We start from the raw sequence: 225,921 nt of genomic DNA on the forward strand, positions 1-225,921 counted from the left end.
AAATAGCGGCGGTTCAGCACCCCGGTCAGGTAGTCGGTGTGCAGCATCTCCACCATCACCCGGTGCATGCGGCTGATGCGCTCGCCGGCCCGCACGCGGGCGCGCAGCATCGACAGGTCGATGGGCTTGGCCAGGAACTCGTCCGCCCCCGAATCGAAGGCCTCGATCCGCCGGGCGGTCTCGGTGTCGCCGGTCATCAGGATGGTGAAGGTGCGGTGCTGGTCGTCCTCCGCCCGGACATGCCAGCACAGTTCCAGCCCGGTCATCACCGGCATTTCCAGATCGGTGATGAGGAGGTGGATGTCGTGGCTGCGGTAGATCGACAGCGCCTGCGCCCCGTCCGCGGCGAGCAGCACGGTGTAGCCGTTGCTTTCCAGGTCGGCCCGGATCAGGTCGCGGAAGAATTCGGAATCGTCGGCGACAAGGATATTCGTTTCCACCGCAACACCACGCCGTCCGCAAAGAGTCCGTGCGCCGGAACCTTAGCAAACTTCACAGTGCGATGGCATAGCGGCGTGGCGACACGTCGCGGTTGATTGGGCCATTGATTGATTAGCCGAACGATCCTCAGCTTTCGAGCATGCGGCGCAGCAGCTCGACATCTTCGGCGAAGGACGGATCGGTGGCGCGCAGCTCGTCCACCTTCTTGACCGCATGCATGACCGTGGTGTGGTCGCGGCCGCCGAACTTGCGGCCGATCTCCGGCAGGGAGCGGGCGGTCAGCTGCTTGGCCAGATACATGGCGATCTGGCGCGGGCGGGCCACCGCGCGGGCGCGGCGGGCGGAATGCATGTCGGCGACGCGGATGTTGTAATGCTCCGCCACCCGCTTCTGGATCTCGTCGATGGTGACGCGGCGGTCGTTGGCGCGCAGCAGGTCGTGCAGCACCTCCTGCGTCGTCTCCAGCGAGATGGAGCGGCCGACCAGCTCGGCATGGGCGACGATGCGGTTCAGCGCCCCTTCCAGCTCGCGCACGTTGGACGTGATCTTGTGGGCGAGGAACTCCAGCACCTTCATCGGGATGCTGGCCTGGAGCGCGTCGGCCTTGGCCTGGAGGATGCCGAGGCGCAGCTCGTAGGTGGTCGGGTGGATGTCGGCGACCAGCCCCCAGCCGAGGCGGGAGCGCAGACGCTCCTCCATGCCTTCCAGGTCGGACGGGCTCTTGTCGGCGGAGATGATGACCTGGCGGTTCTGGTCGACCAGCGCGTTGAAGGTGTGGAAGAACTCCTCCTGCGTGCTGTCCTTGCCACTGATGAACTGCACGTCGTCGATCATCAGCACATCGACCGAGCGGAACTGCTGCTTGAAGGCCATCGTGTCCTTGAAGCGCAGCGCCCGGATGAACTGGTACATGAACTTCTCGGCCGACAGGTAGAGCACCTTGCGGTTCGGGTCGTTCTTGCGGATCTGCCAGGCCAGCGCGTGCATCAGGTGGGTCTTGCCCAGCCCCACCCCGCCATAGAGGAACAGCGGGTTGAAGGTCACGGTGGTGGCGTCGGCGACGCGGCGCGCGGCGGCATGGGCCAGCTCGTTCGGCTTGCCGACGACGAAATTCTCGAAGGTGAATCGCGGGTCGAGTGCGGCCGACAGGTCGGAGCGGTCCTCCAGAATCGCAGGCACCCCGGTCGGCGATTCGTCCGACGCCCCGCCATAGGAGGCCGAGGTGTAGACGGTGGACGGGGCCTGATCGCCGGAGAATCCGGATTCGGACGGGCGCATCGACGACCACGACTGCGCCCCCGGCGGCGGGGCCGGGCGGGGAGCGGGACGGGAATCGGCAGCGCGCGAATCGAAACCGCGCGAATCGAAACCACGGGGCGGAGCGGGGCGGTCGTCGTCGATGTCGTCATTGTCGGCGACGAGCGCCGCCGGCGGGCTGGTGGAGGCGACGATGACGTCGATCGACTGCACCTCCGGATTCTCGCCGGACCAGAGGGCGCGGATGCGGTCGGCATAGTGGGTCAGCACCCAGTCGCGCATGAATCGCGTGGGCACGACGATGCACACCTCGCCGCCGATCAGGCTGGCGACGGACAGCGGCTGAAGCCAGCTCCGGTAGGCGATCTCGCCCACCTCTTCCTTCAGGCGTCCGCGAATGCGCGCCCACTGCTGATCCAACGACACGCCGACCGACATGCTCCCTTACCCCCGCTCCTTCCGCCGGCCGGCCAAAACCGGATGGCCGCCGTCTGGTCCAGCCCGAAAGACTCCGGGCAAGGAAAAACCGAACGGAACACTATAACCGAAAAGCACACGCCGGAGTCGACGGGATTGAAAATCCCGCCCCAGGCGCGACAGCTTGTAAGTAAAAGAAGATCGTGCGAACGACCGGGACTCAACAAGCCCTGATCCGGCGTAAGACCTTCAGTATTTCACTGCTGTGTTCAGGCGGACACAGAGTGTTTCATCACCCTATTTCGCCCGACCGAATGGACCAAAAGTCTAACCATGCTGCGGAAATCTGGCAATGGGACAGATGGCGAACGGGCCAAAAAGATAAAAACGTTCGCATTGACCGCATGACCGATCCCGAATCTCATACACGGCCCTCAGAACAATCTAAGACAATTGTCGAGCATCGACAGATTTACTTTAAACGCAAAAAGCCGCGCCCCGAGTCACGGGCGCGGCTTTTTGAAAGCAGCGTATGAAAGCTCTATCAGAGAGCCTTGATCGCAGCCGACAGACGCGACAGCTTGCGCGACACAGTGTTCTTGTGCAGCACGCCCTTCGACACGCCGCGCATCAGCTCCGGCTGAGCGGACTTGAACGCCTCGGCGGCGGCGGACTTGTCGCCGCTCTCGATCGCGCCCTCGACCTTCTTCACGAAGGAACGGATGCGGCTGACGCGGGCACGGTTGACTTCCGTGCGACGCTCGGTCTGACGAATGCGCTTTTCAGCGGACTTATGATTGGCCATGGAAACCCTACTCCGAACGACACGGCTGTCGTGATGCGAGCGCGCCTTATACGCGGCAGCGCACCGCGAGTCAAGGCGTGGACGCCCGATGATTTTGACTAATCGTACTTGAACGACATCTTGATGGGATCTGGACCGCCCCCCGCAAGATGCAGGGGACGGCTCCAGCGGCAGAGTCGAAGCTGGCGCGACGACTCAGCGATTCTTCCAGGCGGCCTGGCGCTTCTCGGCGAATGCCGCCATGCCTTCCTTCTGGTCTTCGGTGGCGAAGGTCGAATGGAACAGGCGGCGTTCGAAGCGGACGCCCTCGGCCAGCGTCGTCTCGTAGGCGGCGTTGACCGCCTCCTTCGCCATGGCGATGACCGGCTGCGACAGCGAGGCGATCTTGGTGGCGACCTTCACCGCCTCCTCGACCAGCTCGGCGGCCGGGACGATGCGGGAGACGAGGCCGCAGCGCTCGGCCTCGGCGGCATCGATCATGCGGCCGGTCAGGACCATCTCCATCGCCTTGGACTTGCCGACGAAGCGGGTCAGGCGCTGGGTGCCGCCGGCGCCGGGGATGGTGCCGATGGTGACCTCGGGCTGGCCGAACTTGGCGGTGTCGGCGGCCAGGATGAAGTCGGCCATCATCGCCAGCTCGCAGCCGCCGCCGAGCGCGAAGCCGGCGACCGCGGCGATGGTCGGCTTGCGGCACTTGGCCAGCCGCTCCCACTTCGCGGTGATGAAGTTGGAATTGTAGACATCCATATAGGAGAAGCCGGCCATCTCCTTGATGTCGGCGCCGGCGGCGAACGCCCGCTCCGACCCGGTGACGACGATGGCGCCGATGGCGCTGTCGGCCTCGAAGGCGTCCAGCGCCTGGCCCAGCTCGGTCACCAGCTGGTCGCACAGCGCGTTCAGCGCCTTCGGACGGTTCAGCGTGATCAGGCCGACCGGGCCGCGCGTCTCGACGAGGATGGTTTCATAGGACATGGCTGCAGCACTCTCCCGATGGGGCGAGCCCGGTTGCTTCCGGGACTCGTGGTTGTTGAGGGTCGTTCGATGGCGACAAATGGCGACGGCGCGCGAGTATGGCGGGTGTTCCCGCGATCAGCGCGGCGTCAAAGTGAAGCGGACGGCAGTCCCGGTGGCGGGCCTTGCCTTTTGGACGGCCTGTTGGGCGGCCTGCGGGAACTCCAGCCGCAGTTCCTCGCCGTCGCGGACGAAGACGCGGTCGGCGGTCCGGCGCCAGCCCAGCTGCGGCAGGGTCTGGTCGTAGAAGGCCAGCACCGCCTGTCGCGGCACGTCGCCCGACAGCACGGCCTGGACGATCCGCCCGCCCGGCTTGTCGAAGACCAGCGGCTCCGATTCGGCGGACGCCAGCCCCGGCATCACCGGAACGTCGGTGGTGCCGGGGACGAAAGGCCCGGACTCGGCTGCGGCAAGCTGGGCTGCCAGTACCGAAGGAATGGGAATGAGGAAGCTCCCCAGGCCCGCAACTGCGGGGCCGGCAAGGAGGAAAGCGGCGGACGCCGCCCGGAGCATGGCCGGTAGAGCCGTCATGCTCCCAGCTATATCACCGTTGGCGCGCCGCACAAAAGAAAGTCGAGCGGCCCGACTGTACAATCCGCTGAACGCCCCCCGTCCGGGCGCGGTCGCAGTCGCAATCGGGGCAGCCCTCCCCCTCCCGGTCGTAGACGGCGAACTGGTGCTGGAAATAGCCCAGCTCCCCCGACGCCTGCCGGTAGTCGCGCAGCGAGGAGCCGCCGGCGGCGATGGCGCGCTCCAGCACCTCGCGCACCGCGCCGGCAAGGCGGTCGACCTCCCCGGCGGTCAGGCTGGCTGCAGTCCGGGTCGGCAGGATGCCGGATCGGTAGAGTGCCTCCGACACATAGATGTTGCCGAGACCTGCGACGATGCTCTGGTCGAGCAGGGCCGCCTTGATCGGGGTGATCTTGCCGGCCAGCCGGCGGGCGAGGTCGGGGCCGGAGAATTCGTTGCCCAGCGGCTCCGGCCCCAGATTGCGCAGCATCGGGTGGTCGCCCAGCGCGTCGGCCACCGTCAGGTCCATCAGCCCGAAACGGCGGGCGTCGTTGAAGGTGACGATGGTGCCGGCATCGGTCTCGAACACCACATGATCGTGCTTGTCGAAGGCGTCGGGCCGTTCCGGCGCGATGATCATGCGGCCGGACATGCCGAGATGGGCGATCAGCACGCCGCCGTCGTCCAGATGCATCAGGATGTATTTGGCGCGCCGCCGCAGCGACGTGACCACGCGCCCGGTCAGCCTTTCGCAGAAGCGCGGCGGAAAGGGGGTGCGCAGGTTCGGCCGCCGCTGTTCCACACGGACCAGCCGCCGGCCTTCGAGATGCGGGGCGAGGCCCCGGCACACCGTCTCGACTTCGGGAAGTTCAGGCATCGGCAGAGTGTGGGGTGGGAGGGGGATTGGCGCAAGGGCGGTTGCTTGGAGAGTGCGGGAGCGGCGGGCAAGATCTCCACGGATTTCACGGATTTAGACACGGATTTCACGGATGTGGCGCCCCGAGGCCGCTGCCTCCGGGAAATTTGCGGGCGCCGCCAAGCTCAAGAAAAATCCGTGAAATCCGTGTCTAAATCCGTGACATCCGTGTCAATCCTGTCCCCGCCTCAGCGGCTCCCCGCAGCGCCCGTCACCGATATTCCTTGAACCGCTCCGTCGCCTGGATCAGCGCGGCGCGGATGCCGGGCTCCATGGCGGAATGGCCGGCATCGGGAACGATGCGGTAGTCGGCCTCCGGCCAGGCGCGGTGCAGCGCGTCGGCGGAGATCACCGGGCAGACGATGTCGTAGCGGCCCTGCACGATCACCGCCGGCAGATGGCGGATGCGGTCGACGTCGCGCAGGAGCTTGTCCTCCGGCGTGAAGCGGTTGGAGCGGAAGTAATGCGCCTCGATCCGCGCCAGCCCCAGGGCGTGGCGGTCCTCGCCGCTGGCCGCGATCAGGTCGGGCGACGGCAGCAGTGAGGAACAGCTTCCCTCATAGATGCTCCACACCCGTGCGGCGGCCATGCGCACCGTCGGGTCGGACGAATCGAGCCGCTTCCAGAAGGCCTCCAGCAGGTCGCCGCGCTCGTTTTCCGGGATGTGGCCGGCGAAGGCGGCCCAGGCCTCGGGGAAGAGGATGCGCATGGAATAGAGGAACCAGTCGATCTCGCTCTTCCGCATCAGGAAGATGCCGCGCAGGATCAGGCCCAAGCAGCGGTCCGGATGGGTCTGGGCATAGGAGAGCGCCAGCGTCGAGCCCCAGGAGCCGCCGAACAGGTGCCAGCGCTCGATGCCGAGATGGCGGCGCAGGGTCTCGATGTCCTCGACCAGCCGTTCGGTGGTGTTCTCGCGCGTTTCGCCGAGCGGCGTGGAGCGGCCGGCACCGCGCTGATCCATCACGACGATGCGGTAATGGGCGGGATCGAAGAAGCGGCGGTGGGTGGGCGAGGCGCCGGCCCCCGGACCGCCATGCAGGAACATCACCGGCACGCCGCGCGGGTTGCCCGCCTGCTCCCAATAGACCGTGTGGAGCCCGTCGACGGCAATCGTGCCGGTCTGGAACGGGTCGATGGGCGGATAGAAGTCGCTGCGGGGCATGGCCATGCATCCAGTGGTGCGGGCCCCGAGTGTAGAGGAGCCACCGGGGCTTGCGCCAGCGCGACGAGGCTCATCAGCGGAACCCCAAACGACAAAGGCCACCCGGAGGCGGCCTTGCATGTCGATCGCTGTGCTTTTGAAGAATGGCGCGCCCGAAGAGATTCGAACTCCTGACCCTCAGATTCGTAGTCTGATGCTCTATCCAGCTGAGCTACGGGCGCGCTGTGTATCCTTCGATCCCGGCGTCGGCGGCAGGCCGTCGGCGTCGAGGCGCGCAACATACTCAGAAGCCCCCGGACCCGCAAGCGCTTTTTTATCGAAAAATCGCACCCCGCCCCGCCGCCGGTCCGTTCACGATTTCCCACTCCCCGCGCTGCTGTATCTGCACCGACAATTTGCGGATCCATACAATGGAAGCGGTATTTCGTGTGACATATCGTCGCAATATTAAGGTTTCATAAGAGGTTTCCCTGAGTATGATGCGGCCTGGATAAACGTAGACTTCTGAATTTTCGCCAAAAAGCCGAAAGGCCTCTCCGTTGAACAGGAAAACAATGAACAGCAAGCATGCTGTTCATTGGAATGAATGTTCCGGCTTGAAGAAGAACGGTCACGTTGTCGGGAGCGGGACGCACACCAGCGACGAAGCGGTATCTCAGCCAATACGGATGAAGTGTGACGTGCCCATGATTCAGCTTCGAAAGACTTCGCTCAGAGCGGTTCTCAGCGTGGTGATCGGCAGCATCGGACTGCTCGCGGTGTTCACGAGCGTCTCGGACCTCGTCGATACGGCGCGCAACGCCCGCGATGCCGGCCGCGTCGCCACGCTCGCCGCGACCAGCCGGCAGCTTTACGAGGCCCTGCGCTCGGTGCGGCTGGAGCGCGCCACGACGCTGGTCCCGCTGCGGGCGGACGCGGTGGCCGACGATGCCACGGTGAAAGCGGTGGCCGAGCTGCGCGGGAAGGCCGAGGCCGCCTTCGCCCCCGGCATGGCGGCGCTCGACCGGCTCGACCCTGCCGGTTTCGGCAAATACGCGATGGCGATCCGGTCGAGCCACGACGCCCTGAACCAGCTGCGCGGGCAGGTGGACACAGCACTGCGCACGCCGAAGGCAACGCGCGACCGCACCGTCGCCGACTCCTGGCCGAAGCTCACCGACGCCTATCTGGCCGCGGTGCAGACGGCGACCGACGCCGTCGATGCCGGCATCGCCCTGGTCGATCCGACCACCGACCAGCTTCTGGCCCTGAAACGCGCCGCCTGGGTCGTCCGGCTGCGCACCTCCACCGAAATCCTGTCGGCCAGCACCGCCATCGGCGAGGGCCGGCCCTGGACCCAGGCGGAAATCCTGACGGCGGCGGAGGAACGCGGCCGGATCGACACCGCCTGGCGGATCATCGCCGATGCGGCGAAGCGTCCCGACACGCCCACGCGCATCGTCGAGGCGGTCGAGGCCGCCCAGAGCAAATTCTTCGAGACCGGCGGCGCCCGGCGCAGGATCGTGCTCGACGCCCTGTCCACCGGCGGCAAGCCGGACATCACCGCCGATGCCTGGGTGAAGCGCGAGGCCGCCGATCAGGCGCCGCTCAACGCGCTGGTCAACGCCACGCTTGAGGAGATGGTGGCCCATGCCGACTGGAAGGCGGGCCAGGCCGAGCGCGAACTGTTCATCCAGTCCGCCATACTGGCCCTGGCCATCGGGCTGTCGGCCGCCGGTCTGCTGCTGGTGTGGCGCCGCGTGACCCGGCCGATCCACATCCTGACCGTGGCCATCGACCGGCTGGCCCAGCGCGATTACGAGGTCGAGCTGCCGAACGACGGGCGCGGCGACGAGATCGGCCGGATGCAGCAGGCGCTGCTGGTGCTGCGCGACAACGGGCGCCAGCATGCCGGCATGGTCGAGGCGCAGGTCGCCGCCCAGGCGGCGGCGGCAGCGCGCACCACGGCGGTCGACCGGCTGTGCGGCGATTTCAGCGGCCGGGTCGGCACCAGCCTGCGGTCGGTCGAGAGCGCCGCAGCCCACCTGATGGGGACCTCGGCAGCGGTGACGCGGATCTCGGAACAGTCGGCCGGCGACAGCGGCGCCGTCGCCACCGCCGCCCACGAGGCCTCGGCCGGCGTCGAGACCGTGGCCGCCGCGGCGCAGGAGCTGTCGGCCTCCATCGGCGAGATCAGCCGGCGCATGGCGGAATCCGCCACCATCTCGCAGGACGCCATCGAGCGGACGGAGCGGACCGACAGGATCATCGTCGAGCTGGCCGCCGCCAGCGAGGCCATCGGCGCCATCGTCACCCTGATCGGCGACATCGCCGGCCAGACCAACCTGCTGGCGCTGAACGCCACCATCGAGGCGGCCCGTGCGGGGGAGGCCGGCAAGGGCTTCGCCGTCGTCGCCAGCGAGGTCAAGGGTCTCGCCACCCAGACGGGGCGCGCCACCCAGGACATCACCGACCGGATCGCCCGCATCCAGGCCATGACCCAGGACGCCGTCGAGGGCGTGCGGTCGGTGTCGACGGTGATCCGGCAGATGAACGGCGTCACCACCGGCATCGTCGCCGCGGTGGAGGAGCAGGGGGCGGCGACCAACGAGATCGCCCGCAACGTGCAGGAGGTGTCGACCGCCGCCGGCCGCATCTCCGCCAGCATCTCCGACCTTGCCCGGACGGTGGAGCAGTCGCGCACCGTCGCCGCCGACGTGCTGGAAGCGGCGGAGCTGATGAACCGGCAGGCGGAAGCATTGAAGGACGATGTCGGCGGCTTCCTGACGGAAATCCGGCGGGCATAGCGGCGGACGTCTCCGGTCGAGGACTGGGCGGGGCCGGTGGTCCCGCCCGTTTCCGCCGGGCCGCGCGACATGCGAAGATTTGGCAGGCGGGACGACCTGACCGGAAAAGTCCTGTCCAAGGCCTGGGCCTGAAAACACGAAAGGCGGCCAGAGGCCGCCCAGTCGTCAGTATCGGATTTAGGAAAGATGGCGCGCCCGAAGAGATTCGAACTCCTGACCCTCAGATTCGTAGTCTGATGCTCTATCCAGCTGAGCTACGGGCGCGCTGTGTATCTTTCGATCCCGGCGTCGGCGGCAGGCCGTCGGCGTCGAGGCGCGCAACATACTCAGAAGCCTCCCGACCCGCAAGCGCTTTTTTCAAGAATTTTCGATGGCGCAGAGGAAGCCGGCGGGTGGCTGGGAAAGCCGCGCGTCCGAAGGACAAGATGAACACGGATGTCACGGATTTCGGCACGGATTACACGGATTTTTCCGAGCTTGCCGGCGCTCCGGCTCTTCCCGACGAAAGCCGCTTCGGAACGCCGCATCCGTGAAATCCGTGCTGTGATCCGTGAAATCCGTGTTCATCTTGCCCACCGCTGCCGGACCGTCCCGGCAGCGAGAGACCCGCCAGTCGGACGCTCGATTAAGAATCGGCCGCAATTGCCGGGCGGCGGCGGCTGGGTTATACAGTCCACTTGCTGTTTTTGGAGAGTCAGTACCGTGGCCGAAGCCCCCTTCAACAAGCATTTCCCGGTGTCCTGGGAAGAGCTCCACCGCAATGCCAAGGCGCTGGCCTGGCGCCTGATCGACCGCGGCCCGTGGAAGGGCATCATCGCGATCACGCGCGGCGGCATGGTTCCCGCGGCGATCATCGCGCGCGAGCTTGAGATCCGCATGATCGACACCGTCTGCGTCTCCAGCTACGACCATCAGCAGCAGCGCAACGCGACGATCCTGAAGGGCGTCGAAGGCGCCAATGCCGGCGACGGCGAGGGCTGGCTGATCATCGACGACCTGGTGGACACCGGCAAGACGGCGGAGATCGTGCGCAAGATGCTGCCGAAAGCGCATTTCGCCACCGTCTACGCCAAGCCGGCCGGCCGGCCGCTGGTCGACACCTTCATCACCGAAGTCAGCCAGGACACCTGGATCCACTTCCCCTGGGACATCGAACTGCAATTCTCGCAGCCGATCGCCAAGCAGCGGAACGGCTGACCGGCGCCCGCCCGGCCCTGAACCTGGGCGCGTCCTTCCCGCCCGGCCCCATCCGGCCGGGCGGGAAGGGCGCGCCGGGTTCATTACATAAAAATTTACAGTTTGCGTCCTAAATGACGCGCGGCGGAGCGCCTGCGCCCGCCGACGCCTTCAACATCGCGTGGCGGCCCGCGCATGAGCGACGAATTGACCGGCGACCTGCGCCCGGATGAGCTGCATCAGGAAGAGCTGCGCCGGAAGATCGACGCCCTGGTGACGCGGCTGCCGGCCAGCCTCGTCTACAGCCTGCTGAGCGAGATCGAAGGCATGGACAGCGAGCCGACCGACCGGGTCCAGCTCGTCCGCCAATATGTCATCGAGTATCTGAACCGCCAGCGCACCAACCGCGCCCGCCGCCTGTTCACCAACCTGTTCGAAGCCTTCCTGATCGACGACGACGTGCTGTACCATTCCGGCGTCTCGATCCCCGGCATGCTGCAACGGGTCGATGTCGGCGCCCTGTGGGAGGCGCTGAGCCGCGACGCCTTCCCCCTGCTGGCGGTCGAGGCGCAGGAAACGCTGGACGAGATGGCGCGCGGCGACGTGATCGACCGCATCCTGCGCTCCCCCGTCGCCATGGTGATGAAGGAGCGGATGCGCGTCGCGTCGGTGAAGCATCTCGACGCCGTGCTGGCGAACAAGAAGGCGACGGACGAGCTGCTGGCCGGCATGTCGCGCAACCGGCCGCGCCGCACCCGCCTGATGTCGGGCTTCCTGGAAAAGACGCCGCACATCGACCTCGCCACGCTGCGGCTGATGCATCTGGTCCTGACAGGAGCCGAGGGGCCGGTGAAGCCGGTCGCCGACCGGCTGGAGGATTTCCCCGCCAGTTGCAGTGGCGAGATGGAGGCGAACCGGCTGGCCGACCTGCTGCTGGACGCCACCGAATCGCTGCGCGACCGCTGCGGCGACGATCTGGCGGCCATGCTGCCGCTGTCGGTGCTGTCGGTGAAGCGCAACTATCCGGTGGCGGCGCTCTATATCCGGCAGAGCGGCGTCGATCCCGGCCGCGGCGACGCCATGACCGCGGCACTGACCGGCCATTTCATCGGCGTCACCCGCGCGCTGACCGCGGCGCTGAGCGTCATCCTGAAGCTGAACGAGCGGGTCCCCGGCTCCGCCATCCGGCCCAGCGCCAAGGAGAAGGCGCGGCTGGAGGCGCTGGTGCAGCGGCTGGACCAACTGGTCCACGCGGCGACCTCGGCCGGGCTGATGGAGGACCGGCGCAGCGAGCCGGCCTTCCGCAACGCCTGGACCCAGGCGGCGAAGATCATCGGCAGCCGCGTCGCCGCGGTGGCGATGGAACGCTCCGCCCAGGCCGCCGCCGCCCGTCGCCAGCCGGTGATCGACCATGCCGACATCGTCTGGCTCGACCGGCTGCTGTGGCGCTGGCAGGCGATGTCGCGCGACTTCGGTTTCGAGACCTACGATCTGGTGAAGTGGCGCGAAACCCTGCTGGAGGAGCTGCGCGCCAACGTTGAGAAGGCGATGAAGTTCGAGGAGAGCGATCCGCTCGACGAGCGGATGGAGCATCTCCTGCGCATCAACGCCATCGCCGGCGTGTTCGGCCAGCGGGTCAGCGCCTGGATTCCCACCTTCAGCCACAACATGACCCGCCTGCTGTCGCACCGCCTGGAACGCGGCGGCGAGCTTGGCGACGACGAACAGGCGATCATCGACGACCTCGTCGCCACGGCGCGCACCGAGGTGGGCAAGTCGCGCTATTGGAAGAGCAACGAGCTGATGGACCTGATCGAACTGTCGGAGCGGACACGGCAGGCGGGGTGAAGGGTCACGTCACCCCCGCTCACATCACGCCGGACGACCGGTGCCGCGGGTCGAGCCAGTCGCGCAAGCCGTCGCCCAGCATCGTCAGCCCCATGACGCTGAGCGCAATCGCCACACCCGGAAAGACCGCCTGCAACGGGGCGGTGAACAGGTAGGTCTGGGCGTCGCCCAGCATCTTGCCCCAGCTGGGGCTGGGCGGCTGGATGCCGAGGCCGAGATAGCTCAGCGCCGCCTCGTTGACGATGGCGACGGCGAACAGGATCGTGGCCTGGACCACGACGATGCCGGCGATGTTGGGCAGCACATGCACCAGCGTCACCGACAGCGGCCCCCGCCCCAGCGCCAGCGCCGCCCCGACGAAGGGCCGCCGCCACACCGCCAGCGCGGCGCCGCGGGTGACGCGGGCCAGCACCGCGGCGTTGAACAGGGCCAGCGCCACGACGACGTTGATCGCCCCGGCGCCCAGGGCGGCGGTCAGCAGGATCGCCGTCAGCACGGCGGGAAAGGCGAAGACCAGATCGCCCAGCCGCGCCACCGCCTCGTCCCCCCAGCGCCCGAGCGCAGCGGCCAGCAGCCCCAGCGGCACGCCGCCCAGCAGCCCCAGCCCGACCGCCGCCGCACCGACGGCCAGCGAGTTGCGGGCGCCGACCATGATCATCGACAGCACGTCGCGCCCGAAATGGTCGGTGCCGAGCCAATGGGCGGCGGTGGGCGGCTTCAGCCGGGCGATCACCCGCACCTGCTCCGCCGGGTAGGGCGTCCACAGCAGCGACAGAAGCGCCATGGCGACCAGCAGCAGGGTCAGCCCGGCGCCGAGATGGAGGGAGAGCGGAAGGCGGCGCTTCACGACGCTCCCCCGTTCCCTGAGGCCGGGGGCCGCGGATCGGCCAGCGCGCAGGCGATGTCGACCAGGGCGTTGACCAGCACGACGAACAGCGCCAGCAGCACGACCACCCCCTGCACCACGATCAGGTCGCGCTGGCCGATGGCCTGATAGAGCAGCCGGCCGAGCCCCGGCAGGGTGAAGACATTCTCCACCACCACAGCACCCGCCACCAGAAAGGAAATCTGCAGCCCCAGCACCGTCGCCACCGGGATCAGGGCGTTGGGCAGGGCATGGCGCAGCAGCACGGCCATGCGGCCCACCCCCTTGGCGCGGGCGGTGCGGATATGGTCCTCGCCCAGCGTGTCGAGCACGGCGGTGCGGGTGACGCGGGCGAGGATGGCGGCCTCCGGAATCGCCAGCGCCAGCGCCGGCAGCAGCAGCGCCTGCAACGCCGGGCCGATGCCGGCGCTCCAGCCGGGAAAGCCGCCGGCCGGGAACCAGTGCAGGGTCAGCGAGAACAGCAGGATCAGCAGGATGGCGATCCAGAAGCTGGGCATCGACACGCCGAGCTGCGCGAAGCCCAGCACCGCCCAGTCGCTCCCCCTGCCCCGCCGCGCCGCCGCCAGCAGCCCGAGCGGCAGGGCCAGCACTGTGCTGAGGACGAGCGACAGCAGGGACAGCGGCAGGGTCACCGCCAGCCGCTCCGCCACCAGATCGGCCACCGGGCGGGCATAGGTCAGGCTGACGCCGAGATCGCCGCGCGCCAGCCCGCCGGCCCAATGCAGGTAGCGGGTAAGGATGGGCCGGTCGAGCCCCATCTGGCTGCGCAGCGCGGCCAGCGTGTCGGGCTGGGCATCGATGCCCAGCATCAGCAGCGCCGGGTCGCCGGGAACCAGTTGCAGCACCGTGAAGACCACGATGCTGGCCAGCCAGACGGTGACGATCAGGCTGACCAGCCGTCGCAGCAGGAACGCAAGCACGCGGGGGCTATCCTTACTTGGCCAACTCGATTTGCCTCGCCGTCACTTCCAGGAAACGCCGGTGACGTCGTTGGCCTGCACCGGGCGGTTCACCCACATGCCGGTCAGCCCGGCCTTCTGCACCGTCACCGACGGCAGCATGAACAGGAAGCCGTTGACCGCATCCTCCGCCAGGACCTTCTGCTCCTCGCCGTAGAGGGCGTTGCGCTTGGCCGGGTCCTGGGTGCGGTTCAGCTCCTCGTTCAGGGCGTTGAAGCGCTCGCTCCTGTAATTGAAGTAGTAGTCGGGCCGGGCGTAGATGTCGATGTCCAGCGGCTCGGTGTGGGCGATCATGGTCAGGTCGTAATCCTTGCCCTTGAACGTCTTTTCCAGCCAGGCCGCCCACTCCACCGGCTCGATCTTCGCCCGGATGCCGACCTCGGCCAGCATGGCGGCGACCAGCTCGCCGCCGCGGCGCGCGTAGGGCGGCGGCGGCAGGCGCAGCGTGGTGTCGAAGCCGTTCGGATAGCCCGCTTCGGCCAGCAGCGCCTTCGCCCTGGCCGGGTCGTAGGGGTACATCCCGGTCAGGTCGACATAACCCTCGCGGTGCGGCGGGAAATGGCTGCCGATGGCGACGCCGTTGCCGTAGAGCACGCCCTCGATCAGCGTCTGGCGGTCGATGGCGTGGGCCATGGCGCGGCGGACGCGGACATCGTCGAAGGGCTTGCGGGCATTGTTGGTCGACAGCAGCGTCTCGCCCTCCGTCGAGCCGACCATGACCGTGAAGGCCGGATCGTTGCGGAATTCCGGCAGAGCCTCGTAGGTGCTGAACAGGGTGAAGGCGTCGATGTCGCCGGCCTTCAGCGCCGCCACCTGGGCGGCCGGGTCGCTGATGAAGCGGAAGGTGACGCGGTCGATCTTCGGCTTCGCCCCGTCATAGTCGGGGTTGCGCACCAGCACGACGCGGTCGCCGGCGACCCAGCGGTCGAACTTGAAGGGGCCGGTGCCGACCGGCTTCTGCTTGTTGGTCGCCGCCGATTCCGGGGCGACGATGGCGGCGTCGCCGCTCGCCATGTGGAACAGGAACAGCCCGTCGGGGCGCGACAGGGTGACGACCGCCGTCTGCGGGTCCGGCGTCTCCACCTTGGCGATGGGGGCGAAATAGGCCTTCTGCGCGTTCACCGACTCGGCGGCGCGGGCGCGGTCGAGCGTGAACTTCACGTCGGCGGAATCGGCGGTGGTGCCGTCGTGGAACTTGGCGTTGGGGCGCAGGGCGAAGCGGTAGGTCAGCCCGTCGTCCGACACGCTCCAGCGCTCCGCCAGCCCCGGCACCAGCTTGCCGTCGGCATCCACGCGCAGCAGCGGTTCGAACAGGTTGGCGTAGGTGACTTCCTTGATCGCCCCGGCGGCACCGGCGGTCGGGTCCAGATGCGGCGGCTCCAGCGCCATGCCGACGACGAGGTCGGTGCGCGGCTGGGCCAGCGCCGCCTGCGATGCGGCGGCCAGCGCCAGCACGGCGAAAGCGGCAAGGGTGAAGCGCTGCTTGGCGGTCGTCATGGTTGGCAAACTCCCCCGTCTCGTCGTTACCGACGTTGTCTTTGCCGCGATGATGCGGTGCGGCGAGGGAGAGCGCAAGGGAAGCCGCCAGCCGTTTTCATTGTCCCATCAGCCATTGTCCCGTCCGCTACTCCACCCACCAGCTTTCCAGCATCGGGCCATAGAGCGGGGTGACGGCGGGACGGTGCAGGGTCGCCCAGCGGGCGATGCGGTCGACCGGGCTGTGATAGAGCGGGACCATGTAATGCCCCCGCAGCAGAACCCGGTCGAGCGCCCGCACCCGGCCGACCAGGGCGTCGCGCGTGGTGGCGGCGGCGATGGAGCGGGCCAGCGCATCGACCACCGGATCGCGGATGCCGGCAAGGTTGCGGCTACCCTCCTGCCCGGCCGCATCGGATCCGTAATAATAGAGCTGCTCGTTGCCCGGCGACAGGCTGGACGCCCACCAGCGCATGGTCATGTCGAAGTCGAAACGCTCCAGACGGGCCTGGAACTGGGCACTGTCCACCGTGCGGACGCGGGCCGCGATCCCCAGCGGCTCCAGCGAGCGGGCGAACTCCAGCGCCACCCGCTCCTCCGACGGATCGGACAGCAGGATTTCGAAAGCGAAACGGTTTCCGGCATCGTCGGTCAGCCGGCCGTCGCGCACCCGCCAGCCGGCCTGCTCCAGCAGCCGCAGCGCCTCGCGCCGGTTGGCGCGCAGGCCGGCCGGCCCGTTGCCACTACCATTGCCGGCTTCCGGCAGGGTGAAGGGTTTGGTGAAAAGGTCGGGCGGCAGCCGGTCGCGGAAGGGCGCCAGCGCCTGCAACTCCTCGCCCTGCGGCAGGCCCTGGGCGGCCAGCTCGGAGTTGGGATAATAGCTGGCGGTGCGGGTCAGCAGGCCGTGGAACAGGCTGCGGCCGATCCAGTCGAAATCCGGCGCCATCCCCAACGCCCGGCGGACCCGGACATCGGCGAACAGGGGGCGGCGGGTGTTGAAGATCAGGCCGCGGGCCGGTTCGGGGCGGTGGTTGGGCAGTTCCTCCCGGACGATGCGGCCGTCACGCAAGGCGGGACCGTCGTAGCCGGTGGCCCATTTGGCCGGATCGCTTTCGTAACGAACGTCTCCCTGCCCCGCCTTGAAGGCCTCCAGCGCCACCGAATCGTCGCGGTAATAATCGAACTCCAGCCGGTCGGCATTGAACTGCCCGACACGGACCGGCCGGTCGCGGCCCCAATAGTCGCGCACCCGCTCATAGACGATGCGGCGGCCGGGATCGACCGAGGCGACGCGGTAGGGGCCGCTGCCCAGGATCGGCTCCAAGGTCGTCCGGCTGAAATCGCGGGTCGACCAGAAGGCCTTGGAATGGATCGGCATCAACCCCATCAGCAGCGGCATCTCGCGGTCGATGCTGCCGTCCGGATTGGCGGCGAAGGCGAAGCGGACGGTCTGCGGGTCGGGCGCCTCGGCCGCCGTGACCTTGGCGTAGAACAGGCGGCGGTTGGGGGTGCCGTCCCGCCGCTGCGCCTCCAGCGAGAACAGCACGTCGGCGGCGGTCAGCGGCGTGCCGTCCTGCCAGCGCGCCTTCGGGTCGATGTGGAAGGTGACGGCGGAGCGGTCGTCCGCCACCTCGACCCGGTCGGCCAGCAGCCCGTAGAGCGAGAAGGGCTCGTCCCACGAGCGCGTCAGCAGCGTTTCGAAGACGTAGCCCATGCCCAGCGCCGGCACGCCCTTGACGATGTGCGGGTGCAGGCTGTCGAAGCTGCCGGTCACAGCCTGCCGGATGGTCCCGCCCTTGGGCGCCGCCGGGTTGACATAGGGGAGGGCGGTGAAGTCCGCCGGCAAGGCCAGATCGCCATGCATGGCGATGCCGTGATGCGGCGGCTCCGCCAGACCCGGATGGGGCGCCAGCAGGGCCAGAAGGGTGAAAAGAAGGAGGATCGGACGGGGCATGACCGGCAGGGTTGCCGCTTTGCCGCACCTGCGCAAGAGCCCGCGCAAGTTCCTTGGACTCAGGGTGCGTTCCGCCTAAACTCCCGCCCCGCGTGGCGCCGGACCGGGCATCGGCGCCAAAACAAGAACGTGCCCTGAATACGCCAGTCGAAGGAACGCGATACATGGATCTGAGCAAGCTCGCCGCGGGCAAGAATGTGCCCTGGGACGTGAACGTCGTCATCGAGATTCCGATCGGCGGCCAGCCGGTGAAGTACGAGGTCGACAAGGACTCGGGCGCCGTGTTCGTCGACCGCTTCCTGCACACCGCGATGTTCTATCCCTGCAACTACGGCTTCATCCCGCACACCCTGTCGGGTGACGGCGACCCGGTGGACGTCTGCGTCGTCGGCCAGCACGGCGTCGTCCCGGGCGCGGTCCTGCGCTCGCGCCCCATCGGCGTCCTGTACATGGAGGATGAGGCCGGCGAGGACGAGAAACTGCTGGCCGTTCCGGTCGACAAGCTGCACCCGTTCTACACCGACGTGAAGAACTACACCGACCTGCCGGCCATCGTGACCGAGCAGATCGCCCACTTCTTCGAGCACTACAAGGATCTCGAAAAGAACAAGTGGGTGAAGGTCCGCGGCTGGGGCAACGCCGAAGAGGCCGCCAAGAAGATCGAGGAAGGCCTCGCCCGCGCCCTGGAAGCCAACAAGGGCAATCCGGGCCCGGTGGTCTGAGGGTTGGTTGTTTGAACCTTGCGGCTTCAGCCTTGATGGCTTGAGATCGCAAGGTCGGGTATGTGTCTCCCCGCCTCCGGCATGTCCGCCGGCTGAGCGGGGAGATGCCCCAGCCCTTCAAGGGTCCGGCGTACCGCAAGCTCCAGCGGCGTGTGCGGTTCCTCGCCCAGGAAAGCCAGTAGGCGGCGGTTGTCCAGCCGCACCGGGCGTTGCCAGAGATAGCGCATCTCGCCGAGTTCGCGGAACAGCGGCACCGCCACACCGGCCAGCCGCAGCAGCCACCAGGGCATCCGCCGCACCGGCAGGCCGGGCTTGCCGAGGGCTTGCGCGATGGCCGCGACCATCCGGCTTCCATCGGCATCCCAATGGCCGTCCATATGGAACATCGCGTCGTCGCCCAGTTCCACCTCGCGGTCGAGCAGGCGCATCGCCGTTTCCGCCACGTCGGGCAGGAAGGCCCATTGATGGCCGATCCCCGGCCGGCCCGGCTGGTTGATGCGGGTCGGCGGCTTGCCGGGCGTCAGCAGCCCCTGGCTGAACCAGCTGTTGGCGGCCTTGGGTCCGAAGAAGTCGCCGCAGCGTAGGATCAACAGCCGCGCACCCTGTCCCACTGCAAGATGAAGACGGCGCTCCATCTCCACCCGGATGGCTCCCTTGCGGGTCAGCGGGGTCTGCGCCGCGGTTTCCGGGATCAGCGGGAAGACGTCGGGGCCGTAATTGTAGACGGTGCCGGGCAGCAGGATGCGGGCGCGGTTGGCACAGGCCGCGGCGATGCTGTTGTCGACCATGGGTAGAACCAACCGGTCCCAATCCTTGTAGCCGGGCGGGTTCACCGCATGGACGATCAGCGCCGCCCCCTCGGCCGCCGCCGCCACGTCGGCGGCGTTCATCGCGTCGCCGACCACCCACTCGATGCCGTCCGGCTTCGGCTGCGACTGGAGTTGTTCAGCCGGTTTGCGGCGCAACCCGCGCACCCTCCAGCCGCGCGCCGCCAGCGCCCGTGCCAGTTCGCCGCCGATCCCGCCGGTCGCCCCCAGAACCAGAGCGGTCCTGCCCGCCCCGGTCGCCTGCATGCCGGTCATCTGTCCTGCCATCGCAGCCTCCATCGCCTTTCGCTTGGTGATGGGGACAGGATGGTCCCGACGGATGGCTAAACGGAATTGTCGAACTGCGGCTAACCGCTATACTGAAATCGATGAGCCAGCCGCCGCCCAGTTGGGACCTTTACCGCAGTTTCCTGGCCGTGATCCGCGAGGGGTCTCTGTCGGCGGCGGCGCGTGCCCTGGGGTTGACACAACCGACGCTGGCCCGCCATGTCGCGGCGCTGGAGGAGGCGATCGGCGGCTCGCTGTTCGTGCGCTCGCCGCGCGGACTGGACCCCACCGACGCGGCGCTGGCGCTGAAACCGCAGGCGGAGGCGCTGGACGCGGCGGCGGCCAGCCTGTGGCGCACGGCGTCAGGCTATGGGGCGTCGGGCTATGGAACGGCGGGTGGCGGGGCGGAGGTGCGCGGCACGGTGCGGGTCACCGCCAGCGAGGTGGTGGGCGCCCGCATCCTGCCGGCGATCCTGGCGGACTTGCGCCAACGCCATCCAGCATTGGAGATCGAACTGGTGCTGTCGAACGCCGTCGACGATCTGCTGCAACGCGATGCCGACGTCGCGGTGCGGATGGTGGAGCCCGACCAGCAGGCGTTGCTGGTCAGGCGGATCGGCGTCGTCGCACTCGGCATGCACGCCCGTCGCGACTATCTCGACCGCCACGGCACTCCGCAGTGCCTGGAGGATCTCGGCCATCACAGCCTGATCGGCTTCGACCGCGAAACGCCGGACATCCGCGCCATGATGCGGCGGGCGCCGGGCCTCGCCCTGCCCCGCTTCGCCCTGCGGTCCGACAGCCATCTGGCCCAGCTGTCAGCCATCGAGGCCGGGTTCGGCATCGGCATCTGCCAGGTCCCGCTGGCGCGGCGGACTCCCGATCTGGTCAGGCTGCTGGCCGACGCCTTCGACATGCCGATGGGCATGTGGGTCGCCATGCACGAGGATCTGCGCTCCACCCCCCGCTGCCGCGCCGTCTTCGACGGGCTGGCGGCGGGGCTGAAGGATCATGTGTCGACGGACCATGCCGGGTAGCGTCAACCGCTCCAGCCCATCCGGCGTTCGACGCCGTCAGCGGCCTCCTTCAGGATTTCGGCACTGCGGCGGAGCGCCGTCTCCTCCTCCGCCGACAGGTTGGGCAGGATGGTGTCCACCACGCCGCCGGCGCCGATGACGCGCGGCAGCGACAGCACCACCTGCGGCACGCCGCAGACGTCGTCGGTCAGCATGGCGCAGGTCGCCACCATCCGTTCGTCGGCGCCGATGGCCGAGACCAGCCGGGCCAGCCCGCCGCCGATGCCGAAGGCGGTGTGGCCCTTGCCGTTGATGATGCGGTAGGCGGCGCGGCGCACGCCCTCGTCGATGGCGGCGCGGTCGTCCGCCGTCAGGCTGCGGCGGAGCTGGGCGGCCGCCTGCTCGACGGACAAGCCGGCGACGGTGGCGCTCGACCACAGCAGAACCTCCGAATCGCCATGCTCGCCCACCACATGGGCGTGGACGGAGCGCGGCGTCACCGCCAGCTGTTCGGCCAGCAGGGCGCGGAATCGCGCGGTGTCCAGCACGGTGCCGGAGCCGATGACCCGGTTGCGCGGCAGCCCGCTGATCCGCGTGGCGATCTGCGTCATCACGTCGACCGGGTTGCTGGCGACCAGCAGCACGGCGTCGGGTGCCGCCTTCAGCACCTCCGGAATGATGGCGCCGAACACCTTGGCGTTGCGCTCCAGCAGGTCCAGCCGGGTTTCGCCCGGCTTCTGGGCGACGCCGGCCGACAGCACGACCACCCCCGCCCCCTCCAGCGCGGCGTAGGAGCCGGCGCGGACGGTGACGGCATGGGTGAAGGGCACGGCATGGGCGATGTCCTGGGCCTGGGCCTGGGCCAGCGCCTCGTTCATGTCGACCAGCACGACCTCGCTCGCCGCGCCGGTGGTCACCATGGCGAAGGCGGCGGTGCTGCCGACGAACCCCGCCCCGACGATTCCGACCTTCATGAACAGGCTCCCTTGCACAAGTTGGCGTACGGACGATCACAGCTTGCGGGCGGTCGGCCTCCCGCCGCAAGGCGCAACACGACAACTCCCCCTTGTTTTCAATCCTTTCCCGTTTTCCCCCGCCCTGGTTTTCCATAGGCGCGACGAAACGCCCCCTTGCCCAATGGTCATACCAACCCGTAATGTTGCGTCGCAGCAAATGGTGGGGATGAAAGTCCGGGCCGGCGCTGTTCGTCATCAAAACCGTCGGCATCCCGTGGCAGACTGGGGGCCGGCGCCATATTCCTGCACCGGATCCGGTCATGACCGTTCGCAACCTCGACAAGCTGTTCAAGCCCGCCTCCATCGCCCTGATCGGCGCCAGCCGCAAACCCGGCACGGTGGGGGCGGTGGTGGCCCGCAACCTGTTCCAGGCCGGCTTCGACGGGCCGGTGATGCCGGTCAACCCGACCGAGCGCGCGGTGGAAGGGGTGCTGACCTACAAGACGGTGGACAGCCTGCCGATCACGCCGGACCTGGGCGTCATCTGCACCGCCCCGGACACGGTGGCGGCGACCATCGACGCGCTGGGCAAGCGCGGGACCAAGGCCGCCATCGTCATGACCAAGGGCATGTCGGCCGACCAGACCCAGGCGATGCTGGACACCGCCAAGCCCTATCTGATGCGGGTGCTGGGGCCGAACAGCCTGGGCGCCATGGTGCCCAGCCGCGGCATGAACGCCAGCTTCGCGCCGGTGGCGCCGCGCAAGGGCGACGTGGCGCTGGTGGCGCAAAGCTCGATGGTGCTGACCTCGGTCGCCGACTGGGCGACCTCCCGCGGGATCGGCTTCTCGCATCTGGTGTCGCTGGGCGACCGCGGCGACGTCGATTTCGGCGACCTGCTGGACTATCTGGCCTCCGACGTCACCGTGCGCGCCATCCTGCTCTATATCGAGAGCATCACCCAGGCCCGCAAATTCATGTCGGCCGCCCGCTCCGCCTCGCGCCAGAAGCCGGTGATCGTCATCAAGGCCGGCCGGTCGGACGAGGCGCAGGAGGCCGCGGCCAGCCACACAGGCGCCCTGGCGGTGTCGGACGCCGTCTATGACGCGGTGTTCCGCCGGGCCGGCGTGCTGCGGGTGAACGATCTGGCCGAGCTGTTCGACGCCGCCGGCACGCTGGGCACCGGGGTGCCGATCACCGGCGACCGGCTGGCGATCCTGACCAACGGCGGCGGCATGGGGGTGATGGCCACCGACAAGCTGATCCAGGCCGGCGGCCGGCTCGCCGCCATGGCGCCCGAGACGCAGGAGGCGCTGGCCAAGGCGCTGGGTCCGCAGCCGGGTGGGGGGCAGCCGGGCGGCACCCCCTTCCGCAACCCGCTGCGCATCGGCGCCGACGCCACGCCCAAGCGCTATGCCGAGGCCCTGAACGCGCTGATGCAGGACACCGGCAACGACGCCGTGCTGGTCCTGCACTGCCCGTCCGCCCTGACCGACAGCGAGGCCATCGCCCAGGCGGTGGCGGAGACGGTGCAGGCCAACAAGGCGCGCCGCCACCCGGTGCTGACCAGCTGGATCGGCGACCAGTCGGCGGTGGAGGCGCGCAAACTGTTCGCCGACGGGCGCATCCCGACCTACAGCGGCCCGTCCGACGCGGTGCGCGCCTTCATGCATCTGGTGCGCTACCGCCGCAGCCAGCAGCTTCTGATGGAGACCCCGCCGTCGGTGGCCGAGGATTTCCAGCCCGACGAGATCACCGTGAAGAAGGTGATCTCCCGCGCCATGGCCGAGAAGCGCGAGTGGCTGAGCGAGTATGAGGCCAAGCGCGTGCTGGCCGCCTACGGCATCCCGGTGGTCGACACCCGCGTCGCCCAGACGCCGGAGGAGGCCGCCGCCGCCGCCCGCGTCATCGGCGGGCCGATCGCGCTGAAGATCCTGTCGCACGACATCACCCACAAGTCCGACGTCGGCGGCGTCGCTCTCGGCCTGACCAGCCCGGAGGACGTGAAGGCGGAGGCCGAGGCGATGCTGGCCCGTGTCGCCGAACTGGCACCGGAGGCGAAGATCGAAGGCTTCACCGTGCAGGAGATGGCCGTCCGCCCCGATGCCTACGAGCTGATCGTCGGCATGACCGAGAACGAGATGTTCGGCCCGGTCCTGCTGTTCGGCGAGGGCGGCATCGGCGTCGAGGTGGTGGAGGATTATGCGCTGGCCCTGCCGCCGCTGAACATGAAGCTGGCGGCCGAACAGATGAGCCGCACCCGCATCCACCGCCAGCTCCAGGGCTACCGCTCGCGCGCGGCGGTCGATCTCGACGCGGTGGCGCTGACGCTGAACAAGGTCAGCCAGCTGGTCGTCGATTTCCCCGAGATCGCCGAGATGGACATCAACCCGCTGCTGGCCGACGCAGAGGGCGTGACGGCGCTGGACGCCCGCATCAAGGTCGGCGTGCCGGCCCTGGCCGGGGCGGCAAGGCTGGCGATCCGCCCCTATCCGAAGTCGCTGGAAGACCGCATCACCATCAAGGACGGCCGCCAGTTCTTCGTCCGCCCGATCCTGCCGGAGGACGAGCCGCTGGTGCACCATCTGGTGGAGAACCAGACGGCGGAAGATTTGCGCCTGCGCTTCTTCGCCCCGCTGAAGCGGCTGTCGCACCAGGCGGCGGCACGGCTGACCCAGATCGACTATGACCGCGAGATGGGGCTGATCGCCGTCGGTCCCGACCCGCAGACCGGCGACACCATCATGTACGGTGTGGTGCGCATCACCGCCGACCCCGACAACCGCCGCGCCGAATATGCGGTGATGGTGCGGTCCGACATGAAGGGCCAGGGTCTGGGCTATATCATGATGAACAAGATCCTCGATTACGCCCGCTCGCGCGGCATCAAGGAGGTCTATGGCGAGGTTCTGCGCGAGAACACCAACATGCTGAACATGTGCCGCGCGCTGGGTTTCGTCCGCAAGGAGAACCTGGACGAGCCCGGCGTGGTGGAGGTCCGCATCGAACTGGGCGGCGGGCTGGCGGCGTAAGAGTTTCTATACCGGCGGTTGACTACAGGCACGGATGGGGCAATATCAGGCTTGGCGGGCAGGGGGATTCCGCCCCCCTGCCCGCCAGCCCGATGCTAGCTGAAGAGATCAAGCAAGCGCTTGACGATCTCCAACGCCAGGATCAGGAGTTGGAGGATTTCCTTCATCCTCTGTTCTCCTTGTGCGCAGCGGGGATGGCGGCCCGTCCGCCATCCCGTCCGCGCCGCCACTGTGGCGCACGCATAGGTATTGCGGAAGCGCTATCACTCGCAAAATCAGGAATTCCAGGGATTGCGGCTCGCTGTCGCAGTCTTCGCCGTCATGCCGGCCCCAGCACCACCTTCACGTCGGCGGGCGGGCCGAAGAAGGGGGCCGAGGTGATCAGCAGGCGGCAGCCGGCCGCTGCATAGGCGGCGGCGTTCACCTCGGTCACGCCGCCGGCCGGGGCCACCACCGGCGGCGGCGTCAGGTGCCTTGTCGCCTCGATCACCGCGCGGGCGGCGGCGGGCGGCAGCTTTTCCAGCTGGATCACGTCGGCACCGGCCTCTGCGAAGGCCAAGGCCTCCTCCATCGACCCGACCTCCACCACGATCTTCTTTTCCGGAGCCTTGCGGCGCAGCGCCTCGATCCAGGCCTCCGGAGGAGAGTCGCTCAGGAAGGCGCGGTGTTCGGGGAAGACCAGCAGCGTTTCCGACAGGCCCAGCCGGTGCATCACCGCCCCGCCCGCCTGCACCGCCTTGACGCTGAGATCCTTGGCACCGGGGAAATTCTTACGGGTGCAGGCGACGGTCACGCCGGGGGCGGCCTCGACGATGCGGCGGGCGCGGGTGGCGATGCCGGAGGCGTATTCGACCAGGGTCTGCGCCACCTTCCAGGCATGGTGCAGCGCCCCGGCCGGGCCGGCCGCCTCAAGGAAGAGCGTTGCGGCCTCGACGGCGGTGCCGCTGGGCTCGACGCGCAGGACCCGGCCGCCGGCCCTCTCCACCAGACGGGCCGCCTCCTCCGTCCCGGCCAGCACCATGGCGCCGCGGGCGGCGAAGCTCATGCGGGCCGGACGGGCGGCGATGCCGAGCGAGCCGGTGGTCAGGTCGCCGTAGGGAACATCCTGCGCCAGAAGCGCATCGAGGGCGGCGTCGGGCAGGATGGTCGTCATCGGCGGGATTTCCCTGTTGTAAGGTGGGTTTACAGCCAGCCGCGCCGGCGGAAATACCAGAGCGGGACCACCGCCGACAGCACCATCAGCAGGATGGCCATGGGGTAGCCGAACTCCCAGTCGAGTTCCGGCATGTGCTTGAAGTTCATGCCATAGGCGGACGCGATCAGCGTCGGCGGCATCAGCGCCACCGAGACGACCGAGAAGATCTTGATGATGGCGTTCTGTTCGATGTTGATCAGGCCCAGCGTGGCGTCGAGCAGGAAGTTCGCCTCGTGCGCCAGGAAGCCGGCATGTTCGGTCAGGGACCGCAAGTCGCGCGTCATCGTCTTCAGCGCGGTCTTCTGGTCCTTGTTCAGCCGCCCGCCGCTGACCGAGGTCATGAACACCACCAGCCGGTCGAGGCCGGCCAGACTGTCGCGCACCTTGTGGGTCAGGTCGCCGGCCCGGCCGATGCCGCGCAGCACGTCCTGCAGCTCGTCCGGCTTCTTGGCCGCCTTGCCGAAACCACCGCCGTCCAGCGAATCGTCGAAGACGCGGGCCGACAGCTCGTCGATACGGCCTCCGACCAGCTCCAGCACGTCGGCGACCCGGTCGATCACCGCGTCCAGCAGGCCGAACAGCGCGCTCTCCCCGGTCGACAGCAGTTCCGGCTGGCGGACGCAGCGGGCGGCGAAGGTGATGACCGGCAGCGGTTCGGTATAGCGCAGCGTGATCAGGTGGCGCGGGGTCAGCACGAAGGTCAGCTCGCCCTGCTCCGGATGGGGCGAGGTGGCGCGCGAGATGATGGGAGAGGTCATGTAGATCCCTTCCCCCTCGACATAGAGCTGGCTGGAGGCCTCGATCTCCTTCATCTCCTCGCGCGTCGGCAGGTCGCAGCCGGTCAGCGCGCCGACATGGGCGCGCTCCGCTTCGGTCGGACGCAGAAGGTCGATCCAGACGGCACCGCCCGGCAAAGGCTCGCCGAGGTCCAGCGGCTGGCGCACCACCCGCCCGTCTTCGGCACGGGCATGGACGGTGATCAAAGGGCAGCCTCTTCCGGCACCGGCGCACCGGCGGCGCGGCAGGCGGCGGCCAGCGTGTTCAGCATCAGGCAGGCGATGGTCATCGGGCCGACGCCGCCGGGGACCGGCGTGATGGCGCCGGCGACCTTGACCGCCTCGTCGAAGGCGACGTCGCCGACCAGACGGGTCTTGCCCGGCTCCGCCGCGGCGACACGGTTGATGCCGACATCGATCACGGTGGCGCCCGGCTTGATCCAGTCGCCGCGCACCATCTCCGGCCGGCCGACCGCCGCCACCAGGATGTCGGCGCGGCGGCATTCGCCGGCCAGATCGGCCGTGCGGGAATGGGCCAGCGTCACCGTGCAGTCGGCCTGGAGCAGCAACTGCGCCATCGGCTTGCCGACGATGTTGGAGCGGCCGAGCACCAGCGCCCGCTTGCCCTTCAGGTCGCGGCCCAGCGTGTCGCGGATCAGCAGCAGGCTGCCCAGCGGCGTGCAGGGCACGATGGCGCCCGGCTGGCCGGTGGCGAGCAGGCCGGCATTGACGACGTGGAAGCCGTCGGCGTCCTTTTCCGGGACGATGCGGGCCAGCACCTTCTGGGTGTCGATGTGCCGGGGCAGCGGCAGCTGGACCAGGATGCCATGCACGGCCGGGTCGGCGTTCAGGCGGTCGATCAGCGCCAGCAGGTCGGCTTCGGCCATGTCGGCCGGCTCGTGATGGTCGAAGCTGTTCATGCCGAGCTCGACCAGCGCCCGCTCCTTGGAGCGGACATAGACCTGGCTGGCCGCATCCTCGCCCACCAGCACGACGGCCAGACCGGGAGTGACGCCGTGGCTGGCCTTCAACGCCGCCACGCCATTCGCCACCCGCGCACGCAGGCCGGCCGCAAAGGCCTTGCCGTCGATGATCTTCGCGTCCGCCATGCTACTCTCCACCCTCGCTGCCCACATCGTCGATCAGGGGCGACAGCCGTGCCAGCAATGCCGCCGGGTCGCCCGCCACATGCAAAATCTTGTTCCGGTCGGTGGCGCCGGCCACCACGGTCAGGCTGGTCTTGGGCAGTTTCCATGCCTTCGACAACAGTTTTATGACGGCCTCGTTCGCCTTGCCGTTTTCCGGCACCGCCGTGACCGCCAGCTTCAGCACCCGTTTCCCCTCCCCCTTCGCATCGACCGTATCGGCCGTGCCGGTCACCGCGTTGCGCGACGCCTTGGGCGTCACCCGCAGCGTCACCCGCAGCCCGTCGGCCACCGCCTCGAAGGGGGAGGAGGACGCCATGGTCAGAAGCGCGGCCAGTATTGGGCCATCAGGTTCTGGATGAAGGAGATCGCCAGCAGCACGACGATGGGCGACAGGTCCAGCCCGCCCAGGTTGGGCAGGACGCGGCGGATCGGGCGCAGCACCGGCTCGGTGATGCGGTAAAGGAAATCGCCGATCAGGTAGACCGCGCGGTTGCGCGTGTTCACGATGTTGAACGCCACCAGCCAGCTGAGGATCGCCGACAGGATCAGGACCCAGAAGAACAGGTCGAGGATGGTGTTGATGAGCAAATACAGCGCGATCATGCCGGGCCAGCTCCAGGGCGGTTTTGCGACGGCCGCGCGCAGAGGGTTGCGCAGCGGGCGCCAGCCTTTTCCGGGCACCCTAAGCATAAGCGGCGAGACCTGTCCAGTACGGCGGCCCGCCGATCGGCCGGGCGGCCTGCGGCGGATCGGCCGTCCTATGCCCCGCCCGGCGCCCCCTCCCACGTCATCGCATGCACACGTCATTTTTTCTGAATCAAGCGCTTGACAGCACCCCCCGCGATGGACAATATCCGCGCCACGCCGGGGCGACGAAGACGCAACGGTGTGAGTGTGGGGCCGTAGCTCAGCTGGGAGAGCGACGCGTTCGCAATGCGTAGGTCGGGAGTTCGATCCTCCTCGGCTCCACCATTTTCCCCTTCCCTGGAAGGGTGAAACAAGTCGATGGAAGGTCAGCGGGCGTTGCCGGGAACGGCATCTGGCCCGCTTTTTCGTTTTGGGCCTCGCGCAGCCGGCAGACATTGCCGGCGGACGCGATGGCCCGCCGGCAATATCGCTTACCTGCCGGACAGGAAGGTGATGCCCGGCTTTGTCAGTTCCTCGGTTGCCTGTAAAATCCAAATTGAAGGCAACCGGGCTGGATAGGCATGTGCAGGCCCCTGTGCGTCTCCGGCGGTTCCGCCCCATCGCTACTCGAAAAAATCCTCATCCACCCTCTTGATATGCATGGTCTCCTCGATCCGGCAGCCGACCTCGTGGCGAATCATCAGCTTGGCCAGTTGGATGCCATCGATCAGCACGATTCGGGTTCCGAGCCGGTCGGCGGTCTCCCGAGCCGACGTGGTGAAGGCGGAGGTGGTGACGAACAGTCCCTTGGTTGCCTTGAACAGGTTCAGGCTGCCGAAGAAGTCGCGAATCGCCCCGGCTCCGACCGTGTTGCCGTCAGCGTACCTCTTGGCTTGGACATAGACCCGATCCAATCCAAGAGGATCCTGGTCGATAACGCCATCCACGCCGTCATCACCCGACTTACCGACCAAAGCCTTGTCGAGTTCCGTCACCGACCCACCATAGCCCATGGTGATCAGCAGGTGGACCACAGTCTTCTCAAAGAAGGCTGGCGTGCCGGATCGCACCCGCTGGAGGATCTCCTCCGCCAGCGACGCCTCGATCCGCAGATGGGCCTGCCGCATCATCTCATCGGGAGTCAGCGGACTCTCGGTGACCGGCAGCACGGCCTCGGCAACGCCCACAGCCTCGGCCATCTCGGCCTCACCATCGCGGAAGCCTTTGAAGCTCGGAAATTGTTCAAGAAAACGAATGGTGATCCGATCCGGCGGCGCATTCAACACATCCCGCCCCGCCGGTGTAATGCGGAAATGAGCCCGTCGCGTCAACTCCACGAGCCCGGCCTTGCTGAGATAGCTCTTCGCCCAATGGACCCGGTTGGCGAAGGTCGTTTGCCGTCCGGAAGGCAGAAGATGTGCCCGCTCCTCCTCCGTCAGCGTGAATGTGTCCGCAAGCCGGTCCACCACATCGCCGATGCGGATCTCGCCGCCGTCGGCAGCGGTCTTCAACACAGGCAGCATCAGGGTTTGAAAATCGGGAATAGCCATCACAATTCCGGAACCGCTTCAAAATTGCATAACGATCAGGTCAAATTACCAGATCGTGTGCGCTCTGTCCGAAGCAATCCCTGATGTAGGCGTAGTCACCCGTTCTCCGCCAGCACCGTCCCGGCAAGGTAGAGCGAGCCGCAGATCAGCACGCGCGCCGGGCTTTGCCGGTTGGCCACCAGATCGGCCAGGGCGGCGTCCACCCCGTCGGCGGCGGCGTGGTCGCGGATGCCGCAGAGATTGGCGGTCTCGCAGGATTCCTCGGCGGTGAAGCTGGCTTCCTCGCCGGGGATCGCCACCGCGCGCAGGGAATGGGTGAAGGGGGCAAGCGGCCCCAGGAACTCGAACGGATCCTTGCTGGACAGCATGCCGTAGATCAGCAGAAGCGGCAGAGAAGAGCCGCCATCCGATCCCTCATCCGGTTGCCCGCGCGACCAGTCGACCGCCTGCCGGGCCAGGACCTCGCCCGCCGAATCGTTGTGGCCGCCGTCCAGCCACAGCTCCCACCCCGCGGGCAGGCTCTCGGCCAGCGGGCCGCGGGTCAGCCGTTGCAGGCGGGCCGGCCATTCGACGGTGGCGAGGCCGCGGCGCACCGCCTCGTCGTCCACCGCCAGCGGCAGATGGTCGAGGCAGGCGATGGCGACGCCGGCATTGGTGATCTGGTGGGCGCCGGCCAGTCCGGGCATCGGCAGGTCGAGCCGCCGCTTGGCGCTCTCGAAACGGAAGCCGTCCGGACGCTCTTCCACCGACCAGTTCTGGATCGGCGCGGCGATGGCGTTGGCGCGCAGGTTCAGTGCCTTCAGCGCGTCGGCCTCCGGCTGCGGCGCCAGGACCACCGGGATGCCGGGCTTGAAGATGCCGGCCTTCTCGCTGGCGATCTCCAGCAGCGAGTCGCCCAGGAACTGGCGGTGGTCGTAGGAGATGCGGGTGATCGCCGTCACCGCCGGCCTGTCCACCACATTGGTGGCGTCCAGCCGGCCGCCCAGGCCGGTTTCCAGCAGAACCACGTCGGCCGGCACGCGGGAGAAGGCGAGGAAGGCGGCGACCGTCGTCACCTCGAAGAAGGTGATCGGGTTGCCGGCATTGGCGACCTCGCATTCCTCCAGCAGGGCGGCCAGATGATCGTCGTCGATCAGGCGCCCCCCCTGAGGCCCGCCCAGGCGGATGCGCTCGTGGAAACGGACCAGATGCGGCGAGGTGTAGACATGGACGCGATGGCCCGCCGACTCCAACATCGCGCGCAGGAAGGCGACCGTCGATCCCTTGCCGTTGGTGCCGGCGACATGGACCACCGGCGGCAGCTTCCGCTCCGGATGGTCCAGCGCCGCCAGCAGACGGTGCACCCGGTCCAGCGACAGGTCGATGACCTTGGGGTGAAGCCCCTTCAACCGATCCAGCACCGGGTCGGAACGGGTCGCCGACAGCCTTGTGGGCGGGTTGGCCAGCGGGGTCGGGGCGTCGCTCATGATCGTCTCTGGTCGGGTGTCGCGGGGGTGCTGCCGCTGGGGTGTGGCCGGTCAGTCGCCGGCCTGGACCGGCTCCGCCGTGGAGGCCGGCTGGGCAGCGGTCGCCTGGGTGGCAGGCGGCAGGCCCGGCAGCGCCGTGCCCGGCTGGGGCACCGCCCCCTGGGGCAGCTGGGCCGGCTCGCCGTCAACGCCTTGGGCGGCGCCCTGGGCGGCGGTCAGGTCGAGATCCTCAACGACCGCGTCGATGCGCGGGGTCATCAGCAGGCCGATGGTGCGGACCAGCGTCGGGCGCAGGTCGCGGCGGTGGACGACCATGTCGACCATGCCGTGCTCCAGCAGGTATTCGGAACGCTGGAAGCCTTCCGGCAGGGTCTCGCGGATCGTGCTCTCGATCACGCGGGCGCCGGCGAAGCCGATCTGCGCGCCCTTCTCGGCGATGTGGATGTCGCCCAGCATGGCGAAGCTGGCGGTGACGCCGCCGGTGGTCGGGTCGGTCAGCACCACGATGTAGGGCAGGCCGGCTTCCTTGACCATCTCCACCGCGATGGTGGTGCGCGGCATCTGCATCAGCGACAGGATGCCTTCCTGCATGCGGGCGCCGCCCGATGCCGGAACGACGATCAGCGGGGCGTTCTTCGCCACCGCCAGACGGGCGGCGGTCAGCAGCCCTTCGCCGACGGCGATGCCCATCGACCCGCCCATGAAGCCGAAGTCGAAGGCGGCGACCACGGCGGCATGGCCGCCGATGCGGCCCTCGCCGACGACGATGGCGTCGGTGCGGCCCGTCTTGGTCTGGGCTTCCTTCAGGCGGTCGGTGTAGCGCTTCTGATCGCGGAATTTCAGCGGGTCGGCGACCGACTTCGGCAGCTCGACACCCTCATAGGCGCCGTCGTCGAACATCGTCTCCAGCCGCTTGACCGGGCCGAGCCGCATGTGGAAGCCGCAATGCTGGCAGACGTGCAGGTTCTCTTCCAGCTCGCGGTGGAACAGCATCGACTCGCAGCTCGGGCATTTGTGCCAGAGGTTGTCGGGCACTTCCTTGCGGGCATAGAGCGCGCGGATCTTGGGACGGACGTAGTTGGTAAGCCAGTTCATGGAACGCCTTTCAACGACATGGCGGTACGCCGAAGCCCGGCGGCGGCCGGACATCGGGTCCGTGCCGCACCGGGCTCTTCAGCCGGTCGTCGCCATGAGCGATCGTGTTGCAGGTGTCGTAAAGCGGTTTGCCGTCGTTGTAAACCGTCCGTCCCTCAGCCCCGCGCCGCGCGCACGCCCTTGGCCAGTTCGCCGACGAAGCCCAGAACGTCCTCGACCGTGCCCGGCCTGACGGCGCCGGACGCGTCGAGCCCGTCGGCCAGACGGGTGACGATGGCGGAGCCGACCACGGCGGCGTCGGCGACGCGGGCGACCTCGGCGGCCTGGTCCGGCGTCTTGATGCCGAAGCCGACGGCGACCGGCAGGTCGGTGTGGCGCTTCAGCCGGGCGACCGCCGCGTCGATGGCGGTGTTGGACGCGCTGGCGGTGCCGGTGATGCCGGCGATCGACACGTAATAGACGAAGCCCGAGGTGTTGCGCATCACGGCGGGCATGCGCGCCTCGTCGGTGGTCGGCGTCGTCAGGCGGACGAAGCTGACGCCGGCCTTCACCGCCGGCAGGCACAGCTCCTCGTCCTCTTCCGGCGGCAGGTCGACGACGATCAGGCCATCGACCCCGGCCTCGCGCGCGGCGGCCAGGAAGGGCTCCACCCCATAGGCCTCGATCGGGTTGAAATAGCCCATCAGGATGATCGGGGTGTCGGCATCCAGCTTGCGGAAGCCGCGCACCATCTCCAGCGTCCTGCGCACCGTCATCCCGGCCTTCAACGCGCGCAGCGAGGAGGCCTGGATCGCCGGGCCGTCGGCCATCGGGTCGGTGAAGGGCATGCCCAGCTCGATCAGGTCGGCACCGGCGGCCGGCAGGCCGTTCAGCACCGCCTGCGACACGGCGGGATCGGGATCGCCGGCGGTGATGAAGGTGACCAGACCGGCACGGCCTTCCGCCTTCAGCGCGGCAAAACGGCGGGCGATGCGGCCATCGGCCAAAATGTCGGCGCTCACAGTTCCACTCCCAGATGCTTGGCGACGGAGAAGATGTCCTTGTCGCCGCGGCCCGACAGGCACAGCACCATCAGGTGGTCCTTGGGCAGTTTCGGTGCGCGCTTGATCACCTCGGCCAGGCCGTGGGCGGATTCCAGCGCCGGGATGATGCCCTCGGTGCGGGCGCAGAGCTGGAAGGCGTCCAGCGCCTCCTGGTCGGTGGCATAGGCGTATTCGACGCGGCCCACATCATGCAGCCAGCTGTGCTCCGGCCCGATGCCGGGATAGTCGAGGCCGGCGGAGATCGAGTGGCCTTCGAGGATCTGGCCGTCCTCGTCCTGCAGCAGGTAGGTGCGGTTGCCGTGCAGCACGCCGGGACGCCCGCCGTTGATCGAGGCGGCATGGTCGAGCGGCCCCTTCTCGATGCCGCGGCCGGCGGCCTCGACACCGATCATCTGGACCGAGGGATCGTCGAGGAAGGGATGGAACAGGCCGATGGCGTTCGACCCGCCGCCGACGCAGGCGACCAGGCTGTCGGGCAGCCGGCCTTCCTGCTCCTGCATCTGGGTGCGCACCTCGTCGCCGATCACCGACTGGAAATCGCGGACCATGGCGGGATAGGGATGCGGGCCGGCGGCGGTGCCGATGATGTAGAAGGTGTCGGAGACGTTGGTGACCCAGTCGCGCAGCGCCTCGTTCATCGCGTCCTTCAGCGTGCCGCTGCCCGACGTCACCGGGCGGACCTCGGCGCCGAGCAGCTTCATGCGGAAGACGTTGGGCTGCTGGCGGGCGATGTCGGTCTCGCCCATGTAGATGACGCAGGGCATGTCGTAGAGCGCGCAGACCGTCGCGGTCGCCACGCCATGCTGGCCGGCCCCCGTCTCGGCGATGATGCGGGTCTTGCCCATGCGGCGGGCCAGCAGGATCTGGCCGATGCAGTTGTTGATCTTGTGCGCGCCGGTGTGGTTCAGCTCCTCGCGCTTGAAGTAGATCTTGGCGCCGCCCAGCCGCTCGGTCAGGCGTTCCGCGTAATAGAGCGGGTTGGGCCGGCCGACATACTGCTTCAGCTGCTGGCGCATCTCCCCTTCGAAGGCGGGATCGGCGCGCGCCTCGCGATAGGCCTTCTCGACCTCCAGGACCAGGGGCATCAGCGTCTCGGCGACGAAGCGGCCGCCAAAGATTCCGAAATGCCCGCGCTCGTCGGGACCGGAGCGGTAGGTGTTCAGTTTGGTCATCGTCTGCGGCACTGCCTGAAGTCGAAGGGAAGCTGTTTGTCAGGTGGGCGGCATCGGGTCCGGACACCGGCCAAGCGCGACACCATACCGGCGGGACGCGCCGATTTGAAGCGCCGGACGGCGGGACTCCGTGAATACCACCCGTCCGCATACATGGAGCGGGGCTTTGCAGCGGCAAGGCCGCGCCCTATACACTGGCACCTTCTTCATTGCGGAGCATGCGTGCGATGACTGAGCGGACGCCGCCGTCGCTTCTCCCCACGGACGGTCAGCCGGCGCCATGCCGGATTCTGGTGGTGGAGGACAGTCCGCTGAACCAGATGCTGGTCACCGCCATCCTGGCGCAGGCCGGGCACCGCGCCGACACCGCCGGCAACGGGCTGGAGGCGGTGATGGCGGCGCAGGCCGGCGGCTACGACCTGATCCTGATGGACCTGTCGATGCCGGAGATGGACGGGCTGACCGCCACCCGCCTGCTGCGCGATCTGCCGGGGCCGGCCGGCCGGGTGCCGGTGGTGGCCATGACCGCCGACACCGACGAGGCCGACCGCGTCCGCTGCCAGCACGCCGGCATGAACGACCATGTCGCCAAGCCGGTCGACCGGGCACAGCTGCTGGAGACGGTGGAGAAATGGCTGCGGGCCTCGGAATGGCGGGCCTCGGCGTCGCCGGACATGTCGTCCGGCTTCGGCATCTGCGCGTCGGCCGCGCCGGCAGCGGCGGGGGAGGTGCTGGACCGCGAGGTGCTGGCCCAGCTGGCGCAGGATCTGGATGCGGAGTTGCTGACCGACGTGCTGCGGCAGTTCGTGGAGGAGACCCGCGAACGGGTGGCGCGCATCGCCGGGGAGACCGACCGCACCGTCCTGACGCGCGAGGCGCACACGCTGAAAAGCACCGCCGGAACCTTCGGCGCCAGCATCCTGTGCAGCGCCGCCCGCGCGCTGGAGATGGCGTGCCGGGCATCCCCGGCGGAGCGGGAAGGAGCCGGAAAAGCGGATGGGGCCGGGCCGGCGGACGGGTCGGCGGACACGGTGGAAAGGCTGCGCGGCGAGATTCCCCGGCTGGCCGGGGATGCCATCGCGGCCTACCGCGCCGCCGGGTATCCGGTCTGACTGTATCCGGTCCGACTTTAGCGCGGGCCCGTCACTCGACGACGCTGATGTTCACGGCGGAGTCCTTGCCGTTGTCGCCGCGGGCGACCTCGAACTGGACACGCTGGCCCTCCGACAGGGCATGCAGGCCGGAGCGCTGAACCGCGGTGATGTGCACGAACACGTCCTTCGAACCGGCCTCCGGCGCGATGAAGCCGTAACCCTTGCTGGTGTTGAACCATTTTACGGTACCGTTGGTCATGGGCCTCCCCCTTGGTCACTGCGAGACAAGTCTTTGGCAAAACGGCTGGGTCCAAGATCGCCGGCATCGGCCGCGCCGTGAGGCCTGCCGGGCAAGCGGAACCAAGACATTGTGCGGGGAGGCTAGCCGCATGCTGTGGTTGCGGGCAATTCCATCTCACGGCATAGGACTAACGACGGCCAAGTCCGGAGTGGAATTACGACCAAGGCGACGGAGCTTTGTCGAAGGGTATTAGCCCGTTTCTTGGCGGATTCCGGGCGTGAGGCGGATTTTCTTGCCGAAATAAAGGGTTAGATCGAAGCAGGTCTGACGCGTCGATCCGGTCGCCGGACGTGGCTACAGCTTCCCCTCGGCCTGCCAGGCCAGACGCTTGCGGTAGATCGTGGAGGCGCTGATCTGCAACAGGGCGGCGGCGCGCGGAATGTTGCCGTCACAGGCCGCGATGGCGTCCTCGATGGCATCCTTCTCGACCTCCCACAGCGGCTTGATGGCGTCGGGGGAGAGCGGGACATGGGGCCGCGGGCCGGCGCCGGCACCGGTGGGCGCGGCGGCGGCCAGGATTTGCAACGGCTGCGGCGTGCCGAGAGGCGACGGCAGCATCTCGGGCGTCACGGTGTCGCCGTCATGCAGGACCGCGACGATGCGCACGACATTCTGCAATTGGCGGACGTTGCCCGGCCAGTGGTAGTGGCGCAGCGCATGTTCGGTCTGGGGCGAGAAGCGGGTGAAGCCCTTCTTCTCCTCCTTGGCGAACTCGGCCAGATAGTGGCGGGCGATCTCCAGCACGTCGTCCTCGCGCTCGCGCAGCGGCGGCAGATGGATGGGGATGACGTGCAGGCGGTAATAGAGATCCTCGCGGAACCGCCCCTCCTCCACCTCGCGCAGGGGATCGCGGTTGGTGGCGCAGACGATGCGCAGGTCGACCTTCTCCAGCTTCGACCCGCCGACGGGGGTGAAGGTGCCGGTCTGGATGAAGCGCAGCAGCTTGGTCTGGAGGTCGGGCGCCAGCTCGCAGATCTCGTCCAGGAACAGGGTGCCGCCGTCGGCGCGCCCCGCCGCACCCTCGCGGTCGGACACCGCCCCGGTGAAGCTGCCCTTCACATGGCCGAAGATCTCGCTTTCCATGAGATCCTTCGGGATGGCGCCGCAGTTGATGGCGATGAAGGGCTTCGAGGCCCGTTGGCTCTGGCGGTGGATCGCCTCGGCGCAGACCTCCTTGCCGGTGCCGGACTCGCCGGTGATGAAGACGGTGGCGCGCGAGGAGGCGGCGCTGTCGACGATGCGGTAGACCGCCTGCATCGCCAGCGACGAGCCGATGAAGCCGTGGTAGCGGGCGCGGTTCAGATCCTTCTCGAAGGTGTCGACCAGCTGGGCCAGCCGCAGCCGCTCCATCGCGTTGCGGACCGTCACCACCAGCCGGTCGGCGGAGAAGGGCTTCACCAGGAAATCGTAGGCGCCGTAGCGCATCGCCTCCACCGCCGCCTTCACCGAGCCGTGGGCGGTGATGACGATGACGGCGCAGGGCAGCGCCTGGGCGTCGATGCGTTTCAGCACCTCCATCCCGTTCATGTCCGGCAGCTGCAGATCCAGCAGAACCACCATCGGCGCGCCGTCGTTCAGCTGCGCCAGCGCGTCGGCCCCGGTTTCCACCGAGATGACGGCGTGGGATTCCTTTTTCAGGTATTCCGCGTAGACACGGGCCAGCGAGGGCGTGTCTTCGATCAGCAGGACGGGGATGGAACCTGGCGGCATGCTGTGTGCGACACGCGAAGGTAGGGACGGGACAGCTCCTATTGTCTAACAGATAATTCTGAAAATCCCACCCCCACGCGCATGGGTGCGGCCACGAACGGATCGAAATCTCCGCCGGACCGAATCTGTCGCGGCCCGGCCGCTTGCCGGGGGCGGCGCGATGAACTATCAGCAGCGGTCATGAGGCGTCGGGACGACAGCGTCTGAAAGAGGGGGGTTCGCATGGCCGATCACGCCATTCTGGCCGGCAAGCGCGTTCTGCTGGTCATCGCCGGCGGCATCGCCGCCTATAAGAGCCTGGATCTGATCCGCCGCCTGCGCGAGCGCGGCGTGACGGTGCGGGCGGTGCTGACCGAGGCCGGCGCCCGCTTCGTCACCCCGTTGTCGGTACAGGCGCTGACCGAGGATACCGTCTACCGCGACCTGTGGTCGCTGACCGACGAATCGGAGATGGGCCACATCCGCCTGTCGCGCGAGGCCGACCTGCTGGTGGTGGCGCCGGCCACCGCCAACCTGCTGGCGCGGATGGCCGCCGGCATGGCCGACGATCTGGCCGCCACCGTGCTGCTCGCCACCGACAAGCCGGTGCTGGTCGCCCCCGCCATGAATGTGCGCATGTGGCAGCATGCCGCGACCCAGGCCAACATGGCGCTGCTGGAAAGCCGCGGCGTGCGGCGCATCGGCCCCAACGAGGGCGTGATGGCCTGCAACGAATTCGGTCCGGGCCGCATGGCCGAGCCGATGGAGATCGTCGACGCCATCGCCGGACTCTTCGCGCAGGACGCCCATCGGCCCCTGGCCGGACGCCGCGCCATCGTCACCAGCGGCCCGACCCACGAGCCGATCGACCCGGTGCGCTACATCGCCAACCGCTCGTCGGGCAGGCAGGGCCACGCCATCGCCGCGGCGCTGGCAACGCTGGGAGCCGAGGTGACGCTGGTCAGCGGCCCGACCCGCCTGCCCGACCCGGCCGGTTGCAGCGTCGTCCATATCGAGACGGCGCGCGAGATGCTGGCGGCCTGCGAGGCGGCCTTGCCGGCCGACATCGCCGTCTGCGCCGCCGCGGTGGCGGACTGGCGCGTCGACGGTGCCGGCGACCGCAAGCTGAAGAAGGACGCCGGCGGCCCGCCGGCCCTGGCGCTGACCGAGAACCCCGACATCCTCGCCACCCTGTCCCGCCCCGGCGACCGCCGCCCGGCCCTGGTCGTCGGCTTCGCGGCGGAGACCGGCGACGTGCTGGCCTATGCCACCGCCAAGCGCGCCCGCAAGGGCTGCGACTGGATCGTCGCCAACGACGTCTCCCCCGGCACCGGCACCTTCGGCGGTAGTGACAACACCGTCCACCTGATCCGCGCCGACGGGGTCGAGTCCTGGCCCACCATGGCCAAGGATGCCGTCGCCGCCCGGCTGGCCGAGGCGGTGGCGAAGCACTTCACCGGGACTTTGACGGCGAAGTAGCGTCTACCCGGCGCCCGTCCCGCCATCCGAACACGAGGAACCGTTCCATGTCTTCCCCCCTGTCGCCCACCGTCGCCTTCCTCCGCCTGCCCGGCAACGACGACCTGCCGCTGCCCGCTTACGCGACCGATGGCGCCGCCGGCTTCGACCTGCGCGCCGCGGTGCCGGCGGACGCCTCGGTCACGCTTGAACCCGGCAAGCGGGTGCTGGTGCCGGCCGGCTTCGCCGTCGGGCTGCCGGCGGGGTGGGAGATGCAGATCAGGCCGCGCTCCGGGCTGGCGGTGAAGAACGGCGTCACCGTGCTGAACACGCCGGGCACCGTCGATTGCGACTATCGCGGGCCGGTCGGCGTCTGCCTGATCAATCTGGGCGAGGAGTCCTTCACCATCGCCCGCGGCGACCGCATCGCCCAGGCGGTGATCGCCCGGGCGCCCCAGGCGGTGCTGGTCGAGGTCGCCTCGCTGGACGAGACCGCGCGCGGCGCCGGCGGCTTCGGGTCCACCGGCGTGGCCTGAACCGACTGGAAACACACCCCTGACTTCGCCCCACCCCTCCCCCGCTTTCTATGGCATGATCGCCAGGCCGATGGGGGTAGGTCGGCAGCGGGCGAGGGGGTGGGCATGCGGGGTCCCCGGCTGAACCTGGGGCGGAGCCTGAGGCTCAATCTGGGGCGGAGCGTGGCGTTCCGCATCCTGGCGGGGTTGACGGTCATCGGCGGGCTGGCCGCGGCGACCAGCGTCGTCGCCGTCTCGCTGTTCTCCCGCTTCCACCAGGGTTACGAACAGATCGCCACCGCCAAGGTGCCGGGGCTGGTCGCCGCCGCCCAGCTGGTGCAGCAGAGCGGCGCCGTCGCCGCCATCGCCCCCGCCCTGGTCGCCGCCCAGGACCAGACCGCGCGCGAGGCGGTGATGGCGCGGATGGGCGACCAGATCGTCCGGCTGGAACAGCTGATGGCCCGGCTGATCGCCCATGGCGGCGCCGTGCGCTTCTCCGATCAGGCCGGCAACAGCAGGGCCGGCAACAGCAGGGCCGAAAGCAGCCGTGCCGATCTGGGCGAGCTGGACCGCCGCAAGAACGAGCTGGTCGGCACGCTGCTGACCCTGAACGCCCAGGTCCGGCAGCAGCTGGCCCTGACCGCCGAGACCAGCGCCCGCGCCCAGGCGCTGGCCACCCTGACCGGCCGGCTGGGCGCCGCAGAGTCGCAGGAGGCCGAAGGCCCCTGGCAAATGGAGCTGCGCGCCGGTCTGCCCGACGCCGAGGCGGCGGAGCGCGGCCGTGCGGCGCTGGAGCGCTGGCGCCGCGAGCTGACCGGCGCGGCGACCACGCTGCTGGCGGCGCTGCGCGCCGACCGCGACGCCCAGCTCGACCGTCTCCAGGCCGACACCCGCACCGCGCTGGACAATGCCGCGGAGGCGCTGGCCCTGCTGCCGGCCGAACAGGCCGCCCGGCTGGAGCCGTTGCAGCGCGAGCTGGTGGAGCAGGCGTTCGGCCGCTCGCCCCTGTTCTCCCTGCGCGAGGCGGAGCTGTCGCTGCACCGGTCGATCAAGCGGTCGGCCGCGCGCAACCAGGCGGTCTCCGACCAGCTGGTCGGCATCGTGTCCGACTATTTCCTGGCGGTGGAGCAGGATGTCGCCCATCGGTCCGGCGAGTTCGAGCGGGTGATCCGCGACGGCGAGCGGGCGGTGATCGCCATGGCCGTGCTGTCGATCCTGGGTGCCGCCGCCATCTTCGCCTACATCCACCGCAATGTGGTGGCGCGGCTGCGCCGCCTGCGCAGCGCCATGCAGGCGGTGGAGACGGCCGGGCCGGCCGGAATGCCGGGTCTGGCACCGGGTCCGGCACCGGGCTCGATGCCCGATCCGCTGTCCCATCTGGACCTGCCCGCCTCCACCCCGTCCGGCAGCCGGGACGAGATCGGCGAGATGGCGCGGGCGCTGTCCTATTTCGTCACCACCATCCGCGCCCGGGAAAGCGCGCTGGCCGACGGCGAGCGCCGGCTGCGCACCATCCTGGAACAGAGCCCGGTCGGCGTCTCGATCGGCCGCGCCGACGGCACCGTCGCCTTCGCCAACGCCCGCGCCGCCGAACTGGCCGGCCGGCCGCTGGAGGATTTCGTCGGCAGCCGCCACGCGCTGGCCCTGCCCGGCGCCAGCATCAGCCGGGGCGGCACCGGCCAGGACTGGGAGGCGGAGAGCGGCGGCGTGCTGGTGCGCGATGCCGAGGTGGCGGTCGACCGCCCTGACGGCAGCCGGGTCTGGGCCCTGCAGACGCTCCAGCGCACCAGCTTCGAGGGCGAGCCGGCGGTGCTGGCCTGGAGCTACGACATCACCGCGCGCAAGCAGGCGGAGGAGGCGCTGCGCAGCGCCAAGGAGCAGGCGGAGATCGCCGCCCGGTCCAAGGCCGAATTCCTGGCGACGATGAGCCACGAGATCCGCACGCCGATGAACGGCGTCCTGGGCATGCTGGAGCTGATGGCCCTGACCCCGCTGGACGAGGAGCAGCGCACGCTGGTCTCGACCATGCGCGACAGCGGTGCGGCCTTGCTGCGGATCATCGACGACATCCTGGATTTGTCGAAGATCGAGGCGGGCAAGCTGGAGCTGGAGGAGCTGGAGCTGCGCCCGGCCGATCTGGTGGAGGGGGTGTCCGACCTGCTGGCGCCCCAGGCCCACCAGAAGGGGCTGGCGCTGATCTGCGCCATCGACCGGTCGGTGCCGGAGCGGCTGCGCGGCGATTCCGGCCGGCTGCGCCAGATCCTGTTCAACCTGACCGGCAACGCCATCAAGTTCACCGACCGCGGCCGGGTGGTGCTGCGCGTCGGCACCGTCACCGCCAACCCGGCCCGGCCGGACCATGTCCGCCTGCATGTGGCGGTGGAGGACACCGGGATCGGCATCGGGCCGGAGGGGCAGGCCCGGCTGTTCCAGCCCTTCAGCCAGGCCGACAGCTCCACCACCCGCCGGTTCGGCGGCACCGGGCTGGGGCTGGCGATCTGCACCCGGCTGATCGAGCGGATGGGCGGGCGGATCGGCGTCACTTCGGTGCCGGGCAGCGGATCCACCTTCTGGTTCACGGTGGAGCTGCCGCGTGCGCCGGACTCCCTGCCGGCGCCATCCTCCACACCGCTGGACGGCCTGACGGTCCTCGTCGCCGACGAGGACGAGGTGCAGCGCGCGGTGCTGGCCTGCTATCTGGAGCAGGGCGGGGCGACGGTGACGGTCTCCTCCTCGGTGGCCGACGCGGCATCGAAGCTGGGGCGGGGCGGCTTCGGGCTGCTGGTGACGACGACGGCGCTGGCCGGCCGGCTGGAGCCGCTGGCCGGCGCCTGCGCTCCGGGATTGCCGCGGCTCCTGCTGGGCGACGGACGGACAACGGGCAGTGGGGCGGCAGGCGGCGGGGCGGTCGCCTCTCCCCACACCGTTTCAGGATCGGCGGCCGGGCTGGTGCAGCCGGTCCACCGCGCCGCCCTGATCCGCGCCGCGGCCACGCTGACCGGCCGCACGGCGCCGGATGCCGCCGGCGCGGAGCCGGTCGGCCAGCCGCCGGCACGCAATGCCGTTTCCGGTGCCGCGGCGCCCGGACCGGCGGACCTGGCCCGCCACGGTCCCATCCTGGTGGCGGAGGACCATCCGACCAACCAGCAGGTCGTGCTGCGCCAGCTGCGCCGTCTGGGCTATGCCGCGGAGCTGGCGGCCGACGGCGAGCAGGCGCTGGCGGCCTGGCGCATCGGCCGGCACCGGCTGATCGTCACCGACTGCCATATGCCGGTGATGGACGGCTATGAGCTGGCCCGCCGCATCCGGGCGGAGGAACGGGACGGGCGGCGGCGCACCTCCATCGTCGCCATGACCGCCAATGCCCTGTCCGGCGAGATGGAGCGCTGTCTGGCCGCCGGGATGGACGACTACCTCGCCAAGCCGGTGACGCTCGCGCAGCTGTCCCAGGTGCTGGGCCGCTGGCTGGAGGCCCGCCCCCTGCCGGCGGAGGCGCCGGCGGAAACACCGGCGGACTCGCCTGCACCGGCTCCGGCCGCCGCGGAGGAGGCGCTTCCGGTTCTCGACCTCGACCATGTGCGCGAAACCTTCGGCTGCACGGCGGATAACGGCCTGGATGACGGCACGCTCGACATGATGGACTTCTTCATCGAGACGACGCGCCCGACGCTGGAGCGGGTGCGCCACGCGCTCGACGCCGGCGACCGCGAGGAGGCGCGGGCCGCCGCCCATTCGGCCGCCGGAGCGGCGCGGACCGCCGGGGCGAAGGCGCTGGCCGCCGCCTGCACGGCGCTCGAACGCGCCGTCGTCGAGGGGCGCGAAACCGACGCGGCCCGCCACGCCCAGGCGATGGCCGCGGCCTTTCCCGAGGTCGAAAAGGCGATTGGCGCCCTGCGCCACACGAAAGAGACGGTGCCCAGCCCGGAAGAGAGCATGGCGTGACCGGACGTGTCGGAGCGAAATCTACCTGGGCGGGAACGGCAATCCGAAAAGACGCAAGGTCGGCGGGTGTCGCTTGTCGGTGGGAAAGGGCTGAACTACTCTGCGCATCTTGACTCATTTTGACAGATTCAGCCGGGCAGTCACCAAGCGCCGGCAGTCCCGGGGGTGAAAAGCGTGGTCGGTCTCGCTGGCTTCTTTTGGAACAAGGAACCCCGGCGCCAAGCCGATCACGTCGCCACAGACCGTGACCGCTGGCGGGCGATGCTGGCCGCAGCCCCGCAGCCCTGGTGCGCCTGGACCGACCGGGGCGAATGCCTTCTGTCCGACGAGGCGGCGGCCCTGCTGGGCATTTCCGATTGCGCCCCGCACAACGCCGATACGCCCAACTCCAATACGCTGAGCGCCGATGTTCTGGCTGCCCTGAAGGCCCCCGACCTCGGCCCCGCCCTGGCCCGGCTGCGCCGCGACGGCGAGCCCTTCCGCTGCGAGGCGGCGGCCCCCGGCGGGCGGCGGCTGGTGCTGACCGGCCGGCGCGGACGGGCCGGCGACACCCACTGCGACGTGGTGTGGATCGAGGACGTGACCGTCGCCAGCGATGCCGCCAAGGATGCCACCCAGCGCCAGGAACAGGCGGCCGGGGCGGCGCGCTCCCGCCTTGCCGATTTGCAGGCGATGGCCGACGCGCTGCCGCTGCCGGTGTGGATGCGCGACCGCTCGCTGCGGCTGTCCTGGTGCAACCTCGCCTATGCCCGCGCCGTCGACAGCGATCCCGACACGGTGGTGGCGGAGGGGCGGGAACTGACCGCCACCGGCCGGGCGCTGGCCGAACGGGCGCGCAGCGGCGGCTTCGCCCAGTCGGACCGCGCGCCCGTCGTGATCGGCACCGAGCGCCGCCTGCTGGAGGTGACGGAAGCGCCGCTGCCGCTGACCGACGGCGGCGGCACGCTGGCGGTAGGCTACGCCCTCGACCTCACCCCGCTGGAGGAGCTGCGCGGCGAGCTGGACCGCCATCTGACCGCCCATGCCGAGGTGCTGGAACGGCTGGGCACCGCCATCGCCATCTTCGGCCCCGACACCCGGCTGACCTTCTTCAACCAGGCCTATGCCCGGCTGTGGGATCTGGACGAGGCGTGGCTGCGCGGCGAGCCGACCAACGCCGAGCTGCTGGAGGAGCTGCGCGCCCGCCGCCGCCTGCCGGAATATGCCGACTACCAGACCTTCAAGCGCGAGCGGCTGACCCGCTACACCCATCTGGTCGAGCCGGTGGAGGAGATGCTGCACCTGCCGGACGGCACCACGCTGCGCCATCTGGCCGCCCCGCATCCGCAGGGCGGGCTGATCACCATCCTGGAGGACGTGACCAACACGCTGGCGCTGGAATCCTCCTACAACACCCTGATGGCGGTGCAGCAGGAGACGCTGGACAATCTGGCGGAGGGCATCGCCGTGTTCGGCGGCGACGGCCGGCTGAAGCTGTCCAACCCGGCCTTCGCCCGCATCTGGGATCTGGAGGACCGCGACCTGCATGGCGAGCCGCACATCGCCGACGTCATCGAGCGCATGCGCCCGCTGCTGGAGATCGCGTCAGCGGACAGCGCTGCCGACAAGGTTGCCGACAGGCCGGGCGAAGCCGCCACCTGGGAGGCGGTGAAGGAGGAACTGATCGGCGCCACGCTGGAGCGCAGCGTCCGCTCCGGCCGGGTGGAGCGCAGCGACGGGTCGGTGGTGGAGTTCTCCACCCTGCCGCTGCCCGACGGGGCGGTGCTGAACAGCTATCTCGACGTCACCGACGGCGCCCGGCTGGAGACGGCGCTGCGCGCCTCCAACGCCGCGCTGGAGGCCGCCGACCAGCTGAAGAGCGAGTTCATCGCCAACGTTTCCCACCATCTGCGCACGCCGCTGAACGGCATCATCGGCTTCGCCGAGCTGATGGCGACCCAGCATTCCGGCACGCTGAGCGACCGGCAGATCGAGTATGTCCGCAATATCCTGGCCGCCGGCCAGCGCCTGCTGGAGCTGATCGACGACGTGGTCGACCTGACCAGCCTGGGCGCCGGCGTCACCACGCTGGAGCGCGGTGCCGTCAGCCTGCCCGACCTGCTGGAGTCGGTGGCCGGGCTGACCCGCGACTGGGCGCGGCGCGAGGGGCTGCGGCTGGAGGTGGTGGCACCGGATGCGCTGGGCGAGATGGAGGGCGACGGCAAGCGGCTGAAACAGGCGCTGTTCACGCTGGTGGTGGGCGCCATCCGCAACCCGCCGCCCGACCGCCGCATCCGCCTGGCCGGCGAGCGGCTGAACGGCAGCATAACCCTGTCGGTCAGCGGCGCCGCCCCGCCCGATGCCGACCCGCAGGGTGCCGCGGCACTCGGCGTTTCGCTGGCCCGCAACGTGGTGGAGCTGCATGGCGGCCGGCTGGAGCTGGACGAGACCGGCGGCGCCGGCTACCGCAGCGCCCATGTCCGCTGCATCATGCCGGTGCGGGCCCCGGCGAATGGAGTGAGGGCGGGGTGAAATATCTCCCTCTCCCGCCCCGGGAGAGGGAAGGGGCCCATGCGGAGCATGGGAAGGGTGAGGGGTTGGGCACGAAGCCAGAGCTTTGAGGCCATGCGCTTCGGGATTCTTGGATCACCCCTCACCCTCCCCGCCTTCGGCGGGTCCCCTCCCTCTCCCGGGACGGGAGAGGGCATTTTATCACGCCGCGCCCGGCACGCCCTTCGAGGTGGAATATTCGAAATGCAGCGCCTCGCCCGGATAGACCAGCGGGCGGATGGCGTGGGCGGCCTGGGCCGCTTCGGCGAAGCCGCAGAGGATCAGCTTCAGCTTGCCGGGGTAGGTCGCGATGTCGCCGATGGCGAAGACGCCCGGCACGTTGGTGCCGCAGCCCGGCTGGGCCACCGCGATGTGGCTGCGCTCCAGATCCAGCCCCCAGCCGGCGATGGGGCCGAGATTCATCGACAGGCCGAAGAAGGCCAGCAGGGCGTCGGCCGGCAGGGCCTTTTCCTCGCCGTCCAGCGTGGCGACGCGCACGGCGCTCAGCCGGCCGTCCGCGCCGTCCAGCCCGGACAGCTGATAGGGCACCACCATCTCGACCCGCCCCTCGCGCACCAGCGCTTCCATGCGGGCGACGCTTTCGGGAGCCGCACGGAACTTCGGACGGCGGTGGACGACATAGACGCGCTCCGCCACGTCGGCCAGCGAGATGGCCCAATCGACGGCGCTGTCGCCGCCGCCGGCGATCACCACCTTCTTGCCGGCGAAGTCCTGGCGGCGGCGCACCATGTAGAAGACCGACTTGCCTTCATAGGCCTCCAGCCCGTCGAGCGGCGGGCGGTTGGGGCCGAAGGCGCCGCTGCCGGCGGCGATGATGACCGCCTGGGTGTCGATCCTCGTGCCGATGCCGGTCTCCACCAGCCAGCGCCCGTTGTCCTGGCGGGTCAGCTTTTCCACCTGCTGGCCCAGGTGATAGGTGGGCGAGAAGGGGGCGGCCTGCTCCGCCAGCCGGTCGATCAGGTCGGCCGCCTCGATCGAGGGGTGGGCCGGGATGTCGTAGATCGGCTTTTCCGGGTAGAGCGCCGTGCACTGGCCGCCGACCATGTCCAGCGCGTCCACCACATGGCAGCGCATCTTCAGCATGCCGCATTCGAACACGGCGAACAGCCCGACGGGGCCGGCGCCGACGATGACGACATCGGTGGTGAGGACATCGTTGCTGGATGCGGTCTGCGACATGAAAGCCAATTCCTTGAGACGGGTGCCAGGGTGAGGATGGGAGAGGGAGGGCGCCCCCTTCCATTGTCCGCATTTGCCGGCCGGGTCAACCCCCGCCGAGGGAAAGGCGGTGCTGTGCCGCAAGAGGGGCCGGCCCGTGGTTTCGCCATGGGGGCTGGATGGCCTGCGGTTTTACAATTTTGCATAAATTCGCTTAAATTTGTCGATTGCGCACCGAAGGGTGCAAAGCCGACAGTGGAGAGGTGCGGCGGATGGCCGGGACAGTCAGCCCGGAGGCCGGCCCGCACGCCAGTCGGGTGGAGGCCCGGAATGAAGGAACTTCGCTGTCTGGTCTTCACCGACCAGGAGGTCGTGCGGGCCGTGCTGGATCGCCGGCGCCGGGTGAAGGACACGTTGCCGGTCGGCACCGTCTCCAAGGTGGCCTACCACCGTCCCGAAGGGTCGGAGCCGGATGGCATCGAAACCCGCCTGACCATCACCGACGACAACGGGGCCGTGACCGAGCTGGGGTTGCCCGAGACCGAGGTGACGGCGGCGCTGGTCGCCTACTGCATGGGCCGGCGCATCCCCCTGCCGGTGGCGTCCGACAAGATGCTGCATCTGATCAACGGCGCGCTGACGCTGATGATCACCATGAACTTCAACAAGGCGCCGCGGCTGGTGGTCACCGCCGGATCGGAAGGCGCCGGATCGGGGCCGGCACCGGGGTCGGACCGGCTGTCGCCCAAGCGGCGGATCGGCCGGTAACTCCTGTCCTTCTTTCCGGCTTGCGGGCGGGCGGCGGCTTCGCACAGTATCCGCGCCATGCCGGACACTCCCCTCCATACCGTCACTCTCCCCCTGCCCGACGAGGCCGCCACCGCGGCGCTGGGCCGCCGGCTCGGCGCCGTCCTGCGGCCGGGCGACCTCGTGGCCCTGCGCGGCGACCTCGGCGCCGGCAAGAGCGCGCTGTCGCGGGCCTTGATCCGCAGCGTCACCCATGAGGACGCCGAGGTGCCGTCCCCAACCTTCACCCTGGTGCAGACCTACGACACCGCCATCGGCCCGGTCTGGCATTTCGACCTCTACCGTTTGTCGGGACCGGACGAGGTGTATGAGCTGGGCTGGGACGATGCGCGGGCCGAGGCGGTGGCGCTGGTCGAATGGCCGGACCGGCTGGGTCCGCTGCTGCCGCCCGACCGGGTCGAGGTGACGATGCAGCATGACGGTCCCGACGCCCGCCGCGCCACGCTGACCGGCCATGGCGCGCTGGCGGCGCGGGTGGCCGCCGCCGACTGGACGCTGCCATGACGGATGTAACAGCGGCGCGGCAAGCCGGGATCGCCGCCTTCCTGGCCGCCAACGGCCTGTCCGATGCGGTGCGGCAGCCGCTGGCCGGCGATGCCTCCGCAAGGCGGTACGAGCGGCTGCGCAAGGCCGATGGCGGCACGCTGATCCTGGTCGACACGCCCGCCCCGGCCGAAGATCTGGTCCCCTTCATCGCCATCGGCGCCGAGCTGGCGGCCATCGGGCTGTCGGTTCCCGCCGTGCTGGCGGCGGATGTGGAGCGGGGATTGGCGATCCAGGATGATTTCGGAAGCGAAACATTCTCCCGCCTGCTGGCCGACGGTGCCGATCCGCAGCCGCTCTATGAAATGGCGACCGACGCGCTGATCGCGATCCACCGCGGCTGGCCGGAGGGGGCGGCGCAGCGCCTCGCCCTGCCGGTCTACGACCCGGATTTGTTCATCACCCAGACCCGGCTGTTCCTCGACGCCTATATGCCGGTGGTGCTGGGGCGCCCTTTGAGCGAAGAGAATCGTTCCGCTTTCGATACAGCCTGGCGGACGGTGCTGGAGCCGGTCTGCGCCGGAGCGCCGTCGCTTCTGCTGCGCGACTACCATGTCGACAACCTGATGCGGCTGGACCGGCCGGGGGCGAAGGCCGCCGGGCTGATCGACTTCCAGAGCGCCGGCTGGGGGCCGCGGGCCTACGACCTCGTCTCGCTGCTGGAGGATGCGCGGCGCGACGTGGCGCCCGCTCTGGCCGGGGCGATGGTCGACCGCTATCTCGCCGCCTTCCCCGACAGCGATGCCGCCGCCTTCCGCCGCGCCATGGCGGTGCTGGGGGCGGTCCGCCACACGCGGATCGTCGCCATCTTCGTCCGTCTGGCGCTGGGCCAGGGGCGGCGGTCCTATCTTGTCCATCTGCCGCGGGTCTGGCGTTTGCTGGAGGCCCAGTTGGCGAAGCCGGAACTGGCTCCGGTCGCCGGCTGGTTCGACCGCCATCTGCCGCCCGCCGCCCGCGCCGCCTTCGTCGTTCCGGAGACGATCTGAAATGACCGTGACCATTCCCGATACTGCGCCCCAAATGGCCATGGTGCTGGCCGCCGGCCAGGGCCTGCGCATGCGTCCGCTGACCAACCATATGCCGAAGCCGCTGATCCCGGTGCTGGGCAAGCCGATGCTGGACCATGCGCTCGACCGGCTGGCCGCGGCCGGCGTCGGCCGCGCAGTGGTCAACAGCCATTATCTCGGCGCGATGATCGGCGACCATCTGAAGGACCGGACCGCACCGGCCATCACCCTGTCGCCGGAGGACACGCTGCTGGAGACCGGCGGCGGGGTGAAGAAGGCCCTGCCCCATCTGGGATCCGCACCGGTCTATACGGTGAATGCCGACATCTTCTGGCTCGACGGGCCGGTGCCGGCCCTGCGCCGGCTGGCCGCGCACTGGAACCCGGCGGAGATGGATGCGCTGCTGCTGCTGATGGCGACGACCAAATCGGTCGGCTATGACGGGCTCGGCGACTATCACATGGACCCGCTGGGCGGCCTGACCCGCCGGGGCGAGCGCGAGCTGGCGCCCTTCGTCTATGCCGGGGTGCAGATCGTCAAGCCGGAGCTGTTCGCGGCGGACACGCCCGACGGCGCCTTTTCCACCAACCTGATCTGGGACCGCGCCCAGGCCGCGGGCCGGCTGTTCGGCCTTGCCCATGACGGGCTGTGGTTCCACATCGGCACGCCGGCCGGGCTGAAAGAGGCGGAGGATCTGCTGTCCATCGGCGGCACGCGGGCGGTGGCGCATTGAGAGCGGGCCTGCGCTATACTCGAGCCGCGCCAGACTCAATCGCAAGTAGCCCTTACCCGGAACCGATCGCAGGCTCATGACCCTCCCCAAAGTCTACAGCATCCCCGCGGGCGCGCCCTTCGTCGACATGCTGGCGGCGGGGATCATGGAGCGGGTCGGCGGCGACCCGATGGCCTTGGCCGGGGTCACCGTGCTGCTGCCGACCCGGCGCGCCTGCCGGGCGTTGCAGGCGGCCTTCCTGCGCCGCTCCGGCGGGCAGCCGACGCTGCTGCCGCGGATGGCGCCGCTGGGCGAACTCGATGCCGGCGACCTCAGCCTGACCGAGGAGGAACTGCCCGACGTCCCGCTCGACCTGCCGGAGGCGATCTCGCCCTTGAACCGGCAGATGACGCTGGCCCGGCTGATCCTGGGGGCCGAGGGTCTGTCGGCGACCACGGCGCAGGCGGTGCGGCTGGGGGCCGATCTCGGCCGGCTGATCGACGCGGTGTGGACCGAGCGCGCCGGCTTCGAGAAGCTGGAGTCGCTGGTGCCGGCGGATTATGCCGAGCATTGGCAGGTCACGCTGAAATTCCTGCGCATCATCACCGAGGTCTGGCCCGCCATCCTTGAGTCGACCGGCGAGACCGACCCGGCCAAGCGCCGCAACCTGGCGCTGGAGACGCAGGCGGCCCTGTGGCAGGCCGCCCCGCCGCCGGGCATGGTGATCGCCGCCGGCTCCACCGGCTCCATCGTCGCGACGACGGAACTGCTTGCGGTCATCGCCCGGCTGCCGCAGGGGGCGGTGGTGCTGCCCGGCCTCGACACCGGGGCCGACGACACGATCTGGGACGCCATCGCAGAGGATGAATCCCACCCGCAGCACGGGCTGTCGCAGCTGATCCGCCTGCTGGGGGTGGAGCGGCACGAGGTGCTGCCCTGGACCGATGCGCCGGAGCCGCTCGGTGCCCGCGCCCGCCTGATCGCCGAGGCGATGCGCCCGGCGGCGACCACCGAGGGCTGGCGCGAGCTGTCCGGGGTGGACGCCGCGGCGCTGGACGGGCTGACCCGCATCGACGCCGCCACCTCGGAGGAGGAGGCGCAGGTCATCGCGCTGCTGATGCGCCATGCGCTGGAAACCCCGACGAGGACCGCGGCGCTGATCACCCCCGACCGCAATCTGGGCCGCCGGGTCGCCATGGCGCTGGCGCGCTGGGGCATCCTGGTCAACGACTCCGGCGGCCAGCCGCTCGCCCACACCGCGGTCGGCACCTATCTGCGGCTGACGGCGGAACTGGCGGCGAGCCGCGTCCATCCGCTGGCCCTGCTGGCGCTCGCCAAGCACCCGATGGCGGCGGGCGGCCGCGACTCAGGCGATTTCCGCGCCGCCGCCCGCGCGCTGGAGCGCGTCGTGCTGCGCGGCCCCCGCCCGGCGGAGGGCTTCGACGGCGTGCTCGCCGCGCTGGAGCAGGCCGAGCGCTTCGACCATGAGGAGCAGCAGGAGTTCCTGCGCACATGGCTGGTCGACATCGGCCAGCGCGCCGCCCCCTTCCTCGAGGCGCTGGCCGGCGAGACGCCGCTGGCCGACCTCGTGCGCGCCCATGTCGCCTTCTGCGAATCGCTGGCCGCCGACGACGCGCTGACCGGGGCGGAGCGGCTGTGGCGCCAGGACGACGGCGAGGAGGCGGCGCGCTTCGTCCACGACCTGCTCGACGCCGCCGACGGCTTCCCGGCGATCCCGGCCAAGGATTACCCGGCCCTGCTCGATGCGCTGATGAGCGCGCGGGCGGTGCGTCCCCGCTATGGCCTGCACCCGCGCCTGTTCATCCTGGGTCCGATGGAGGCGCGCCTCCAGCATCTCGACCTGACCATCCTCGGCGGGCTGAACGAGGGAACCTGGCCGCCGGCCGCCTCCGCCGATCCGTGGATGTCGCGGCCGATGCGGCGCGATTTCGGCCTGCCCAGCCCGGAACGGCTGGTCGGCATGTCGGCGCACGACTTCGCCCACGCCTGCGGCGCGCCGGAGGTGGTGCTGACCCGCGCCGCCCGGGTGGAGGGAACGCCGACGGTGCCGTCGCGCTGGCTCCTGCGGCTGGAAACCGTGCTGAAGGCGCTGGATCTGGACGGCGCGATCGAGGATCGCGGGGCCTGCTGGCTCGGCTGGGCGCGCGGGCTGGACGAGCCCGACCGCGTGCAGCCGGTGGCGGCACCGGAGCCGCGCCCGCCGCTGGCCGCCCGGCCGCGCAAGCTGTCGGTGACGGAGATCGAGACCTGGATGCGCGATCCTTACGCCATCTATGCCCGCCACGCCCTGCGGCTGCGCGCGCTCGACCCCATCGCCGCCGATCCGGGGGCATCCGACCGCGGCCAGATCATCCACGACACGCTCGACGCCTTCGTCCGCGAGCATCCCGGACTGCTGCCGCATGACGCGCTCGACCGGCTGATCGCGCTGGGGCGTGAGCGCTTCGGCCCGCTGTTGCGCAGCCATCCCGACGTCTGGGCCTTCTGGTGGCCGCGCTTCGAGCGGGTGGCCGGCTGGTTCGTCGATCTGGAGCGCGAGCGCCGCCCCCGCATCCGTCCGCTGGCGACCGAGGTGCCGGGCCGGCTGGAGCTGTCCGGACCCGGCGGTCCCTTCGCCCTGACCGCCAAGGCCGACCGCATCGACCGCGGCCCCGACGGGCTGGTGATGATCGACTACAAGACCGGCACCCCGCCGAGCGCACGCGAGATCGAGCTTGGCTTCGCCCCGCAGCTGCCGCTGGAGGCCGCCATCGCCGCGGCCGGCGGGTTCAGCGGGGTGGACAAGGGCGAGGTGGCCGAGCTGACCTTCTGGCGCCTGTCCGGCGGCGATCCGGCCGGCGAGGAGAAACCGGTGAAGGGCGACCCCGCGGCGCTGGGCGAGGAGGCGCGGGCCGGCCTGGAGGCGCTGATCGCACAGTTCGACGATCCGGAGACGCCTTACCGGTCCCGTCCACGGCCGGCGATGGCGCCGCGCTACACCGACTACGCGCATTTGGCCCGCGTCCAGGAATGGTCGTCGGGCGGCGGGGAGGGCGAGTGATGCGGGGCGGAGTTGGCGTGAAAATGCCCTCTCCCGCCCCGGGAGAGGGAGGGGACCCGCGCCGCAGGCGTGGGGAGGGTGAGGGGTTGGCCAAGCATCCCGAACCGCATGGCTTCATGCCTCACCCCTCACCCTTCCCAAGCTTCGCTTGGGCCCCTTCCCTCTCCCGGGACGGGAGAGGGAACATATCGCCCCGGCACCGGAAGCATCGCCCATGACCATGACCGACCTGTCCCCCCGCACCCTGCCGCTCGATCCCAATGTGGCGCAGCGGCGGGCGTCCGATCCGACGGCGTCGGTGTGGGTCGGGGCCTCGGCCGGCTCGGGCAAGACCAAGGTGCTGACCGACCGGGTGCTGCGGCTGATGCTGTCGGGCACGCCGCCGGCGCGCATCCTCTGCCTGACCTTCACCAAGGCCGCCGCGGCGGAAATGGCGATCCGCATCAACCGGACGCTCGGCCTGTGGGCCACCCTGCCCGACGACGCGCTGGAGGACCGGCTGGCCGACCTCTGCGGCGAGCGGCCGTCGATGGAAGCGCGGCTGAACGCGCGCCGCCTGTTCGCCCAGGTGGTGGACTGCCCCGGCGGCATGAAGATCCAGACCATCCACGCCTTCTGCCAGTCGCTGCTGCGCCGCTTCCCGCTGGAAGCCGAGCTGGCGCCGCATTTCGACGTGATGGACGACCGCACCGCCGACGGGCTGCTGACCGAGGCGCGCGACGCCGTGCTGCATGCCGGCCGGACCGAGCCGGACAGCCCGCTCGGCCGCGCCATGGGCCGGCTGACCGGCGAGCTGAATGCCGAGGATTTCGCCGGGCTGCTGGCGGAGCTAGCCAGCCAGCGCGGGCAGGTGGAGAAGCTGTTCGAGCGCTTCCACGGGCTGGACGGGCTGATCGACGCCATCCACGACACCCTCAAGGTGCCGCCCGGCGTGACTGAGGAAACGATCCTCACCCATGCCTGCCACGACGACCAGTGCGAGCCGCCGGCCCTGCGCGAGGCCTGCCGGGCATTGTCGGGCGGCAGCGCCAGCGACCAGGAGCGCGGCATCGCCATCCAGCACTGGCTGGACGCCGCCGACCGCCGGGTCCGCGCCTTCGAGGCCTACAAGCGCCTGTTCCTGACCGCGGAAGGCAGCCCGCGCAAGACGCTGATGACCAAGAAGCCGGCCACCGCCTACCCGCAGGCGCTGCTCTCCCTGCAGAAGGAGGCGGAGCGGCTGGTGGAGATCTCCGAGCGGGTGAAGGCCGCCGGGGTCGCCGCCTCGACCACCGCCCTGCTGACGCTGGCTGAGGCGATGCTGGAAGCCTACCGCGAGCGCAAGGCGGCGCGCGCCCTCTTGGATTACGACGACCTGATCCTGGCGGCCAACCGGCTCTTGAGCGGCAAGGACGGCACGCCGCGGGTGCCCTGGGTGCTCTTCAAGCTGGACGGCGGCCTCGACCATATCCTGATCGACGAGGCGCAGGACACCAACCCCGACCAGTGGGCCATCGTCGCCTCGCTGGCCGGCGAGTTCTTCGTCGAGCTGGAGGCCGCCGCGCCCGACGGCAAGATCCGCACCGTCTTCGCGGTGGGCGACGAGAAGCAGTCGATCTTCAGCTTCCAGCGCGCCGATCCCGCCGAATTCGCCCGCATGCGCCGCCATTTCCAGGACAAGGCGGAATCGGCCGAGCGGCTGTGGGCGGGCGTCGACCTCGACATCTCCTTCCGCTCGACCTCGGCGGTGCTGGAGACGGTGGACGCCGTCTTCGCGCTCGACCATGCCCGCGACGGCGTGGCGTCGGACGCCAGCCCGACCATCCGCCACCGCGCCTTCCGCCGCGGGCAGGCCGGGCTGGTCGAGCTGTGGCCGCCGGTGAAGCCGGCCGAGGCGGTCGAGACCCCGGCCTGGGCGCCGCCGGTGGCGCGCGAGACCGCCGACTCGCCGTCGGCCCGCCTCGCCTCGGTCATCGCGGCGACGGTGCACCGCTGGATCGACGGCGGCGAGACGCTGGAGGCCAAGGGCCGGCCGGTGCGGCCCGGCGACGTGATGGTGCTGGTCCGCCGCCGCACCGCCTTCGTCACCGAACTGGTCCGCGCGCTGAAGGACCGCGGCGTGCCGGTGGCCGGCGTCGACCGCATGGTGCTGACCGAACAGCTCGCCGTCATGGATCTGGTGGCGCTGTCCGACTTCCTGCTGCTGCCGGACGACGACCTGACGCTCGCCACCGTACTGAAAGGCCCGCTGATCGGGCTGACCGAGGAGGAGCTGTTCCGCGTCGCCCATGGCCGGCGCGGCACGCTGTGGCGCTCGCTGGTGGCGCTGGCGGAGACGGAGCCCGCCTTCCGCCCGGCCCGGCGCTATCTGGGCGACCTGCTGGCGCGCACCGACTTCTCGGCCCCCTACGAGCTGTTCGCCGGACTGCTGAACCGGCCCTGCCCGGCCGACGGGCGGGCGGGGCGGCGCGCGATCCTGAAACGGCTCGGCCCCGACGCGCAGGATCCGCTGGAGGAGTTCCTGGCCGTCTGCCTCGCCTTCGAGAAGACCGAGCCGCCGTCCTTGCAGAATTTCCTCGCCTGGCTGGCGGCCAGCGACGCCGAGATCAAGCGCGAGCTGGAACAGGGCGGCGGCACCGTGCGGATCATGACCGTCCACGGCTCCAAGGGCTTGCAGGCACCGATCGTCTTCCTGCCCGACACGCTGGGCAGCCCGACCCAGAGCCCGCCGATCCTGTGGCCGGACGACGACTGCCCGGTGCCGCTGTTCGCCGCCCGCCGCAGCCAGGAGGACGGGCTGTGCGCCGAGGCGCGGGCGCGGGCCAACCGGCGGCGCGACCAGGAATACCGCCGGCTGCTCTATGTCGCACTGACGCGGGCGGAGGACCGGCTCTACATCTGCGGCCACCAGGGCAAGCGCGAGCCGTCCGACGATTGCTGGTACCGGCTGGTCGAGGAGGCGATGCGCGACAACGGCGTGCAGCATCCCTTCGACTTCACCGGCCTCTGCCCCGACGGCTGGGCGGGCGAGGGCTGGCGGCTGGTCGGTGCCCAGACCGCCGCGGTGCCGCGCCATGTCGAGACGGAGGAGAGCGCCGCCGCCGAGCCGCCGCCGCCCTGGATCGGCGAACCGCCGCCGGGCGAGCCGGAACCGTCACGGCCGCTGACCCCGTCGCGGCCGGACGGCGAGGAGCCGGCGGTGCGCTCGCCGCTCGGCAACGACGACGGCCAGCGCTTCCGCCGCGGCCTGCTGGTCCACCGGCTGTTGCAGACCCTGCCCAACCTGGCCGAGGCGGCGCGGGACGCCGCCTGCCGCCGCTTCCTCGCCCGCCCGGCGCACAAGCTGACGCCGGAGCAGCAGGACGCCATCGCGCGGGAGACGCTGGCGGTGCTGAGCCATGCGGAGTTCGCGCATCTGTTCGGCCCCGGCTCGCGGGCGGAGGTGCCGTTGATCGGCGTGGTGGCGCTCGGCGACGGCAGCCGGGCGCTGGCCGGCCGCATCGACCGGCTGGCGCTGACCGGGGATACGGTGTGGATCGTCGACTACAAGACCAACCGGCCGCCGCCGCGGGATCTGGAAGACGTTCCAATGGTTTACCGGCGCCAGATGGCGGCCTACCGCGAGGCGTTGCGCGCGGTCTATCCGGGGCGGCGGGTGCGCTGCGTGCTGCTGTGGACCGACGGTCCCTACACCATGGAGCTGCCGCCCTCGGTGATGGACGCGGCGGCGGCAGGGCTAGGGCCCAGGGTGGGGTGAGGAGCGGCCGGCGGCTCACCCGAAAGATGGGGTGACTTGACCGGCCGGGCGCCTCCGCCCTACATTTTGCTCAATTCCACTGACGGGGCGATGGCCGCCGGCCTTTCACAACCGGTCCGCGGCGCTTCCGAATCCAGCACGAGGTCACATGAGCACCACCATCAAGGTTACCGACGACAGCTTCGAGCAGGACGTCCTGAAGGCCGACGGCCCGGTCCTGGTCGACTTCTGGGCGGAATGGTGCGGCCCCTGCAAGATGATCGCCCCGGCGCTCGACGAGCTGGCCGGCGAGTATGACGGCAAGGTCACCGTCGCCAAGCTGAACATCGACGAGAACCCCGACACCCCGACCAAGTACGGCGTGCGCGGCATCCCGACGCTGATGCTGTTCAAGGGCGGCAGCGTCGCCGCCACCAAGATCGGCGCCCTGCCCAAGGGTGCGCTGTTCCAGTGGGTCGACTCGGCGCTGTAAGCGTCCGTCCACAGCGGTCCAGACAGGAAAAAGCCCCGCCCGCGGTCACCGCGGCGGGGCTTTTTCTTTTGGAGGCCATGGGGGGAAGCCCCCCTCACTGCACCTTCTTTTCCTTCGCCTTATCCTTGCCGGCATCCCCCGCGACCTCCGCCGTGCGGGCGAGGTTGTCGGCGGCGGCGCGGCCCCAGTCGCTGTCGGGGGCGACGCGGCGGGCCAGCGACCAGTCGTCGCGCGCGGCCCCCAGATTGCCGCCCAGCGCCTTGACGTTGCCGCGCAGCAGGATCGCCTCCGGATCGCCGGGCTTCAGTTCCAGCGCGGAGTCGATGTCGGCCAGCGCCTGCCGGTAGTTGGACAGCGCCTTCTGCGCGCTCGCCCGGTAGAGGTAGGCGTCGGCCCGCTTCGGGTCGCGGGTCAGCGCCGCATCCAGATCGGCGACGGCATCCCAGAAGCGCTCGCCCTCCGCACGGGCGAAGGCGCGGTCGATCAGCAGATCGACGTCGCCCGGCGTCTTGTCGAGGGCGGCGCTGTAGAGCCTCTCCGCCCGCCCCTGGTCGCCGGCCCGCAGCCATGCCCAGCCGGCGCGGCCGAGCAGCGAGGCGGCGGCCCTGGGATCGTCCTTGCCCAGCGTCGGCACCAGCGCCTCCATCTGGGCTCCGGCCGCCTTGAAGTCGCCGGCATGGAACAGCGCCAGCGCCTCGCAGAGCTTCGCGGAGTCGCCGCCGCCCTGCTGCTGCCAGCGCCTGGCGTCGGCCAGGGCGCCGTCCGGGTTGGCCTCCGCCTTGGCGGCGCAGGCCTGTAGCTCGCGGTTGCGGTCGAGAGCGGAGGGCTGCCCGGAGGACGCGGCCAGTAGGGCGGCCGGCAAGAGTGCCGGAGCGGCGGCGAGAAGCCCAAGCGCGAGAGCGCCGGAAAGGTAAGGATTGCGTCGGGTCATGGTGCCTTTACACTCCGCCATCGCCGGGCGGGGCGCAAGTCCGCAGGCCCGCTCCCGGTGTTACACAGTTCGGTGCTACACAGTCCGCCGTCCCTCCGCCGCTCCAACCGGAACCGCCCGCGATGACCGATCCCCGCCTGTTCGTCTTCGGCCTCGGCTACAGCGCCCGCGTCTTCGCCGACCGGCTGCGCGCCGAGGGCTGGCGCATCGCCGCCACCTGCCGCAGCGAGGAGAAGAAGGCGGAGCTGGAGGCCCAGGGCATCGAGGCCTTCCTGTTCGAGCGCGGCCGGCCGCTGGCCGATGCGCAGGCGGCGCTGGCCGGCACCACCCATCTGCTGGTCAGCATCCCGCCGGACGGCAAGGGCGACCCGGTGCTCGGCCAGCATGCCCGCGATCTGGCCGACCTGCGCACGCTGGACTGGGCCGGCTATTTGTCCACCACCGGCGTCTATGGCGACACCGGCGGCGAGTGGGTCAGCGAGGCGTCCTGGCTGAAGCCGACCGGCGAACGCCAGAAGCGGCGGGTGGAGGCGGAGCGCGGTTGGCTGAACCTCTACCGGCAGTATGGCGTGCCGATGCATCTGTTCCGGCTGGCCGGAATCTACGGCCCCGGCCGCAGCGCCATCGATTCGGTGCGCGACGGCATCGCCAAGCGGGTCGACAAGCCGGGTCAGGTCTTCTGCCGCATCCATGTCGACGACATCGCCGGCACGCTGCGGGCGTCGATGGCGCGGCCAACGCTGGGCGCCATCTACAACGTCGCCGACGACCTGCCCAGCCCGTCGCACGAGGTGGTGGAGTATGCCTGCCGCCTGCTGGGGGTGGAGCCGCCGCCGCTGGTGCCGTTCGACCGGGCGGAGATGTCGCCGATGGCCGCCAGCTTCTACGCCGATTGCCGCCGGGTGAAGAACGACCGCATCAAGCGCCAGCTTGGCGTCGCCCTGTCCTATCCCGACTATCGCGCCGGGCTGGACGCCCAGTTGGCGGCTGGATTGTAGCCAGGAAGAGGGGCAAACAGTAAAGCTAAGGTTACAAAGCAATTCCCTGGCATATACCGGTAATCATAAGACTTTTCCGAAGACACGCGTGGAATTGGCAAAAGATATTTAATAATCTCGCGGGATCATAAGCGCCCAGGCGACGACCATCCCGCGAGGTGTTGTGCGCATGAACAGCACGCCGACGGCCACCCTCTCCATAGCCTCCGCGGCCTCTTCACCGGCGTCTTCGCCGGGTGGGGGTGGCACCGATGTCGCGGCCTTCCGCCGCCAGATGGACGAGGTCGTCGCCCGCATCCCGATGCACGCCATCCGGTCGGTGCTGGACGCGGTCGAAGGGACGCCCAGCCCGAACGGCGAGCGGGCGCGTCACCTGCGCGATGCGCTGGTCGACCATTTCAACCGCCTGCGGCCGATGAAGGCGCGCCGCCTGTTCACCAGCCTGTTCGAACCCTTCCTGGTCGACGACCCCGTGCTCTACCGCTCGGCCGAGTCGGTGCCGGCGCTGATCCAGCGGGTGGACATGGGCGGCATCTGGTCGGCGCTGACCCGCTATGGCTTTCCGGGGCTGGCGGCGGAGGTGCAGAGCCGGCTGGACGGCATGGCGCGCGAGGCGATGCTGGATGCCGTGCTGGCCAGCCCCGACGCGATGGCGATGCGCGAGCTGATGCGGAAAGAGGCGCTCGACTTCCTCTATGCCATGGCCGGCGACCGCAAGCTGACCGACCGTTTCCTGGCGCTGGCCAATGACGAGGCGCATCACGACGCGGCGCTCCGCACCCAGTATCTCGGCCGCAAGGCGCCGATCGACAGCGACCTGCTGGGCTTCGTCCGTGCACTGCTGGAGCACAACGCCGTGCTGGTGCCGCTGACCGAGCGCATGCGCCGCGACATCGACGAGATGCGGATGGGGGACAGGCAGGGCGCCGGCGATCCGCGGTCGACCACCCCATCGTCCGCCACCCCATCCTCGGCTGAGGTGGACTGCCAGTCGGCGCTGATGGTCGGCTTCGTCCGCCGGGTGCGCGATCTCGGCCTGCCCTTCCGCGACCAGTCGCAGCTGCTGGCCTGGTTCGCCCCGCTCTACGGGCTGAACGTCAAGCGGCGCTACGACGTGTTCCTGCGCCATGTGCGCGAGCATGTCGGCTCGGGCGGTCCGGCGGTGCGCGAGTCCCACCCGCTGCTGCGCGCCCTGCTCTGCCATTTCACCGCCGCCTGCACCACCATCCGCGAGGTGGTGGACGGCATGTTCGGCGACATGGACATCCAGGACGGAGGCGTGCTGTCCGCCCCCGCCCCGACCCGCGCCCTGCTGCACGAGGCGGTGGAGCGGTTCGACCGGGCGCTGACCGCGCTGTCCGGCACCGGCTTCCTCGCCAGCCGCTCGGCCGGCCCGGCCCTGCGGGCGGAGCTGGCGGCGGTCAGCCGCGAGCTGACCGGCACGGTGATGCCGGCGCTGGCCGCCCGGATGCAGGCGGCGATGAACGCCCGCCACGCCCCGGTGCCCGACCATGAGGACATCGTCTGGCTGCTGGAGCTGGTGTGGCGCTGGGGCCGCTATCTCGGCGCCGCCGGCTATGCCAACCCGGAACTGAAGTCGCTGCGCCTCTATGCGGTGGAGACCGGCCGCCTCGCCTTCCTCCAGGCGATGAAGGCCGAACCGCAGGAGAGGCCGGCCCACCGCATGGCCCACATGCTGCGCATCCGCCGGCTGATGGCGGCGATGGGCGAGACGGTGGATGGCTGGATCAGCCCGGTCAGCCAGGGCCTGCACCGGGTCGTCCACAGTTATCTGGAGGCGGACGGCGAGATCGCCGGGGACGAATGGGCGGTGATCGACGCCTTCATCGCCAGCGTGCGCAGCGAGCTGAGCCGGTCCCGCAACTGGCAGAGCGCCGATTTCGTCGACATCCTGCGCCTGCACGAGGCAAGACGGCGGGGGGAGGCGTGAATCCCCTTCGGCCAAAGGCCTTAGCCGCAACAAATTGGTTCGACCCACCCGTCGATGTGGTATGATGCGCGCCCGCTCGGGGCGGGACGGCCGGACAACGGCCCGCAACCCCGGTGGGTCCGCAAGAACAGTTCCCCTCCGGCCGAGACGACGCCAGCATGAACATCACCATCGAACGCGCCGCCCTTCTCCGTTCCCTGGGTCACGTGCAGAGTGTGGTCGAGCGGCGGAACACCATTCCGATCCTGTCCAACGTCCTGCTGCGCGCGGGCGACGGCGAACTGTCGCTGGCCGCCACCGACATGGATCTGGAGATCGTCGAGACGGTCCCGGCGACGGTCGGGCGCCCCGGCGGCACCACCGCCCCCGCCCACACCCTGTTCGACATCGTCCGCAAGCTGCCCGACGGCAGCCAGGTCGAGCTGGACATCGGCAGCGACGGCACCATCCTGACGCTGCGCGCCGGCCGGTCGCAGTTCAAGCTGTCCTGCCTGCCGGTGGAGGATTTCCCGCAGCTGTCGAGCGGCGAGCTGAAGCATAATTTCTCGGTCGCCGCCGCCGACCTGCGCGGGCTGATCGACCGCACCCGCTTCGCCATCTCCACCGAGGAGACGCGCTATTACCTGAACGGCATCTACCTGCACGCCGCCAAGAGCAAGATGGGCAGCCTGGAGACGCCGGTGCTGCGCGCCGTCGCCACCGACGGCCACCGGCTGGCGCGGGTCGAGATGCCGCTGCCGGACGGGGCCGAGGGCATCCCCGGCGTCATCATCCCGCGCAAGACCGTCACCGAGATCCGCAAGCTGGTCGACGAGGCCGCCGACCGCATCGAGCTGTCGATGTCCGACAACAAGATCCGCTTCGGCTTCGACAGCGTCGTCGTCACCTCCAAGCTGATCGACGGCACCTTCCCCGACTATGAGCGGGTGATCCCGGTCGGCAACGACAAGGTGATGGAGGTGGACGCCAAGCTGTTCGCCGCCGCCGTCGACCGCGTCGCCACCATCTCCACCGAGAAGAGCCGGGCGGTGAAGCTGTCGCTGGTCCGCGGCGCGCTCACCCTCTCCGCCACCAGCCCGGAATCGGGCAGTGCCACCGAGGAGCTGGAGGTCAGCTACGCCGAGTCCCCCCTGGAAATCGGCTTCAACTCTCGCTATCTGCTGGACATCACGCAGCAGATCGAGGGCGAGGGCGCCCAGTTCACGCTGGCCGACGCCGCGTCGCCGACTATCATCCGCGACGTCGCCGACTCGACCGCGCTCTACGTCCTGATGCCGATGCGCGTGTGATGGGGCTGCGGGGATCCTCCCCGCCCCAGGCGGAACGGACCAGTTGCAGCACACGGCAGTTTCGATGAGCGGCGGCACCCCGGTGTCCGCCGCACCCCCAGCTTTCGCTCCGGCCCTTGCGGTCAGGCGGATGACGCTGACGCGCTTCCGCGGCTACGACTCCGCGCGGCTGGAGCCCGACCGCCGGCCCGTCGCCCTGATCGGCCCGAACGGCGCCGGCAAGACCAACCTGCTGGAGGCCGTCAGCTTCCTCGCCCCCGGCCGCGGCATCCGCGGCGCCCGGCTGGCCGAGGTGGAGCGGCTGGGCTCGCCCCCCGGTGCCGGCTGGGCGGTGGCGGCGACGCTCGACACCCCGCTGGGTCCGGTGGAGATCGGCACCGGCCGCGAGCCCCATGACGGAAGCCGGCAAGGCGGGGCGCGCAGTTCGGAGCGCGACCGCCGGCTGGTCCGCATCGACGGCCACCCGGCCAAGGGCCAGACCGCACTCGCCGACCATGTCGCCATGGTCTGGCTGACCCCGCAGATGGACCGCCTGTTCCTCGAAGGGTCGAGCGGACGGCGTCGTTTCCTCGACCGGCTGGTCTTCGGCTTCGACCCTGCCCATGCCGGCCGGCTGTCGCGCTACGAGCATGCCTTGCGCGAACGCGCCCGGCTGCTGCGCGACGGCCGCTTCGACGAGGGCTGGCTCGGCGCGCTGGAAGACCAGATGGCGACCACCGGCATCGCCGTCGCCGCGGCACGGCGCGAGGTGGTGCAGCGGCTGCGCGCCGCCTGCGCCCGCTCGGTCGGTCCCTTCCCCGGCGCCGACCTCGCCGTCGCCGGCACGGTGGAGCGCTGGCTGGACGACGGTCCGGCACTGGCGGCGGAGGATGCGCTGCGCGAGTCTTTGCGCGCCGGACGCCGCGCCGATGCCGACGGCGGCGGCGCGTTGGTGGGACCGCACAAGAGCGACCTCGCCGTCCGCCATGCGCCCAAGGACATGCCGGCGGCGCTGTGCTCCACCGGCGAGCAGAAGGCGCTGCTGATCGCCATCGTGCTGGCCAACGCCCGGCTGCTGGCGGCCGAACGCGGCGCGGCGCCGATCCTTCTGCTGGACGAGGTCGCCGCCCATCTCGACCCCGAGCGGCGCGCCGCGCTGTTCGGCGAAATCCTGGCATTGGGCGCCCAGGCCTGGATGACGGGCACCGACGAGGGGGTTTTCGACCCGCTTGGGGACGACGCCCGCCGCTTCCACATCGAAGACGCGCACATCCGCCCCGGATAGGGGTGGAAATCCGGGAAAAATCCCGGAAAAAAAGCATGCCGACGCACGCTAAACCGCCGTACCCGCAACCGAATCTGTTATAGTCGACGCATGGCACAGGAAGCACTGAAGAACGACCTCCCGCAGTCGGAGCCCCAGCAGGCGGACTACGGGGCGGAGTCGATCACCGTTCTGCGCGGGCTCGATGCCGTGCGCAAACGCCCCGGCATGTACATCGGCGACACCGATGACGGCTCCGGCCTGCACCACATGGTGTACGAGGTGGTCGACAACGCCATCGACGAGGCGCTGGCCGGCTATTGCGACAAGGTCGAGGTCGTGCTGAACGCCGACGGATCGGTCACGGTGCGCGACAACGGCCGCGGCATCCCGACCGACATCCATTCGGAGGAAGGCGTCTCGGCGGCCGAGGTCGTGATGACCCAGCTCCATGCCGGCGGCAAGTTCAACCAGAACAGCTACAAGGTCTCCGGCGGCCTGCACGGCGTCGGCGTCTCGGTGGTGAACGCGCTGTCGGAAACGCTGGATCTGCGCATCTGGCGCGGCGGCCGGACCTGGACCATGCGCTTCCGCCACGGCAACGCCGAGGCGCCGCTGGCCGACGTCGGCGAGGCGCCGATGGTGCCGGAGAAGGGCAAGCCGCTGTCGGGCACCGAAGTCACCTTCATGCCCTCGACCGAGACCTTCACCAACATCGAGTTCGATTTCGCCACGCTGGAACACCGGCTGCGCGAGCTGGCCTTCCTCAACTCCGGCGTCCGCCTGCTGCTGACCGACGCGCGGGGCGTGGAGCCGAAGGTGCAGGACCTGCATTACGAAGGCGGCCTGGAAGCCTTCGTCAGCTGGCTCGACCGCTCCAAGACGGCGCTGCACAAGCCGGCGATCACGCTGAAGAGCGAGCGGCCGACCGAGCATGGCGGCGTGGTGACGGTTGAATGCGCGCTCCAGTGGAACGACAGCTACCACGAGACGACGCTCTGCTTCACCAACAACATCCCGCAGAAGGACGGCGGCACCCACCTCGCCGGCTTCCGCGCCGCGCTGACCCGCGCGATCAACAACTACGCGACCGAATCCGGCATCGCCAAGAAGGAGAAGGTCAGCCTGTCGGGCGACGACGCCCGTGAGGGGCTGACCTGCGTCCTGTCGGTGAAGGTGCCGGACCCGAAATTCTCCAGCCAGACCAAGGACAAGCTGGTCTCGTCGGAAGTCCGCCCCGTCGTCGAGGCGGTGGTGGGCGAGGCGCTGGCCCAGTATTTCGAGGAGCATCCGGCCGACGCCCGCCGCGTCATCCAGAAGGTGGTGGAAGCCGCCGCCGCCCGCGAGGCCGCCCGCAAGGCGCGCGACATCACGCGCAAGAGTTCGCTCAGCATGTCGTCGCTGCCGGGCAAGCTGGCCGACTGCCAGGAGCGCGACCCGGCACTGTCGGAACTCTTCATCGTCGAGGGCGATTCGGCCGGCGGTTCCGCCAAGCAGGGCCGCTCGCGCCAGTCCCAGGCCATCCTGCCCTTGCGCGGCAAGATCCTGAACGTGGAGCGGGCGCGGCTGGACAAGATGCTGGGTTCGGCGGAGATCGGCACGCTGATCGCGGCGCTGGGCACCGGCATCAGCGACGAGTTCAACGCCGACAAGGCGCGCTACCACAAGATCATCATCATGACCGACGCGGACGTGGACGGCAGCCACATCCGCACCCTGCTGCTGACTTTCTTCTTCCGGCAGATGCCCGACCTGATCGAGCGCGGCTATCTCTACATCGCCCAGCCGCCGCTCTACCGCATCAAGCGCGGCAACGCCAAGGAACGCTACCTGAAGGACGACCGGGCGCTCGAAGAGTATCTGGTCGAGGCGGCGCTGGGCGACCTGTCGGTCCGGCTGTCGGACGGCTCCCTGCTGATCGGCGAGCAGCTGGCCGCTCTGGTCGAGCAGGCCCGCACCGCGCGGCCGGCGATCGACACGCTGTCGCGCAAGGTCGGCAACGCCATGGTGGTGGAGCAGGCGTCGGTCGCCGGCACCCTGTCCGCCGCCCTGGCCGACGACAAGGCGGCGGCCGAGGCCGCGGCCAAGGCGGTGGCGGAGCGGATGAACGGGCTGGACGCCGACGGCGGCTGGCGCGGCGAGGCGTTGCCCCACGGCGGCTATGCGGTGATCCGCGCCCGGCGCGGCGTCACCCACCGCCACCTGTTCGACACCGACCTGCTGAAGAGCGGCGAGGCCCGTCGCCTGGACGCGCTGGCCGCCGACCTGAAGCGGGTGTTCGGCACCGCCGGCAAGGCCTTCGAGAAGCAGAAGGAAAGCCGTGCCCTGACCGGCCCGGTCGCCCTGTTCGACACGGTGATGGAGCTGGGCCGCCGCGGCGTCACCATCCAGCGCTACAAGGGCCTGGGCGAGATGAACCCGGACCAGCTGTGGGAAACCACGCTGGACCCGACCAAGCGCTCGCTGCTTCAGGTCCGCGTCAGCCACGTCGATCAGGCGGAGGAGGTCTTCTCCACCCTGATGGGCGACGTCGTCGAGCCGCGCCGCGAGTTCATCCAGGACAACGCCCTGAAGGTGTCGAACCTGGACGTGTGATCGGGGTGGCTGTGGTCGGTTAAGCAGACAGTGAAAAAGCGGAGCCTGTGCGGCTCCGCTTTTTTTACGTCCGGACGGACAGCATACCGTCGCTCTCCCCCGCGTCCTTACTGCTGCGCTTCGCGCGCCTTGCGGGCCATCTCGTTGAGCGTCGTCACCGCCTCGTCGAACCGGTGCTCCGCCTCGGCCTGGCGCTGGAAGGCGACGCGCTGCACCAGGATCTCGCGCGGGGTCGGCTGCTGCTGGAACAGCGCCATCACCTCGTCGATGAAGTCGGCCAGCGGCAGATAGCCCGGGCGGGTGGCCTGCCCGGGGGTGAGGTCGGTCTGGACCGCCGGCGGCACCAGCTCGATGACCTCGATCCTGCCCTTCAGCGCCTCGCGCAGGGCGACCGTGTAGAGGTGCATGGCCGCCTTGGTCGCCGAGTAGGTCGGGGCGGCAACCAGCGGCACGAAGGCCAGGCCGGAGGTGACGTTGACCAGGGCGGCATCGGGCTGGCGGCCCAGATGCTCGACCAGGGCGTCGGTCAGCCGGATGGGGCCGAGCAGGTTGGTGGCGACGGTCGCCTCCGCATCGGCAAGGTCGCGCTGCCGGTCCAGCGCCTCGAAACGCATGATCCCGGCATTGTTGATCAGCACGTTGAGAGCGGGATGCTCGGCCGTCAGCCGCCGGGCGAAATCGGCGATGCCCGCGGCGCTGTCGGCATCGAAGGTCATGGCGTGCATGTTCGGACGGCCGGAGATCGCCTGTTGCAGCACATCGTCCCGGCGGCCGGCGACGATCACTCTGTTGCCGAGATCATGAAAACGGTGGGCCAGAGCCTTGCCGATCCCCGAGCCGCCGCCCGTGATCAGGATGGTGTTTCCTTCGGTCTTCATGAGCGTGACTTTCGCTGTTGTCCGCCCGAAAGCTATCGCCCACACTCTCCAGACAAAAGTAGGCACCGGAAAGATTTATACGCACCGAAAGGAGAGCGTAGGATGCGCAAGGCTTTGCCCGACCCGCAGATCGAGGCGCGGCGCCGGCAGCCGCCCCCTGAGACGGTCGATCCGGCCATCGAGGCGCTGGTTCACGACATCATCGGCAAGGTGGCCGACAAATGGACCATGCTGATCCTCGAAGCGCTGCATGAGCATGGCACCTTGCGCTTCACCCAGCTCGGCAAGGCGGTGGGCCGGATCAGCCAGAAGATGCTGACCCAGACCGTGCGCCAGATGGAGAGGGATGGCCTCGTGCGGCGGACGGTGCACCCGGTCATCCCGCCGCATGTGGATTACACGCTGACGCCGCTCGGCGAGAGTTTGGGAGCGGCGTTCTGCGGCGTGTGGATCTGGGCGGAGACGCACCATGCCGAGATCGAGCGGGCGCGGGCCTCCTTCGCCGGGCGCGAGGCGGTCCCTCAGCTTTCGGAGAGCACCTGATTTTTCGATATCCGTCTGCGCCCCAGCATAGGCAATAGGACGGGAAGATGCTGGATTCATGAAATAATCCAGATGGAAATCCCGGTGCCGTCGATTGGGCAAATCTTCGGAAAACAAACTCTTTACAATACGCATTGTAAATCTTCGACCGGATTACCATTTGGAATATACCGAAGGCCACCCCAGGCTTGCTTGTTTTCCGCCCAGGATCTCTCGTCCGAGGCTCTTCCTGGCGTGACTCGATCCGGATGGCATGGCCATCGCCTCTGGCGATACCGACCATCGCCGGAGAACACCCACGGAGAACAGCCATGGATGCCAGGACAAGCCTTGCCATCTTCGTTCCGAACCGCCACGCCGGCTGGATAACCCGGACGAACGGGTTCGTCTCTCCGTCCTCGACATCCTGATCGGAGGACCGCCATGACATCCCTGTTGCACTCCATCGCCGGGCAATCGCCCCTTGGCGCCGACGTGCTGCGTGAACAGCTGCGCTGGACGGACGCCGAGCGCCGCTGGCATCCCGCGCCGCACGGCGCGCCGGCAAATCGGCTTCCCCACGACTTTCCGCCCCCCGGCAATGCCAGCCTGTTGCGGGGCGCCATGCTGACCCGTCTCACCATGGCCGGCACCGCCGCTGTCAGAGCGTGATCGGCTCGGGCCGACTGGCCCGAGGCATGACTCTCGCGCGAGAAATCCACAAACCGACCTCCATCCGATGCCCGACAAGCAGCCGATAGACGTCAAGGAGCAGTGACTCATGAGCCTCGCAGCCCATTACATCGTGTCGTGCCGAAAGGACGGTTGGTTCGTCGGACTGGAGGGAGAGCGCTACGGCCCCTTCCCCAACGGGAAGACCGGGGCGCTGATCGCTGCGGTACAGCACGCCAACCATGCCGGAAAGGACGGTCATGACGCCCGCGTGCTGCTCCGCGCGCCGGACGGCGGCGTCAGCACCGTCTGGGTCTTCGGCACCGACAGCTATCCGTCGCCCTGGGTGGAGGATTTGCACCGGATCGCGCAGCAACCCCGCCGCCAACGCGCCCGCGCTTCCGCCGTTCCCGACCTTGCCGCCGCCCCCGTCCCGCAGCCTTCCCTGGCACTGTGAACACCCCGGCGCCGGACACCGGGCGGGGTCCCCACCCCGGCCCGGCTCGACCGAAGGGACAGGCGTCGATTACGCGCCGACCTCGTCCGTCCAGACCCGGAACTCCGTCAGCGTGTTGGGGCCGAAGGTGTGGGTGAGCGGCACATCGGCCGCATCGCGCCCCTGCGCGATCAGGATGCGTCCGATCCGGGGGACGTTGTTGCGCGGATCGAAGACATGCCAGCGGCCGCCCAGATAGACCTCCATCCAGGCCGCAAAATCCATCGGCCCATAGGGCGGCGGCTGGCCGATGTCGCTGATGTAGCCGGTGCAGTAGCGCGCGGGAATGTTCATCGCCCGGCAGAAAGCGACGGCAAGGTGGGCGAAATCGCGGCAGACCCCGCGCTTTTCGGCATAGGTCTGGGCGGCGGTCCGCGTCGGGCGCGAATGCTCGTAGCCGAATGTCACGTGGTTGTGGACGAAGTCGCAGATCGCCTGAACCCGCGCCCAGCCCGGCGCGGTGCCGGAGAACAGCCGCCACGCCTCGTCGGAGAGGACGTCGGTCTCGCAATAGCGGCTTCCCAGCAGGAACAGCAGGGTGTCGGCCGGCAATTCGTCGACGCGGTGCTGGACGGCGCCGTAATCGACCGGGTCCTGCGCCCCGCTGTCGCGGATGACGCTGTCGGCGCTGATGGTCACGGCACCGGCGGGTGCCACCAGCCGGCTGCACCAGTTGCCGAAGCTGTCGCGATAGCCCTGGATCGGTGCCGGAACGCTGGTCACGATATGGTCTGGCCGCTCCAGGTCGCCGACGCGGGAGTAATGCACGTTCAGCATCACGATCATGGGGGTGGGGGCGGGAAAGCTGAAATTCAGCTGGTAGCCCAGGCGTATGCGCATGAATGCCCTCCGATGAAAAAGCGTGCTGGCGCTGGCGGTTACAGGTGTCGCCCCCGAGGCTGAAGAAGATCGAGGGAAAAGGATACATATTTTATGGTATCCGCCGGCCAGCTAGCCAGGAATGGCAAATAAAAAAGGGCGGAGCCACACCGGCTCCGCCCGTTCTTTTCGCGATCTGCCTGAAAAAAGAGCAAACTACCCGCACCGGCGGCCCTGCGCACCGCCGGCCGTTATCAGAAGATCACGCCGTGATCCTTGCCGAAGGTCTTCAGCTTGTCGCGCAGGCTGTGGTCGGCACCGGTGTAGAGCCCGCTCATGTACTGCCGCAGTGCGGCGACGTCGAGCGAGCGCAGCATGGTCTTCACCGGGCCGACCGACGGCGGCGACATCGACAGGGTGCGGAAGCCGACGCCGATCAGCGCCATGGCGTCCAGCGGCCGCCCCGCCATCTCGCCGCAGATGCTGAGCGACACCTTGTGCCGGCTGCATTCGTCGACCAGACGGCGCAGCACGCACAGCATCGACGGCGACAGCGGGTCGTAGCGGGTCGAGGTGCGCGGGTTGCCGCGGTCGGCGGCGAACAGATACTGGGTCAGGTCGTTGGAGCCGACCGACAGGAAGTCCAGCTTGGGCAGCAAGGCCGGGAGTTGCCACAACAGCGACGGCACCTCCAGCATCGTGCCGACGCGCAGGCTGCTGGGCGCCTCGATCCCCTGGGCGGCAAGGCGCTTCAGCTCCAGCTCCAGCAGGCGGCGGGCGCCGTCGAACTCGGCGACCTCGGCGATCATCGGGAACATCACCGACAAAGGCCGGCCGGCGGCGGCCAGCAGCAGGGCCCGCAGCTGCTGGCGCAGCAGCGACGGGTGGTCCAGCCCGATGCGCACGGCACGCCAGCCCAGCGCCGGGTTCTCCTCCTCGCTGCCGGTCATGTAGGGCAGCATCTTGTCGCCGCCGACATCCAGCGTGCGGAAGACGATCGGCTTGTGGCCGACCTCGTCCATGATGCGGGAATAGAGGGTCGTCTGCGCCGTCACGTCGGGATATGACGCCCGGACCATGAAGGGGATTTCGGTGCGGTAGAGCCCGACCCCCTCCGCCCCGCTGGCGGTCAGGTGCGGCAGGTCGATCAGCAGGCCGCAGTTCAGCTGGATGGAGATCGGCACGCCGTCGCGCGTCACCGAGGGCAGGTTGCGGATCTCCGCATACATCTGCTCCTTGCGGTGCTGCAATGCCACCGCCTCGCCGAAGGCCATCTGGATGTCTTCGGCCGGGCGGATGAAGACCGAGCCATGGTCGCCGTCGACGATCAGCTGGTCCAGCGGCTCGATCCGGTTCAGCGCGTCGGCCGCCTGCACCACCGGAATGTTGAGCGCGCGGGCGACGATGCAGACATGGCTGGCCGGCGACCCTTCCTCCAGCAGCAGGCCGCGCAGGCGGGTGCGGTCGTAATCCAGCAGCTCCGCCGGCCCCATCGAGCGGGCGACCAGGATCATGTCGTCCGGCAGGGTGGCGCCGTCGGTGGTCCCGGTCTTGCCGGCCAGATGTTGCAGCAACCTGTTGGTCAGATCCTCGAAATCCATCAACCGTTCCCGGATGTAGGGATCGGTCAGGTGGCTCATGCGGGCGCGGGTGTCGTTCTGGACCTGCTGCACCGCCGCTTCCGCCGTCAGGCCGACGCGGATCGCCTCGCGGATGCGCGACAGCCAGCCGCGGTCCTCGGCGAACATCCGGTAGGTCTCCAGGATGTCGCGCGGCTCGCTGAGCCCCGCCAGCGACGCCGCCTCCAGCAGGTCGTCGATGGCGCTGTGCATGGTCTGGAGCGCTGTGTTGAAGCGCTCCAGCTCGGCATCGGCATCCTCCGCCACCATCTGGCGGACGGTCAGCTGCGGCCGGTGGATGACGGCGAGGCCCATGGCCAGCCCGGCGCTCATCGCCGTTCCCGACAGGCGGGCCGGCGCCAGCACGGGATCGCCGGTGGTGGTGACCTCCACCGGGTTGACCAGCTCGCTCTGCGCCACCAGCTCGGCGACGACCATGGCGATGGTCTGGAGGGTCTCGACCTCCTCCTCGACATAGCGGCGGCGGTCCTTGTGCTGGATCACCAGCACGCCGCGCACCTTGCTGCCGCGCAGGATCGGCACGCCGGCCAGCGACTGGAACGGGTCCTCGCCGGTTTCCGGACGGTAGGCGAAGCTGGGGTGGGAGGGCGCGTTGTCCATCGCCACCGGGCGGGCGTGGCCGGCGATGTAGCCGACGATGCCCTCGCCGACGCGCAGGCGGGTGTTGTGGACGGCGGTCTTGTTCAGGCCTTCGGTGGAGAACAGCTCCAGCACCTCGCCGGCGCGCATGACGTAGCAGGAGCAGACGTCGGCCTTCATCTCGGCGGCGATCAGCGTGACGATCTTGTCCAGCCGATCCTGCCCCGATCCCGACCCGGCCATGATGTCGCGCAGCCGGGCAAGCAGCCGGCGCGACGAGGTGCCGTCGAAGCGGGGATGCACACCCCCGCCCATACCGCCGTCACCGGCTGCCGTGTCGAGGGTGTCGGTCATCGCTACAGCGCTCCCACCGTCGGCTCCGTCATCAGGCTTAACGATGCCTCATCCATCGCCCGCCGTGCCAGCGCCGATTCGGCCTGGGCGATCAATTCGGCCAGGATTTCGGCCACCGGCTGTTCGCGGGTGACCAGCCCGACGCTCTGCCCGGCCATCAGGGAGCCGCTTTCCACGTCGCCCTCGATCACCGCGCGGCGCAGCGCGCCGGCCCAGAAATGCTCGATCTCCAGCATGCCTTCGTCGCGGCTCATCGCGCCGGAATCGACCCTGGCGATGACGTCGCGCTGGAATTCCATGAAGCGCTTGGACGCCTCGTTCGCCAGCGCCCGCACCGGGATCACCGGGAAACGCGGGTCGATCTGCACCGACGGCTGGGCGTCGCGGGCCGACGCCCGGATGAAGGCCTGCTTGAAATTGGGATGGGCCACGCATTCGGTGGCGCAGACGAAGCGGGTGCCGACCTGTACGCCGGCGGCTCCCAGCTCCAGATAGGACAGGATCGTCTCGCCCCGGCCGATGCCGCCGGCGACGAAGACCGGCACATCGCGCAGGTCGGGCAGGATTTCCTGGGCCAGCACGGTGGTGGACACCGGGCCGATGTGGCCGCCGGCCTCGGTTCCCTCGATCACCAGCGCGTCGGCGCCCTGCTTCACCAGCCGCCGGCCGGCCCCCAGCGTGGGGGCGAAGGCCATCGCCCTGGCCCCGCCGTCCTTGATGCGGCGCAGGGTGGCGCCGGTCGGCAGGCCGCCGGCGACGACCACATGGCCGACCGTCTGCTCGCGGCAGACGTCGATCAGCTGGTCCAGCGCCGGGTGCATGTTGATCAGGTTGACGCCGAACGGCTTGGTCGTAAGCGCGCGGGTGCCGGCGATCTCCACCGCCAGCTGGTCCGGCGCCATCGAGCCGCAGGCCAGCACGCCGAAGCCGCCGGCGTTGGAGATGGCGGAGACCAGGTGCCGTTCCGACACCCAGCTCATCGCACCGCCCATCACGGCGGTGCGGGTGCCGAGAAAGTCCCGGCCCCGCTGCCAGAGCCGGTCGAGCCGGGCCGATGCTGCCGCCGCGTAAGATGTGGCGTCGGTCATGGCCGGCCCTCTCCTGATGTTCCCGTCCCCGGCACCCGGGTGCCGCCTGCGATCAGGCGGCGTCCAGGCCGTAGGCGGTGTGCAGGGCGCGCAGCGCCAGTTCCGCATACTCTTCGGCGATCAGGACCGAGATCTTGATCTCCGAGGTCGAGATGACCTGGATGTTGATGCCCTTGTCGGCCAGCGCCTTGAACATGCGCTGGGCGACGCCGGCATGGCTGCGCATGCCGACGCCGATGACCGACACCTTGACCACGTTGGCATCGGAAATGATGCGCTTGTAGTTCAGGGTGGACTGCGCATCCTCCAGCACCTTCACGGCGCGGGCGATGTCCGCCTTGCCGACGGTGAAGGTCATGTCGGTCGACTTGCCGTCTTCCGACACGTTCTGGACGATCATGTCGACGTTGACGGCGTTGTCGGTCAGCGGACCGAAGATGGCGGCGGCGACGCCCGGCTGGTCGGCGACGCCCACCAGGGTGATCTTCGCCTCGTCGCGGCTGTAGGCGATGCCGCTAACAACTTCCTTTTCCACGATCTCGTCCTCGTCAACAACCAGGGTTCCGGGAAGCGAACTGCCCGCAGCGGCTTCGAAGCTCGACAGCACCTGCACGCGCACGCGGTGGTTCATCGCCATCTCGACCGAGCGGGTCTGAAGCACCTTGGCCCCCTGCGAGGCCATCTCCAGCATTTCCTCGTAGGTGATCTTGTCGAGCTTGCGCGCCTTGGTGACGATGCGCGGGTCGGTGGTGTAGACACCGTCCACATCGGTGTAGATGTCGCAGCGGTCGGCCTTCACCGCCGCCGCCAGCGCCACCGCCGAGGTGTCCGAGCCGCCGCGGCCCAGCGTGGTGATGCGGCCATGCTCCGACACGCCCTGGAAGCCCGCGACCACGGCGACTTCGCCGGTCTGCAGGGACTTTTCCATCTCGGTGGTGTCGATGGAGACGATGCGCGCCTTGCCGTGCGTGTCGTCGGTGCGGATGGGAATCTGCCAGCCGGCCCAGGAGCGGGCGGGAATGCCGAGCGACTGCAGGGCGACGGCCAGGAGACCGGAGGTCACCTGCTCGCCGGACGCCACGACCGCGTCATATTCGCGGGCGTCGTGCAGCTTGTCGATTTCGTTGCAGTATTTGACGAGCTGGTTGGTCACGCCGGACATCGCCGACACGACGACGGCGACCTGATGCCCCGCCTTCACCTCTTGCTCGACCTTCCGGGCCACGTTCTTGATGCGGTCGATGTCGCCGACCGACGTGCCTCCGAACTTCAGGACGATCCGCGCCATACCTCACACCATGTCTGGCCGCCCGGTCATGCCGTCTGGATCTCGCCATCTGGGTCATGCGGGTCGGCTGTGCGCACCCCCGCTCCACCGTTGCCGGCGCGGGGCGGCGTATCCATACTCCGTCGCTGGAAGCGAGGCAAGTTGCCCGCACCCGTCCCGCCTCACAGTTTACGGATTTTCACCATGACCGCCTCATCCTCCGCCTTCCCGCACGCGTCCGCAACCGTCCCTGCCGGCGGAACCGTGGATCCGGAGGATGTCGCCCGCTTCTCCGCCATCGCCGCCGAATGGTGGGACCCGGCCGGAAAGTTCAAGCCGCTGCACCGGCTGAACCCGCTGCGCCTGACCTACATCCGCGATGCGGTGTGCAAGCGGCTGGGCCGCGACCCGCTGGCGCCGAACCCGCTGGCGGGCCTGCGCATCGTCGACATCGGCTGCGGTGGCGGCCTGCTGGCCGAACCGCTGGCGCGGATGGGCGCCACGGTGGTCGGGGTCGATGCGTCGGAGAAGAACGTACACACCGCCGCCACCCACGCCGCCGAGACCGGCACCAGCGTCGATTACCGCGCCACCACCGCCGAGGCCCTGGCCGCCAGCGGCGAGACGTTCGACGTGGTGCTGGCGATGGAGGTGATCGAGCATGTCGCCGACGTACCCCTGTTCGTGAAGTCGCTGTCCGACCTGCTGGCGCCGGGCGGCGCGCTGTTCCTGGCGACGCTGAACCGTACGCCGAAATCCTTCGCGCTCGCCATCGTCGGGGCGGAGTACATCCTGCGCTGGCTGCCGCGCGGCACCCACAACTGGCGCCAGTTCCTGCGCCCGTCCGAACTGAACGCCATCGTACGCCCGTACGGCCTGAGCGTACGCGACCTGACCGGCATCACGTACAACCCGCTGAGCGACGAGTTCCGGCTGAACGCGCGCGATCTGGACGTGAACTACATGGGCTGGGCCGAGCGGGGGTGAGGAGGGATCCGAAGTATCTCCCTCTCCCGCCCCGGGAGAGGGAAGGGGCCCGCCGCAAAGCGGTGGGAAGGGTGAGGGGTAGCGCAAGGAACCATGCGGTTCGGGACTCTTGCCTTGCCCCTCACCCTCCCCGCCTTCGGCGGGTCCCCTCCCTCTCCCGGGGCGGGAGAGGGCGATGATCGGCCATATGAGATTGCCCAGACGCCTTAATAGCGAACCTTGACCATCGCCACCCGTTCAGGTCATATTTTTCTTCAATCTCTACTCTTATCCGAGCATTTTGGTTCGGAAGACGCTCGTCTCCGGCACCTTTGCGAACGCTGAGGATTTCCGATGACGGGCACGTTGCGCTTTGCCTCCGGGGATGAGCTATGCAACTGGCTGAGGGACAAGCCTCGCCCGTGGGCACAGGCAATCACCAGCCGAGTAGCCCTGCGCGTTTTGCCGGCTATAAGTCAGATCATTGATGCAAAATATAACGGGAAAACAGCTCCAGAACGCCGGATAGTTGCTGTTGCGCGAGCAAATCTTGTGTCTGCCGTGGCGCTTGTTCAGCAAACCCATGAGACAATCGCCGCTGCCCACGACGCTGCAGACGACGCCGATGCCGCTGCCATAGGCCCATCTGCCCACGACGACGCCAATGCCTACGCCACCGCCTACTTTGCGGTCCACGCGGCCTACGCTGCCGCGTATGCCGCCGACGCCAGCTACGCCGCTGACATCGCCGATACCGCCGACATGGCCGCAGCCTCAGCCGCCAATGCAGCCGACGACACCAACAGTATTTGGCGTTCAGTATCTCATGATGCGGCTTGGCTGGAAGCGACCTACGACGCTCCCGTTCCGGAGCGTGGCGTTTTGTTGCTCCGGCAGCCGCTTTGGGAGGACGGTGTTCCGAAACCGCTTCGTGTCGCCTGGAGTCAGTTCGCCAACAGTTCCTTCGCCGTTGAGCATGGCTTTCAACCCTGGATCCAGTGGTATGAGGCGCTGACATCCCTGCATGACGGCTACCCGCCACGGCAAGAGTTCAGCGACGCCTTGGCTTTGCGCATCGCCATCCAGCCCGACGAATGGTGGAAGCGCCCAGCGAAAGAAGTTAATGCCGACATCGCCCAATGGCTGCGTGAGGAAACCGCGTCCGGCGACCGCTCCGACCCGCGGTACGACCTCGTCCAGGCCCTGAACGCCCTCCCCCCACAGCAACCCGCGCCCTATGCGTTCGACTGGCGCGACGGACGCATGGAGGTTCTTCCACCCGATGCCCTGCCCGAGGATGGCGGGATTGCCCAGGATTATCTCGACGAGACGCGCGAGAAGGCCGACGACCTGCTCGAAGCCCTGGCCCTCAGCAACACCGATCCCACCATCGCCCGCAAGGTCGGCAGGCTGCGGGAGGTTTTGACAGACCGCGCCGCCGATCTGCGACCGGCGCTGGTAGACTCACGCAGCATTTCCGTCGAACGCCTCGCCAAGGCGCTCGACAACCCGCAGGATGCGGCGGAAATTCCGACCCACGTCCTGGCCGATCTGGGCGGCCTTGCCGATACCGCGCGCCGCCTGTGCAACTGCCTGCCCGCCCTGTGGCGGCGCGACGCCGAGCGGTTGGCAAGCAGCCTGACACCGGACAGCGCATCTGCCCTGCTCCGTCACCTCGACGCGCTACGCGACAGGATCAAGGACACGGACATTATCGGGCCAGACGTGCAAGCGGCCTTCGACACCCTGTCCGAAGACAGTGCCGAACCGGATGACGACGATGTGCGGCGGCGGCGCATCGCGATGTTCGGCCTTACCGCACGCAACCTGCTGACCACGCTGCTACGCGCCAGCAAGGGGGCAGCGGACAAGCTGATTGACTATGCGCGGAATGCCCGCAAAGAGTTTTACCCGGAATTGGTCAAGCTGCCGGCGAAGCTGATAATCGATGCTGGTGTGAAGGCCGCAGCCCCATACCTGTTTGTTGCTCTTCTTGAAGTGGTCAGCGGCATCGCGACAGTCTTCCCGGAGATCGAAGGAGTCGTCCGAATACTCGAAGCCCTGAAAGCCGGAAAGGACACTCCCCCCACGCCGCCGCCAAGCACCGAACCGCCCGTCAGTCCTCGTACACCGCGTCCAACAGCAGAGAGAGGTCCAACGCGGCCAGCATGACCGCACCCTCGCGCACGACATCGACGGTCCAGCCGCTGCCGTTTCGGCCCGGCCCAGTGTACCAGCCCGCCGGCCCCATTAAAATCGGTGCATCCGCCGCCAAAGAAAAAGGGCCGCGCACAGACGTGCAGCGGCCCCTTAAACATGCTGTCTGACCCTCACTGGCGGCCCGTCAGTTGGACGGGCTCGGCTCGTGCTGGGTCAGGAGCGCGTACATCGCGTCGCCGGATTCGGCTCCGCGCAGCTTCTCGCACATGGACTGGTCCCGCAGAAGACGCGAGACGCGGGCAAGGGCCTTCAGATGATCGGCTCCCGCCTGTTCCGGGGCGAGAAGGAGGAAGATCAGGTCGACCGGCTGCTCATCGATCGCATCGAAATCGATGGGCCGCTCCACACGGGCGAAGACGCCATGGACGCGGTCCAGGCTGGACAGCTTGCCGTGCGGGATGGCGATGCCATGGCCCACGCCGGTCGTGCCCAGCCTTTCGCGCTCCAGAAGCACGTCGAAGATCGCCCGCTCGTGCTGACCGGTCAGCTCGGACGCTTTGCGCGCCATCTCCTGCAGGGCCTGCTTCTTGTTGCCGGCCTTCAGGTTCGGGAGGATGGCGTGCGGAGAAATGAGGTCGAGCATGACGCTTCTTGACCAGCGAGACGGGTCGGCGCCGTCAGGCGCCGGCCTTCTCCGCCGGGTCGACCCAGCCGATGTTCCCGTCGGCGCGGCGGTAGACCATGTTCAGGCGGCCATGCGCACCGTTGTGGAACATCAGCGCCGGAGCCTGCGCCAGCTCAAGGCGCATCACCGCCTCGCTGACCGACAGGGTGGCGATGCTCGTCTCCATCTCGGCGACGACCATCGGGTTCGCGGCGCCGTCGGCGGCAGCCTCGACCTCCTCGTGATGCTCCTCGGTCTCGGCTTCCAGCACCCGGTAGCTCGCCGGGAGGGCGGCGCCGTTCTCGGCCGCGTGGTGGTCGCGCAGCCGGCGCTTGTAGCGGCGCAGGCGCTTGGCCAGCTTCTCGCAGGCGATGTCGAAGGCCGGATAGGGTTCGGTGGCGTCGCCGGCGCTCTGCAGGACGATCCCGCGGCCCACATGGGCCTGGATGTCGGCCTTGTAGAGGTGCGCATCCTTGGTCAGGATCACGTTCGCCTCGATCGGCTTGTCGAAGTACTTGCCGACCACGGCGTTCAGGCTGTCGGCCACATGGGTGCGCAGAGCGTCACCCACATCGAGCTGCTTGCCTTTGACGGAGAGTTGCATGGTGGAACGTTTCCAATATTGGTCCGCTGGGGACGGTGTAGACACGACGTCCGAAGATGTCGGGCTCAAAAGATGCTGATCCGCCGCTTGCGGGCCGGGACGATAGGCAAGGGTCACCGGACTGTCAATCGAGCCCTCCCCCGCCCGAACCGCTTACATGCGTGACATCTTGGCACGGCGTCGCTGCACCGATGACGGTATTTTCATCGCTTCACGATACTTCGCGACCGTCCTTCGCGCAATGTCGATCCCTTCCGCACGGAGAATCTCCACCAGTTTGTCGTCGGACAGCACATCCTCCGGCTTCTCCGCATCGATCATGGTTTTGATGCGGTGCCGAACCGCTTCTGCGGAATGGGACGCCTGCCCATCCGCACCCTGGATTGCGGAAGTGAAGAAATATTTCAGCTCGAAGACGCCGCGCGGGGTCGCCATGAACTTGTTGGTGGTGACGCGGCTGACTGTGCTTTCATGCATGCCGATGGCCTCCGCGATGTCACGCAGGATCAGCGGTCGCAGGTGCGAGACGCCATGGATGAAGAACGCATCCTGCTGGCGGATGATCTCGCTCGCCACCTTCAAAATGGTGGTGGCGCGCTGGTGCAGCGACTTGACCAGCCAGTTGGCCGACTGGAACCGTTCGGAGATGTATTCCTTGTCGGCCTTGTTGCGGGCGCCGTCGGAGATGCGGGCGAAATAGCGGTGGTTGACCAGCACCCGCGGCAGCGTGTCCGGGTTCAGGTCGATCAGCCAGCCGCCGCCGGGATTGGCGCGCATCAGGATGTCGGGGGTGACCAGCTGGGCCGGGGTGTGGTCGAAGGCCAGCGCCGGCTTCGGGTTCAGCTTGCGGATGTCGACGACCATGTCGGCGACGTCCTCGGCATCGACGCCGCAGACCTTCATGATGGCCGGCAGGTTGCGCGCGGCCAGAAGCTCCAGATTGTCGAGCAGCGCCGCCATCGCCGGATCGAGCCGGTTCTTCTCGCGCAGCTGGATGGCGAGGCATTCCTTCAGCGACCGGGCGAAGATGCCGGGCGGGTCGAACCGCTGGCAGGCGGCCAGCACCCGCTCCACCCGGTCGGCGCCGCAGCCGAGCTGCTCGGCCATCGCCTGGGCGTCGAAGCCGATCAGCCAGCCGGCCTCGTCCAGCATGTCGATCAGGGCCAGCCCGATCAGCTGGTCGCCCAGGTCGGGCAGGTCGATCTTCAGCTGTTCGGTCAGGTGGTCGCGGAGGTTCTTCTCGCTGGTCAGCGTCGCTTCGAGGTTGCTGTCGTCATCCTCGAAACCGCTGCGGCCGCCGCGCTCGCCGTAGGAGCCGTAGACCTCGCTGCCGCCGTCCGAACCGTCGGAGAAGCGGTCGTCGCCATAGACATTCTCGAAATCGGTGTCGAGCGGCGATTCCGACGAGGACGTCATCGTGTCCGACGAGGTCATCTCCACCGTGTCGCGGGTGCGCCCGTCGCTCGGCGGCAGGGCCGGCCCGTCGTCGCGGCCGTTCAGCCCGTCGATGCTTAGGCCGTTGGCCTCCATGCCGCCGGGGCCGTCCAGCCCGCCCGGCACATCGCTGCCGTCCGCCGGTCCCACCGGATCGCTGCCGCCGTCGGCCGCTCCGCCGTCCCGCTCCAGCAGCGGGTTCTGCTCGATCTCGCGGTCGACGAAGTCCGACAGTTCGATGTTCGACAGCTGCAGCAGCTTGATGGCCTGCTGCAACTGCGGCGTCATCACCAGGGTCTGGGCTTGTCGAAGGTCGAGACGTTGAGCAAGCGCCATGGCTGTGGAACCGGAACCAGTGGAAACGGAGGGCTACAGACTGAAGCGGTCACCGAGATAGACCCGGCGAACCCCCTCGTGCGCCACGATCTCGTCGGGCCGTCCCTCCATTAGTACCACACCGTCGTGCAAAATGTATGCCCGATCGACGAGGTCCAATGTTTCACGCACATTGTGGTCGGTGATCAGCACGCCGATGCCGCGGTCGCGCAAGTGCCCGACCAGCTCGCGGATGTCGTTCACCGCGATGGGGTCGATGCCGGCCAGTGGCTCGTCCAGCAGGATGAAGTGCGGCTGTCCGGCCAGCGCGCGGGCGATCTCAACGCGCCGCCGCTCGCCGCCCGACAGCGCCAGGGCGGGGGAGCGGCGCAGGTGCGTGACCGAGAATTCGGCCAGCAGCTCGTCCAGCATCGCCTCGCGGGCGTCGCGGTCGCTCTCGACCACCTCCAGCACCGAGCGGATGTTGTTCTCCACCGTCATGCCGCGGAAGATCGAGGCCTCCTGCGGCAGATAGCCGATGCCGAGCCGGGCGCGGCGGTACATCGGCAGCGCGGTGATGTCCTGGCCGTCCAGCGTGATCGTGCCGGAGTCGGCGGCGATCAGCCCGGTGATCATGTAGAAGCAGGTGGTCTTGCCGGCGCCGTTGGGGCCGAGCAGCCCGACCGCCTCGCCGCGCTGGACGCTGATCGAGACGTCGCGCACCACCGGCCGCTTCTTGAACGACTTGCCGAGATGCTGGGCCACCAGCCCTTCGGTCGGGACGGATGCTGCGGCGATGCTGCCGGCGGGAGCGGCGCCGGGCCCGTTCGCGGTCAGCACGGTCACGGCTTCTTGCCCGCGGGCGCGCCGGGCCCGTTCTTCTCGCCGGGGATGAGCAGGCCGCTGACCCGGCCTCCGGCGTCGCGGCCGGCGATGACGCGGTTGATCTTGGTGTTCATGTTCATCTCGGCGGCTTCGCCGTTCAGCTGGTTGTCGCCGCGGGTGATCTTCACGTTGCCGATCAGCACCGCGACATTGTCGGCCACCGAATAGACCAGCTTGTCGGACAGCGCCACGTCGGTGGGCGTGGTGACGACGATGTTGCCGGAGCCGTCGATGCGCTCCATCTGGGTGGTGCCGTCCGGCATCTTCTTCAGCCGGCCGATCAGCACGTCGGCGCGCAGCCGGTCGTTGCCGCGCACCGCCACCGCGTCGCCGCGCGCCACGGTCAGGTCCTGAGTCTCGTAATATTCCAGGCTGTCGCGGGCGGTGACCACGTCCTTGGTGGTGATCAGCTTCAGATCCTTGCCGGTAACGACGGCGACCTGCTTGTCGACGTCATAGACGCCATGGTCGCCGAACACCTGCTGGTTCGGGCTGACGATGCGGACGTTGCCGTCGGCCACCAGCTGGAACACCTCGTTGCCCTTGCCGGGGGTCTCGCGGTAATAGGCGGTCAGCACGTCGGCGAAGACGGTCGAGTCGTTGCGCTTGGCCGACGCGTTGCCGCGCGCCACATAGGCGCGGACGTCCTGGTGCCATTCGATCGCCTGGTCGGCGTTGATCTCCACCGGCTGCTTGCCGCCCATGCCGGGCAGGCCCTGGGCGAAGGCCGGAGAAGCGAAAGCGAAAAACCCGCCGGCCAGGATGGCCGACAGGGTCAGGGCGATACGAAGTGTGGGGGGACGGACTGGCGACCGTTTGGACGTCACGGCTTCTTGCTCCCGGGGCGCTCGGCGGCCTGGACCTCGGCCTTCGACTGGTTGAGGAAGACGACATTCTTGCCGCGGTCCGTCATGCGGAAGCCGATGGCGTTGATCTCGCCCTGCGGACCCTGGCCGGTCACCGCCTTGTCGCCCCAGGCGTTGCCCTTGCGGATGTCGGCCTCGGCCTCGCTGGTGGTGAACTCGTTGCCGTCGTCGCGCAGCACATGGACGTTGCCGCGCATCAGCAGGATGCCGGTGTTCTGGTTGTACCAGCCCTTGTCGGACCGCATGGTCACCCAGGTGCCGGTGGTCTCCGTCATCTCCGCCTGCGGGTCGTCCAGCAGGACGATGTCGGGCTGGTCGGCCGACTTGTCGGCCTTGGCCGCGACCAGCGAGAAGGGCTGGTTGTGTTCGTCCAGGCTGAAATAGCGCGGCTTCAGCATCTCGCTCTGCCCGGCGTCGGCGCTGACGCGGGCGCTCTGCGGGCTGTTCAGCGACGGCCAGGCGGCCAGCAGGGCCACCATCGCCAGCGCCGCCGCCGGCAGCACGAACTTCATTGCGGAAACGAAACGGCTGTAGACCCGGCTGACCGGACGGGTATCGCGCCGCCGGTGCGCCCGCAGCGCCGCCGGCGGTTCTTCGGCGGCCGACAGGCGGCGGTCCGGCGCGCGAAGGCTCGGCGCGCCGGCGGACAGGCCGCCGATGGAGCCTTGTCCGCTGCTCGGGGTGGGGGCGGTGCGGCCGGCTGTCGTACGGTCGGGGCTGCGCAGGTCGTCCAGGCTCAAATTCTCGTCCCTCCGGCTCGGCGCTTCGCTTCCATCATGGACAGAACAATCGTCAGGCCGCACCGGCGCGCAGGACATCGTGGATGTGCACGATGCCGAGCGGCCGGTCGGCCTCGATCACGAACAGGGTGGTGATCTTCTTGTCGTTCATCTCGCGCAGCGCCTCGACGATCAACGCCTTGGGGCGGATGGTCTTGGGCCGCGGCGACATGATGCTGTCCGCGCGTTCCGCCAGAAGCTCCGGCGTCAGATGACGGCGCACGTCGCCGTCGGTGATGATCCCGACCAGCGCCCCGGCATCGTCGGTCACCCCGACGCAGCCCAGCCGCTTGGCCGTCATCTCGAAGATGACGTCGGACAGCGGCGAGTCAAGACGGCACAGGGGCAAATCCTCGCCCTTGTGCATGATGTCGGTGACCTTCAGCAATGCGCGGCCCAACTGGCCGCCGGGGTGGAACTCGCGGAAATCGGCGGCGGAGAAGCCGCGCCGTTCCAGCAGGGCCACCGCCAGCGCATCGCCCAGCGCCAGCATCATGGTGGTGGAGGTGGTGGGCGCCAGCCCCAGCGGGCAGGCTTCCGGCTCCGGCGGGATGACCAGCGCCACGTCGGACTGCTCGGCCAGCGCCGAGGCGGCCCGCCGCGTCATGCCGATCAGCGGAATGCCGAAGCGGCGGGTGTAGGCGATGATGTCGGCCAGCTCGTGCGTCTCGCCGGAATTGGACAGCGCCACCACCGCGTCGATCTTGGCGATCATGCCGAGGTCGCCGTGGCTCGCCTCGCCCGGATGGACGAAGAAGGCCGGCGTGCCGGTGGAGGCCATGGTGGCGGCGATCTTGCGGGCGACATGGCCCGACTTGCCCATGCCGGTGACGATCACGCGGCCTTCGATGCCCTGCAGGATGTCGAGCGCCCGCAGGAACTTGCCGTCGAGGCTGCCGGCCAGCGCCAGCAGCGCATCGGCCTCGGTCCGCAGGACGCGGGTGGCGCAGGCGAGATCGCGGTTCTCCACCGGGCTGGACCCGGCCAGAGTGGATCCGGTCGAGGCGGCACCGTCGGTCAGGCTGGACGTGATAACACTGGTCAAGGCTGTGATGCCTTCCATTCGCAAGGCCCGGCGATGGGCCGTTCACAAACACGGCGCCCGCCCGGATGTCTCCCGGCAGGCGCATCGAGCAGTATGCCCACCGGGGGACGCCCGGTCAAATCCACGCCCGACCCGAGGGCGGTTGGTCGCATCCGGCTCCCTCTCCCGGGACGGGAGAGGGCGATCATCCCGCCCTCAGTGCGCCAGAATGTCCGGGGTTTCCCAGCCGCCGAGGTCCAGTTCGCCGCGGGCGGGCAGGAAGTCGAAGCAGGCCTGGGCCAGATGGGTGCGGCCCTCGCGCGCCAGCATGACGTCCAGCTTCGCCTTCAGGTCGTGCAGGTGCAGCACGTCCGACGCGGCGTACTTCATCTGGTCGGTGGTCAGCTCGGGCGCGCCCCAGTCGGAGGACTGCTGCTGCTTGGAGATTTCCACGCCCAGCAGGTCCTTGCACAGGTCCTTCAGGCCATGACGGTCGGTGAAAGTGCGGACCAGCTTGGAGGCCACCTTGGTGCAGTAGACCGGCTGGCAGCCGACGCCCAGGTAAGCCTTCATCACCGCCACGTCGAAACGGGCGAAGTGGAACAGCTTGGTCACGGTGGGATCGGTCAGCAGGCGCTTCAGGTTCGGCGCCTCGTACTGGCCGGGGCGGAACTGCACCAGATGGATCGCACCGTCGCCGGCCGACAGCTGCACCAGGCAGAGGCGGTCGCGGTGGGGGTTCAGCCCCATGGTCTCGGTGTCGATGGCGACGCAGTTGTCGCGGGCGCCGGCGCCGAGGTCGAGGCCGTCGGGGAGGTCGCCGTCATGAAGGTCGATGGGCATGGTCGCGTCCCGGGGTGGTCAGGCCCCCGGCCATGGACCCTAGAAACGACGAACGCCGCTCTGCACGTCCTCCTTCTCAATCGAAGGAGCTGTGCATGCGGCGCAGCCGGGTAGAAAGAAATGGTGCCCAGGAGAAGACTCGAACTTCCACGACATTTCTGCCACAGGTACCTGAAACCTGCGCGTCTACCAATTCCGCCACCTGGGCTCGGTGCTCGGTGTGTGGGCGGTTGTTTAATGATCCTTCCGGGGGGCGTCAACAGCTTTTTCCCGGCCCTTCCATTTTTTTGCCGCATCGCGGGTTTTCGCTGTTGGGATCCCGGCCGCGACGATGCAGTCCCTAGATTGGGGGCGGTCCATTCGCTATAAGCAGGACCGCAGTTCCAGCAGTCCTCTATGGCGACACACAGTCGGACGACGCGCGGGGGCGCGCGCAAAAAGCGCGAAGACCCCGGTTTCGGCGCGCAACGACACGGGAGACGGTCGATGTCCTATCGCACTCAGGTTATCACGGTGTTCGGCGGTTCGGGCTTCATCGGCCGCCACCTGATCCGGCGCCTCGCCAAGTCGGGCGCCCTCATCCGCATCGCCACCCGCAATCCGGGCAAGGCCGGCTTCCTGAAGACGGCCGGCGCCGTCGGCCAGATCGTGCCGTTCGCCACCGACTGCGCCGACGACGTGTCGGTCGCCCGCGCCCTCCAGGGGGCGGATGTCGCCATCAACCTGCTGGGCGTGCTGTACGAGCGCGGGAGCCAGAGCTTCCAGGGCGTACATGTCGACGCCGCGTCGCGCATCGCCCGTCTGGCCGCCGCGGCGGGCGTCAACCGGCTGATCCAGATCTCCGCCATCGGCGCCGACGCCTCGTCGCCGTCGGTCTATGCCCGCTCAAAGGCGGCCGGCGAGCAGGCGGTGCTGTCCGCCTTCCCGGCGGCGACCATCCTGCGCCCCAGCATCGTCTTCGGGCCGGAAGACAATTTCTTCAACAAGTTCGCCGCGATGGCGCAGAAGGCCCCGGCCCTGCCGCTGATCGGCGGCGGCAAGACCCTGTTCCAGCCGGTCTATGTCGGCGACCTGGCCGACGCCGTGATCGCGGCGCTGGACAGCGATGCCAGCCGCGGCAAGACCTACGAGCTGGGCGGCCCGCGCATCTACACCTTCCGCGAACTGCTGGAGCTGACCCAGAAGACCATCCAGCGCCACCGTCCGCTGGTGACCATCCCCTGGAGCGCCGCCGAGTCGCTGGCCGGCATCCTGGAAAAAGTGCCGGTGCTGGCCCCGGCGCTGACCCGCGACCAGGTGGCCTTGCTGAAGCACGACAACGTCGTCTCGCCGGGCGCGCTGGGCTTCAAGGATCTGGGCATCGCCGAGCTGGCGGCCTGCGAGGTGATCGTGCCGACCTACCTGTCGCGCTTCATCGTCGGCGGCAAGTACAGCGGCCTGACCAACAACGCCCATTGAGGCAACGCCCACTGAGGCAACGCCCGCTGACGGGCGGCTCCGTTCCCAGTGCCTTCCGAAAGCCCCGGCCCCCGCGCCGGGGCTTTCGCGTTGAGGGGACCGGGGGACCGGGGGGACCGCCGCCGCGGGCATGGCACGCCTGCCCCAACGCCGCTTGAATTCCCCCGCCGCCGCCGTCATGTGGGCGGTTCACTTACGGCGGGAACGGCGATGACGGGAGCAGAGGATATCCGGGGCGTGTCGGGCCGGATGGCGGAACAGGCATCGGCCGCGCGCTGGGCGACCGTCGCCGCCTTCTTCCTGAACGGCACCGTCTTCGGCGTGTGGGCGACGCAGATCCCCCTGCTGAAGAACCGGCTGGACCTCAGCCCGGCGGTGCTGGGTGCCGCCCTGCTCTGCCTTGCCGTCGGCGCCCTGACGGCGATGATCGCCAGCGGGCCGCTGCTGGGCCGGCTGGGCAGCGCGCCGGTGACGCGGGTGACCGCCCTGCTGTTCGCCGGGCTGCTTCCCCTGCCCTCCCTGGTGCCGGACGTGGCGACGCTGTGCATCGTGCTGGCGCTGTTCGGCGCGTCGGGCGGCACCATGGACGTGGCGATGAACGCGCAGGGCGCGCTGGTCGAGCGGCGGATGGGCCGGCCGATCATGTCGTCGCTGCACGGGATGTGGAGTCTCGGCGGGCTGGCGGGCGCCGGTCTGGGCGGGCTGCTGCTGCCGCTGATGGCCCCGGCGGCGCAGGCCGCGCTGGTGTCGGCCGGGCTTCTGGTGCTGTTCCTGGCCTTGCAGGGGCGTTTCCTGCCCGACCGCAACGCCGGCGGCGGCGGGCTGGTTCTGCCCGACCGCAAGACCCTGCTGCTCGGCCTGCTCGCCGCCATGGCCTTCATGGGCGAGGGCGCCATCCTGGACTGGAGCGCCATCCATCTGCGCGACGATCTGGGCGCGCCGGCCTCCATCGCCGGCATGGGGTTCGGCGTGTTCTGCGCCGCCATGGCGGCCGGGCGGTTCAGCGGCGACCGGCTGCGCCACCGCTTCGGCGGGGCGACGCTGATGCGTGCCGGCGGGCTGCTGGCCACGGCCGGGCTGGGCTGCGTGCTGGCCGGGGGGATCGTCGCGGGGGGAGTGCCGGTGCTGGCGATGGTCGGCTTCGGGCTGACCGGGATCGGCCTGTCGAACATCGTCCCGGTGCTGTTCAGCACGGCGGGGTCGGTGGACAGCGGTCATCCCGACCATGCGGTCGCCGCGGTGTCCACCATGGGCTATGCCGGCGTGCTGGCCGGTCCGCCGCTGGTCGGCTTCATCGCCGAGGCGACCAGCCTCGCCACCGCCTTCGCGATGATCGCGCTGCTGGCGCTGGGCATGGCCGCCGCCGCGGCCCGTGCGGTGCCGCAACAACGGTAAGCCGCAAGATCCAAGAAAATCCTAAAAGTCAATCCTTTATTTGCCTATTTGACAGGCAGCCCTTGCTTTCATATCCTTCCCGACGCTCTCATATCTTTGAGAGAGCGATCCCTCTCCACAGAGGCCCTGGTCGGCGTCGAGCTTTGTTTTCCGATGACGCCAGCGCCTGTAAGGATTCGGCCGTGATTCGGAATAGGCAACAGCGCGACGACGCGGCCCTCTGCTTTCAGGAGGCCCCGGCAGAGCCCGACACCGGCAGCGGTCGGACCAGCGGCCGGGAAAGCTCCGGACCGGCCTCGCCTGCCCTGGCCCGCAGTCCGAAACCGCTGAAATCGCAGCCGCTGGTGCTGGGAAAGCGAATGTCCCGCACGGCGTCCGAACCCCCGCCCGGCTCCCTGCCAGGCCGTCGGCTGGCGACACGCGCCGAACTGTTCGATCCCAGCCGCGGCTATTTCGATTCGGCCGCCATCGTGGTTCAACCTCCGGAAACGCCGGAGCTTGCCGAAGCGCTCGACCATGCGTTGGCTACCTGGGGTGCAACATCCATTTGAATGCAGGGCTGAGTGCGCGAGCCGGTCCGGCGAGCCGTTCGCCCGGAATGCGCCAATTTGCCACTGCTTCTCTTTGCCGTTGCGGTCGGCCCTGTGTTAACGAACAGTTTTCAGGGATTCAGCGCGGCGGGGATCAATGATAAGGCCGGTTTTCGTCGATTTCGACTCCGTCGCCTTTCCGGCGCACGATGATGGGGCCGCGGCTTTGCACGCTGCCCTGCTTCGGGCCATACAGGCGCCCTACAGCCCCAATAGACGCGTGATGCTCCGCGGCGAGGAAATGCTGGTCGTGACCGCTGCTCATGGTCGTGCGCTCGGCACCATCGCCTACGTGCCAAAGACTCATTCGCCACCTCCCGGCACAATCTACATGTCGGGGAATGACGAGACCGACGACCCCTATATTGTGATCTCGGTCCATCACATGCTGGTCGCGGCCCGCTGATTTCGGGGGATCCGCCCGGATTTCCGTTCCCCGGCGGCCGATGCCTGCCGCCGGGGCCCAGTGCGGATCCGGGATGCAGGTCAGAGATACAGGAACGCCAGCATGCCGGTGCCGACGGCGATGCGGTACCAGCCGAACGGGGTGAAGCCGTAGCGGCCGACGAAATCGACCAGCGTCTTCACCACCAATGCTGCTGCGATGAAGGCGGTGACGAAGCCGACCAGGATCAGCAGGCCGCTGTCCAGGCTCATCACCGACCAGTTCTTGTAGAGGTCGTAGACGGTGGCGCCGGCCATGGTCGGCACCGCCAGGAAGAAGGAGAATTCGGCCGCCGCCTTGCGGTCGACGCCCATCAGCAGGGCGCCCAGGATGCTGGCGCCCGAGCGCGACACGCCCGGCACCAGGGCCAGGCACTGGCAGAAGCCGATCTTCAGCGCCAGCGGGGCGGAGAAGTTCTCGATTCGGTGATAGCGGGCGACCGGGATCAGCCGTTCCACCAGCAGGATGGCGATGCCGCCGACGATCAGCGCGATGCTGACCACGGTGGGGTTGAACAGCACCGACTTGATGATGCCGTGCAGGCCGGCGCCCAGCACCATCGCCGGCAGGAAGGCGATGACCACCGCCATCACGAAGCGCCGGGCGCCGGGATCGTCCTTCAGCCCTGTGGCGACATGCCACAGCCGCTGGAAATAGACCACGCAGATCGCCAGGATGGCACCGAGCTGGATCACCACTTCGAACACCTTGCCGGGCGGGCCCTCGAAGCCCAGCAGTTCGTCCAGCATGATCAGGTGGCCGGTGGAGGAGACGGGCAGGAACTCGGTCAGCCCCTCGATCAGCCCCAGGAGGGTGGCGTCCAGATATTGATCGATCATCATCGCGGCACGCAGCCTTCGGCACGGTGAATGTTGCAGCGCTTATAGCAGGCCGTGGCCAGGGTTGGCGATGGCGTGGGGTCGGTACCCCTATTCGGGCGATAGTCCTGAATTGGGACTAATTTTCTGTCGCGTTTTTGTGACACCCCACCGCCACACCCACGCATTACAGCCTTGCGGAAGAAAAGGTCAACAAACCGGACCTATCGGTGTTTTTGTGCTTTCGCGGGGTGGGCGCATGCGTTATATGACGAGCGTCCGCCACTTCGCGGACGTTCGATTTCAACCCATCCGGACGGTGTAGGCCACAGCCGCAGCCCCCGGTCAGGCCCAGCAAGGCGATGCCCCCGCGACAGCGGGCGGGGCCGCGAAGCAAGGAGCAGACGTCATGGCGAACCAGAAAATGTTGGGCTTCGTGCACACCGCGCAGAAGATGCCCGACAAGCGGTCTGCCGCCGACCGCCGCCAGGACTTCGCCGAGATCTACGCCCGCTTCAGCAACGAGCGCGCCGGCGAGCAGGCCAACCGCTGCTCGCAGTGCGGCGTTCCCTTCTGCCAGGTGCACTGCCCGGTCTCCAACAACATCCCGGACTGGCTGAAGCTGACCGCCGAGGGCCGTCTGGAAGAGGCCTACGAGGTCTCCCAGGCCACCAACAACTTCCCCGAAATCTGCGGCCGCATCTGCCCGCAGGACCGGCTGTGCGAGGGCAACTGCGTCATCGAGCAGTCGACCCACGGCGCCGTCACCATCGGCTCGGTCGAGAAGTACATCAACGACACCGCCTGGGAAAACGGCTGGGTCAAGCCGCGCACCCCCGTCCGCGAGCTGGGCCTGTCGGTCGGCGTGGTCGGCGCCGGCCCGGCCGGCCTCGCCGCCGCCGAGGAGCTGCGCGCCAAGGGCTACGAGGTCCATGTCTACGACCGCTACGACCGCATGGGCGGCCTGCTGGTCTACGGCATTCCCGGCTTCAAGCTGGAGAAGGACGTCGTCGCCCGCCGGGTCCAGCGCCTGGCCGATGCCGGCGTCATCTTCCATTCCAATTTCGAGGTCGGCCGCGACGCCTCGCTGGCCGAGCTGCGCGAGCGCCACGTCACCATCCTGATCGCCACCGGCGTCTACAAGGCCCGCGACATCGAGGCCCCCGGCTCGGGGCTGAAGAACATCGTCCCGGCGCTGGAATACCTGACCACCTCCAACAAGGTCGGGCTCGGCGACTCCATGGAGGCCTATGAGGACGGCTCGCTGAACGCCGCCGGCAAGAAGGTGGTGGTGCTCGGCGGCGGCGACACCGCGATGGACTGCGTGCGCACGGCGATCCGCCAGGGCGCCACCTCGGTCAAGTGCCTGTACCGCCGCGACCGCAAGAACATGCCGGGCTCGCAGCGCGAAGTGGCGCATGCCGAGGAGGAAGGCGTCGAGTTCGTCTGGCAGGCAGCACCCGAGGCCTTCACCGGCACCGATGTCGTCACCGGCGTGCGCGCCGTCCGCATCCATCTGGGCGTCGCCGACGCCACCGGCCGCCAGACCCCGCAGGTGATCGAGGGCTCCGACTTCACCGAGCCGGCCGACCTCGTCATCAAGGCGCTGGGCTTCGAGCCGGAGGATCTGCCGGGCATGTTCGGCTCGCCGGACCTGACCGTCACCCGCTGGGGCACGCTGCTGGTCGACCACCGCACCAAGATGACCAGCCTGGACGGCGTCTTCGCCGCCGGCGACATCGTCCGCGGCGCGTCCCTGGTGGTGTGGGCCATCCGCGACGGCCGCGACGCCGCCGACGCCATGCACGCCTACGCCCAGACCGTCGGCGCGCCCAAGCTGGCCGTCGCGGCCGAGTAAGCCGCTCCTTCCTTCCGCTATCAGAACACCGTCTACCCCAGGGGGCCTTCCCTTCGGCCCCCCAGGTCAACGTCCAGACTGTGAAAGGGTCGTTCCATGACCACCGAATTGAACCAGGGTGAGCAGTTCGTCGCCGATTTCCGCGCCAACGCCGCGGCGCTGACCACTGCCCACGCCTACAATCCGGCCGACGAGCACGACGCCTGCGGCGTCGGCTTCATCGCCGCGATCGACGGCAAGCCCCGCCGCTCGGTGGTCGAAAAAGGCATCGAAGCCCTGAAGGCGGTCTGGCACCGCGGTGCGGTGGACGCCGACGGCAAGACCGGCGACGGCGCCGGCATCCATGTCCAGGTGCCGCAGAAGTTCTTCAAGGACCACGTCAAGATCATCGGCCACCTGCCGCCGGAGAACAATCTGGCGGTCGGCCAGGTCTTCCTGCCGCGCATCAGCCTGGACGCCCAGGAAGCCTGCCGCTGCATCGTCGAGACCGAGATCCTGGCCTTCGGCTACTACATCTACGGTTGGCGCCAGGTGCCGATCAACGTCGACATCATCGGCGAGAAGGCCAACGCGACCCGGCCCGAGATCGAGCAGATCATCATCGGCAACGCCAAGGGCGTGTCGGACGAGCAGTTCGAACTCGACCTCTACATCATCCGCCGCCGGATCGAGAAGGCGGTGCATGGCGAGCAGATCAACGACTTCTACATCTGCTCGCTGTCGGCGCGCTCGATCATCTACAAGGGCATGTTCCTCGCCGAACAGCTGTCCACCTTCTATCCGGACCTGACCGACGAGCGCTTCGAGTCGTCCTTCGCCATCTACCACCAGCGCTATTCGACCAACACCTTCCCGACCTGGCCGCTGGCCCAGCCCTTCCGCATGCTCGCCCACAACGGCGAGATCAACACGCTGAAGGGCAACGTCAACTGGATGAAGGCGCACGAGACCCGGATGGAGCATCCGGTGTTCGGCGCCAACATGGGCGACCTGAAGCCGGTGATCGGCGTCGGCCTGTCGGACTCGGGCGCGCTCGACAGCGTGTTCGAGGTGATGGTCCGCGCCGGCCGCACGGCGCCGATGGTCAAGATGATGCTGGTGCCGCAGGCGCTGACCAGCTCGCAGACCACGCCGGACAACCACAAGGCGCTGATCGCCTACTGCAACTCCGTCATGGAGCCGTGGGACGGCCCGGCCGCGCTCGCCATGACCGACGGCCGCTGGGTCGTCGGCGGCATGGACCGCAACGGCCTGCGCCCGATGCGCTACACCATCACCACCGACGGCCTGATCATCGGCGGCTCCGAGACCGGCATGGTCAAGATCGAGGAGAACCAGGTGGTCGAGAAGGGCCGCCTCGGCCCGGGCGAGATGATCGCCGTCGATCTCCAGGCCGGCAAGCTGTTCAACGACCGTGAGCTGAAGGACCATCTGGCCAGCCAGAAGCCGTGGGGCCAGTGGGTCAAGAACACCACCCATCTGGACGAGCTGGTGAAGACCGCCGCGCTGAAGGGCGAGCCGTCGAACATGGAGAAGGAGGAGCTGCGCCGTCGCCAGATGGCCTTCGGCCTCGCCATGGAAGACATGGAGCTGATCCTCCACCCGATGGCGGAGGACGGCAAGGAGGCCATCGGCTCGATGGGCGACGACAGCCCCATCGCCGTGCTGTCCGACAAGTACCGCGGCCTGCACCACTTCTTCCGCCAGAACTTCTCCCAGGTCACCAATCCGCCCATCGACTCGCTTCGCGAGCGCCGGGTGATGAGCCTGAAGACGCGGCTGGGCAATCTCGGCAACATCCTGGACGAGGATGAGAGCCAGACCCGGTTGCTGCAACTCGACAGCCCGGTGCTGACCACCGCCGAATTCCACGCCATGCGGGACTATATGGCCGACACCGCGGCGGTGATCGACGCCACCTTCCCGGTGGATGGCGGCCCCGACGCGCTGCGCGACGCGCTGCGCCGCATCCGCCAGGAGGCGGAGGACGCCGTGCGCGGCGGCGCCAACCACGTCACCCTGACCGACGAGGCGATGGGCCCGGCCCGTGCCGCCATCCCGGCGATCCTGGCGACCGGTGCCGTCCACACCCACCTGATCCGCTCCAACCTGCGCACCTTCACCTCGCTGAACCTGCGCACGGCGGAATGCCTGGACACCCATTACTTCGCGGTGCTGATCGGCGTCGGCGCCACCACCGTCAACGCCTATCTGGCGCAGGAAGCGGTGGCCGAGCGCCAGCGCCGCGGCCTGCTCGGTTCGCTGTCGCTGGAAAAGGCGATGACGAACTACAAGAAGGCCATCGACGACGGCCTGCTGAAGATCATGTCCAAGATGGGCATCTCGGTCATCAGCAGCTACCGCGGCGGCGGCAACTTCGAGGCCATCGGCCTCAGCCGCGCCCTGGTCGCCGAGCATTTCCCGGCGATGGTCAGCCGCATCTCCGGCATCGGCCTCAACGGCATCCAGAAGAAGGTCCTGGAGCAGCATGCGCTGGCCTATGCCGGCGAGGCGCTGCCCCTGCCGGTCGGCGGCTTCTACCGCTTCCGCAAGTCGGGCGACCGCCATGGCTGGGAGGGTGGGATCATCCACACCCTGCAGCAGGCCGTCACCAACGACAGCTACACCACCTTCAAGAAATATTCCGAGCAGGTGAACAAGCGGCCGCCGATGCAGCTGCGCGACCTGCTGGAGTTCCGCACCACCAAGGCCGCCGTTCCGGTCGACGAGGTCGAGAGCATCACCTCGATCCGCAAGCGCTTCATCACGCCGGGCATGTCGATGGGTGCCTTGTCGCCCGAGGCGCACGGCACGCTGAACGTCGCGATGAACCGCATCGGCGCCAAGTCCGACTCGGGCGAGGGCGGCGAGGATCCGGCGCGCTTCCGTCCCGACAAGAACGGCGACAACTGGAACTCCGCCATCAAGCAGGTGGCGTCGGGCCGCTTCGGCGTCACCGCCGAGTACCTGAACCAGTGCCGCGAGCTGGAGATCAAGGTCGCCCAGGGCGCCAAGCCCGGCGAGGGCGGGCAGCTCCCCGGCTTCAAGGTGACGGAGATGATCGCGCGGCTGCGTCACTCGACGCCGGGCGTCATGCTGATCAGCCCGCCGCCGCACCACGACATCTACTCGATCGAGGATCTGGCGCAGCTCATCTATGACCTGAAGCAGATCAACCCGGACGCCAAGGTCACGGTGAAGCTGGTCAGCCGGTCGGGCATCGGCACCATCGCCGCCGGCGTGGCGAAGGCCAACGCCGACATCATCCTGATCTCCGGCAACTCCGGCGGCACCGGCGCGTCCCCGCAGACCTCGATCAAGTTCGCCGGCCTGCCCTGGGAGATGGGGCTGTCGGAGGTCCATCAGGTCCTGACGCTGAACAAGCTGCGCCACCGCGTGCGGCTGCGCACCGACGGCGGCCTGAAGACCGGCCGCGACATCGTCATCGCCGCCATGCTGGGCGCCGAGGAGTACGGCATCGGCACCGCCAGCCTGATCGCCATGGGCTGCATCATGGTCCGGCAGTGCCATTCCAACACCTGCCCGGTCGGCGTCTGCGTCCAGGACGAGAAGCTGCGCGAGAAGTTCGTCGGCTCGCCGGAGAAGGTCGTCAACCTCTTCACCTTCCTGGCCGAGGAGGTCCGCGAGATCCTGGCCAAGCTGGGCTTCCGTTCGCTGAGCGAGGTGATCGGCCGCACCGACCTGCTGCATCAGGTCAGCCGCGGCGGCGCCCACCTCGACGACCTCGACCTCAACCCGCTGCTGGCCCAGGTCGATCCCGGCGAGAACGCGCGCTACTGCACGCTCCAGGGCCGCAACGAGGTGCCGGACACGCTGGACGCCCGCATCGTCGCCGATGCCCGCCCGCTGTTCGAGGAGGGCGAGAAGATGCAGCTCGCCTACAACGCCCGCAACACGCAGCGCGCCATCGGCACGCGGCTGTCCTCGATGGTGACGCGGAAGTTCGGCATGTTCGGGCTCCAGCCCGGCCACATCACCGTCCGCCTGCGCGGCACCGCCGGCCAGTCGCTGGGCGCCTTCGCGGTCCAGGGCATCAAGCTGGAGGTGATGGGCGACGCCAACGACTATGTCGGCAAGGGCCTGTCGGGCGGCACCATCGTCGTCCGTCCCGCCACCAACAGCCCGCTGCTGTCGAACAAGAACACCATCATCGGCAACACGGTGCTGTACGGCGCCACCGCCGGCAAGCTGTTCGCCGCCGGCCAGGCCGGCGAGCGGTTCGCGGTGCGCAACTCCGGCGCCACCGTCGTGGTGGAGGGCTGCGGCTCCAACGGCTGCGAGTACATGACCGGCGGCACCGCGGTGATCCTGGGCAAGGTCGGCGACAATTTCGGCGCCGGCATGACCGGGGGCATGGCCTACATCTACGACCCGGAGGACTCGCTGCCGCTTTTCATCAACGAGGAGAGCGTCATCTTCCAGCGGATCGAGGTGCCCCATTACGAGGCCCAGCTCCGCGCCCTGATCGAGGAGCACGTCGCCGAGACGCAGAGCCGTTTCGCCGCCGAGATCCTCAACGACTGGCAGCGTGAACTCGGCCACTTCTGGCAGGTGGTCCCGAAGGAGATGCTGCACCGTCTGGCCGTGCCGGTGACCCTGCCGCGCGCCATCCCGGCGGAGTGATAATGCCCTCTCCCGCCCCGGGAGAGGAAGGGGACCCGCCAAAGGCGGGGAGGGTGAGGGGGTATCCGAACATGGATTATGATCCTTGGATTCCCCCTCACCCTTCCCATGCTCCGCATGGGCCCCTTCCCTCTCCCGGGACGGGAGAGGGAGTAAGGAGCGGCTATGAGAACGGCGCGCCATCCGGCAGGACGGCGCGCCGTTTTCCGTTTCAGCCGCCGGGTTTCAGCCGCCAGCGACGCTGTGGACGGCCTCCAGGATGACCGCGGCCACCGCGTCGGGCCGCGACAGCAGGGAGAGGTGGCTTGCCTGCAGCTCGGTGGTCCTGGCGCCCATGCGCCGGGCGAACTCCCGCTCCAGCTCGACGCTGACGACCCGGTCGTCGGCCGAGACGATGTACCAGTTGGGGCGGCTCTCCCAGGCGGCCTGGGTGACCTTGTCGCCGAAGGTGCTGCCGGGCAGCGGCGGTTGGAGCACCGCGAGCACGCGGGCTTCGGCTTCGGGAAGATCGGACGCGACATCCTCGATCCAGCCTTCGACGCTGAGCGTGAGATTGCCGGCGCCGTCGTCCCGAATCCTGCCCAGGCCCGGAGGCGGCGGATACGCCCCCACCAGCTCGCCGAGCGTCTCGCCGGCCTTGGGCGCGAAGGCCGCCACATAGACCAGCGCCTTGACCTTGGGATCGTTTCCGGCCTCGGTGATGACCGCCCCGCCCCAGCTGTGTCCCACCAGCACGACGGAGCCGTCGATGCCGGCCAGCGCCTGCCGGGTGGCCTTCACGTCGTCGGCCAGCGAACTCGTCGGGTTCTGCACCGCGACGACGGGAACATTCTTCTCAAGCAGGAGCGGGATGACCCGCTGCCAGCTTGAACCATCGGCCCAGGCGCCGTGAACGAGAACGACGGTGGGCATCGGGGTGGGCGGGTTGCTCATGCACAGGCTCCTTCGTGACGTCCATTCGTGAAGTCCATGCATCGGAGCTTAGGTGCGGTCTCCCCGGGCGTGCTTGCCGGATTCAGGCATTGCTGGTCGATTCTGCCGCAAAGCGTCCGGCGGTCCCACCCCCCCAGCGTCTTCTTACGGTTCGTTTTCTTACGGTTCGAGTTCCCACGGCTCATCCTTGGCCGCCGCGATCCACTCCTGCATCGCCGGCAAGTCCAGCACGGCGTCCATATAGGCGCGCGACACCGGCGACACCGCGACGCTATAGGTGTCCAGCCGCGTCACCACCGGGGCGAACATGGCGTCGGCGATGGTGAAGGCGCCGAACAGGAACGGCCCGCGCGCAGGCCTGCCGAAGTGGGTGCGGGCGTCGTCCCACAGCTCCTGGATCCGGGCGATGTCGGCGGCGGTCGCCTCGGTCTTGCCGCGGCCCATGCGGTTGCGCTTGAGGTCCATCGGCATGGTGCTGCGCAGCGAGGTGAAGCCGGAATGCATCTCCGCCGCCACCGAGCGCGCCACCGCCCGCGCCGCCCGGTCCGCCGGCCACAGCCCGGCCTCCGGCGCCAGTTCCGCCACATGCTCGCAGATCGCCAGCGAGTCCCAGACGGTCAGCCCGTCATGGATCAGGGCGGGCACGCGGCCCGACGGCGACCGTTCGGCGATGCGCGCGGCGGTGTCCGGCTGGCGCAGGGGGATGACGGTCTCGGCAAAGGCGATCCCGGCCTGCCTGAGGGCCAGCCACGGGCGCAGCGACCAGGACGAATAAGCCTTGTTCCCAATCACCAGGGTCAGGTCGGACATCGGGCTGCACCTTTCGCGTGGAAGAAATACGGTGGGGACAGTCAAAGCGACGGATTGCGCGTTGGCGCAACCGTCATCCCCTTCTTACGCCGGCACGAGGTCCTGGGGAACCCGTGACGCGTGCGCGACGCGGTTGCGGCCGTCGCGCTTGGCCTCGTAGAGCGCCATGTCCGCGGCATGGACGAGGTCCGGCCAAGTCTCCCCCGGCCGGGCGACCTGGGCGACGCCGATGCTGGCCGTCACCCCCAGCGCGCTTCCCTGGTGCTGGAACGGGATCGCCTGGATGGCCTCGCGGATCCGCTCGGCGACCGGCAGCGCGTCGGATGTCCGCAATTCCGGCAGGAACAGCAGGAACTCCTCCCCGCCCATCCGCGCCAGCACATCGTCGGGGCGCTTCAGGTTGCGCAGCGTCGCCGCCACGGCGACCAGCACGGTGTCGCCGGCGGCATGGCCGAACCTGTCGTTGATCCGCTTGAAATGGTCGAGGTCGATGCAGAAGACGGTGTCGCCGGGACGGAGGTGACCGGGCATCATCCGTTCCAGCCAGCGCCGGTTGCCGATGCCGGTCAGGCTGTCGAGTTCCGCCATCAGGCTCAGCTTGCGCTCCGCCCGGTCGGTAGCGACGCTGTAGATCAGGATCGAGACGGCGAAATTGCCAAGGATCTGGATGAAGAACTCCCAGGCCAGCCAGGACACGAAATCGGCGACGAAGAGAATGGCCGCGGCCCCCAGCAGGAACGACACCCCGCTGAGCGCCAGCACGGCCGCCAGCGGCCGGCAGGACGGCAACTGCTCGACCCGCCTGAGCCGCGTCACGATCCGCGCCGCCAGCAACAGGCAAAGCGCCGCATTCAGATGGAAAACGGCGGCGCGGAGCTGGTTGTCCAGGTGGAAGCCGGTCACCCAGGCGACGATCCAGACCGCAAGCGGATAGACCGCCAGCAGGTGCCACGCCCGCGGCAGGCGCCCGGACCGCAGGCGTTCGATCCCCAGCGCCAGCAGCCCATGCCCGACCACACCCAGCATCAGGCTGCCCAGGGTCCAGACCGGCTTCGGCAGCATGGCATGCTCGCCGAAGCCGGCCAGGACGCCGCCGAACCCCACCAGGGAAAATGCCGCCGCCAGCGTGCCGAACCCGGATGCGGGGACATCCCGCAACCGCGCGAACAGAAATACCGCCGCCCCCACCAGAAGTGACGACTGGTAGAGAAACAGCACGGTGGCGATGTCGAGCACAATCATAGACGGCAACGCCGGTTGATGATCACGGGTCCTTATACCGTGAACGTCGCTGTCGGTGAACCGGGTCGACGAACCGGACACCCAACACCCATGCAGATCGAAGGAAACACCCAGTCGAAAAGCGTTTCACTCCGTTCCACGCCACCCCTTTCCAGCCGGGGCCGGCCGCGCCATCCTTGGGGATGGGCATCCGCATCGGATGCGTGACGTGATCTCGTGAAAAGGATTCCCCGTCTTGCTCGCCACCCTGCTTGCCGTCGACGGTCCCGACACCGTCGCCCTCACCCCCGTGACCAAGGCCGGGCTCGCCGACTGGCTGGCGGCGCAATCGCCGGCCACGGCATCCTGGGTCAAGGCCGTGGGCTTCACCGGCGAGGCCGGATCGACCGTCTTCCTGCCGGGACCGGACGGCGCCGTCGCCCGCGTGCTGGCCGGCGTGTCGGCGGTCGACGATCTGTGGGCCTTCGCCGGCCTGCCCGCCTCGCTCCCCGCCGGCTCCTACCGGATCGACGCGGCGCTGGATGCGCGGGCGGCAACGCGGGCGGCGCTGGGCTGGGCGCTCGGCAGCTACCGCTTCACCCGTTACCGGAAGCCGCCCGAGAAGGGCTTCGCCACCCTGGTCTGGCCGGCGGAGGCCGACCGCGGCGAGGTGGAGCGAGCGGCAACCGCCACCTGGCTGGTGCGCGATCTGGTGAACACCCCGGCCTGCGACATGGGTCCTGCCGAGCTGGCCCAGGCGGCGCAGGATCTGGGGGCGGAGTTCGACGCGGCGGTGGAGGTCATCGTCGGGCAGGACCTGCTCGACCGCGACTATCCGGCGATCCATGCCGTCGGCCGCGCCAGCCCGCGGGCGCCGCGGCTGGTCGACCTGCGCTGGGGCAACCCGACCCATCCGAAGGTGACCATCGTCGGCAAGGGCGTCTGCTTCGACACCGGCGGGCTGGACCTGAAGCCGTCCTCGGCCATGCTGATCATGAAGAAGGACATGGGCGGTGCCGCGCATGCGCTGGCGCTCGGCCGGATGATCATGATGGCCGGGCTGCCGGTGCGGCTGCGCGTGCTGGTGCCGGCAGTGGAGAATGTCGTCTCCGGCGACAGCTTCAAGCCGCAGGACGTGCTGAGAACCCGCAAGGGCCTGACCATCGAGGTCGGCAACACCGACGCCGAGGGCCGCCTGATCCTGTGCGACGCGCTGGCCGAGGCGGATTCGGAGAAGCCGGAGCTGCTGATCGACTTCGCCACCCTGACCGGTGCGGCCCGCGTGGCGCTGGGCCCCGACCTGCCGGCGCTGATGTCCAACAACGACGCGCTGGCCACCGACCTGACCGAGGCCGGGACCGCGGAGGACGACCCGATGTGGCGGCTCCCGCTGTGGGCGCCCTACCGCAAGGGGCTGGACAGCAAGGTGGCCGACATCAACAACGTCACCACCAACGGCTTCGCCGGCGCCATCACCGCCGGGCTGTTCCTTCAGGAATTCGTGTCGAAGGAAACGCCCTGGGCGCATCTGGACACCTATGCCTGGAACGGCTCGGCCCGTCCCGGTCGTCCGGAGGGTGGCGAGGCGCTGGGCCTGCGCGCCGCCTATGCGGTGATCGCCAAGCGGTTCGGCTGACCATCCACGCCACACGGAGTGGACGCCGGGGGAAAGGGCGGGAGGCGGTTGGCGCCGTCCCCGCCCCTTCCCCCTCGGGGGAGGGAATGGGATCGCACCACAACGCAGGACGTGCCGGCGGACAGGACGACTGGGTGGCGGTGCGCCGCGATGCGGAGACCGGCATCGAGACCATCCGCGCCCATTTCCGCGGCCATGCCTATGACCTGCACGACCATGACGAGCTGCTGGTCGGCGTCACCGAGCAGGGGGTGCAGGCGTTCCGCTGCCGGCGGCGGCTGCACACCAGCGTTCCCGGCCGCGTCATCCTGATCGAACCCGGCGAGGCCCATGACGGCCACAGCCCGGGGGAGGATGGCTTCACCTACGCCATGCTCTACCTGCCGGTGCCGCTGCTGACCGCCCGCAGCGAGGCGCTGCGCAGCCTGATGCCGCGGGGAACCGGCCTGCCGCTGGGCTTCCGCGACACGCTGGCCGACGATCCCGGCCTTGCGGCGACGATCCGCTCCGCCTTCCTGGCCCTGCACCAGCGCGAAGGGCGGCTGGCCCGCGACCTGTCGCTGGACCGGCTGGCGGTGAGGCTGGCCGGCCATCTGGCACCACCGGAGGAGCGCCGGCCGCAGCAGCCCGACCGCGCCGCCGCCCTGGTGCGCGAGTTGCTGCATGCCCGGATGGCCGAGGATGTCGGGCTGGACGAGCTGTCCGCTGCGGCCGGAGTCGACCGGTTCCGGCTGAACCGCGCCTTCCGCGCCGCCTTCGGCCTGTCGCCGCACGCCTATCTGGTCCGGCTGCGCCTGCGCACCGCCCGGCGCCGGCTGGCCGAGGGCGAGGCGCCGGCCCTGGTCGCGGCCGAGGTCGGCTTCGCCGACCAGAGCCATCTCGGCCGCTGGTTCCGCCGCGCCTATGGCCTGACGCCGGCCGCCTACCGCAATCTGTGCACGAACGTTCCAGACTGAGGCGCCGCCGTCGGGCATCTGAAGGGGCAAAGGAGATGATTGTCATGCCCGCCAGCCCAATGCCCGATAGCACAATGCCCGATACCCCGATGCCCGAAACCACCCCCATGGACGCGCCCGTCCGCTTCGACACCAAGGTCGCGCTGGTCGTCCGCGCCGATCTGGCGGTCTGGCAGAAGCTGAACGTCGCCGCCTTCCTCGCCACCGGGATCGCCGCCGCGGCGCCGGACGCGCTGGGCGAGGCGTATGTCGACGGTGCCGGCCGCCGCTATGGCCGCATGCTGGGCCAGCCGATGCTGATCTTCACCGCCGACCGTGACCAACTGCGCGCCGTCCGCGATGCGGCGCTGGAGCGGGGGCTGACGCTGGTGCCCTATGTCGCCGCCATGTTCACCACCGGCCACGACGCCGCCAACCGCGCCGCCTTCCAGGCCGAGGACCCGGATACCCCCGATCTGGTCGGGCTGGCGTTGCGCGGGCCGAAGAAGGCGGTGGACAAGACGGTGAAGGGCCTCGCCCTGCATGGGTGAGGGGCACGGGGGAGAGCGGGCGGCTGAACGCACCGGGTAGCGTCAACCCACCCGTCACAGCTCCTGCGGAACCGTGATCGTCACGCTGGTGCCGGCGCCCGGCACGCTGTCGATGGCGAGCCGGCCGCCGAGCGGGCCGGTCACCGTGTTGAACACCACCGCCAGCCCCAGACCCTTGTGGCCGCGGTTGCGGGCGGTGGTGAAGAAGGCGTCGGTCAGGGTCGGCAGGTTGTTGGCCGGAATGCCGGCGCCGCGGTCGCGGACGATCAGGTTCCAGGCCGGGACCGCATCCAGCGTCGCCGGCTCCACCGCCACCTCGGCCTCGCCCGGACCGCCGCCATAGCCATGGGCGGCGGCGTTGGCGAACAGATGGTGCAGCACCCGCTCCAGATGCGGGGCATAGCCGATCCACGGGCAGGCGGCGCCGGGGACGATCCGGATGACCAGCGGCAGGTCGGGATGCTGGACCGCGAACAGGCTCGCCGCGTCCTCGGCCATGCGGCGCAGTTCCAGCGCCTCCAGCGGTTCGGCGGTCTGGCAGGCGGCGATGGCGGAAAAGGCCTCCACCAGCTCCACCGCGCGGGTGAGGTTGGCGTCGAGCAGGGCCGCCGGCTCCCGCAGCTCCTCGGTCGACAGCGGGCCGTTGCCGGGGCGGGCCAGATCCTGCAAATGGCTGGCCGCGGTGACGCAGACGCCGAGCGGCGTGTTCAGCTCATGCGCCAGCCCGGTCACCGCCTGGGTGATGGCGCGCTGGCGGGCCAGCGCCGATTCGGCGATGCGGGCGCGCCGCTCCAGATCCTCGCGCACCACCCGTTCCGACACCTCGCGGATCATGCGGCTGAGTTCGCGCAGCAGCTTCGCCAGCAGGTCGGGCGAGGGGGAGATCAGCGACAGGAACAGGTCGCGTTCCAGTTCGAACACCGTGACCGGCGTGGCGGCGATGACCGAGGCCGAGCGGGAGCCGCCGTCGATCAGCGCCATTTCGCCGAAACAGTCGCCGGCACGGCGGAACCCGACCTCCACCTGACCGCCGAAGGGATCGTCGCGCACCACGCGCACCGTGCCGTCCAGCAGGACGTAGAGCGAGCTGGCGCTGTCGCCCTCGCGCATCAGGACGGTGCCGGCCGCGGCGTCGAACACCCGCCCGCGCGAGGCCACGGCCGCGCGCTCCTCGGGCGAGAAGGCCTCGAACAGGACGATGCCGTCGAGGATTCCGCCGGGCGCGGTCGTGCCGGTGGTGGCGCTGGTCATGGTGACGGGATGCTCCGAATGGGCCTTGTCCCGACAGCATAGATCAAGCAGCCGGGAAACCGCGAGACGTTACCCGAGGCTTTCGCGAATCGGAAACCGGCTTTCGCGCTACAGGCGGTCCAGCAGGCCGCGCGACCCGGCCTCGCACAGGTCCAGCACCTGCTCGAACCCGTCGGGGCCGCCATAATAGGGATCGGGCACCTCCCGCCCCTCCCCCTCCTGTCCAATGGGGCCGGCCGCATCGTCCAGGAACAGGCGCAGCGCCGCGGTGGCGCCGGGCGGGGCGATGCGGCGCAGCTGGGCCAGATGGCCGTGGTCCATCGCCAGGATATGGTCGAAGCGGGTGAAGTCGGCCGCCGCCACCTTGCGGGCGCGCAAGCCCGACAGGTCGACGCCGCGGGCCAGCGCCGCGCGCACCGTGCGCGGATCGGGCGGCTCGCCGACGTGATAGCTGTGGGTGCCGGCGGAGTCGGCGCTCACCAGGGCGCCGAGCCCGGCGCGGTCGGCCAGATGGCGGAACACCCCCTCGGCGGTCGGCGAGCGGCAGATGTTGCCCGTGCAGACGAACAGGATCTTGACCACCTGCGGTATCCCCTATCTCTGTTTCTTGCGGCTTTACTTCCCTGCGTGACGGGCGTACGCCGCAGCAGTTTTCTACATGACCGGTTTCCGAACCGCTAAGGGGATCCCATGCCCGCTCCCGCCCTGACCAACCGCCTGCGACCGACCGACCGGATCGTCATCCTGACCGGGGCGGGGATTTCCAAGGAGTCGGGGCTGGACACCTTCCGTTGCGCCGGCGGCATCTGGAGCCAGGTCGATCTGGAGGATGTGGCGACGCCGGAGGGCTTCGCCCGCGACCCCGATCTGGTCCACCGCTTCTACAACGACCGCCGCCGCGGCCTCGCCGACCCGGCGGTGCAGCCCAACGCCGCGCACAGGGCGCTGGCGGAGTTGGAGCGGCGCTGGACGGGCAACGTCCTGCTGGTGACGCAGAACATCGACGATTTGCACGAGCGCGGCGGGTCTGTTGCGCCGCTGCACATGCATGGCGAGCTGCTGAAGGCGGTCTGCCTGCATTGCCGCACGGTGGTGGAGGTGCAGGGCGACCTGTCGGTGCACGACCATTGCCTGACCTGCGGGCGCAAGGGCGGCATGCGGCCCGACGTGGTGTGGTTCGGCGAGATGCCCTATCAGATGGAGCGCATCCAGCGGGCGCTGGAGGAATGCGACCTGTTCGTGTCGGTCGGCACCTCGGGCCATGTCTATCCTGCCGCCGGCTTCGTGGCGGAAGCGCGCTCGGCCGGCGCCTATACGGTCGAGCTGAACCTGGAACCGTCGGAGGGCGCGTCCTATTTCCACAGCTCGATCCACGGTCCGGCGACCCAGGTGGTGCCGGCCTTCGTCCAGGATTTGCTGACGCTTGTCTGATGAAACCGTTGAGGGCGGTTCGGATCTCGACCGCCTGTTCGCGAAGGCGCGCGCCTGCACGCTGTGTGCGGGGGTTCTGCCCCATGGCTGCCGCCCGGTGTTGCGCGGCAGCCCCACCGCCCGCCTGCTGATCGTCGGGCAGGCGCCCGGCGCGCGGGTGCATGCCAGCGGCATCCCCTGGGACGATGCCTCCGGCGACCGGCTGCGCAAGTGGCTGGCGATGGACCGCCCCGCCTTCTACGACGAATCCCGCATCGCCGTGGTGCCGATGGGGCTGTGCTATCCCGGCACCATGCCCAAGGGCGGCGATTACCCGCCGCGTCCGGAATGCGCGCCGCTGTGGCACCCGCCGCTGCTGGAATCGCTGTCGGGCGTCCGGCTGACCCTGCTGATCGGGCAGTATGCCCAGGCGCGCTACCTGGGCGAGCGGCGCAAGGCGACGATGACGGAAACGGTGGCGAACTGGCGGGAGTACGGCCCGGCCTTCCTGCCGCTGCCGCACCCGAGCTGGCGCAACACCGCCTGGCTGAACCGCAACCCGTGGTTCGAGGAGGATCTGGTGCCGGCCCTGCGCCGCCGGCTGGCCGACGCGCTGGGCGACTGAAGGCCCTGCCCTGCCCCTCCCCTCGCCTGCCTCCTACTCCATCGTCTCGATCCGCTCCATGTCATCGTCGGAGAAGCCGAAATGGTGGCCGATCTCGTGGATCAGGACATGGCGGACGATGGCCGGCAGCTCCTCCCCCGTCTCGCACCAGTAATCGAGGATCGGGCGGCGGTAGAGGAAGATCATGTCCGGCCCGCCGCGCAGGTCGGCGACGCTTTGCCGCGTCAGATCCACGCCCCGATAGAGGCCCAGCAGGTCGAATGGGCTTTCCAGCTCCATCTCCCGCTCGGTATCCTCATCGGGAAAATCCTCGACATGGATCACGAGGTTCCCGACCGGGGCGAGCAGCTCCGCCGGGATGGTGTCGAGCGCCTCTTCGGCCATGCGCTCCAGGTCTTCGACCGTGGGCGGAACCGTATGGGGACCTGAAGGTTTCCGTATCATGCCGCAGAAGGTAGCGAACCGCCGCCCGTTCGCCAAGAAGCTGCGGGCGGCAAAAGAGAGACTTAAGGAAAGGGAGGTCATCATGTCGGATCGTCTTGTCGGCGCGCATCGCCAGACGGCGCTGAAGGAACTGCACGGCTGGGCGGAGGTGCTGGAACGCGACGCCATCCGCAAGACCTACCATTTCGCCGATTTCCCCGCCGCCTGGGGATTCATGAACCAGGTCGCCCTGCTGGCCGAGAAGACCGGCCACCATCCCGAATGGTTCAACGACCTGGGCCGGGTCGAGGTGATCCTCTACACCCGCAAAAGCGACGCCGTGACCCAGGCCGACGTCGACTTCGCCCATCGCCTGGACCAGATGGCGCCCCTGCACGACCGCTGAGCGATTGCCAAGTGACCGCTAAGTGACCGCCGGGGCGGGACCCATCGCCCGCCCCCCGCGTTATTCCTGTTCCGCCGCCGACCGGACGGCGGGACAACACCGTGCAGTGCGGAGCCGCCGACCATGCCGAAACCCCTGACCCTGTCCATCCCCCATTCGCTCGGCCGGGCGGAGGCCAAGCGCCGGCTGGTCGACGGCATGGGCGAGGTGCGGGCGCGCCTGAGCGCCGTGTCGGCCAGCGTCGACGACAGCTGGACCGACGACCGCCTGAACTTCCACGTCGTGGCGCTGGCCCAGACCATCGCCGGCCACATCGACGTGCTGGACGACCGGGTCGAGATGGAGGTGCAGCTGCCCTGGGCGCTCGCCCTGCTGGCCGACAAGATCAAGAACAAGGTCTCGCGCCAGGGCACGCTGATGCTGGAGAAGAAGTAAGGATAGCGGGGGAGGTTGCGGGCTGCGTCAGCCGAAACCCGCCCCATCCTTACCTGCCCTACCCCTCCGACGCCTCCTCCACCTTGCGGCGCGCCAGCGGGTGGTGGTCGTGCATGACCCTCTTCAGCCGCTCCGTCACCACATGGGTGTAGATCTGCGTCGTCGCGATGTCGGCATGGCCCAGCATCTTCTGGACGGAGCGCAGGTCGGCGCCATGGTCGAGCAAATGGGTGGCGAAGGCGTGGCGCAGCACGTGGGGGCTGACCTTCTCCGGGTCGATGCCGGCGTCAATGGCCAGTTGCTTCAACAGCTGGGCGAAGCGCTGGCGCGTCAGGTGGCCCTCGGCGGAGATGCGGGACGGGAACAGGAAGGGGCTGTGCCCGGCCTCCCCCCCTGCACCGGCGCTTGGCGGGATGAAGTGGCCGCGGAACGGGATATAGCCGGCCAGCGCCGCCAGCGCCGGGTCGGACAGCGGCACCATCCGCTCCTTGCCGCCCTTGCCGCGCACCAGCAGGCCGCGGCCGTCGCGCATGATCGCGGTCATCGGCAGGCCGACCAGCTCCGACACGCGCAGGCCGGTGGCGTAGAGCACCTCCAGCAGGGCCACCAGCCGCAGCCCCTCCGGCCCGCCGCGCGCCTCGGCGGTGGACAGCATGGCGCCGACCTCCGCCTCCGTCAGGATCTTGGGCAGCGGCCGGCCCTGCTTGGGGCTGTCGAGCGGCGAGGCGGGATCGTCGGTGCGGCGGCCTTCCGACAGCAGGAAGCGGTAGAACTGCCGCATCGCCGACAGCCGCCGCGCCACGGTGCGGGGGGCGCCGTCCTTGCTCTGCACCGCCAGATAGGCCCGCAGATCCTCGGTGCCCGCCGCCTCCAGCGCCACGCTGCGCTGGGCCAGCCAGCGGCCGAGGTCGGCGAGGTCGCGCTCATAGGCCAGCCGCGTGTTCACCGCCGCCCCGCGCTCCGCCGTCAGCATGTCGAGGAAGGCGTCCAGATGCGGCGAGGCGGCGAGCGGGCGCGGCTTGCACGGCCGGCCGCGCCGCTTGGCGCCGGCTTTGGCGCCGGCTTTGGCGACGGTCTTTTTGCTGCCGGTCATGGTGTCGGCGTCATGGTGATGGCGGGCTCCACGGGGCGGAAGGTCATTCGGTTGTCGATGTGGCGGGGCCGGCGATGGCGGCCATCGCCTCGCGAACCAGCGCGCGGGCGTCCGGTTCCAGCCCGACCGCCTTCAGGTTGGCCGCCACGCGGGCGGTGACGACCGGCGGCAGGGTGGCCGGCCCGGCCTCCCCAAGCAGGATCAGGGCGACGGCCACCGTCTCGCCGATGCGTCCGCCGGCCGCGGCGTCGCCCAGCCGCTGCCACAAGGCGGGATCGACGCCGGCCTCGCTGCCGCTGGGCGGGCCGGCGCCGTCGGTGGCGGTCATCCAGGCCTCGTCCGGAATGGCGACTCCGGTGGCCTGGAGCAGCGCCAGCTGGCCGGCGACGCGGTTGCGGGCGGGGGTGTCGGCGCCGCGCAGCGCCTCGTCCAGCCAGGCGGTCAGCGCAGCCGGATCCCTGCTCTGCCCCGTCGCCACCGCCGCCAGCGGCCACAGCCAGGCGGTGTCGGCGCTGCGGCCGCTGCGCAGGGCCAGATCGTGCCAGCGCCGCGCCTGATCGAGGCGGCCTTGCGCGTAATAGAGCCGGGCCGCCGCCGGGGACAGCGCCGCGGCATCGCCGGTCGGCGACACGCCGTCGAGCAGCCCGGCGGCGGCACCGCCGACCGGCCCGGCGCGCAGGCGCGGATCGACCAGCTCCACCGCCAGCGCCGCCAGCGCGACGCGCCGACGCCCGTCCATCGCCGCCGCCATCGCCTGATGGACCAGCGCGCGGGTGCGGGCGCCGCGATCACGCCGGGCGATGTCGCGGACCCGCAGCAGCTCGTCCCCCACTGCCGGCACCTGGGCGTAGAGATCCTGCAGCTGGCGGGCATCGAGGAACAGGGCAGCCGCCGCCCGTTCGCCGGCGGCGGCGCGGGTGGTGGGATCGGTGGCGGGGTTGGTGGCGATGGCGGCCAGCGCCGGCAGGCTCTCCAGCGGCAGCCGGTCGGGCGGCACGCCGATCCGCGCGATGCGCATGGCGGCGAGCAGCAGAGCCAGCCCGTCCGCATCGGCTTGCAGCGACAGCGAGCGGGCCGGCGGCGGGGCGGCACCGGCCAGCGCCTCGGCAACCGGCAGGAAGGGGTCGGACCGGCGGCTGTCGCGCAAGACCGCCAGCGCCTCGTCCGTGCCGGCCCGGTCGCCGGCGCGGGCACGGCAGAACAGGCCCAGCTTGGCCCAATAGGCGGAGGCGAAGCTCTTGCCGCGGGCCAGCGCATGCGGGCAATCCAGCCCGCCGCGCACCAGCTCCGCGTCGGTCAGCGCCCTGGCCGCCGGCTCGTCCGCCGCCAGCGCCGCCGGCAGGCGCCCGGCCAGTTCGGCCGCCCCGGCGGGATCGCCGAGCCGCGCCAGCTTTTCGATGCGCAGGGCGCCGAGGCGGCGGGGCGGCGGCGCTTCCCCGGTCGCAACTGCCGGAGAGCCGGCGCTCAGCAGCAGACGGCGTTCCAGCGCCTTGACGGTGGGAGACGGGGTGTCGACCGGCAGGGCGGCGATCAGGAGAAGAAGCTCCGCCCGGCCGATGCCGCGCCAGGGGTCGCCGCCCAGCCCCTGCAAACCGTCGAAGAGGCCGGCACCGTCCGGGTCGGGCGCGCCCAGCGGCTCGCGCACGACCGGCGCCGGCCGCGCCACCACCGGCGAGACGGCGGGCGGCGGCGTGACCGCGGGCGGATAGGCCGGCACGACGACCGGAGCGGGGGCGGAAGGCCGGGGCCGGACGGGGGTTTCCACCGCGGCGTCGGGCGTCAGCCGGACCGGCGGGCCGAGGGCTTGGGCGGCGGCCTGGGCACCGGCTGCCATCGACCAGCCGGCCGCCAGCAGCCCGGCCAGAAGCGGAACGGTTGCCCGTCCGGCTCCCTGGGATCGGGCATGCTTCTGTAGGACGCCCGGCCGGACGTTTCCGGCCGATGGTCGGGGCTCAGCGCGGGAAGCGCTCATCCGGCAGAACCTTCTCCACCGTTTTCGACGGAGCCGGCAGGTCCCACGAGGCGAGGAACACCATGCCACCGGCGATCACCAGCAACAGCAGGACGAAGAGGATCGAGAGAAACCGGCTCATGGCACCAGGGACGTGTTGTGTCGGAAAACGGAGGATCGGAGCGGAGCTACCATGTCCTGCATCCGCAGGGCTTGGGACAAGCAAGGGCTTTTCTGCTAAAGCATCCGCGGCTCCGGCCGGCGGCCGAAGGACGGCGCAGTGTAGCCACAGGTTGGACCGCGGCGCAACCCGTCCACCGGGCCATTCGCCGGCTCCGCAGCAGGATGCGGGGCAGGGCAGGGCGGAACCGGAGCGCTTGTGCCGGCCAGCTTTCGGCGGGTATGAGTGTTGTCTGTTGCAGCGGTGTGACGGCCGGCGGAGACGCCGGCATGCTGGGGCCGGGAGTGCGGGTGGCGGATCGGATGGATGTGATGGGACTGCGCAAGGCGATGACGGCCCAGGGCCCGGGAGCAGGCCCGGGCCCGGCGGAGAATGCGGTGCCGCTGCTGCCGCGCACCGTGGTGCTGGTCGGGCTGATGGGGGCGGGCAAGAGCGCCATCGGGCGCCGGCTGGCCGCACGCCTGCACCTGCCCTTCCGCGACGCCGACACCGAGATCGAGGCGGCGGCCGGCTGCACCATCGCCGAAATCTTCGCCCGCGACGGCGAACCGGTCTTCCGCTCCGTCGAACGCCGCATCATCACCCGTCTGGTGAAGGACGAGCCGGTGCATATCCTGGCGACCGGCGGCGGCGCCTTCATGGATCCGGAAACCCGCGGCGCCATCCGCCAGCACGGCGTGTCGGTCTGGCTGCGTGCCGAACTGGACGTGCTGGTCGCCCGCACCGCCCGGCGCACCCACCGCCCCATCCTGAACCAGGGCGATCCGCGCACCATCCTGGGCCGGCTGATGGAACAGCGCTACCCCGTCTATGCCGAGGCCGACCTGACCGTGGTCAGCGACGAACGCCCGCCAGACGTGACGGTGGAGCTGGTGATCGACGCGCTGGAGGCGCATTTCGGCGTCCAGCTTCCCCACCGCCAGCCCCAGGGCCAAGCCCAAGGCCAGGGCAACGCCCAGCGCGGCGGCCGGCCCGGAAAGCCCGACACCCCAAAAACCGACGCCCCGAAAGCCGACGCCCCGAAAGCCGACGCGCCCTGATCCCCGTCTCCCGCCCCTTTCCCTGAACCACCAGCTTCGCGGACTGCCCCGATGACCTCCGTCAACGCCACCACCCCGGCCGCACTCGACACCGTCCGCCTGGAGCTGGGCGCCCGCAGCTACGACATCCTCGTCGGCGACGGGGTGCTGGCCGATGCCGGCGAGCGCATTGCCGCGATCACCCGCGGCCGGGCGCCCATCGTGGTGACCGACGCCAACGTCGCGCCTCTGCATCTGGACACGCTGAACGCCGCGATGCTGGCGGCGGGGATCGCGCCGCAGCCGGCCATCGTCCTGCCGGCCGGCGAGAAGACCAAGGACTTCGCCCATTTCCAGCAGCTGATGGACGACATCCTGGGCCGCGGCATCGAGCGGTCCACCGTCCTGCTGGCGCTGGGCGGCGGGGTGATCGGCGACATCACCGGCTTCGCCGCGGCGTCGGCGCTGCGCGGCATCGACTTCATCCAGGTGCCGACCACGCTGCTGTCCCAGGTCGACAGCTCGGTCGGCGGCAAGACCGGCATCAACAGCCGGCACGGCAAGAACCTGATCGGCGCCTTCCACCAGCCGCGCCTCGTCATCGCCGACACCGCCACGCTGGACACCCTGCCGCGGCGCGAGGTGCTGGCCGGCTATGCCGAGGTGGTGAAATACGGCCTGATCCGCCAGCCCGACTTCTTCGCCTGGCTGGAGCGGAACGGCCGGCGGGTGGTGGACGGCGACAGCGACGCCCGGCGCCATGCGGTGACCGTCAGCTGCCGCGCCAAGGCCGACATCGTCGGCGTCGACGAGCGCGAGAGCGGCGACCGCGCCCTGCTGAACCTGGGCCACACCTTCGGCCATGCGCTGGAGGCGGCGACCGGCTTCGGCCAGACCCTGCTGCATGGCGAAGGGGTGGCGATCGGCATGGTGCTGGCCTTCGACCTGTCGGTCCGGCTCGGGCTGTGCCCGGCCGACGACGCGCGGCGCGCCCGCGCCCATCTGGCCGATGTCGGCCTGCCGGTGCGCCCGGCCGACATCCCCGGCGTCGCCTGGGACGTCGACGGGCTGGTGCGGTCGATGGCGAAGGACAAGAAGGTGCAGGACGGCCGCATCACCTTCATCCTGGCCGACCGCATCGGCAACGCCTTCACCCGCCGCGACGTCGATGCCGCCGCCGTCCGCGCCGTGCTGGACGAGTCGGTCCGGCCCGCCTGATCCTCGCCCATCACGGATAGTCCGTCTTTCGCACAATAGCAGCGGCAGCGGTTGCCAGCCCATACTCCCTCCAAGACCGCGGCTATCCGGCCGCGGCAGCGATGGGGAGGATGGGTGATGAAAGCGATGCTTGGCATGACGGCGGCGGTCGGGTTGCTGCTGGCGGCGGCGCCGGCCATGGCGCTGGAGGTTCGCGAACAGGCGACGATCAAGGCGCCGGTCGAGCAGGTGTGGAAGCAGATCGCCCCCTTCTGCGCGATCAGCGACTGGCACCCCGCGGTGGAGGGCTGCACCCTGCGCAAGACCGGCGACCGCCAGGAACGCGACATCGCGCTGAAGGGAGGCGGAGCCATCCAGGAGCGGCTGACCGGCCTTTCCGCCGCCAAGCACCGGCTGCGCTATACCCTGCTGACCGGGCCGCTGCCGGTGAAGAACTACACCTCCACCATCCGGCTGAGCGCGGTGGACGCCCACACCACCCGCATCACCTGGTCCTCGCGCTTCCAGGCCAGCGGCGCCTCCGACGCGGACGCGCGGAAGGCCATTGCCGGCATCTACACAAGCGGCTTCGACGGGTTGCGCAAGCGGCTGGAGTCCGGCCAGTAACGGCACCGCCGCCGGCAGTGGTCCGGCGCATGCGGGAAATTCCAGACAATCAGTTCTATTGACGATCGGTCCATCAAGCTGACAGGATCGTGTATGCCGCGCTGCGAAATCGCGGTCGAGTGCATCGTTCGTCCACAAAACCTGCAATCACGAGGGAGATGGGACACATGCCGACACGCCGACTGATGCCCGACGTCATCAAGAACCAGGAGCTTTCCTGCCTGCCGCCGGGCGCCACCGTGCGCGATGCCGCCACGCTGATGGCGCAGAAGCGCATCGCCGCGGTGCTGGTCACCGACGGGAGGACGCTGAAGGGCATCGTCACCGAGCGCGACATGACCGCCCGCGTGGTCGCGGCCGGACTCGACCCCGACACCACCCTGCTGTCGTCGGTGATGACCGCCGATCCCGACACGCTGGAGCCCTCGGCGACCGCGCTGGAGGCACTCGACCTGATGGAGCGTCACCATTACCGCCACCTGCCCGTCGCGGTGGACGGCGAGGTCGTCGGCATGGTGTCGATCCGCGACCTGTTCGCCGTGGTGCGCACCCATCTGGAGGACGAGCTGCGCAGCCGCGAGGCCTACATGTTCGGCAGCGGCTATTCGGCCGAGGCCACGCTGGGCTGACGGCAAGCTTGACCCATAGGTAACGCTGCGTTGCGGTGGGGTCGGGTTGACCGGGCGCCCGGCCCCACCGATAGTCGAGGGTGAGCCATCCTCTTTGCTGAACTGGAAAGCCCGATGTCCGCGCCCTCGCTGTCCGCCCCCGCCGCGCGCGAGCCGATCCACACCCGTCGTGTCACCTGCCAGGGCTTTCGGCGCGCCGACGGGCTGTGGGACATCGAAGGCCACCTGACCGACGTCAAAAGCTATGGTTTCCATACGGAGGAGCGTGGACATCTGGAGCCGGGAACCCCGATCCACCAGATGTGGATGCGCCTGACCGTCGACGACAAGCTGACCGTCCAGGCGGTGGAGGCGGTGACCGAACACAGCCCCTACAAGGCCTGCGGCAGCATCACGCCGCAGTTCCAGCAACTGGTGGGCCTGCGCGTCGGACCGGGCTGGACCCGGGCGGTGAAGGACCGGCTGGGCGGAGCGAAGGGCTGCACCCATCTGGTCGAGTTGCTGGGTCCGCTGGCGACCACCGCCTTCCAGACCGTCTACCCGATCCTGGCCCGCGAGGCGGCGGACCGCGCGAAGGCGTCCGGCAAGCCGGCCCAGGACGACGGCAAGCGGCCGGTGCTGCTGAACATGTGCCATATCTTCGACAGCAACGGCGAAGTGGTGCGCAGGCATTGGCCAGCGCACTACACCGGCCATGATCACGACGGCCCTCGAAGCGAAGACCAAAACGAAGACGCCGCCCGGGAAGAGGCGGCGGAATAGGACAGCCTTCGCCCCGGACGCCGGGTGGTGCCGCTCAGGCGTCCAGACCAGGCTGGGCCGGACCTGCGGCCTGGGTCGGCCCGGGGGTCGGACCAGGCGTGGGGAAGCTGCCGCCCGCGGCGACCGCGGCCTTGACACCGTCCTCCTCGTCAGCCGTCGGCAGCTCGAACGGCGTGCCGACGAACGGGTCGCTGCCGCCATGGCCGGCACGCATATGACCGTCCTCGGTGCAGGCCCGCCGGTAATAGGACGCAATGAAGACGCGCACGGCCGACGTCAGGGTGACATCGGCGTCTTCCGGCCTGATGCCCTTGCGGCGCGCCTGTTCCTCGATCCGCTCCTTGATCTGGGTGCAGAGGCGGTTGACGGTCAGGCATTCCCGACGGCCGATCTCCTCCAGAGCATCCCACATCGACGGTTCCAGCCGCATGCTCGTGCGGTGCCCGCCGATCATGATGTTCTGGCTCCTCAGCGGTTCCACCCCCGCATGGGAAGTGATCACGCGCTTTTTCTTCGGCCCACGCTTCGCCATCCGCAGCCCCTTCCACGAAGCCGCCGGCGGACATGCGAAGTTTGTGTCCGCCACGGCGCGATAAATGGTTGCATATATCATACTTTACTAAACGCAGCGGGAAATGCAACCACGCTAGCGCCTCTCGTTCTTGCAAGTTTTCCTAAAATCGACTCTTGGTTGCATTCATATGTATGCTATTTGTGCCGCTCAACCGCTCGTTATTTGAAGCGCACGAACGATCGGTATGAACCTCCTGCGGACGGGAGGCTTGCGGGCTTTCCGGCCCCGTTCAGGCCCCGGCTTCACCGGGAGCGTGGGTGGTCAGCCCCAGCGCATGCACCCGCTCGCGCAGCTCGTCGGCCAGCAGCGCATAGACCATCCGCTGGCGCTCCACCCGCGACTTGCCGGCGAAGGCGGCGGAGACGACGGTGACGTGGAAGTGGGTTTCGCCGGCGGCGTCCGCCCCGGCATGGCCGGCATGGCGGGCGCTGTCGTCGACGACGTCGAGCCGGTCCGGCGCCAGTCCGGCGGTCAGCTTTTCGCGGATGCGGGTGGCGTATTCCATGGCGGATCCTGATGTCTCGTCGCTGGTCGGGAAGGGATGGGAGCGGCCGCGGCGGGATGTCGTGACCCGGCCGGCGCGCCAACGGTCAGGACACCGTGCGATCCCTGCCCTGTCAAGCATCTGTCAAGCCGGTGGCCCCGCGAATTGCGGATGACGGAAGCTCGATTCGGCGTGCTTGCCAGAGGCACCGGCTCTTCCCATACTTGGCCGATGACCAGGAACCGCGCCCGCTCCAGTTACGACAGCTACGCCGCCCCGCGTGCGGCCACCCGTGTGTGCGACCATCCCGATTGCGTTGCCGCCGGCGAATTCCGTGCGCCGAAAAGCCGCAGCAGCCTCAACGAGTACTGGTGGTTCTGCCTGGAGCATGTCCGGGAGTACAACCGGGCCTGGGACTATTACGCCGGCATGTCCACCGACCAGATCGAGGCGGAGGTGCGGCAGGACACGACCTGGCAGCGGCCGAGCTGGCCGCTCGGCAAATGGGCGACGCAGGAGCGCTTCATCCGCGACCGCGTGGTCAACGGCTTCAGTTTCGAATTCGGCCAGGATACCGGCAAGACGAAGAACGAGGAAAAGGCGCACCGGCGCCACCACGCCCGCACCGAAGAGGAAAAGGCGCTGGCGGTCCTTGAACTGACTCCGCCGGTGGACTTCGCACGGATCAAAGCACGCTATCGGGAGCTTGCGAAAAAGCATCATCCCGATGCCAACGGCGGCGACAAGGCTGCGGAAGAACGCCTGAAAGAAATCAATCAGGCCTACAATACGCTGAAAGCCTGTTATGCTGCCTGAACCCCCGTTGGCGGGCCGGGTCAATCCCGCGGCCGCTGGACAACCGACACTCGCTGGAACGTAAGAAACCACCCATGGCTTCCCAAGGAGCGACCCAGGCCAGCTCGGCCCTGTTCGACCACAAGCCCGACACGACGGTCTCGGTGCGTGAGGTCTTCGGCATCGACAGCGACATGCAGGTGCCGGCCTTCAGCCAGCGCTCGGAGCATGTGCCCGACCTCGACAGCGCCTACCGCTTCGACCGGGACACGACCCTGTCCATCCTCGCCGGCTTCGCCTACAACCGCCGCGTCATGGTCCAGGGCTATCACGGCACCGGCAAGTCGACCCATATCGAACAGGTCGCGGCCCGGCTGAACTGGCCCTGCATCCGCGTCAACCTGGACAGCCACATCAGCCGCATCGACCTGATGGGCAAGGACGCCATCGTGCTCCGCGACGGCGTGCAGGTCACCGAATACCGCGAGGGCATCCTGCCCTGGGCCTTGCAGCATGCCTGCGCCCTGGTGTTCGACGAATACGACGCCGGCCGCCCAGACGTGATGTTCGTGATCCAGCGCGTGCTGGAGGTGGAAGGCAAGCTGACGCTGCTCGACCAGAACCGCGTCATCCGCCCGCACCCGGCCTTCCGCCTGTTCGCCACCGCCAACACCGTCGGCCTCGGCGACACCACCGGCCTCTATCACGGCACCCAGCAGATCAACCAGGGCCAGATGGACCGCTGGAACATCGTGGCGACGCTGAACTACCTGCCGGTCGACGCCGAGGTGAAGATCGTCCAGGCCAAGGTCGCGTCCTATGACGACGCCCGCGGCCGTGACACGGTGGCCTCGATGGTGCGTCTGGCCGACCTGACCCGCGCCGGCTTCATCAACGGCGACATCTCCACCGTCATGAGCCCGCGCACGGTGATCACCTGGGCCGAGAACGCGAAGATCTTCAGCGACGTCGCCTTCGCCTTCCGCATCACCTTCCTGAACAAGTGCGACGAGGTGGAGCGGCCGACGGTGGCCGAATACTACCAGCGCTGCTTCGGCGTCGAGCTGCCGGAGACGGGGGTCCAGGCGAACCTCGTGTGATCTTGTGCGCTGCGCCCCGCTCTTCGGTGAAGTCGGGGCACGGCACACAAGGATTCACACGGATTTCACGGATTTAAACACGGATTTCACGGATGAAGGTGAGCCTGGGCGCCGATCTCGACCGCTTGACCGAGCGGGTCATCGGCGCCGCCTTTGCGGTTCATGCCGCATTGGGCCATGGGTTTGCCGAACAGGTCTATAAAAAGGCGCTGTTTCGTGAGTTATCCGACGCCGGATTGACGGTTGCCACGGAAGTGCCTTTCAAGGTGCTTTACAAAGGTGATCCCGTCGGCAGCTATTTTGCGGATCTCGTGGTCGAACAGCGGCTGATCGTGGAGTTGAAGGTTTGCGAGGCTTTGATCCAAGCCCACAGCCGCCAAGTCCTGAACTATCTGCGGGCAAGCGGATTGCAGGTTGGGCTTCTGTTCAACTTCGCCGGACCTAGCCTTACGGTCAAGCGAGTGCTGACGCATTAGAAAATCCGTGAAATCCGTGCCCAAATCCGTGAAATCCGTGTCAATCTTGCCCGCAGTTCTCCGACCTTGTCCGAAGCCGGTACCACAACCCGAAGACGCCCCGCGATGACCACCCAGAACGACACCCCCGTCGAAGCCTTCAAGCGGTCCACCACCGCCACGGTGCGCGCCATGTCCCGGCGGGCGGAGGTGCAGGTGGGCTTTTCGTCCGACCCGCCGGGGCTGTCGGGTCAGCGCGTGCGGGTGCCGCTGCCGGCGCGCGACCTGAACCCGGTCGAGGTCGCCAAGCTGCGCGGGGCGGCCGATGCCGTCGCGCTGCGGCTGCGCCATCACGACGCCACGGTGCATGCCCACCGCATGCCGCTGGGCGATGCCGCCCGCCAGGCCTATGACGCGATGGAGCAGGCGCGCTGCGAGGCGCTGGGCAGCCGCGACATGGCCGGCGTCGCCCACAATCTGGAAGCGGCGCTGGAGGATCGCTACACCCGCCAGGGCTTCGACCGCTTCGACGACCGCGGGCAGGTGCCCTTGTCGGAAGCGCTGCGGATGATGGCACGCGAGGCGATGACCGGTGCGCCGCCGCCGCCCGCCGCCGCCCACGCCGTCGACCTCTGGCGCCCCTGGATCGAGGAGCGGCTCGGCCGGGACATGAAGGGGCTGGCGAACTATGCCGGCGACCAGGAAGCCTACGCCAAGGCCGTCCGCCGCCTGCTGGCCGACCTCGACATGGAAGTCGGGCAGGAAGCCGACCAGGAGGAAGAGGAGGACCAGCAGACCCAGTCCTCCGAGGACGAGGAGTCGCCGCAGCACGGCCAGACCCGCGGCCAGGACGAGGACCAGTCCGACGCCGAATCGATGGCCTCGTCGGAGATGCAGGACTCGTCGGAAGCCGGCGAGAGCGCCGAGGAGGGCGCCGGCGAGGAAGGCGACATGGAGATGGGCGAGGGCGAGGGGGCGGAAGAGCCCGCCGGCCCCGGCCAGCCCTGGCGCAACGACGCCAACCGCCGCAACGAGCCCGATCCCAACGCCTACAAGGCCTTCACCACCCAGTATGACGAGGTGGTCGACGCCGCCGACCTCTGCGACCCGGCGGAACTGGAACGGCTGCGCCACCTGCTGGACCAGCAGCTGCAGAATCTGCAGGGCGTGATCTCCAAGCTGGCGAACCGGCTGCAACGCCGGCTGATGGCCAAGCAGCAGCGCTCCTGGAACTTCGATCTGGAGGAAGGCATCCTCGACGCCGCCCGGCTGGCCCGCGTCGTCGCCAACCCGGTCCTGCCGCTCTCCTTCAAGGCGGAGAAGGAGATGGATTTCCGCGACACCGTGGTGTCGCTGCTGATCGACAATTCCGGCTCGATGCGCGGCCGGCCGATCTCCATCGCCGCGATGAGCGCCGACATCCTCGCCCGCACGCTGGAGCGCTGCGCGGTGAAGGTGGAGGTGCTGGGCTTCACCACCCGCGCCTGGAAGGGCGGGCAGGCGCGCGAGGCCTGGGTCGCCGGCGGCAAGCCGCCGCATCCCGGCCGGCTGAACGACCTGCGCCACATCGTCTACAAGGCGGCCGACATGCCGTGGCGCCGCGCCCGCAAGAATCTGGGCCTGATGCTGCGCGAAGGCATCCTGAAGGAGAACATCGACGGCGAGGCGCTGCAATGGGCGCACAACCGGCTGCTCGGCCGGCCGGAACAGCGCCGCATCCTGATGGTGATCTCCGATGGCGCCCCGGTCGACGATTCGACCCTGTCGGTGAATGCCGGCAATTATCTGGAACGCCATCTGCGCCAGACCATCGAGCAGATCGAGACCCGCTCGCCCGTCGAACTGGTGGCGATCGGCATCGGCCACGACGTGACCCGCTATTACCGCCGCGCCGTGACCATCGTCGATGCGGAGCAGTTGGGCGGCACGATGATGAACAAGCTGGCCGAACTGTTCGACGAGGACGACCGCCGCGGCGGCCGTCGCGGCTGGCGCTGAGGTAAGGAAGCGGGCATGGGTGTTTCCAGCTTTGTCAGTGACTTAGCTGGAAATATCGGCCTGGATCAGGGTGTATCCTTACCTGGAAACCCCAAATACCCTCTCCCGTCCCGGGAGAGGGAGGGACCCGCCGAAGGCGGGAGGGCGAGGGGCAGGGCAAGACCCCCGAACCACATGGCTCCTTGGATCACCCCTCACCCTTCCCAAGCTCCGCTTGGGCCCCTTCCCTCTCCCGGGGCGGGAGAGGGAGTTGTATCGGCGCCGCTTTCTCCCCAGCTGGCGCCGCCGCCTTCGCCGCGTCCTTCTTCTCCTCCTCCAGCACCAGGCGCCAGAGTTCGGTCATGCCGGTCCGGCCGCGCAGCGAGCGGCCGCCCTGGCGGACCAGCGGGACGGCGTCCTTGCCCTTGGCGGCGGTGACGCCGCTGGTCAGGACGATCACCTCGGACTCGCCCTGGAGGGCGGCCGACAGCTCCTCGATCCGGGCGGCGACATTCACGGTGTCGCCGACGATGGTGTAGTTGATCCGGCTGTCGGAGCCGATGTTGCCGACCACCACCGGGCCGCTGTGCAGCCCGACGCGGACATGGATCGGCGCCCGGCCCTCGGTGAGGCGGCGGCGGTTGTCGGCGCGGATGGCGTGGTGGATCGCCAGCGCCGCGCGCAGCCCGCGGACGGCATGGTCCTCCTGCGCCTCGGGCGCGCCCCAGAAGGCCATCAGCGAATCGCCGATGAACTTGTCCACCGTGCCGCCCTCCGCCTCGATGCAGGCGGCGAGCAGGGTGAAATGCTCGTTCAGCAGGGCGGCGGTGTCGGCGGCGGCCATATGCTCGGCCATGCGGGAGAAGCCGCGGATGTCGGTGAACATCACCGTCACCTCGCGCTGCACCGAATCGAGCCCGCCCTCGGTCTCGCGCTGGCGCATCAGGCGCAGGACCAGCGCCTTCGGCACATAGGTCTCGAACCAGCGCAGGCCGGCGACCATGGCGTTGAAGGCGGTGGCGGCGCGCGCCATCTCGCGCAGGCGGGAGTCGGGCAGGTCGGAAATGGCGCGGAATTCGAAGGCGCGGACACGGTCGGCGGCCTCGGCCAGCCGCGCCACCTGCCGGCTGATCCGCCGCCCGACCAGCAGCGCCACCCCGACCGACACCAGCAGGATGGCGAGGCCGACGGCGCCGGTGATGTAGAGCCGGCGGACCTCGACATTCAGCTCGCCGTCGCGATAGCCGATGCCGATGATCCAGTCCTGCTGGCCGTACCCCGCCATCTTGCGGGTCAGGAACATGTAGTCGCTGCCCAGCACGCGCACGCCGCGCGCCTCCACCCGCTTCTTCAACGACTGGACGGGCACGCCGCTGGACCACAGCGCCGCCAGCGCCGGGTCGTCGACCTGATCGGTGCGCGGCAGCGGCGGACCGTCCAGCTTGCCGGAAAAGTCGAAGCTGCGGCCGACCAGCGCCGGGTGGGCCAGCACATGGCTCTGGTCGTACAGCACGAAGGCGTTCAGCCCCTGCTCCACATACAGCACCGACAGGAAGCGCGACAGGTCGCCCAGCGACACGCCGACCGCCACCTGCCCCAGATAGCGGCCGTCGCGCCGCACCGGCTGGTAGAGGGTGACGAAGCTGTTCTGCGCCTCCTTCAGCCAGCGCGGGTCGGCCCAGGTGGCGGCGCTGCGGTTGGGTCCGTCCAGGATTTCCGGCGGAATGTCGCTGTCGCCCTGCATGTCGAAGGGATCGGCGACCAGCCCGCCGTTCAGCCGGCCGACGCGGACGCCGGTCAGGTCCGGGCGGACGAAGGCGAGGCCGGTGACGTCCGGGGCGCCTGCCAGCGCGCCGCGCAGCGTGTCGATCATCGCCGTGTTGTCGCCGGCGCGCAGGTCGCCGCGCTCGATCAGTCCGGCGACGAAGCGCGCCATCTCGCGCGCGGGGTCGAGCTGGTGACGGACCCGCACCTCCACCCCGGCCAGCGCCAGGTCGGCCTTGTCGTTCAGCAGGGCGAAGGTGTTGGTGCTGGCGCTGACCAGACCCAGAACCAGGACGCTGGCGACCGCCGCCAGCATCAGCGAGCCGAACCCCGCCACCAGCACCGCGGCGATGGGCAGCCGCAGGCGCCGGCGCCCGGCGGGCTTCGGGCCGGCTTTTCCCGCAGCCTTCGCCGACGCCTTCGCCGCCGCCTTGCCAGCCGGCTTCACGGCCGTCGCCGGAAGGGGCGGAGCAATCTGGGGGCGCGCTGACGGGGTATCGGACATGCGCGGCAGCCTACCCGCCCATCCGGCCGGGGGCAACCCGCGGGGCTGTATCCTTACGCGGATTTCATGCGGTCATGCTCATGCTTGGGGTTGCCGCTACTCCCCGACAATCACCTTCACCTGCTGGCCGGGTTGCAGCGGCGTGCCGGGCGGGAGGTCGTTGATGATCCGGAACAACTCTTCGGCATAGGGTTCCTGCGGCATGCGGCGGACGAGGCCGGCAACGCTGTCGCCGGGCTGCACCGCCGTCACCTGCACCCGGCGCGGGCGGTAGCCGGCGGCCTCCTCCGCGGTCATGCGGTGGAAGCTGTTGGCCGCCGCCTGGAAATCGCTGTCGAAACGAGCCAGCGATCCGGCGGGCGCCAGGAAGGTGAAGCGGTACATCTTGCCGTCCGGCGCGCGGATCGCCACCAGACGGATGTCGGCGCTGGTGCCGTCGGTCTCGCCGCGCGTGGTGGCGGTCGCCGCCGCCATGCCGCCGATGGTGAGACGCTGGAGGTTCGACAGCGTCGCGTCCTTGCCCCACACGCCGGTCAGGAAGCCGGCCGGGTCTGACACGCCGGCCGCCGATCCGCCGTCGAAGGCCATGGCGGTACCGTTCGGTCCCTTGGCGACCACCTGATCGGCGCCGTTCAGCAGCGAGTAGCCCTGCGGCACGGTGAAGGCGATGCCAAGCTGCGGGTGGGCGAAGTTGCGGCCGCGGACATAGCCGTTCTCCGGGCTGTCGCCATAGATCATGCCATCGACCGCCACCAGGTAAGGATCGCGCGGACGAGCGCCGCCCGGCGGGATGGCGCGGGCAAGGTCGGCGGCGCGGCGGACGCGCTCCTCGGTCGCCGGATGGCTGGCGAGGAAGTCGAAGCCGTCGCCGCCCTTGTTGCCGGCGCGCAGGCCCTCATACTGGCTGTCGCGGCGCAGCGTCTCCAGAAAGGTCGCCATGGCGAAGGGGTCGTAACCGGTCCGCCGCAGCGTCTCGACGCCGAGCTGGTCGGCCTCCAGCTCCTGCTCGCGCGAATAGCTGGCGACGACGGCGGTGCCGCCCAGCCCGGCCAGCTGCGCCAGCGTGTCGTTGCCGAACACCAGCCCGACCCCGGCGGCGAGCAGCCCGGCGATGGTCTGCCGGGTCTGGCGCTGCGCCGAATGGTGGGCGGTGACATGGCCTATCTCGTGCGACAGCACGCCGGCCACCTCGGCCTCGTCCTTCGCCAGCGCCAGCAGGCCGCGGGTGACGTAGACATAGCCGCCGGGCAGGGCGAAGGCGTTGACCACGTCGCTGTCCAGCACGGTGAAGGTCCAGGGATCGCGCGCCAGCGCCGTGGTGGCGGCGAGCTTGCGGCCGAGCCGGTCGATGTAGCCCTGGAGCCGGGCATCCTTCACCGCCCCGCCGAACTGGGCCAGGATCTTCGGGTGTTCCTGCGCCCCCAGCGCCGCCTCGTCGCCGCCGGACAGCACAGTGTCGAGCAGCCCGGCGCGGGCCGGCGCGGGTACGGCCAGGGTGGGCGCGGCGGCTGCCAGCAGGAGGGCGGCCAGTGTGGCGCGGAGGGGCTTGCGGAAGGGGAGATCGGTCGGCATACCGGTCAGAACCCCGCCCGGCGGCGGATGTTCCGCAAGGACGGCCTTCCCGATGCGACGTGTCACGCTCCCGCTAGTGCGACTGCCGGTCTTGTTGCTGACCGGCCTGCTGCTGTGCGGCCTGTTGCCGGTCGCCGCTTCGGCGGACGGGCTGCGGGTCACCGCCGTGCTGGACGGCGACACGCTGGAGCTTGAGGACGGCCGCCGGGTCCGGCTGGCCGGGATCGACGCGGCCAAGCCGCCGCGCAACGCCGATCCCGCCGACGGGCGGGTCTGGCCGCTGGCGGAGGCGGCGACCGCGGCGCTGGCCGATCTGGCGCTCGGCCGCCGTGTCGTCCTGCACGGGCCGGCGCCGACCGACCGCCATGGCCGGCTGCTCGCCCATCTGGTGCGGGAGGACGGGCTGTGGCTGCAATCGGCGCTGCTGGTCCGCGGGCTGGCGCGGGTCCACACCCGGCCCGACGCCCGTGCCTATGCCGCGGAGCTGCTGGCCGGCGAGGAGACCGCGCGCAACGCCGGGCGCGGGCTGTGGCGCAGCCGGGTCTATGCGGTGCGCGAGGCCGCCGACCCGGAGGAGATTTTCCGCGACCGCGACAGCTTCCAGCTGGTGGAAGGGGTGGTGCTGGCGGTGTCCAAGAGCGGCGGCGAGGGCTGGCTGGATTTCGGCACCGACTGGCGCAGCGACGTCACCGTCCATATCGGCCGCGCCGCGATGCGCGAGGTCATCCGCGCCGGCATCGACCCGCTGTCCTACGAGGGCCGCCGGGTGCGCGTGCGGGGCTGGATCACGTTGCGCAATGGCCCCATGATCGAGATCACCCATCCCGAACAGATCGAGCGGCTGGAGCGGGAGCCGGCCTCCGCCGCCCTGCGGCGCTCCGGCGCCGATGACGAATCCTGGGATGACGACGAAGGGGAGGACGATCTGGAATGAGGAAGCCGTCGCTTGGGCCTGTGGCTGGACGCCTGCTTGCCGCCCTGTCTTTGCTGCTCGTTGCCCTGCCGCTGCATCCGGCACTGGCCGGCGGGCCGGCGCTGACCATCGCCACCGCCGGAACCGAGCGGGTGTTCGACCGCGACACCCTGCTGGCCCGGCCCGACACGGTGACCGTCGACATCCCGGCCGACATCTCCTATGGCCGGCCGATGAGTTACCGCGCCGTGCCGCTCGCCAGCCTGCTGGGCACTGCGGACTTCCCGCCCGGCACGGTGCTGGAGGGGGTGGCGTCGGACGGCTTCACCGCGCAGCTGCCGCCGGAGCTGTGCCTGCGCAGCGGTCCCGACGGCGCCGTCGCCTTCCTGGCGGTGGAGCCGGCCGACCGGCCCTGGCCCAACCTGCCGGGCAAGGAGGTCTCCGCCGGTCCCTTCTATCTGGTCTGGGTGCGGCCGGAGGCGTCGGGGGTGCGCAGCGAACAATGGCCCTATCAGCTGGCCCGCATCGTCGCCTCCGACGACCCGCTGCGCCGCTGGCCGCAGCTGGCGGTCGAGCAGGGGCTGCCCGCCGACTCGGCCATCCGTGCCGGACAGGCGGTGTTCATCACCCAGTGCATGGCCTGCCACACGCTGAACGGCGCCGGCAGCGCCACGATGGGGCCGGACCTGAACCGGCCGATGAACCCGACCGAATACCTCACGCCCGCCGGGCTGAAGACGCTGATCCGCGATCCCCGCTCGGTCCGGACATGGCCGGGCCAGCAGATGCCGGGCTTCGACCCGGCGATGCTGAGCGATGCCGATCTGGATCGGGTCGTCGCCTATCTCGGCCATATGGCGGGGCGGAAGGCGCCGTGAGAGGGGGGCTTTCCGCCCCCATCCCACCCGTCAGACCGTCACAGGGTCGCGTTGAAATCGTCCAGCAGCGTGGCGATGCGGCCGCTGTCGCTCTGGTCCATGATGACGCGGGCGCGGCGGCCCGCCTCCACCAGGTCGAGCGAGCGGATGCGCTTCTTCACCGCCGGCACCGCCAGCGGCGCCATCGACAGCTCGCGCACGCCCAGCCCCAGCAGCAACGCCGTGTAGCGCGGATCGCCGGCGATCTCGCCGCAGACCGACACCGGGATGCGGGCGCGCAGGGCGGCCTCCACCGTGAACTGGATCAGCCGCAGCACGGCCGGATGCAGCGGGTCGTAGAGGGTGGCGACCTGTTCGTCGGCGCGGTCGATGGCCAGCGTGTACTGGGTCAGGTCGTTGGTGCCGATGGAGAAGAAGTCGGCGGCATAGGCCAGCGCGTCGGCGGCCAGCGCCGCCCCCGGCACCTCCACCATCACGCCCACCGGCGGCAGCGGGTCGGCGATGGCGACGCCGCGGCGGCGCAGCCGGCGGGCGACCTGCCCCATCATCTCGCGCACCTTCTGCACCTCGGTGACCGAGGCGATCATCGGCAGCAGGATGCGCAGCGGACCGTGGACGCCGGCGCGCAGCATGGCGGCGAGCTGCGTCTCCAGCAGCTTCGGTTCGCGCAAGCCCAGCCGGATGGCGCGCAGCCCCAGCGCCGGGTTGGCCGGCTCGCCATAGCGCCCGGCCATCCAGCCGGCCAGCTTCTCGCCGCCCAGATCCATGGTGCGGGCGGTGACGGTGCGGCCGCCCATCCCCTCGATCATGGTGCGCAGCACGGCGTACTGCTCATCCTCGTCGGGCAGATGGTCGCGGTTCATGAACATGAACTCGGTCCGCAGCAGGCCGATGCCCTGGGCGCCATGTTCCAGCGCGTGGTCGAGATCGCGCGGCAGCTCCAGGTTCGCCATCAGCGTGATGGCGGTGCCGTCGCGGGTGACGGCGGGCAGCTTGCGCAGGCTTTTCAGCCCCTGGCGCTCGCGCTCGCGGGCGGCGCGGCGCTCGCTGTAATCGGCCAGCACGTCGGCCGGCGGGTCGATCAGCACGCGGCCCTGAAGCCCGTCGACGATCACCGTCACGCCGTTGCGCACGCCGGCCAGCAGGCCGGGCGCGCCCAGCACCGCCGGCAGGCCGAGCGAACGGGCGAGGATGGCGGTGTGCCCCTCCGCCCCGCCCAGCACGGTGGCGAAGCCGCCGACGACGCTGGGGTCGAGCAGGGCGGTGTCGGCGGGGGTCAGCTCCTCCGCCAGGATGATGCTGCCGGGGGGCAGGCTGCTGAAGGCCCGGTATTCCTGCTTCATCAGGTTGCGGGTCAGCCGCCGCCCGACCTCGCGGATGTCGTCGATGCGGGCGGCGAGATAGGCGTCGTCCATGCCGGCGAAGGTCGCGGCGATGGCGGCGATCTCCGCCTGGATGGCGGCCTCGGCGTTGATCCGGTCCTGCTTGATGCGATGCTCCACCCCGCGGGTCAGGCGCGAGTTGGTGACCATCGACAGGTGGGCGTCGAGCAGGAAGCCGATCTCCTCCGACGCCGAGTCGGGCAGGACGAGCGCCTTGCTCTTCAGCTTCTTGATCTGCCGGCGCGCCTTCGTCGCCGCCTCGTTGAAGCGGGCGACCTCCGCCTCGACCGCTGGCGGTTCGATGGCATATTCGGGGATGGCGACGGCGCCGCTTTCCACCACATGAGCCGGGCCGATGGCGATGCCGGGCGACACGCCCAGGCCGCGCAGGGCGCGCGCCGCCGCGCTGGCGGACGTGCTGGCCGAAGCGCTCACCGGCTCGGGCGACGGGGTGCCGCCGGAACCGCCGCGGTCGGGGCCGGACACCGGGCCGCCGGTCTGGCCGGCGGGGGGCAGGTCATTCTTCATCGAACTTGCGGTTGATCAGGTCCAGGAGGGCGTCCATCGCGGCATCGGCCTGGGCGCCGCTGGCGCGCAGCTCGACCGTGGTGCCGGGACCGGCGGCCAGCATCATCAGCCCCATGATCGACTCGCCGGACACCACGGACTCGCCGCGGCGCACCGAGATCTCGGCATCGAAGGTGGCGACCAGCTTGACGAACTTGGCCGAGGCGCGCGCGTGCAGGCCACGCTGGTTGGTGATGGTGGCGGTGCGGCGGATTTCGCCGTCGGCGGATGCCGTGTCGTCGGTGGGGCTCATCGCAGGCGGTCAGTCCGACAGGAGGGTGGAGGCGACGTTGATGTATTTCTGGCCGGCATCGCGGGCGGCGATCACCGATTTGTCCAGCGGCTCGGTCTTGCGCACGCTGGCGAGCTTGATCAGCATCGGCAGGTTGACGCCGGCGATCACCTCGACCTTCGCCTTGTCCATGATGGAGATGGCGAGGTTGGACGGCGTGCCGCCGAACATGTCGGTCAGCACCACGACGCCCGACCCGTCGTCGACCTCCGCCACCGAGTTCAGGATGTCCTGGCGGCGCTGTTCCATGTCGTCGTCCGGGCCGATGCACACGGCGCGCACCTGCTGCTGTTCGCCCACCACGTGGAACAGTGCGGCGATAAATTCCTCGGCCAGCCGCCCGTGGGTGACAAGAACCATACCGATCATGGGACATCCTTCAAGGTTGGGTCCTCCCCGGAGACCTGCGCGAGGGCCGCCGCCGCGGGGCGGCAGCGCTCATCGCATCTGGATCGTTGGTTGGACGCATGGTCGTCAAGGCGCAATTTGCATCATCCCTGATGGTTGGCCTGATGGTTGGCCTGATGGTTGGCCTGCTGGCTGCCGGCCTGCTGGTTGGAGGCGGGGCCGGCCCCGGCTGTCCGCAAGCCCAGCCGTTCCAGTTCGCGGTGGCTGAGATTGACCCGCAGCCCCTGGTCCTTCAGCCAGGCCGCCAGCCGTTCGGCGATGAAGACCGACCGGTGCTTGCCGCCGGTGCAGCCGATGGCGATGGTCAGGTAGCTCTTGCCTTCCTGGTTGTAGCGCGGCAGCAGCGGGCGAAGCAGCTCCGTCAGGTTGCCGAAGAAGGCGGGGAAATCGGGATCGCTCTCCACCCGCGCGGCGACGGCCGGGTTCAGGCCGGTCAGCGGCCGAAGCTCCGGGTCGTAATGCGGGTTGGTCAGGAACCGCACGTCGAAGACCAGATCGGCTTCGCGCGGCAGACCCTGGCGGAAGGAGAAGGAGGTCACGAACACCTGCAAGGCTGCCTGGGCGTCACGCCGGAAATGCCCGGACAGGATGCGCCGCAAATCGTGAATGGACAGTTGCGTCGTGTCGATGGTGACGTCGGCTTCCTCCTTCAGCGGGAACAGCAGGGCGCGTTCGCGCTGGATGCCGTCGGGCACCGTGCGGTCCTCCGCCAGCGGATGGCGGCGGCGCGTCTCGGTGAAGCGGCGTTGCAGCACCTCGTCGCCGCATTCGAGGAAGACCAGGCGCACGTCGAGATCGCCGTCGCGCCGCAGCTCCTCAAGCTCGTCGAGGAAGTTCTGCGCGGAAAAGTCGCGGGTGCGGCTGTCGATCACCAGGGCCAGCGGCCGGCGCTTCGGATCGGCCTGCCGGATCAGCGCCGGCACCAGCGACAGGCGCAGATTGTCCACCGCCTCGTAGCCCAGATCCTCCAGCGCCTTCAGCGCCACCGACATGCCGGCCCCCGACATGCCGGTGACCAGAACGATGCGCCCGCGGGCGGCAGGGGCGGCAGGGTCGGTCGGCACGTCGGACATCAGTGTGTCGGGAGGTTTCATGATAGGGCCGAAAGGCTGGCGGGCACCCGGTCCAGCCGTCCGCCGCGCAGGCTGGCGGCGGCAAGGCGGATCTTCGCGGGGGTGGAGGCATCGAAGGCGTGCAGGCCCAGGCGGGGCAGGGCGATGCCCAGCAGCGTGTCGGTCTCCGCCTCCGGCAGGCGGTCGACCGCGTCACGCTCCAGCAGGTCGACGACCAGACCGACCGGGGCCGGCCCGGCGGACGGAACGGGAAGAATGCCGACGCCCCGCACCTCCAGCAGCCCGGCCAGGGCGGGCGGGGGAGAGGCGGTCAGGCGGCCGGATTCGCAATGCAGCGCCACCCGGTCATCCGCGACCAGCAAGGCTCCGCCATCGATCAGTCGCAAGGCCAAATCCGATTTTCCCCGTCCGGACTCCCCACGCAGCAGCACGCCGATGCCGGAGAGCAAGACGCAGGTGCCGTGAATCGTCACCATAGTCTGGCGAAGGTGAGACGTGGCGCAGGTTCTGTCAATGGGAACGGAACGGTGTCCCGCAAGGTCAGGCGGGGAAACCTGTCCGGGATCCCCCATCCGCTTCCAACCGTTCTTTCGGTGCGGACGATGGCCGTTGCGAACGGTCGGGCGGAGAGCACCGGCGCGAATGGTGCCGCTGCTGGCCGGGGTGAGCGCGCCGTCAGGCGCCCGCAGCGCCGCGGGGCGTGCGGCGGATCGCCTCCAGCTCCTGGGCAAGGGCGTCGCGGCGGCGGATCATCTCGTCCAGATCCTCCAGCTCCGCCGCCTCCTGGCAGGCGTCGCGGAAGTCCTTCTCCCGCTTCAGCCGCACCAGCAGGACCTTGTAGTTGTCGGCGATGCTGGCGAGGTGGCGCTGCGCCCCCTGGAGGGCCTCGGCGAGCTGGGTCCGCTCCTGCGCGGATTGCCGCATCATCCTTGCCAGCTCCCCCTGCTGCCGGCCGGCATCCCGGATCAGGCGGGCCAGACGGTAGCGGCGCAGGTCGACGACGTCGCCCGGCACGGCACCGCCGGCGGAACTCGGGGCGGCGGAACCCGGGGCGGCGGAACGGCGGCCGGTCGGGGACAGCGTATGCACGGAGGAGGATTCGGGCGGAACGCACTCAGGCATGGCAACCCCACATCTTTGTCCCGGGGTATGGCCACCCTCCCGTTGCCGCATGTGCAGGCACATGCAACCGGACCGGCATGGTCCGACCGACCCGGCAGCCGACAAGCGAGAACGACCGGGATCATGATCGATGCTCGGACAGGGCTTGTCTAGCCGAGAGTGAGAAGGATGTATGAAATTCCGCAGAGTTTCTCACAGCAAAGGCAGAGTCACCACGAAGTCGGCGCCCTCGATGGTCCCGTCCGATACATGACGATTTTTCGCAAATACAGAACCATTGTGTGCACTGACTATCTGCTTGACAATTGATAAGCCGAGACCGGAGTGGGTCCCGAATTTCTCGCCCGCCGGACGTTCGGTGTAGAAGCGGTCGAAGATCGCCTCCTCCTTGCCGTCGGGGATGCCCGGCCCCTGGTCCGACACGACCACCTTGACGCTGCGGCCGCTGCGCCTTGCGGTCAGCCGCACCGTGCCGCCGGGCGGCGAGAAGGAGACGGCGTTGTCGATCAGGTTCTGGAACAGCTGGGTCAGGCGTCCTTCCAGCCCCGGCACCACCAGCCGCTCGCCGGCCGGCAGGTCGAGCACGACCCGCGGCGGCCGCGGCCGGATCCCACCGTCCTCGCCGTCCCCGGCCGCCACCCGCTCGTCCAGGGTTGCGGCAACCGTCTGGCGCAGTTCGGCCAGCATGGTCAGCAGCAGGCCGATGTCCACCGGCTCCGGCTCGGCCCGCGACAGTTCGGCATCCAGGCGGGAGGCGTTGGAGATGTCGCTGATCAGCCGGTCCAGCCGCTGCACGTCGTCGGCGATGATCGCCATCAGCCGGTCGCGGTGGCGCGGGTCTCTGACGCGCTCCGCCGTCTCCACGGCGCTGCGCAGCGAGGTCAGCGGATTCTTGATCTCGTGGGCGACGTCGGCGGCGAAGCGCTCGATGGCGTCCATTCGCGTCCACAGCGCGTCGGTCATCTCGCGCAGCACGCCGGACAGCTCGCCGATCTCGTCGCCGCGGCGGGTCAGGTCGGGGATTTCGGCATGCCGCCCGTGGCTGGTGCGCAGCCGGTCGGCGGCCTGGGCCAGCCGGCGGATCGGCCGGGCGATGGTCCCGGCCAGATAGAAGGAGAGGCCGATGGTCACCAGCAGCGCCACGCCGAACACCCGCAGGATGTCGAAGCGGACGGAGCGGATGGCGCGGTCGATCTCGCCGCCGCCGCGGGTCAGCAGCACCGCCCCCAGCACCTCGCGGTAGCGCTGGACCGGAACCGCCACCGTCAGCAGCAGTTCCGGATCGCCGCCGGCGCCGTCGACGCGCCAGACGGTGGCCGCCGCCTCGCCGACCAGCGCACGCTCCACGTCGGGGTTGGGCTGGCCCGGCTCCTCGCGGTAGACCGGCAGCCCTTCGCGGCTGGGAACCACGTCGATCAGCCGGGTGTAGAGGTCGTTGATCGCCCGGCTGACCGGATCGCCGGACGGCGGGGTCGGCAGCTCGCGGATTTCGATGCGGCCCTGCGATCCCACCAGCACCCGGCTGTCGGACAGCATGTGGCCGTCGATGTCGAAGAGGCGGGTGCGGGTCGAGGTCGCCTCCGCCAGCCGGCGGATCATCGGCCGCGCCAGTTCGGGCGCCAGTTCGAACCGCTCGCCGCTCTCGTCGCCGGTGGGGGAGGGGGCGGTCAGGATGCGGTTCACCGCCCCTTCGCCGAGCGCGGAGGCGAAGATGCGGGCCTCGGTCGCCAGCGCCTCGGTCTCCGCCTGGATCAGCCGGTCCTGGTAGCGCCCGAGATAGAGCAGCCCCGCCAGCAGCACCAGCAGCGCCAGCACGTTCACCGCGAGGATGCGCAGGGTCAGCGGCGAGACGCCGCCCAGCCTCCGCCGCCTGCCGCCGCCTGCGCCGCCCCTTGCCCCGCCCCCTGCTCCGCCGAGCGTGGACACCGCGTTATTCCTTGTACCGGTAGCCGACGCCATAGAGCGTTTCGATCTGGGAGAAGTCGGCGTCGATGGCCTTGAACTTCTTGCGCAGCCGCTTGATGTGGCTGTCGATGGTGCGGTCGTCGACATAGACATGCTCGCCATAGGCCGCGTCCATCAGCTGGTCGCGGTTCTTCACATGGCCAGGCCGCTGGGCCAGCGCGCGCACCAGCAGGAACTCGGTCACGGTCAGGTCGATCGGCTGGCCCTTCCAGTTGCAGGCATGGCGGGCGCCGTCCAGCAGCAGCGGGCCGCGGGTGATGATCTGGCCGGGATCGACCTCCGGGCTCTCGCCGCGCAGGGCCTCGCGCCGCAGCAGCGCCCGGATGCGCTCGATCAGCAGGCGCTGCGAGAAGGGCTTCTTGATGTAATCGTCGGCGCCCATGCGCAGGCCCATCAGCTCGTCCAGCTCGTCGTCCTTGCTGGTCAGGAAGATGACGGGCATCTGGCTGGTCTGGCGCAGGCGTTGCAGCAACTCCATGCCGTCCATGCGCGGCATCTTGATGTCGAGCACGGCGAGGTCGGGCGGGCGCTGGCTCAATCCGCGCAGCGCCTCGGCGCCGTCGGTGTAGGTGCGCACGTCGAAGCCCTCGGCCTCCAGGGCGATGGAGACCGAGGCCAGGATGTTGCGGTCGTCATCCACCAGGGCGACGGTGTGGGCCATGGTCGTAACTGATCCTATCGAAGCGGGGCAGGGCAGGGGCAGGCGGGAACGGATAGTGGGGAACGGACAGTCGGGAACAGGTTGGAGCGGTCGAACTGGCGGGACCCGGTAATGTTAGCGGAAACATCAGGCATAGGACGAGTGGTCATTCCAATACTTTATGCCAGAGTCCAGGTACCAGCGGCAGTTTTCTCTTTTCCCGCAGCATTTGTATGGGCCAATATGGCGGCAATGCGGCGCCGAACAACGGTGCCGCGCGGGAGAACGCGCTCGTTTTGGAATGAGTTTTTCGAACGCCCTTTCCGCGTCCTCTCCGGCCGGCGCCACTGCGGACGGCCAGGGGGGCGCGACGCCGCCGGGTCCCGACCGGAGCGGTGCGGCTCCGGCGACCATGGCTCCGGCCTTACGCGCCCGGCGCCTGATGCGCGCCTGCGACCGTGCCGCTCTGGCGACCGTGCAGCGGCCGACCGACGAGGGTGCCGGGGCGATGGCGGATGCCGCCGGCTGGCCCTACCCCTCGCTGGTGCTGGTGGCGTTCGACCATGACGGCAGCCCGCTGCTGCTGCTCTCCACCCTCGCCGACCACACGCGCAACCTGCTGGCCGACGGCCGGGTCGGGCTGCTGTTCGACGGCACCGCCGGGCTGGCGCAGCCGCTGACCGGCGCGCGCCTGTCGGTTCAGGGCCGGGCCGCGCGGTCGGACGATCCGGAGCACCGCGCGCGCTACCTGCGCCGCCATCCCGACGCTGCCCTCTATGCCGGTTTCGGCGACTTCGCGATCTACCGCGTGGCGGTGGAGCGCGCCCACCTGGTCGCCGGCTTCGGCCGCATCCACTGGCTGTCCGCCGCGGAGCTGGACCTTCCCGCTGCCGCCCCTGCATTGGCGGCGGGCGAGGCGGCGTTGCTCGACCGGCTGAACGGCGAGGGGTACGGCCCCCGGCTGGCGCCCGCCGCCGATGGTGAAAAGGACGGCTGGAGCTTGACCGGCATCGACCCGGAGGGATGCGACCTGCGACGCGGGGGGTACGTCGCCCGCGTCGATTTTGAGCAGAGAATCCATGACCCCGAATCGGCTAAACTGATGCTGGACACGCTGGTCCGGCCGCCGGACGGGTCGGGACAACCCGGAGGATCGACATCCGGGACAAGAACGGCTGGAACCCCACCGGACGGTGGCGGAGGCACCTGACAGCGGTGCCGCCGCACAAAAACAAGAAAAAGATCGAAAAGAACAAAAAGAACGGTCAGCGAAAAACGAAAACGAGAGAGACGAGAAGCCAACCGTCAGCCTGTCAACCGTTAGAATGAACGACCAGCCGAGAGGTCGCTTCGACACCACCGGGCGCCGCACCAAAAACAAAAACGCGGCGCGCGGGCACGCGCAACCAGGAGAACACTTCAGTGGACCATAACGGATCGACCCGTTTCCCGTCCGGGCCCTTGGCCCCCAGACCTGTCGCCTCAGGACCGCCTTTTGCACCGTATCGTCGCCGCACCCTGCCGGTGCAGCGCAACGCGGCGGGTTCGCAGCCCGGCCGCCCGTTCGGACCGGCACGCCGCTGATGCGGCGGATGCCATCCATCTGACACGACAACGGACGAAAGAACGGCCGGACCGGCCACGGGATCCCCGGACAGGGGCATGCCCGGCGCGGTGGTACCGGCCCAGCCTTCGAGAGGGACGATATGACTGGTAACACACGGACGCGGAACAAGAAGCTCCTGGCCTGGGTCGAGGAGATCGCCCTGAAATGCAAGCCGGAGCGCGTTCACTGGTGCGACGGTTCGCAGGAGGAATATGACCGTCTCTGCAACGAGATGGTCGAGGCCGGCACCTTCATCCGCCTGAACGAGGCCAAGCGGCAGAACTCCTTCCTCTGCCGCTCCGATCCGGGCGACGTCGCCCGTGTCGAGGACAGCACCTACATCTGCTCGAAAACGCGCGAGGAAGCCGGTCCGACCAACAACTGGATGGACCCGGCCGAGATGAAGGCCAAACTGGACGGCCTGTTCGAAGGCTGCATGCGCGGCCGCACCCTGTATGTGGTGCCGTTCAGCATGGGTCCGCTGGGCTCCGACATCGCGCACATCGGCGTGCAGATCTCCGACAGCCCCTATGTGGCGGTCAACATGCGCCTGATGACCCGCATGGGCCAGAAGGTGCTGGACATCCTCGGCGACGGCGATTTCGTCCCCTGCCTGCATTCCATCGGCGCCCCGCTGGAGCCCGGCCAGCCGGACGTGGCCTGGCCCTGCAACGCCGACAACAAGTACATCGTCCATTTCCCCGACGAGCACCGCATCGTCTCCTACGGCTCCGGCTACGGCGGCAACGCGCTGTTGGGCAAGAAGTGCTTCGCGCTGCGCATCGCCTCGGCGATGGGCCGCGAGCAGGGCTGGCTGGCCGAGCACATGCTGATCCTCGGCGTGGAAAGCCCGGCCGGCGAGAAGACCTATGTCGGCGCCGCCTTCCCGTCGGCCTGCGGCAAGACCAACTTCGCCATGCTTGTCCCGCCGAAGGAGTTCGAGGGCTGGAAGGTCCGCACCATCGGTGACGACATCGCCTGGATCAAGCCGCAGCCCGACGGCACGCTGCGCGCCATCAACCCGGAGGCCGGCTTCTTCGGCGTCGCCCCCGGCACCAGCGTGAAGTCGAACCCGAACGCGCTGAAGACGCTGGACCACAACGTCATCTTCACCAACGTCGCGCTGACCGACGACGGCGACGTGTGGTGGGAAGGCCTGACCGACGAGGCGCCGGCGCACCTGATCGACTGGCAGGGCAAGGACTGGACCCCGGGCTGCGGCCGGGTCGCCGCCCACCCGAACAGCCGCTTCACCGCCCCCGCCGCCCAGTGCCCGTCGATCGACCCGGCCTGGGAGGATCCGGCCGGCGTTCCGATCAGCGCCTTCATCTTCGGCGGCCGCCTGTCGAAGACCTTCCCGCTGGTGTTCGAGGCCTACAACTGGCGCGAAGGCGTCTATTGGGCGGCGACCATGGGGTCGGAGGCCACCGCCGCCGCCGTCGGCCAGGCCGCCATCCGCCGCGACCCGTTCGCCATGCTGCCCTTCTGCGGCTACAACATGGCCGACTACTGGAACCACTGGCTGTCGATGGAAGGCAAGGTCGAGAGCCTGCCGCGCATCTACCGCGTCAACTGGTTCCGCAAGGACGAGAACGGCAAGTTCGTCTGGCCGGGCTTCGGCGACAACATGCGCGTGCTGAAGTGGATCGTCGACCGCGTCCGCGGCCGCGCCACCGACGTGGCGGAATCGCCCTTCGGCTATTCCCCGCGCTACCAGGATCTGAACTGGTCCGGCCTGACCTTCCCGGCCGACAAGTTCGCCAAGATCATGGACATCGACCGCAAGGAGGCCGAGGCCGAGGCGAAGGACCAGGAGGAGCTGTTCAACCGCTTCGGCGACCGCCTGCCCGAGGAGATCGAGCAGCAGCGCGTCAACGTCCTGAAGCGGCTGGAGAACAGCCCGGACGTCTGGCGCATCGGCTGACCGTCCCGAACGGTTCGTAGGTAAGGATAGGGGCTGCCGCAAGGCGGCCCCTTTTCCGTTGGTGCTGGCCGTTCGGGGCGAAGATGAACCGGATTTCATCTGGAATTGCCCGATGGACAGCCAATGCGACGGGCATCGCCGGCCCTGTCCAGTCTTTGCAAGGCGACCGCTTCCTTACCCGCGGTCTTCGCCTTTCGGTGATTTAACCGGATTGTCAAAATAATCGGGCATAAAGTCGCCCGCGCCGGAGTGTGCATGCAGGGAGGGCGACATCATGGCCGATCATCAGTTTCCACCGGAGGACGGTGACGAGTCCGCGGAGCCGACCTCGCCGTCGACCGAACACGATGCCGCCGACCTGGAGGACAACGGCGGGACGCTGGCGTCCAAGCGGCAGCCCTGCGCCATCAGCGGCAAGCGCCGGCCGAAGCGCGACCTGATCGCGCTCGACGCGCTGCGCCCCAGCCTGGCCGACCGCATCCGCCACGACCACCCGCATCTGGAGCATGACGCGCAGATCAGCCGGCAGGAGCTGGCGCGCTACCGTTCGCTCTATGTCGCCGAGCTGCTGAAGGAGGAGCATGGCGAACTCAGCGAGCTGGACCGCGAGGTCGCCGAAAGCCTCGCCCGGCACGAGACGCTGGCCGAGAACCCGGATGAGGAATACGACGACCACCGCACGCTGGGCGAACGGCTGTCGGACGGCCTCGCCACCTTCGGCGGCAGCTGGGCCTTCCTGCTCTCCTTCGCCTTCTTCCTCGGCGTGTGGATGCTGATCAACATCGTCGAGGGCGATGCGCGCGCCTTCGATCCCTATCCCTTCATCCTGCTGAACCTGCTGCTGTCCTGTCTGGCCGCCATCCAGGCGCCGGTCATCATGATGAGCCAGAAGCGGCAGGAGGCGAAGGACCGGCTGCGCTCCGAAAACGACTATCGCGTCAACCTGAAGGCCGAGCTGGAAATCCGGCACCTGCACGAAAAGATGGATTATCTGATCCAGCGCCAGTGGCAGCGGCTGACCGAGATCCAGCAGCTGCAGCTGGAAATCATGCAGGAAAAGCGCCTGCGGCGATAAGCGTCCTCCGGCCGGAGGGGACGGGGCGTCAGCGCTTGCGCCGGCCGTCCAGCTCCAGCATGCCGCGCAGCGCGGCGATGGTCTTGCTGAGCGGCGTCGGCTCGCCGGCAGGCTTGCCGGACATGTCCTCTTCCGGTGGCGCCACATCCGGTGCCTGGACGCTGTGCGGACGGACGGCATCCGGCGCGGCCGGTCCGCTGCGGGCCTGGCGCGGCTTGCCGGCACGGGGCTTCGGCTGGGCCGGCGGAGGTGCCGGAGGAGATGCCAAGGGAGATGCTGGCGGGGAGGCCGGCGGGTCGGCGTTCACCTCGTCCTCGATCAACCCGCGCAGGGCCTTCATCGCCTCCTCGATCTCGCGCTCCTGGGCCGAGCGGCGCCCGGCGGGAGCCGCGTCGGGGTCCGGTGCGGCCGGCTCCGGCGCCGGGTCGGGATCGCCCCAGCCGGCCGGCAGCGACCAGCCATCGTCGTCGTCCCGCCCGGCCGGCGGCTCGTCCTCGTCCTCGCGGCGGACAGGCTTGTCCACCGGCTTCGCCGCGGATTTGTCGGCCGTCTGGCCAGCGCCGCGCGGCGTCCTGCGCGGCGGGGGCGGGGGCGGGGCGTCCTCCTCCTCCGTCCCGCTCGCCGCATCCTCGATCATCGACCGCAGGGCAGCCAGGGTGCGGTCGAAGCCTTCCTCATCCTCCGGCGGCGACGGGCGCAGGGCGCGGCGTTCGGCGCGGTGCTGGTCGAAGTCGAGCGGCTCGGCGGCCGGCGGCGCAGGTTTGACGGGACGGGAGGCTGTGGCGGGCTTTTCCGGGTCGCGGATGGCGAAGGACAGGATCTCCTCCTCCGACGGTTCCTCGCCCTCCGGCTCCCCGTCATCCGGCTCCCCGTCGTCGAACCCGTCCTCGCGGTCGTCGTCTCCCGCGTCCGCCGCCCAGGGGTCGGCATCGCTATCGGAATCCGCCCACTCGTCCTCGAAATCCCGGCGCACCAGAACCTTGTGCGAGAAGACCGGCGGTTCGTCGTCATCAGGACCGGAGGCGGGCCTTCCGCCGCTCAAATCGCCGCTGAATCTGTCGCCGCCGAAATCGTCGGCAGGCCGGCGCCCAGCGGGGTTCGCAGCACGGCCGGCGGGAGGCTGCGGCATGGCGCCGTCCCGCTCGTCTTCCTGATCCTCCCCCCGCTCGTCCCCCTGATCGTCATCGAACTCGTCATCCGATCCATAGGCCTGCGCCAGCAGCTGGCGCATCGCCATCAGCGTCTCGTCGTCGCCATCCTCATCGTCATCGTCCGGAATGCCCGCAGGCCCCGGTTCCGGCAACGCGTCGTTGGCCGGCAACCTTGGATCGCCCGCAGCCGCTTCCTCATCCGGATCGTCGTCCCACTCGTCGGGCGGCGCGCTGCGGCCAAGCCGGGCCGCCATGTCGGCGAGGGAAACCGGCTCCCACAACGGTTCGGCCTCGCCGTCTCCCGGCCCGTCGGCCACGAGGTCGGACAGCGGAAGCTCCGACAGCGGTTTGGCGCGGGTGGGGGCGGGGGGAGGCGGCGGGGCGGGCGGATCCCTGTCCATGGCCTTGTCCGGACCATCGTTTCCCCGCAGCGAGGCGAGCAGCCCGTTCAGCGCCGCCAGCGGCGCGTCGAAGGACGGTTCGTCATCGGTGGGGGCAGCGGTGGGGAGCGCCGGAACGGCCAGAATCGGCCGGCTTTCGATGTCACGGGAGTCGCAGCGCGAGCAGCGGTAATGCGGCGCAATCGACAGAACCGGGTAATTGGGGCCGAAGCGCCGCTCCAGCATGGCACGGGGCAGCACGCCGCCATGTCCGCAGGCGCGGCAGCGCAGTTGCACGTCGGCGTCGATGTCGCGGAGGAACAGCATACGGGCCATGCCGCGCAGTATAGCGGCGGCCCGGCAGCTTTCCCATTCGTTTCAATCCGCAATCCGCCGATGCGGACGGCTTGCCGCAGCGGCGGAGTTGGCAGACGGAAGCGGGGTGGACGGTGCCCGGGCGGCGGTCGCCCTGGCGGTGGCCTGGGCGGTGGCCGTGCCGGGCGCCGTCCACATAACGCTCAGACCGCGCGGGTGACGGTCAGTCCCTGTTCGGTCAGGCTTTCGAAGACGTCCTTGAACTTCCGCAGGTAACGGGTGCGGTAGGCGTCGAAATCGGCGGCAATGGCCGCCTCGGCATTCTGGGACTTCTCGAATTCGGACACGCGGTGGGCATTCTCGGCGCGATACAGGGCGAAAGCGCCCATCGTCACCAGATCGTTGCCGACCAGAGCCGCGTTCTTCGGTTTGTCGCTGTTCATCAATCCATGTCCAGGTGGAGTGGACATCCGGCCACCGGAGCCGGATGATCGGCAATGGCTGCGGCACAACCCTGCGGCCGTACCGGTTCGTTGCAGCCATTGGAAAAAGCCTACGCCCGCTTTTCCACACCCGCAATGCTGCGACGCACCATCAAGCCACCACCCCACGCAGGGCCGCCATGCGGTCACGGTCGACACGGATGCGGTCGAGATGCTGGGCGATCACCGCGGTGATCGGCAGCGGAAGCTCCTTCGCCATCGCCTCGTCATAGCGGCGCAGGCATTCGCTTTCGCCGCGCTCGACCTCGGTGATGATGGCGGCGCGGTCATGGCCGAGCACGGTGGATTTGAGTTCCAGGAAGAAGCGGTGGGCGCCGCCGAACATGGTGCCGCCCATGTCCGGCGCCCCGCCCTGTTCGGCGACCAGCCGCTGAATCTCGCGCACGATGGCGCCGCGCTGGGCGGCAAGATCGTTGAACAGGGCCTTCAGATCCTCGTCCTCGGCGGATTCGGCAGCCTGCCGGTAGCCTTCGTGGCTGTCCTCGACGATGCGGATCAGCTCATTCAGCGTGTCGACGATCTCGTCCTTTTCCATGACGGCAAGCCCTCCCATGCGTCCCCTACGCTGCCACAACCAATGCGCAGGGCCGAATGTTCCCACCAGCCACCGGGAGCACTCCGGGAGAGACTGGGCGGGAGAGACTGGGCGGGAGAGACTGGGCGGGAAGACGGACAGGAACGCCTTATGCCGCCACCTGGTCGGAGGCGATGCGTGCGGGGAGCGGACGGCCGCGGAAGATTCCCGCCCGCCACAGGCCGATGCAATGACCGGAGAGGCCCATCGCGTCCGACACCAGCCCGAAGACCGACCCGGCCAGCAGATTGTGTCCCGACCCGACCAGGGTCGCCAGGATGAAGAACAGACGCATCCGCCCGACCTCGCTCTGCCAGCGGCCGAGCGTGGCCAGCAGGAAGCCGGTGGCCGACAGCGCCGACATCGGCCCCTGCCAGCTCAGCGCCGCCACCGCCAGGGCCGCCGGAACGGTCAGCCCATAGAGAAGGCCGAGCGCCCGACCGGGGTGCCGGCGCACGCGCACCGCCATCTGGATCAACCCCAGCCCGCACATCAGCATGCCGGTCTGGGCGCCCAGCAACAGGAAATGAAGCAGGAAGAGGGAGGAGGCGGTCGCCTGCGTCAAAAGGATCGCCCGCCGGCCGCCGAGCAGCGTCGACAGGGTGGCCGCCGACAGGCCGGCAATGCCGGTTGCCGCAACCGGCGACAGCGCGACGGACTGAGAGGTCAGGGTCGGAAGATAATCCAGCAGAAATGCCGTCATGGAACGCCTTCGCACGAAGAACATGCCGCAGTGCAGCGAAGGCGGCGGACGCTAGTCCCCGTTGGTTAAGCAGATATGAACATCGATGTGACCGGAAACAGACCAAAAGACGATTGGCTGGCAACCACCGAAAGTTGGGAGGCGCAATCATGTGTCTCCCGTCATCAGAGCCGGTGATTATTGTGTGTCCTCTGCCACCCTGCCCTGTGACTGAAATGGTTTTGAAAGATTGGACAGGCGGGAACCCGGCGATTTCGGGTTGGATCCTGTCCATCCTTGTCGTTGGCAAAGTGGGTCGGGGACGGCATTCTCGCCCCGTCACGGCGGCATCGTTATCGACGGCCTCGTTTTCGGAGGATTCGTTGCCGCGGGTCGCCGGAGCGGGATCGGGGGATCATCCGCACACAGTCATTTGCACACAGTCATTCGCACATAGGGCAAACGCAGTTTGGGCGAACCGGGGGAAACCATGGCGCTGTATGGACGGCATCCCGCCTCATTGGGCTGGGAACCGAAGCCGAAGTCGACCAAGACCGGTGCATCGCGCGCGCATGCTGGCCGTGCCGGCCGCAACGGGCCGCTGTGTTGTTCCTGTGGCCGGCCGATCCGTGCCGGCGACCCCCATTGGGCCGGGCATGGCGACCAGAGCCCCTGGCATTATGCCTGTGCCGAGCGCGCCGGCCTCACATGGTCATGGGCGGGCCGTCCGGCCGAACCGCCGCTTCCGGCCGCTGAACTGGACTGACGGCACCAGTGGCCAGCCCCGCCTGTGCCTCTTCCCGCCCGCGCCGGTAGGCGTCGCGTTCGGCCTCGACGATGGTGTCGGCCAGACGCCGTTCGAACTCGCGCTCCACCAGGGCCGAGAACAGGTCGATGCGGAAGCGCGCCTGCAGCGAGCGGCTCAGCCTGCGGGCTCTTTCGATCGGCGGCATCGGCGGTTCCCCTCTCTCTGCTGAACGGCAGCGCCCAGCTTCGGAGATCGGGGCTCTTCGAGCAATTGCGCCATCGGCGAACCGCCCACGCAAAAGAGAGCGCCCATCCGCACCCATCGGTGCGAACCGCCCGTCTTTGAAATTTCAAATTTTCGGGAAGAAGCGGCCCAAGGCCGGATGCCATGCAGCCGGCATGGCGTTTGGAGCGGGTGAAGGGAATCGAACCCTCGTCGTAAGCTTGGGAAGCTTCTGCTCTACCATTGAGCTACACCCGCGCGCCCGCTGTTTATAGGCGAGTGCCGCATCGGATACAAGAGCGGAATCAAGCACTCGCGGCGGTGGGAGCAGGGGCCGGAGACGTGGCCTCCTGGGCCGGGGCGGGGACGGACGGACGGCCGGAAATGGCACGGGCGACGCCGTCGGAAATCACCCGATGGCAATGCTCGGCCAGCGCCTTGCGGCTGCTGAAGCCGTCGATGGTCACCGGCGGATGGAACTCCACCTCCACCGTCATGCCGCCCAGGCGGAAGGCCTGCCACAGGTGCGGCGCCAGATCCATGTCGCCGTACCAGGCATAGAAGGGGCGGAAGGCGAAGCCCATCGGGATGCCGTCCAGGCGGGTGGCGGCGATGCTGACCGGCTGCACCGTCAGCGGACGGCCGTCGATGCGGCGGGCGGCGACGGCGAACAGGGCGGTCTTGAAGGGCAGGGTGCGGTTGCCGTCGCTGGAGGTGCCCTCCGGGAACAGGATCAGGCTGTCGCCGGCATCCAGACGGCTGCCGATGTCGTCACGCTGCTTGTCGACCGAGGCGCGGGCCTTGCGTTCCACGAACACCGTGCGCTGAAGCCGGGCCAGCAGGCCGAAGAAGGGCCAGGATCCGACCTCCGACTTGGCAACGAAGGAACCCGGGATCCGCGACCCCAGCACAATGATGTCCAGGTAGGAGGAATGGTTGGACACGAACAGCACCGGCCCGTCGGCCTGCTGGCCGCGCACCACCACATCCAGCCCGATCAGCCGGGCACAGGCGCCGTGATAGAAGGCGGGCAGGGTGCGGCACAGACGCCAGTTCCGCGCCACCGCCAGGGCCTGCAGCGGGATCAGCAGCAGAGTCCACAGCAGATACAGCGTCAGGCGCAGGGCGCCGCGGCCGGAAGACCCCAGGGCGCGCGCAGTGCGGTTCATTGGGGGCCTCAGCCGGCTTGGCTGTCGCGGCTGCGACGCTCGTAATGCTTGGCATACTTGTCGGTGATCAGATCGCTCTTCACCACGATGCAGACGTCGGTGGTGTTGAACTGATGGTCGATCACGGCACCGTCGCCGATGAAGCCGCCCAGCCGCAGATAGCCCTTGATCAGCGGCGGCAGGATGTTCAGCGCCCGCCGAGGATCGATCTGGTCCTTGGGCATGCGGTCCAGCGACACGAAGCGTTCCGGCAAGGCCGTCGCCCGCAGCTCCGGCGGGGCCAGATGATGATGGTAGAGGTAGGACAGCGGCTCCGCCATCGCATCCGGATCGGTGCCGGGCAGGCTGGCGCAGCCGAACATCAGGGCGATGTCGTGCTGGAACACATAGGCGGCGATGCCCTGCCACAGCAGCTGCATGCTGCCGCGCGACCGATAGCCGGCATCGACACAGGAGCGCCCCAGCTCCAGCACCTCGCCGGGATAGCTGGCGAGGCGGCCGATGTCGTATTCGTCGCTGGAATAGAAACGGCCGACCTTCTCGGCGGCGGGGCGGCGGATCAGACGGTAGGTTCCGACCACCATGTCGGGGCCGTTGCCGCGGGCATGGTCGATGACCAGCAGATGGTCGGCCACACCGTCGTAATCGTCGAAATCACGGGACCGGGCCCGCATCGCCGGAGAGGGAACCGCCGCCATCTCCTCATAGAAGACGCGGTAGCGCAGCGCCTGCGCCCAATCGATCTCTTCCGCCGAGCGGGCCAGCCGCACCTCCAGGGTGCCCAGGCGGATGCCGTCCGTCAGCTTCTCGCCACCGACACCGGGGTCGGGTGCGGACGCCTCGCGCCGCTCCGGGCTAGTCCGGGTCATGCCCGGCTGGTCCAAGCTTGCATCAGCCATGTCGAGGGTCCGCTGCGATGATGGTTCGGGACTATGCGCTGCGCCTCCCTGCCTGCCACCGCCGGGCCACGGCGGCCGGGCCGCAGCGGCTGGGTCGGGACGACAGAGTCGCACGCACCACAAGGCATAACACGATCCGCCGGTTGCCGGTCAACCGACATCGTAGCCGACAGCGCGGCACGCGGTCAGCCGACACCCTGGCCCGGCACCCTTGACCGGCAGCGGATCGGCCTGCATGAATTTCGCAGTTTATGAAGTCTGGAGCGCCGGATCTGTGCGGCGGCGGCGATGCCCTGCCGGACGGGCCACCCGCAGTGAAGGCGGGATGGTCGGGCGCGGGAAGGAAGGGAAGGGGGCGGAAAGGGCGGCGGCACCAGCACGGCACCGGTCCGCCCTGCGGGACCCCCAATCCCCTCAGGCGCCGCGGCGGGCGCGGGTACCGAGACCGATCTGCTTGGCCAGCGAGCTGCGCTGGCGGGCGTAGTTCGGCGCGACCATCGGGTAGTCGGCCGGCAGGCCCCAGCGGTCACGGTATTCTTCTGGGGTCATATTGTACGCCGTCTTGAGATGGCGCTTCAGCATCTTCAGCTTCTTGCCGTCTTCCAGGCACACAATATAGTCCGGCGTGACCGACTTCTTGATCGGCACGGCGGGCTGCGGACGCTCTTCCGCCACCACCGGTTCAGTGCCGACATTGGCCAGCGACTTGTAGACCTGTTCGATCAGAGTCGGAAGATCGGTCAGTGCGACTGTATTGTTGGAGACATGCGCCGCCACGATCTCCGTGGTCAGAGACAACAGCGCGTTGGAAGGGGACCCGTTGCTCATGTAAGCTTGCTCCGCGGCATTCGTACCTCACCATATAAAGAGGTTTCCTGCATCGTGCAATATCCATCCTTTGGAACAAAGAGGAATCGGTGACCGAAAAAATCTCCACAGACTTGTTTCTCGACATCACCTCGCAGGTTTGTCCGTTAACCTTCGTCAAGACCAAGTTGATGGTGGAGCGGATGGACGCGGGGCAGACCCTCGAAGTCCGGCTGAATGCCGGCGAACCCTTGGAAAACGTTCCACGATCCTTGATCGAGTTGGGTCACAGCATTCTGTCTGTCCACCCCGAACGAATGGATGAGCCGGACGGGGTCCATCGCCTGATCGTGCAGAAAAATTAACCCCTATGCCCCGTCAAGATTGCGGCGCAGGACAAGTGCCGCGACCCGTCCATCCGGTCGTTTGTAGTATCCAGGGCGGCGTCCGACCGAAAAAAAGCCGCTGGCCTTGTATAGACTCGAAGCTGCCGGGTTATCCTCGGCGACTTCAAGAAACAATGCAGTCGCACCCAGGTCCTGCGATCCGCCGACCGCAGCCTCCACCAGCAGGCGGCCGATGCCGGTGCGGCGGGCCTGCGGCAGCACGCCGATGGCGAGGATCTCCGCATCCTCCGCCGCGACCCGGGCCATCACGAAACCGAGCGGCCGGTCCCGGTCATCGAGGGCGATGGCGGCGAAGCCGGCCGGCGGGACGATCAGGGTGGCGACCGACGCCTCGTCCCAGGGATCGTCCGGGAAGCAGGCCTGCTGCAGGGCCGCCACCACACCGGCCTCCAGCAGGCCGGCAGGGTGGAGGCGGACGGCGGCGACGGTCATGCCGCGGCTCCGCCCGGTACGGCTTCGCTCCCTGGCCTGGCTGCCGCGGTCTTCGGCCCCCCCGTTTTCGGCCCCCCCGCCTTCGGCAGGGTGACGTCGGGCGGACGGAGATAGAAGGGTTCGGCGGGCAGGCCGGTGGGGCGGACGGCCCCGAGCGCCGCCACCACGGCGGCATCCGGCAGCCCGTCGCCGGACGCCAGCGCCAGATCGGCACGCCCGGCCAGCAGCGGCGCCACCGCCGCCGCCGCGTCGCCGGCCAGCAGCAGCGGCCCGGACGGGTAGAGCCCGTCGAGCCAGCCGGGGATCGCCGCCGGATCGGGCATCGCCGGATCGCCGACTGGGGCCGGCGCCGCGTCGTACAGTTGAAGGAAGGGTTCCGCCCGCCGGCTGTCGACGGCAACCAGCAGGAACCGGCCGGCACGCTCGGCGGCCGGCACGCCGTGGGCGATGGCGTCGAAGCTGGTGATGCCGATCACCGGCAGATCCTGGGCGACGGCGATGCCGCGCGCGGCGGCCAGCGCGATGCGCAGCCCGGTGAAGGCGCCCGGCCCGACGGTGACGGCGATGCGGTCGAGCCCGGCGAAACCGGCGCCGGCCTCGGCCAGCACCTCCTGCGCCAGCGGCACCAGCACTTCGGCCTGCCCGCGCGCCATCGGCGGGCTGCGCCGGACGGTCACGCGCGCGCCGCTATCCTGACCGGCCGTTCCATTCCACAAGGCCGCCGAACAGCCGGACGTGGCCGTATCCAGACCCAGAACCTTCATCACCCCACCTTCCTTGCCGCCGCGACCCGCGGACGGCCCGTTCATAATACGCAAGCCCAGCCGCCACGGATTTCCATCCCGCCCGGCATTCCCGCCAAAACGGCATTCCCCCGAAACGGACCCCGCCCGCATGGGAATGGCAGACCCGCGACCATGGCAGACGGCGCCGCGGCCATGCTACAGGACGATCGTCTTCCCCATACGCCGACGGTTGCCCTGTTCATGCTGACCGAGATCACGCCTCCGGCCTTCGACATCGACCTGGAGCTTCTCTACGCCACCGCCGACAACCTGTCGGGCATGCCGATCTACCGCTCGGCGGTGTGCATGCTGCACCCCGACGCGGCCCGCCGGCTCGCCGACGCCATCCGGCTGGCCCGCGGCATCGGCTGCCGGCTGCGGGTCTACGATGCCTTCCGCCCGGCGGAGGCGCAATGGAGGCTTTGGCATGCCTTCCCCGACCCCACCTATATCGCCGACCCGCGGCTGGGGTCCAACCACACCCGCGGCGTGGCGATCGACCTGACGCTGGTGGATGCCGCCGGCGCGCCTCTGGACATGGGCACCGGGTTCGATGCGATGACCGAGCGGTCGCACCATGGCCGCAGCGACCTGACCGCCGAACAGCAGCGCAACCGCGCCCTGCTGCTGGGCGTGATGGTGGGGGCGGGCTGGGAGCATTACCCCTCGGAATGGTGGCACTACCAGCTGCCGGATGCCGAACGCTACCCTCTGCTGACCGACGCCGCGGCGGGCGGCCGGCTGATGTAGGAACAGGGGCCGCCGGTATCGGCCCGAACCATCCCCCGAACTCAACTGCCCAGGCTCGTTTGCCCAGCCTCGTTTGCCCAAGCTCATTTCCACGTGTGCTGCGCCGCAGGCGTTCCATTGTTGCACGCGCGCACCGCATCTCTGCTCTCCGCAGGAAAGCGGCGGACAGCGCTTGTTCGCAGGACGGGGACTGTGGCACATCATTTGCGTTGGGGCGGAGGTCGCCCCAATCAGCCTTTTCCGCAAGGGCGCCATGCCGTTCCGTCGTGCCGTCTCGGTAGTCGCCGCCGCCGCGCTGTCCATCTGGACCGCGTTCGTGCCGGTGTCCCGGCCCGCCGCCGCCGAAGCCGCCTCTCCGCAGGGCGCCAGCGCGGTGGTGTTCGCCTATGACCGCTTCGGCGAGGACCAGAACCCGTCGATCAGCATCCGCATCGACCAGTTCGAAGCCCATCTGGACGAGCTGACCGACGGCGATTACACCGTCCTGCCCCTGCCGAAGATCCTGGACGCCCTGCGCACCGGCAAACCCTTGCCCGACCGCACCGTGGCGATCACCATCGACGAGGCCAGCCGCTCCGCCTTCACCGAGGCGTGGCCGCGGCTGAAGGCGGCCAATCTGCCCTTCACCCTGTTCGTCGCCACCGACGCGGTGGACCGCGGCTCCCCCGCCCACATGACCTGGGGCGAAATCCGCCAGCTGGCGGCGGCCGGCGTCACCATCGGGGCGCTCGGCACCTCCACCCAGTCGATGCTGGCGCGCAGCCCGGACCAGCTGGCCGCCGACCTGCGCCGGATGTCCGACCGCTTCCAGGCGGAGCTGGGGCGGCGCCCGGCGGTCCTGGCCTATCCGCAGGGCGAATATTCGCTGGCGGTGCGGCAGATGGTGATCGACCAGGGCTTCACCGCCGCCTTCGGCCAGCAGTCCGGGGTTCTGCATCCGCAGGCCGATCCCTGGAGCCTGCCGCGCTTCGTCATGAACGAGACCTACGGCAGCGCCGACCGGTTCGAGCTGGCGGCCAACGCGCTGCCGCTGCCGGTGTCGGACCTGACGCCCGACGACCCGCTGGTCGCCGTCAACCCGCCGCCGCTGGGCTTCACCATCGCCGACGGGGTGGGCGACAGCTCCAAGCTGGCCTGCTTCGCCACCGGCCAGGGCCGCACCGCGCTGGAACGCATCGCCGAGGACCGGGTGGAGGTCCGCATCCGCGATCCCTTCCCGCCGGGCCGTGCCCGCGTCAACTGCACGCTGCCGGCCGCCGACGGCCGCTGGCGCTGGCTGGGCGTGCAGTTCCTGATCCCGGAATAACCGGCCGCACCCACAGTTTCCAGGGCCGATTCCGGGGCATTTCCGACCGCATCGATCTGGCATTGGCTGCCGGTTCCGCCGCGCCTATGGTGCCCCTCCCGGCGTGCCGTCGCGAGGCGCGCCGCGGTTTCCAGAAATGGGCGATTTTCGGGAGCGGGCCATGGCCGACGACACCTATTCACCAAGCGGGCCAGGGGGCAGACAGGGGAGCGGGCAAGACAGCGCCCACGGCTCCGACATCGGCTGGGCCGACACGGTGCGGTTCCGGCTGCCGGCCGGCTGGGCCGTCGATGTGGAGGAGCATGAAGGGCAGCCGGTGGGCACCTTCCGGCCGCCGCCGCCGGCCGCGGGCGTTCTGCGGCTGGTGACCGACCGGGTGGCGCCGCGCCCGGACTCCGGCGGCACCGCCGCAACCTTGCAGGAGATGGCTCTGCGCTTTGTCCGGCCGCAGGACCAGCGGGCGGGGGACCGGACCGTGGACAGCCGGGCCGACGGCGCCGTGATCGCCCAGGCGATGATGCGGACGGAAGAGGACGGCCGGGCGGAGACGCATTATCTGTGGCTGGTCGGTGCGGAGCGCGCCGATGCGGCAGGACCGGTCGCCGCGGTCGCCATGTTCAGCTTCGCGCTGCCCGACCTGATGGATGGCGACGAATCCTGCGCCGAGATGCTGGGCCGGATCGACGACGCCATCCGCAATGCGGAGATTTTGTGAGGCGGCAGGTTTTGTGAGGCGGAAAGGCATCCGCCTCTTCGGGACAGGGTTACTGCAACACGGTCTGCGGCGACACGGTCACGGGCGAGCGCCGGTCAGCAGTGGCCGGCGCCGGTGGCCATCAGCGCCTTCATGCGCAGCGCATGCGGGTCGTGGGCGACGGCGGCCTCTTCGGCCGCAAGGGCGGCGAGGCTGAGGAAGCGCACCAGATCGTCCAGATCGCATCGCGTGGCGTCGCTCATCAGGCTGTCGAGGCAGGACTTGATGGCCAGGGCCACGTCGCGTCGTTCGTCCATCATCGCGCTTCCCTTTCACACCTGTGTGACCAGCATCGCAATTGAACCGCGCGGTTCGGCGGCGGCAGCGGCAGCATTGCCGGCCCCTTCCCTTGCGGTCATTCCCAATGGACAAACGAGATAGCATATTCCCTTTAGGTTTTCACTATTAGATTCTCCAAAACTTGAATAATCATAGCAACTGCGAATTGATTGCACAGAGCTTTGCACGCGGTTGCTTGTTAATGAAAGGTTAACTTCCTTGACTAGTTCATGAGCTAAGCATTTATCTCTTGTAACACCTGTGACGATTTGAATCATTGCGCTTGAATATCGGGATACTCGTCCTTGCGTACTTGAATACGTAGGTATTCTATTGCCAGGAGCAACAGGACGGCGGCGGTGTGGCAAAGGGTGTCGGGGGAGCGTTTTTTCCCCGCTTTTGCAGGCCGAAAGGCGCGCCACCCTGTTGCAGCCCGAAACGGCTCCGCCTATATCTCCGCCAGCACGGGCCGGACCCGGGGGCATCGCTTTCATGTGTCGCCCCCGGACACCAGGACCCCAAGCGCTCCACCGACGTTTCACCGACCCTATGGGGATCGCGGCGGTGCCGGACCAGACGGGCCGCCACGCATCTGCCGAACGAAAGAGGCTGAACATGAGCAAAGTGATTGGTATCGACCTCGGCACCACGAACTCGTGCGTCGCCGTGATGGAAGGCGGCAGCGCCAAGGTGATCGAGAACGCCGAGGGCGCGCGGACGACGCCGTCCATGGTCGCCTTCAGCCAGGGCGGCGAGCGGCTGATCGGCCAGCCCGCCAAGCGCCAGGCGGTCACCAATCCGGAAAACACCCTCTTCGCCATCAAGCGTCTGATCGGCCGCCGCTTCGACGATCCGCTGACGAAGAAGGACCAGGGCCTGGTTCCCTACCGCATCATCTCCGGCGACAACGGCGACGCCTGGGTCGAGGCGCACTCCAAGAAGTACAGCCCCAGCCAGATCAGCGCCTTCATCCTCACCAAGATGAAGGAGACCGCCGAGAACTATCTGGGCGAGAAGGTCACGCAGGCGGTCATCACCGTCCCGGCCTACTTCAACGACAGCCAGCGCCAGGCCACCAAGGACGCCGGCAAGATCGCCGGGCTGGAAGTCCTGCGCATCATCAACGAGCCGACGGCCGCGGCACTGGCCTACGGCATGGAGAAGAAGGGGTCCGGCACCGTCGCGGTCTATGACCTGGGCGGCGGCACCTTCGACATCTCCGTGCTGGAGATCGGCGACGGCGTCTTCGAGGTGAAGTCGACCAACGGCGACACCTTCCTGGGCGGCGAGGACTTCGACAGCCGGATCATCGAGTATCTCGCGGACGAGTTCGCCAAGGAGCAGGGCATCGACCTGCGCAAGGACAAGCTCGCGCTCCAGCGCCTCAAGGAGGCCGCGGAAAAGGCGAAGATCGAGCTGTCGTCCACCACGCAGACCGAAGTCAACCTGCCCTTCATCACCGCCGACCAGACCGGTCCGAAGCACCTCAACATCAAGCTGACCCGCGCCAAGCTGGAAGCCCTGGTGGACGAGCTGGTGCAGCGCACGATCGAGCCCTGCAAGGCGGCCCTGAAGGACGCCGGCCTGAAGGCCAGCGAGATCGACGAGGTGATCCTGGTCGGCGGCATGACCCGCATGCCCAAGGTCATCGACGCGGTGAAGCAGTTCTTCGGCCGTGAACCGCACCGCGGCGTCAACCCGGACGAGGTGGTCGCCATCGGCGCCGCCATCCAGGGCGGCGTGCTGAAGGGCGAGGTCAAGGACGTCCTGCTGCTCGACGTCACCCCGCTGTCGCTGGGCATCGAGACGCTGGGCGGCGTCTTCACCCGCCTGATCGACCGCAACACCACGGTGCCGACGAAGAAGAGCCAGACCTTCTCGACCGCCGAGGACAACCAGAACGCCGTCACCATCCGCGTCTTCCAGGGCGAGCGCGAGATGGCGGCCGACAACAAGATGCTGGGCCAGTTCGATCTGGTCGGCATCCCGCCGGCCCCGCGCGGCGTGCCGCAGGTCGAGGTGACCTTCGACATCGACGCCAACGGCATCGTCAGCGTCACGGCGAAGGACAAGGCGACCGGCAAGGAGCAGCAGATCCGCATCCAGGCCTCGGGCGGCCTGTCGGACGCCGACATCCAGAAGATGGTGAAGGACGCCGAGGCCCACTCGGCCGACGACAAGAAGCGCCGCGAGCTGGTCGACGCCCGCAACCATGCCGACGCCCTGATCCACACCACCGAGCGGACCATCAAGGAGAACGGCGACAAGATCCCGGCCTCCGACAAGACCGCCGCGGAGGCTGCCGTCGCCGAACTGAAGTCGGTGCTGGACAGCGAGGATCTGGAAGGCATCAAGGCGAAGACCGAGGCCCTGGCCCAGGTTTCGATGAAGCTGGGCGAGGCGATGTACAAGGCCGGCCAGGGCGAGGCCCCGGCTGCGGGCGGCGAGGCGCCGGGCGCCCAGCCGAACGAGCCGGGCGTCGTCGACGCCGACTTCGAAGAGGTCCAGGACGACAAGAAGAAGTCGGCCTGATCTTAAGGCCAGCTTCTTTTTGATACGGACCTGACGCGAGCATCGATGGCCCGCCGCCTTTCCCCGGCGGCGGGCCTTCGGTATGCTGGGGTCAGGCTCCGACGCGACGCGGACAGTTTGGACCAGAACGACTCAAAGGCGGTCGGCCCCCATGGCGAAACAGGATTATTACGAGCTGCTCGGTGTGGCGAAGAGCGCCAGCGCGGATGAGCTGAAAAAGGCTTATCGCAAGATGGCGATGCAGTACCACCCGGACCGCAACCAGGGTGACAAGGACGCCGAGCAGAAGTTCAAGGAAATCAGCGAGGCGTATGACGTCCTGAAGGACGATCAGAAGCGCGCGGCCTACGACCGGTTCGGCCACGCCGCCTTCGAGAATGGCCGTGGTCCGGGTCCCGGTGCGGGCGCCGGCGGCTTCAACTTCGACTTCGGCGGCGGCGGCGGCTTCGCCGACATCTTCGACGAGATGTTCGGCGAGTTCATGGGCGGGCGCCGCGGCGGCGGCGGCACGTCCGGCCGCGGCCAGGACCTGCGCTACAATCTGGAGATCGGGCTGGAGGACGCCTTCAAGGGCACCCAGACCACCATCCGCGTGCCCACCACCGTGCAGTGCGACGGCTGCAACGGGTCGGGCGCCGCGGCGGGAACCCAGCCGATCACCTGTCCGACCTGCCAGGGCCACGGCAAGGTGCGGGCGCAGCAGGGCTTCTTCACCATCGAGCGGACCTGCCCCGGCTGCCACGGCGCCGGCAAGGTCATCAAGGACGCCTGCAAGACCTGCGGCGGCTCCGGCCGGCTGCGCAAGGAGAAAACCCTTCAGGTCAACATCCCCGCCGGCGTCGAGGACGGCACCCGCATCCGTCTGGCCGGCGAGGGCGAGGCGGGTCTGCGCGGCGCACCGGCCGGCGACCTCTACATCTTCCTGGCGCTGGCGCCGCACCCGATCTTCCAGCGCGACGGCGCCAACATCCACTGCCGGGTGCCAATCCCGATGACCACGGCGGCGCTCGGCGGGGCGGTGGAGGTGCCGACCATCGACGGCAGCCGCACCAAGGTGACGGTGCCGCCGGGCACCCAGTCGGGCCACCAGTTCCGCATCAAGGGCAAGGGCATGTCGGTGCTGCGCAGCGCCCAGCGCGGCGACATGTACATCCAGGCGGTGGTGGAAACCCCGGTGAACCTGACCAAGCGCCAGCAGGAACTGCTGCGCGAGTTCGAAGGTGCCGCCAAGGAAGGGTCGAACCCGCAGTCGGAGGGCTTCTTCGCCAAGGTGAAGGAGCTTTGGGAAGACCTGAAGGACTGATCCCGGCCATCGCCGTGGACAAATCGGACCTGTCTGGACGGGCGGCGCGTCGGTGATGCGCCGCCCGTTACTTTTTGTCGCATGCTGGGATCTTTGTATATTTTCCACGGCTGCCGAGCGGTTTTTGCGCGAAAGCCGTTGAAGGGGCGGTCATGCACGTGTAATCACCCAGCATGGCTAATCCATTGGCGACACGTCCGGCCGGTGCCGGGGGCAGGCTGCCGTATGCGGGTTGAGAGGCTTCTCGCCGCGCTGGTCGACGCCTTCGTCCGCAGCGACGAACTGCCCGATCTGATCCTGCCGGCGGGCCACTCGCCGATCCTGCAACGCCGCCGCGCCGCGATGATCCAGTCGCGCGTCCGCATGGTGGCACTGATCTTCGGCATCCTGACGCCGCTGTGGATCGCCATCGACGTCACCGTCTTCGAATGGTCGCTGGCGATCTGGCTGATCCTGCTGCGCCTGACCGCCAGCGCCGCCTTCCTGGCGCTCGCCTTCGACCGCCGGTCCTGCGAGGACATGAGATGCGCCTGGTGGCGGCTGGCGGCGCTGCTGGCGATCCCGACCGTCTTCTTCGCCGTCTCCCACCCGCTGCTCTACAATCAGGGGGTCGATGACCTGCGCATCGCCGTCAGCGCCGGCTACGGCTATCTGCCCTTCGTGATGGTGGCGGGGCTCAGCGTCTTTCCGCTGACCGCGCTGGAAGGGGCGCTGTTCGCGGCACCGATGCTGGGCGCCCATCTGGCCGCCGGCTTCTACGGCTCGCTGGTGATGCCGTTCCCCTCATACATCAGCGCACTGTGGCTCTTGGCGCTGATCGCGGTGGTGGCGACGCTGGCGGCGATCAGCCAGCTGCATTTCATGATCGCGCTGCTGGAGCAGGCGGCGCACGACGCGCTGACCGGCGCCTTCTCCCGCCGGATCGGGGAGGAGTTGCTGAAACTCCAGGTCGCCCATGCCGAGCGGGCGACGCAGCCGCTGACGGCGATCTTCGTCGATCTGGACGACTTCAAGGCGGTCAACGACCGCTATGGCCATGAGGAGGGCGACCGCGTCCTGCGCCATGCCGCCAACACCATCCGCAGCCTGCTGCGCCAGTCCGACGCCCTGATCCGCTGGGGCGGCGAGGAGTTCCTGGTCGTCATGCCCGACACCCCGGTGGACGGCGCGATGATCGCGGTGGAGCGCATGCGCCGCGCCGGCTTCGGCAAGCGGCCGGACGGCAGTTTGCAGACCGCCAGCATCGGCGTCGCCGAACAGACGGCCGACCGTCCCGCCGATTGGGAAGCGCTGGTGGAGCTGGCGGATCAGCGCATGTACCGCGCCAAGCAGGACGGCAAGGACCGGGTGGTCGTCAGCGGCACCGGCGTGAAGCCGGACGCCGATCCCTGGGACAGCATCACCGCCTGAACGCGGTCAGCCGCCCACAGCGCCGTCCAGCGGATAGTCCCGCAACGCTTCATAGACGGCGCCGCCGTTGCCGAGATGGCTGCGGTAGAGGGTCAGGCGGTCGACCGGCATCGGGCCGGCGCGGAACAGGCCGCGGTCGGACAGGAAGCGGCCGATGCGGTCGGCCGGCGCATCCTTCAGCCGGGCCAGCGTGATGTGGGGGGAGAATTTCCGCTCCTCCGCCGGCAGGCCGCAGCGAACGATGGCGGACTCGACCTTGGCCTGGAGATGGGCCAGCGCCTCGTTGCGCTCCACCCCGGCCCACAGCACCCGCGCCTTGCGGCCGGAGCCGAACACGCCGACCCCGTCGAAGGTGAGCGCGAAGGCCGGCGCCCGCAGCTCCGCCAGGGCGGCGTCGATGTCCATCGCCTGATCCTCCGGCACCTCGCCGATGAAGCGCAGGGTCAGGTGCATGGTGTCAGGCTCGGTCCAGCGCGCGCCGGGCACCCCGCCGCCCAGCCCGGCCAGCCGCCGGCGAACCTCCTCCGTCAGGTCGAGCGCGACGAACAGGCGGAGCATGGGGCACCTCCAGACTTACAGGGCCGGTTGCTGCAACGGGCCCGCCCCGCTGGGGGAAAGGGGGCGGGCTGTAAGACAGCTTACGGGCACGGATCCGGCATGCGGTTGTGCACGGCGTCGATCTCCGCCATCACCTCGGGCGACAGGGTCAGGCCGATGGAGTCGATGTTGGAGATCAGCGTCTCCATTGTCGTCGCCCCGATCAGCGAGGAGGTGACGAAGGGCTGCTGCAGCGTGAAGGCGATGGCCATCTGGTTGGGCGCCAGCCCATGGCGGCGGGCGATGTCCAGATAGGCCTCCGTCCCCGCGTCGGCATTGACCGTGTTGTAGCGCGACGGCCGGTGGTCGAGCGAACGGCGGCTGCCCGGCGGAATGGCGCCGTTCAGGTACTTGCCGGTCAGCGTGCCGGCGGCGAGCGGCGAGTAGGCCAGCAGCCCGACATCCTCGCGCAGAGCCACCTCCGACAAGCCGTTCTCGAAGGTCCGGTTCAGCAGGTTGTAGGCGTTCTGGATCGATGCGACGCGCGGCAGCCCAGCCACCTCGGCAGCGCGCAGGTAGCGCATGACGCCCCACGGGCTTTCGTTCGACAGGCCGACATGGCGGATCTTGCCGGCCTGCACCAGTTCGGCCAGCGCCGCCAGCGTCTCCTCGATCGGAACGGCGTCCTGCTCGGGCTTGTGCTTGTAGGTGCGGACGCCGAAGCGGTTGGTGACGCGGTCGGGCCAATGGATCTGGTAGAGGTCGATATAGTCGGTCTTCAGCCGCGACAGGCTGGCCTCCACCGCCGCGAAGAGGTTGGCGCGGTCGAGCCGCGACTTGCCCTCGCGTATCCAGCCGAAGCCGCCGGCCGGCAGGCCGATGATCTTGCTGGCGAGGATCACCCGGTCACGCTTGCCGCGCGACTGGAACCAGCTGCCGATCACCTCCTCGGTTTTGCCATAGGTGTCGGCGGTCGGCGGGATGGCGTACATCTCCGCCGTGTCCCAGAAGTTGATGCCGCGGTCGAGCGCCGCGTCCATCTGGGCATGGCCTTCCGCCTCGGTGTTCTGACGGCCCCAGGTCATGGTGCCCAGGCCGATGGCGCTGACCGACAGGCCGGTGCGGCCAAGCGGACGATACTGCATCCGGAACGTTCCTTATTCGAAATGATCTTTACAGAAACAGCGTCAGCACGCCGGTGTAGCCATAGAGCCGGTTGTGCGACACCTCGCCGGAGGCGAAGAAGCCGGTCAGCGGGATGTCGCCGAAGACCTCGCGGATCATCGACAGCTCGGCATTGGCGGCACCGAACAGGCTGGGGCCGCGGGCGATGCAGCTGACATACACCGCCCCCTTCGGCGTCGCCTTCACCCGTTTCTTGAGGCTGTCCAGCATCCGCCGCATGTCGGCGGCGGCGGTTTCCGCATCGCGGCGGGTGAACATCACCGTCTGGCCGGTGGTGACCCGTTCGGCGATGGAGAGCCAGCCGGCGCGCGGGTCGATGGCGATCAGGTCGCGCACCAGATAATCCTGGGTGTCGGAGCCGGCGATGGGCAGCCCGGCGCAGATCAGCCCGGCCACCTGCCGCAGGTCGGCGGCAAGCTCCGGCCCGATGTCCTCCTTGAACACGTCGAGCGCCGGGCGGCCGTCGATCTCCAGGATCACGTTGTCGTCGCTGGCGGTGACGGTGCGCGTCGGTCCGATCGGGCGGCAGCCCTGGGTCAGCGCGGTGGCGACCGGCAGCTGCGGCGCGAACAGCATGCCCGACACGCCGCCCTCGGTGACCGGGTCGGCATCCTCGGCCCCGGCGGCGATCTGCGGGAACTCCCCGCGCGAGGCGGTCAGGCCGCCGACCAGGAAGACGCCGGCCTCCTCCGACAAACGGGCGACCAGCCCGGCCATGTCGGCATGGTGCGGATCGACATGGACCAGCGCCAGCGCCGCGCCATGCTTGTCCAGCCAGCCGCCGGCACTGCCGCGCAGCGGCTCCAGCCCGTCGGTCAGGGTGGGGAACAGGCGGAAGCTGTCCTCCGGCAGGCGGGCGGCCATGATCGCCAGCCCCGGCTCGTCGAACAGGGCGGCGCCGTTCGCCATCACGCCGATGCCGGCGGTGCCGACCCAATGGCGGATGCCGGTGACGCCGCGCAGCAGGGTGACGATGCTGGTGGCATGCTCCGCCAGCCCGTCGGTCAGATAGAGGAAACCGAGGTTGCAGCCGGCGACCGGCCCCAGCCGGTCGAGGCAGGCCTTGACCGTCGGTCCCCATTCCGCCCCGGCGGCGCAGGCGGCGGTAAAGCGGGTGTCGCTGTCCAGGGGCACGGTCACGGGGGTTACGGTCATGGCGGGTCAGCCTCCGGTCTTTTCTGTAGTCTTCTGGATTTGCGGCAGGCTGTCGAGCAGGGCGGTGACAGAGGGCAGGATGCGCTCGACGATCACCGCCACGCCCTGGGCGTTGGGGTGCAGCCCGTCCGGCTGGATCAGCGCCTGCTGCAACGCCACCCCGTCGAGGAAGAAGGGATAGAGCGGCACATCGTAGGTCTTGGCGAGATCCGGGTAGATGGCGTTGAAGCTGTCGGTGTAGGGCTTGCCCAGGCTTGGCGAGGCGAACATGCCGGCCAGCAGGGTCGGCACCTTGCGCTCCTTCAGCGTCTTCAGGATGGCGTCGAGGTTGGCCCTGGCCTGACCGGGGTCGAGCCCGCGCAGCATGTCGTTGGCGCCCAGCTCGACGATGGCGGCGTCCGGCTTGTCGGCCAGCGCCCAGTCCAGCCGCGCCCGCCCGCCGGCGGTGGTGTCGCCCGACACGCCGGCATTGACGACGGTGACGCTGTAGCCTTTCGCCGCCAGCGCCTTTTCCAGCTGGCGGGTGAAGCCCTGCGGTTCCGGCAACCCATAGCCGGCGGTCAGGCTGTCGCCCAGCGCCAGCAGCTTCACCGGCTGCGCGGCAACCGCGCGGGTCGGAACGGTCATCGATGCCCCTGCGGCGAAAAGAAAGGCGAGCGCCACGCCAAGGGCGCCCGTGTTGAAAGCCCGGCGGGTCGTGCCATATGGCGATGGTCCATTCCGCTTGTGCGAGTGTCGCATGTCCAAGGCTCAGTCCCCTGCAACGTCGTCAAATTCCATCGCCCGCTCTTCAAACGAAATCATCGTTGAACTCGACGACGTCCACCTGAAATTGGACAGCGGCGCCGGACCCGTCAACATCCTGCGCGGCGTGAATCTTCAGGTGTCGGCCGGCGAGCGGGTCGGCGTCGTCGGCCCCAGCGGCTCCGGCAAGTCGACCATGATGATGGTGATGGCCGGGCTGGAGCGCCCCAGCGGCGGCCTCATCCGCGTCGCCGGCCAGGATCTGGGGAAGCTGGACGAGGACGGTCTGGCGCGCTTCCGCCGCCAGCATGTAGGCATCGTCTTCCAGGCTTTCCATCTGGTGCCGACAATGACAGCGCTGGAGAATGTCGCCATCCCGCTGGAATTTGCCGGGGTCGCCGACGCCTTCGACCGCGCCCGCGTCGGGCTGGAGCAGGTGGGGCTGGGCCACCGCATCCACCATTATCCCGGCCAGCTGTCGGGCGGCGAGCAGCAGCGCACGGCGCTCGCCCGCGCCTTCGTCACCGAGCCGTCGCTTCTGCTGGCCGACGAGCCGACCGGCAACCTCGACATCGACACCGGCGCCACCATCGTCAAGCTGCTGTTCGATCTGGCCGAGCGGCGCGGCACGACGCTGGTGCTGATCACCCACGACCAGAGCCTCGCCGCGCGCTGCGACCGCACGGTGCGTCTGGCCGACGGGCGGATCGCCGACGACGGGCAGGCGGCCCGGCGCGCGAAACTGCAGGCGGCGGGGGAGTGAGGGGGATGGCTGGACTGATGCGGACCGTTTCTCCCTCTCCCCCCCGGGGAGAGGGTCGGGGTGAGGGGGACGCACGGCGTGGCGTTGCTCGGCGTGCAACGCCCTCGTCACTGAAACAATCCTCGCCACGCATCCCCCTCACCCTAACCCTCTCCACGGGGGGGAGAGGGGACAGGCGCGGGTGCGAGCGGAGGGCGACGCAATGATCAACCTCAGCCTCGCGCTCCGGCTTGCCCGGCGGGAGCTGCGCACCGGCCTGAAAGGGTTCTGGGTCTTCCTCGCCTGCCTCGCCCTTGGCGTCGCCGCCATCGCCGCGGTGCAGTCGGTGTCGAGCGGGCTGCTCGACGGGCTGGCGAGCGACGGGCGCTCGATCCTCGGCGGCGACGTCGCGTTGCGGCAACTCTACAATCCGCCGGCCGACGAGCAGATGGCGGCGCTGAAGGCCGGTGGCCGGGTGTCGACCTCCGCCGAGATGCGGGCGATGGCCCGCGCGGATGACGACGTCCGCTCCTCGCTGGTCGAGCTGAAGGCGGTCGACAATGTCTATCCGCTCTACGGCGCGGTGACGCTGGAAGGCGGCGGCGACCTGCGCGACGCGCTGGCGCAGAAGGACGGCCGCTGGGGTGCCGTGGTCGAGGCCAGTCTGGTTGACCGGCTGGGCATCAAGCCCGGCGACACCATCCATGTCGGCGAAGGCGCCTATCGCGTCGCCGCCGTGCTGGACCGCGAGCCGGACCGCGCCTCATCCAACGCCTTCTCGCTCGGGCCGCGCCTGCTGGTGGCGCTGCCGTCGCTGGCGAACACCGGGTTGCTGCAACCCGGCAGCCTCACCTGGTGGAGCACCAAGGTGGCGCTGCCGCCGGACACCGATCTCAAGGCCTGGCAGGAGGGCTTGCGCGCCCGCTTCCCCGATGCGCCCTGGCGGATGCGCGACTACACCAACGCCTCGCCGCAGATCGAGCGCTTCATCGACCGCATGACGCTGTTCCTGACGCTGGTCGGGCTGACCGCGCTGCTGGTCGGTGGCGTCGGGGTCGGCAACGCGGTGCGCAGCCATCTCGATTCGCGTGCCCGCACCATCGCCATGATGAAGTGCATCGGCGCGCCCGGCGCCCTGGTCTTCCAGCTCTATCTGGCGCAGATCCTGGCGCTGGCCCTGCTGGGCATCGTCATCGGGCTGGCGCTGGGTGCGGTGGCGCCGCTGGCGCTGGGCCGGCTGCTCGACGGCGTGCTGCCGGTGTCGGCCCATATCGGCGTCTATCCCGGCGCCCTGGCGCTCGCCGCCCTCTATGGCGTGCTGACGGCGCTGACCTTCTCGCTGTGGCCGCTCGGCCGGGCGCGCGAGGTGCCGGCGGGCGCCCTGTTCCGCGACGTGATCGCCCCGGCCGGCGGCCGGCCGCGCACGCCCTACACGGTTGCGATGATCGTGTCGGCCCTGGCGCTCGCCGGGCTGGCGGTGCTGACCGCCCACAACAAGATCTTCGCCCTGTGGTTCGTCGGCGGCTCCATCGCCACCTTCCTCGCCTTCCGCGCCGCCGCCGCCCTGGTCACCTGGGGCGCGGCGCGGGTGGGGCGCGTCAGGCGTCCGGGCCTGCGTCTGGCGCTCGCCAACCTGCACCGGCCGGGCAACCCGACGGCGGCGGTGGTGCTGTCGCTGGGTCTCGGCCTGACGGTGCTGGTCGCCATCGCGCTGATCCAGGGCAACTTCTCCCGCCGGGTGTCGGAGACGATCCCGCAGGACGCCCCCGCCTTCTTCTTCGTCGACATCCAGCGCGACCAGTTCGATCCCTTGCGCGAGCTCGTCACCGCCGTCCCCGGCGCCAGCGCCTTCGAGGCGGTGCCGAGCCTGCGCGGCCGGATCGAGCGGGTGAACGGCGAGGACGCCGAAAAGGCGCTGGTCAACCCGGAACAGGCCTGGATCCTGGCCGGCGACCGCGGCATCACCTATTCGGCGACGCTGCCGAAACACTCAACCGTCACCGCCGGCAGCTGGTGGCCGACCGACTATGCCGGGCCGCCGCTGATCTCGATCCATCAGAGCGTCGCCGAGGCCTTCGGCATCGGTCCCGGCGCCACCATGACCGTCAACATCCTGGGCCGCAGCTTCGAGGCCAAGGTCGCCAACGTGCGGTCGGCCGATTTCAGCAGCATGGCGATCAACTTCACCATGGTCTTCGCCCCCGGCACGCTGGAGGGGGCGCCGCAGACCTGGGTCGCCACCGTCCGCGCCACGCCCGATGCCGAAACCCAGGTGCAGCGCGCCGTCCTGCAACGCTTCCCCAACATCACCATGGTGCGGGTGAAGGACGCGCTCGACACGGTGGCGGAGATGCTGGGCCATATCGGCACCGCGGTGCGCATCGTCGCCGGCATCACGCTGGCCGCCGGCACGCTAGTGCTGGCCGGTGCGGTCGCCGCCGGCCACCGCCGCCGGGTCTACGACGCGGTGGTGCTGAAGGTTCTGGGGGCCACCCGCGGCGACGTGCTGCGCGCCTTCCTGCTGGAATACGGGCTGCTGGGACTGCTGACCGCGGTCATCGCCGGCATCATCGGCACGCTGACCGCGTGGGCGGTGCTGAAGTTCCTGATGCATTGGGAATGGAGCTTCCTGCCGTCGGCGGTCATCACCACCGCTTTGCTGAGCACGGCGATCACGCTGGCTTTCGGGTTCTATGGTACTTGGCGGGCTCTGGGCCAGCCTTCGGCGCCATTGCTTCGGAACGAGTGACTCCCGTATGATGAACCCGCAGGAAAAACGAATCGTGAAAGCTTTTTCATCTGGAAAAAGCGCCGTCGATTCCTATTGAACCGCATGGCGGACTCGCCAATATGTCCTGCGACGGGATCACCCAATTCCACCGAGGAAACCAAACCATGGCAGACCCGACCTATAACCGCTTCGCGACCGCAGGCCGCGCGACAGATCGGGGATACTTCGACGAAGGCCTGCGTCAGCACATGCTGCGCGTGTACAACTACATGGGTGCCGGCCTGATCCTGACGGGTCTGGTCGCCGCACTCGTGTCGTCCAGCCCGGCCATGATGGCCACCATCTTCGGCACCCCGCTGAAGTGGGTGGTGATGCTGGCCCCGCTCGCCTTCGTCATGGTGCTGTCCTTCGGCATTCAGCGCCTGTCCTTCGCATCGGCACAGATGATCTTCTGGGCCTACTGCGGTGCGATGGGCCTGTCGATGTCGGCCATCTTCCTGGTCTTCACCGGGGCGTCGATCGCGCTGACCTTCTTCGTCACCGCCGCGACCTTCCTGGCGATGAGCCTCTACGGCTACACCACGAAGGCCGACCTGTCGAAGATGGGCTCGTTCCTGATGATGGGCGTCATCGGCCTGGTGATCGCCGGCCTGGCGAACATCTTCTTCCAGTCGCCGGCCCTGCACTTCGCGATCTCCGCCATCGGCGTGCTGATCTTCACCGGCCTGACCGCCTATGACACCCAGTCGATCAAGGAAAGCTACGCCGAGGGCTACGATCACGAGAGCACCGGCAAGCTGGCCCTGATGGGCGCCCTGACGCTGTACCTGGACTTCATCAACCTGTTCCAGTTCCTGCTGCAGTTCCTGGGCCAGCGCAACAACGACTGATCCCGAGACGCCTGATCGGACAAGCATCGGATCAAGCAGCCGCCGCCCGGAAGCACCCGCTTCCGGGCGGTTTTCTTTTGGGCCGGCTCAGGGCTCCACGGTCACCGTGTCGCCGACCTTGAGACCCAGCACACGGTCGGCCCGCCCGCGGTTGACGGCGATCTCCGCCAGCCCGTTGGAGTTTTCGTACCACAGCGGCTGCCCCGGCCCGACGGCACCGAAGGTGCGGGCGCGGGCGATGCGGGTTCCGCCTGCGGTCAGTATCGCATCGGCGGGCAGGGCGGAGGCCCGCAGGCCGGTCATGGCGTTGCCGTAGACATCGACATAGACGATGCGCGGCAGCTCGTCCGGCCAGTCCGGGCGGTCGATGGCGGCGGGATCGAGCGGGCTGCGTGCGACGGACCTGCCGGTCGCGAGACTGGCGGCGACGGGGGCGAACAGGTCGCGGCCGTGGAAGCTGGCGGACAGCCGGTCCGGAATCCAGTCGATTGTCCAGGCGTTTAGCGACGTTGCGCGGCGGGCGAGCAGGGCGAACAGGCCATTGTCCGGTCCGACGAACCAGCGCCCGTCGGCCTCCACCATCACCGGCCGCCGGTCGGTGCCGACACCGGGATCGACGACAGAGAGAAAGACGCTGCCGGCCGGGAAGGCCGGGGCGTAGGCCGCCAGCAGATAGGCGGAAAGCTGCGGGTCGAAGGCGGGGGCGTCGGCGAACAGGTCGATGGCCGGCACGCCGGGCGCCTGTTGCGCCAACACCGCCTTCATCTGGCCGGTGTAGGGGCCGGAAAGCCCGAAATCGGTGAAGAGCAGGATCATGAGGGCACGGGGGGCATGGGTGGCAGTCTCACCAGTGCTGCGGTGGTTCTGCCCCCATCCTACCCCGCACTCACATCGACTTGGTATCCAGCGCGTAGCCGGCCGACCGCACGGTGCGGATCAGGTCCAGCTCGTCCTCTTCGTTCATCGCCTTGCGCAGGCGGCGGATGTGTACGTCGACCGTACGCGGCTCGACGTACACGTCATGGCCCCACACCAGATCGAGCAGCTGTTCGCGCGAGAAGACACGGCCGGCATGCTGCATGAAATGGCGCAGCAGGCGGAATTCGGTCGGGCCGAGATGTACGTCCCGGCCGTTGCGGCGGACACGGTGGGCGGCCAGATCCATCGTCACGTCGGCGAAGGTCAGCACCTCGTCGGTCATGCCGGGAGAGGCGCGGCGCAGCACGGCGCGCATGCGGGCGACCAGCTCGGTCGGGGAGAAGGGCTTGGTGATGTAGTCGTCGGCGCCGGAATTCAGGCCGCGCACCCGGTCGCCTTCCTCGCCGCGGGCGGTCAGCATGATGATCGGGATGTCTCGGGTTTTGGCGTTGCGGCGCAGCTGGCGGCAGACCTCCAGCCCGCTCATCAGCGGCAGCATCCAGTCCAGCAGGACGATGTGCGGCGTCTGCTCGCCGGCGGCCAGCAGGGCCTCCTCGCCGTCGCTGGCGGTGGCGACGCGGAAGCCTTCCTTTTCCAGGTTGTACTTCAGCAGCGTCAGGATGTCGGCCTCGTCCTCGACGATCAGGACGAGCGGCTTCAGGGCCGCGTTCATGGTGGCTCCGTTCACAGCGCGCGTCTCGACGTTAACCGGCATGGCACAGCCTTTTCAACAAAGGAGGGAAGAGGGGCGGGCATCGGGCACACAGGGCAGGGCTCAGCCATAGCGGCCGGTGATGTAGCCCTGGGTGCGCTCGTCACGCGGGTTGGTGAAGATTTCCTCGGTGTCGTCGCACTCCACCATTTCGCCCAGATGGAAGAAGGCGGTGCGCTGCGACACGCGGGCGGCCTGCTGCATGTTGTGGGTGACGATGACGATGGTGTAGTTGGCCCGCAGCTCGTCGATCAGCTCCTCGATGTGGGCGGTCGCGATGGGGTCGAGCGCCGAGCAGGGCTCGTCCATCAGGATCACCTCGGGGCTGACGGCGATGGCGCGGGCGATGCACAGCCGCTGCTGCTGGCCGCCGGACAGGCCGGTGCCGGGTTCGCGCAGCCGGTCCTTCACCTCCGCCCACAGCCCGGCGCGCTTCAGCGAGGTCTGCACCACCTCGTCCAGCTCGTCCCGGCCGGAGGCCAGGCCATGGATGCGCGGGCCGTAGGCGACGTTGTCGTAGATCGACTTCGGAAAGGGGTTCGGCTTCTGGAACACCATGCCGACGCGGGCGCGCAGCTGCACCGCATCGACCGCCTTGCCGTAAACGTCCTCGCCGTCGAGCGCGATCTGCCCTTCGACCCGGCAGCCCTCGACGGTGTCGTTCATCCGGTTCAGGCAGCGCAGGAAGGTCGACTTGCCGCAGCCGGACGGGCCGATCAGCGCCAGCACCCGGTTTTCCCGGATGTCGAGGTCGATGCCCTTCAACGCCTGCTTGGCCCCGTAGAACACCTTCACCCCGCGGGCGGTCATCTTGTTGGGCAATGCTGCACCCGCGCGTTGACCGGCACGCTCGTCGGCGCGGGGCCGCAGCTTCAGCGGGTTCTGAATGCTGCCTGGAATGCTCATGGCGCTCACCACCGTCTCTCGAAAATCTTGCGCAGGATCACGGCCGCGCCGTTCAGCAGGATCAGGACGCCGAGCAGGATCAGGATCGCCGCCGAGGTGCGCTCGGTGAAGGCCCGCTCCGGACTGTCGGCCCACATGTAGATCTGCACCGGCAGCACCGTGGCGCTGTCGGTCAGCCCGTGCGGAATGTCGACGATGAAGGCGACCATGCCGATCATCAGCAGCGGCGCCGTCTCGCCCAGCGCGCGGGCCATGCCGATGATGGTGCCGGTCAGGATGCCGGGCATCGCCAGCGGCAGCACATGGTGCAGCACCGTCTGCAGGGGCGAGGCGCCGATACCCAGCGCCGCCTGACGGATCGACGGCGGCACCGCCTTCAGCGCGACGCGGGACGCGATGATGATGACCGGCAGCGTCATCAGCGCCATCACCAGCCCGCCGACCAGCGGGGCCGAGCGCGGCATGCCGAAGAATCCCAGGAACACGGCGAGGCCGAGCAGGCCGAAGATGATCGACGGCACCGCGGCGAGGTTGTTGATGTTCACCTCGATCAGGTCGGTCCAGCGGTTTCTGGCTGCGAACTCCTCCAGATAGACCGCGGCGGCGATGCCGGTCGGCACCGACAGCGCCATGGTCACCAGCAGGGTCAGCAGCGAGCCGGCGATGGCGCCGCCGATGCCGGCCTGTTCCGGCTCCCGGCTGTCGCCGGCGGTGAACAGGGTGGTGTTGAAGCCCTGCGCCAGCGCACCCGACGCCAGCAGCGCGTCGGCGGCGGCGACCCTGGCGTCGCTGATCCCGCGCTCGCTCTCCGGCAGGTCGCGGCGGTAGGCGCCCTTCACCAGCTGGTCGATCTGGTCGTCGGCGCGGACCCAGATTGTCTGCGTCGTGCCGGCCAGCGCCGGGTTCTTCGCCACCATCGCCTCCAGCTCGTAGGGCGCGCCCGACGACAGCAGGTCGTTCAGCACGCGGCGGCCGGCGCGGTCGGTGACCTGGGGGAACTGGGCGTAGAGCGCCCGGCGCAGCGGGGCGGTGTAGTTGCGGTCGGCGACCTCCGCCGGGTCGAGCGTCACCTCCAGCCGGATGCGCGCTTCCCAAAAGGCACTGGCGCCCTTGGCGACGATGGAGCCCAGCAGCAGCACCAGCATCAGCGCCGCCAGCGCCACCGCCGCGGCGCCGGCCAGCCGGAAGCGGCGCTCCGCGGCATGGCGGGCGCGCAGGCGGCGGGCGAAGGCCTCGCCGCGCAGGCGCGACTTCGGCGCGGTGGAGGGGCCAGAGGAGGAAGCATGGGAGGGCGTCACGGCCGCCGCGTCCCGCTCGACGAGGTCAGTCATATTTTTCCCGATAGGTCCGGACCACCCGCAGGGCGACCATGTTGAGGCAGAGCGTGACGAGGAACAGCACGAGGCCGAGGCCGAAGGCCGACAGCGTCTTCGGGCTGTCGAACTCCTGGTCGCCGACCAGCAGCGTGGCGATCTGGGTGGTGACGGTGGTGACCGCCTGCAACGGGTTGGCGGTCATGTTGGCGGTCAGGCCCGACGCCATGGTGACGATCATCGTCTCGCCGATGGCGCGGCTGACCGCCAGCATCACCGCGGCGACGATGCCGGGCAGGGCGGCGGGCAGCACGACCTGTTTGATGGTCTCCGACTTGGTGGCGCCGAGGCCGTAGGAGCCGTCGCGCAAGCTCTGCGGCACCGCGTTGATGACGTCGTCCGACAGCGAGCTGACGAAGGGGATGATCATCACCCCCATGACGATGCCGGCGGCGAGCGCCGATTCCGAACTGACGTCCAGCCCCAGCGCCTCGCCGACCGAGCGCACGAAGGGCGCCATCGTCAGTGCTGCGAAGAAGCCGTAGACCACGGTCGGGATGCCGGCCAGGATTTCCAAAGCCGGCTTCAGCCAGGTGCGCACGCCGCGACCGGCATATTCCGACATGTAGATCGCCGCCATCAGCCCGACCGGCACCGCCACCAGCATGGCGATCACCGTGATCAGCAGCGTGCCGGCGAACAGCGGGATGGCGCCGAAGGAGCCGCTGGAGCCGACCTGATCGGCCCGCATCGCCATCTGCGGGCTCCAATGGGTGCCGAACAGGAAGTCGAGCGGCGAGACGACGCTGAAGAAGCGCAGCGCTTCGAACAGCAGCGACAGCACGATGCCGACCGTGGTCAGGATGGCGACCAGCGAGCAGACGACCAGCGCCACCCGCACCACCCGCTCCACTGCCGGGCGGGCGCGCAGGTCCGGTCCGATGCGGTGACGGCCCCAGGCGAGCCCGGCAATGGCGAGGCTGGCACCGACGGCCAGCAGGCTCCAGCCGGCGAGGTCGCGGAAGCCAGCGTAGCGGCGCGCCGCCTCGACCACCAGCGGATCGGCCTCGCGCCCGGTCGAGATGCCGTGGGCGAGGTTGAGGATGTCGGCCTTCAGCAGGGCGACCGACTGGCCGTCGCCGGTGGTCAGCCGGTCCGGCAGGGCCGACAGCACCAGCTGGATGGCGAGCCAGCCTTCCGACGCCGTCCAGGCGACGAACAGCAGCAGCGCGGGCAGCCCGGCCCACAGCGCGACATAGACGCCGTGGTAGGAGGGGACCGAATGCAGCTCCGCCACCCGCCCGCCGACGGACGCCGCCGCCCGCGACCGGCCGATCATGAAGCCGATCACGGTGAGCAGGGCCAGGATCAGGGCGAGGAGGGTCAGCTGCATGCGGGCGACTCAGGCGAAGACAGGGGCAGGAAGAGGAGTTGGTCAGAACTGCAACGGCGTCAGGTTGACCGCCTCGACGCGGGCGGCGTCGCGCAGCGGCTTCGGCTCCGGGATCAGGCCCTTGTCGACCAGATAGCCGTCGTCGCCCATCGCCCGTTCGGAGGTGTATTCGCCGATGAACTCGCGGATGCCCGGGATGACGCCGGCATGGGCGTTCTTGACGTAGATGTAAAGCGGGCGGGCCAGCTCGTACTTGCCGGCGGCCACCGTCTCCGCCGTCAGACCCACCCCGTCCATCTTCGCGGATTGCAGCGTGTCGCGGTTCTGGTCGAGGTAGCTGTAGCCGAAGACGCCGAAGGCGCTGGGGTTGGCGAGCAGCTTCTGGACGATCAGATTGTCGTTCTCGCCGGCCTCGACATAGGCGCCATCCTCGCGGATCGTCATGCAGGCGCGCTCGCGCGCCTTTTCGTCGGGGACGGCCTTGGCGACCTCGGCCAGCTTTTTGCAGCCTTCCAGCATCGCCAGCTCGTTGAAGGTGTCGCGCGTCCCGGAGGTGGGCGGCGGGCCCAGCACCTCGATGGCCGCCTTGGGCAGCGACGGGTCGATATCGGACCACAGCTTGTAAGGATTGGCGACCAGGGCGCCGTTGACCGGCACCTCCTTCGCCAGCGCCTTCCACAGCACGACGGTGGACAGCGACACCGGCGCCGCCTTCCGGGAGGAGGCCAGCGCGATGCCGTCATAGCCGATCTTCAGCTCGGTCATCGTGGTGACGCCGTTGCCGGCGCACTGGTCGATTTCCGACTTCTTGATCCGGCGCGAGGCGTTGGCGATGTCGGGATGGGCCGGGCCGACGCCGGCGCAGAACAGCTTCAACCCGCCGCCGGTGCCGGTCGATTCGACCACCGGGGTCTTGAACTTGCCGGTCTTGCCGAAGGCCTCCGCCACCGCGGTGGTGAAGGGGAAGACGGTGGAGGAGCCGACCGCGCGGATCTGGTCGCGCGACTGCGCCCAGACCGGGGCGGCAAGGCCCAGGGCCAGGGCCAGGCCCAGGGCGGTCGCGGCGACAACATGGGTCCGGGTGGTCACGGGTGCCCCTCCTTGAGGAAACGGAGACTGGTCCAGCGGAATGGCGCGGACCATAGACCCGGAGGGCGACCGATTGATTACGTTTTTATGACGCTTTCATGACAGCGTCACAGAGCACCCAAACCCTCTCACATCCGGCCCAATCCCCTCTCCCCCCCGGGGAGAGGGTGAGGGGGAAGCGTGGCGGCCCTTCCACGAAAATCCTGATGCGTCTCCCCCTCACCCCGGCCCTCTCCCCTGGGGGGAGAGGGGGAAATCGCTTCTCCCACCGCGGGCAGATAAACCGTGAAGGCGCTGCCCACTCCGACCTCGCTTTCGATGGTCAGCCGGCCGCGGTGGCGGTTCAGGATGTGCTTGACGATGGCCAGCCCCAGCCCGGTGCCGCCCATGGCGCGGGAGCGCGCGGCATCGACGCGGTAGAAGCGCTCGGTCAGGCGGGGCAGGTGCGTGCGGGCGATGCCGTCGCCGCGGTCGCGCACCGACACCGACACCATGGCGGTGCCGCCGCGCCCGGCCCGCTTGTCCTTCGCCACGCCGCCCGGCGCCGGCAGGCCGGTGAAGCCCACCGCGGCGCCGTCGGCCAGCGCCACGCTGACGGTCACGTCGGTGTCCTCGCGCGTGTACTTGATCGCGTTGCTGACGAGGTTCTGGAAGACCTGTGTCAGCTGGTCCTCGTCGCCGACGACCGGCGGCAAATCCTCCGGCGCCTCCATGCGCAGGCGGATGCGGCGCTCCGCCGCCTTCAACTGAAGCGCGGCGATGACGTTCTCCATCTCCTCCACCACATCGACGCGCCCGTTGGGCTGCATGTGCTCGTCCAGCTCGATGCGCGACAGCGACAGCAGGTCGTTGACCAGGCGGGTCATCCGGCTGGCCTGATCGTGCATGATCGCCAGGAAACGGTCCTGCGCCTCCGGATCGTCGCGGGCCGGGCCACGCAGAGTCTCGATGAAGCCCAGCAGGGAGGACAGCGGCGTGCGCAGCTCGTGGCTGGCATTGGCGATGAAGTCGGCCCGCATCTGCTCCGACCGGCGGGCGGCGGTGACGTCATGCAGGGTCAGGATCGCCATGCGGGCGACGGTCGGCGGACGCGGCGCCGGCTCCTCCTCGATCTCGCCGTCCAGCAGCGAGGGATCGGGTTCCGGCACCAGCCGCTGGAAGGGCTTCACCTGCGCTTCGAAGCTGCGCTCCACCGGGACCGGCAGGGTGAACTCGATGATGCGGGACGCACCGCCGCGCAGCACCGAATCCACCGCCTCCAGCACCGCCGGCGTCCGCAGGGACGAGGCGAGGTCGCGGTCGACGATCTTGTCGCCGAACAGCTCCCGCGCGGTCTGGTTAGCCCGCACCACCTGCCGGTCGGCATCCATCAGCAGGAGAGGGGCGGGCAGGGCGTCGATCACCGCCTCGTCGGCGTCCAGCTGCATCCGCACGCTTTCGGCGCGGCGCAGCCCGACCCGGTGCAGGCGGCCGATGGTGGCGGCCAGCGGCTTCAGGGCAGGCGGCGTGCCGGCCGGGGCCAGCGGCTCGTCGGTTTCGGCCAGACGGGCGGCATAGTCGGTCACCGCGTTGGCGTCACGCCGGTAGGTCCGCAGGATCTGGACCGCGCCGATCAGGGCCGCGATGCCCGCCGCCAGCGCCAGCCCGCCATGCAAGGCCCCGCTATAGACCGCCCAGCACAGCACGCCGGCAAGGGGGGCCAGCATCAGCAGGATGGCAGTCAGAAGCGGGGTGGGCGGCGACGCCTTCTGGCGCATGGGGTGGCACCGGATTTAAGGGTGGAGACGGACAGGGAAAGCACGGGTCCAGCCCTTCTACACCATCGCCGCGACGCTCGCGCGACGGTCATAAAAGATTCATGGCGGAGACTGTGCGGCTGGCCGTTGACTCCAATATCCTGGACCTTCATTCTATCTTCATGGAAAAGACGGAAAACGACATCGACAGCCGGCTTGCCACCCGGTTGCGTGCCCTGCGGGCGGACCGCGGCCTGACGCTGGACGGCTTGGCCGAACGGTCGGGCGTCAGCCGCTCGATGATCTCGCTGGTGGAGCGGGGGGAGAGCAGCCCGACGGCCTCCGTGCTGGAACGGCTCGCCGCTGGGCTCGGCGTGACGCTGGCGACGCTGTTCGCCGAGGCGGAGCGCGAGGACGCCGACCCGGTGGTTCGCCGCGCCGACCAGATCGCCTGGACCGACCCGGCCACCGGCTATCGCCGCCGCAACCTGTCGCCGCCGGGCTATCCATCCCCCATCGAGCTGGTGGAGGTGGAGCTGCCGCCGGGCGCCCGCGTCTCCTACGACAGCGGCACCCGCGCCGCCATCGTCGAACAGCAGATCCATCTGCTGGACGGCACCATCGAGTTGACGGTGGGCGAGGTGACGCACCGGCTGAACGCTGGCGACTGCCTCGCCATGCGGCTCGACCGGCCGACCGGCTTTTACAACCCGACCGACCGCACCGCCCGCTACATCGTGGCGCTGACCACCGAGGGGCGCGGCGGTTCAAACGCCGTCAAACGTTGAAGGAGCGAGCCATGGATGCTGCCTGCCTGGACCCGAACCGGCGGAGTGGAGACGGTGCGGTGACGGTCCACGTGCTGACGTCGGGCGAGGCCGGCGCCGCCGTGCCGGGCCTGACCGACGTGCTGCTGGATTGCGTGGAGGGCGGTGCGTCGGTCAGCTTCATGGCCCCCCTCGACCGCGCCACCGCCGAAGGCTTCTGGCGGAGCGTGGCGGCCGGGGTGGAGCGGGGGGAACGCATCCTGCTGGTGGCGGAGGATGGCGACGGCGTGCTCGGCACCGTCCAGCTGGTGGTCGCCCAGCCGCCGAACCAGCCGCACCGCGCCGACCTGTCCAAGATGCTGGTCCACCGCCGCGCCCGCTGCCGGGGCGTCGGCGCCGCCCTGATGCAGGCCGCCGAGGATGCGGGACGCGCCGCCGGCAAGACCCTTCTGGTGCTGGACACCGCCTCGCCCGAGGCCGAGCGGCTCTACACGCGCGCCGGCTGGGTGAAGGTCGGCGTCATCCCGAACTTCGCCCTATGGCCGCAGGGCGGGCTCTGCGACACGACTTTCTTCTACAAGGCGTTGGGGTGAGGGTCGGGGATCTCCTTCTCCCCCCTGGGGAGAAGGTTGGGATGAGGGGGTTCGGCGCAGCCGAAGAGATCCTCGAAACGCATCCCCCTCACCCTAACCCTCTCCCCAGGGGGGAGAGGGGACTTTAAAGAGGAAGGAGCCGTCACCTCACCACGGCAGCGAGTCATGCGCCGCCAGGGCGGCGGCGGTGACGATGTCGTTGACCGAGGCGCCCATGGTGACGATCTGTGCCGGCTTGTCCAAGCCGATCAGCAGCGGGCCGATCATCTGACCGCCGGCCATCTTGTTCAGCAGCTTGGCCGAGATGTTGGCCGAATGCAGGCCGGGCATGATCAGCACATTGGCCGGGCCGGACAGCCGGCAGAACGGGTAGACCCGCTTCATCAGCTGGTAATCCAGCGCCACGTCGGCCGACATCTCGCCGTCATACTCGAAATCGACCCGGCGGCTGTCGAGGATCGACAGGGCTTCCCGCAGCGGATCGGTGTTCGGGTGCGGCGTCTGGCCGAAGTTGGAGAAGGACAGCATCGCGATCCGCGGCTCGTGCCCCATCTGCCGCGCCTTGGCCGCGGCCCCGATGGCGATGTCGGCCAGCGTCTTGCCGTCCGGACGGACATGGACGGTGGTGTCGGCGATGAAGACGGTGCGATTGCGGGTGATCGACAGGTGCAGGCCGAACACCGGCTCGCTCGCCTTCGGGTCGATGACGCGGCGGATTTCCTCGTAGGCGACGCCGAAGCTGCGGGTCAGGCCGGTCACCATGGCGTGGGCGTCGCCCTGCGCCACCATGCAGGCGGCGAAGACGTTGCGGTCCTGGTTGACCATCCGCTGGCAGTCGCGCAGCAACGCGCCCTTGCGCTGCAGGCGGCGGTAGAGGTGGTCGGCATAGCGGCGGTTGGCGTCCGACAGGCGGGCGTTGTGGATTTCGAACTGGACGTTGGGCTGGCCCATCGCCGTCAGCTGTTCCCGGATGACCTCCTCCCGGCCGATCAGCACCGGCGTGCCGTAACCGTGGGCGCGGAAGGCCATGGCGGCGCGGATCGTCCGTTCCTCCTCGCCCTCGGCGAAGACGACGCGGCGCGGGTTGGTCCGCACTTTTTCCAGGATCAGTTCCAGGCTGTCGGCCGTCGGATCCAGGCGGGTGCGCAGGGAATGCTTGTAGCTGGTCAGGTCGAGGATCGGCTTGCGCGCCACCCCGCTTTCCATCGCCGCCTGGGCGACGGCGGCCGGAACGGTGACGATCAGGCGCGGGTCGAACGGCACCGGGATGATATAGTCCGGGCCGTAGCGCAGCCGGCGCCCGGAATAGGCGGCATCGACCTCGTCCGGCACATCCTCGCGCGCCAGCGCCGCCAGCGCCCTGGCGGCGGCGACCTTCATCGCCTCGTTGATGGTGGTGGCGCGGACGTCCAGCGCGCCGCGGAACAGGTAGGGGAAGCCCAGGACGTTGTTGACCTGGTTCGGGTAGTCGGAGCGGCCGGTCGCCACGATGGCGTCGCCGCGCACCGCCTTGACCTCCTCCGGGGTGATCTCCGGATCGGGGTTGGCCAGCGCGAAGATGATCGGCTTGGCCGCCATCGACTTGACCATCTCCGGCGTCATCGCTCCCTTGGCCGACAGGCCGACGAACACGTCGGAGCCGGCCACCGCCTCTTCCAGCGTGCGCTTGTCGGTGTCGACGGCGAAGGACGACTTCCACTGGTTCATGCCGTTGGTGCGGCCGCGATAGACCACGCCCTTGGTGTCGCACAGGATGATGTTTTCACGTGAAACACCCATCGTGCAGAACAGCTCGGCGCAGGCGATGCCCGCCGCACCGGCGCCGTTCACCACCATCTTCACATCCTCGATCTTCCGGCCGGTGATGTCGCAGGCGTTGATCAGGCCGGCGGCGGCGATGATCGCGGTGCCGTGCTGGTCGTCGTGGAAGACCGGGATGTCCAGCAGTTCGCGCAGCCGCTCCTCGATGATGAAGCAGTCGGGCGCCTTGATGTCTTCCAGGTTGATGCCGCCGAAGCTGGCGCCGAGGAAGCGCACGCAGTTGACGAATTCGTCCACGTCGCGGGTGTCGACCTCCAGGTCGATGCCGTCGACGTCGGCGAAGCGCTTGAACAGCACCGCCTTGCCTTCCATCACCGGCTTGCTGGCCAAGGCACCCAGGTCGCCTAGCCCCAGCACGGCCGTGCCGTTGGAAATGATGGCGACGATGTTGCCCTTGGCCGTGTAGTCGTAGGCGAGCGACGGATCTTCGGCGATGCGCAGGCAGGGCACGGCGACGCCGGGCGAATAGGCCAGCGCCAGATCGCGCTGGGTGGTCAGCGGCTTGGTCGGGGTGATTTCCAGCTTGCCGGGCCGGCCGCTGGAATGCAGCAGCAGGGCCTCTTCATCGGTGACGCGCTTGGTGTCGGACATGGATGTCGTGTTCCTCAACGGAGTGTACAGCCCGTCGGTCGTCGTTGATGCTTTTTGTGCGGTGCGCTGCCGACGGTGGGGTCGCGATGGTACACGCGGCACGCGCAACTCGCCAAGCCTCCAAAGCCCGCTTTTTGTACGAATCATGCAGTTTTTTGACGATTGAGGACACATTCAGTTGGGATCGCGTCCTATCTGCTGCGCTTGCCTTGCATGACCGTGGCGTTTGGGCAGGCTGGGCGGCGGCTGTTACCATGCGGTGCATCTCCCGCAATCACGCGCATCCCGCCTCCGCCGGAGCCTCCATCTTGTCCCAGGCCACACGCCCTGCGGCGCCCACCGCTTTGACGCCTGACGAACGCCGGATCACGATGGTCATCGCGGCGGTGCAGTTCATCAACATCCTGGACTTCATGATGGTGATGCCGCTCGGCCCCGACTTCGCGCGGGCGCTTGGCATTCCGGCGTCACACATCGGTTACATCGGCGGCAGCTACACCGCCGCCGCCGCGGTGGCCGGGCTGATCGGCTCGATGCTGCTCGACCGCTTCGACCGGCGCCGGGCGCTTGCCGTGGCGATGGCCGGGCTGATCGTCTCCACGGCGCTCGGCGGTCTGGCCTGGGACTTCCCGTCGCTGCTGGCGGCGCGCGTGCTGGCCGGACTGTTCGGCGGCCCTGCCGTCGCGGTCGCCATCGCCACGCTGACTGACCGGGTGGCGCCGCAGCGCCGCGGGCGGGCGATGGGCGCGGTGATGTCGGCCTTCTCGCTGTCGGCCATCGCCGGGGTGCCGGTCGGGCTTGAACTGGCGCTCTATGGCGGCTGGCGCCTGCCTTTCTTCGCGGTGGCCGCCGCCGGGCTGGTCGTCGCCGTCGCCGCCATCGCCATCCTGCCGCCGCAGCGCGGCCATCTGGCTGCCGGGGCAGGGGTGAAGACCGGCGCCTGGGTGCGGATGACGGCGCTGCTGTCGCGCCGCAAGGTCTGGCTGGCCTATGCCACGGTGGCGCTGGTGCAGGTCCAGCAATTCATGATCGTTCCCAACATCGCCGCCTATGTGCAGGGCAATCTGGGCTTCCCGCGCGACCATCTGAGCCTGGTCTATATGACCGGCGGCACGCTGAGCTTCTTCGCCTCGCGCTGGGCCGGCCGGCTGGTCGACCGTCACGGCTCCAGCGCCATCACCTTCGCAGCGACCGTCGGGTTGAGCGTCGTGATCTTCACCGCCTTCATCGGCTACCGTCCCTGGATGCCGGTGCTGGGGCTGTTTCCCTTCTTCATGACCTTCGTCGGCGTCCGCATGGTCGCCAACGGCGCCGCCTTCTCCCGCGTGCCGGACCCGCAGGAGCGCGCCGGCTTCATGGCGCTGGTGTCGGCGGTCCAGCATCTCAGCTCCGCCTTCGGCGCCTTCCTGTCGGCGGAGATCCTGACCAACGCGCCCGACGGCCGGCTGGAGCATGTCTCGACCATGGCCACGGTCTCCATCGCCATCGGGCTTGCCATTCCGTTGCTGACCCTGTGGCTGGAGCGGGCGACGCGCCCCCCGGCGCCGACGGCCGCCGTCATGCCGGCCCCTGTACCGGTGGCGGCGGACGCCGTACTGGACGGCGCGGGGCAGAGCCGTTAGCTTGCCGCCGATCTGCAAACGACCTTCGGAATGATGCCCATGCGCCCCTCCGGCCGCGCCTTCGACCAACTGCGCACCGTCTCCCTCGAACCCGGCTTCAGCCGCTATGCCGAGGGGTCCTGCATGGTGCGTTTCGGCAACACGCATGTGCTGTGCACCGCCAGCGTCGACGAAACGGTGCCGCGCTTCCTGAAGAACACCGGTCTGGGCTGGGTCACTGCCGAATACGGCATGCTGCCGCGCTCCACCCACAGCCGCAGCGACCGTGAGGCGGCGAAGGGCAAGCAGTCCGGCCGCACCCAGGAAATCCAGCGTCTGATCGGCCGCGCGCTGCGCGCCGTCACCGACCGCTCGGCGATGGGCGAGAAGCAGATCAAGATCGACTGCGACGTGATCCAGGCCGACGGCGGCACCCGCACCGCCGCCATCACCGGCAGCTATGTCGCCCTGCATCTGGCTTTCCAGCACCTGATGCAGATCGGCGCCCTGAAGACCATGCCGCTGACCGATCAGGTCGCCGCCGTTTCCTGCGGCCTCTATCAGGGCAACGCCGTGCTCGACCTCGATTACGACGAGGACTCCAAGGCGCAGGCCGATGCCAACTTCGTCCTGACCGGCAAGGCCGGCATCGTCGAAATCCAGGGCACCGCCGAGGAAACCCCCTTCTCCGAGCCGCAGTTCATGGAGCTGCTGGCGCTCGCCCGCAAGGGCGTGACCGAGCTGGCGGCGTTGCAGAAGCAGGTTCTCGGCATCAAGTAAGGCCGTTTCAGCCGGAGTTTCATCATCATGTCCGCTCCCCGCCGCTTCACCGGCGACACTCTCGTCATCGCCAGCCACAACAAGGGCAAGGTGCGCGAGATCGCCGACCTGCTCGGCCCCTATGTCGCCAATTTCACCGCGGCCGGGGAGCTGGGCCTGCCCGAACCTGAGGAAACCGGCACCACCTTCATCGCCAACGCGGAGCTGAAGGCCAAGGCCGCGGCCGCCGCCGGCCATGTGGCGCTTGCCGACGACAGCGGGCTGGTGGTGCCGGCGCTGAACGGCGATCCCGGCATCTACTCCGCCCGCTGGGCCGGCCCGGCCAAGGACTTCGCCATGGCGATGCGGAAGGTCGAGGACGGGCTTGTCGGTAAAGCCGACCGCAGCGCCTATTTCGTCTGCGCCCTGTCGCTCGCCTGGCCGGACGGCCATGTCGAGACGGTGGAGGGCCGCTGCTACGGCACGCTGGTGTGGCCGCCGCGGGGGCCGCAGGGCTTCGGCTACGACCCGATGTTCCTGCCCGACGGCCACGGGCTGACCTTCGGCGAGATGGACCCGGCCAGGAAGCACGAGATGAGCCACCGCGCCGACGCCTTCCAGCAGCTGGTGGAGCGGTGCTTCCGGTGACCATGTCCGATCCCGGCTTCTCCGGCCCCGGTTTTGCCATCTACGTCCATTGGCCCTTCTGCAAGTCGAAGTGCCCCTACTGCGATTTCAACAGCCATGTCCGCGAGCGGGTCGACCATGACCGCTGGCGGGCCGGGCTGCTGCGCGAACTGGACCATTACGCCGACCTGACCGCCGGGCGCACCGTCACCTCGATCTTCTTCGGCGGCGGCACCCCGTCGCTGATGGAGCCGTCCACCGTCGGCGCCATCGTCGACCGCGTCGCCCAGCGCTGGCCGGTCGCCGATGGGCTGGAGGTGACGCTGGAGGCCAACCCGACCTCCGTCGAAGCCGACAAGTTCCGCGCCTTCCGCAGCGCCGGGATCGACCGCGTCTCGCTGGGCATCCAGGCGCTGGACGACGCCAGCCTGAAGTTCCTCGGCCGCGAGCACAATGCGGCGGAGGCGACCGGCGCCATCGAACTGGCGGCGCGGATTTTCGACCGCTTCTCCTTCGACCTGATCTATGCCCGTCCGGGCCAGACGGTGGCGGCGTGGCAGGCGGAGCTGGCGCGGGCGCTGGACTACGCGGTCGGCCATTTGTCGGTCTATCAGCTGACCATCGAGCAGGGCACGGCCTTCTATCCGCTCCATGCCCGCGGCGATCTGGTGCTGCCCAACGAGGATCTGGCCGGCGATCTCTATGAAGCGACGCAGAGCCAGCTGACGGCGGCCGGGTTGCCGGCCTACGAGATTTCCAACCACGCCCGGCCCGGCGAGGAAAGCCGCCACAATTTGACATATTGGCGCTATGGCGACTATGTCGGCATCGGTCCCGGCGCCCATGGCAGGCTGACGCTGGACCGCGAGAAGTTCGCCACCCGTGCCCATCGCGCCCCGGAGATTTGGCTGGAGCGGGTGGAGCGCGACGGCCATGGCGCTGCCGCTCCCGATCCCATCGACCGCGACGCCCGCGGGACGGAACTGCTGATGATGGGGCTGCGCCTGACCGAAGGCGTGCGGCTTGCCCGCCTGACGGAGGAAACCGGCCGCGGTTTGGACGATCTGGTCGATCCGGCGGCCCTGTCCCGCCTGATCGACGGCGGTTTCCTGACACGCGATGCCAACCGTCTGGTTGCCACTCCGGAGGGGCTACAGCGTCTGAACGCGGTGCTCGGCGCAATTCTGGCGTAAAATCGGTCAGCTCCAGCAGGGAAAGGGCATGGGATGCTCATCACTCTGATCGTCGCCGCCGCAACGAACGACGTGATCGGCCGCGATGGCCGGCTTCCCTGGACCCTTCCCAGCGACCTGCGCCGGTTCAAGGACCTGACGATGGGCAAGCCGATCCTGATGGGCCGGAAGACCTGGGAGTCCCTGCCGCGCCGTCCGCTTCCCGGCCGCGACAATCTGGTGATCAGCCGCCAGGCTTCCATCGGCGAAAAGGACGGCGCCCGCTGGTTCAGCGGGCTGGGTGCGGCGGTGTCGTGGGCGCAAGCGTCCGGCGCCCCCGAACTCTGCGTCATCGGCGGCGCCGCCCTGTTCCGCGAGACGATGCCGATTGCCGACACCCTGCACCTGACCCGCATCGAAAGCGCGGTCGAGGGCGACACGCTGATGCCGCCGATCGGGGCGGAGTGGGCGGAGGTGTGGTCGAGCGCGCCCATGGAGGAGAACGGGCTGATCTATCGCTACATCGACTTCGCGAAGGTGCGCGGGTAGGGGGCGCGAACGCCCCCGACGAAGCCCCGTTACTCTTCCCCGCCCAGCCGGTGCAGCACATCGTCCAGCTGGTCGAGCGTCTGGTAATGGATGGTGATCGTCCCGCGCTGCCCCTGCGGGTTGATCGCGACCTTCAACCCGATGCGGGCGGAGATTTCCTCCTCCAGATTGATCAGGTCGACGTCCTTCATCGCGGGCGCGGATCCGGCTCCGCCGGCCGCGGCCTTGCCCTTCTTCGCCTTGGGCTGGTCGCCACGCATCAGGTCTTCGGTCTGGCGCACGTTCAGGCCGCGGGTGACGACCTCGCGGGCGACGGCCGCCGGATCCGGGGCGGTCAGCAGGGCGCGGGCATGGCCGGCGGTTAGAGCGCCGTCCTGCACCATCGACTTGACCGGCTCCGGCAAAGCCAGCAGGCGCATCATGTTGGCGACATGGCTGCGGCTCTTGCCGACGGCGCGGGCGAGATCCTCCTGCGTATGCTCGAACTCCTCCATCAGGCGGCGATAGCCTTCCGCCTCTTCAAGAGGAGTCAGATCCTGGCGCTGGATGTTCTCGATCAGCGCGATTTCCAGCGCCTCGCGGTCGCTGAGATCGCGGATGATGACCGGAACCTCGTGCAGGCCGGCGATCTGCGCCGCGCGCCAGCGGCGTTCGCCGGCGATCAGCTCGTAGGAATTGGCGTCCTCGGCGTCGCGGCGGACCAGCAGCGGCTGGAGGATGCCCTTGTCCCGAATGGACTCGACGAGGCCCTGGATGGCCTCGTCGTCGAACTTCCGCCGCGGCTGGTACTTGCCGGGATGGACGAACTCGATCGGCACCTGCTTGGACTGCCGCACCTTGTCGAGCGCCGAGTAATCCTCGGTCGCCTCGCCGAACAGGGCGGACAGGCCACGGCCCAGGCTGGCGCGGCGGGCGCCTCCTTGTTTGGTGTCGTCGATCATGCGGTCAGTCTCTTCTCACGGCGAAGCACCTCGCCCGCCAGATGGATGTAGGCCTGCGATCCGGGGCAGCGCATGTCGTAGATCAGCACCGGCTTGCCGTGGGACGGCGCCTCCGACACCTTGACGTTGCGCGGGATCACGGTGTCGTACACCTTCTCCCCGAAGAAGCCGCGGACGTCCGCCGCAACCATGTCCGACAGATTGTTGCGCTTGTCGAACATGGTCAGCACGACGCCGTGGATGTCGAGGTTGGGGTTGAAGGCGCGCTTCACCCGCTCGATGGTGCGGACCAGATGGCTGAGACCTTCCAGCGCGTAGAACTCGCACTGGAGGGGGACCATCACCGCATGCGACGCGACCAGCGCGTTCAGCGTCAGCAGTCCCAGCGCCGGCGGGCAGTCGATCAGGACGTAATCATATTCCAGCGCGCTGTTGGCGACCGCCTCGCGCAGGCGGAACTCGCGGCGCTCGGCACCGACCAGCTCGATCTCCGCACCCGACAGATCGACCGACGAGGTGATGATCGACAGGTTCGGCACCGAGGAGGGGGTGGCGGCCTCCTCCAGCGACACGTCGTCGAACAGCACGTCGTAGATGCCGACGCGGCGGTCGGAGCGGGGGATGCCGAGACCGGTGGACGCGTTGCCCTGCGGATCGAGGTCGATCACCAGAACCCGCTTGCCGATGACGGCGAGCGCGGTGGCGAGGTTGATCGTCGTCGTGGTCTTGCCCACGCCGCCCTTCTGGTTGGCAATCGCAACCACGCGGGCAAGGGGACGGGTGACGGCAGACATGGCAGCCTCTCGGGAGTCCGGTTGGCGGGAAGAGGGCGGGGGAACGGTGTCAGGCACGGTCTTCACGCACGCTCAAGATGGCTCACACGCAGGATGGTCCCGCTCGGATCGGTGCGGCTGTCGAATCGCTCAGGAACCAGTGTCCAATATTGCGTTGCAGCGGTCAATTCGTCGTCCAGTGCCGCACCCTTCAGGAACAGGCACTTGCCGCGCGATCCGATGAAGGGATGCGCCCAGCCGAACAGGTCGGCCAGCGGCGCCAGGGCGCGGGCGGTGACGACATCGGCGTCGATGCCGGTAACCGTCTCGATCCGCTTGGTGTGGACGGTGACGGGGGCCTCGCAGACGCGGGCGACCTCGCGCAGGAAGGCGCATTTGCGCACATCGCTCTCGATCAGATGCACCTGCGGCACGCCGAGGATGGCGAGCACCAGACCGGGGAAGCCGGCACCGCTGCCGAGATCGACCAGCACCCGCGTGCCGTCCGGCAGCAGGGGATAGAGCTGGGCGGAGTCGAGGATATGACGCTTCCAGGCATCCGGCAGGGTGGAGGGGCCGACCAGATTGATCTTCGGTTGCCACTTGCGCAGCAGAGCCTCATAGGCGATCAGGCGGTCGAGCGTTTCACGTGAAACACCCGTGGCCTCCTGAAATGCAACCGCATCGAACCCGCTCATTCCGCAGCCACCCCGGCCGATTCCACATCGCGGCGCTTTACATGGCGGAGCAGGGCGACCAGCGCCGCCGGGGTCATGCCGGGAATGCGCGCGGCAGCGCCCAGCGTCGCCGGACGCGACTGGCGCAGCTTCTGCCGGATTTCGGCGGACAGGCTGCCGATGCCGTCGACATCGAGATCGTCGGGCAGGGCGAGCGACTCGTCCTTGCGGAAAGCGCGGATGTCGGCCTCCTGCCGGCCGAGATAGCCGGCATATTTGCCGTCGATCTCCAGCTGCTCGGCAATCTCGGGCGCGATTCCGCCAAGCTCCGGCCACAGGCGGGCGAGGGCGGCGAGATCGATGTCGGGATAGCGCAGCAGGTCGGCGGCACTGCGGCGCACGCCGTCCTGGTTGACCGCGACTCCCTGGCGGGACAGTTCGACGGGGGTCGCCTGCAACGACGCGACCAGGGCACGCCCGGCGGACAGGGCCGCGCTCTTGGCGGCGAAGACATCGCGACGCTCGGAGCCGACGCAGCCGATGGCAACGCCCTTGGCGGTCAGCCGCTGGTCGGCATTGTCGGCGCGCAGCAGCAGCCGGTATTCGGCGCGCGAGGTGAACATGCGGTAGGGCTCGTTGGTGCCCCGGCCGATCAGGTCGTCGATCAGCACACCGATATAGGCGTCGGCACGGTCGAGCACGAAGCCGTCCGCATTGCCACTCGCCGCCAGCGCGGCGTTGATGCCGGCCATCAGCCCCTGGGCCGCCGCCTCTTCATAGCCGGTGGTGCCGTTGATCTGGCCGGCCAGGAACAGGCGGGGCGCCCGGCGGGTCTCCAGCGTCGGCTTCAGCTCGCGCGGATCGACATAGTCGTATTCGATGGCGTAGCCGGGACGGATCATCACCACCTTCTCCAGCCCCGGCATGCTGGCGAGGATGCCGAGCTGCACGTCGCGGGGCAGGGAGGTCGAGATGCCGTTCGGGTAGACGGTGGGATCGTCCAGCCCTTCCGGTTCGAGGAAGATCTGGTGCTTCTCCTTCTCGGCGAAGCGGACGACCTTGTCCTCGATGGACGGGCAGTAACGCGGGCCGGTGCCGGTGATCTGGCCGGAATACATCGGGGCGCGATGCAGGTTGGACCGGATCAGCGCGTGCGCTTCCGGCGTCGTCCAGGTGATCGCGCAGTCGATCTGCGGCGTGTCGATCCGCTCGGTCATGTAGGAGAAGGGCGGCGGCGGCAGGTCGCCGGGCTGCTTCTCCAGCGCGTCCCAATCGATGGTGCGCCCGTCGAGGCGCGGCGGCGTGCCGGTCTTCAGACGGCCGAGCGGGAAGCCGAGACGGGCCAGCGTGTCGGACAGGCCGATGGACGGCGCCTCGCCGACGCGGCCGGCGGGGGTGCGCTCCTCGCCGATGTGGATCACGCCGCGCAGGAAGGTGCCGGTGGTCAGCACCACGGCGCCGGCGCGGATGGACTCGCCCGCCCCGGTAACGACGCCGGTGATCCGCTGCTCGCCATCGACGATCAGATCCTCGGCGCCGCCGGCCTCGATGAACAGGTTTTCCTGCTCGGCCAGCAGTGCCTGCATCGCCTGCCGGTAGAGCTTGCGGTCGGCCTGGGCGCGCGGTCCGCGGACGGCGGGACCCTTGCTGCGGTTCAGGATGCGGAACTGAATGCCGCCGCGGTCGATGGCCTTTGCCATCACCCCGTCCAGCGCATCGATCTCCCGCACCAGATGGCCCTTGGCCAAGCCGCCGATGGCGGGGTTGCAGGACATCTCGCCGATGGTTTCGACCTTGTGGGTCAGCAGGAGCGTGCGCGCACCCATGCGCGCTGCCGCCGCGGCAGCCTCACAGCCGGCGTGACCGCCGCCGACAACGATGACATCATAGCTTCGCATGTGCGGGACCATAGCGGAACGGCGGCGCGGATCCAAGAGGCAGGCGGAGAGGCGGGCGGAGACAAGTGCCGCAGGTCAGCCCTGTTTCACGTGAAACACGCGGTCACTTGCCCCTTCATTTGCCGCCCTTCACTTGCCGATGCAGAAGTCGCGGAAGATCACGTCCAGCAGATCTTCGACATCGACGCGCCCGGTGATCCGCCCCAGCGCCCGGCTGGCGAGACGCACATCCTCCGCCGCCAGTTCCGGCAACGGCGCCTCCAAAGCCCGCAGCAAGGACTCCCGGCACTCGGTCAGCGCGGCGCGGTGACGGGCGCGCGTCAGCGACGGCGCGCTGCCGATGGCAAGCCGGTCGGCGCTGAACTCCGTCAACTTTTCTTCCAGCAGTTTCAGCCCGTCACCGGTCTGGGCGGAAACCAGGATCGGCGACAGATCCGGGCGCAGATCGGTGGCGGCAGCAAGGTCGGTCTTGTTGAAGACGACCACCGTGTCGCGGTCGATCAGGTCCAGCGTCGCCGGGTCGAGATCGGGCAGGGTGGCGGCATCGAACACTGCGACCTTCACGTCGGCGCGGGCGGCCCGGTCCCGGGCGCGGCGAATGCCTTCCTCCTCGACCTCATCGGCGGCGGCCTCCCGCAGCCCGGCGGTGTCGGCCAGCACGACCGGATAGCCGCCGAGGTCGAGATGCACCTCGATGATGTCGCGGGTGGTGCCGGCGCGGGCGGAGACGATGGCGGCGTCCCGGCGGGCCAGCGCGTTCAGCAGACTCGATTTTCCGGCATTCGGCGCGCCGACGATGGCGATGTGCAGCCCCTCGCGCAGCCGCTCGCCGCGTCCGCCGTCATCGAGATGGCTGGCGATCTCCCTGGCCAGCCCGGCGATCACCGGACGGACGGCATCGGCGACGCCGCCCGGCAGGTCATCCTCGGCGAAGTCGATGTCGGCCTCGATGTGGGCGAGCGCGCGGGTCAGCCGTTCACGCCAGCCGTCATAGAGCTTGCCGAGCGCCCCCTCCATCTGCCGCAAGGCCTGCCGGCGCTGCGCGGTGGTCTCGGCGTCGATCAGGTCGGCGACCGCCTCGGCCTCGGTCAGGTCGAGCTTGCCGTTCTCGAAGGCGCGGCGGGTGAACTCGCCGGGCTCGGCCAGCCGCAGGCCGGGCAGGGTGGCCAGCGCCTCGATCACGCCGGTGACGACGGCGCGGCCACCATGCAGGTGCAGTTCCACCACATCCTCGCCGGTGAAGCTGGCGGGAGCGGTGAAGCGCAGGACCAGCGCGTCGTCGAGCGCATCGCCGCTCTTCGGATCGCGCAGCTTGGTCAGCACGGCGCGGCGCGGGGCCGGCAGGGGCCGGCCGGTCAGTGCCGCGAGGGCGGATCCGGCCCCGGGTCCCGAAATGCGAACCACCGCCACACCGGATCGTCCGGGGGCGGTGGCGAGCGCGTAGATGGTGGTGTTCAAGCTGGAGGTGGCCATCGGCGGAGGATCAGCCCTGCTGCTCGGGCCGCAGCTCCCGCTGCTCCGTCGTCAGCATCAGCCGCTCGACCCGGCGGCCTTCGACCAGATGGGTCTGCAGGATTTCATCGACGTCGCCGGTGCTGCGGTAGGTGTACCAGACGCCGTCAGGATAGATCACCAGCGTCGGCCCCAGCTCGCAGCGGTCGAGGCAGCCGGCGGAGTTGATCCGCACCTTGCCGTCGAACCCGAGTTCGCGGGCGCGGGCCTTCATATAGTCGCGCAGCTTCTCCGACCCATGGGCGGCGCAGGATCCGCGCCGGTGCCCGTCGGGACGGCGGTTGGTGCAGCAGAAGACATGGGCTTCGAAGTAAGGCTTCTGGGACTCAATCGGACGGTCGGTCACTTTCTTCCTTCCTGACCCAGGGCGGACGCCATCTGGGACCAAAACATCTTCTGCATCTGCTCCATGCCCTGGATGCCAGCGGGCAGCCAGGTCTTGAGCATGGTCTCCGGGTCCATGGCCTGGAGGTTGGCACGCATCCGTTCCTGGATCTCGTGCATCATGGCATCCTGCATCGGCTTCACGTCGGGCAGGCCGAGGAAGTGCCGGGCCTCGTCCGGGGTGCAGTCGATGTCGACGGTGATTTTCATGGGGACCCCCTCCAGAGCCGGAGCCGGCACCCGTGGAGGGAGCTGTCCAGCCATTGGCCCTTGTTGATTTTGGGGTTGAGCGCCGCGGCGGCTCATGCCCCACTATACAGATAGGATGCCCTGGCGCAACGCCACCCCGGCGCCACTTATTGTCCAACGACACACCAACAGATCGGACACCGCCATGCCCGCCACTCCGTTGGGCGCGAACCTGCTAGGCCGGGAGACCAGCCCCTATCTGCTGCAGCACAAGGACAACCCGGTGCACTGGATGCCCTGGGGTCCGGAGGCCTTCGCCCGTGCCAAGGCGGAGAACAAGCCGGTGCTGCTGTCGGTCGGCTATGCCGCCTGCCACTGGTGCCACGTGATGGCGCATGAAAGCTTCGAGAATCCCGAGATCGCCGGGCTGATGAACGAGCTGTTCATCAACATCAAGGTCGACCGGGAAGAGCGGCCGGACCTCGACACCATCTACCAGTCGGCCCTGGCGCTGCTGGGGCAGCAGGGCGGCTGGCCGCTGACCATGTTCCTGACGCCGGATGCCCAGCCCTTCTGGGGCGGCACCTATTTCCCGCCGGCTGCGCGCTATGGCCGCGCCGGCTTCCCCGACGTGCTGCGCGGCATCGCCGACACCTATGCCAACGAGCAGGACAAGGTCGTCAAGAATGTCGACGCGCTGACATCGGCGCTCGCCGGGATGGGGGAGAACCGGTCGGCCGGGGCGGTCGATGCCGCGGTGCTGGATCAGGTGGCGCAACGGCTGCTGCGGGAGGTCGATCCGATCCATGGCGGCATCGGCAGCGCGCCGAAATTCCCGCAGGTGCCGCTGTTCGAACTGCTGTGGCGGGCCTGGCAGCGCACCGGGCGCGAACCCTTCCGCGAGGCGGTGACCCACACGCTGGCCAACATGGCGCAGGGCGGCATCTACGACCATCTCGGCGGCGGCTTCGCCCGCTATTCGGTCGATGAACGCTGGCTGGTGCCGCATTTCGAGAAGATGCTCTACGACAATGCCGAACTGCTCGATTTGATGACGCTGGTCTGGCAGGAGACGCGCGACCCGCTGCTGGAGACCCGCATCCGCGAGACGGTGGGCTGGCTGCTGCGCGAGATGATCGCCGACGGCGGCGGCTTCGCCGCGACGCTGGACGCCGACAGCGAGGGCGAGGAGGGACTCTTCTATATATGGCAGGAGCATGAGGTCGACCGGCTGCTCGGTCCCGCCCTCGGCGACAACGGGTTGGCGACGTTTAAACGCGTTTACGAGGTGCTGCCCCAGGGCAATTGGGAAGGCGTCACCATCCTGAACCGGCTGGGCGGCCTGACGCTGGCCGATGACGCCACCGAGGCGATGCTCGCCAAGGGCCGCGACATCCTGCTGCGGGCACGGGCCAAGCGGGTGCGGCCGGGCTGGGACGACAAGGTGCTGGCCGACTGGAACGGCCTGATGATCGCCGCCTTGACCCATGCCGCCCTGGCGCTCGACGAGCCGGAATGGCTGGACGCCGCCGGCCGTGCCTTCGCCTTCGTCCGCGACCGCATGGACACGGACGGGCGGCTCTGCCACAGCTGGCGGCACGGGCAGGGCAAGCACACCGGCATGCTGGACGACTATGCCCACATGGCGCGCGCCGCCCTGGCGCTGCATGAGGCGACCGGGGATCCGGCCGCCCTCGACCGGGCCAGGCTCTGGGTGGCGACGCTCGACGCCCATTTCTGGGACGGCGCCAACGGCGGCTATTTCTTCACCGCCGACGATGCCGAGGGGCTGATCGTCCGCACCAAGAGCCCTCACGACAACGCCACCCCCAGCGGCAACGGCACCATGCTGGCGGTGCTGACCACGCTCTACCAGCGCACCGGCGAGGATGCCTATCGCGAGCGGGCGGAGGCGCTCGCCGCCGCCTTCTCCGGCGAGCTGACGCGCAACTTCTTCCCGCTGCCGACCTTCCTCAACGCGGTGGAGCTGATGACGGCGCCGGTGCAGATCGTCATCGTCGGTCCGCCCAAAACTGCGGAGACGGAGGCGCTGCGGCGGACGGTGCTGGACCGCTCGCTGCCCAACCGCATCCTGACCGTGCTGGCCCCGGAGGCGCATCTACCCGCCGGTCACCCGGCACAGGGCAAGGGGATGCGCGACGGGATCGCCACCGCCTATGTCTGCCGCGGCATGACCTGTTCGGCCCCGGTGACGGCGCCGACGGATCTGGCCACCCTGCTGGCAACCAAAAACTGACCCAACGCGGGAGGACCCCATGGCGCGCCTTTCCATCGACAGCCCGCTGGGGCCCCTGATGCTGACCGGGGACGGATCCGCCCTGACCGCGGTCGGCTGGGGCCGCTTCGACCGGGACGAGCCGGACGCCGTTCTGGCCGAGACGGCGCGCCAGCTGGACGCCTATTTCACCGGACGGCTCCAGCGCTTCGACCTGCCGTTGAAGCCGGCGGGCACCGCCTTCCGGCGAAGCGTCTGGGAGGCGATGCTGGCGATCCCCTATGGCGGCACCGCCACCTATGGCGGGATGGCGACGATGCTCGGCAGCGGGCCGCGCGCGGTCGGCGGTGCCTGCGGCGCCAACCCGATCCCCATCGTCATCCCCTGCCACCGGGTGCTGGCCAGCGGCGGCGCGCCCGGCGGCTATTCGGGCCATGGCGGGCTCGACACCAAGGCGTGGCTGCTGGCGCTGGAGCGCCGGCATGCCGGTGTCGGCCAGGGCAACGGCGCGGCGGCGGAGCAGTTCGCGCTGCTCTGAAACGCCTGAGAACTCAAAAGAAGGGAGACCAAACCACCATGGTTCACGCGATCCGCATCCACGAGCACGGCGGGCCGGAGGTTCTGCGCTGGGACGAGATCGAGGTGGGAGAGCCCGGTCCGGGACAGGTGCGCATCCGCCAGACCGCGGTCGGGCTGAACTACATCGACACCTATCACCGCTCCGGCGCCTACAAGCTGCCGGATCTGCCGGCGGTGATCGGCATGGCAGGGACCGGCGTGGTGGAGGCGCTGGGTCCGGACGTCACCACGCTGAAAATCGGCGACCGCGTCGGCTACGCCATGTCCATCGGCGCCTATGCCGAGAGCCGGCTGATCGCCGCCGACCGGCTGGTGCCGCTGCCGGGCTGGCTCGACGAGCAGGCGACCGCCGCCACGCTGCTGCAGGGGCTGACCGCGCAGTATCTGCTGCGCAGCACCTATGCGGTCCAGCCCGGCGACACCATCCTGGTGCAGGCCGCCGCCGGCGGGGTGGGGCTGCTGCTGTGCTCCTGGGCGCGGCATCTCGGCGCCACGGTGATCGGCACCGTCGGGTCGGAGGAGAAGGCCGAACTGGCGAAGGCTCATGGCTGCCACCACACCATCGACTACACCCGCGAGGATTTCGTCGTCCGGGTGAAGGAGCTGACGAACGGGCAGGGCGTGCCGGTCGTCTATGACGGCGTTGGCAGGACGACCTTCCTCAAGGGGCTGGACTGCCTGCGGCCGCGCGGTCTGATGGTTCTGTTCGGCGCCGCGTCGGGCGCGCCGGAGCCACTGGATCTCGGGCTGCTGGCGGCGAAGGGGTCGCTCTACGTGACGCGGCCGACGCTGGCGACCTACACCGCCAAGCGGGAGGATCTGATGGCCTCGGCCGCCGATCTGTTCGACGCGGTGAAGAATGGCGGGGTGACGTTCACGGTGAACCAGCGCTTCGCGCTGAAGGACACCGCCGACGCGCACCGGGCGCTGGAATCACGGGCGACCACGGGGTCGACGGTGCTGGTGCCTTAGAGTGTGATCGGTTCAAGCGGAATCGCTTGAAGCGTGAATCACACGGAAAACCAAAAGGTTAGAGTCTGTCTGGTGCTTCAATAAGCATCAGACAGACTCTAAGGGCTGGGACCGGGGGGCAGAGAGCCGGAGACCCGGCTGCGGCCCTCCCTCACTCCACCGCCCACAGCGGGTTCTTCATCTTTTTCAGCATCTCCGCATGCGCCGCGGCCTCGTCTTCGCTGACGGCGAAGACGCGGGCTTCGCGGAAGGGACGGTCGATGCGGACCGGACTGGCGACGCCGCCCTTCGATGCCGGACCGCCGGCGAAGGACAGGCCGGTCTGCCGGCCGCCCAGCAGCTCCAGATAAACTTCGGCCAGCAGCTGGGCGTCGAGCAGCGCGCCGTGCAGGGTGCGGTTGGAGTTGTCGACACCGAAGCGCTTGCACAGCGCATCCAGGGTGGCGGGCGAGCCGGGGAACTTCTGCCGGGCCATCAGCAGGGTGTCGACGGCGCGATTCTTCGGCATCACCGGATAGCCGGCGATCTTCAGCTCCCAGTTCAGGAAGTGCATGTCGAAGGCGGCGTTGTGGATCACCAGCGGCGCGTCGCCGATGAAAGCGACGAAGTCGGCGGCGACGTCGTTGAACAGCGGCTTGTCGGCCAGGAACTCCGTGCTCAGCCCATGGACGGCGAAGGCCTCCGGCGGCATGTCGCGCTCGGGGTTCAGATAGACGTGGAAGCGCTCGCCGGTGGCGAGGTGGTTGACCAGCTCGATGCAGCCGATCTCGACCAGCCGGTGACCCTCCTCCGGCTTGAAGCCCGTGGTTTCGGTGTCGAGAACGATTTCACGCATGATGGATTTGCCCTGGTTGATAGCCGCGCGGCGGCCAGTGCCTTCCGGTCCGCCGCACCGTCCGATGCTGCCTGATCTGGCGCACAATGCCCTGAAGTGCGCGCCGCGTCACCAGCCGACCGGCCCCCGTCGGCACGACATAGTCGGCACGCTGCCGCTTTTCCATATCCGGCATCTGGCGGGCGAGGATGCCGGCGAACTTCTCCGCCGTCATGCCCGGCCGGGCCAGCACGCGGGCGCGCTGGACGGCGAAGGGGGCCGAGACGACGATGGTGGCATCGACCCGCCGCTCGCCCTTGGTCTCGAACAGCAGCGGGATGTCCAGCACGGCGATCCCGGCACCGCGACGGGCGGCACGGGCGAGGAAGTCGCGCTGTGCCGCCTGGACCATCGGATGCAGGATCGCCTCCAGCCGCTTCAGCGCGTCAGGATCGCGGAACACCGCGGCCCCCAGCGCCGGCCGGCTGACCGCCCCATCGACCACCACGCCGGGGAAGGCAGCGTCGATCGCGGGCACCGCCCGGCCGCCGCGGCCGAGCAGCCCATGCACCACCGCGTCGGAATCGCAGACAGGAGCGCCCATCGCCTGCAACATGCGCGCGGCGGTGCTCTTGCCCATGCCGATGGAACCGGTCAGGCCCAGCACGATCATCGCCCGTGCCTCAACCTTCGAGGACGAAGCGGGTCAACTCGGGCGTCACCTGCGGCTCGACGCCGAACCAGGCCTTGAAGCCGGGACGCGCCTGATGCAGCAGCATGCCGATGCCGCCGGCCACCGGGTTGCCGCGCGCCCTGGCCTCGGCCAGCAGCGGGGTCTCCAGCGGCACATAGACGATGTCGTTGACCACCGCCGAGGCGGGCAGGGCGCGCAGGCACAGGTCCAGCGCCGGCTGCCCGGCCATGCCCTGGGTCGTGGTGTTGACCAGCAGGGACGCGCCGTCGAGCGCGGTTTCACGTGAAACCCAATCGACCACCGTCACGCCGCGGTTGAGACCGGCCGCACCCAGATCCGCCGCCAGCTCCTCGGCACGGGCGCGGGTGCGGTTGACCAGACGGACCTCCGGCGCACCGGCGTCGAGCAGGGCGACCACCACGGCGCGAGCGGCCCCGCCGGCACCGATCACCACCGCCGGGCCGCGCTCCGCCGTCCAGTCCGGCTGCTCGGCACGCAGATTCTCGATGAAGCCGAAGCCGTCGGTGTTACCGCCTTCCAGCGCGCCATCCTCCGCTACCACGATGGTGTTGACCGCTCCCATCCGCCGCGCCGTCCCGTCCAGCCGGTCGACGGTGCGGAAGGCGATCTCCTTCAACGGGACGGTGACGTTGCAGCCGCGGAATCCCAAAGCGGGCAGGGCGCGGATCGCCTGTTCGGCACGCTCCGGCGCCACCGCCAGCGGCACATAGGCGCCGTCGATTCCGTACTGCCTCAGCCAGAATCCATGCAGCCGGGGCGAGCGCGAATGGCCGATGGGCCAGCCCATCACCCCGGCGATCCTGGCTTTTCCACTGATTGATTGGCCGTTGCCCGAAGAACCCGCCGTCATTCCCTGCCCACTCCATGCACGCGCAGAAAGCCGAGCAGCGGCAGAAGCGGCAGCCCGAGGATGGTGAAGAAGTCGCCCTCGACCCGGTGGAACAGCTGCGCCCCCAGCCCTTCCAGCTGATAGGCGCCGACCGAGTGCAGCACGTCGTCGCCGACGCGATCGAGGTAATCGTCGAGGAAGGCTTCGCTGAAGTTGCGCATGGTCAGGCGGGCGCTGTCGGTCTTGTGCCACATCCGCTCGCCGTCGCGCACCACCACGGCGCAGCTGACCAGTTGGTGGGTCTGGCCGCGCAGGTCGAGCAGCTGGGCGCGTGCCGCAGCGCGGTCGGCCGGCTTGTCGAACCAGCGCCCCTCGCAGTCCAGCATCTGGTCAGCGCCGACCACCAGCGCGCCCGGATGGCGGCGGGTGATGCGCTGGGCCTTCAATTCGGCCAGGGCCTCGGCGACGGCGTCGGCGGGAACGCCCTCGGCCCGGCCGGCGGCCTTCACCTCGTCCTCGTCGACCAGCGGCCTGTCGAGGATGGCGGGCACGCCGGCCTGTTCCAGCATCGCCGCCCGCGTACGCGAGCCGGATGCCAGGACGAGCTTCGGAGCCACGCTCACGTCTTCTTCCCTTCCGGGCTGAAATTGGCGCTCTGGCGGCGGGCGAGCAGCATCATGATCTCGGCCGCGGTCTCTTCGATGGAGCGGCGCGACACGTCGATCACCGGCCAGCCGCGCCGGCTGAACAGGCGCCGCGCCTCCTGAACCTCGGACCGCACAAGCTCGGGATCGGCATAACTCGACCCCTCCCCCTGGTTCAGCAGCTTCAGCCGGTTGCGGCGGATCTGCACCAGCCGGTCGGGATCCTTGGTCAGCCCGACGATCAGCGGCCGGGTCAGCAGGTCGACCTCCGCCGGCAGCGGGCTGCCCGGCACCAGCGGGATGTTGGCCGCCTTGATTCCGCGGTTGGCCAGATAGATGCAGGTCGGCGTCTTGGAACTGCGCGACACGCCGATCAGCACCACGTCGGCCTCGTGCAGGTCCCAGTTCGACTGGCCGTCGTCATGGGACAGGGCAAAATCGACGGCGTCGATGCGGCTGAAATATTCGGCGTCGAGGACGTGCTGGCGGCCGGGCTGGCGCTGCGATTCCACGCCCAGGAAGGCGGCGAGCGCGTTGATCAGCGGGTCGAGCACGGGGATGCAGGGCACCTGCATCTCACGGCAGAAATCCTGGAGCCGGCGGCGCAGCGTCTCGTCGACCAGCGTGAACATCACCAGCCCGTGATTGTCCCGGATTCCCTCCAGCACGAGGTCGAGCTGGCGGTCGGTCCGCACCAGATTCCAGAAATGTTCGATCGGCCGCACGTCGTCGAACTGGATGACGCAGGCGCGCGCCACGCTGTTGATCGTCTCGCCCGTCGCATCGGATACGAGATGTAGGTGGAACTCTTTCATCCGTCCCCAACATTCTGTGGAGAATCCGGCCCAGATTGTGGACAACCGGATTCACCGTCGTTTCGTCCCGGCTGGGGGACTCTTCCTCCCCGATACGGCCAAGCGCGGAACAACTCCGCCGACCGCTTCGGAAGCTGGGAAGATCCGGTCCCGTCCGCCCGGTTATCCACGGGACTCCCGCTCGTCCAGCTATAGCATTTCCGCCGTTTCCGGCGGTAGTGCTCCGAATCGTCCACAGATCCGCACACATGCCCGGACAAGCCCCCGGATCTGTGGACAGATTCTCCGGAATCGGGGATCACCGTTATCCACAGCCATCCACCTCATCCTCTTCCTTTCTCCCTTTAAAAAATATAGTGAAGAAGAGGGGATAAACCCGTCCCGGATTCTGGCGCGGAATCGGCGCCGGAATCGCACGGGGCTTTTCGGATTCGCATGTCAGGGGAACGCACCGTCTTGTCCGCCACCAGCTCCGACGTCCAGAATCGGGCTTCCAAGCCTACCCTGAAGCCGATGCTCGCCGCCCTGGCGGGAGAGGTGCGGCCGCGCCCGCCCTTCTGGCTGATGCGTCAGGCCGGACGCTATCTGCCGGAGTATCGCGAACTGCGGGCCAAGGCCGGCAGCTTCCTCGACCTCTGCTACAATCCCGACTTCGCGGTCGAGGTCACCTTGCAGCCGCTGCGCCGCTACGGCATGGACGCGGCCATCCTGTTCTCCGACATCCTGGTGGTGCCGCATGCCCTGGGGCAGCCGCTGGCCTATCTTGAGGGGGAGGGGCCGAAGCTGGATCCGGTCCGCACCGTCGAGGATTTGAAGCGCCTGTCGCGCGACCGCTTCCACGAGACGCTGGCGCCGGTCTACGAGACGGTGCGCCGGCTCTCCACTGCGATCCCCGCCGAGACGACGCTGATCGGCTTTGCCGGGGCTCCCTGGACCATCGCCTGCTACATGGTCGAAGGGGCGGGCTCCAAGGAGTACGCCCACGTCAAGCGCTGGGCCTACGGCGATCCGGTCGGCTTCGGCCAGCTGATCGACCTGATCGTCGAGGTGACCGCCGATTATCTCTGCCGCCAGATCGAGGCCGGGGCCGAGACGGTGCAGCTGTTCGACAGCTGGGCCGGCGTGCTGCCGGTCGCCGAGTTCCGCCGCTGGGTGATCGAGCCGACGCGGCAGATCGTCGCATTGGTCAAGGCGAAGCACCCGAACACGCCGGTTATCGGCTTCCCGCGCGGCGCCGGCCACGCCTATGAGGAGTATGTCGCCGGGTCCGGCGTGGACGCCGTCGGGCTCGACACCACCGTTCCGCCGGTGTGGGCGGCGCAGACCCTCCAGACCCGGCTGCCGGTGCAGGGAAACCTCGATCCGATCATGCTGGCGGCCGGCGGCAAGGCGCTGGAGACGGCGACCCACGACATCCTGGCGGCGTTGGCCGGTGGGCCCTTCGTTTTCAACCTGGGGCATGGCGTCATCCAGTCGACCCCGCCGGCCCATGTGGAGGCGCTGACGCGCATCCTGCGGGACTGGCCGGGGCAGGGCTGAACGCCTGATCGGACGGACCGGCCCCAAGGGGCTGAAAAAGCGACGGCGGGGGTCTGGACAGAGTGGCGGCGACGCTCCAGTTTAGCGGGCACCATGAGCCAGCCATTCTCCCAGCCCTCCGCCCCGACCGACGCAGCCGGCAGCCCGACTTCCGGGGCCCAGCCGCGCCGCGTTGCCGTCGTGCTGTTCAACCTCGGCGGTCCGGATGCGCCGGAGGCGGTGCGGCCCTTCCTGTTCAACCTGTTCGCCGATCCGGCCATCATCCGGCTGCCGAATCCCTTCCGCTTCCTGATCGCCAGCCTGATCAGCGGGCGGCGGGCGAAGCCGGCGACGGCGATCTACGCCCAGATCGGCGGCAAGTCGCCGCTGCTGGAGAACACGGAAGCCCAGGCGGCGGCGCTGGAAGGGGTGCTGGGGGCGGATCCGGCTGTTGCCGGTGCCGAGACCAAGGTCTTCATCGCCATGCGCTACTGGCACCCGATGAGCGCCGAGACGGCAGCCCGGGTGAAGGCCTACGACCCGGATCTGGTCGTGCTGCTGCCGCTCTACCCGCAATTCTCCACCACCACCACGGCGTCGAGCGCCAAGGCTTGGGCCGAGGCGGCGCGCACCGTCGGGCTGACGGCACCGACGAAGCTGCTGTGCTGCTACCCGACCCAGGCCGGTTTCATCGACGGTGCTGCGGACCTGATCCGCCCGCTCTACGAGGCCGCCAAGGCCCATGGCAAGCCGCGCGTCCTGTTCTCCGCCCATGGGCTGCCGAAGAAGGTGGTGGCTGGGGGCGACCCCTATCAGTGGCAGTGCGAGCGGACGGCCGAATCCATCGCCGCGGCGCTGGGCATCGACGATCTCGACTGGATCAACTGCTACCAGAGCCGCGTCGGCCCGATGGAGTGGATCGGTCCCAGCACCGACGCCGAGATCCGCCGCGCCGGCCAGGACGGCGTGCCGATCCTGGTGGTGCCGATGGCCTTCGTGTCGGAGCATTCCGAGACGCTGGTGGAGATCGAGATCGAATACCGCCACCTCGCCAAGGAGGCTGGGGTGCCGCACTTCACCCGCGTGCCGACGGTCGGGGTGCATCCCGGCTTCATCGACGGGCTGGCCCGGCTGGTGCGGCAGACGGTCGCGGGCAAGGCGGCGATCTGCTCGCAGAAGGGCGGCCGGATCTGCCCGTCCAACTTCTCCGGCTGCCCGCAGGCGCGGGGCTGAGCCGCAACGAAAAAGGGGACACGCCCGGTGCTGTACGAATGGATCAAGGCGCTGCACGTCATCAGCATCATCGCCTGGATGGCGGGGCTGCTCTATCTGCCGCGCCTGTTCGTCTACCACTGCCAGGTGCAGGCCGGATCCGAGGCGTCGGAGACCTTCAAGGTGATGGAACGCCGCCTGCTGCGCGCCATCATGAATCCGGCGATGATCGCGGCCTACGTGTTCGGCATCGCCATGATCGTGCTGACGCCGGAATGGATGAAGCAGGGCTGGCTGCATGCCAAGCTGCTGTTCGTCCTGCTGCTGACCGCCAGCCACATGATGATGGCCCGCTGGCGCCGGGACTTCGCAGAGGACCGCAACACGCGGCCGCAGCGCTTCTTCCGCATCGCCAACGAGGTGCCGACGCTGCTGATGATCGGCATCGTCATCTTCGTCATCGTGAAGCCCTTCTGACCGGCCCCTTACGAACCAGGGGGCAGGTGAATCGCCGGTCTTCCATCTCCCGGAAAAAGCGGAATCCGCGACCTTTGCCGGTTTCGCTTTCGTTTGACTTGCGTCCGCCGATCCGATAACCATGTCAGGACCACGGGGTTTTCGCCCCGCGGCCTCCCACGCCCACATCTGCCGATCCGACGCTCTGATCTTGAGCCGGGCCTGGTGGCCGGCGAATCGCTCCCGTGCGGCCATTTTCCGGACGCCCTGGCGCGCCTTCGCCGAAGCGCCACCCGCTGCCCACCCGACGCGACCGCGTTGCGGCGTCCGCCGCCCCCAGCCGCCGTCGGCCGGACCCTCCGGCACTCCCCACCTCCAAGGCCATTCCCCCGCATGACGATTTCACAGGCAATCCGATGCATCTCCAAGAGCTGAAGTGCAAAAGCCCCGCCGAACTGCTGGCGTTCGCGGAGGAGCTGCAGATCGAGAACGCGAGCACGCTGCGCAAGCAGGACATGATGTTCGCGATCCTGAAGCAGCTGGCCGAAAACGACATTCCGATCTTCGGCGACGGCGTGTTGGAGGTGCTGCAGGACGGATTCGGTTTCCTGCGTTCGCCCGAAGCCAATTATCTGCCGGGTCCCGACGATATTTACGTCAGTCCCAGCCAGGTGCGCCGCTTCGGCCTGCGCACCGGCGACACGGTGGAAGGGCAGATCCGCTCGCCCAAGGACGGTGAGCGCTATTTCGCCCTGCTGAAGGTCAACACCATCAATTTCGACGCGCCCGACAAGGTCCGTCACCGCATCAACTTCGACAACCTGACGCCGCTCTATCCGGAAGAACGCATCCGGATGGAGGTCGAGGACCCCACCAAGAAGAACCTCACCGGCCGCATCGTCGACCTGGTGGCGCCGCTCGGCAAGGGGCAGCGCGGGCTGATCGTGGCGCCGCCGCGCACCGGCAAGACGGTGATGCTGCAGAACATCGCCCACTCGATCGCCACCAACCACCCCGAAGCCTATCTGATCGTCCTCTTGATCGACGAGCGTCCGGAAGAAGTGACGGACATGGCCCGTTCGGTCCGCGGCGAGGTCATCAGCTCCACCTTCGACGAACCGGCGACCCGCCACGTCCAGGTCGCGGAAATGGTGATCGAGAAGGCCAAGCGCCTGGTCGAGCACAAGCGCGACGTGGTCATCCTGCTGGACAGCATCACCCGCCTGGCCCGCGCCTACAACACCGTCGTGCCGTCATCGGGCAAGGTGCTGACCGGCGGCGTCGACGCCAACGCCCTGCAACGGCCCAAGCGCTTCTTCGGCGCCGCCCGCAATATCGAAGAGGGCGGGTCGCTGACCATCATCGCCACCGCGCTGATCGACACCGGCAGCCGCATGGACGAGGTGATCTTCGAAGAGTTCAAGGGCACCGGCAACTCGGAAATCGTGCTGGACCGCAAGCTCTCCGACAAGCGCACCTTCCCGGCCATCGACATCTCCAAGTCGGGCACCCGCAAGGAGGAGCTGCTGGTCGACAAGGGCACCATGTCGAAGATGTGGATCCTGCGCCGCATCCTGATGCCGATGGGCGTGACCGACGCGGTGGACTTCCTGGTCGACAAGCTGAAGCACACCAAGTCGAACAACGAGTTCTTCGAAAGCATGAACCAGTAAGGTCGGGCCGGATCCGCCCTCTCCTCTGCGGAGGGGGTGGCCTGCCGTCGCGGCACAGGAAAAAGGGCGGGGACCTTCCGGTCACCCGCCCTTTTCCTTTTCAGCTCAACTCGATCTCTTCGGCCGATCCCCGACCGGGATCAGAAGGGCGGCTGCTGCGGCTGTTCGGCCTGCTGGGCCGACTGGCGATGGTACAGCTCGGCGAAGTCGATCGGGTTGATCATCAGCGGCGGGAAGCCGCCTTCGCGGGTCGCGCTGGAGACGATGGCGCGGGCGAACGGGAAGATCATCCGGGCGCCTTCGATCATCAGGACCGGGCGGTGATGCTCTTCCGGCAGGCCGGGGAACTGGAACAGCGCGCCATAGGCCAGCTCGACCAGGAAGGCGACGGACTCGCCCTGGCGGGCTTCGCACCGCAGGTTCAGCGTCAGCTCGTAAATGTCGTCGCCGACCTTCTGGCCCTGGACGTCGACGCCGATGTTGACCTGCGGCTGCGGCTGGTTCGGCAGCAGGCTCTGCGGGGCGTTGGGGTTCTCGAACGAGAGGTCCTTCACATACTGCGCGAGGACATGCATCGGCAGCGAAGACGTCTGCTGCTGCTCGGCGCCGTTGCTCATCTGATCGGACATAACGGACTCCTAATCGCCGGCCCGCTTTCCATCCCCGATCCCGGTATGGACGGGGGGGCAGGGGTCGCAGGCCGACCCGGATGTGAGGTGACAGGGTTTGGTTCGCGACGGTTGTGCCTTCGCCCAACGGGCTGGCTATCATGGATCGGCCGTCCTGCCAACGGAAACCGCCGACCGGAAACCGGCCCCTCGCCGGCGGCTCAGCGCCGCTCGTCCGGACGCTGCTTGCCCCATTGGGAATCGGTCAGGCGCGGCGCGTCGCGATCCTCGCCGCTCCTGTCCTCAGGGGTGACGTCGCGGAAATCGCCGTCGATCACGCCGGGCACGCCGGGAGTGGGGCGGAAGGGATCGTCGCCGCGGCGCGGACCGCCGGTGCCGAATTCGGCACTGCCGAAATCCCTGTTGCCAAATCCCTGGTCGCCGCCGGGCGCGCCGCCGAAGCCGGTTCCGAAGCCGCCCCCAAGACCGCCGCCAAGACCGCCCCGGTTCGTGGTGGTGAAGACCGGCATGCCGGCGCCGATCCGGCTGAACAGCCAGCGGCCGATGCCACGGCGCAGCGGCCGGATCAGCAGCAGGATGCCCAGGATGTCGGTCAGAAAGCCGGGGATGATCAGCAGGACGCCGGCCAGCACGGCGCAGAAGCCGTCGAGCACGGTGCCGATGGGCGCCTCGCCGCGCGCCGCCGCCGCCTGGGCCTTGCTCAGCGAGGCCAGCCCCTGGTGACGGACGATCAGCATACCCACCACCGCCGACAGGGCCAGCAGCCCGATGGTCGGCCCGGCGCCGATCCAATCGCCGACCTGGATGAATCCGACGATCTCCAGGATCGGCAGAAGAAGGATCAACAACAGGGGATTCATGGTGTCCTTGCTCTTCGGGCTCGCTGCCCCTATCTAGGTTTGGATAGGTCGACCGGTCGAAAGACCACCGGCCTCATCCAATTGGCGGTTCAATCGGCAATTACTGGCGGGCAAGCAACACGTAATGCCGACCGGCCGCAAGGTCCAGAGGCGGGCCGGATCCGCCGGCGATTTCGCCGCAGCACAATGCTCACGACAAATCGTATTGGAAGGAACAGATGATGGGAGACGGGTTCGTGTTCATCGAGATCGTGATCTTCGCGATGATCGCGGCCTTCCTCGTCTATCGGCTGCGTAGCGTCCTCGGCCGCCGGACGGGGGAGGAGCGGCAGCGTTCCAACCCCTTTACCTCCGCTCCGGGGGCTGCGAAGCCGGACAATGTGGTGCCCCTGCCGGAGCGCAACCGGACGCGACCCGATGTCGCACCGGGTGGCGACGTCGTGCTGTCGGACGAGCCGCTGTCGCTGGCCGCGTCCATCGACCAGATCCGCGCCGCCGATCCCACCTTCGACGAGAAGCATTTCCTGGAAGGCTCCAAGGCAGCCTTCGCCATGATCGTCGATGCCTTCGCCCGTGGCGACACCGCGACGCTGCGCCCGCTGCTGGCCGACGATGTCTATGACAGCTTCGCCCAGGTCATCCGCGACCGTCAGGCCGCCGGCGAGCAGCACGAGGCCCGCATCGAGCAGGTCCGCGAGGCCGAGGTGGTGGAGGCGAAGCTGGATGCCGGCCGCACCGCCCGCGTCACCGTGCGTCTGGTCTCCGATCAGGTGAATGTGGTGCGCGACCGCAACGGCGCCGTCGTCGATGGCGATCCCAAGGCGCTGGTGGAGAACACCGACGTCTGGACCTTCGCCCGCAACCTCCGCTCCCGCGATCCGAACTGGGCGCTGGTCGAGGTTCGTCCGGTCCAGTGAGGAACGACCGCCTGCAATGACACATCGTCACCGTACCGGTTTCAGCGCCATCGCCCTCTTCGGGGCGGTGGCGTTGCTGTTTTCGGCCTGCGCTCCCAGGGAAGAGGCCAAGCCGCCGCCCGACGCCCTGACCCTGGCGCCGCTGTCCTTCGCCGACCTGACCGGCTGGCGCAGCGACCCGGTGGCACAGGCGGTGCCGGCGCTCGCCCGCTCCTGCGCCCGCTTCAAAAGCCTGCCGGCCGACCGGACGGTCGGGCCGAACGGGGTGGCCGGGACCGTCGCCGACTGGCAGGGCCCCTGCGCCCGTCTGGCGGATCTGCCGCCCGGCGACGATGCCGCCGCCCGCGCCTTCTTCGAGGCGAGTTTCACCCCCTACGCCGCCGGCAACAACGGCAGCCGCGAGGGCCTGTTCACCGGCTATTACGAAGCCGAGCTGGAGGGCAGCCTGCGCCCGGATCCGGCCTACCCGGTGCCGCTCTATCGCCGGCCGCCCGATCTGGTGATGGTCGATCTCGGCGACTTCTCCGACCGCTGGAAGGGGGAGCGCACCGCCGGCCGCGTCATCGACGGCAAGCTGAAGCCCTACGAGGACCGCGCCGCCATCGTCGCCGGATCGTTGAAGGGCAGGGGGCTGGAGCTGGTGTGGGTGAAGGACCCGATCGGAGCCTTCTTCCTGCAAATCCAGGGCTCGGGCCGGATCCGGATGGCCGATGGAAGCGAGACGCGGATCGGCTATGCCGCCCAGAACGGCCACAAATACGTCGCCATCGGCAAGGAGCTGATCGACCGCGGTGCCTTGAAGCGCGAGGAGGTCTCGTTGCAGACCATCCGCGCCTGGCTGCTGGCGCATCCCGATCAGGCGGCGGCGGTGATGAACGTCAACCCGTCCTACGTCTTCTTCCAGGCGCTGACCGGCGACGGCCCGAACGGCGCCCAGGGCGTGGCGCTGACGCCCGGCCGCAGTCTGGCGGTCGACTCCAAGTTCATGCCCTATGGCGTTCCGGTGTGGCTGGATGCCGAGGACCCGGTCGATGGCGGACAGCGGCTGCAACGGCTGCTGGTCGCCCAGGACACCGGCGGGGCGATCCGCGGACCGGTGCGCGGCGACGTCTTCTGGGGCCATGGCGCGGAGGCGGAGCACCGGGCCGGACTGATGAAGAGCCGCGGGAGCTATGTGCTGCTGCTGCCGAAAAGCGTGAAGGTGGCGGCCGCAGGATAAGCGGGCAGGGCAGGCGCCTGGCAATGTTTCACGTGAAGCAAAGGGGCGCCCGCACGAGCGCCCCCCATGCCGTCACAGGATGAACTTCGACAGGTCCGCGTTCTTCGCCAGCCCGCCGACCCGTTCCCGCACCAGGGCGGCGTCGATGGTGACCGTCTCGCCGGCACGGTCGCTGGCGGCGAAGCTGATCTCCTCCAGCAGCCGCTCCAGCACCGTGTGCAGGCGGCGCGCGCCGATATTCTCCACCGAGCCGTTGATCTCCGCCGCCAGCCGGGCCAGCTCGTCGATGCTGTCGTCGGTGAAGACCAGATCGACCTCCTCCGTCTTCATCAGTGCCTTGTACTGGCGGATCAGGCTGGCTTCCGGCTCGGTCAGGATGCGCTTGAAGTCGTCCTGGCTCAGCGCCTTCAGTTCGACGCGGATCGGCAGGCGGCCTTGCAGCTCCGGCAGCAGGTCCGACGGCTTGGCGACGTGGAAGGCGCCCGACGCGATGAACAGGACATGGTCGGTCTTCACCGGGCCATGCTTGGTCGACACCGTGGTGCCCTCGATCAGCGGCAGCAGGTCGCGCTGGACGCCTTCGCGGCTGACGTCGGCGCCGCGGGCGTCGGAGCGGGCGGAGATCTTGTCGATCTCGTCGAGGAAGACGATGCCGTTCTGCTCGACCGCGCGGATCGCCTCGGCCACCACCTTTTCCTGGTCCACCAGCTTGTCCGACTCCTCGGCCATCAGCACGGTGTGGCTCTCGGCCACCGACATGCGGCGGGTCTTGGTGCGGCCGCCCATCATCTTGCCGAACATGTCGTTCAGGTTCAGCATGCCCATCTGGCCGCCCGGCACGCCGGGAATGTCGAAGGTCGGCATGCCGGCCGGCGCCCCGGTGTCGGCGACCTGGATTTCGATCTCCTTGTCGTTCAGCGTGCCCTCGCGCAGCATCTTGCGGAACTTGGCGCGCGTCTCGGCACTGGCGCTGTCGCCGCACAGCGCGTCGAGCACCCGCTCCTCCGCCCGCAGTTCGGCCTTGGCGGCGACCTCCTTGCGCAGCCGCTCGCGGGTCAGGCCGATGGCGGCCTCGACCAGATCGCGGACGATCTGCTCGACATCGCGGCCGACATAGCCGACCTCGGTGAACTTGGTGGCTTCGACCTTGAGGAAGGGAGCCTGGGCCAGCCGGGCGAGGCGGCGGGCGATCTCGGTCTTGCCGACGCCGGTCGGGCCGATCATCAGGATGTTCTTCGGCAACACCTCTTCCCGCAGCCCCTCGGGCAGCTGCTGCCGGCGCCAGCGGTTGCGCAACGCGATGGCGACCGCGCGCTTGGCCTCGTTCTGGCCGACGATGTAGCGGTCGAGTTCGGAGACGATCTCGCGCGGGCTGAAGGCGGCGGTGTCGGCGGAAACGGAAGCGGATTGAGTCGTCATGGCGCTCACAGCTTTTCCAGGGTGACGTTTTCGTTGGTGTAGACGCAGATGCCGGCGGCGATCTTCATCGCCTTGCGCGCCACGGCCTCCGCATCCATCCCGTCGATGTCGATCAGCGCACGCGCCGCCGACAGGGCGTAGGAACCGCCGGAGCCGATGCCGATCAGCCCGTCCTCCGGTTCCAGCACGTCGCCGTTGCCGGTCAGCACGAGGCTGACGCTCTTGTCGGCCACCGCCATCATCGCCTCCAGGCGGCGCAGATAGCGGTCGGTGCGCCAGTCCTTGGCCATCTCGACGCAGGCGCGGGTCAGCTGGCCGGGATACTGCTCCAGCTTGCCTTCCAGCCGTTCGAACAGGGTCATCGCGTCGGCGGTTGCGCCGGCGAAACCCGCCATCACCGTGCCGCCGGCCAGCCAGCGGACCTTGCGCGCGTTGGCCTTCATCACCGTCGGGCCGACCGAGACCTGCCCGTCGCCGGCGATCACCACCTGACCGTTCTTGCGCACCGACAGGATCGTGGTGCCGTGCCACTGGATGGGATCGTGAGGATTGGACGCTGGATAGGTCATGCGGGAACCACGCTGGAGAATGGGAAATTGTCCCGCCGCCCCGGATCCGGGGCGCCGTCGCAGGCGCATGGACCTTGCAAGTCGTGGCGGCGCAAGTCGTGGCGGCAGGACATCCGGTCTATGTGGGAGGGGCGCTGTCCCCGTCAAGCATATCGGCCTTTGGCTCGTCTTCATCCCATAGAGACTCGACCGGGCCGTTCCGGCGCGTTTTGCTCGGTTTGGCCGGAGCGGCGGACGGCATGGGACCGGCCGGATCCGCCCCCAGCCGGTCGAGCAGCGGACCGAGCGCCAGGAACTCGACCAGACCGGCCGGGGTGGAGATGGAACGGCCGGCGGAGGGCGCGATCCCGACCAGTGCGCCGCTGCCGTCGAGCAGCGGATCGCCCGCCTCGGTCACCGCGGTGAGCAGGGCGGCCGAGCCCAGATCCGCCTGGATCACTGCGGCGGCATCCCCGTCCTCGGCCGGCAGCCCGCCGACGATGCCGGCGACCTCGCGTCCCCGTCCGCCGGGGATCGCCCGCACCGGCTCGCTGACGCGCAGGGCCGCGGTGCGGACGGGCAGGGTGGGCAGCCGGGCCGGCACCCGCACCAGGGCGAAGCCGCTGGCCGGGTCGCGCCCGACCACCCAGCCGGTCAGCTCCACCCCGCGGGCGGGCCGGACGGTGACGGTGGGGTCGGATCCGGGCAGCGGTGCCAGCAGCACCGCCTGCACCTCGCCGGCCGCATCAGTCTCGCCGATCACCAGCCCATGCGACCCGCCGACCGGCAGTCTCGCCGCCGCGGGCCGGCCGGATCCGGCCCCGGTCCGCAGCAGCAGGCGGCCTGGACGGTACGCCGCGGACCCCGCAGCCAGGGCAGGGAGTGCGGCGTCCGGCGTCAGCGGAGTGGGGCCGGATCCGGCCGGCGCCGCCACGGGAAACAGGGCCGGCAGTGCCGCCGAGGGTGGCTGAGACTGAGACCGGGTCAGGGCGCCGCCCGACAGCAGGCCGCGGAAGCCGCCGTCGGCGGCGAGCGCCTCGACCGCGGCGGCGAAGGCCTCCTCGACCAGCAGGGTGTCGCCTTGCGGCACGCCGCTCTCCTGGGCGACCGCGCCGGTGGTGACCAGGCGGTGAACCAGCCCGCCGCCGCGCGCGTCGTAGACCGTCCATTCCACCTTGACGCTGCCGGTGCCGGAACTGCCCTTGCTGCTGCCGGTCAGCCAGTTGGTGCGGTGGCACAGCTCCAGCTGCACGTCGCGCAGGTCGCCCTGCACGGTGAAACGGGCGCGGCTGCGGTTGCCGTCGGGGTTGTCGGGACCGCCGGGCCGGCCGACCACGTCGAAGCCGGCGGCGGTCATCGCCTCGGCGAAGCGCTCGTCGAAGGTGGAGCCGCGCCGCATGTTGACGCCGCTGGTCCAATAGACGTCGTCATAGGGCGGGGCGCAGTCGATGCCCCAGACATAGCGGCCGATCTGCATCCCGCGCCGCATCGACCCGATGGTGAGTTCGCCGAAGCGGAAGGGCGCCGTGGTCCCGGCGGCCACCGGCGGCGCCGTCCTGGCGGCCGGCGGGGGCGGGGACGGGCCGGCGCAACCGGCCGGCGGCAGGCCGAGAAGGAGGATCAGGACTGCGGCGAAAAAGCGCGGATGGTCGGTCATAAGCGGATATGCACGCAAGAAGTGTAAACAACTCTATCCTGCACACGTCCGTAGGACAATCGTCGGAATGGACAGGCCGCGCATCAATCGTGCCGGATGCTGGCGTGCAGGGATGCTTCCTGCTACAAAACCGCCATGGACCAGACCCCCATCAATGGCGGCCGCCGCGCCTCGATCGAGCGGAACACCACGGAGACCCGGATCCGGGTCGCGCTGAACCTTGACGGCACCGGCGTCTACGACGTCAAGACGGGGGTCGGCTTCCTCGACCATATGCTGGAACAGCTGTCGCGCCACAGCCTGATGGACCTGACGGTCCTGGCCGACGGCGACCTGCACATCGACTACCACCACACCACCGAGGACACCGGCATCGCCATCGGCATGGCGGTGGCGAAGGCGCTGGGCGACCGCAAGGGCATCCAGCGTTACGGCCATTCCTATGTCCCGATGGACGAGACGCTGACGCGGGTGGCGCTGGACTTCTCCAACCGGCCCTACCTGATCTGGAAGGTGAACTTCACCCGCGACAAGATCGGCGATTTCGACACCGAGCTGTTCCGCGAGTGGTTCCAGGCCTTCGCCATGGCCGCCGGCGTGACGCTGCACGTCGAGAACCTGTATGGCGAGAACAACCACCACATCGTGGAAAGCTGCTACAAGGCGCTTGCCCGCGCGCTGCGCGCCGGGGTGGAGATCGACCCGCGCAAGCGCGATGCGGTGCCCTCCACCAAGGGCACGCTCGGCGGATCGCTCTGACGGCGGGGACTGCGGTCCAGTCCTCCCCCTCCGCTGTCCTATCGGAAGGTTTGTCACGTTCATGGAAACGGTCGCGCTGATCGATTACGGCTCCGGCAACCTGCGCTCCGCCGCCAAGGCGATCGAGCGCGCGGCCGGCGAAGCCGATGCGTCCTATACGGTCCTCGTCACCTCCGACGCCGATGCCGTCCGCCGGGCCGACCGCGTGGTCCTGCCCGGCGTCGGCGCCTTCGCCGACTGCAAGCGCGGCCTGTCGGAGGTTCCCGGCATGCTGGAGGCGCTGGAGGAGGTGGTGCACCGCCGCGGCCGGCCGTTCCTCGGCATCTGCGTCGGCATGCAGCTGATGGCCGAGCGCGGCCGCGAATATGGCGTGACCGAGGGGCTGGGCTGGATCCCGGGCGAGGTGGCGAAGCTGGAGCCGTCCGATCCGGCCCTGAAGATCCCGCACATGGGCTGGAACGAGCTGAACATCCGCCACCCGCACCCGGTGCTGGCCGGCCTGCCCGAGGGCAGCCACGCCTACTTCGTCCATTCCTACCAGTTCAAGCTCGCCGATCCCGACACGCTGATCGCGTCCGCCGACTATGGCGGGCCTTTCGCCGCGGTGGTCGGGCGCGACAATCTGGTCGGTACCCAGTTCCATCCGGAGAAGAGCCAGGCGACCGGCCTGGCGCTGATCGCCAATTTCCTGCGCTGGAAGGTCTGACGAGATGGCCGAGATCGCCATCGACAAGGTCGATGCGCTGAAGACCGCCGACCTTCACGACCTGTGCGATGCCGCCGACGACGCCATCCGCGCCGGCGGCGGTTTCGGCTGGGTCGAGCCGCCGCCGCGCGACGTGATGGAGCGCTATTGGAAGGGCGTTCTCGTGGTGCCGGAACGGGTGATGTTCGTCGCCCGCCTGGACGGGGTGGTGGCCGGATCCGCCCAGCTGGTCAAGCCGCCGCGCAACAACGAGGCCCAGGCCCACGCCGCACAACTGACCACCAGCTTCGTCGCCCCGTGGGCGCGCGGCCACGGCCTTGCCCGCCGCCTGACCGTGGCGGTGCTGGAAGAGGCGCGCGCCGTCGGCTTCAAGGTACTGAACCTCGACGTCCGCTCGACCCAGGATGCGGCCATCGCGCTTTATGAATCGCTCGGCTTCAAGCGCTGGGGCACCCATCCCTTCTACGCGCTGGTGCAGGGAAAGCCGCTCGCCGGACATTACTACTGCAAGGATCTCGAGCCTGTGCAACAGCCGCCGGCCTGCTGACCGCCCGCCTGACACCGCCCGCCCGACAACCGCCAGCCACGCCATAGGAAGACGCCCGCGATGATCATCTACCCCGCCATCGACCTCAAGGACGGTGCCTGCGTCCGCCTGCTGCGCGGCGAGATGAGCCAGGCCACGGTCTTCAACACCGATCCCGGCGAACAGGCCCGCCTGTTCCAGAGCCAGGGCTTCGAATGGCTGCATCTTGTCGACCTCAACGGCGCCTTCGAAGGCAAGCCGGTGAACGGTGCGGCGGTCGAGAGCATCCTGAAATCGGTCACCATCCCGGTGCAGCTCGGCGGCGGCATCCGCGACCTGACCACCATCGGCATGTGGCTGGAGAAGGGCATCAGCCGCGTCATCCTGGGCACGGTGGCGCTGCGCGATCCGGAGCTGGTGAAGGCGGCCTGCCGCGAGTTCCCCGGCAAGATCGCCGTCGGCATCGACGCGCGCGAAGGCTATGTCGCCGTGGCCGGCTGGGCCGAGACCTCCGACATCAAGGCGCTCGACTTGGCGCTGAAGTTCGAGGATTGCGGCGTCGCCGCAATCATCTACACCGATATCAACCGCGACGGCGCCATGGGCGGGGTCAACGTCGAATCCACCTCCGATCTCGCCTTCCACCTGACCACGCCGGTCATCGCGTCCGGCGGCGTCTCGTCCATCGAGGACTTGAAGGCGCTGAAGGTCGAGGAGGACACCGGGATCGAGGGCGTGATCTGCGGCCGGGCGCTGTACGATGGCCGGATCGATCCCAAGGAGGCGCTCGCCCTGCTGTCCGCCCCCGCCGTCGAGGACGCCGACTGATGCTGAAGATGCGTGTCATCCCCTGCCTGGACGTCAAGGACGGCCGGGTGGTGAAGGGGGTCAATTTCGTCGATCTGGTCGATGCCGGCGATCCGGTGGAGCAGGCCCGCGTCTATGACCGCGAGGGGGCCGACGAGTTGACCTTCCTCGACATCACCGCCAGCCACGAGAACCGCGATACGATCTTCGACGTGGTGCGGCGGACGGCGGAGCAGGTCTTCATGCCGCTGACCGTCGGCGGCGGCGTGCGCACGGTGGACGACATCCGCAAGCTGCTGCTGGCCGGCGCCGACAAGGTGTCGATCAACACCGCGGCGATCCACCGTCCGGAGTTCGTGCGCGAAGGCGCGGAGAAGTTCGGCGCCCAGTGCATCGTCGTCGCCATCGACGCCAAGAAGGTGGCTCCCGGAAAATGGGAGGTCTTCACCCATGGCGGCCGCAACGCCACCGGCATCGACGCGGTGGAATGGGCCAGGCGGATGGAATCGCTGGGGGCCGGCGAAATCCTGCTGACCTCGATGGACCGTGACGGCACCAAGAGCGGCTTCGACCTGGAGCTGACGCGCACGGTGGCGGACTCGATCCGCGTCCCGGTGATCGCGTCGGGCGGCGTCGGCACCCTCGACCATCTGGTGGAGGGCATCCGCGAGGGGCACGCCACCGCGGTGCTCGCCGCCTCGATCTTCCATTTCGGCACCTACACCATCGGGCAGGCCAAGGCCGCGCTCGCCGCCGCCGGCATCCCGGTGCGCCCGGCCAAGGCGCTGGAGACGACGAATGGGTGACAAGAAGGCAACGGAGAAAGCCGCCGAAAAGGCCGCCGAGAAGGTGCCGGCCCCGCTGGGTGCCCCATTCGGAGCCGAGGTGCTCGACCGCCTGTTCGTCACCGTGCAGGCCCGCAAGGGCGCGGACCCGGAGACCTCCTATACCGCCAAGCTCTACAGCCGCGGCACCGCCAAGATCGCCCAGAAGGTGGGCGAGGAGGCGGTGGAGGCCATCCTGGAGGCCGTGCGCGGCGACAAGGCGGCGCTGGCCGCGGAATCCGCCGACCTGCTCTATCACCTGCTGGTGCTGTGGGCCGATCTCGGGCTGGACCCGGCGGAGGTCTGGAGCAAGCTCGCCCAGCGCGAGGGCACCAGCGGCATCGACGAGAAGAAGTCCCGCAAGGCCTGAAGAGCCTGATCCGGGACTCCCCAGCAAGAGGACGCATGCGATGGCCAAGAGCTATGACGCCAACAACGTGTTCGCCCGCATCCTGCGCGGCGAAATCCCGTGCAAGAAGGTCCATGAGACCGAACATGCGCTGGCATTCCACGACATCGAGCCGCAGACCCCGACCCATGTGCTGGTGATCCCGAAGGGCGCCTACATCGACATGGACGACTTCACCGCCAGGGCGTCGGAGGCGGAGATCGCCGGCCTGTTCCGCGCGGTGGGCGAGGTCGCCCGCATGGTCGGCGCCGACGGCCCCGGCTACCGCATCCTGTCCAACTGCGGCGAGGCCGCGCATCAGGAAGTGCCCCACCTGCACATCCACCTGTTCGCCGGCCGCGACCTGGGGCGGATGATCGGCACGGCCTGATACCGTCGAGCGTAAGTCGAGACTTACGCTCGACGGTAAGGGCCGCGCCCGCCGATTGAGGGCGAAAACGCCCCGGCGCCGGTAGCCTCTACCGCCGCCGCATCCCCACCCGGCGCCGTGTCCCCTTCTTCGGCGGCACGGCGTCGAGGATCGCCAGGATCGCCGCGATCCCGTCCTCATCCAGATCGCCGATCCGTTCCGACAGAAGGTTGGCGAGTTCCGTCGCCCGCGCGCTCAGGCCGGAGGTGTCCACCGTCACGCGCGGGTGGGACAGATCCGCCAGCCGTTCCAGCTCCTCCGCCTCGTCCCAGATGATGCCGAAATAGGCGCAGATCTGCCGGACCAGCTGGGGGGAGGGCTGGCCGCGCTTGCCATGCTCCAGCGCCGACAGATAGGCGGACGAGATGGACAGGTCGGTCGCCATCTGCTTCAGCGTCACGCCCCTGGCGTCGCGCAGCGACCGGACCCGTTCGCCGAACGGGGTCATGTGGAGTCCCTGACTGTTTGGGACCTAGTCCTTACGGTCGCGCCGCCGTTTGATCAAGACATACAGCGCACCGTCGCCGCCATGCTTGGGCTGGGCCGGCTGGATCGCCAGCACCATCGGCCGCAGGCCCGGATCCGCCAGCCAGCGGGGGGTCGCCTGCCGCAGCACGCCCAGGCTGCCGAAACTGCCCTTGCCGGTGATCACCAGCACGCAGCGCCGCCCCTCGTTCCAGGCGCGGTGGACGAAGCCGGCGAGCGCGTGGTGGGCCTGCGCCTGGGTCATGCCGTGCAGGTCGATGCGGCCGTCGATCTCCAGCTCGCCGCGGCGGAACCGGTCGCCGGTGCGGCGGTCGATGTTGGCGGTCGAACCGGGCGTCAGCGGCGGATGGGCCGCCTGCGACGGCCGGGCTTGGCTGGGGAATTGCTTGGCGGTCGGCGGCGGGGCGAGGCTGGTCGCCACCGGCTCCTCGACCAGTTCCGCCATGGTCGCCACCGGCTCTGCCTCCACCTCTACGGCGCGGCCCGGCATCGGTTCGGCGTCGCGCATGGCGATCCGCCACAGGCGCCGCTCGTCGGGCGTGGGCAGTCGTCTGCGGGTCATCGGCGCGGAACCTTCTGCGGCAAAGAAAAGGGCGGTGCCAACGGATAAAGCCCGTCGGCCCGCCCCTGTCAATGTGTGTTGCCGCGCCGCAAAGAAAAAGGGCGCAGGCGAAAAGGCCGCCCATGAGGCGGCACTTTGCCGAAGCCTGCGCTCAGCCCTGCGACCAGGCGGCGGCCGCCGCGATCTGTTCGTCGGTCGGACGCACGCCGGTGTAGAGCACGAACTGTTCGAGCGCCTGGAGGGCGATCACCTCGGCGCCGGTGATCACCGGCTTGCCGGCCTCCCGCGCGGCGCGGATCAGCGGGGTTTCGGCCGGCATGGCGACGACATCGAACACCTGCGCCGCCGATGCGATCAGTGCAGGCTCGAAGGCGAGGGTGTCGGCCTCCGGCCCGCCGGCCATGCCGAGCGGCGTCACGTTGACCAGCAGCGCCCCCTCGGCGATGCCCGTGCTGTCCGGCTGCCAGGGCAGGCTGTACTCGTCGGCGAGCCGGCGGCCGGCCGCCTCGTTGCGGGCGATCAGCGTGCCGTTGGTGAAGCCGGAATCGCGCAACGCGCACACGACCGCGCGGGCCATGCCGCCGCTGCCGCGCAGCGCGAAGGGCAGGCCGGGCGAGACGTCATGGCGGTCGAGCAGCGTGCGGACCGCGAGATAGTCGGTGTTGTAGCCGCGCAGCCGGCTCCCGCCATTTTCGGCGGTGTCGTTGACGATGGTGTTGACCGACTGCAACCCGGCGGCCGACGGGTCCAGCTCGTCGAGGAAGGGGATGCAGGCTTCCTTGAAGGGCATCGACACGCCGCAGCCGCGGATGTTCAGCGCCCGGATGCCGGTGATGGCGCCCGGCAGATCCGTGGTGGTGAACGCCTTGTAGACGTAATTCAGCGAGAGGGCTTCATAGAGGTGATTGTGGAAGCGCGTGCCGATGTTGCTCGGGCGGCCCGAAAGCGAAATGCACAGGCGCGTGTCTCTGTCGATTTTGTGGGGCAACCAAGCCTCTCCTTGCCGCAGTCTGGTCCTGGACGTTGTCCGGCGGGTCAGCCGCCCGCCTTCAACGCGTCCAAACGTCCTTTCAGCAGAGTGTATTCCGGATCGCTCGGCTTGAACTGGGCGATCAGCTTACCCCAATGGGCGGCGGCCTCGTCCTTGCGGCCGGACATCATGGCGTCGAGGCCGAGCAGCCACAGCGCGTCCTTGTTGTCCGGCTCCGCCTTCAACGCCAGCCGCAGGGCGGAGGTCGCCTCTTCCGGCAGGGGCTTCGGCGTCTCGTTGCGCGGCTGGGTCTGCAACACGGCGTTGGCGTAGGCGATCTGCACGTCGGCGCGGTCCGGCGCCCGCTCGCGCGCCTTGCGGGCGGCGTCCAGCGCCTTGGCGGTGTCGCCCAGCACGCCGTAGGAGCGGGCGAGCTTCAGCCAGCCATCGACGTCCGACGGATCGGCCTCCAGCCGGGCGGCGAGGTTGGCGACCATGCCGCGGATCATCTCGTCCTGCCCCGCCGCGTTGTTGCCCTGGGGGTTGGCCTGGGCCTGCGCGTTCGGGGCCGCCGCCTGCTCCTTCTGCTCCGGCGGCAGCGGCTGCGGCGTGACCTTGGCGGGGTCGAGGTTCAGCGCCACCGCGGCCTCGCGGATCTGGTCGCGCACCACCGGCACCCACGGCGCATCGGCGGGGGACTCCGCCATCAGCGCGCTCCAGCGGTCCAGCGCCCCCTGCTGGTCGCCGGCCTGGAAGCGGGCGAGGGCTGCGAAGAAGCGGGCGCGCGGGTCCTTCGGTTCCTTGGCCAGCACGGCGTCGAAGGCGGCCACCGCCTCCTCCGGCACCATGCCGTCGTTGGCGGACACCAGCGTCTCGGCGAACAGCCCCTGCACCTCGACATCGTCCCGGTTCAGGGCGACGGCATGGCGCAGCGCGTCGGCCGCATCGCCGTTGCGGCCCATCTTGGCATAGGCCTGCCCCAGGATCAGCCAGCCCTGGATGTCGCTGGGATTCTCGGCCAGCTGGGCCTTCAGCTTGTCCATCGCGGCCAGAACGCTCTTCGGCGGGCCGCCGCGCTCCTGCTCGATGTTGCGCGAGGCCAGCGGCTGGGCCGGCAGATCCGGGCGGCCGACCGATCCATAGACCGCAAGCGCACCGACCGGCAGCACCAGCGCCAGCAGCACGGCCAGGACACGGGCGCTGCGCGGGGTGACGGCGCCGCCGCCGGTCGCAGCACCCGTCTCGGCGGTCGCCAGCATGCGCCGGGCGATCTCCGCCCTGGCCGCCTCGGCCTGGGCATCGTTGATCAGGCCGCGCGCGCGGTCGCGCTCCAGCTCGTCCAACTGGTCGCGGTAGACCTCGCGGTCGAACTCCTCGCGATCAGGTCCGGATCCGGCCGTGCGCAGGAGCGGCGGCACGATCAGCAGCAACACGGCCGCGGTCAGGACGGCGGCGAAAATCCAGAACAGCATCAGTCGTCTTTCCGCAGCAGGGCGTCCAGCCGCCGCCGCTCATCCGCGCTCAGGGGCGCGGTGTCGGCGCCGGCGGCAACGCCGCGCCGCCCGCGCAGGAACAGGAAGGTGCCGGCCGCACCCAGCAGCAGCACGGCGAAGGGACCGATCCACAGCACCAGCGTGGTCGCCTTGAAGGGCGGCCGCAGCAGCACATAGTCGCCGTAGCGGTCGGTAACGTACTCCATCACCTTGTCGTCGCTGTCGCCGGCCTTCAGCCGGTCGCGCACCAGAATGCGCAGGTCGCGGGCCAGCGGCGCGTTGCTGTCGTCGATGGACTGGTTCTGGCAGACCAGGCAGCGCAGCTCCTGGCTGATGGTGCGGGCGCGGGTCTCCAGCGCCGGATCCGGCAGCACCTCGTCCGGCTGGACCGCCAGGGCAGGGGAGGAAAGCGCGGACAGCGCCAGCAGGGCGGCGAGGAGGAGGCGCGTCATCAGCCCTGCCTCAGATGCTTGACCATCGGGAGGATCTGCTCCTCCACCACCTGCGGGGTCAGCGGGCCGACATGCTTGAAGCGGATGCGGCCCTTGCGGTCGATCAGGTAGCTCTCCGGCACGCCATAGACGCCCCAGTCGATCGACACCCGGCCATCCTGGTCGGCGCCGATGGCGGCATAGGGGTTGCCGTTGCGCGACAGCCAGGTCAGCGCGTCCTCCGGCTTGTCCTTGTAGTTGATGCCGTAGACCGTCACCCCCTGCTCGCGCGACAGGCGGGTGATGACGGGATGCTCCGCCTTGCAGGGGATGCACCAGGAGGCGAAGACGTTCACCAGCGTCACGTCGCCGGCCAGCTTTGCCGAGGACAGGCCGGCCCCTGGCTGTCCTTGGGCCGGCTGGCCCTGCACCATCTGGCCTGGAATGGCGGGCAGGTCGAAGGTCGGGGCCGGCTTGTCGATCAGGGCCGACGGGATGTCGCGCGGATCGCGCTCGAACCCCAGGAAGAAGGCGACGCCCACCCCGATGAACAGCAGGAAGGGCAGCAGATACAGAAGGCGGCGCATGGTGTCTCGTGTCCTCATTCGGCCGGCAGCGGGGCCGACTTGCCCCCGGTTTTCCCGGCCGTGCGGCGGCGTTCCGGCGCGCCGATGCGGAAACGGCGGTCGGTCAGGCTCACCAGCCCGCCCAGCATCATTCCGACGCCGCCGATCCAGATCCATGGCACCAGCGGGTGGTGGTAGATGCGGACGATCCAGGCGGTGCCGTTCTGCGTCGGGTCGCCCAGCGCCACATACAGGTCGGAGAAGACCGTGGTGTGGATGGCCGATTCCGTGGTGGTCATGCGGGTGGTGCTGTAGCTGCGGCGCTCCGGCTCCAGCGTGGCGACGCGCTGGCCGTCCTTGGTGACGGTGAAGGTGCCGCGCTCCGCCTTGAAGTTCGGGCCGTCGACCAGCCCGACGCTGTCGAACTGGAACTCGTAGCCGGCAACGCTGGCCCGGTCGCCCGGCTTCATCGCCGTGATCGATTCCGTCTGCCACGCCGAGGTGCCGGTCATGCCGAGGATCGACAGGCCGACGCAGGCATGGGCGATGGTCATGCCCCAGGCGCTGCGCGGCAGGTGCACGGCGCGGTTCCAGCTGTTGCGGAACGAGGTGCGGAACAGGGCGATGCGGTCGGCGAACTCGACCAGCGAGCCGACGAAGGCCCAGGCGGCAAGGCCGATGCCGACCAGCGCCAGCAGCGGACCGCTGCCCGCCTTGACATAGGCGGTGACGGCGACGGCGGCCACCACGGCGACGCCGGCAACCCACAGCCGGGTCAGCGCCGCTCCCAGATCCGCCCGCTTCCACGACAGGTAGGGGCCGACGACCATGGCGATCACCATTGGGATGGCGACCGGAACGAAGGTGGCGTTGAAGAAGGGGGCGCCGACCGACACCTTGCCCAGCTTCATGATGTCGAGGAACAGCGGATAGAGCGTGCCGATGAACACCGTCGCCGTCGCGGTCGACAGCAGCAGATTGTTCAGCACCAGCGCGCCTTCGCGGCTGATCGGCGCGAACAGCCCGCCCGCCTTCAGCGTCGGCGCCCGCAGGCTGTAGAGCAGCAGCGAGCCGCCGGTGGCGATCGCCAGCAGCACCAGGATGAAGATGCCGCGCTTGGGATCGACGGCGAAGGCATGGACCGAGGTCAGGATGCCGGAGCGCACCAGGAAGGTGCCCATCAGCGACAGCGAGAAGGTGACGATGGCGAGCAGGATGGTCCAGCTTTTCAGCGCGTCGCGCTTCTCCACCACGATTGCCGAATGCAGCAGGGCGGTGCCGGCCAGCCAGGGCATGAAGGAGGCGTTCTCCACCGGGTCCCAGTACCACCAGCCGCCCCAGCCCAGCTCGTAATAGGCCCACCAGGAGCCCATGGCGATGCCCATGGTCAGGGTCGACCACGCCGCCAGCGTCCAGGGCCGCACCCAGCGCGCCCAGGCGGGATCGACCCGCCCCTCGATCAGCGCGGCGACGGCGAAGGAGAAGGCCATCGAGAAGCCGACATAGCCGGCATAGAGGAAGGGCGGGTGGAAGGCGAGTCCGGGGTCCTGCAACAGCGGATTCAGGTCGTTGCCGTCGATGGGCGCCGGAATCACGCGGATGAAGGGGTTGGAGGTGATCAGGATGAACAGCAGGAAGCCGACCCCGATCAGCCCCTGGACCGCCAGCACGCGGGCCTTCAGCGTCGGCGGCAGGTTGCGCCCGAACACGGCGACGGCGGCGCCGAAGATCGTCAGCATGACGATCCACAGCATCATCGAGCCCTCGTGGTTGCCCCAGACGCCCGACACCTTGTAGAGCATCGGCTTGGCCGAGTGGCTGTTCTGCACCACGTTCAGCACGCTGAAATCGGACACCACATGCGCCCAGGTCAGCGCCGCGTAGGACAGCAGCACCAGCAGCATCTGGGCGATGGCCGCGGGCACCGCGACGTTCATCCAGGCGCCGTTGCGGGTGGCGGCGCCGACCAGCGGCGGCACCGACTGCACCAGCGCCACGAACAGCGCCAGCACCAGCGCGTAATGGCCGAGTTCGGGGATCACGGGTCCGCTACTCCTTCTTCGCCGTCTTCGTCGCGGACTCCGCCGGGTTCTTGTAGACGCCGGCCTGCTTCAAGGCTTCCGACACCTCGGGCGGCATGTAGTTCTCGTCATGCTTGGCGAGCACCTCGCGCGCGACGAAGACGCCGCCGGTCATCCGGCCTTCCGCCACCACGCCCTGGCCCTCGCGGAACAGGTCGGGCAGCTGGCCGCGGTAGCGGACATCCACCGTGTGGGCGGTGTCGGTGACGCGGAAGGCGGTGGTGACGCCGTCCGGCTGCTTCTGGACGCTGCCTTCCTCGACCAGTCCGCCCAGGCGGAAATTGCGGTCGCCGACCTGCTGCGTCTGCAGCTGGCTCGGGCTGTAGAAGAAGACGATGTTGTCCTGGAAGGCGGTCAGCGCCAGGGCGGTCGCCGACCCCAGCCCGAGAAGGGCGAGGCCCAGCATGTAGAGGCGGCGTTTCTTGCGGGTCATCCTTCGCTCGCTTCCGCCGGCGTTCCAGCGGTCTGATCGGCCGCTTTCCGGCCAGTGCTGTTGGAGCTATTGCGGGTGCGGCGGCGGGTGGGCCGTGCGCTTTCCAGCGCCTTCAGCGTCGCCTCGGCGTTGCGCAGCCCCTTCCAGGTGGCGACCAGCAGCCCCAGCAGCACGATGGTGGCGATGCCGTAGGCCGGCCAGACATAGGTGGCATACCCGCCCATATGGAGAAATTCGGTCATCGTCCTTACCCCCGCATCCCGTCCGTCACGGTACCGTCACCGGCAACCCCACTGGCCACCGAGAGGCGCAGCGTCTGGATCTTGCGCTGGGCGATCTCGGTGCGCACACGCAGCAGGACGACCGACAGGAAATAGGCGGTGAAGGCGCCGGCCATCACCAGCAGCGGCGTCAGCATGCTCGGATCGATGCTGGGGCCACCCATCCGCACGACGCTGGCCGGCTGGTGCAGCGTGTTCCACCAGTCGACCGAGAATTTGATGATCGGCACATTGACGATGCCGACCAGCAGCAGGACGTTGCCCGCCTTCATGCCGCGCTGCGGATCGTCGAAGGCGTTCACCAGGGCCATGTAGCCGAGATAGAGGAAGAACAGGATCAGCACGCTGGTCAGCCGCGCGTCCCACACCCACCAGGTTCCCCACATCGGCGCGCCCCACAGCGACCCGGTCACCAGGCAGACGAAGGTGAAGCCGGCGCCGATGGGGGCGGCGGCCTTGGCGAACAGGTCGGCCAGCGGATGCTTCCACACCAGGCCGCACGCTGCGGCGATGGCCATGTTGGTGTAGACGAACAGGCTCATCCAGGCGGCGGGAACATGGATGTACATGATCCGCACCGTCTCGCCCTGCTGGTAGTCGGGCGGCGAGCTGAACAGGCTGAACCACAGACCGAGGATCGTCAGGATCACGGTCGCCCCGGCGCACCACGGCAACAGCAGGGCCGACAGGCGCAGGAAGCGGGCGGGGTTGGCGAAGCGATGCATGGAACGATGGCCCCGGTACGGGATGACCTTGGTCAGGCTTGCGGACGATATAAGCGCATGTATGGCGGACTGCGAGGGGTTTCGCCTTGATCTCGGTCAGGCCGATCCGCCATTCGTTCGTACTCTGACACCAAGGTATGAGGCGGCTTGGGCCTCCGGCGGCACCTGTCTTCCCGTGTGTGGGACGCCGGAGGCGGGGCGTTTCATCCCCCGCGCCCCGGTGATTTTTCCCGATCAGGCCGCCATCGCGTTCCGCGCCGCCGCCCGCATCTCCCCGGCGATCAGGTCGAAGTCGCGCAGGCTGACCGGCAGCAGGCCGAAGCGGAAGGGATAGCCCCAGTTCCGCACCCCGGCGGTCAGCTCCAGCCGGTCGAGCAGCGGCTGGATCGGCGCCTCCTCCGCCGGCCACCAGGACACGTCGCGGCGGAAGGGGATGAAGCCGCCGCCCATGTCGAACCGGTAGGGCTCGCCCGGCAGGATCGTGCCGATGGCGGTGAAGGACTTCAGCCCGTCCGCCGCCCCGAACCGGTCGGTGGGGGAGTAGTACGCCACCCGGTCGCCCGCCCGCATCCGCCGCAGCGGGGCCGCCTTGCCGTGGCAGACCTGCATGAAGCCGCCGGCCCGTCCGCGCCGGACATGCTCGGCGCTGGCGACCGCGATCCAGGCACCGGTGTATGTGTTGCCGCTCACGACCGCACCTGTTCAGAGTGGGCTTCCTCACCCCGGTTGGGCGCGAACACGCGCAGGCGATGGCCGTCCGGGTCCTGTGCAACGAAGGTATGACCGAAATCCATCGCGGTCGGCGGTTGCAGGATGGTCAGGCCGCGGCCGCTCCAGTCGGCGTGCAGGTCGCGCACGGCGGCCTCGTCGGCGACGGTGAAGGCGATCTCGCCGCCGCCGGGCGCGGTCGCCGCCGGCTCCACCGTGTGGCGCGACCACAGGCCCAGCATCAGCCCGTTTCCCGCCTTGAACATCGCGAAGGTGGGCGAGGCCTCCACCGGTTCCCGGCCCAGCAGGTCGGCATAAAAGGCGGCGCTGGCGGCGGGGCTGTCGACATAAAGCAAAACGAAATCGAGGGCGAGGGCGGCGGCAGGGTTGGCAGCGGCGGCTTTGCTGGCGGTCATGATCGGCTCCGGTCTTGCAGGATTGGGGTGGGGCGGTGCGTTCGGCACCCTCACCGGCAAAGCCAAGACTAGGCGGGCATGCTGACAGTTTCCGTCAGCATGCCGTCAGCCCCGATCACCCCTTTTGCGGGATGCCCTCCGCCGCGCGCCATTCCTTCAGCATCGCCTGCCGGCGGCGGGGATAGCGGATGTCGCTGGCGGTCAGCGCCAGGATGCGGTCGGTGCGGAAATGGCGGAAGGACTGGCGCAGCTCGCACCACGCCACCATCACCCGCACCCGGTCGAAGAAGCCCAGCGCGAAGGGCCAGACGACCCGCCGGCTTTCCGAGCCGTCGCGGTCGCGATAGGCGATCTCCAGCTTGCGCTCGCTCCTGATGGCCGTGCGGATCGTCGCCAGTTCGGCATCGCCGGCCGGGATGGGCTCGCCCGGCCCGACCAGCAGGGCGGAGCCGTCCAGCCCCTCGCGCTTGTCCGGCGGCAGCACCGCCGCGATCTTGGCGAGCGCGTTGCGCGCCGCCCCGCCCAGCCGGCTGTCGCCGCGCTCCACCACCCAGCGCGAGCCCAGCACCAGCGCCTCGACCTCCTCCTCGGTGAACATCAGCGGCGGCAGCAGGAAGCCGGCGCGCAGCAGATATCCGACCCCCGGCTCGCCCTCGATCATCGCGCCCTGCGCCTGGAGCGTGGCGATGTCGCGGTAGAGCGTGCGCAGGCTGACCCCCAGCTCGCCGGCAAGCGACCTGCCGCTGACCGGCTGGCGATGCCGCCGCAGAACCTGCATCAGATCGAGAAGACGTTCGGCGCGGGACATCGGGAACTGCGGAAAGGGAAGGGACACCCATAATGACAAGGGGCGCTCCCCGATGGGAAGCGCCCCTCTTCATGGCAGGAGTCACCGGGCGGCTGCCCGGCGGTCCCGAACCTTATCGACGGATCACTCCGCCTTCTTGGTCAGGTCCTCGCCGGTGGCCTGGTCGACCTGCTTCATCGACAGCTTGACCTTGCCGCGGTCGTCGAAGCCGATGACCTTGACCTTCACCGAGTCACCCTGCGACACGACGTCCGACACCTTGCCGACGCGCTGCTGCGCCAGTTCGGAGATGTGGACGAGGCCGTCGCGCGAGCCCAGGAAGTTCACGAAGGCGCCGAAATCGACGACCTTCACCACCTTGCCGGTGTAGACGACGTTCATCTCCGGCTCAGCGACGATGCCCTTGATCCACTCGATGGCGGCGTCCGACTTCTTCTGGTCGACCGCCGAGACCTTGACGGTACCGTCGTCGTCGATGTCGATCTTGGCGCCGGTCTGCTCGACGATCTCGCGGATCACCTTGCCGCCGGAGCCGATCACGTCGCGGATCTTCTCCTTCGGGATGTTGATCACGGTGATGCGCGGGGCGTTCTCGTTGACGCCTTCGCGGGCGCCGGTCAGCGCCTTCGACATCTCGCCCAGGATGTGCAGGCGGCCGTCCTTGGCCTGGCCCAGCGCGATCTTCATGATCTCCTCGGTGATCGAGGTGATCTTGATGTCCATCTGCAGCGCGGTGACGCCGACCTCGGTGCCGGCGACCTTGAAGTCCATGTCGCCGAGGTGGTCTTCGTCACCCAGGATGTCCGACAGGACGGCGAAGCCGTGGTCTTCCTTGATCAGGCCCATGGCGATGCCGGCGACCGGACGGATCAGCGGCGCGCCGGCGTCCATCAGCGACAGCGAGGTGCCGCAGACGGTGGCCATCGAGGAGGAGCCGTTGGACTCCGTGACTTCCGACACGACGCGCAGCGTGTAGGGGAAGTCTTCCTTCTTCGGCAGCAGCGGGTGGATGGCGCGCCACGCCAGCTTGCCGTGACCGATCTCGCGGCGGCCCGGGCTGCCCATGCGGCCGGCTTCACCCACCGAGTACGGGGGGAAGTTGTAGTGCAGCATGAAGTGCTCGCGGTACTCGCCTTCGAGCGCGTCGATGATCTGCTCGTCCTGGCTGGTGCCCAGCGTGGTCACCACCAGCGCCTGGGTCTCGCCGCGGGTGAACAGGGCCGAGCCGTGGGCGCGCGGCAGGATGCCGACTTCCGACACGATCGGGCGCACGGTCTTGGTGTCGCGGCCGTCGATGCGGCGGCCGGTCTTCAGGACGGCGCCGCGCAGGATGTCGGCTTCCAGCTCCTTGAACTCGAACCCGATCGACTGGGCGTCGAATTCCTCGGCCAGCGTCTCGAGCGCCTTCGCCTTGGCGGCGCCGACCTTCTCGTAACGCGACTGCTTGACCGTCTCGGTATAGGCGGCCTCGACGGCGGCGCCGACGGTCTCGCGCAGGCGGGCCTTCAGGGCCTTGCGGTCATAGGCCGGCTCCGGCAGGTCCCACGGCTCCTTGGCGGCTTCCTCGGCCAGGTCGATGATCAGGTTGATCACCGGCTGGAAGTTGGTGTGGCCGAACATGACGGCGCCCAGCATGACCTCTTCGGTCAGCTCCTTGGCTTCCGATTCGACCATCAGCACGCCTTCGACGGTGCCGGCGACGACCAGATCCAGGTCGCTGTCGCCGACCTCGTCGCGGGTCGGGTTCAGGATGTACTGGCCGTTCTTGTAGCCGACGCGGGCGGCGGCGATCGGACCCAGGAACGGGATGCCGGAAATCGTCAGCGCGGCCGAGGCGCCGACCATCGCGACGATGTCCGGATCATTCTCCAGATCGTGGCTCAGCACGGTGCAGACGACCTGCGTCTCGTTGCGGAAGCCATCGGCGAACAGCGGACGGATCGGACGGTCGATCAGGCGGCTGACCAGCGTCTCCTTCTCGGTCGGACGGCCTTCGCGCTTGAAGAAGCCGCCGGGGATCTTGCCGGCCGCGAACGCCTTTTCCTGGTAATTGACGGTCAGCGGGAAGAAATCGATGCCCGGCTTCGGCGCCTTGGCGGCGACGGCGGTGCACAGGACGGTGGTGTCACCATAGGTGACCAGAACCGCGCCGTTGGCCTGGCGGGCGATCTTGCCCGTTTCCAGGACCAGCTTGCGGCCGCCCCACTCGATTTCCTTGCGATGAACAGTAAACATGGATTCTTTCCTTCCATCCGACACCCTGGAACGGCCGGATTGCCGCCCAAGGCCGGGGCCATCGGTCGTAGGACCCCGCGAGAAAAACTGGAGATACGGTGTTCGACAACAGGACCAAATCAATCGAGGTAGAGGCGCTGCGGATGCAAAAAAGGCCGGTCCCCGAATAAACGGGCCGGCCTGTCCATCACGAAACGCTCAAGATCGAGTTTCTATTGCCAATAACCAATGAGGTGTTCCGAAACGGTACAGGTGAACGAAGACTTGCCCTGGTCCGCTGTTCCGGTGGGAAGCCCCCGGCCGGTGGCCGGCCAGGGGAACCCGAACCCGTCAGCGGGACGGCGCAGCTTAGCGGCGCAGGCCCAGACGCTCGATCAGAGCGGCGTAGCGCGACTGATCCTTCTTCTTCAGGTAGTCGAGCAGACGGCGGCGCTGACCGACCATCACCAGCAGACCACGGCGGGAGTGGAAGTCCTTCTTGTGGCCCTTCAGGTGATCCGTCAGGTTGCTGATGCGCTCCGTCAGGATCGACACCTGGACCTCGGGCGAACCGGTGTCGTTGGTGCCGCGGGAAAATTCCTTGATCAGCTCTTGCTTGCGCTCGGGCGTAATCGACATCGGGGTCTCCTAAATCACGTGAGGTTGAGCACGCGCACCGGACGGACCTCCGCCCCCTCGACACGGGCCAACGCCACCGGCGTTCCGCCGAAAAGCGCAATGACGGTGCCATCCCCACCGTCAGCACCCTGAATCGCCATCAGGCGTTCACGATCCTGCCGGGTGAGGAGAGCGACCGTCTGGCCGTGCCTCAGTCGGTGCGCTTCCGCTTCCGTCAGGGCCAGCGCCGGGATGTCGTCCAGCGCGGTCTCGATCGGCAACAGAAGTCGTTCGACGGCCGCACCTTGCTCCATGGCGGCCAGTTCGTCCAGGGAAATCGCCCGGTCCAGCGTGAAGGAGCCGACGCGCAGGCGGCGCAGAAGCCCGACATGGCCGACCGTGCCGAGCGCCTCCGACAGGTCGCGCGCCAGCGAGCGGACATAGGTGCCCTTGCCGCAATCGACCTCGAACAGCGCGTGGTCGGCATCATGTTCCTCGACCAGCTCGAAGCGGTCGATGCGCACGGTGCGGGCGGCCAGATCGACCGCTTCGCCTTCGCGCGCGATGTCGTAGGCGCGCTCGCCGTCGATCTTGATGGCGCAGAACTGCGGCGGGACCTGCTGGATCTCGCCCAGGAAGGCGGGCAGGGCGGCGCGGATCGCCTCGGTCGACGGACGGTGGTCCGAGCGGGCGATCACCTCGCCCTCGCGGTCGTCGGTGCTGGTGCGCTCGCCCCAGCGGATGGAAAAGCGGTAGGTCTTGGCACCGTCCATGGCGTAGGAGACTGTCTTGGTCGCCTCGCCCAGCGCGATCGGCAGGATGCCGGTCGCCAGCGGGTCGAGCGTGCCGCCATGCCCGGCCTTCTCGGCGTTCAGCAGGCGGCGCACCTTCGACAGCGCCTGGGTGGAGGTCATGCCTTCCGGCTTGTCCAGCACCACCCAGCCATGGATCGGCGTGCCCTTGCGCTTACGAGCCACGACGGCCGCCCTTTTCCCCGCTCTTGTCCTCGTCGTCGAGCATGGCGCGGTCCTCGTCGAGGTCGTCGTCCGCGTCCAGTTCGTCGTCCGCCGCGTCGGGATCCCCGTCCTCGCCGTCCTCGTCCTCGCCGTCCTCATCCTCGTCCCAGGAATCGTCCTCATCCCCATCATGGTCATCGTCATGGTCGTCGTCGCCATTGACGCGGCCCAGCGGATGGCCGCTCAGGTCGCGGGCGACCTCCGGGCTGTGCAGGATGCTGTCGATGCGGTGGGCGTAGTCGAAGGAGGTGTCGCCCTCGAAGCTCAGCGTCGGGGCGTGGCGCAGGTTGACCATGCGCGCGACCTGCCCGCGCAGGAAGGCGGCGGCCCGCTTCAGCGCGACCTGGGCCTCCTCCATCCGCTCGCCGCCCAGCGTCGCATAGAAGACGGTGGCGTTGGACAGGTCGGGGCTGATCCGCACCTCGGTGACCGTGACGTTCAGCGAGGCCAGTTCCGGATCGTGGAAGTCCCCGCGGCGGAACAGGTCGGCAAGGGCGTGGCGCACCTCCTCGCCGACGCGCAGTTGCCGTTGGGACGGGGGCTTGCCGGCGATGAACGCGCCGCGCTTCTTGCTGGCCATGGTACGTGTCTTTCGTCGATGTCTGGCGCCCGCGGCGGCCTGACCGGTGTCAGGACCAGAGAACGGGCACGTCGTAAAGTCTGATGGTTCGGTTGGCGCTCACCAGTGTCAGGCCATCGGCTTGCGCTTGTGCGATCGGCATCCGGTCGAAGGGATCGCCGTGGTGCCGGGGCAGATGGTCCAGCCGGTCGATATGACGGACGTCGATGGACAGGATCGTCAGACCGTTTTCGACCAGCAGGCGGTGAAACCCGGTGGGCAAAACCAGCTTTCCGAGCCCGGCCTTGATGGTGAGTTCCCAGAGCGATGCGACGCTCGCCAGCACGGTGTTGGAGCCGTCGGCGATCACCGTCCGGATGGCGGAGCCGAGCTTCGGGTCGTCGGTGGCCAGCCACAGCAGCACATGGCTGTCGAGCAGCAGCCTCACCCCGGCATCCCTTTCCACTGGTCCGGCCACTCCTCGTCCGGAGCGAGACCGTAGAAACTCTTCAGCAGGTCGTCGGGCAGCGGAGCGTCGAAATCTTCGGAAATCCGGATTTGGCCCTTGGCGAAGCCGAACCGCACCGGCGGCTCGCCGGGCGGAGCCCGTTCGGACGGCTTGGCTTCCATCACGGGAACCAGTTTCACCGCAGGTTTTCCGTCGCGAAGGATGACGATTTCCTCGCCATTCTCGACGCGGTCGATCAGTTCGGCCATGTGCCCGTCGGCTTCGGATAGCGGAATGCGATCCATGGCATCACCTCTCGTCCGGAAAACGGTCCGCCCGTCCCCGTCCGGTAGAACACCGGACGGGGACGGGCGGACCGTCGGTCTCAAAGCTCGCGAGCGATTTCGTCGATCTCGAAGGCTTCGATCTGATCGCCGGCCTGGATGTTGTCGTAATTCTCGAAGGCCATGCCGCACTCATAACCCTCGCGGACGTCCTTGACCTCGTCCTTGAAGCGCTTGAGCGTCTTGAGCGTGCCTTCGTGAATGACGACGTTGTCGCGCAGCAGGCGGACGCCGGCGCCGCGCTTGACGGTGCCCTGCGTGACCATACAACCGGCGACCTTGCCGACCTTCGTGATGTTGAACACCTCGCGGATGGTCGCGTAGCCGATGAAGCGTTCCCGCAGCGTCGGAGACAACAGACCGGTCAGCGCCGCCTTCACGTCGTCGATCACGTTGTAGATGATCGAGTAGTAGCGGATTTCGACGCCGTCGCGCTTGGCGAGGTCGCGGGCCTGCGGGTTGGCGCGGACGTTGAAGCCGATGATCATCGCGTTGGACGCATTGGCCAGCGTGATGTCGG

Annotated in this window: 212 protein-coding genes and 5 tRNA genes (2 of these 217 only partly in view); 90 read left to right on the top strand and 127 right to left on the bottom strand. The window is 69.0% G+C overall.

Features of this window, described 5'->3' with window-relative positions; translation table 11 throughout:
* From CRT60_RS33940 to CRT60_RS33975, 8 genes are all read right to left on the bottom strand, one after another.
* Positions 1–440: the 5' end (the start) of a GGDEF domain-containing protein gene (locus CRT60_RS33940; protein WP_098740744.1), read on the bottom strand. It extends 487 nt beyond the left edge of the window; only the first 440 of its 927 coding nucleotides appear in the window; its start codon is at positions 438–440; its stop codon lies beyond the left edge, outside the window.
* Positions 441–567: 127 nt separating this feature from the next.
* Complete coding sequence (gene dnaA / locus CRT60_RS33945) at positions 568–2,136, bottom strand: chromosomal replication initiator protein DnaA (protein ID WP_098740745.1); 1,569 nt, start codon at positions 2,134–2,136, stop codon at positions 568–570.
* A 523-nt stretch (positions 2,137–2,659) separates the two neighbouring features.
* The gene (gene rpsT / locus CRT60_RS33950) at positions 2,660–2,920 is read right to left on the bottom strand and encodes a 30S ribosomal protein S20 (protein WP_098740746.1); all 261 of its coding nucleotides are present in this window, start codon (positions 2,918–2,920) and stop codon (positions 2,660–2,662) included.
* Positions 2,921–3,115: 195 nt separating this feature from the next.
* Positions 3,116–3,892: an enoyl-CoA hydratase gene (locus CRT60_RS33955; protein WP_098740747.1), complete on the bottom strand. Its 777-nt coding sequence runs from the start codon at positions 3,890–3,892 to the stop codon at positions 3,116–3,118.
* 117 nt (positions 3,893–4,009) lie between these two features.
* Positions 4,010–4,462: a hypothetical protein gene (locus tag CRT60_RS33960; protein ID WP_098740748.1), complete on the bottom strand. Its 453-nt coding sequence runs from the start codon at positions 4,460–4,462 to the stop codon at positions 4,010–4,012.
* A 13-nt stretch (positions 4,463–4,475) separates the two neighbouring features.
* Positions 4,476–5,318 (bottom strand): bifunctional DNA-formamidopyrimidine glycosylase/DNA-(apurinic or apyrimidinic site) lyase, encoded by an 843-nt coding sequence (gene mutM / locus CRT60_RS33965; RefSeq protein WP_098740749.1) that lies wholly within the window; start codon positions 5,316–5,318, stop codon positions 4,476–4,478.
* A gap of 250 nt (positions 5,319–5,568) precedes the next feature.
* Positions 5,569–6,519 (bottom strand): prolyl aminopeptidase, encoded by a 951-nt coding sequence (gene pip / locus CRT60_RS33970; RefSeq protein ID WP_098741177.1) that lies wholly within the window; start codon positions 6,517–6,519, stop codon positions 5,569–5,571.
* Positions 6,520–6,663: 144 nt separating this feature from the next.
* Positions 6,664–6,740: transfer RNA gene (locus CRT60_RS33975), tRNA-Arg, on the bottom strand.
* A gap of 465 nt (positions 6,741–7,205) precedes the next feature.
* On the opposite strand from CRT60_RS33975, the gene CRT60_RS33980 reads away from it, so the two are divergent.
* Positions 7,206–9,305: a methyl-accepting chemotaxis protein gene (locus CRT60_RS33980; protein ID WP_161958148.1), complete on the top strand. Its 2,100-nt coding sequence runs from the start codon at positions 7,206–7,208 to the stop codon at positions 9,303–9,305.
* Positions 9,306–9,492: 187 nt separating this feature from the next.
* Here the strand turns inward: CRT60_RS33980 and CRT60_RS33985 are convergent.
* A tRNA-Arg gene (locus CRT60_RS33985) sits at positions 9,493–9,569 on the bottom strand.
* Positions 9,570–9,697: 128 nt separating this feature from the next.
* On the opposite strand from CRT60_RS33985, the gene CRT60_RS36350 reads away from it, so the two are divergent.
* From CRT60_RS36350 to CRT60_RS33995, 3 genes are all read left to right on the top strand, one after another.
* Positions 9,698–9,838, top strand: a complete 141-nt coding sequence (locus CRT60_RS36350) for a hypothetical protein (RefSeq protein ID WP_161958149.1) — start codon at positions 9,698–9,700, stop codon at positions 9,836–9,838.
* Positions 9,839–10,007: 169 nt separating this feature from the next.
* Complete coding sequence (gene gpt, locus CRT60_RS33990) at positions 10,008–10,502, top strand: xanthine phosphoribosyltransferase (protein WP_042693907.1); 495 nt, start codon at positions 10,008–10,010, stop codon at positions 10,500–10,502.
* Positions 10,503–10,676: 174 nt separating this feature from the next.
* Positions 10,677–12,329, top strand: coding sequence for a hypothetical protein (locus tag CRT60_RS33995; protein WP_098740751.1), 1,653 nt, complete (start codon positions 10,677–10,679; stop codon positions 12,327–12,329).
* Positions 12,330–12,348: 19 nt separating this feature from the next.
* Here the strand turns inward: CRT60_RS33995 and CRT60_RS34000 are convergent, their stop codons facing one another.
* The 4 genes from CRT60_RS34000 to CRT60_RS34015 form a co-directional block, all read right to left on the bottom strand.
* Positions 12,349–13,176, bottom strand: a complete 828-nt coding sequence (locus tag CRT60_RS34000) for an ABC transporter permease (RefSeq protein ID WP_098740752.1) — start codon at positions 13,174–13,176, stop codon at positions 12,349–12,351.
* A complete protein-coding gene (locus tag CRT60_RS34005; protein WP_098740753.1) occupies positions 13,173–14,135 on the bottom strand; it encodes an ABC transporter permease in 963 nt (320 codons plus the stop codon). Before CRT60_RS34005 ends, CRT60_RS34000 begins: the two co-directional genes overlap by 4 nt.
* Positions 14,136–14,177: 42 nt before the next feature.
* The gene (locus CRT60_RS34010) at positions 14,178–15,671 is read right to left on the bottom strand and encodes an ABC transporter substrate-binding protein (protein WP_098740754.1); all 1,494 of its coding nucleotides are present in this window, start codon (positions 15,669–15,671) and stop codon (positions 14,178–14,180) included.
* A 127-nt stretch (positions 15,672–15,798) separates the two neighbouring features.
* Positions 15,799–17,604, bottom strand: coding sequence for an extracellular solute-binding protein (locus tag CRT60_RS34015; protein ID WP_098740755.1), 1,806 nt, complete (start codon positions 17,602–17,604; stop codon positions 15,799–15,801).
* A gap of 164 nt (positions 17,605–17,768) precedes the next feature.
* Between CRT60_RS34015 and ppa the strand changes: the two genes are divergently transcribed.
* On the top strand, positions 17,769–18,326 hold the full coding sequence (gene ppa, locus CRT60_RS34020) for an inorganic diphosphatase (protein WP_012975242.1): 558 nt from the start codon (positions 17,769–17,771) through the stop codon (positions 18,324–18,326).
* 26 nt (positions 18,327–18,352) lie between these two features.
* On the opposite strand, the gene CRT60_RS37675 is transcribed toward ppa, so the two are convergent.
* Positions 18,353–19,420 (bottom strand): NAD(P)H-binding protein, encoded by a 1,068-nt coding sequence (locus CRT60_RS37675; RefSeq protein ID WP_280177260.1) that lies wholly within the window; start codon positions 19,418–19,420, stop codon positions 18,353–18,355.
* Between the two features lie 101 nt (positions 19,421–19,521).
* On the opposite strand from CRT60_RS37675, the gene CRT60_RS34030 reads away from it, so the two are divergent.
* The gene (locus tag CRT60_RS34030) at positions 19,522–20,457 is read left to right on the top strand and encodes a LysR family transcriptional regulator (RefSeq protein ID WP_098740756.1); all 936 of its coding nucleotides are present in this window, start codon (positions 19,522–19,524) and stop codon (positions 20,455–20,457) included.
* A gap of 2 nt (positions 20,458–20,459) precedes the next feature.
* Here the strand turns inward: CRT60_RS34030 and CRT60_RS34035 are convergent, their stop codons facing one another.
* Positions 20,460–21,410, bottom strand: coding sequence for an L-lactate dehydrogenase (locus tag CRT60_RS34035; RefSeq protein ID WP_098740757.1), 951 nt, complete (start codon positions 21,408–21,410; stop codon positions 20,460–20,462).
* Positions 21,411–21,712: 302 nt separating this feature from the next.
* Here CRT60_RS34035 and CRT60_RS34040 point away from each other — a divergent pair, with 302 nt between their 5' ends.
* Entirely contained in the window at positions 21,713–24,424 is a 2,712-nt protein-coding gene (locus tag CRT60_RS34040; protein ID WP_098740758.1) for a bifunctional acetate--CoA ligase family protein/GNAT family N-acetyltransferase, read from the top strand.
* A 319-nt stretch (positions 24,425–24,743) separates the two neighbouring features.
* Here CRT60_RS34040 and modD read toward each other — a convergent pair whose 3' ends face one another.
* The 5 genes from modD to CRT60_RS36355 are packed head-to-tail and all read right to left on the bottom strand — an operon-like array spanning position 24,744 to position 28,146.
* Positions 24,744–25,577: a ModD protein gene (gene modD / locus CRT60_RS34045; protein WP_098740759.1), complete on the bottom strand. Its 834-nt coding sequence runs from the start codon at positions 25,575–25,577 to the stop codon at positions 24,744–24,746.
* 29 nt (positions 25,578–25,606) lie between these two features.
* Positions 25,607–26,602: a magnesium transporter CorA family protein gene (locus CRT60_RS34050; RefSeq protein ID WP_098740760.1), complete on the bottom strand. Its 996-nt coding sequence runs from the start codon at positions 26,600–26,602 to the stop codon at positions 25,607–25,609.
* Positions 26,599–27,504 carry a bifunctional methylenetetrahydrofolate dehydrogenase/methenyltetrahydrofolate cyclohydrolase FolD gene (folD, locus tag CRT60_RS34055; protein ID WP_098740761.1) on the bottom strand — a complete coding sequence of 302 codons (906 nt, stop codon included), beginning with the start codon at positions 27,502–27,504 and terminating at the stop codon, positions 26,599–26,601. Before folD ends, CRT60_RS34050 begins: the two co-directional genes overlap by 4 nt.
* A 1-nt stretch (position 27,505) precedes the next feature.
* Positions 27,506–27,859 carry a DUF167 domain-containing protein gene (locus CRT60_RS34060; RefSeq protein WP_098740762.1) on the bottom strand — a complete coding sequence of 118 codons (354 nt, stop codon included), beginning with the start codon at positions 27,857–27,859 and terminating at the stop codon, positions 27,506–27,508.
* A gap of 2 nt (positions 27,860–27,861) precedes the next feature.
* The gene (locus CRT60_RS36355) at positions 27,862–28,146 is read right to left on the bottom strand and encodes a YggT family protein (protein ID WP_109095889.1); all 285 of its coding nucleotides are present in this window, start codon (positions 28,144–28,146) and stop codon (positions 27,862–27,864) included.
* A gap of 293 nt (positions 28,147–28,439) precedes the next feature.
* On the opposite strand from CRT60_RS36355, the gene CRT60_RS34070 reads away from it, so the two are divergent.
* A tRNA-Ala gene (locus tag CRT60_RS34070) sits at positions 28,440–28,515 on the top strand.
* A 278-nt stretch (positions 28,516–28,793) separates the two neighbouring features.
* Here the strand turns inward: CRT60_RS34070 and CRT60_RS34075 are convergent.
* The 5 genes from CRT60_RS34075 to trpB form a co-directional block, all read right to left on the bottom strand.
* The gene (locus tag CRT60_RS34075; protein WP_098740764.1) at positions 28,794–29,720 is read right to left on the bottom strand and encodes a restriction endonuclease; all 927 of its coding nucleotides are present in this window, start codon (positions 29,718–29,720) and stop codon (positions 28,794–28,796) included.
* A gap of 95 nt (positions 29,721–29,815) precedes the next feature.
* Positions 29,816–31,186, bottom strand: a complete 1,371-nt coding sequence (locus CRT60_RS34080; RefSeq protein WP_098740765.1) for a bifunctional folylpolyglutamate synthase/dihydrofolate synthase — start codon at positions 31,184–31,186, stop codon at positions 29,816–29,818.
* A gap of 51 nt (positions 31,187–31,237) precedes the next feature.
* The gene (gene accD / locus CRT60_RS34085; protein ID WP_098740766.1) at positions 31,238–32,281 is read right to left on the bottom strand and encodes an acetyl-CoA carboxylase, carboxyltransferase subunit beta; all 1,044 of its coding nucleotides are present in this window, start codon (positions 32,279–32,281) and stop codon (positions 31,238–31,240) included.
* Between the two features lie 155 nt (positions 32,282–32,436).
* Positions 32,437–33,282, bottom strand: coding sequence for a tryptophan synthase subunit alpha (gene trpA / locus CRT60_RS34090; protein WP_098740767.1), 846 nt, complete (start codon positions 33,280–33,282; stop codon positions 32,437–32,439).
* Entirely contained in the window at positions 33,279–34,496 is a 1,218-nt protein-coding gene (gene trpB, locus CRT60_RS34095; protein ID WP_098740768.1) for a tryptophan synthase subunit beta, read from the bottom strand. The genes trpA and trpB overlap by 4 nt, the downstream gene beginning before the upstream one ends.
* 227 nt (positions 34,497–34,723) lie before the next feature.
* On the opposite strand from trpB, the gene CRT60_RS34100 reads away from it, so the two are divergent.
* Positions 34,724–35,608: a response regulator gene (locus tag CRT60_RS34100; protein ID WP_098740769.1), complete on the top strand. Its 885-nt coding sequence runs from the start codon at positions 34,724–34,726 to the stop codon at positions 35,606–35,608.
* 31 nt (positions 35,609–35,639) lie between these two features.
* Here CRT60_RS34100 and CRT60_RS34105 read toward each other — a convergent pair whose 3' ends face one another.
* Positions 35,640–35,849, bottom strand: a complete 210-nt coding sequence (locus tag CRT60_RS34105) for a cold-shock protein (protein ID WP_098740770.1) — start codon at positions 35,847–35,849, stop codon at positions 35,640–35,642.
* A gap of 336 nt (positions 35,850–36,185) precedes the next feature.
* Positions 36,186–37,601 carry a sigma-54-dependent transcriptional regulator gene (locus tag CRT60_RS34110; RefSeq protein WP_098740771.1) on the bottom strand — a complete coding sequence of 472 codons (1,416 nt, stop codon included), beginning with the start codon at positions 37,599–37,601 and terminating at the stop codon, positions 36,186–36,188.
* Positions 37,602–37,823: 222 nt separating this feature from the next.
* Here CRT60_RS34110 and coaBC point away from each other — a divergent pair, with 222 nt between their 5' ends.
* The 4 genes from coaBC (at position 37,824) to CRT60_RS34130 (ending at position 46,006) form a co-directional block, all read left to right on the top strand.
* Complete coding sequence (gene coaBC, locus CRT60_RS34115; protein WP_098740772.1) at positions 37,824–39,059, top strand: bifunctional phosphopantothenoylcysteine decarboxylase/phosphopantothenate--cysteine ligase CoaBC; 1,236 nt, start codon at positions 37,824–37,826, stop codon at positions 39,057–39,059.
* A gap of 47 nt (positions 39,060–39,106) precedes the next feature.
* Positions 39,107–39,574, top strand: a complete 468-nt coding sequence (dut, locus tag CRT60_RS34120; RefSeq protein WP_098740773.1) for a dUTP diphosphatase — start codon at positions 39,107–39,109, stop codon at positions 39,572–39,574.
* Between the two features lie 162 nt (positions 39,575–39,736).
* Positions 39,737–43,495, top strand: coding sequence for a hybrid sensor histidine kinase/response regulator (locus CRT60_RS34125; protein ID WP_244592899.1), 3,759 nt, complete (start codon positions 39,737–39,739; stop codon positions 43,493–43,495).
* A 174-nt stretch (positions 43,496–43,669) separates the two neighbouring features.
* A complete protein-coding gene (locus tag CRT60_RS34130; RefSeq protein WP_244592900.1) occupies positions 43,670–46,006 on the top strand; it encodes a PAS domain-containing sensor histidine kinase in 2,337 nt (778 codons plus the stop codon).
* Between the two features lie 180 nt (positions 46,007–46,186).
* On the opposite strand, the gene CRT60_RS34135 is transcribed toward CRT60_RS34130, so the two are convergent.
* Positions 46,187–47,224 (bottom strand): NAD(P)/FAD-dependent oxidoreductase, encoded by a 1,038-nt coding sequence (locus tag CRT60_RS34135; protein WP_098740776.1) that lies wholly within the window; start codon positions 47,222–47,224, stop codon positions 46,187–46,189.
* Positions 47,225–47,533: 309 nt separating this feature from the next.
* Here CRT60_RS34135 and CRT60_RS34140 point away from each other — a divergent pair, with 309 nt between their 5' ends.
* The 7 genes from CRT60_RS34140 to trxA all read left to right on the top strand — a co-directional run bounded on the left by CRT60_RS34140 (position 47,534) and on the right by trxA (position 57,541).
* A complete protein-coding gene (locus tag CRT60_RS34140) occupies positions 47,534–47,971 on the top strand; it encodes a hypothetical protein (RefSeq protein WP_098740777.1) in 438 nt (145 codons plus the stop codon).
* A gap of 57 nt (positions 47,972–48,028) precedes the next feature.
* On the top strand, positions 48,029–48,514 hold the full coding sequence (gene tsaE, locus CRT60_RS34145; protein WP_098740778.1) for a tRNA (adenosine(37)-N6)-threonylcarbamoyltransferase complex ATPase subunit type 1 TsaE: 486 nt from the start codon (positions 48,029–48,031) through the stop codon (positions 48,512–48,514).
* Positions 48,511–49,539 carry an aminoglycoside phosphotransferase family protein gene (locus CRT60_RS34150; RefSeq protein ID WP_098740779.1) on the top strand — a complete coding sequence of 343 codons (1,029 nt, stop codon included), beginning with the start codon at positions 48,511–48,513 and terminating at the stop codon, positions 49,537–49,539. The genes tsaE and CRT60_RS34150 overlap by 4 nt, the downstream gene beginning before the upstream one ends.
* A gap of 1 nt (position 49,540) precedes the next feature.
* Entirely contained in the window at positions 49,541–50,293 is a 753-nt protein-coding gene (locus tag CRT60_RS34155; protein WP_098740780.1) for a nucleotidyltransferase family protein, read from the top strand.
* Positions 50,294–50,369: 76 nt separating this feature from the next.
* Positions 50,370–53,333: a double-strand break repair protein AddB gene (gene addB, locus CRT60_RS34160; RefSeq protein ID WP_098740781.1), complete on the top strand. Its 2,964-nt coding sequence runs from the start codon at positions 50,370–50,372 to the stop codon at positions 53,331–53,333.
* Between the two features lie 214 nt (positions 53,334–53,547).
* Positions 53,548–57,069 carry a double-strand break repair helicase AddA gene (addA, locus tag CRT60_RS34165; protein WP_098740782.1) on the top strand — a complete coding sequence of 1,174 codons (3,522 nt, stop codon included), beginning with the start codon at positions 53,548–53,550 and terminating at the stop codon, positions 57,067–57,069.
* 148 nt (positions 57,070–57,217) lie between these two features.
* The gene (gene trxA, locus CRT60_RS34170; RefSeq protein ID WP_098740783.1) at positions 57,218–57,541 is read left to right on the top strand and encodes a thioredoxin TrxA; all 324 of its coding nucleotides are present in this window, start codon (positions 57,218–57,220) and stop codon (positions 57,539–57,541) included.
* A gap of 94 nt (positions 57,542–57,635) precedes the next feature.
* On the opposite strand, the gene CRT60_RS34175 is transcribed toward trxA, so the two are convergent.
* A complete protein-coding gene (locus CRT60_RS34175) occupies positions 57,636–58,472 on the bottom strand; it encodes a tetratricopeptide repeat protein (protein ID WP_098740784.1) in 837 nt (278 codons plus the stop codon).
* A gap of 122 nt (positions 58,473–58,594) precedes the next feature.
* Here CRT60_RS34175 and CRT60_RS34180 point away from each other — a divergent pair, with 122 nt between their 5' ends.
* The 5 genes from CRT60_RS34180 to gyrB all read left to right on the top strand — a co-directional run bounded on the left by CRT60_RS34180 (position 58,595) and on the right by gyrB (position 66,548).
* Complete coding sequence (locus CRT60_RS34180) at positions 58,595–59,470, top strand: SDR family oxidoreductase (RefSeq protein WP_098740785.1); 876 nt, start codon at positions 58,595–58,597, stop codon at positions 59,468–59,470.
* Positions 59,471–59,639: 169 nt separating this feature from the next.
* Positions 59,640–61,421: a hypothetical protein gene (locus CRT60_RS34185; RefSeq protein WP_098740786.1), complete on the top strand. Its 1,782-nt coding sequence runs from the start codon at positions 59,640–59,642 to the stop codon at positions 61,419–61,421.
* Between the two features lie 158 nt (positions 61,422–61,579).
* Positions 61,580–62,710, top strand: coding sequence for a DNA polymerase III subunit beta (dnaN, locus tag CRT60_RS34190; RefSeq protein WP_098740787.1), 1,131 nt, complete (start codon positions 61,580–61,582; stop codon positions 62,708–62,710).
* 64 nt (positions 62,711–62,774) lie between these two features.
* Complete coding sequence (gene recF, locus CRT60_RS34195; RefSeq protein WP_098740788.1) at positions 62,775–63,974, top strand: DNA replication/repair protein RecF; 1,200 nt, start codon at positions 62,775–62,777, stop codon at positions 63,972–63,974.
* A 90-nt stretch (positions 63,975–64,064) separates the two neighbouring features.
* Positions 64,065–66,548 carry a DNA topoisomerase (ATP-hydrolyzing) subunit B gene (gene gyrB, locus CRT60_RS34200; protein WP_098740789.1) on the top strand — a complete coding sequence of 828 codons (2,484 nt, stop codon included), beginning with the start codon at positions 64,065–64,067 and terminating at the stop codon, positions 66,546–66,548.
* A 107-nt stretch (positions 66,549–66,655) separates the two neighbouring features.
* Here gyrB and CRT60_RS34205 read toward each other — a convergent pair whose 3' ends face one another.
* Complete coding sequence (locus CRT60_RS34205; protein ID WP_098740790.1) at positions 66,656–67,426, bottom strand: SDR family oxidoreductase; 771 nt, start codon at positions 67,424–67,426, stop codon at positions 66,656–66,658.
* A 102-nt stretch (positions 67,427–67,528) separates the two neighbouring features.
* Here CRT60_RS34205 and CRT60_RS34210 point away from each other — a divergent pair, with 102 nt between their 5' ends.
* From CRT60_RS34210 to CRT60_RS34220, 3 genes are all read left to right on the top strand, one after another.
* A complete protein-coding gene (locus tag CRT60_RS34210) occupies positions 67,529–67,969 on the top strand; it encodes a winged helix-turn-helix transcriptional regulator (protein WP_098740791.1) in 441 nt (146 codons plus the stop codon).
* A 423-nt stretch (positions 67,970–68,392) separates the two neighbouring features.
* Complete coding sequence (locus CRT60_RS34215; protein WP_098740792.1) at positions 68,393–68,620, top strand: hypothetical protein; 228 nt, start codon at positions 68,393–68,395, stop codon at positions 68,618–68,620.
* Between the two features lie 109 nt (positions 68,621–68,729).
* The gene (locus CRT60_RS34220) at positions 68,730–69,077 is read left to right on the top strand and encodes a hypothetical protein (RefSeq protein WP_098740793.1); all 348 of its coding nucleotides are present in this window, start codon (positions 68,730–68,732) and stop codon (positions 69,075–69,077) included.
* A gap of 69 nt (positions 69,078–69,146) precedes the next feature.
* Here CRT60_RS34220 and CRT60_RS34225 read toward each other — a convergent pair whose 3' ends face one another.
* From CRT60_RS34225 to CRT60_RS34240, 4 genes are all read right to left on the bottom strand, one after another.
* Positions 69,147–69,956, bottom strand: a complete 810-nt coding sequence (locus tag CRT60_RS34225) for a transglutaminase-like domain-containing protein (protein ID WP_098740794.1) — start codon at positions 69,954–69,956, stop codon at positions 69,147–69,149.
* Between the two features lie 233 nt (positions 69,957–70,189).
* On the bottom strand, positions 70,190–72,508 hold the full coding sequence (gene ptsP / locus CRT60_RS34230) for a phosphoenolpyruvate--protein phosphotransferase (RefSeq protein ID WP_425290424.1): 2,319 nt from the start codon (positions 72,506–72,508) through the stop codon (positions 70,190–70,192).
* Between the two features lie 2 nt (positions 72,509–72,510).
* A complete protein-coding gene (locus tag CRT60_RS34235; protein ID WP_098740795.1) occupies positions 72,511–73,596 on the bottom strand; it encodes an NAD(P)H-dependent flavin oxidoreductase in 1,086 nt (361 codons plus the stop codon).
* Between the two features lie 52 nt (positions 73,597–73,648).
* The gene (locus CRT60_RS34240) at positions 73,649–74,884 is read right to left on the bottom strand and encodes an aspartate kinase (protein WP_098740796.1); all 1,236 of its coding nucleotides are present in this window, start codon (positions 74,882–74,884) and stop codon (positions 73,649–73,651) included.
* 183 nt (positions 74,885–75,067) lie between these two features.
* Here CRT60_RS34240 and ubiG point away from each other — a divergent pair, with 183 nt between their 5' ends.
* Together ubiG and CRT60_RS36360 are read left to right on the top strand one after the other, a co-directional pair.
* Entirely contained in the window at positions 75,068–75,850 is a 783-nt protein-coding gene (ubiG, locus tag CRT60_RS34245) for a bifunctional 2-polyprenyl-6-hydroxyphenol methylase/3-demethylubiquinol 3-O-methyltransferase UbiG (RefSeq protein WP_098740797.1), read from the top strand.
* 333 nt (positions 75,851–76,183) lie between these two features.
* Complete coding sequence (locus tag CRT60_RS36360; RefSeq protein ID WP_161958150.1) at positions 76,184–78,001, top strand: hypothetical protein; 1,818 nt, start codon at positions 76,184–76,186, stop codon at positions 77,999–78,001.
* Positions 78,002–78,173: 172 nt separating this feature from the next.
* On the opposite strand, the gene ptsN is transcribed toward CRT60_RS36360, so the two are convergent.
* The 9 genes from ptsN to CRT60_RS34295 form a co-directional block, all read right to left on the bottom strand.
* Complete coding sequence (gene ptsN / locus CRT60_RS34255) at positions 78,174–78,632, bottom strand: PTS IIA-like nitrogen regulatory protein PtsN (protein WP_098740799.1); 459 nt, start codon at positions 78,630–78,632, stop codon at positions 78,174–78,176.
* A 34-nt stretch (positions 78,633–78,666) separates the two neighbouring features.
* A complete protein-coding gene (gene hpf / locus CRT60_RS34260; protein WP_098740800.1) occupies positions 78,667–79,257 on the bottom strand; it encodes a ribosome hibernation-promoting factor, HPF/YfiA family in 591 nt (196 codons plus the stop codon).
* A gap of 153 nt (positions 79,258–79,410) precedes the next feature.
* Positions 79,411–81,027, bottom strand: coding sequence for an RNA polymerase factor sigma-54 (gene rpoN, locus CRT60_RS34265; protein WP_098740801.1), 1,617 nt, complete (start codon positions 81,025–81,027; stop codon positions 79,411–79,413).
* 33 nt (positions 81,028–81,060) lie between these two features.
* Positions 81,061–81,852 (bottom strand): LPS export ABC transporter ATP-binding protein, encoded by a 792-nt coding sequence (lptB, locus tag CRT60_RS34270; RefSeq protein WP_098740802.1) that lies wholly within the window; start codon positions 81,850–81,852, stop codon positions 81,061–81,063.
* Entirely contained in the window at positions 81,849–82,718 is an 870-nt protein-coding gene (locus tag CRT60_RS34275) for an LptA/OstA family protein (RefSeq protein ID WP_098740803.1), read from the bottom strand. The genes lptB and CRT60_RS34275 overlap by 4 nt, the downstream gene beginning before the upstream one ends.
* Positions 82,715–83,497 carry an LPS export ABC transporter periplasmic protein LptC gene (gene lptC / locus CRT60_RS34280; RefSeq protein ID WP_244592901.1) on the bottom strand — a complete coding sequence of 261 codons (783 nt, stop codon included), beginning with the start codon at positions 83,495–83,497 and terminating at the stop codon, positions 82,715–82,717. Before lptC ends, CRT60_RS34275 begins: the two co-directional genes overlap by 4 nt.
* Before the next feature lie 52 nt (positions 83,498–83,549).
* The gene (locus CRT60_RS34285; protein ID WP_098740804.1) at positions 83,550–84,599 is read right to left on the bottom strand and encodes a KpsF/GutQ family sugar-phosphate isomerase; all 1,050 of its coding nucleotides are present in this window, start codon (positions 84,597–84,599) and stop codon (positions 83,550–83,552) included.
* A gap of 177 nt (positions 84,600–84,776) precedes the next feature.
* Complete coding sequence (locus tag CRT60_RS34290; protein ID WP_098740805.1) at positions 84,777–85,403, bottom strand: ribonuclease D; 627 nt, start codon at positions 85,401–85,403, stop codon at positions 84,777–84,779.
* Between the two features lie 121 nt (positions 85,404–85,524).
* Positions 85,525–85,611: transfer RNA gene (locus CRT60_RS34295), tRNA-Leu, on the bottom strand.
* Between the two features lie 278 nt (positions 85,612–85,889).
* Between CRT60_RS34295 and CRT60_RS34300 the strand changes: the two genes are divergently transcribed.
* The 4 genes from CRT60_RS34300 (at position 85,890) to CRT60_RS36365 (ending at position 89,252) form a co-directional block, all read left to right on the top strand.
* Positions 85,890–86,861 (top strand): complex I NDUFA9 subunit family protein, encoded by a 972-nt coding sequence (locus CRT60_RS34300; RefSeq protein ID WP_098740806.1) that lies wholly within the window; start codon positions 85,890–85,892, stop codon positions 86,859–86,861.
* A gap of 210 nt (positions 86,862–87,071) precedes the next feature.
* Positions 87,072–88,256, top strand: a complete 1,185-nt coding sequence (locus CRT60_RS34305) for an MFS transporter (protein ID WP_098740807.1) — start codon at positions 87,072–87,074, stop codon at positions 88,254–88,256.
* 143 nt (positions 88,257–88,399) lie between these two features.
* On the top strand, positions 88,400–88,807 hold the full coding sequence (locus CRT60_RS35965) for a hypothetical protein (RefSeq protein WP_143273438.1): 408 nt from the start codon (positions 88,400–88,402) through the stop codon (positions 88,805–88,807).
* Positions 88,808–89,069: 262 nt separating this feature from the next.
* Positions 89,070–89,252 carry a hypothetical protein gene (locus CRT60_RS36365; RefSeq protein WP_204562116.1) on the top strand — a complete coding sequence of 61 codons (183 nt, stop codon included), beginning with the start codon at positions 89,070–89,072 and terminating at the stop codon, positions 89,250–89,252.
* Positions 89,253–89,332: 80 nt separating this feature from the next.
* On the opposite strand, the gene CRT60_RS34320 is transcribed toward CRT60_RS36365, so the two are convergent.
* Positions 89,333–90,133, bottom strand: coding sequence for an undecaprenyl-diphosphate phosphatase (locus CRT60_RS34320; protein ID WP_098740810.1), 801 nt, complete (start codon positions 90,131–90,133; stop codon positions 89,333–89,335).
* A gap of 385 nt (positions 90,134–90,518) precedes the next feature.
* Between CRT60_RS34320 and CRT60_RS34325 the strand changes: the two genes are divergently transcribed.
* Both CRT60_RS34325 and gltB read left to right on the top strand, forming a co-directional pair.
* Positions 90,519–91,967 carry an NAD(P)-dependent oxidoreductase gene (locus tag CRT60_RS34325; protein ID WP_098740811.1) on the top strand — a complete coding sequence of 483 codons (1,449 nt, stop codon included), beginning with the start codon at positions 90,519–90,521 and terminating at the stop codon, positions 91,965–91,967.
* A gap of 96 nt (positions 91,968–92,063) precedes the next feature.
* On the top strand, positions 92,064–96,611 hold the full coding sequence (gene gltB / locus CRT60_RS34330) for a glutamate synthase large subunit (protein ID WP_098740812.1): 4,548 nt from the start codon (positions 92,064–92,066) through the stop codon (positions 96,609–96,611).
* Between the two features lie 225 nt (positions 96,612–96,836).
* On the opposite strand, the gene CRT60_RS34335 is transcribed toward gltB, so the two are convergent.
* The 3 genes from CRT60_RS34335 to CRT60_RS34345 form a co-directional block, all read right to left on the bottom strand.
* A complete protein-coding gene (locus CRT60_RS34335) occupies positions 96,837–97,544 on the bottom strand; it encodes an alpha/beta fold hydrolase (protein WP_204562118.1) in 708 nt (235 codons plus the stop codon).
* Positions 97,545–97,703: 159 nt separating this feature from the next.
* Entirely contained in the window at positions 97,704–98,354 is a 651-nt protein-coding gene (locus CRT60_RS34340; RefSeq protein WP_098740814.1) for a glutathione S-transferase family protein, read from the bottom strand.
* An 84-nt stretch (positions 98,355–98,438) separates the two neighbouring features.
* Complete coding sequence (locus CRT60_RS34345; RefSeq protein ID WP_098740815.1) at positions 98,439–99,596, bottom strand: GGDEF domain-containing protein; 1,158 nt, start codon at positions 99,594–99,596, stop codon at positions 98,439–98,441.
* Positions 99,597–99,831: 235 nt separating this feature from the next.
* Here CRT60_RS34345 and CRT60_RS34350 point away from each other — a divergent pair, with 235 nt between their 5' ends.
* From CRT60_RS34350 to CRT60_RS34360, 3 genes are all read left to right on the top strand, one after another.
* On the top strand, positions 99,832–101,211 hold the full coding sequence (locus CRT60_RS34350) for a leucyl aminopeptidase family protein (RefSeq protein ID WP_098740816.1): 1,380 nt from the start codon (positions 99,832–99,834) through the stop codon (positions 101,209–101,211).
* A gap of 86 nt (positions 101,212–101,297) precedes the next feature.
* The gene (locus tag CRT60_RS34355; RefSeq protein ID WP_098740817.1) at positions 101,298–102,167 is read left to right on the top strand and encodes an AraC family transcriptional regulator; all 870 of its coding nucleotides are present in this window, start codon (positions 101,298–101,300) and stop codon (positions 102,165–102,167) included.
* Between the two features lie 107 nt (positions 102,168–102,274).
* The gene (locus CRT60_RS34360) at positions 102,275–102,697 is read left to right on the top strand and encodes a DUF2000 domain-containing protein (protein WP_098740818.1); all 423 of its coding nucleotides are present in this window, start codon (positions 102,275–102,277) and stop codon (positions 102,695–102,697) included.
* A 54-nt stretch (positions 102,698–102,751) separates the two neighbouring features.
* Here the strand turns inward: CRT60_RS34360 and CRT60_RS34365 are convergent, their stop codons facing one another.
* Positions 102,752–103,948, bottom strand: a complete 1,197-nt coding sequence (locus CRT60_RS34365) for a sensor histidine kinase (protein WP_098740819.1) — start codon at positions 103,946–103,948, stop codon at positions 102,752–102,754.
* A 108-nt stretch (positions 103,949–104,056) separates the two neighbouring features.
* The gene (locus tag CRT60_RS34370; protein ID WP_098740820.1) at positions 104,057–104,530 is read right to left on the bottom strand and encodes a low molecular weight protein-tyrosine-phosphatase; all 474 of its coding nucleotides are present in this window, start codon (positions 104,528–104,530) and stop codon (positions 104,057–104,059) included.
* Positions 104,531–104,638: 108 nt separating this feature from the next.
* On the opposite strand from CRT60_RS34370, the gene cobB reads away from it, so the two are divergent.
* Entirely contained in the window at positions 104,639–105,379 is a 741-nt protein-coding gene (gene cobB / locus CRT60_RS34375; protein WP_098740821.1) for a Sir2 family NAD+-dependent deacetylase, read from the top strand.
* Positions 105,372–105,983, top strand: a complete 612-nt coding sequence (locus CRT60_RS34380; RefSeq protein WP_098740822.1) for a uracil-DNA glycosylase family protein — start codon at positions 105,372–105,374, stop codon at positions 105,981–105,983. The genes cobB and CRT60_RS34380 overlap by 8 nt, the downstream gene beginning before the upstream one ends.
* 33 nt (positions 105,984–106,016) lie before the next feature.
* Here the strand turns inward: CRT60_RS34380 and CRT60_RS34385 are convergent, their stop codons facing one another.
* Positions 106,017–106,367, bottom strand: coding sequence for a metallopeptidase family protein (locus CRT60_RS34385; RefSeq protein ID WP_098740823.1), 351 nt, complete (start codon positions 106,365–106,367; stop codon positions 106,017–106,019).
* 142 nt (positions 106,368–106,509) lie between these two features.
* On the opposite strand from CRT60_RS34385, the gene CRT60_RS34390 reads away from it, so the two are divergent.
* Both CRT60_RS34390 and CRT60_RS34395 read left to right on the top strand, forming a co-directional pair.
* Positions 106,510–106,812: a 4a-hydroxytetrahydrobiopterin dehydratase gene (locus CRT60_RS34390; RefSeq protein ID WP_098740824.1), complete on the top strand. Its 303-nt coding sequence runs from the start codon at positions 106,510–106,512 to the stop codon at positions 106,810–106,812.
* Between the two features lie 123 nt (positions 106,813–106,935).
* Positions 106,936–107,247: a polyhydroxyalkanoic acid system family protein gene (locus tag CRT60_RS34395; protein WP_098740825.1), complete on the top strand. Its 312-nt coding sequence runs from the start codon at positions 106,936–106,938 to the stop codon at positions 107,245–107,247.
* A 58-nt stretch (positions 107,248–107,305) separates the two neighbouring features.
* Here CRT60_RS34395 and CRT60_RS34400 read toward each other — a convergent pair whose 3' ends face one another.
* Genes CRT60_RS34400 through CRT60_RS36595 form a run of 3 tightly spaced genes read right to left on the bottom strand, consistent with a single transcriptional unit; the run spans position 107,306 to position 110,433 of the window.
* Positions 107,306–108,340: a site-specific tyrosine recombinase XerD gene (locus tag CRT60_RS34400; protein ID WP_098740826.1), complete on the bottom strand. Its 1,035-nt coding sequence runs from the start codon at positions 108,338–108,340 to the stop codon at positions 107,306–107,308.
* A 43-nt stretch (positions 108,341–108,383) separates the two neighbouring features.
* Entirely contained in the window at positions 108,384–110,312 is a 1,929-nt protein-coding gene (locus CRT60_RS34405; protein WP_098740827.1) for a hypothetical protein, read from the bottom strand.
* Complete coding sequence (locus tag CRT60_RS36595) at positions 110,293–110,433, bottom strand: hypothetical protein (RefSeq protein ID WP_167393297.1); 141 nt, start codon at positions 110,431–110,433, stop codon at positions 110,293–110,295. The genes CRT60_RS34405 and CRT60_RS36595 overlap by 20 nt, the downstream gene beginning before the upstream one ends.
* Before the next feature lie 308 nt (positions 110,434–110,741).
* Between CRT60_RS36595 and CRT60_RS34415 the strand changes: the two genes are divergently transcribed.
* The 5 genes from CRT60_RS34415 to CRT60_RS34435 all read left to right on the top strand — a co-directional run bounded on the left by CRT60_RS34415 (position 110,742) and on the right by CRT60_RS34435 (position 114,706).
* Positions 110,742–111,512: a shikimate kinase gene (locus CRT60_RS34415; RefSeq protein WP_342210694.1), complete on the top strand. Its 771-nt coding sequence runs from the start codon at positions 110,742–110,744 to the stop codon at positions 111,510–111,512.
* Positions 111,513–111,563: 51 nt separating this feature from the next.
* The gene (gene aroB / locus CRT60_RS34420) at positions 111,564–112,709 is read left to right on the top strand and encodes a 3-dehydroquinate synthase (RefSeq protein WP_098740829.1); all 1,146 of its coding nucleotides are present in this window, start codon (positions 111,564–111,566) and stop codon (positions 112,707–112,709) included.
* Positions 112,710–112,826: 117 nt separating this feature from the next.
* Entirely contained in the window at positions 112,827–113,315 is a 489-nt protein-coding gene (locus tag CRT60_RS34425) for an SRPBCC family protein (RefSeq protein WP_098740830.1), read from the top strand.
* 167 nt (positions 113,316–113,482) lie between these two features.
* Entirely contained in the window at positions 113,483–113,944 is a 462-nt protein-coding gene (locus CRT60_RS34430; protein WP_098740831.1) for a CBS domain-containing protein, read from the top strand.
* A 114-nt stretch (positions 113,945–114,058) separates the two neighbouring features.
* A complete protein-coding gene (locus tag CRT60_RS34435; protein WP_098740832.1) occupies positions 114,059–114,706 on the top strand; it encodes a DUF2889 domain-containing protein in 648 nt (215 codons plus the stop codon).
* A 34-nt stretch (positions 114,707–114,740) separates the two neighbouring features.
* On the opposite strand, the gene CRT60_RS34440 is transcribed toward CRT60_RS34435, so the two are convergent.
* Positions 114,741–115,208 (bottom strand): ribbon-helix-helix domain-containing protein, encoded by a 468-nt coding sequence (locus tag CRT60_RS34440; RefSeq protein ID WP_244592902.1) that lies wholly within the window; start codon positions 115,206–115,208, stop codon positions 114,741–114,743.
* A gap of 301 nt (positions 115,209–115,509) precedes the next feature.
* Complete coding sequence (locus tag CRT60_RS34445) at positions 115,510–115,785, bottom strand: BolA family protein (protein ID WP_042690482.1); 276 nt, start codon at positions 115,783–115,785, stop codon at positions 115,510–115,512.
* A 150-nt stretch (positions 115,786–115,935) separates the two neighbouring features.
* On the opposite strand from CRT60_RS34445, the gene CRT60_RS34450 reads away from it, so the two are divergent.
* The 4 genes from CRT60_RS34450 to cobT all read left to right on the top strand — a co-directional run bounded on the left by CRT60_RS34450 (position 115,936) and on the right by cobT (position 120,112).
* On the top strand, positions 115,936–116,580 hold the full coding sequence (locus CRT60_RS34450) for a J domain-containing protein (protein ID WP_342210695.1): 645 nt from the start codon (positions 115,936–115,938) through the stop codon (positions 116,578–116,580).
* Between the two features lie 74 nt (positions 116,581–116,654).
* Complete coding sequence (gene cobS, locus CRT60_RS34455) at positions 116,655–117,659, top strand: cobaltochelatase subunit CobS (RefSeq protein ID WP_098740835.1); 1,005 nt, start codon at positions 116,655–116,657, stop codon at positions 117,657–117,659.
* A 92-nt stretch (positions 117,660–117,751) separates the two neighbouring features.
* Positions 117,752–118,135, top strand: coding sequence for a GxxExxY protein (locus CRT60_RS34460; protein ID WP_098740836.1), 384 nt, complete (start codon positions 117,752–117,754; stop codon positions 118,133–118,135).
* 105 nt (positions 118,136–118,240) lie between these two features.
* Positions 118,241–120,112: a cobaltochelatase subunit CobT gene (gene cobT, locus CRT60_RS34465; RefSeq protein ID WP_098740837.1), complete on the top strand. Its 1,872-nt coding sequence runs from the start codon at positions 118,241–118,243 to the stop codon at positions 120,110–120,112.
* Positions 120,113–120,299: 187 nt separating this feature from the next.
* On the opposite strand, the gene CRT60_RS34470 is transcribed toward cobT, so the two are convergent.
* Positions 120,300–122,303, bottom strand: a complete 2,004-nt coding sequence (locus CRT60_RS34470) for an adenylate/guanylate cyclase domain-containing protein (RefSeq protein WP_244592903.1) — start codon at positions 122,301–122,303, stop codon at positions 120,300–120,302.
* A 153-nt stretch (positions 122,304–122,456) separates the two neighbouring features.
* Positions 122,457–123,932, bottom strand: coding sequence for a M48 family metalloprotease (locus CRT60_RS34475; RefSeq protein WP_244592904.1), 1,476 nt, complete (start codon positions 123,930–123,932; stop codon positions 122,457–122,459).
* Between the two features lie 52 nt (positions 123,933–123,984).
* Between CRT60_RS34475 and CRT60_RS34480 the strand changes: the two genes are divergently transcribed.
* Both CRT60_RS34480 and CRT60_RS34485 read left to right on the top strand, forming a co-directional pair.
* A complete protein-coding gene (locus CRT60_RS34480) occupies positions 123,985–124,866 on the top strand; it encodes a thermonuclease family protein (RefSeq protein ID WP_244592905.1) in 882 nt (293 codons plus the stop codon).
* Entirely contained in the window at positions 124,863–125,723 is an 861-nt protein-coding gene (locus CRT60_RS34485; RefSeq protein WP_098740839.1) for a c-type cytochrome, read from the top strand. The genes CRT60_RS34480 and CRT60_RS34485 overlap by 4 nt, the downstream gene beginning before the upstream one ends.
* 38 nt (positions 125,724–125,761) lie before the next feature.
* On the opposite strand, the gene ptsP (CRT60_RS34490) is transcribed toward CRT60_RS34485, so the two are convergent.
* The 8 genes from ptsP (CRT60_RS34490) to CRT60_RS34525 all read right to left on the bottom strand — a co-directional run bounded on the left by ptsP (CRT60_RS34490) (position 125,762) and on the right by CRT60_RS34525 (position 133,193).
* Positions 125,762–127,633, bottom strand: coding sequence for a phosphoenolpyruvate--protein phosphotransferase (ptsP, locus tag CRT60_RS34490; protein ID WP_098740840.1), 1,872 nt, complete (start codon positions 127,631–127,633; stop codon positions 125,762–125,764).
* Complete coding sequence (locus CRT60_RS34495; protein WP_098740841.1) at positions 127,623–127,925, bottom strand: HPr family phosphocarrier protein; 303 nt, start codon at positions 127,923–127,925, stop codon at positions 127,623–127,625. The genes ptsP (CRT60_RS34490) and CRT60_RS34495 overlap by 11 nt, the downstream gene beginning before the upstream one ends.
* Positions 127,926–127,934: 9 nt before the next feature.
* Positions 127,935–128,333 carry a PTS sugar transporter subunit IIA gene (locus CRT60_RS34500; RefSeq protein ID WP_042690507.1) on the bottom strand — a complete coding sequence of 133 codons (399 nt, stop codon included), beginning with the start codon at positions 128,331–128,333 and terminating at the stop codon, positions 127,935–127,937.
* 122 nt (positions 128,334–128,455) lie between these two features.
* Positions 128,456–129,445 (bottom strand): RNase adapter RapZ, encoded by a 990-nt coding sequence (rapZ, locus tag CRT60_RS34505; RefSeq protein ID WP_098740842.1) that lies wholly within the window; start codon positions 129,443–129,445, stop codon positions 128,456–128,458.
* Positions 129,446–129,462: 17 nt separating this feature from the next.
* Complete coding sequence (locus CRT60_RS34510) at positions 129,463–129,921, bottom strand: HPr kinase/phosphorylase (RefSeq protein ID WP_098740843.1); 459 nt, start codon at positions 129,919–129,921, stop codon at positions 129,463–129,465.
* A 199-nt stretch (positions 129,922–130,120) separates the two neighbouring features.
* Positions 130,121–130,534 (bottom strand): hypothetical protein, encoded by a 414-nt coding sequence (locus CRT60_RS34515; protein ID WP_244592906.1) that lies wholly within the window; start codon positions 130,532–130,534, stop codon positions 130,121–130,123.
* A 225-nt stretch (positions 130,535–130,759) separates the two neighbouring features.
* The gene (locus tag CRT60_RS34520; RefSeq protein ID WP_425290425.1) at positions 130,760–132,526 is read right to left on the bottom strand and encodes a stimulus-sensing domain-containing protein; all 1,767 of its coding nucleotides are present in this window, start codon (positions 132,524–132,526) and stop codon (positions 130,760–130,762) included.
* Positions 132,498–133,193 carry a response regulator transcription factor gene (locus CRT60_RS34525; protein WP_098740846.1) on the bottom strand — a complete coding sequence of 232 codons (696 nt, stop codon included), beginning with the start codon at positions 133,191–133,193 and terminating at the stop codon, positions 132,498–132,500. The genes CRT60_RS34520 and CRT60_RS34525 overlap by 29 nt, the downstream gene beginning before the upstream one ends.
* Positions 133,194–133,584: 391 nt before the next feature.
* Between CRT60_RS34525 and CRT60_RS34530 the strand changes: the two genes are divergently transcribed.
* From CRT60_RS34530 to CRT60_RS34540, 3 genes are all read left to right on the top strand, one after another.
* Positions 133,585–134,382 carry a HugZ family pyridoxamine 5'-phosphate oxidase gene (locus tag CRT60_RS34530; RefSeq protein ID WP_244592907.1) on the top strand — a complete coding sequence of 266 codons (798 nt, stop codon included), beginning with the start codon at positions 133,585–133,587 and terminating at the stop codon, positions 134,380–134,382.
* Between the two features lie 496 nt (positions 134,383–134,878).
* Positions 134,879–136,702: a phosphoenolpyruvate carboxykinase (GTP) gene (locus tag CRT60_RS34535; protein WP_098740848.1), complete on the top strand. Its 1,824-nt coding sequence runs from the start codon at positions 134,879–134,881 to the stop codon at positions 136,700–136,702.
* A gap of 274 nt (positions 136,703–136,976) precedes the next feature.
* Entirely contained in the window at positions 136,977–137,777 is an 801-nt protein-coding gene (locus CRT60_RS34540; protein WP_098740849.1) for a DUF1003 domain-containing protein, read from the top strand.
* A gap of 28 nt (positions 137,778–137,805) precedes the next feature.
* Here the strand turns inward: CRT60_RS34540 and CRT60_RS34545 are convergent, their stop codons facing one another.
* The 9 genes from CRT60_RS34545 to CRT60_RS34585 all read right to left on the bottom strand — a co-directional run bounded on the left by CRT60_RS34545 (position 137,806) and on the right by CRT60_RS34585 (position 145,248).
* Entirely contained in the window at positions 137,806–139,635 is a 1,830-nt protein-coding gene (locus CRT60_RS34545) for a hypothetical protein (RefSeq protein WP_143273439.1), read from the bottom strand.
* A 191-nt stretch (positions 139,636–139,826) separates the two neighbouring features.
* Positions 139,827–140,066 (bottom strand): hypothetical protein, encoded by a 240-nt coding sequence (locus CRT60_RS34550; protein ID WP_098740851.1) that lies wholly within the window; start codon positions 140,064–140,066, stop codon positions 139,827–139,829.
* 151 nt (positions 140,067–140,217) lie between these two features.
* Positions 140,218–140,661 carry a ferritin-like domain-containing protein gene (locus tag CRT60_RS34555; RefSeq protein WP_098740852.1) on the bottom strand — a complete coding sequence of 148 codons (444 nt, stop codon included), beginning with the start codon at positions 140,659–140,661 and terminating at the stop codon, positions 140,218–140,220.
* A gap of 148 nt (positions 140,662–140,809) precedes the next feature.
* Positions 140,810–141,403: a YgjV family protein gene (locus CRT60_RS34560; protein ID WP_161958152.1), complete on the bottom strand. Its 594-nt coding sequence runs from the start codon at positions 141,401–141,403 to the stop codon at positions 140,810–140,812.
* Positions 141,404–142,086: 683 nt separating this feature from the next.
* A complete protein-coding gene (locus tag CRT60_RS34565; protein ID WP_098740854.1) occupies positions 142,087–142,335 on the bottom strand; it encodes a hypothetical protein in 249 nt (82 codons plus the stop codon).
* A gap of 201 nt (positions 142,336–142,536) precedes the next feature.
* Positions 142,537–142,610 (bottom strand) — tRNA-Gly (locus CRT60_RS34570).
* 47 nt (positions 142,611–142,657) lie between these two features.
* A complete protein-coding gene (locus tag CRT60_RS34575; protein WP_098740855.1) occupies positions 142,658–143,521 on the bottom strand; it encodes a lysophospholipid acyltransferase family protein in 864 nt (287 codons plus the stop codon).
* Positions 143,522–143,529: 8 nt separating this feature from the next.
* Entirely contained in the window at positions 143,530–144,420 is an 891-nt protein-coding gene (locus CRT60_RS34580) for a GNAT family N-acetyltransferase (RefSeq protein WP_098740856.1), read from the bottom strand.
* 414 nt (positions 144,421–144,834) lie between these two features.
* A complete protein-coding gene (locus CRT60_RS34585; protein ID WP_014249126.1) occupies positions 144,835–145,248 on the bottom strand; it encodes a Ros/MucR family transcriptional regulator in 414 nt (137 codons plus the stop codon).
* An 89-nt stretch (positions 145,249–145,337) separates the two neighbouring features.
* Between CRT60_RS34585 and CRT60_RS34590 the strand changes: the two genes are divergently transcribed.
* The gene (locus tag CRT60_RS34590; RefSeq protein WP_098740857.1) at positions 145,338–145,592 is read left to right on the top strand and encodes a sulfurtransferase TusA family protein; all 255 of its coding nucleotides are present in this window, start codon (positions 145,338–145,340) and stop codon (positions 145,590–145,592) included.
* A gap of 3 nt (positions 145,593–145,595) precedes the next feature.
* Here CRT60_RS34590 and CRT60_RS34595 read toward each other — a convergent pair whose 3' ends face one another.
* A complete protein-coding gene (locus tag CRT60_RS34595; RefSeq protein WP_098740858.1) occupies positions 145,596–146,066 on the bottom strand; it encodes a GNAT family N-acetyltransferase in 471 nt (156 codons plus the stop codon).
* Positions 146,063–146,830, bottom strand: coding sequence for a tRNA (adenosine(37)-N6)-threonylcarbamoyltransferase complex dimerization subunit type 1 TsaB (gene tsaB, locus CRT60_RS34600; protein WP_098740859.1), 768 nt, complete (start codon positions 146,828–146,830; stop codon positions 146,063–146,065). The genes CRT60_RS34595 and tsaB overlap by 4 nt, the downstream gene beginning before the upstream one ends.
* A 222-nt stretch (positions 146,831–147,052) precedes the next feature.
* Here tsaB and ddpX point away from each other — a divergent pair, with 222 nt between their 5' ends.
* The 3 genes from ddpX (at position 147,053) to CRT60_RS34615 (ending at position 149,622) form a co-directional block, all read left to right on the top strand.
* Positions 147,053–147,601, top strand: a complete 549-nt coding sequence (ddpX, locus tag CRT60_RS34605) for a D-alanyl-D-alanine dipeptidase (RefSeq protein WP_098741182.1) — start codon at positions 147,053–147,055, stop codon at positions 147,599–147,601.
* Positions 147,602–147,854: 253 nt separating this feature from the next.
* Positions 147,855–148,907: a polysaccharide deacetylase family protein gene (locus CRT60_RS34610; RefSeq protein WP_098740860.1), complete on the top strand. Its 1,053-nt coding sequence runs from the start codon at positions 147,855–147,857 to the stop codon at positions 148,905–148,907.
* A gap of 160 nt (positions 148,908–149,067) precedes the next feature.
* Positions 149,068–149,622: a hypothetical protein gene (locus CRT60_RS34615; RefSeq protein ID WP_244592908.1), complete on the top strand. Its 555-nt coding sequence runs from the start codon at positions 149,068–149,070 to the stop codon at positions 149,620–149,622.
* A 95-nt stretch (positions 149,623–149,717) separates the two neighbouring features.
* Here the strand turns inward: CRT60_RS34615 and CRT60_RS34620 are convergent, their stop codons facing one another.
* Both CRT60_RS34620 and CRT60_RS35970 read right to left on the bottom strand, forming a co-directional pair.
* On the bottom strand, positions 149,718–149,921 hold the full coding sequence (locus CRT60_RS34620; protein ID WP_098740861.1) for a hypothetical protein: 204 nt from the start codon (positions 149,919–149,921) through the stop codon (positions 149,718–149,720).
* A 12-nt stretch (positions 149,922–149,933) separates the two neighbouring features.
* Positions 149,934–150,218: a hypothetical protein gene (locus CRT60_RS35970; RefSeq protein WP_143273440.1), complete on the bottom strand. Its 285-nt coding sequence runs from the start codon at positions 150,216–150,218 to the stop codon at positions 149,934–149,936.
* Positions 150,219–150,555: 337 nt separating this feature from the next.
* On the opposite strand from CRT60_RS35970, the gene dnaK reads away from it, so the two are divergent.
* The 3 genes from dnaK (at position 150,556) to CRT60_RS34635 (ending at position 155,185) form a co-directional block, all read left to right on the top strand.
* Complete coding sequence (dnaK, locus tag CRT60_RS34625) at positions 150,556–152,472, top strand: molecular chaperone DnaK (RefSeq protein ID WP_098740862.1); 1,917 nt, start codon at positions 150,556–150,558, stop codon at positions 152,470–152,472.
* A gap of 151 nt (positions 152,473–152,623) precedes the next feature.
* Positions 152,624–153,775, top strand: coding sequence for a molecular chaperone DnaJ (dnaJ, locus tag CRT60_RS34630; protein WP_098740863.1), 1,152 nt, complete (start codon positions 152,624–152,626; stop codon positions 153,773–153,775).
* Between the two features lie 225 nt (positions 153,776–154,000).
* Entirely contained in the window at positions 154,001–155,185 is a 1,185-nt protein-coding gene (locus CRT60_RS34635) for a GGDEF domain-containing protein (protein ID WP_098740864.1), read from the top strand.
* Positions 155,186–155,191: 6 nt separating this feature from the next.
* Here the strand turns inward: CRT60_RS34635 and thpR are convergent, their stop codons facing one another.
* From thpR to CRT60_RS34655, 4 genes are all read right to left on the bottom strand, one after another.
* Positions 155,192–155,743 carry an RNA 2',3'-cyclic phosphodiesterase gene (thpR, locus tag CRT60_RS34640; protein WP_098740865.1) on the bottom strand — a complete coding sequence of 184 codons (552 nt, stop codon included), beginning with the start codon at positions 155,741–155,743 and terminating at the stop codon, positions 155,192–155,194.
* A gap of 80 nt (positions 155,744–155,823) precedes the next feature.
* Positions 155,824–156,867 carry an NADP(H)-dependent aldo-keto reductase gene (locus CRT60_RS34645; RefSeq protein ID WP_098740866.1) on the bottom strand — a complete coding sequence of 348 codons (1,044 nt, stop codon included), beginning with the start codon at positions 156,865–156,867 and terminating at the stop codon, positions 155,824–155,826.
* A 28-nt stretch (positions 156,868–156,895) separates the two neighbouring features.
* Positions 156,896–158,062 (bottom strand): FIST signal transduction protein, encoded by a 1,167-nt coding sequence (locus tag CRT60_RS34650; RefSeq protein WP_244592909.1) that lies wholly within the window; start codon positions 158,060–158,062, stop codon positions 156,896–156,898.
* Positions 158,063–158,068: 6 nt separating this feature from the next.
* Positions 158,069–158,689 (bottom strand): arylesterase, encoded by a 621-nt coding sequence (locus CRT60_RS34655; protein ID WP_098740867.1) that lies wholly within the window; start codon positions 158,687–158,689, stop codon positions 158,069–158,071.
* 112 nt (positions 158,690–158,801) lie between these two features.
* Between CRT60_RS34655 and CRT60_RS34660 the strand changes: the two genes are divergently transcribed.
* The 3 genes from CRT60_RS34660 to CRT60_RS34670 all read left to right on the top strand — a co-directional run bounded on the left by CRT60_RS34660 (position 158,802) and on the right by CRT60_RS34670 (position 163,169).
* A complete protein-coding gene (locus CRT60_RS34660; protein WP_098740868.1) occupies positions 158,802–159,569 on the top strand; it encodes an ABC transporter ATP-binding protein in 768 nt (255 codons plus the stop codon).
* Between the two features lie 202 nt (positions 159,570–159,771).
* Positions 159,772–162,297, top strand: a complete 2,526-nt coding sequence (locus tag CRT60_RS34665; RefSeq protein ID WP_098740869.1) for an ABC transporter permease — start codon at positions 159,772–159,774, stop codon at positions 162,295–162,297.
* Between the two features lie 146 nt (positions 162,298–162,443).
* The gene (locus CRT60_RS34670; protein ID WP_098740870.1) at positions 162,444–163,169 is read left to right on the top strand and encodes a Bax inhibitor-1/YccA family protein; all 726 of its coding nucleotides are present in this window, start codon (positions 162,444–162,446) and stop codon (positions 163,167–163,169) included.
* Positions 163,170–163,256: 87 nt separating this feature from the next.
* Here CRT60_RS34670 and CRT60_RS34675 read toward each other — a convergent pair whose 3' ends face one another.
* The 7 genes from CRT60_RS34675 to CRT60_RS34705 all read right to left on the bottom strand — a co-directional run bounded on the left by CRT60_RS34675 (position 163,257) and on the right by CRT60_RS34705 (position 171,257).
* Positions 163,257–163,985: an SAM hydrolase/SAM-dependent halogenase family protein gene (locus tag CRT60_RS34675; RefSeq protein WP_098740871.1), complete on the bottom strand. Its 729-nt coding sequence runs from the start codon at positions 163,983–163,985 to the stop codon at positions 163,257–163,259.
* 70 nt (positions 163,986–164,055) lie between these two features.
* Positions 164,056–164,760: a phosphate regulon transcriptional regulator PhoB gene (gene phoB / locus CRT60_RS34680; protein WP_098741185.1), complete on the bottom strand. Its 705-nt coding sequence runs from the start codon at positions 164,758–164,760 to the stop codon at positions 164,056–164,058.
* Positions 164,761–164,862: 102 nt separating this feature from the next.
* Positions 164,863–165,609: a phosphate ABC transporter ATP-binding protein PstB gene (gene pstB, locus CRT60_RS34685; RefSeq protein ID WP_244592953.1), complete on the bottom strand. Its 747-nt coding sequence runs from the start codon at positions 165,607–165,609 to the stop codon at positions 164,863–164,865.
* 101 nt (positions 165,610–165,710) lie between these two features.
* Positions 165,711–167,036 (bottom strand): phosphate ABC transporter permease PstA, encoded by a 1,326-nt coding sequence (pstA, locus tag CRT60_RS34690; RefSeq protein ID WP_098740873.1) that lies wholly within the window; start codon positions 167,034–167,036, stop codon positions 165,711–165,713.
* A complete protein-coding gene (gene pstC / locus CRT60_RS34695; RefSeq protein WP_098740874.1) occupies positions 167,029–168,411 on the bottom strand; it encodes a phosphate ABC transporter permease subunit PstC in 1,383 nt (460 codons plus the stop codon). Before pstC ends, pstA begins: the two co-directional genes overlap by 8 nt.
* 42 nt (positions 168,412–168,453) lie before the next feature.
* Positions 168,454–169,500: a PstS family phosphate ABC transporter substrate-binding protein gene (locus CRT60_RS34700; protein ID WP_098740875.1), complete on the bottom strand. Its 1,047-nt coding sequence runs from the start codon at positions 169,498–169,500 to the stop codon at positions 168,454–168,456.
* Between the two features lie 128 nt (positions 169,501–169,628).
* Entirely contained in the window at positions 169,629–171,257 is a 1,629-nt protein-coding gene (locus CRT60_RS34705) for an ATP-binding protein (protein WP_098740876.1), read from the bottom strand.
* 161 nt (positions 171,258–171,418) lie between these two features.
* Here CRT60_RS34705 and CRT60_RS34710 point away from each other — a divergent pair, with 161 nt between their 5' ends.
* Both CRT60_RS34710 and CRT60_RS34715 read left to right on the top strand, forming a co-directional pair.
* On the top strand, positions 171,419–172,024 hold the full coding sequence (locus CRT60_RS34710; protein WP_098741186.1) for a helix-turn-helix domain-containing protein: 606 nt from the start codon (positions 171,419–171,421) through the stop codon (positions 172,022–172,024).
* An 11-nt stretch (positions 172,025–172,035) separates the two neighbouring features.
* Positions 172,036–172,596 (top strand): GNAT family N-acetyltransferase, encoded by a 561-nt coding sequence (locus CRT60_RS34715; protein WP_098740877.1) that lies wholly within the window; start codon positions 172,036–172,038, stop codon positions 172,594–172,596.
* A gap of 147 nt (positions 172,597–172,743) precedes the next feature.
* On the opposite strand, the gene CRT60_RS34720 is transcribed toward CRT60_RS34715, so the two are convergent.
* Positions 172,744–175,008 carry an NADP-dependent malic enzyme gene (locus CRT60_RS34720; RefSeq protein WP_098740878.1) on the bottom strand — a complete coding sequence of 755 codons (2,265 nt, stop codon included), beginning with the start codon at positions 175,006–175,008 and terminating at the stop codon, positions 172,744–172,746.
* A 308-nt stretch (positions 175,009–175,316) separates the two neighbouring features.
* Between CRT60_RS34720 and CRT60_RS34725 the strand changes: the two genes are divergently transcribed.
* Genes CRT60_RS34725 through CRT60_RS34745 form a run of 5 tightly spaced genes read left to right on the top strand, consistent with a single transcriptional unit; the run spans position 175,317 to position 179,716 of the window.
* Positions 175,317–176,630 (top strand): MFS transporter, encoded by a 1,314-nt coding sequence (locus CRT60_RS34725; protein WP_204562121.1) that lies wholly within the window; start codon positions 175,317–175,319, stop codon positions 176,628–176,630.
* 39 nt (positions 176,631–176,669) lie between these two features.
* Positions 176,670–177,389, top strand: coding sequence for a ribonuclease PH (gene rph, locus CRT60_RS34730; RefSeq protein WP_098740880.1), 720 nt, complete (start codon positions 176,670–176,672; stop codon positions 177,387–177,389).
* 27 nt (positions 177,390–177,416) lie between these two features.
* Positions 177,417–178,016, top strand: a complete 600-nt coding sequence (rdgB, locus tag CRT60_RS34735; protein ID WP_098740881.1) for an RdgB/HAM1 family non-canonical purine NTP pyrophosphatase — start codon at positions 177,417–177,419, stop codon at positions 178,014–178,016.
* Between the two features lie 2 nt (positions 178,017–178,018).
* Positions 178,019–179,188, top strand: coding sequence for a radical SAM family heme chaperone HemW (gene hemW, locus CRT60_RS34740; RefSeq protein ID WP_098740882.1), 1,170 nt, complete (start codon positions 178,019–178,021; stop codon positions 179,186–179,188).
* Positions 179,189–179,221: 33 nt separating this feature from the next.
* Positions 179,222–179,716, top strand: coding sequence for a dihydrofolate reductase (locus CRT60_RS34745; protein ID WP_098740883.1), 495 nt, complete (start codon positions 179,222–179,224; stop codon positions 179,714–179,716).
* A 29-nt stretch (positions 179,717–179,745) separates the two neighbouring features.
* On the opposite strand, the gene CRT60_RS34750 is transcribed toward CRT60_RS34745, so the two are convergent.
* The 7 genes from CRT60_RS34750 to CRT60_RS34780 form a co-directional block, all read right to left on the bottom strand.
* Positions 179,746–180,657 carry a ParB/RepB/Spo0J family partition protein gene (locus tag CRT60_RS34750; protein ID WP_098740884.1) on the bottom strand — a complete coding sequence of 304 codons (912 nt, stop codon included), beginning with the start codon at positions 180,655–180,657 and terminating at the stop codon, positions 179,746–179,748.
* Positions 180,654–181,451 (bottom strand): ParA family protein, encoded by a 798-nt coding sequence (locus CRT60_RS34755; protein ID WP_063635622.1) that lies wholly within the window; start codon positions 181,449–181,451, stop codon positions 180,654–180,656. Before CRT60_RS34755 ends, CRT60_RS34750 begins: the two co-directional genes overlap by 4 nt.
* 62 nt (positions 181,452–181,513) lie before the next feature.
* Positions 181,514–182,128 carry a 16S rRNA (guanine(527)-N(7))-methyltransferase RsmG gene (gene rsmG, locus CRT60_RS34760; RefSeq protein WP_098740885.1) on the bottom strand — a complete coding sequence of 205 codons (615 nt, stop codon included), beginning with the start codon at positions 182,126–182,128 and terminating at the stop codon, positions 181,514–181,516.
* Positions 182,125–184,005: a tRNA uridine-5-carboxymethylaminomethyl(34) synthesis enzyme MnmG gene (gene mnmG, locus CRT60_RS34765; protein ID WP_161958153.1), complete on the bottom strand. Its 1,881-nt coding sequence runs from the start codon at positions 184,003–184,005 to the stop codon at positions 182,125–182,127. Before mnmG ends, rsmG begins: the two co-directional genes overlap by 4 nt.
* Positions 184,006–184,134: 129 nt before the next feature.
* Positions 184,135–185,478, bottom strand: a complete 1,344-nt coding sequence (gene mnmE / locus CRT60_RS34770) for a tRNA uridine-5-carboxymethylaminomethyl(34) synthesis GTPase MnmE (protein WP_167421866.1) — start codon at positions 185,476–185,478, stop codon at positions 184,135–184,137.
* A 10-nt stretch (positions 185,479–185,488) separates the two neighbouring features.
* The gene (locus CRT60_RS34775; protein ID WP_244592910.1) at positions 185,489–185,863 is read right to left on the bottom strand and encodes a (2Fe-2S) ferredoxin domain-containing protein; all 375 of its coding nucleotides are present in this window, start codon (positions 185,861–185,863) and stop codon (positions 185,489–185,491) included.
* A complete protein-coding gene (locus tag CRT60_RS34780; protein WP_014249167.1) occupies positions 185,860–186,111 on the bottom strand; it encodes a DUF6489 family protein in 252 nt (83 codons plus the stop codon). The genes CRT60_RS34775 and CRT60_RS34780 overlap by 4 nt, the downstream gene beginning before the upstream one ends.
* A gap of 184 nt (positions 186,112–186,295) precedes the next feature.
* On the opposite strand from CRT60_RS34780, the gene CRT60_RS34785 reads away from it, so the two are divergent.
* From CRT60_RS34785 to CRT60_RS34795, 3 genes are read left to right on the top strand one after another with little or no spacing between them, the layout of a single operon-like run.
* Positions 186,296–188,347: a thioredoxin domain-containing protein gene (locus CRT60_RS34785; protein WP_098740887.1), complete on the top strand. Its 2,052-nt coding sequence runs from the start codon at positions 186,296–186,298 to the stop codon at positions 188,345–188,347.
* 19 nt (positions 188,348–188,366) lie between these two features.
* Complete coding sequence (locus CRT60_RS34790; RefSeq protein WP_098740888.1) at positions 188,367–188,864, top strand: methylated-DNA--[protein]-cysteine S-methyltransferase; 498 nt, start codon at positions 188,367–188,369, stop codon at positions 188,862–188,864.
* A gap of 38 nt (positions 188,865–188,902) precedes the next feature.
* Complete coding sequence (locus CRT60_RS34795) at positions 188,903–189,877, top strand: quinone oxidoreductase family protein (protein WP_098740889.1); 975 nt, start codon at positions 188,903–188,905, stop codon at positions 189,875–189,877.
* A 151-nt stretch (positions 189,878–190,028) separates the two neighbouring features.
* On the opposite strand, the gene dnaQ is transcribed toward CRT60_RS34795, so the two are convergent.
* The 5 genes from dnaQ to CRT60_RS34820 are packed head-to-tail and all read right to left on the bottom strand — an operon-like array spanning position 190,029 to position 193,694.
* Positions 190,029–190,712, bottom strand: coding sequence for a DNA polymerase III subunit epsilon (dnaQ, locus tag CRT60_RS34800; RefSeq protein ID WP_098740890.1), 684 nt, complete (start codon positions 190,710–190,712; stop codon positions 190,029–190,031).
* Positions 190,705–191,364 (bottom strand): dephospho-CoA kinase, encoded by a 660-nt coding sequence (coaE, locus tag CRT60_RS34805; RefSeq protein ID WP_098740891.1) that lies wholly within the window; start codon positions 191,362–191,364, stop codon positions 190,705–190,707. Before coaE ends, dnaQ begins: the two co-directional genes overlap by 8 nt.
* A gap of 10 nt (positions 191,365–191,374) precedes the next feature.
* Entirely contained in the window at positions 191,375–192,256 is an 882-nt protein-coding gene (locus CRT60_RS34810; protein ID WP_098740892.1) for a shikimate dehydrogenase, read from the bottom strand.
* Positions 192,253–192,858 (bottom strand): Maf family protein, encoded by a 606-nt coding sequence (locus CRT60_RS34815; protein WP_098740893.1) that lies wholly within the window; start codon positions 192,856–192,858, stop codon positions 192,253–192,255. The genes CRT60_RS34810 and CRT60_RS34815 overlap by 4 nt, the downstream gene beginning before the upstream one ends.
* A complete protein-coding gene (locus tag CRT60_RS34820; protein WP_098740894.1) occupies positions 192,855–193,694 on the bottom strand; it encodes a pyruvate, water dikinase regulatory protein in 840 nt (279 codons plus the stop codon). The genes CRT60_RS34815 and CRT60_RS34820 overlap by 4 nt, the downstream gene beginning before the upstream one ends.
* Positions 193,695–194,207: 513 nt before the next feature.
* Between CRT60_RS34820 and hemE the strand changes: the two genes are divergently transcribed.
* From hemE to rho, 4 genes are all read left to right on the top strand, one after another.
* A complete protein-coding gene (gene hemE / locus CRT60_RS34825; RefSeq protein ID WP_098741189.1) occupies positions 194,208–195,233 on the top strand; it encodes a uroporphyrinogen decarboxylase in 1,026 nt (341 codons plus the stop codon).
* Between the two features lie 93 nt (positions 195,234–195,326).
* Positions 195,327–196,445, top strand: coding sequence for a ferrochelatase (gene hemH, locus CRT60_RS34830; RefSeq protein WP_098740895.1), 1,119 nt, complete (start codon positions 195,327–195,329; stop codon positions 196,443–196,445).
* A gap of 27 nt (positions 196,446–196,472) precedes the next feature.
* Entirely contained in the window at positions 196,473–196,901 is a 429-nt protein-coding gene (hemJ, locus tag CRT60_RS34835) for a protoporphyrinogen oxidase HemJ (RefSeq protein WP_098740896.1), read from the top strand.
* Positions 196,902–197,296: 395 nt separating this feature from the next.
* Complete coding sequence (gene rho / locus CRT60_RS34840; protein WP_098740897.1) at positions 197,297–198,553, top strand: transcription termination factor Rho; 1,257 nt, start codon at positions 197,297–197,299, stop codon at positions 198,551–198,553.
* Positions 198,554–198,693: 140 nt separating this feature from the next.
* On the opposite strand, the gene secB is transcribed toward rho, so the two are convergent.
* The gene (gene secB, locus CRT60_RS34845) at positions 198,694–199,182 is read right to left on the bottom strand and encodes a protein-export chaperone SecB (RefSeq protein ID WP_098740898.1); all 489 of its coding nucleotides are present in this window, start codon (positions 199,180–199,182) and stop codon (positions 198,694–198,696) included.
* Positions 199,183–199,382: 200 nt separating this feature from the next.
* A complete protein-coding gene (locus CRT60_RS34850) occupies positions 199,383–200,042 on the bottom strand; it encodes an FxsA family protein (protein WP_098740899.1) in 660 nt (219 codons plus the stop codon).
* A gap of 221 nt (positions 200,043–200,263) precedes the next feature.
* Between CRT60_RS34850 and CRT60_RS34855 the strand changes: the two genes are divergently transcribed.
* On the top strand, positions 200,264–200,959 hold the full coding sequence (locus CRT60_RS34855; protein WP_098741190.1) for a Tim44/TimA family putative adaptor protein: 696 nt from the start codon (positions 200,264–200,266) through the stop codon (positions 200,957–200,959).
* 16 nt (positions 200,960–200,975) lie between these two features.
* Positions 200,976–202,178, top strand: coding sequence for a murein transglycosylase A (gene mltA, locus CRT60_RS34860; RefSeq protein ID WP_098740900.1), 1,203 nt, complete (start codon positions 200,976–200,978; stop codon positions 202,176–202,178).
* Positions 202,179–202,250: 72 nt separating this feature from the next.
* Here the strand turns inward: mltA and hslU are convergent, their stop codons facing one another.
* The 3 genes from hslU to CRT60_RS34875 form a co-directional block, all read right to left on the bottom strand.
* Positions 202,251–203,597: an ATP-dependent protease ATPase subunit HslU gene (hslU, locus tag CRT60_RS34865; RefSeq protein WP_098740901.1), complete on the bottom strand. Its 1,347-nt coding sequence runs from the start codon at positions 203,595–203,597 to the stop codon at positions 202,251–202,253.
* A gap of 5 nt (positions 203,598–203,602) precedes the next feature.
* Positions 203,603–204,166 carry an ATP-dependent protease subunit HslV gene (gene hslV, locus CRT60_RS34870; protein WP_098740902.1) on the bottom strand — a complete coding sequence of 188 codons (564 nt, stop codon included), beginning with the start codon at positions 204,164–204,166 and terminating at the stop codon, positions 203,603–203,605.
* A gap of 118 nt (positions 204,167–204,284) precedes the next feature.
* The gene (locus tag CRT60_RS34875) at positions 204,285–205,802 is read right to left on the bottom strand and encodes a S1C family serine protease (protein WP_098740903.1); all 1,518 of its coding nucleotides are present in this window, start codon (positions 205,800–205,802) and stop codon (positions 204,285–204,287) included.
* 135 nt (positions 205,803–205,937) lie between these two features.
* On the opposite strand from CRT60_RS34875, the gene hisB reads away from it, so the two are divergent.
* The 7 genes from hisB to CRT60_RS34910 all read left to right on the top strand — a co-directional run bounded on the left by hisB (position 205,938) and on the right by CRT60_RS34910 (position 210,203).
* Positions 205,938–206,561 carry an imidazoleglycerol-phosphate dehydratase HisB gene (gene hisB, locus CRT60_RS34880; protein ID WP_044550958.1) on the top strand — a complete coding sequence of 208 codons (624 nt, stop codon included), beginning with the start codon at positions 205,938–205,940 and terminating at the stop codon, positions 206,559–206,561.
* Between the two features lie 61 nt (positions 206,562–206,622).
* Positions 206,623–207,267, top strand: a complete 645-nt coding sequence (hisH, locus tag CRT60_RS34885; protein WP_098740904.1) for an imidazole glycerol phosphate synthase subunit HisH — start codon at positions 206,623–206,625, stop codon at positions 207,265–207,267.
* Between the two features lie 4 nt (positions 207,268–207,271).
* Complete coding sequence (locus CRT60_RS34890) at positions 207,272–207,814, top strand: GNAT family N-acetyltransferase (protein WP_098740905.1); 543 nt, start codon at positions 207,272–207,274, stop codon at positions 207,812–207,814.
* 60 nt (positions 207,815–207,874) lie between these two features.
* Positions 207,875–208,621: a 1-(5-phosphoribosyl)-5-[(5-phosphoribosylamino)methylideneamino]imidazole-4-carboxamide isomerase gene (gene hisA / locus CRT60_RS34895; RefSeq protein WP_098740906.1), complete on the top strand. Its 747-nt coding sequence runs from the start codon at positions 207,875–207,877 to the stop codon at positions 208,619–208,621.
* Entirely contained in the window at positions 208,621–209,406 is a 786-nt protein-coding gene (hisF, locus tag CRT60_RS34900) for an imidazole glycerol phosphate synthase subunit HisF (RefSeq protein WP_098740907.1), read from the top strand. The genes hisA and hisF overlap by 1 nt, the downstream gene beginning before the upstream one ends.
* Positions 209,407–209,449: 43 nt before the next feature.
* Positions 209,450–209,794 (top strand): phosphoribosyl-ATP diphosphatase, encoded by a 345-nt coding sequence (locus CRT60_RS34905; protein WP_098741191.1) that lies wholly within the window; start codon positions 209,450–209,452, stop codon positions 209,792–209,794.
* A gap of 40 nt (positions 209,795–209,834) precedes the next feature.
* Positions 209,835–210,203 (top strand): histidine triad nucleotide-binding protein, encoded by a 369-nt coding sequence (locus CRT60_RS34910; protein ID WP_098740908.1) that lies wholly within the window; start codon positions 209,835–209,837, stop codon positions 210,201–210,203.
* Between the two features lie 88 nt (positions 210,204–210,291).
* Here CRT60_RS34910 and CRT60_RS34915 read toward each other — a convergent pair whose 3' ends face one another.
* From CRT60_RS34915 to infB, 20 genes are all read right to left on the bottom strand, one after another.
* Entirely contained in the window at positions 210,292–210,690 is a 399-nt protein-coding gene (locus CRT60_RS34915; protein ID WP_098740909.1) for a helix-turn-helix domain-containing protein, read from the bottom strand.
* A 24-nt stretch (positions 210,691–210,714) separates the two neighbouring features.
* Complete coding sequence (locus CRT60_RS34920; RefSeq protein ID WP_098740910.1) at positions 210,715–211,290, bottom strand: Smr/MutS family protein; 576 nt, start codon at positions 211,288–211,290, stop codon at positions 210,715–210,717.
* Between the two features lie 151 nt (positions 211,291–211,441).
* Positions 211,442–212,278: a shikimate 5-dehydrogenase gene (locus CRT60_RS34925; protein ID WP_098740911.1), complete on the bottom strand. Its 837-nt coding sequence runs from the start codon at positions 212,276–212,278 to the stop codon at positions 211,442–211,444.
* A gap of 47 nt (positions 212,279–212,325) precedes the next feature.
* Positions 212,326–213,732, bottom strand: coding sequence for a c-type cytochrome biogenesis protein CcmI (gene ccmI / locus CRT60_RS37680; RefSeq protein ID WP_098740912.1), 1,407 nt, complete (start codon positions 213,730–213,732; stop codon positions 212,326–212,328).
* Positions 213,732–214,205: a cytochrome c-type biogenesis protein gene (locus tag CRT60_RS34935; RefSeq protein ID WP_098740913.1), complete on the bottom strand. Its 474-nt coding sequence runs from the start codon at positions 214,203–214,205 to the stop codon at positions 213,732–213,734. The genes ccmI and CRT60_RS34935 overlap by 1 nt, the downstream gene beginning before the upstream one ends.
* Positions 214,205–214,771 (bottom strand): DsbE family thiol:disulfide interchange protein, encoded by a 567-nt coding sequence (locus CRT60_RS34940; protein WP_098740914.1) that lies wholly within the window; start codon positions 214,769–214,771, stop codon positions 214,205–214,207. Before CRT60_RS34940 ends, CRT60_RS34935 begins: the two co-directional genes overlap by 1 nt.
* 14 nt (positions 214,772–214,785) lie before the next feature.
* Positions 214,786–216,792 carry a heme lyase CcmF/NrfE family subunit gene (locus CRT60_RS34945; RefSeq protein WP_098740915.1) on the bottom strand — a complete coding sequence of 669 codons (2,007 nt, stop codon included), beginning with the start codon at positions 216,790–216,792 and terminating at the stop codon, positions 214,786–214,788.
* 7 nt (positions 216,793–216,799) lie between these two features.
* On the bottom strand, positions 216,800–217,264 hold the full coding sequence (gene ccmE / locus CRT60_RS34950; RefSeq protein ID WP_098740916.1) for a cytochrome c maturation protein CcmE: 465 nt from the start codon (positions 217,262–217,264) through the stop codon (positions 216,800–216,802).
* Positions 217,261–217,506 (bottom strand): heme exporter protein CcmD, encoded by a 246-nt coding sequence (gene ccmD / locus CRT60_RS34955; RefSeq protein WP_098740917.1) that lies wholly within the window; start codon positions 217,504–217,506, stop codon positions 217,261–217,263. The genes ccmE and ccmD overlap by 4 nt, the downstream gene beginning before the upstream one ends.
* Positions 217,507–217,511: 5 nt before the next feature.
* Complete coding sequence (locus CRT60_RS34960) at positions 217,512–218,270, bottom strand: heme ABC transporter permease (protein ID WP_098740918.1); 759 nt, start codon at positions 218,268–218,270, stop codon at positions 217,512–217,514.
* A gap of 234 nt (positions 218,271–218,504) precedes the next feature.
* Positions 218,505–218,960: an EVE domain-containing protein gene (locus CRT60_RS34965; protein WP_098740919.1), complete on the bottom strand. Its 456-nt coding sequence runs from the start codon at positions 218,958–218,960 to the stop codon at positions 218,505–218,507.
* The gene (locus tag CRT60_RS34970) at positions 218,957–219,394 is read right to left on the bottom strand and encodes a VOC family protein (protein WP_098740920.1); all 438 of its coding nucleotides are present in this window, start codon (positions 219,392–219,394) and stop codon (positions 218,957–218,959) included. The genes CRT60_RS34965 and CRT60_RS34970 overlap by 4 nt, the downstream gene beginning before the upstream one ends.
* Positions 219,395–219,509: 115 nt before the next feature.
* Complete coding sequence (locus CRT60_RS34975; protein WP_098741192.1) at positions 219,510–220,202, bottom strand: helix-turn-helix transcriptional regulator; 693 nt, start codon at positions 220,200–220,202, stop codon at positions 219,510–219,512.
* Between the two features lie 123 nt (positions 220,203–220,325).
* Positions 220,326–222,437: a polyribonucleotide nucleotidyltransferase gene (pnp, locus tag CRT60_RS34980; RefSeq protein WP_098740921.1), complete on the bottom strand. Its 2,112-nt coding sequence runs from the start codon at positions 222,435–222,437 to the stop codon at positions 220,326–220,328.
* A 348-nt stretch (positions 222,438–222,785) separates the two neighbouring features.
* Complete coding sequence (gene rpsO / locus CRT60_RS34985; RefSeq protein ID WP_063635662.1) at positions 222,786–223,055, bottom strand: 30S ribosomal protein S15; 270 nt, start codon at positions 223,053–223,055, stop codon at positions 222,786–222,788.
* A gap of 14 nt (positions 223,056–223,069) precedes the next feature.
* Positions 223,070–224,011: a tRNA pseudouridine(55) synthase TruB gene (gene truB / locus CRT60_RS34990; protein ID WP_098740922.1), complete on the bottom strand. Its 942-nt coding sequence runs from the start codon at positions 224,009–224,011 to the stop codon at positions 223,070–223,072.
* Complete coding sequence (gene rbfA, locus CRT60_RS34995; protein ID WP_098740923.1) at positions 224,001–224,630, bottom strand: 30S ribosome-binding factor RbfA; 630 nt, start codon at positions 224,628–224,630, stop codon at positions 224,001–224,003. Before rbfA ends, truB begins: the two co-directional genes overlap by 11 nt.
* Before the next feature lie 49 nt (positions 224,631–224,679).
* A complete protein-coding gene (locus tag CRT60_RS35000; RefSeq protein ID WP_098740924.1) occupies positions 224,680–225,057 on the bottom strand; it encodes a type II toxin-antitoxin system VapC family toxin in 378 nt (125 codons plus the stop codon).
* Positions 225,054–225,362, bottom strand: a complete 309-nt coding sequence (locus CRT60_RS35005) for a type II toxin-antitoxin system Phd/YefM family antitoxin (RefSeq protein WP_098740925.1) — start codon at positions 225,360–225,362, stop codon at positions 225,054–225,056. The genes CRT60_RS35000 and CRT60_RS35005 overlap by 4 nt, the downstream gene beginning before the upstream one ends.
* Positions 225,363–225,442: 80 nt before the next feature.
* A protein-coding gene (gene infB, locus CRT60_RS35010) for a translation initiation factor IF-2 (RefSeq protein WP_098740926.1) crosses the window boundary here: on the bottom strand, positions 225,443–225,921 show its end. Its footprint extends 2,404 nt past the window's final position; 479 of the gene's 2,883 nt are visible here — the last part of the coding sequence; the start codon falls outside the window, past its right edge; the stop codon is at positions 225,443–225,445.

The organism is Azospirillum palustre (assembly GCF_002573965.1).
Lineage (GTDB): Bacteria > Pseudomonadota > Alphaproteobacteria > Azospirillales > Azospirillaceae > Azospirillum > Azospirillum palustre.

Bases quoted from the DNA above. Each gene is read 5' to 3' on its own strand.
- dnaA (WP_098740745.1), bottom strand. From the start codon at position 2,136: ATGTCGGTCGGCGTGTCGTTGGATCAGCAGTGGGCGCGCATTCGCGGA.
- rpsT (WP_098740746.1), bottom strand. From the start codon at position 2,920: ATGGCCAATCATAAGTCCGCTGAAAAGCGCATTCGTCAGACCGAGCGT.
- CRT60_RS33955 (WP_098740747.1), bottom strand. From the start codon at position 3,892: ATGTCCTATGAAACCATCCTCGTCGAGACGCGCGGCCCGGTCGGCCTG.
- CRT60_RS33960 (WP_098740748.1), bottom strand. From the start codon at position 4,462: ATGACGGCTCTACCGGCCATGCTCCGGGCGGCGTCCGCCGCTTTCCTC.
- mutM (WP_098740749.1), bottom strand. From the start codon at position 5,318: ATGCCTGAACTTCCCGAAGTCGAGACGGTGTGCCGGGGCCTCGCCCCG.
- pip (WP_098741177.1), bottom strand. From the start codon at position 6,519: ATGCCCCGCAGCGACTTCTATCCGCCCATCGACCCGTTCCAGACCGGC.
- CRT60_RS33980 (WP_161958148.1), top strand. From the start codon at position 7,206: ATGATTCAGCTTCGAAAGACTTCGCTCAGAGCGGTTCTCAGCGTGGTG.
- CRT60_RS33995 (WP_098740751.1), top strand. From the start codon at position 10,677: ATGAGCGACGAATTGACCGGCGACCTGCGCCCGGATGAGCTGCATCAG.
- CRT60_RS34010 (WP_098740754.1), bottom strand. From the start codon at position 15,671: ATGACGACCGCCAAGCAGCGCTTCACCCTTGCCGCTTTCGCCGTGCTG.
- CRT60_RS34015 (WP_098740755.1), bottom strand. From the start codon at position 17,604: ATGCCCCGTCCGATCCTCCTTCTTTTCACCCTTCTGGCCCTGCTGGCG.
- ppa (WP_012975242.1), top strand. From the start codon at position 17,769: ATGGATCTGAGCAAGCTCGCCGCGGGCAAGAATGTGCCCTGGGACGTG.
- CRT60_RS37675 (WP_280177260.1), bottom strand. From the start codon at position 19,420: ATGGCAGGACAGATGACCGGCATGCAGGCGACCGGGGCGGGCAGGACC.
- CRT60_RS34030 (WP_098740756.1), top strand. From the start codon at position 19,522: ATGAGCCAGCCGCCGCCCAGTTGGGACCTTTACCGCAGTTTCCTGGCC.
- CRT60_RS34035 (WP_098740757.1), bottom strand. From the start codon at position 21,410: ATGAAGGTCGGAATCGTCGGGGCGGGGTTCGTCGGCAGCACCGCCGCC.
- CRT60_RS34040 (WP_098740758.1), top strand. From the start codon at position 21,713: ATGACCGTTCGCAACCTCGACAAGCTGTTCAAGCCCGCCTCCATCGCC.
- modD (WP_098740759.1), bottom strand. From the start codon at position 25,577: ATGACGACCATCCTGCCCGACGCCGCCCTCGATGCGCTTCTGGCGCAG.
- folD (WP_098740761.1), bottom strand. From the start codon at position 27,504: ATGGCGGACGCGAAGATCATCGACGGCAAGGCCTTTGCGGCCGGCCTG.
- CRT60_RS34060 (WP_098740762.1), bottom strand. From the start codon at position 27,859: ATGGCGTCCTCCTCCCCCTTCGAGGCGGTGGCCGACGGGCTGCGGGTG.
- CRT60_RS36355 (WP_109095889.1), bottom strand. From the start codon at position 28,146: ATGATCGCGCTGTATTTGCTCATCAACACCATCCTCGACCTGTTCTTC.
- CRT60_RS34075 (WP_098740764.1), bottom strand. From the start codon at position 29,720: ATGGCTATTCCCGATTTTCAAACCCTGATGCTGCCTGTGTTGAAGACC.
- CRT60_RS34080 (WP_098740765.1), bottom strand. From the start codon at position 31,186: ATGAGCGACGCCCCGACCCCGCTGGCCAACCCGCCCACAAGGCTGTCG.
- accD (WP_098740766.1), bottom strand. From the start codon at position 32,281: ATGAACTGGCTTACCAACTACGTCCGTCCCAAGATCCGCGCGCTCTAT.
- trpB (WP_098740768.1), bottom strand. From the start codon at position 34,496: ATGACCAAACTGAACACCTACCGCTCCGGTCCCGACGAGCGCGGGCAT.
- CRT60_RS34100 (WP_098740769.1), top strand. From the start codon at position 34,724: ATGACTGAGCGGACGCCGCCGTCGCTTCTCCCCACGGACGGTCAGCCG.
- CRT60_RS34105 (WP_098740770.1), bottom strand. From the start codon at position 35,849: ATGACCAACGGTACCGTAAAATGGTTCAACACCAGCAAGGGTTACGGC.
- CRT60_RS34110 (WP_098740771.1), bottom strand. From the start codon at position 37,601: ATGCCGCCAGGTTCCATCCCCGTCCTGCTGATCGAAGACACGCCCTCG.
- coaBC (WP_098740772.1), top strand. From the start codon at position 37,824: ATGGCCGATCACGCCATTCTGGCCGGCAAGCGCGTTCTGCTGGTCATC.
- dut (WP_098740773.1), top strand. From the start codon at position 39,107: ATGTCTTCCCCCCTGTCGCCCACCGTCGCCTTCCTCCGCCTGCCCGGC.
- CRT60_RS34135 (WP_098740776.1), bottom strand. From the start codon at position 47,224: ATGTCGCAGACCGCATCCAGCAACGATGTCCTCACCACCGATGTCGTC.
- CRT60_RS34140 (WP_098740777.1), top strand. From the start codon at position 47,534: ATGAAGGAACTTCGCTGTCTGGTCTTCACCGACCAGGAGGTCGTGCGG.
- tsaE (WP_098740778.1), top strand. From the start codon at position 48,029: ATGCCGGACACTCCCCTCCATACCGTCACTCTCCCCCTGCCCGACGAG.
- CRT60_RS34150 (WP_098740779.1), top strand. From the start codon at position 48,511: ATGACGGATGTAACAGCGGCGCGGCAAGCCGGGATCGCCGCCTTCCTG.
- CRT60_RS34155 (WP_098740780.1), top strand. From the start codon at position 49,541: ATGACCGTGACCATTCCCGATACTGCGCCCCAAATGGCCATGGTGCTG.
- addB (WP_098740781.1), top strand. From the start codon at position 50,370: ATGACCCTCCCCAAAGTCTACAGCATCCCCGCGGGCGCGCCCTTCGTC.
- addA (WP_098740782.1), top strand. From the start codon at position 53,548: ATGACCATGACCGACCTGTCCCCCCGCACCCTGCCGCTCGATCCCAAT.
- trxA (WP_098740783.1), top strand. From the start codon at position 57,218: ATGAGCACCACCATCAAGGTTACCGACGACAGCTTCGAGCAGGACGTC.
- CRT60_RS34175 (WP_098740784.1), bottom strand. From the start codon at position 58,472: ATGACCCGACGCAATCCTTACCTTTCCGGCGCTCTCGCGCTTGGGCTT.
- CRT60_RS34180 (WP_098740785.1), top strand. From the start codon at position 58,595: ATGACCGATCCCCGCCTGTTCGTCTTCGGCCTCGGCTACAGCGCCCGC.
- CRT60_RS34185 (WP_098740786.1), top strand. From the start codon at position 59,640: ATGAACAGCACGCCGACGGCCACCCTCTCCATAGCCTCCGCGGCCTCT.
- dnaN (WP_098740787.1), top strand. From the start codon at position 61,580: ATGAACATCACCATCGAACGCGCCGCCCTTCTCCGTTCCCTGGGTCAC.
- recF (WP_098740788.1), top strand. From the start codon at position 62,775: ATGAGCGGCGGCACCCCGGTGTCCGCCGCACCCCCAGCTTTCGCTCCG.
- gyrB (WP_098740789.1), top strand. From the start codon at position 64,065: ATGGCACAGGAAGCACTGAAGAACGACCTCCCGCAGTCGGAGCCCCAG.
- CRT60_RS34205 (WP_098740790.1), bottom strand. From the start codon at position 67,426: ATGAAGACCGAAGGAAACACCATCCTGATCACGGGCGGCGGCTCGGGG.
- CRT60_RS34210 (WP_098740791.1), top strand. From the start codon at position 67,529: ATGCGCAAGGCTTTGCCCGACCCGCAGATCGAGGCGCGGCGCCGGCAG.
- CRT60_RS34215 (WP_098740792.1), top strand. From the start codon at position 68,393: ATGACATCCCTGTTGCACTCCATCGCCGGGCAATCGCCCCTTGGCGCC.
- CRT60_RS34220 (WP_098740793.1), top strand. From the start codon at position 68,730: ATGAGCCTCGCAGCCCATTACATCGTGTCGTGCCGAAAGGACGGTTGG.
- CRT60_RS34225 (WP_098740794.1), bottom strand. From the start codon at position 69,956: ATGCGCATACGCCTGGGCTACCAGCTGAATTTCAGCTTTCCCGCCCCC.
- ptsP (WP_425290424.1), bottom strand. From the start codon at position 72,508: ATGACCGACACCCTCGACACGGCAGCCGGTGACGGCGGTATGGGCGGG.
- CRT60_RS34235 (WP_098740795.1), bottom strand. From the start codon at position 73,596: ATGACCGACGCCACATCTTACGCGGCGGCAGCATCGGCCCGGCTCGAC.
- CRT60_RS34240 (WP_098740796.1), bottom strand. From the start codon at position 74,884: ATGGCGCGGATCGTCCTGAAGTTCGGAGGCACGTCGGTCGGCGACATC.
- ubiG (WP_098740797.1), top strand. From the start codon at position 75,068: ATGACCGCCTCATCCTCCGCCTTCCCGCACGCGTCCGCAACCGTCCCT.
- CRT60_RS36360 (WP_161958150.1), top strand. From the start codon at position 76,184: ATGACGGGCACGTTGCGCTTTGCCTCCGGGGATGAGCTATGCAACTGG.
- ptsN (WP_098740799.1), bottom strand. From the start codon at position 78,632: ATGCTCGACCTCATTTCTCCGCACGCCATCCTCCCGAACCTGAAGGCC.
- hpf (WP_098740800.1), bottom strand. From the start codon at position 79,257: ATGCAACTCTCCGTCAAAGGCAAGCAGCTCGATGTGGGTGACGCTCTG.
- rpoN (WP_098740801.1), bottom strand. From the start codon at position 81,027: ATGGCGCTTGCTCAACGTCTCGACCTTCGACAAGCCCAGACCCTGGTG.
- CRT60_RS34285 (WP_098740804.1), bottom strand. From the start codon at position 84,599: ATGGAAGGCATCACAGCCTTGACCAGTGTTATCACGTCCAGCCTGACC.
- CRT60_RS34290 (WP_098740805.1), bottom strand. From the start codon at position 85,403: ATGCCCATCGACCTTCATGACGGCGACCTCCCCGACGGCCTCGACCTC.
- CRT60_RS34300 (WP_098740806.1), top strand. From the start codon at position 85,890: ATGTCCTATCGCACTCAGGTTATCACGGTGTTCGGCGGTTCGGGCTTC.
- CRT60_RS34305 (WP_098740807.1), top strand. From the start codon at position 87,072: ATGACGGGAGCAGAGGATATCCGGGGCGTGTCGGGCCGGATGGCGGAA.
- CRT60_RS36365 (WP_204562116.1), top strand. From the start codon at position 89,070: ATGCTCCGCGGCGAGGAAATGCTGGTCGTGACCGCTGCTCATGGTCGT.
- CRT60_RS34320 (WP_098740810.1), bottom strand. From the start codon at position 90,133: ATGATGATCGATCAATATCTGGACGCCACCCTCCTGGGGCTGATCGAG.
- CRT60_RS34325 (WP_098740811.1), top strand. From the start codon at position 90,519: ATGGCGAACCAGAAAATGTTGGGCTTCGTGCACACCGCGCAGAAGATG.
- gltB (WP_098740812.1), top strand. From the start codon at position 92,064: ATGACCACCGAATTGAACCAGGGTGAGCAGTTCGTCGCCGATTTCCGC.
- CRT60_RS34335 (WP_204562118.1), bottom strand. From the start codon at position 97,544: ATGAGCAACCCGCCCACCCCGATGCCCACCGTCGTTCTCGTTCACGGC.
- CRT60_RS34340 (WP_098740814.1), bottom strand. From the start codon at position 98,354: ATGTCCGACCTGACCCTGGTGATTGGGAACAAGGCTTATTCGTCCTGG.
- CRT60_RS34345 (WP_098740815.1), bottom strand. From the start codon at position 99,596: ATGATTGTGCTCGACATCGCCACCGTGCTGTTTCTCTACCAGTCGTCA.
- CRT60_RS34355 (WP_098740817.1), top strand. From the start codon at position 101,298: ATGGGATCGCACCACAACGCAGGACGTGCCGGCGGACAGGACGACTGG.
- CRT60_RS34360 (WP_098740818.1), top strand. From the start codon at position 102,275: ATGGACGCGCCCGTCCGCTTCGACACCAAGGTCGCGCTGGTCGTCCGC.
- CRT60_RS34365 (WP_098740819.1), bottom strand. From the start codon at position 103,948: ATGACCAGCGCCACCACCGGCACGACCGCGCCCGGCGGAATCCTCGAC.
- cobB (WP_098740821.1), top strand. From the start codon at position 104,639: ATGCCCGCTCCCGCCCTGACCAACCGCCTGCGACCGACCGACCGGATC.
- CRT60_RS34385 (WP_098740823.1), bottom strand. From the start codon at position 106,367: ATGGCCGAAGAGGCGCTCGACACCATCCCGGCGGAGCTGCTCGCCCCG.
- CRT60_RS34390 (WP_098740824.1), top strand. From the start codon at position 106,510: ATGTCGGATCGTCTTGTCGGCGCGCATCGCCAGACGGCGCTGAAGGAA.
- CRT60_RS34395 (WP_098740825.1), top strand. From the start codon at position 106,936: ATGCCGAAACCCCTGACCCTGTCCATCCCCCATTCGCTCGGCCGGGCG.
- CRT60_RS34400 (WP_098740826.1), bottom strand. From the start codon at position 108,340: ATGACCGGCAGCAAAAAGACCGTCGCCAAAGCCGGCGCCAAAGCCGGC.
- CRT60_RS34405 (WP_098740827.1), bottom strand. From the start codon at position 110,312: ATGAGCGCTTCCCGCGCTGAGCCCCGACCATCGGCCGGAAACGTCCGG.
- CRT60_RS36595 (WP_167393297.1), bottom strand. From the start codon at position 110,433: ATGAGCCGGTTTCTCTCGATCCTCTTCGTCCTGCTGTTGCTGGTGATC.
- CRT60_RS34415 (WP_342210694.1), top strand. From the start codon at position 110,742: ATGCTGGGGCCGGGAGTGCGGGTGGCGGATCGGATGGATGTGATGGGA.
- aroB (WP_098740829.1), top strand. From the start codon at position 111,564: ATGACCTCCGTCAACGCCACCACCCCGGCCGCACTCGACACCGTCCGC.
- CRT60_RS34425 (WP_098740830.1), top strand. From the start codon at position 112,827: ATGAAAGCGATGCTTGGCATGACGGCGGCGGTCGGGTTGCTGCTGGCG.
- CRT60_RS34430 (WP_098740831.1), top strand. From the start codon at position 113,483: ATGCCGACACGCCGACTGATGCCCGACGTCATCAAGAACCAGGAGCTT.
- CRT60_RS34435 (WP_098740832.1), top strand. From the start codon at position 114,059: ATGTCCGCGCCCTCGCTGTCCGCCCCCGCCGCGCGCGAGCCGATCCAC.
- CRT60_RS34445 (WP_042690482.1), bottom strand. From the start codon at position 115,785: ATGGAATACGCCACCCGCATCCGCGAAAAGCTGACCGCCGGACTGGCG.
- CRT60_RS34450 (WP_342210695.1), top strand. From the start codon at position 115,936: ATGACGGAAGCTCGATTCGGCGTGCTTGCCAGAGGCACCGGCTCTTCC.
- cobS (WP_098740835.1), top strand. From the start codon at position 116,655: ATGGCTTCCCAAGGAGCGACCCAGGCCAGCTCGGCCCTGTTCGACCAC.
- CRT60_RS34460 (WP_098740836.1), top strand. From the start codon at position 117,752: ATGAAGGTGAGCCTGGGCGCCGATCTCGACCGCTTGACCGAGCGGGTC.
- cobT (WP_098740837.1), top strand. From the start codon at position 118,241: ATGACCACCCAGAACGACACCCCCGTCGAAGCCTTCAAGCGGTCCACC.
- CRT60_RS34475 (WP_244592904.1), bottom strand. From the start codon at position 123,932: ATGCCGACCGATCTCCCCTTCCGCAAGCCCCTCCGCGCCACACTGGCC.
- CRT60_RS34480 (WP_244592905.1), top strand. From the start codon at position 123,985: ATGCGACGTGTCACGCTCCCGCTAGTGCGACTGCCGGTCTTGTTGCTG.
- CRT60_RS34485 (WP_098740839.1), top strand. From the start codon at position 124,863: ATGAGGAAGCCGTCGCTTGGGCCTGTGGCTGGACGCCTGCTTGCCGCC.
- ptsP (WP_098740840.1), bottom strand. From the start codon at position 127,633: ATGAAGAATGACCTGCCCCCCGCCGGCCAGACCGGCGGCCCGGTGTCC.
- CRT60_RS34495 (WP_098740841.1), bottom strand. From the start codon at position 127,925: ATGAGCCCCACCGACGACACGGCATCCGCCGACGGCGAAATCCGCCGC.
- CRT60_RS34500 (WP_042690507.1), bottom strand. From the start codon at position 128,333: ATGATCGGTATGGTTCTTGTCACCCACGGGCGGCTGGCCGAGGAATTT.
- rapZ (WP_098740842.1), bottom strand. From the start codon at position 129,445: ATGTCCGACGTGCCGACCGACCCTGCCGCCCCTGCCGCCCGCGGGCGC.
- CRT60_RS34510 (WP_098740843.1), bottom strand. From the start codon at position 129,921: ATGGTGACGATTCACGGCACCTGCGTCTTGCTCTCCGGCATCGGCGTG.
- CRT60_RS34520 (WP_425290425.1), bottom strand. From the start codon at position 132,526: ATGGCGTCGGCTACCGGTACAAGGAATAACGCGGTGTCCACGCTCGGC.
- CRT60_RS34525 (WP_098740846.1), bottom strand. From the start codon at position 133,193: ATGGCCCACACCGTCGCCCTGGTGGATGACGACCGCAACATCCTGGCC.
- CRT60_RS34530 (WP_244592907.1), top strand. From the start codon at position 133,585: ATGGCTCCGGCCTTACGCGCCCGGCGCCTGATGCGCGCCTGCGACCGT.
- CRT60_RS34535 (WP_098740848.1), top strand. From the start codon at position 134,879: ATGACTGGTAACACACGGACGCGGAACAAGAAGCTCCTGGCCTGGGTC.
- CRT60_RS34540 (WP_098740849.1), top strand. From the start codon at position 136,977: ATGGCCGATCATCAGTTTCCACCGGAGGACGGTGACGAGTCCGCGGAG.
- CRT60_RS34545 (WP_143273439.1), bottom strand. From the start codon at position 139,635: ATGCTGTTCCTCCGCGACATCGACGCCGACGTGCAACTGCGCTGCCGC.
- CRT60_RS34550 (WP_098740851.1), bottom strand. From the start codon at position 140,066: ATGAACAGCGACAAACCGAAGAACGCGGCTCTGGTCGGCAACGATCTG.
- CRT60_RS34555 (WP_098740852.1), bottom strand. From the start codon at position 140,661: ATGGAAAAGGACGAGATCGTCGACACGCTGAATGAGCTGATCCGCATC.
- CRT60_RS34560 (WP_161958152.1), bottom strand. From the start codon at position 141,403: ATGACGGCATTTCTGCTGGATTATCTTCCGACCCTGACCTCTCAGTCC.
- CRT60_RS34565 (WP_098740854.1), bottom strand. From the start codon at position 142,335: ATGCCGCCGATCGAAAGAGCCCGCAGGCTGAGCCGCTCGCTGCAGGCG.
- CRT60_RS34575 (WP_098740855.1), bottom strand. From the start codon at position 143,521: ATGAACCGCACTGCGCGCGCCCTGGGGTCTTCCGGCCGCGGCGCCCTG.
- CRT60_RS34580 (WP_098740856.1), bottom strand. From the start codon at position 144,420: ATGGCTGATGCAAGCTTGGACCAGCCGGGCATGACCCGGACTAGCCCG.
- CRT60_RS34585 (WP_014249126.1), bottom strand. From the start codon at position 145,248: ATGAGCAACGGGTCCCCTTCCAACGCGCTGTTGTCTCTGACCACGGAG.
- CRT60_RS34595 (WP_098740858.1), bottom strand. From the start codon at position 146,066: ATGACCGTCGCCGCCGTCCGCCTCCACCCTGCCGGCCTGCTGGAGGCC.
- tsaB (WP_098740859.1), bottom strand. From the start codon at position 146,830: ATGAAGGTTCTGGGTCTGGATACGGCCACGTCCGGCTGTTCGGCGGCC.
- ddpX (WP_098741182.1), top strand. From the start codon at position 147,053: ATGCTGACCGAGATCACGCCTCCGGCCTTCGACATCGACCTGGAGCTT.
- CRT60_RS34610 (WP_098740860.1), top strand. From the start codon at position 147,855: ATGCCGTTCCGTCGTGCCGTCTCGGTAGTCGCCGCCGCCGCGCTGTCC.
- CRT60_RS34615 (WP_244592908.1), top strand. From the start codon at position 149,068: ATGGCCGACGACACCTATTCACCAAGCGGGCCAGGGGGCAGACAGGGG.
- CRT60_RS34620 (WP_098740861.1), bottom strand. From the start codon at position 149,921: ATGATGGACGAACGACGCGACGTGGCCCTGGCCATCAAGTCCTGCCTC.
- CRT60_RS35970 (WP_143273440.1), bottom strand. From the start codon at position 150,218: ATGATTCAAATCGTCACAGGTGTTACAAGAGATAAATGCTTAGCTCAT.
- dnaK (WP_098740862.1), top strand. From the start codon at position 150,556: ATGAGCAAAGTGATTGGTATCGACCTCGGCACCACGAACTCGTGCGTC.
- dnaJ (WP_098740863.1), top strand. From the start codon at position 152,624: ATGGCGAAACAGGATTATTACGAGCTGCTCGGTGTGGCGAAGAGCGCC.
- CRT60_RS34635 (WP_098740864.1), top strand. From the start codon at position 154,001: ATGCGGGTTGAGAGGCTTCTCGCCGCGCTGGTCGACGCCTTCGTCCGC.
- thpR (WP_098740865.1), bottom strand. From the start codon at position 155,743: ATGCTCCGCCTGTTCGTCGCGCTCGACCTGACGGAGGAGGTTCGCCGG.
- CRT60_RS34645 (WP_098740866.1), bottom strand. From the start codon at position 156,867: ATGCAGTATCGTCCGCTTGGCCGCACCGGCCTGTCGGTCAGCGCCATC.
- CRT60_RS34650 (WP_244592909.1), bottom strand. From the start codon at position 158,062: ATGACCGTAACCCCCGTGACCGTGCCCCTGGACAGCGACACCCGCTTT.
- CRT60_RS34655 (WP_098740867.1), bottom strand. From the start codon at position 158,689: ATGACCGTTCCGACCCGCGCGGTTGCCGCGCAGCCGGTGAAGCTGCTG.
- CRT60_RS34660 (WP_098740868.1), top strand. From the start codon at position 158,802: ATGTCCAAGGCTCAGTCCCCTGCAACGTCGTCAAATTCCATCGCCCGC.
- CRT60_RS34665 (WP_098740869.1), top strand. From the start codon at position 159,772: ATGATCAACCTCAGCCTCGCGCTCCGGCTTGCCCGGCGGGAGCTGCGC.
- CRT60_RS34670 (WP_098740870.1), top strand. From the start codon at position 162,444: ATGGCAGACCCGACCTATAACCGCTTCGCGACCGCAGGCCGCGCGACA.
- CRT60_RS34675 (WP_098740871.1), bottom strand. From the start codon at position 163,985: ATGATCCTGCTCTTCACCGATTTCGGGCTTTCCGGCCCCTACACCGGC.
- phoB (WP_098741185.1), bottom strand. From the start codon at position 164,760: ATGAACGCGGCCCTGAAGCCGCTCGTCCTGATCGTCGAGGACGAGGCC.
- pstB (WP_244592953.1), bottom strand. From the start codon at position 165,609: ATGACCGCCCGCGGGGTGAAGGTGTTCTACGGGGCCAAGCAGGCGTTG.
- pstA (WP_098740873.1), bottom strand. From the start codon at position 167,036: ATGACTGACCTCGTCGAGCGGGACGCGGCGGCCGTGACGCCCTCCCAT.
- pstC (WP_098740874.1), bottom strand. From the start codon at position 168,411: ATGCAGCTGACCCTCCTCGCCCTGATCCTGGCCCTGCTCACCGTGATC.
- CRT60_RS34705 (WP_098740876.1), bottom strand. From the start codon at position 171,257: ATGCGCCAGAAGGCGTCGCCGCCCACCCCGCTTCTGACTGCCATCCTG.
- CRT60_RS34710 (WP_098741186.1), top strand. From the start codon at position 171,419: ATGGAAAAGACGGAAAACGACATCGACAGCCGGCTTGCCACCCGGTTG.
- CRT60_RS34715 (WP_098740877.1), top strand. From the start codon at position 172,036: ATGGATGCTGCCTGCCTGGACCCGAACCGGCGGAGTGGAGACGGTGCG.
- CRT60_RS34720 (WP_098740878.1), bottom strand. From the start codon at position 175,008: ATGTCCGACACCAAGCGCGTCACCGATGAAGAGGCCCTGCTGCTGCAT.
- rph (WP_098740880.1), top strand. From the start codon at position 176,670: ATGCGCCCCTCCGGCCGCGCCTTCGACCAACTGCGCACCGTCTCCCTC.
- rdgB (WP_098740881.1), top strand. From the start codon at position 177,417: ATGTCCGCTCCCCGCCGCTTCACCGGCGACACTCTCGTCATCGCCAGC.
- hemW (WP_098740882.1), top strand. From the start codon at position 178,019: ATGTCCGATCCCGGCTTCTCCGGCCCCGGTTTTGCCATCTACGTCCAT.
- CRT60_RS34745 (WP_098740883.1), top strand. From the start codon at position 179,222: ATGCTCATCACTCTGATCGTCGCCGCCGCAACGAACGACGTGATCGGC.
- CRT60_RS34750 (WP_098740884.1), bottom strand. From the start codon at position 180,657: ATGATCGACGACACCAAACAAGGAGGCGCCCGCCGCGCCAGCCTGGGC.
- CRT60_RS34755 (WP_063635622.1), bottom strand. From the start codon at position 181,451: ATGTCTGCCGTCACCCGTCCCCTTGCCCGCGTGGTTGCGATTGCCAAC.
- rsmG (WP_098740885.1), bottom strand. From the start codon at position 182,128: ATGAGCGGGTTCGATGCGGTTGCATTTCAGGAGGCCACGGGTGTTTCA.
- mnmG (WP_161958153.1), bottom strand. From the start codon at position 184,005: ATGCGAAGCTATGATGTCATCGTTGTCGGCGGCGGTCACGCCGGCTGT.
- mnmE (WP_167421866.1), bottom strand. From the start codon at position 185,478: ATGGCCACCTCCAGCTTGAACACCACCATCTACGCGCTCGCCACCGCC.
- CRT60_RS34780 (WP_014249167.1), bottom strand. From the start codon at position 186,111: ATGAAAATCACCGTCGACATCGACTGCACCCCGGACGAGGCCCGGCAC.
- CRT60_RS34785 (WP_098740887.1), top strand. From the start codon at position 186,296: ATGCCCGCCACTCCGTTGGGCGCGAACCTGCTAGGCCGGGAGACCAGC.
- CRT60_RS34790 (WP_098740888.1), top strand. From the start codon at position 188,367: ATGGCGCGCCTTTCCATCGACAGCCCGCTGGGGCCCCTGATGCTGACC.
- CRT60_RS34795 (WP_098740889.1), top strand. From the start codon at position 188,903: ATGGTTCACGCGATCCGCATCCACGAGCACGGCGGGCCGGAGGTTCTG.
- dnaQ (WP_098740890.1), bottom strand. From the start codon at position 190,712: ATGCGTGAAATCGTTCTCGACACCGAAACCACGGGCTTCAAGCCGGAG.
- coaE (WP_098740891.1), bottom strand. From the start codon at position 191,364: ATGATCGTGCTGGGCCTGACCGGTTCCATCGGCATGGGCAAGAGCACC.
- CRT60_RS34810 (WP_098740892.1), bottom strand. From the start codon at position 192,256: ATGACGGCGGGTTCTTCGGGCAACGGCCAATCAATCAGTGGAAAAGCC.
- CRT60_RS34820 (WP_098740894.1), bottom strand. From the start codon at position 193,694: ATGAAAGAGTTCCACCTACATCTCGTATCCGATGCGACGGGCGAGACG.
- hemE (WP_098741189.1), top strand. From the start codon at position 194,208: ATGCTCGCCGCCCTGGCGGGAGAGGTGCGGCCGCGCCCGCCCTTCTGG.
- hemH (WP_098740895.1), top strand. From the start codon at position 195,327: ATGAGCCAGCCATTCTCCCAGCCCTCCGCCCCGACCGACGCAGCCGGC.
- rho (WP_098740897.1), top strand. From the start codon at position 197,297: ATGCATCTCCAAGAGCTGAAGTGCAAAAGCCCCGCCGAACTGCTGGCG.
- secB (WP_098740898.1), bottom strand. From the start codon at position 199,182: ATGTCCGATCAGATGAGCAACGGCGCCGAGCAGCAGCAGACGTCTTCG.
- CRT60_RS34850 (WP_098740899.1), bottom strand. From the start codon at position 200,042: ATGAATCCCCTGTTGTTGATCCTTCTTCTGCCGATCCTGGAGATCGTC.
- CRT60_RS34855 (WP_098741190.1), top strand. From the start codon at position 200,264: ATGGGAGACGGGTTCGTGTTCATCGAGATCGTGATCTTCGCGATGATC.
- mltA (WP_098740900.1), top strand. From the start codon at position 200,976: ATGACACATCGTCACCGTACCGGTTTCAGCGCCATCGCCCTCTTCGGG.
- hslU (WP_098740901.1), bottom strand. From the start codon at position 203,597: ATGACGACTCAATCCGCTTCCGTTTCCGCCGACACCGCCGCCTTCAGC.
- hslV (WP_098740902.1), bottom strand. From the start codon at position 204,166: ATGACCTATCCAGCGTCCAATCCTCACGATCCCATCCAGTGGCACGGC.
- CRT60_RS34875 (WP_098740903.1), bottom strand. From the start codon at position 205,802: ATGACCGACCATCCGCGCTTTTTCGCCGCAGTCCTGATCCTCCTTCTC.
- hisB (WP_044550958.1), top strand. From the start codon at position 205,938: ATGGACCAGACCCCCATCAATGGCGGCCGCCGCGCCTCGATCGAGCGG.
- hisH (WP_098740904.1), top strand. From the start codon at position 206,623: ATGGAAACGGTCGCGCTGATCGATTACGGCTCCGGCAACCTGCGCTCC.
- CRT60_RS34890 (WP_098740905.1), top strand. From the start codon at position 207,272: ATGGCCGAGATCGCCATCGACAAGGTCGATGCGCTGAAGACCGCCGAC.
- hisA (WP_098740906.1), top strand. From the start codon at position 207,875: ATGATCATCTACCCCGCCATCGACCTCAAGGACGGTGCCTGCGTCCGC.
- hisF (WP_098740907.1), top strand. From the start codon at position 208,621: ATGCTGAAGATGCGTGTCATCCCCTGCCTGGACGTCAAGGACGGCCGG.
- CRT60_RS34910 (WP_098740908.1), top strand. From the start codon at position 209,835: ATGGCCAAGAGCTATGACGCCAACAACGTGTTCGCCCGCATCCTGCGC.
- CRT60_RS34915 (WP_098740909.1), bottom strand. From the start codon at position 210,690: ATGACCCCGTTCGGCGAACGGGTCCGGTCGCTGCGCGACGCCAGGGGC.
- CRT60_RS34920 (WP_098740910.1), bottom strand. From the start codon at position 211,290: ATGACCCGCAGACGACTGCCCACGCCCGACGAGCGGCGCCTGTGGCGG.
- ccmI (WP_098740912.1), bottom strand. From the start codon at position 213,732: ATGCTGTTCTGGATTTTCGCCGCCGTCCTGACCGCGGCCGTGTTGCTG.
- CRT60_RS34935 (WP_098740913.1), bottom strand. From the start codon at position 214,205: ATGACGCGCCTCCTCCTCGCCGCCCTGCTGGCGCTGTCCGCGCTTTCC.
- CRT60_RS34940 (WP_098740914.1), bottom strand. From the start codon at position 214,771: ATGCGCCGCCTTCTGTATCTGCTGCCCTTCCTGCTGTTCATCGGGGTG.
- ccmE (WP_098740916.1), bottom strand. From the start codon at position 217,264: ATGACCCGCAAGAAACGCCGCCTCTACATGCTGGGCCTCGCCCTTCTC.
- ccmD (WP_098740917.1), bottom strand. From the start codon at position 217,506: ATGACCGAATTTCTCCATATGGGCGGGTATGCCACCTATGTCTGGCCG.
- CRT60_RS34960 (WP_098740918.1), bottom strand. From the start codon at position 218,270: ATGCATCGCTTCGCCAACCCCGCCCGCTTCCTGCGCCTGTCGGCCCTG.
- CRT60_RS34970 (WP_098740920.1), bottom strand. From the start codon at position 219,394: ATGACCGCCAGCAAAGCCGCCGCTGCCAACCCTGCCGCCGCCCTCGCC.
- CRT60_RS34975 (WP_098741192.1), bottom strand. From the start codon at position 220,202: ATGTCCCGCGCCGAACGTCTTCTCGATCTGATGCAGGTTCTGCGGCGG.
- pnp (WP_098740921.1), bottom strand. From the start codon at position 222,437: ATGTTTACTGTTCATCGCAAGGAAATCGAGTGGGGCGGCCGCAAGCTG.
- rpsO (WP_063635662.1), bottom strand. From the start codon at position 223,055: ATGTCGATTACGCCCGAGCGCAAGCAAGAGCTGATCAAGGAATTTTCC.
- rbfA (WP_098740923.1), bottom strand. From the start codon at position 224,630: ATGGCCAGCAAGAAGCGCGGCGCGTTCATCGCCGGCAAGCCCCCGTCC.
- CRT60_RS35005 (WP_098740925.1), bottom strand. From the start codon at position 225,362: ATGGATCGCATTCCGCTATCCGAAGCCGACGGGCACATGGCCGAACTG.